Source organism: Aeromonas sp. (assembly GCF_051657805.1).
GTDB lineage: Bacteria > Pseudomonadota > Gammaproteobacteria > Enterobacterales > Aeromonadaceae > Aeromonas.
The window spans coordinates 1-226,299 of record NZ_JBOFLJ010000056.1; the positions used below are offsets into that span (position 1 = coordinate 1).

Annotated in this window: 202 protein-coding genes, 5 tRNA genes, 3 other RNA genes, 2 pseudogenes and 1 other annotated feature (1 of these 213 only partly in view); of the genes and pseudogenes, 97 read left to right on the forward strand and 115 right to left on the reverse strand. The window is 62.0% G+C overall.

Going from position 1 to position 226,299, the window contains the following annotated elements:
- The coding region (locus tag ACRCYW_RS16325) for a VCBS domain-containing protein (protein WP_438551093.1) at positions 1-3,633 on the forward strand (3,633 nt) is incomplete at its 5' end.
- A gap of 102 nt (positions 3,634-3,735) precedes the next feature.
- On the opposite strand, the gene rnd is transcribed toward ACRCYW_RS16325, so the two are convergent.
- From rnd to ACRCYW_RS16360, 7 genes are all read right to left on the reverse strand, one after another.
- A complete protein-coding gene (gene rnd / locus ACRCYW_RS16330; protein WP_438551094.1) occupies positions 3,736-4,848 on the reverse strand; it encodes a ribonuclease D in 1,113 nt (370 codons plus the stop codon).
- Between the two features lie 105 nt (positions 4,849-4,953).
- Entirely contained in the window at positions 4,954-6,630 is a 1,677-nt protein-coding gene (fadD, locus tag ACRCYW_RS16335) for a long-chain-fatty-acid--CoA ligase FadD (protein WP_438551095.1), read from the reverse strand.
- Between the two features lie 197 nt (positions 6,631-6,827).
- Positions 6,828-7,682, reverse strand: coding sequence for an alpha/beta fold hydrolase (locus ACRCYW_RS16340; RefSeq protein WP_438551096.1), 855 nt, complete (start codon positions 7,680-7,682; stop codon positions 6,828-6,830).
- Positions 7,682-8,203: a Slp family lipoprotein gene (locus tag ACRCYW_RS16345; RefSeq protein ID WP_438551097.1), complete on the reverse strand. Its 522-nt coding sequence runs from the start codon at positions 8,201-8,203 to the stop codon at positions 7,682-7,684. Before ACRCYW_RS16345 ends, ACRCYW_RS16340 begins: the two co-directional genes overlap by 1 nt.
- A gap of 116 nt (positions 8,204-8,319) precedes the next feature.
- Positions 8,320-9,033, reverse strand: coding sequence for a tRNA (adenosine(37)-N6)-threonylcarbamoyltransferase complex dimerization subunit type 1 TsaB (gene tsaB / locus ACRCYW_RS16350; protein ID WP_438551098.1), 714 nt, complete (start codon positions 9,031-9,033; stop codon positions 8,320-8,322).
- Positions 9,034-9,203: 170 nt separating this feature from the next.
- Entirely contained in the window at positions 9,204-11,111 is a 1,908-nt protein-coding gene (locus ACRCYW_RS16355) for an ATP-dependent DNA helicase (protein WP_438551099.1), read from the reverse strand.
- Positions 11,112-11,227: 116 nt separating this feature from the next.
- A complete protein-coding gene (locus ACRCYW_RS16360) occupies positions 11,228-11,479 on the reverse strand; it encodes a hypothetical protein (RefSeq protein WP_438551100.1) in 252 nt (83 codons plus the stop codon).
- 186 nt (positions 11,480-11,665) lie between these two features.
- Positions 11,666-11,794: a sequence feature (His leader region), on the forward strand.
- A 24-nt stretch (positions 11,795-11,818) separates the two neighbouring features.
- Between ACRCYW_RS16360 and hisG the strand changes: the two genes are divergently transcribed.
- The 13 genes from hisG to ACRCYW_RS16425 all read left to right on the forward strand — a co-directional run bounded on the left by hisG (position 11,819) and on the right by ACRCYW_RS16425 (position 26,328).
- On the forward strand, positions 11,819-12,715 hold the full coding sequence (gene hisG / locus ACRCYW_RS16365) for an ATP phosphoribosyltransferase (protein ID WP_438551101.1): 897 nt from the start codon (positions 11,819-11,821) through the stop codon (positions 12,713-12,715).
- A 10-nt stretch (positions 12,716-12,725) separates the two neighbouring features.
- On the forward strand, positions 12,726-14,024 hold the full coding sequence (hisD, locus tag ACRCYW_RS16370) for a histidinol dehydrogenase (protein WP_438551102.1): 1,299 nt from the start codon (positions 12,726-12,728) through the stop codon (positions 14,022-14,024).
- A 94-nt stretch (positions 14,025-14,118) separates the two neighbouring features.
- Complete coding sequence (hisC, locus tag ACRCYW_RS16375) at positions 14,119-15,222, forward strand: histidinol-phosphate transaminase (RefSeq protein WP_438551103.1); 1,104 nt, start codon at positions 14,119-14,121, stop codon at positions 15,220-15,222.
- A gap of 11 nt (positions 15,223-15,233) precedes the next feature.
- Complete coding sequence (gene hisB, locus ACRCYW_RS16380) at positions 15,234-16,367, forward strand: bifunctional histidinol-phosphatase/imidazoleglycerol-phosphate dehydratase HisB (protein ID WP_438551104.1); 1,134 nt, start codon at positions 15,234-15,236, stop codon at positions 16,365-16,367.
- Entirely contained in the window at positions 16,367-16,999 is a 633-nt protein-coding gene (hisH, locus tag ACRCYW_RS16385) for an imidazole glycerol phosphate synthase subunit HisH (protein ID WP_438551105.1), read from the forward strand. Before hisB ends, hisH begins: the two co-directional genes overlap by 1 nt.
- A gap of 15 nt (positions 17,000-17,014) precedes the next feature.
- Positions 17,015-17,764: a 1-(5-phosphoribosyl)-5-[(5-phosphoribosylamino)methylideneamino]imidazole-4-carboxamide isomerase gene (gene hisA, locus ACRCYW_RS16390; RefSeq protein WP_438551106.1), complete on the forward strand. Its 750-nt coding sequence runs from the start codon at positions 17,015-17,017 to the stop codon at positions 17,762-17,764.
- Positions 17,765-17,908: 144 nt separating this feature from the next.
- A complete protein-coding gene (locus tag ACRCYW_RS16395; protein WP_438551107.1) occupies positions 17,909-19,018 on the forward strand; it encodes a response regulator in 1,110 nt (369 codons plus the stop codon).
- A 75-nt stretch (positions 19,019-19,093) separates the two neighbouring features.
- A complete protein-coding gene (locus ACRCYW_RS16400) occupies positions 19,094-22,513 on the forward strand; it encodes a PAS domain S-box protein (protein WP_438551108.1) in 3,420 nt (1,139 codons plus the stop codon).
- A gap of 221 nt (positions 22,514-22,734) precedes the next feature.
- Positions 22,735-23,508, forward strand: a complete 774-nt coding sequence (gene hisF / locus ACRCYW_RS16405; protein WP_438551109.1) for an imidazole glycerol phosphate synthase subunit HisF — start codon at positions 22,735-22,737, stop codon at positions 23,506-23,508.
- Positions 23,501-24,130, forward strand: coding sequence for a bifunctional phosphoribosyl-AMP cyclohydrolase/phosphoribosyl-ATP diphosphatase HisIE (hisIE, locus tag ACRCYW_RS16410; RefSeq protein WP_438551110.1), 630 nt, complete (start codon positions 23,501-23,503; stop codon positions 24,128-24,130). The genes hisF and hisIE overlap by 8 nt, the downstream gene beginning before the upstream one ends.
- Positions 24,131-24,658: 528 nt before the next feature.
- The gene (locus tag ACRCYW_RS16415) at positions 24,659-25,345 is read left to right on the forward strand and encodes an outer membrane protein (RefSeq protein WP_438551111.1); all 687 of its coding nucleotides are present in this window, start codon (positions 24,659-24,661) and stop codon (positions 25,343-25,345) included.
- A 265-nt stretch (positions 25,346-25,610) separates the two neighbouring features.
- Entirely contained in the window at positions 25,611-25,901 is a 291-nt protein-coding gene (locus tag ACRCYW_RS16420) for a hypothetical protein (protein WP_438551112.1), read from the forward strand.
- Positions 25,902-26,028: 127 nt separating this feature from the next.
- Positions 26,029-26,328, forward strand: coding sequence for a hypothetical protein (locus ACRCYW_RS16425; protein WP_438551113.1), 300 nt, complete (start codon positions 26,029-26,031; stop codon positions 26,326-26,328).
- Positions 26,329-26,472: 144 nt separating this feature from the next.
- On the opposite strand, the gene ACRCYW_RS16430 is transcribed toward ACRCYW_RS16425, so the two are convergent.
- Complete coding sequence (locus ACRCYW_RS16430) at positions 26,473-28,095, reverse strand: acyl-CoA synthetase (protein WP_438551114.1); 1,623 nt, start codon at positions 28,093-28,095, stop codon at positions 26,473-26,475.
- A 336-nt stretch (positions 28,096-28,431) separates the two neighbouring features.
- On the opposite strand from ACRCYW_RS16430, the gene ACRCYW_RS16435 reads away from it, so the two are divergent.
- Positions 28,432-28,971 (forward strand): glycine zipper 2TM domain-containing protein, encoded by a 540-nt coding sequence (locus tag ACRCYW_RS16435; RefSeq protein WP_438551115.1) that lies wholly within the window; start codon positions 28,432-28,434, stop codon positions 28,969-28,971.
- A gap of 82 nt (positions 28,972-29,053) precedes the next feature.
- Here the strand turns inward: ACRCYW_RS16435 and ACRCYW_RS16440 are convergent, their stop codons facing one another.
- The 9 genes from ACRCYW_RS16440 to ACRCYW_RS16480 all read right to left on the reverse strand — a co-directional run bounded on the left by ACRCYW_RS16440 (position 29,054) and on the right by ACRCYW_RS16480 (position 40,244).
- On the reverse strand, positions 29,054-29,437 hold the full coding sequence (locus ACRCYW_RS16440; RefSeq protein WP_438551310.1) for an AEC family transporter: 384 nt from the start codon (positions 29,435-29,437) through the stop codon (positions 29,054-29,056).
- 109 nt (positions 29,438-29,546) lie between these two features.
- Positions 29,547-29,783, reverse strand: coding sequence for a hypothetical protein (locus ACRCYW_RS16445; RefSeq protein ID WP_438551116.1), 237 nt, complete (start codon positions 29,781-29,783; stop codon positions 29,547-29,549).
- Positions 29,784-31,691, reverse strand: coding sequence for a hypothetical protein (locus ACRCYW_RS16450; RefSeq protein ID WP_438551117.1), 1,908 nt, complete (start codon positions 31,689-31,691; stop codon positions 29,784-29,786).
- On the reverse strand, positions 31,691-32,242 hold the full coding sequence (locus tag ACRCYW_RS16455) for a hypothetical protein (protein ID WP_438551118.1): 552 nt from the start codon (positions 32,240-32,242) through the stop codon (positions 31,691-31,693). The genes ACRCYW_RS16450 and ACRCYW_RS16455 overlap by 1 nt, the downstream gene beginning before the upstream one ends.
- A gap of 10 nt (positions 32,243-32,252) precedes the next feature.
- On the reverse strand, positions 32,253-33,308 hold the full coding sequence (locus tag ACRCYW_RS16460) for a hypothetical protein (protein WP_438551119.1): 1,056 nt from the start codon (positions 33,306-33,308) through the stop codon (positions 32,253-32,255).
- Complete coding sequence (locus ACRCYW_RS16465) at positions 33,309-33,569, reverse strand: hypothetical protein (protein ID WP_438551120.1); 261 nt, start codon at positions 33,567-33,569, stop codon at positions 33,309-33,311.
- 25 nt (positions 33,570-33,594) lie between these two features.
- Entirely contained in the window at positions 33,595-37,056 is a 3,462-nt protein-coding gene (locus ACRCYW_RS16470) for a hypothetical protein (protein ID WP_438551121.1), read from the reverse strand.
- A gap of 3 nt (positions 37,057-37,059) precedes the next feature.
- The gene (locus ACRCYW_RS16475; protein WP_438551122.1) at positions 37,060-37,425 is read right to left on the reverse strand and encodes a hypothetical protein; all 366 of its coding nucleotides are present in this window, start codon (positions 37,423-37,425) and stop codon (positions 37,060-37,062) included.
- On the reverse strand, positions 37,422-40,244 hold the full coding sequence (locus ACRCYW_RS16480; protein WP_438551123.1) for a tape measure protein: 2,823 nt from the start codon (positions 40,242-40,244) through the stop codon (positions 37,422-37,424). The genes ACRCYW_RS16475 and ACRCYW_RS16480 overlap by 4 nt, the downstream gene beginning before the upstream one ends.
- Before the next feature lie 720 nt (positions 40,245-40,964).
- Here ACRCYW_RS16480 and ACRCYW_RS16485 point away from each other — a divergent pair.
- Positions 40,965-41,672, forward strand: coding sequence for a hypothetical protein (locus ACRCYW_RS16485; protein WP_438551124.1), 708 nt, complete (start codon positions 40,965-40,967; stop codon positions 41,670-41,672).
- A 392-nt stretch (positions 41,673-42,064) separates the two neighbouring features.
- Positions 42,065-42,889, forward strand: a complete 825-nt coding sequence (locus tag ACRCYW_RS16490) for a DUF4393 domain-containing protein (RefSeq protein ID WP_438551125.1) — start codon at positions 42,065-42,067, stop codon at positions 42,887-42,889.
- Between the two features lie 78 nt (positions 42,890-42,967).
- On the opposite strand, the gene ACRCYW_RS16495 is transcribed toward ACRCYW_RS16490, so the two are convergent.
- The 36 genes from ACRCYW_RS16495 to ACRCYW_RS16670 form a co-directional block, all read right to left on the reverse strand.
- Positions 42,968-43,720: a hypothetical protein gene (locus ACRCYW_RS16495; RefSeq protein ID WP_438551126.1), complete on the reverse strand. Its 753-nt coding sequence runs from the start codon at positions 43,718-43,720 to the stop codon at positions 42,968-42,970.
- Positions 43,717-44,148 carry a phage tail terminator protein gene (locus ACRCYW_RS16500; RefSeq protein ID WP_438551127.1) on the reverse strand — a complete coding sequence of 144 codons (432 nt, stop codon included), beginning with the start codon at positions 44,146-44,148 and terminating at the stop codon, positions 43,717-43,719. Before ACRCYW_RS16500 ends, ACRCYW_RS16495 begins: the two co-directional genes overlap by 4 nt.
- A gap of 8 nt (positions 44,149-44,156) precedes the next feature.
- Positions 44,157-44,573 (reverse strand): gp436 family protein, encoded by a 417-nt coding sequence (locus ACRCYW_RS16505; protein ID WP_438551128.1) that lies wholly within the window; start codon positions 44,571-44,573, stop codon positions 44,157-44,159.
- On the reverse strand, positions 44,570-44,902 hold the full coding sequence (locus ACRCYW_RS16510) for an HI1506-related protein (protein WP_438551129.1): 333 nt from the start codon (positions 44,900-44,902) through the stop codon (positions 44,570-44,572). Before ACRCYW_RS16510 ends, ACRCYW_RS16505 begins: the two co-directional genes overlap by 4 nt.
- 117 nt (positions 44,903-45,019) lie before the next feature.
- On the reverse strand, positions 45,020-45,928 hold the full coding sequence (locus tag ACRCYW_RS16515; protein ID WP_438551130.1) for a Mu-like prophage major head subunit gpT family protein: 909 nt from the start codon (positions 45,926-45,928) through the stop codon (positions 45,020-45,022).
- 54 nt (positions 45,929-45,982) lie between these two features.
- A complete protein-coding gene (locus ACRCYW_RS16520; RefSeq protein WP_438551131.1) occupies positions 45,983-47,125 on the reverse strand; it encodes a phage protease in 1,143 nt (380 codons plus the stop codon).
- A gap of 200 nt (positions 47,126-47,325) precedes the next feature.
- Positions 47,326-47,772 carry a phage virion morphogenesis protein gene (locus ACRCYW_RS16525; protein ID WP_438551132.1) on the reverse strand — a complete coding sequence of 149 codons (447 nt, stop codon included), beginning with the start codon at positions 47,770-47,772 and terminating at the stop codon, positions 47,326-47,328.
- On the reverse strand, positions 47,772-47,978 hold the full coding sequence (locus tag ACRCYW_RS16530) for a hypothetical protein (RefSeq protein WP_349917728.1): 207 nt from the start codon (positions 47,976-47,978) through the stop codon (positions 47,772-47,774). Before ACRCYW_RS16530 ends, ACRCYW_RS16525 begins: the two co-directional genes overlap by 1 nt.
- Positions 47,975-49,450 carry a phage head morphogenesis protein gene (locus ACRCYW_RS16535; RefSeq protein WP_438551133.1) on the reverse strand — a complete coding sequence of 492 codons (1,476 nt, stop codon included), beginning with the start codon at positions 49,448-49,450 and terminating at the stop codon, positions 47,975-47,977. Before ACRCYW_RS16535 ends, ACRCYW_RS16530 begins: the two co-directional genes overlap by 4 nt.
- Positions 49,450-51,021 carry a DUF935 domain-containing protein gene (locus ACRCYW_RS16540; protein WP_438551134.1) on the reverse strand — a complete coding sequence of 524 codons (1,572 nt, stop codon included), beginning with the start codon at positions 51,019-51,021 and terminating at the stop codon, positions 49,450-49,452. Before ACRCYW_RS16540 ends, ACRCYW_RS16535 begins: the two co-directional genes overlap by 1 nt.
- On the reverse strand, positions 51,021-52,565 hold the full coding sequence (locus ACRCYW_RS16545; protein ID WP_438551135.1) for a hypothetical protein: 1,545 nt from the start codon (positions 52,563-52,565) through the stop codon (positions 51,021-51,023). Before ACRCYW_RS16545 ends, ACRCYW_RS16540 begins: the two co-directional genes overlap by 1 nt.
- Positions 52,565-53,140 carry a DUF3486 family protein gene (locus tag ACRCYW_RS16550; RefSeq protein WP_438551136.1) on the reverse strand — a complete coding sequence of 192 codons (576 nt, stop codon included), beginning with the start codon at positions 53,138-53,140 and terminating at the stop codon, positions 52,565-52,567. The genes ACRCYW_RS16545 and ACRCYW_RS16550 overlap by 1 nt, the downstream gene beginning before the upstream one ends.
- Before the next feature lie 2 nt (positions 53,141-53,142).
- On the reverse strand, positions 53,143-53,439 hold the full coding sequence (locus ACRCYW_RS16555) for a VpaChn25_0724 family phage protein (RefSeq protein WP_168234780.1): 297 nt from the start codon (positions 53,437-53,439) through the stop codon (positions 53,143-53,145).
- Positions 53,436-53,750, reverse strand: a complete 315-nt coding sequence (locus tag ACRCYW_RS16560; RefSeq protein ID WP_171283028.1) for a DUF2730 family protein — start codon at positions 53,748-53,750, stop codon at positions 53,436-53,438. The genes ACRCYW_RS16555 and ACRCYW_RS16560 overlap by 4 nt, the downstream gene beginning before the upstream one ends.
- Positions 53,731-53,958, reverse strand: coding sequence for a TraR/DksA family transcriptional regulator (locus tag ACRCYW_RS16565; RefSeq protein WP_349917739.1), 228 nt, complete (start codon positions 53,956-53,958; stop codon positions 53,731-53,733). Before ACRCYW_RS16565 ends, ACRCYW_RS16560 begins: the two co-directional genes overlap by 20 nt.
- Positions 53,959-53,979: 21 nt before the next feature.
- Positions 53,980-54,201 (reverse strand): hypothetical protein, encoded by a 222-nt coding sequence (locus tag ACRCYW_RS16570; RefSeq protein ID WP_438551137.1) that lies wholly within the window; start codon positions 54,199-54,201, stop codon positions 53,980-53,982.
- The gene (locus ACRCYW_RS16575; protein WP_438551138.1) at positions 54,194-54,508 is read right to left on the reverse strand and encodes a hypothetical protein; all 315 of its coding nucleotides are present in this window, start codon (positions 54,506-54,508) and stop codon (positions 54,194-54,196) included. The genes ACRCYW_RS16570 and ACRCYW_RS16575 overlap by 8 nt, the downstream gene beginning before the upstream one ends.
- Complete coding sequence (locus ACRCYW_RS16580; protein WP_438551139.1) at positions 54,505-55,089, reverse strand: glycoside hydrolase family 108 protein; 585 nt, start codon at positions 55,087-55,089, stop codon at positions 54,505-54,507. The genes ACRCYW_RS16575 and ACRCYW_RS16580 overlap by 4 nt, the downstream gene beginning before the upstream one ends.
- A 111-nt stretch (positions 55,090-55,200) precedes the next feature.
- Positions 55,201-55,482 (reverse strand): hypothetical protein, encoded by a 282-nt coding sequence (locus tag ACRCYW_RS16585; RefSeq protein WP_438551140.1) that lies wholly within the window; start codon positions 55,480-55,482, stop codon positions 55,201-55,203.
- Positions 55,483-55,499: 17 nt separating this feature from the next.
- Positions 55,500-56,078 carry a hypothetical protein gene (locus ACRCYW_RS16590; protein WP_438551141.1) on the reverse strand — a complete coding sequence of 193 codons (579 nt, stop codon included), beginning with the start codon at positions 56,076-56,078 and terminating at the stop codon, positions 55,500-55,502.
- Positions 56,079-56,107: 29 nt separating this feature from the next.
- Positions 56,108-56,434 carry a hypothetical protein gene (locus ACRCYW_RS16595; RefSeq protein WP_438551142.1) on the reverse strand — a complete coding sequence of 109 codons (327 nt, stop codon included), beginning with the start codon at positions 56,432-56,434 and terminating at the stop codon, positions 56,108-56,110.
- 101 nt (positions 56,435-56,535) lie between these two features.
- The gene (locus ACRCYW_RS16600) at positions 56,536-56,988 is read right to left on the reverse strand and encodes a Mor transcription activator family protein (protein ID WP_438551143.1); all 453 of its coding nucleotides are present in this window, start codon (positions 56,986-56,988) and stop codon (positions 56,536-56,538) included.
- Positions 56,981-57,574, reverse strand: a complete 594-nt coding sequence (locus ACRCYW_RS16605) for a gp16 family protein (protein ID WP_438551144.1) — start codon at positions 57,572-57,574, stop codon at positions 56,981-56,983. Before ACRCYW_RS16605 ends, ACRCYW_RS16600 begins: the two co-directional genes overlap by 8 nt.
- The gene (locus tag ACRCYW_RS16610; protein ID WP_438551319.1) at positions 57,558-57,737 is read right to left on the reverse strand and encodes a hypothetical protein; all 180 of its coding nucleotides are present in this window, start codon (positions 57,735-57,737) and stop codon (positions 57,558-57,560) included. The genes ACRCYW_RS16605 and ACRCYW_RS16610 overlap by 17 nt, the downstream gene beginning before the upstream one ends.
- Positions 57,724-57,954, reverse strand: a complete 231-nt coding sequence (locus tag ACRCYW_RS16615) for a hypothetical protein (protein ID WP_438551145.1) — start codon at positions 57,952-57,954, stop codon at positions 57,724-57,726. The genes ACRCYW_RS16610 and ACRCYW_RS16615 overlap by 14 nt, the downstream gene beginning before the upstream one ends.
- Before the next feature lie 40 nt (positions 57,955-57,994).
- An RNA gene (locus tag ACRCYW_RS16620) (hammerhead ribozyme type II) lies at positions 57,995-58,057 on the reverse strand.
- Positions 58,056-58,268, reverse strand: a complete 213-nt coding sequence (locus ACRCYW_RS16625; RefSeq protein WP_438551146.1) for a hypothetical protein — start codon at positions 58,266-58,268, stop codon at positions 58,056-58,058. The genes ACRCYW_RS16620 and ACRCYW_RS16625 overlap by 2 nt, the downstream gene beginning before the upstream one ends.
- 5 nt (positions 58,269-58,273) lie before the next feature.
- Positions 58,274-58,343, reverse strand: an RNA gene (locus ACRCYW_RS16630) — hammerhead ribozyme type II.
- Positions 58,344-58,347: 4 nt separating this feature from the next.
- Positions 58,348-58,545 carry a hypothetical protein gene (locus ACRCYW_RS16635; protein ID WP_438551147.1) on the reverse strand — a complete coding sequence of 66 codons (198 nt, stop codon included), beginning with the start codon at positions 58,543-58,545 and terminating at the stop codon, positions 58,348-58,350.
- A 14-nt stretch (positions 58,546-58,559) separates the two neighbouring features.
- Positions 58,560-59,180 carry a DUF3164 family protein gene (locus tag ACRCYW_RS16640; protein WP_438551148.1) on the reverse strand — a complete coding sequence of 207 codons (621 nt, stop codon included), beginning with the start codon at positions 59,178-59,180 and terminating at the stop codon, positions 58,560-58,562.
- Positions 59,181-59,221: 41 nt separating this feature from the next.
- Positions 59,222-59,452 carry a hypothetical protein gene (locus tag ACRCYW_RS16645; protein ID WP_438551149.1) on the reverse strand — a complete coding sequence of 77 codons (231 nt, stop codon included), beginning with the start codon at positions 59,450-59,452 and terminating at the stop codon, positions 59,222-59,224.
- Positions 59,453-59,508: 56 nt separating this feature from the next.
- Positions 59,509-60,069, reverse strand: coding sequence for a transcriptional regulator (locus tag ACRCYW_RS16650; protein WP_438551150.1), 561 nt, complete (start codon positions 60,067-60,069; stop codon positions 59,509-59,511).
- On the reverse strand, positions 60,053-60,655 hold the full coding sequence (locus tag ACRCYW_RS16655; RefSeq protein ID WP_438551151.1) for a hypothetical protein: 603 nt from the start codon (positions 60,653-60,655) through the stop codon (positions 60,053-60,055). The genes ACRCYW_RS16650 and ACRCYW_RS16655 overlap by 17 nt, the downstream gene beginning before the upstream one ends.
- A gap of 45 nt (positions 60,656-60,700) precedes the next feature.
- Entirely contained in the window at positions 60,701-61,423 is a 723-nt protein-coding gene (locus ACRCYW_RS16660; RefSeq protein WP_332502134.1) for an ATP-binding protein, read from the reverse strand.
- A 41-nt stretch (positions 61,424-61,464) separates the two neighbouring features.
- Complete coding sequence (locus ACRCYW_RS16665; protein ID WP_438551152.1) at positions 61,465-62,913, reverse strand: DDE-type integrase/transposase/recombinase; 1,449 nt, start codon at positions 62,911-62,913, stop codon at positions 61,465-61,467.
- A gap of 15 nt (positions 62,914-62,928) precedes the next feature.
- Positions 62,929-63,678 carry a DNA-binding protein gene (locus tag ACRCYW_RS16670; protein ID WP_438551153.1) on the reverse strand — a complete coding sequence of 250 codons (750 nt, stop codon included), beginning with the start codon at positions 63,676-63,678 and terminating at the stop codon, positions 62,929-62,931.
- 443 nt (positions 63,679-64,121) lie between these two features.
- Between ACRCYW_RS16670 and ACRCYW_RS16675 the strand changes: the two genes are divergently transcribed.
- A complete protein-coding gene (locus tag ACRCYW_RS16675; RefSeq protein ID WP_438551154.1) occupies positions 64,122-64,805 on the forward strand; it encodes a S24 family peptidase in 684 nt (227 codons plus the stop codon).
- Between the two features lie 254 nt (positions 64,806-65,059).
- On the opposite strand, the pseudogene ACRCYW_RS16680 reads toward ACRCYW_RS16675, so the two are convergent.
- The 5 genes and pseudogenes from ACRCYW_RS16680 to fadI form a co-directional block, all read right to left on the reverse strand.
- Positions 65,060-65,587 (reverse strand): annotated as a pseudogene (locus ACRCYW_RS16680) (AEC family transporter); the annotation flags it as partial.
- Between the two features lie 8 nt (positions 65,588-65,595).
- Positions 65,596-66,153 (reverse strand): YaeQ family protein, encoded by a 558-nt coding sequence (locus tag ACRCYW_RS16685; RefSeq protein ID WP_438551155.1) that lies wholly within the window; start codon positions 66,151-66,153, stop codon positions 65,596-65,598.
- 185 nt (positions 66,154-66,338) lie between these two features.
- A complete protein-coding gene (locus ACRCYW_RS16690) occupies positions 66,339-66,479 on the reverse strand; it encodes a TIGR02808 family protein (protein WP_083443334.1) in 141 nt (46 codons plus the stop codon).
- A gap of 279 nt (positions 66,480-66,758) precedes the next feature.
- Positions 66,759-68,906 (reverse strand): fatty acid oxidation complex subunit alpha FadJ, encoded by a 2,148-nt coding sequence (gene fadJ, locus ACRCYW_RS16695; protein ID WP_438551156.1) that lies wholly within the window; start codon positions 68,904-68,906, stop codon positions 66,759-66,761.
- 14 nt (positions 68,907-68,920) lie between these two features.
- Positions 68,921-70,231, reverse strand: coding sequence for an acetyl-CoA C-acyltransferase FadI (gene fadI / locus ACRCYW_RS16700; protein WP_438551157.1), 1,311 nt, complete (start codon positions 70,229-70,231; stop codon positions 68,921-68,923).
- A 182-nt stretch (positions 70,232-70,413) separates the two neighbouring features.
- Between fadI and ACRCYW_RS16705 the strand changes: the two genes are divergently transcribed.
- The 11 genes from ACRCYW_RS16705 to ACRCYW_RS16755 all read left to right on the forward strand — a co-directional run bounded on the left by ACRCYW_RS16705 (position 70,414) and on the right by ACRCYW_RS16755 (position 82,701).
- Positions 70,414-71,364, forward strand: coding sequence for an AAA family ATPase (locus ACRCYW_RS16705; RefSeq protein ID WP_438551158.1), 951 nt, complete (start codon positions 70,414-70,416; stop codon positions 71,362-71,364).
- Between the two features lie 31 nt (positions 71,365-71,395).
- Positions 71,396-72,292 (forward strand): DUF58 domain-containing protein, encoded by an 897-nt coding sequence (locus ACRCYW_RS16710; RefSeq protein WP_438551159.1) that lies wholly within the window; start codon positions 71,396-71,398, stop codon positions 72,290-72,292.
- Entirely contained in the window at positions 72,277-72,816 is a 540-nt protein-coding gene (locus ACRCYW_RS16715; RefSeq protein WP_438551160.1) for a DUF4381 family protein, read from the forward strand. Before ACRCYW_RS16710 ends, ACRCYW_RS16715 begins: the two co-directional genes overlap by 16 nt.
- Positions 72,813-73,799, forward strand: a complete 987-nt coding sequence (locus tag ACRCYW_RS16720; protein ID WP_438551161.1) for a VWA domain-containing protein — start codon at positions 72,813-72,815, stop codon at positions 73,797-73,799. Before ACRCYW_RS16715 ends, ACRCYW_RS16720 begins: the two co-directional genes overlap by 4 nt.
- Before the next feature lie 126 nt (positions 73,800-73,925).
- Positions 73,926-75,293: a VWA domain-containing protein gene (locus tag ACRCYW_RS16725; RefSeq protein ID WP_438551311.1), complete on the forward strand. Its 1,368-nt coding sequence runs from the start codon at positions 73,926-73,928 to the stop codon at positions 75,291-75,293.
- Between the two features lie 35 nt (positions 75,294-75,328).
- The gene (locus tag ACRCYW_RS16730) at positions 75,329-76,807 is read left to right on the forward strand and encodes a hypothetical protein (protein ID WP_438551162.1); all 1,479 of its coding nucleotides are present in this window, start codon (positions 75,329-75,331) and stop codon (positions 76,805-76,807) included.
- A 39-nt stretch (positions 76,808-76,846) separates the two neighbouring features.
- On the forward strand, positions 76,847-77,437 hold the full coding sequence (locus tag ACRCYW_RS16735) for a sigma-70 family RNA polymerase sigma factor (RefSeq protein ID WP_438551163.1): 591 nt from the start codon (positions 76,847-76,849) through the stop codon (positions 77,435-77,437).
- Complete coding sequence (locus ACRCYW_RS16740; protein ID WP_438551164.1) at positions 77,430-78,176, forward strand: DUF3379 domain-containing protein; 747 nt, start codon at positions 77,430-77,432, stop codon at positions 78,174-78,176. The genes ACRCYW_RS16735 and ACRCYW_RS16740 overlap by 8 nt, the downstream gene beginning before the upstream one ends.
- Positions 78,177-78,583: 407 nt before the next feature.
- The gene (locus ACRCYW_RS16745) at positions 78,584-79,855 is read left to right on the forward strand and encodes an outer membrane protein transport protein (RefSeq protein WP_438551165.1); all 1,272 of its coding nucleotides are present in this window, start codon (positions 78,584-78,586) and stop codon (positions 79,853-79,855) included.
- A gap of 251 nt (positions 79,856-80,106) precedes the next feature.
- Entirely contained in the window at positions 80,107-81,363 is a 1,257-nt protein-coding gene (locus ACRCYW_RS16750; RefSeq protein WP_438551166.1) for an outer membrane protein transport protein, read from the forward strand.
- Between the two features lie 114 nt (positions 81,364-81,477).
- Entirely contained in the window at positions 81,478-82,701 is a 1,224-nt protein-coding gene (locus ACRCYW_RS16755; protein WP_438551167.1) for an EAL and HDOD domain-containing protein, read from the forward strand.
- A 323-nt stretch (positions 82,702-83,024) separates the two neighbouring features.
- Here ACRCYW_RS16755 and ACRCYW_RS16760 read toward each other — a convergent pair whose 3' ends face one another.
- Positions 83,025-84,188 carry a thiolase family protein gene (locus ACRCYW_RS16760; protein WP_438551168.1) on the reverse strand — a complete coding sequence of 388 codons (1,164 nt, stop codon included), beginning with the start codon at positions 84,186-84,188 and terminating at the stop codon, positions 83,025-83,027.
- Positions 84,189-84,313: 125 nt separating this feature from the next.
- Between ACRCYW_RS16760 and ACRCYW_RS16765 the strand changes: the two genes are divergently transcribed.
- Positions 84,314-84,706, forward strand: a complete 393-nt coding sequence (locus tag ACRCYW_RS16765) for a MerR family transcriptional regulator (protein ID WP_438551169.1) — start codon at positions 84,314-84,316, stop codon at positions 84,704-84,706.
- 101 nt (positions 84,707-84,807) lie between these two features.
- Here ACRCYW_RS16765 and ACRCYW_RS16770 read toward each other — a convergent pair whose 3' ends face one another.
- Positions 84,808-86,052 carry a dicarboxylate/amino acid:cation symporter gene (locus tag ACRCYW_RS16770; protein WP_438551170.1) on the reverse strand — a complete coding sequence of 415 codons (1,245 nt, stop codon included), beginning with the start codon at positions 86,050-86,052 and terminating at the stop codon, positions 84,808-84,810.
- A gap of 269 nt (positions 86,053-86,321) precedes the next feature.
- On the opposite strand from ACRCYW_RS16770, the gene ACRCYW_RS16775 reads away from it, so the two are divergent.
- The 3 genes from ACRCYW_RS16775 to ACRCYW_RS16785 all read left to right on the forward strand — a co-directional run bounded on the left by ACRCYW_RS16775 (position 86,322) and on the right by ACRCYW_RS16785 (position 89,813).
- Positions 86,322-86,606: a pyrimidine/purine nucleoside phosphorylase gene (locus tag ACRCYW_RS16775; protein WP_438551171.1), complete on the forward strand. Its 285-nt coding sequence runs from the start codon at positions 86,322-86,324 to the stop codon at positions 86,604-86,606.
- A gap of 164 nt (positions 86,607-86,770) precedes the next feature.
- On the forward strand, positions 86,771-88,153 hold the full coding sequence (locus ACRCYW_RS16780) for an L-serine ammonia-lyase (protein WP_438551172.1): 1,383 nt from the start codon (positions 86,771-86,773) through the stop codon (positions 88,151-88,153).
- Positions 88,154-88,442: 289 nt separating this feature from the next.
- Complete coding sequence (locus tag ACRCYW_RS16785; protein WP_438551173.1) at positions 88,443-89,813, forward strand: L-serine ammonia-lyase; 1,371 nt, start codon at positions 88,443-88,445, stop codon at positions 89,811-89,813.
- A 162-nt stretch (positions 89,814-89,975) separates the two neighbouring features.
- On the opposite strand, the gene ACRCYW_RS16790 is transcribed toward ACRCYW_RS16785, so the two are convergent.
- The gene (locus ACRCYW_RS16790; RefSeq protein WP_438551174.1) at positions 89,976-90,935 is read right to left on the reverse strand and encodes a lytic murein transglycosylase; all 960 of its coding nucleotides are present in this window, start codon (positions 90,933-90,935) and stop codon (positions 89,976-89,978) included.
- Complete coding sequence (locus ACRCYW_RS16795; protein WP_438551175.1) at positions 90,935-91,213, reverse strand: YcgL domain-containing protein; 279 nt, start codon at positions 91,211-91,213, stop codon at positions 90,935-90,937. The genes ACRCYW_RS16790 and ACRCYW_RS16795 overlap by 1 nt, the downstream gene beginning before the upstream one ends.
- A gap of 106 nt (positions 91,214-91,319) precedes the next feature.
- On the opposite strand from ACRCYW_RS16795, the gene minC reads away from it, so the two are divergent.
- The 5 genes from minC to mtgA all read left to right on the forward strand — a co-directional run bounded on the left by minC (position 91,320) and on the right by mtgA (position 94,418).
- A complete protein-coding gene (gene minC, locus ACRCYW_RS16800) occupies positions 91,320-92,051 on the forward strand; it encodes a septum site-determining protein MinC (RefSeq protein ID WP_438551176.1) in 732 nt (243 codons plus the stop codon).
- Between the two features lie 18 nt (positions 92,052-92,069).
- Positions 92,070-92,882, forward strand: a complete 813-nt coding sequence (gene minD, locus ACRCYW_RS16805; RefSeq protein ID WP_005331693.1) for a septum site-determining protein MinD — start codon at positions 92,070-92,072, stop codon at positions 92,880-92,882.
- Between the two features lie 2 nt (positions 92,883-92,884).
- Positions 92,885-93,154 carry a cell division topological specificity factor MinE gene (gene minE / locus ACRCYW_RS16810; RefSeq protein ID WP_438551177.1) on the forward strand — a complete coding sequence of 90 codons (270 nt, stop codon included), beginning with the start codon at positions 92,885-92,887 and terminating at the stop codon, positions 93,152-93,154.
- 182 nt (positions 93,155-93,336) lie between these two features.
- Entirely contained in the window at positions 93,337-93,663 is a 327-nt protein-coding gene (locus tag ACRCYW_RS16815) for an HI1450 family dsDNA-mimic protein (protein WP_438551178.1), read from the forward strand.
- Between the two features lie 47 nt (positions 93,664-93,710).
- Positions 93,711-94,418, forward strand: a complete 708-nt coding sequence (gene mtgA, locus ACRCYW_RS16820) for a monofunctional biosynthetic peptidoglycan transglycosylase (RefSeq protein ID WP_438551312.1) — start codon at positions 93,711-93,713, stop codon at positions 94,416-94,418.
- Here the strand turns inward: mtgA and ACRCYW_RS16825 are convergent.
- The gene (locus ACRCYW_RS16825) at positions 94,415-94,546 is read right to left on the reverse strand and encodes a hypothetical protein (protein WP_438551179.1); all 132 of its coding nucleotides are present in this window, start codon (positions 94,544-94,546) and stop codon (positions 94,415-94,417) included. The genes mtgA and ACRCYW_RS16825 overlap by 4 nt on opposite strands.
- A 147-nt stretch (positions 94,547-94,693) precedes the next feature.
- On the opposite strand from ACRCYW_RS16825, the gene ACRCYW_RS16830 reads away from it, so the two are divergent.
- The gene (locus ACRCYW_RS16830; RefSeq protein ID WP_438551180.1) at positions 94,694-95,017 is read left to right on the forward strand and encodes an HI1450 family dsDNA-mimic protein; all 324 of its coding nucleotides are present in this window, start codon (positions 94,694-94,696) and stop codon (positions 95,015-95,017) included.
- Positions 95,018-95,066: 49 nt separating this feature from the next.
- On the opposite strand, the gene ACRCYW_RS16835 is transcribed toward ACRCYW_RS16830, so the two are convergent.
- Both ACRCYW_RS16835 and ACRCYW_RS16840 read right to left on the reverse strand, forming a co-directional pair.
- Positions 95,067-95,378, reverse strand: a complete 312-nt coding sequence (locus tag ACRCYW_RS16835; protein WP_438551181.1) for a DUF1289 domain-containing protein — start codon at positions 95,376-95,378, stop codon at positions 95,067-95,069.
- Positions 95,379-96,269 (reverse strand): CvfB family protein, encoded by an 891-nt coding sequence (locus ACRCYW_RS16840; protein WP_438551313.1) that lies wholly within the window; start codon positions 96,267-96,269, stop codon positions 95,379-95,381.
- Between the two features lie 272 nt (positions 96,270-96,541).
- Here ACRCYW_RS16840 and ACRCYW_RS16845 point away from each other — a divergent pair, with 272 nt between their 5' ends.
- The 4 genes from ACRCYW_RS16845 (at position 96,542) to ACRCYW_RS16860 (ending at position 98,905) form a co-directional block, all read left to right on the forward strand.
- Entirely contained in the window at positions 96,542-97,774 is a 1,233-nt protein-coding gene (locus ACRCYW_RS16845) for a UPF0149 family protein (protein ID WP_438551182.1), read from the forward strand.
- A 150-nt stretch (positions 97,775-97,924) separates the two neighbouring features.
- Positions 97,925-98,395, forward strand: coding sequence for a MarR family winged helix-turn-helix transcriptional regulator (locus tag ACRCYW_RS16850; protein ID WP_438551183.1), 471 nt, complete (start codon positions 97,925-97,927; stop codon positions 98,393-98,395).
- Positions 98,392-98,580 carry a DUF4250 domain-containing protein gene (locus ACRCYW_RS16855; protein ID WP_438551184.1) on the forward strand — a complete coding sequence of 63 codons (189 nt, stop codon included), beginning with the start codon at positions 98,392-98,394 and terminating at the stop codon, positions 98,578-98,580. The genes ACRCYW_RS16850 and ACRCYW_RS16855 overlap by 4 nt, the downstream gene beginning before the upstream one ends.
- A 148-nt stretch (positions 98,581-98,728) precedes the next feature.
- On the forward strand, positions 98,729-98,905 hold the full coding sequence (locus ACRCYW_RS16860; RefSeq protein WP_438551185.1) for a hypothetical protein: 177 nt from the start codon (positions 98,729-98,731) through the stop codon (positions 98,903-98,905).
- 85 nt (positions 98,906-98,990) lie between these two features.
- Here the strand turns inward: ACRCYW_RS16860 and ACRCYW_RS16865 are convergent, their stop codons facing one another.
- Positions 98,991-99,578 carry an FMN-dependent NADH-azoreductase gene (locus ACRCYW_RS16865; protein WP_438551186.1) on the reverse strand — a complete coding sequence of 196 codons (588 nt, stop codon included), beginning with the start codon at positions 99,576-99,578 and terminating at the stop codon, positions 98,991-98,993.
- 227 nt (positions 99,579-99,805) lie between these two features.
- Here ACRCYW_RS16865 and ACRCYW_RS16870 point away from each other — a divergent pair, with 227 nt between their 5' ends.
- From ACRCYW_RS16870 to ACRCYW_RS16885, 4 genes are all read left to right on the forward strand, one after another.
- On the forward strand, positions 99,806-100,696 hold the full coding sequence (locus ACRCYW_RS16870) for a DMT family transporter (RefSeq protein ID WP_438551187.1): 891 nt from the start codon (positions 99,806-99,808) through the stop codon (positions 100,694-100,696).
- An 88-nt stretch (positions 100,697-100,784) separates the two neighbouring features.
- Positions 100,785-101,963: a formate-dependent phosphoribosylglycinamide formyltransferase gene (purT, locus tag ACRCYW_RS16875; RefSeq protein WP_438551188.1), complete on the forward strand. Its 1,179-nt coding sequence runs from the start codon at positions 100,785-100,787 to the stop codon at positions 101,961-101,963.
- Between the two features lie 106 nt (positions 101,964-102,069).
- Positions 102,070-102,729, forward strand: a complete 660-nt coding sequence (gene hxpB, locus ACRCYW_RS16880) for a hexitol phosphatase HxpB (protein ID WP_438551314.1) — start codon at positions 102,070-102,072, stop codon at positions 102,727-102,729.
- 313 nt (positions 102,730-103,042) lie between these two features.
- On the forward strand, positions 103,043-103,246 hold the full coding sequence (locus ACRCYW_RS16885) for a CPXCG motif-containing cysteine-rich protein (RefSeq protein ID WP_005336871.1): 204 nt from the start codon (positions 103,043-103,045) through the stop codon (positions 103,244-103,246).
- Positions 103,247-103,386: 140 nt separating this feature from the next.
- Here ACRCYW_RS16885 and ACRCYW_RS16890 read toward each other — a convergent pair whose 3' ends face one another.
- A complete protein-coding gene (locus ACRCYW_RS16890; RefSeq protein ID WP_438551189.1) occupies positions 103,387-103,998 on the reverse strand; it encodes a riboflavin synthase subunit alpha in 612 nt (203 codons plus the stop codon).
- A 151-nt stretch (positions 103,999-104,149) separates the two neighbouring features.
- On the opposite strand from ACRCYW_RS16890, the gene ACRCYW_RS16895 reads away from it, so the two are divergent.
- The 7 genes from ACRCYW_RS16895 to ACRCYW_RS16925 all read left to right on the forward strand — a co-directional run bounded on the left by ACRCYW_RS16895 (position 104,150) and on the right by ACRCYW_RS16925 (position 106,689).
- The gene (locus tag ACRCYW_RS16895; protein WP_100858406.1) at positions 104,150-104,356 is read left to right on the forward strand and encodes a YaeP family protein; all 207 of its coding nucleotides are present in this window, start codon (positions 104,150-104,152) and stop codon (positions 104,354-104,356) included.
- A 149-nt stretch (positions 104,357-104,505) separates the two neighbouring features.
- A complete protein-coding gene (locus tag ACRCYW_RS16900) occupies positions 104,506-105,885 on the forward strand; it encodes an MATE family efflux transporter (protein WP_438551190.1) in 1,380 nt (459 codons plus the stop codon).
- 253 nt (positions 105,886-106,138) lie between these two features.
- A tRNA-Val gene (locus tag ACRCYW_RS16905) sits at positions 106,139-106,215 on the forward strand.
- An 11-nt stretch (positions 106,216-106,226) separates the two neighbouring features.
- Positions 106,227-106,303: transfer RNA gene (locus tag ACRCYW_RS16910), tRNA-Val, on the forward strand.
- A 68-nt stretch (positions 106,304-106,371) separates the two neighbouring features.
- A tRNA-Val gene (locus ACRCYW_RS16915) sits at positions 106,372-106,448 on the forward strand.
- A 58-nt stretch (positions 106,449-106,506) separates the two neighbouring features.
- Positions 106,507-106,583: transfer RNA gene (locus tag ACRCYW_RS16920), tRNA-Val, on the forward strand.
- Between the two features lie 29 nt (positions 106,584-106,612).
- Positions 106,613-106,689 (forward strand) — tRNA-Val (locus tag ACRCYW_RS16925).
- Positions 106,690-106,836: 147 nt separating this feature from the next.
- Here the strand turns inward: ACRCYW_RS16925 and ACRCYW_RS16930 are convergent.
- A complete protein-coding gene (locus ACRCYW_RS16930) occupies positions 106,837-109,278 on the reverse strand; it encodes a DNA polymerase II (RefSeq protein ID WP_438551191.1) in 2,442 nt (813 codons plus the stop codon).
- Between the two features lie 178 nt (positions 109,279-109,456).
- On the opposite strand from ACRCYW_RS16930, the gene ACRCYW_RS16935 reads away from it, so the two are divergent.
- Positions 109,457-110,104: a hypothetical protein gene (locus ACRCYW_RS16935; RefSeq protein WP_438551192.1), complete on the forward strand. Its 648-nt coding sequence runs from the start codon at positions 109,457-109,459 to the stop codon at positions 110,102-110,104.
- Positions 110,105-110,144: 40 nt separating this feature from the next.
- On the forward strand, positions 110,145-111,029 hold the full coding sequence (locus tag ACRCYW_RS16940; RefSeq protein ID WP_438551193.1) for a pirin family protein: 885 nt from the start codon (positions 110,145-110,147) through the stop codon (positions 111,027-111,029).
- Between the two features lie 88 nt (positions 111,030-111,117).
- On the opposite strand, the gene ACRCYW_RS16945 is transcribed toward ACRCYW_RS16940, so the two are convergent.
- From ACRCYW_RS16945 to ACRCYW_RS16960, 4 genes are all read right to left on the reverse strand, one after another.
- Positions 111,118-111,978: a PA4780 family RIO1-like protein kinase gene (locus ACRCYW_RS16945; RefSeq protein WP_438551194.1), complete on the reverse strand. Its 861-nt coding sequence runs from the start codon at positions 111,976-111,978 to the stop codon at positions 111,118-111,120.
- 238 nt (positions 111,979-112,216) lie between these two features.
- Positions 112,217-113,215, reverse strand: a complete 999-nt coding sequence (locus ACRCYW_RS16950; RefSeq protein WP_438551195.1) for an LpxL/LpxP family acyltransferase — start codon at positions 113,213-113,215, stop codon at positions 112,217-112,219.
- A gap of 152 nt (positions 113,216-113,367) precedes the next feature.
- Positions 113,368-114,357: a lauroyl-Kdo(2)-lipid IV(A) myristoyltransferase gene (gene lpxM, locus ACRCYW_RS16955; protein ID WP_438551196.1), complete on the reverse strand. Its 990-nt coding sequence runs from the start codon at positions 114,355-114,357 to the stop codon at positions 113,368-113,370.
- A gap of 234 nt (positions 114,358-114,591) precedes the next feature.
- Complete coding sequence (locus tag ACRCYW_RS16960) at positions 114,592-115,572, reverse strand: TDT family transporter (protein ID WP_438551197.1); 981 nt, start codon at positions 115,570-115,572, stop codon at positions 114,592-114,594.
- Between the two features lie 103 nt (positions 115,573-115,675).
- On the opposite strand from ACRCYW_RS16960, the gene ACRCYW_RS16965 reads away from it, so the two are divergent.
- Positions 115,676-116,575, forward strand: coding sequence for a LysR substrate-binding domain-containing protein (locus tag ACRCYW_RS16965; protein ID WP_438551198.1), 900 nt, complete (start codon positions 115,676-115,678; stop codon positions 116,573-116,575).
- Between the two features lie 119 nt (positions 116,576-116,694).
- On the opposite strand, the gene ACRCYW_RS16970 is transcribed toward ACRCYW_RS16965, so the two are convergent.
- From ACRCYW_RS16970 to ACRCYW_RS16980, 3 genes are all read right to left on the reverse strand, one after another.
- Entirely contained in the window at positions 116,695-117,693 is a 999-nt protein-coding gene (locus tag ACRCYW_RS16970) for a Gfo/Idh/MocA family protein (RefSeq protein WP_438551199.1), read from the reverse strand.
- A 38-nt stretch (positions 117,694-117,731) separates the two neighbouring features.
- Complete coding sequence (gene nfo / locus ACRCYW_RS16975) at positions 117,732-118,577, reverse strand: deoxyribonuclease IV (protein WP_438551200.1); 846 nt, start codon at positions 118,575-118,577, stop codon at positions 117,732-117,734.
- Positions 118,578-118,702: 125 nt separating this feature from the next.
- Positions 118,703-120,754: a glycoside hydrolase family 3 protein gene (locus ACRCYW_RS16980; RefSeq protein ID WP_438551201.1), complete on the reverse strand. Its 2,052-nt coding sequence runs from the start codon at positions 120,752-120,754 to the stop codon at positions 118,703-118,705.
- Positions 120,755-120,984: 230 nt separating this feature from the next.
- On the opposite strand from ACRCYW_RS16980, the gene ACRCYW_RS16985 reads away from it, so the two are divergent.
- Positions 120,985-121,995, forward strand: coding sequence for a helix-turn-helix domain-containing protein (locus ACRCYW_RS16985; RefSeq protein WP_438551202.1), 1,011 nt, complete (start codon positions 120,985-120,987; stop codon positions 121,993-121,995).
- Here ACRCYW_RS16985 and ACRCYW_RS16990 read toward each other — a convergent pair.
- Entirely contained in the window at positions 121,975-122,898 is a 924-nt protein-coding gene (locus ACRCYW_RS16990) for a LysR family transcriptional regulator (protein WP_438551203.1), read from the reverse strand. The genes ACRCYW_RS16985 and ACRCYW_RS16990 overlap by 21 nt on opposite strands.
- Positions 122,899-123,023: 125 nt before the next feature.
- On the opposite strand from ACRCYW_RS16990, the gene ACRCYW_RS16995 reads away from it, so the two are divergent.
- Entirely contained in the window at positions 123,024-123,782 is a 759-nt protein-coding gene (locus ACRCYW_RS16995; protein WP_438551204.1) for an SDR family NAD(P)-dependent oxidoreductase, read from the forward strand.
- A gap of 99 nt (positions 123,783-123,881) precedes the next feature.
- On the opposite strand, the gene ACRCYW_RS17000 is transcribed toward ACRCYW_RS16995, so the two are convergent.
- Positions 123,882-125,315, reverse strand: a complete 1,434-nt coding sequence (locus tag ACRCYW_RS17000) for a glycoside hydrolase family 1 protein (protein WP_438551205.1) — start codon at positions 125,313-125,315, stop codon at positions 123,882-123,884.
- A 139-nt stretch (positions 125,316-125,454) separates the two neighbouring features.
- On the opposite strand from ACRCYW_RS17000, the gene ACRCYW_RS17005 reads away from it, so the two are divergent.
- From ACRCYW_RS17005 to ACRCYW_RS17015, 3 genes are all read left to right on the forward strand, one after another.
- Entirely contained in the window at positions 125,455-126,342 is an 888-nt protein-coding gene (locus ACRCYW_RS17005) for a LysR family transcriptional regulator (RefSeq protein ID WP_438551206.1), read from the forward strand.
- A gap of 180 nt (positions 126,343-126,522) precedes the next feature.
- Positions 126,523-127,578 carry an NAD(P)-dependent alcohol dehydrogenase gene (locus ACRCYW_RS17010; protein ID WP_438551207.1) on the forward strand — a complete coding sequence of 352 codons (1,056 nt, stop codon included), beginning with the start codon at positions 126,523-126,525 and terminating at the stop codon, positions 127,576-127,578.
- 226 nt (positions 127,579-127,804) lie between these two features.
- Positions 127,805-129,385, forward strand: coding sequence for a sensor domain-containing diguanylate cyclase (locus ACRCYW_RS17015; protein WP_438551208.1), 1,581 nt, complete (start codon positions 127,805-127,807; stop codon positions 129,383-129,385).
- A 29-nt stretch (positions 129,386-129,414) separates the two neighbouring features.
- On the opposite strand, the gene ACRCYW_RS17020 is transcribed toward ACRCYW_RS17015, so the two are convergent.
- The 3 genes from ACRCYW_RS17020 to ACRCYW_RS17030 all read right to left on the reverse strand — a co-directional run bounded on the left by ACRCYW_RS17020 (position 129,415) and on the right by ACRCYW_RS17030 (position 133,865).
- The gene (locus ACRCYW_RS17020; protein WP_438551209.1) at positions 129,415-130,548 is read right to left on the reverse strand and encodes a BamA/TamA family outer membrane protein; all 1,134 of its coding nucleotides are present in this window, start codon (positions 130,546-130,548) and stop codon (positions 129,415-129,417) included.
- 259 nt (positions 130,549-130,807) lie between these two features.
- Positions 130,808-133,105 (reverse strand): FdhF/YdeP family oxidoreductase, encoded by a 2,298-nt coding sequence (locus tag ACRCYW_RS17025; protein WP_438551210.1) that lies wholly within the window; start codon positions 133,103-133,105, stop codon positions 130,808-130,810.
- A complete protein-coding gene (locus tag ACRCYW_RS17030; protein WP_438551211.1) occupies positions 133,089-133,865 on the reverse strand; it encodes a formate dehydrogenase accessory sulfurtransferase FdhD in 777 nt (258 codons plus the stop codon). Before ACRCYW_RS17030 ends, ACRCYW_RS17025 begins: the two co-directional genes overlap by 17 nt.
- A gap of 160 nt (positions 133,866-134,025) precedes the next feature.
- Here ACRCYW_RS17030 and ACRCYW_RS17035 point away from each other — a divergent pair, with 160 nt between their 5' ends.
- A complete protein-coding gene (locus ACRCYW_RS17035) occupies positions 134,026-134,910 on the forward strand; it encodes a LysR family transcriptional regulator (protein ID WP_438551212.1) in 885 nt (294 codons plus the stop codon).
- A 77-nt stretch (positions 134,911-134,987) separates the two neighbouring features.
- On the opposite strand, the gene ACRCYW_RS17040 is transcribed toward ACRCYW_RS17035, so the two are convergent.
- Entirely contained in the window at positions 134,988-136,022 is a 1,035-nt protein-coding gene (locus ACRCYW_RS17040) for an MBL fold metallo-hydrolase (protein WP_438551213.1), read from the reverse strand.
- A 1,094-nt stretch (positions 136,023-137,116) separates the two neighbouring features.
- Here ACRCYW_RS17040 and ACRCYW_RS17045 point away from each other — a divergent pair.
- The 3 genes from ACRCYW_RS17045 (at position 137,117) to ACRCYW_RS17055 (ending at position 139,310) form a co-directional block, all read left to right on the forward strand.
- Positions 137,117-137,881, forward strand: coding sequence for a hypothetical protein (locus ACRCYW_RS17045; protein ID WP_438551214.1), 765 nt, complete (start codon positions 137,117-137,119; stop codon positions 137,879-137,881).
- A gap of 355 nt (positions 137,882-138,236) precedes the next feature.
- A complete protein-coding gene (locus tag ACRCYW_RS17050; protein ID WP_438551215.1) occupies positions 138,237-139,133 on the forward strand; it encodes a LysR family transcriptional regulator in 897 nt (298 codons plus the stop codon).
- A 33-nt stretch (positions 139,134-139,166) separates the two neighbouring features.
- A complete protein-coding gene (locus tag ACRCYW_RS17055) occupies positions 139,167-139,310 on the forward strand; it encodes a hypothetical protein (protein WP_438551216.1) in 144 nt (47 codons plus the stop codon).
- 490 nt (positions 139,311-139,800) lie between these two features.
- Here the strand turns inward: ACRCYW_RS17055 and ffs are convergent.
- The 9 genes from ffs to ACRCYW_RS17100 all read right to left on the reverse strand — a co-directional run bounded on the left by ffs (position 139,801) and on the right by ACRCYW_RS17100 (position 149,299).
- An RNA gene (gene ffs, locus ACRCYW_RS17060) (signal recognition particle sRNA small type) lies at positions 139,801-139,897 on the reverse strand.
- 101 nt (positions 139,898-139,998) lie between these two features.
- On the reverse strand, positions 139,999-140,787 hold the full coding sequence (locus ACRCYW_RS17065; protein WP_438551217.1) for a sulfite exporter TauE/SafE family protein: 789 nt from the start codon (positions 140,785-140,787) through the stop codon (positions 139,999-140,001).
- Positions 140,788-140,879: 92 nt separating this feature from the next.
- On the reverse strand, positions 140,880-142,316 hold the full coding sequence (gene arcD / locus ACRCYW_RS17070) for an arginine-ornithine antiporter (protein ID WP_438551218.1): 1,437 nt from the start codon (positions 142,314-142,316) through the stop codon (positions 140,880-140,882).
- Between the two features lie 385 nt (positions 142,317-142,701).
- Positions 142,702-143,463: an SDR family oxidoreductase gene (locus ACRCYW_RS17075; RefSeq protein ID WP_438551219.1), complete on the reverse strand. Its 762-nt coding sequence runs from the start codon at positions 143,461-143,463 to the stop codon at positions 142,702-142,704.
- A gap of 103 nt (positions 143,464-143,566) precedes the next feature.
- On the reverse strand, positions 143,567-144,499 hold the full coding sequence (mmsB, locus tag ACRCYW_RS17080) for a 3-hydroxyisobutyrate dehydrogenase (RefSeq protein WP_438551220.1): 933 nt from the start codon (positions 144,497-144,499) through the stop codon (positions 143,567-143,569).
- Positions 144,500-144,562: 63 nt separating this feature from the next.
- Positions 144,563-145,681, reverse strand: a complete 1,119-nt coding sequence (locus ACRCYW_RS17085) for an enoyl-CoA hydratase/isomerase family protein (RefSeq protein ID WP_438551221.1) — start codon at positions 145,679-145,681, stop codon at positions 144,563-144,565.
- Between the two features lie 62 nt (positions 145,682-145,743).
- Positions 145,744-146,550: an enoyl-CoA hydratase gene (locus tag ACRCYW_RS17090; protein ID WP_438551222.1), complete on the reverse strand. Its 807-nt coding sequence runs from the start codon at positions 146,548-146,550 to the stop codon at positions 145,744-145,746.
- 29 nt (positions 146,551-146,579) lie between these two features.
- The gene (locus tag ACRCYW_RS17095) at positions 146,580-147,737 is read right to left on the reverse strand and encodes an acyl-CoA dehydrogenase family protein (protein WP_438551223.1); all 1,158 of its coding nucleotides are present in this window, start codon (positions 147,735-147,737) and stop codon (positions 146,580-146,582) included.
- A 38-nt stretch (positions 147,738-147,775) separates the two neighbouring features.
- Positions 147,776-149,299 (reverse strand): CoA-acylating methylmalonate-semialdehyde dehydrogenase, encoded by a 1,524-nt coding sequence (locus ACRCYW_RS17100; protein WP_438551224.1) that lies wholly within the window; start codon positions 149,297-149,299, stop codon positions 147,776-147,778.
- A gap of 286 nt (positions 149,300-149,585) precedes the next feature.
- Here ACRCYW_RS17100 and ACRCYW_RS17105 point away from each other — a divergent pair, with 286 nt between their 5' ends.
- The 8 genes from ACRCYW_RS17105 (at position 149,586) to ACRCYW_RS17140 (ending at position 161,224) form a co-directional block, all read left to right on the forward strand.
- Entirely contained in the window at positions 149,586-150,734 is a 1,149-nt protein-coding gene (locus ACRCYW_RS17105; protein WP_438551225.1) for an isovaleryl-CoA dehydrogenase, read from the forward strand.
- Positions 150,731-152,338 (forward strand): carboxyl transferase domain-containing protein, encoded by a 1,608-nt coding sequence (locus ACRCYW_RS17110; RefSeq protein WP_438551226.1) that lies wholly within the window; start codon positions 150,731-150,733, stop codon positions 152,336-152,338. The genes ACRCYW_RS17105 and ACRCYW_RS17110 overlap by 4 nt, the downstream gene beginning before the upstream one ends.
- A 10-nt stretch (positions 152,339-152,348) precedes the next feature.
- Positions 152,349-153,173, forward strand: coding sequence for an enoyl-CoA hydratase-related protein (locus ACRCYW_RS17115; RefSeq protein ID WP_438551227.1), 825 nt, complete (start codon positions 152,349-152,351; stop codon positions 153,171-153,173).
- A 100-nt stretch (positions 153,174-153,273) separates the two neighbouring features.
- Positions 153,274-155,250: an acetyl/propionyl/methylcrotonyl-CoA carboxylase subunit alpha gene (locus ACRCYW_RS17120; protein ID WP_438551228.1), complete on the forward strand. Its 1,977-nt coding sequence runs from the start codon at positions 153,274-153,276 to the stop codon at positions 155,248-155,250.
- A complete protein-coding gene (locus ACRCYW_RS17125) occupies positions 155,247-156,239 on the forward strand; it encodes a hydroxymethylglutaryl-CoA lyase (RefSeq protein ID WP_438551229.1) in 993 nt (330 codons plus the stop codon). The genes ACRCYW_RS17120 and ACRCYW_RS17125 overlap by 4 nt, the downstream gene beginning before the upstream one ends.
- The gene (locus ACRCYW_RS17130) at positions 156,229-156,642 is read left to right on the forward strand and encodes a MerR family transcriptional regulator (protein ID WP_438551230.1); all 414 of its coding nucleotides are present in this window, start codon (positions 156,229-156,231) and stop codon (positions 156,640-156,642) included. The genes ACRCYW_RS17125 and ACRCYW_RS17130 overlap by 11 nt, the downstream gene beginning before the upstream one ends.
- A gap of 263 nt (positions 156,643-156,905) precedes the next feature.
- Positions 156,906-159,854 (forward strand): DUF748 domain-containing protein, encoded by a 2,949-nt coding sequence (locus ACRCYW_RS17135; protein WP_438551231.1) that lies wholly within the window; start codon positions 156,906-156,908, stop codon positions 159,852-159,854.
- A gap of 773 nt (positions 159,855-160,627) precedes the next feature.
- Positions 160,628-161,224: an acetate uptake transporter gene (locus ACRCYW_RS17140; RefSeq protein ID WP_438551232.1), complete on the forward strand. Its 597-nt coding sequence runs from the start codon at positions 160,628-160,630 to the stop codon at positions 161,222-161,224.
- An 87-nt stretch (positions 161,225-161,311) separates the two neighbouring features.
- On the opposite strand, the gene ACRCYW_RS17145 is transcribed toward ACRCYW_RS17140, so the two are convergent.
- Together ACRCYW_RS17145 and ACRCYW_RS17150 are read right to left on the reverse strand one after the other, a co-directional pair.
- On the reverse strand, positions 161,312-162,127 hold the full coding sequence (locus tag ACRCYW_RS17145) for a zinc-dependent peptidase (protein ID WP_438551233.1): 816 nt from the start codon (positions 162,125-162,127) through the stop codon (positions 161,312-161,314).
- Positions 162,128-162,145: 18 nt separating this feature from the next.
- Entirely contained in the window at positions 162,146-162,583 is a 438-nt protein-coding gene (locus tag ACRCYW_RS17150) for a GNAT family N-acetyltransferase (RefSeq protein WP_438551234.1), read from the reverse strand.
- A 334-nt stretch (positions 162,584-162,917) separates the two neighbouring features.
- Here ACRCYW_RS17150 and ACRCYW_RS17155 point away from each other — a divergent pair, with 334 nt between their 5' ends.
- Entirely contained in the window at positions 162,918-164,411 is a 1,494-nt protein-coding gene (locus ACRCYW_RS17155; protein ID WP_438551235.1) for an alanine/glycine:cation symporter family protein, read from the forward strand.
- 84 nt (positions 164,412-164,495) lie between these two features.
- Here the strand turns inward: ACRCYW_RS17155 and ACRCYW_RS17160 are convergent, their stop codons facing one another.
- On the reverse strand, positions 164,496-165,302 hold the full coding sequence (locus tag ACRCYW_RS17160; protein WP_438551236.1) for a crotonase/enoyl-CoA hydratase family protein: 807 nt from the start codon (positions 165,300-165,302) through the stop codon (positions 164,496-164,498).
- A gap of 168 nt (positions 165,303-165,470) precedes the next feature.
- On the opposite strand from ACRCYW_RS17160, the gene ACRCYW_RS17165 reads away from it, so the two are divergent.
- From ACRCYW_RS17165 to ACRCYW_RS17200, 8 genes and pseudogenes are all read left to right on the forward strand, one after another.
- A complete protein-coding gene (locus ACRCYW_RS17165; protein ID WP_438551237.1) occupies positions 165,471-167,255 on the forward strand; it encodes a putative nucleotidyltransferase substrate binding domain-containing protein in 1,785 nt (594 codons plus the stop codon).
- Between the two features lie 7 nt (positions 167,256-167,262).
- Positions 167,263-167,895: a 3'-5' exonuclease gene (locus ACRCYW_RS17170; RefSeq protein WP_438551238.1), complete on the forward strand. Its 633-nt coding sequence runs from the start codon at positions 167,263-167,265 to the stop codon at positions 167,893-167,895.
- A 106-nt stretch (positions 167,896-168,001) separates the two neighbouring features.
- A complete protein-coding gene (locus ACRCYW_RS17175; RefSeq protein ID WP_438551239.1) occupies positions 168,002-168,313 on the forward strand; it encodes a DUF485 domain-containing protein in 312 nt (103 codons plus the stop codon).
- Between the two features lie 11 nt (positions 168,314-168,324).
- A complete protein-coding gene (locus ACRCYW_RS17180; RefSeq protein ID WP_438551315.1) occupies positions 168,325-169,980 on the forward strand; it encodes a cation acetate symporter in 1,656 nt (551 codons plus the stop codon).
- Positions 169,981-170,076: 96 nt separating this feature from the next.
- Positions 170,077-170,385: pseudogene (locus ACRCYW_RS17185) on the forward strand (HNH endonuclease); the annotation flags it as partial.
- Between the two features lie 462 nt (positions 170,386-170,847).
- Complete coding sequence (locus tag ACRCYW_RS17190) at positions 170,848-171,996, forward strand: alpha-xenorhabdolysin family binary toxin subunit A (RefSeq protein ID WP_438551240.1); 1,149 nt, start codon at positions 170,848-170,850, stop codon at positions 171,994-171,996.
- 81 nt (positions 171,997-172,077) lie between these two features.
- Positions 172,078-173,139 (forward strand): alpha-xenorhabdolysin family binary toxin subunit B, encoded by a 1,062-nt coding sequence (locus tag ACRCYW_RS17195; RefSeq protein WP_438551241.1) that lies wholly within the window; start codon positions 172,078-172,080, stop codon positions 173,137-173,139.
- A gap of 602 nt (positions 173,140-173,741) precedes the next feature.
- Positions 173,742-175,334 (forward strand): ABC-F family ATPase, encoded by a 1,593-nt coding sequence (locus ACRCYW_RS17200; protein WP_438551242.1) that lies wholly within the window; start codon positions 173,742-173,744, stop codon positions 175,332-175,334.
- Positions 175,335-175,836: 502 nt separating this feature from the next.
- On the opposite strand, the gene ppiD is transcribed toward ACRCYW_RS17200, so the two are convergent.
- From ppiD to tig, 6 genes are all read right to left on the reverse strand, one after another.
- Positions 175,837-177,750, reverse strand: a complete 1,914-nt coding sequence (ppiD, locus tag ACRCYW_RS17205) for a peptidylprolyl isomerase (RefSeq protein ID WP_438551243.1) — start codon at positions 177,748-177,750, stop codon at positions 175,837-175,839.
- A gap of 151 nt (positions 177,751-177,901) precedes the next feature.
- Positions 177,902-178,174: a nucleoid-associated protein HU-beta gene (hupB, locus tag ACRCYW_RS17210; RefSeq protein WP_005315375.1), complete on the reverse strand. Its 273-nt coding sequence runs from the start codon at positions 178,172-178,174 to the stop codon at positions 177,902-177,904.
- Positions 178,175-178,414: 240 nt separating this feature from the next.
- A complete protein-coding gene (gene lon / locus ACRCYW_RS17215; RefSeq protein ID WP_438551244.1) occupies positions 178,415-180,769 on the reverse strand; it encodes an endopeptidase La in 2,355 nt (784 codons plus the stop codon).
- Positions 180,770-180,910: 141 nt separating this feature from the next.
- Positions 180,911-182,185, reverse strand: coding sequence for an ATP-dependent protease ATP-binding subunit ClpX (gene clpX / locus ACRCYW_RS17220; protein ID WP_438551245.1), 1,275 nt, complete (start codon positions 182,183-182,185; stop codon positions 180,911-180,913).
- Between the two features lie 141 nt (positions 182,186-182,326).
- Positions 182,327-182,950 carry an ATP-dependent Clp endopeptidase proteolytic subunit ClpP gene (clpP, locus tag ACRCYW_RS17225; protein ID WP_005324106.1) on the reverse strand — a complete coding sequence of 208 codons (624 nt, stop codon included), beginning with the start codon at positions 182,948-182,950 and terminating at the stop codon, positions 182,327-182,329.
- An 86-nt stretch (positions 182,951-183,036) separates the two neighbouring features.
- On the reverse strand, positions 183,037-184,347 hold the full coding sequence (gene tig / locus ACRCYW_RS17230; protein ID WP_438551246.1) for a trigger factor: 1,311 nt from the start codon (positions 184,345-184,347) through the stop codon (positions 183,037-183,039).
- Positions 184,348-184,777: 430 nt separating this feature from the next.
- Here tig and ACRCYW_RS17235 point away from each other — a divergent pair, with 430 nt between their 5' ends.
- Positions 184,778-185,212: a YccF domain-containing protein gene (locus ACRCYW_RS17235; protein ID WP_438551247.1), complete on the forward strand. Its 435-nt coding sequence runs from the start codon at positions 184,778-184,780 to the stop codon at positions 185,210-185,212.
- A gap of 102 nt (positions 185,213-185,314) precedes the next feature.
- Positions 185,315-185,905: a 5'-deoxynucleotidase gene (gene yfbR / locus ACRCYW_RS17240; protein ID WP_438551248.1), complete on the forward strand. Its 591-nt coding sequence runs from the start codon at positions 185,315-185,317 to the stop codon at positions 185,903-185,905.
- A 133-nt stretch (positions 185,906-186,038) separates the two neighbouring features.
- Here the strand turns inward: yfbR and lolE are convergent, their stop codons facing one another.
- From lolE to ACRCYW_RS17255, 3 genes are read right to left on the reverse strand one after another with little or no spacing between them, the layout of a single operon-like run.
- On the reverse strand, positions 186,039-187,280 hold the full coding sequence (lolE, locus tag ACRCYW_RS17245) for a lipoprotein-releasing ABC transporter permease subunit LolE (RefSeq protein ID WP_438551249.1): 1,242 nt from the start codon (positions 187,278-187,280) through the stop codon (positions 186,039-186,041).
- Positions 187,280-187,993, reverse strand: a complete 714-nt coding sequence (lolD, locus tag ACRCYW_RS17250) for a lipoprotein-releasing ABC transporter ATP-binding protein LolD (protein ID WP_438551250.1) — start codon at positions 187,991-187,993, stop codon at positions 187,280-187,282. Before lolD ends, lolE begins: the two co-directional genes overlap by 1 nt.
- 40 nt (positions 187,994-188,033) lie before the next feature.
- Positions 188,034-189,269 carry a lipoprotein-releasing ABC transporter permease subunit gene (locus tag ACRCYW_RS17255; protein ID WP_438551251.1) on the reverse strand — a complete coding sequence of 412 codons (1,236 nt, stop codon included), beginning with the start codon at positions 189,267-189,269 and terminating at the stop codon, positions 188,034-188,036.
- Between the two features lie 76 nt (positions 189,270-189,345).
- Between ACRCYW_RS17255 and ACRCYW_RS17260 the strand changes: the two genes are divergently transcribed.
- Positions 189,346-189,921, forward strand: a complete 576-nt coding sequence (locus ACRCYW_RS17260; protein WP_438551252.1) for a PilZ domain-containing protein — start codon at positions 189,346-189,348, stop codon at positions 189,919-189,921.
- A gap of 48 nt (positions 189,922-189,969) precedes the next feature.
- Positions 189,970-193,425, forward strand: coding sequence for a transcription-repair coupling factor (mfd, locus tag ACRCYW_RS17265; protein WP_438551316.1), 3,456 nt, complete (start codon positions 189,970-189,972; stop codon positions 193,423-193,425).
- A gap of 211 nt (positions 193,426-193,636) precedes the next feature.
- Here mfd and fbp read toward each other — a convergent pair whose 3' ends face one another.
- Entirely contained in the window at positions 193,637-194,671 is a 1,035-nt protein-coding gene (gene fbp / locus ACRCYW_RS17270; protein WP_100858471.1) for a class 1 fructose-bisphosphatase, read from the reverse strand.
- Between the two features lie 373 nt (positions 194,672-195,044).
- Here fbp and ACRCYW_RS17275 point away from each other — a divergent pair, with 373 nt between their 5' ends.
- Entirely contained in the window at positions 195,045-196,661 is a 1,617-nt protein-coding gene (locus ACRCYW_RS17275; protein WP_438551253.1) for a peptide ABC transporter substrate-binding protein, read from the forward strand.
- A gap of 64 nt (positions 196,662-196,725) precedes the next feature.
- Here ACRCYW_RS17275 and ACRCYW_RS17280 read toward each other — a convergent pair whose 3' ends face one another.
- The 3 genes from ACRCYW_RS17280 to sixA form a co-directional block, all read right to left on the reverse strand.
- Positions 196,726-197,646, reverse strand: coding sequence for a DMT family transporter (locus ACRCYW_RS17280; RefSeq protein WP_438551254.1), 921 nt, complete (start codon positions 197,644-197,646; stop codon positions 196,726-196,728).
- Positions 197,647-197,858: 212 nt separating this feature from the next.
- A complete protein-coding gene (locus tag ACRCYW_RS17285) occupies positions 197,859-198,065 on the reverse strand; it encodes a DUF1107 domain-containing protein (RefSeq protein WP_349922445.1) in 207 nt (68 codons plus the stop codon).
- Between the two features lie 133 nt (positions 198,066-198,198).
- On the reverse strand, positions 198,199-198,666 hold the full coding sequence (gene sixA / locus ACRCYW_RS17290; RefSeq protein WP_438551255.1) for a phosphohistidine phosphatase SixA: 468 nt from the start codon (positions 198,664-198,666) through the stop codon (positions 198,199-198,201).
- 161 nt (positions 198,667-198,827) lie between these two features.
- Here sixA and ACRCYW_RS17295 point away from each other — a divergent pair, with 161 nt between their 5' ends.
- Positions 198,828-201,602, forward strand: a complete 2,775-nt coding sequence (locus ACRCYW_RS17295; RefSeq protein WP_438551256.1) for an insulinase family protein — start codon at positions 198,828-198,830, stop codon at positions 201,600-201,602.
- Between the two features lie 306 nt (positions 201,603-201,908).
- Here the strand turns inward: ACRCYW_RS17295 and ACRCYW_RS17300 are convergent, their stop codons facing one another.
- The gene (locus tag ACRCYW_RS17300) at positions 201,909-202,556 is read right to left on the reverse strand and encodes a thiopurine S-methyltransferase (RefSeq protein WP_438551257.1); all 648 of its coding nucleotides are present in this window, start codon (positions 202,554-202,556) and stop codon (positions 201,909-201,911) included.
- A 205-nt stretch (positions 202,557-202,761) separates the two neighbouring features.
- Positions 202,762-204,108 carry a leucine-rich repeat-containing protein kinase family protein gene (locus ACRCYW_RS17305; protein ID WP_438551258.1) on the reverse strand — a complete coding sequence of 449 codons (1,347 nt, stop codon included), beginning with the start codon at positions 204,106-204,108 and terminating at the stop codon, positions 202,762-202,764.
- A 295-nt stretch (positions 204,109-204,403) separates the two neighbouring features.
- On the opposite strand from ACRCYW_RS17305, the gene ACRCYW_RS17310 reads away from it, so the two are divergent.
- From ACRCYW_RS17310 to ACRCYW_RS17320, 3 genes are all read left to right on the forward strand, one after another.
- Complete coding sequence (locus ACRCYW_RS17310; protein WP_438551259.1) at positions 204,404-205,168, forward strand: SDR family oxidoreductase; 765 nt, start codon at positions 204,404-204,406, stop codon at positions 205,166-205,168.
- A 58-nt stretch (positions 205,169-205,226) separates the two neighbouring features.
- Positions 205,227-206,054, forward strand: coding sequence for a bifunctional transcriptional activator/DNA repair enzyme AdaA (locus ACRCYW_RS17315; RefSeq protein ID WP_438551260.1), 828 nt, complete (start codon positions 205,227-205,229; stop codon positions 206,052-206,054).
- A 763-nt stretch (positions 206,055-206,817) separates the two neighbouring features.
- The gene (locus ACRCYW_RS17320; protein WP_438551261.1) at positions 206,818-209,691 is read left to right on the forward strand and encodes an SIR2 family protein; all 2,874 of its coding nucleotides are present in this window, start codon (positions 206,818-206,820) and stop codon (positions 209,689-209,691) included.
- A gap of 427 nt (positions 209,692-210,118) precedes the next feature.
- Here the strand turns inward: ACRCYW_RS17320 and guaA are convergent, their stop codons facing one another.
- The 4 genes from guaA to ACRCYW_RS17340 form a co-directional block, all read right to left on the reverse strand.
- Positions 210,119-211,708, reverse strand: coding sequence for a glutamine-hydrolyzing GMP synthase (guaA, locus tag ACRCYW_RS17325; RefSeq protein ID WP_438551262.1), 1,590 nt, complete (start codon positions 211,706-211,708; stop codon positions 210,119-210,121).
- An 84-nt stretch (positions 211,709-211,792) separates the two neighbouring features.
- Positions 211,793-213,256 carry an IMP dehydrogenase gene (guaB, locus tag ACRCYW_RS17330; protein ID WP_438551263.1) on the reverse strand — a complete coding sequence of 488 codons (1,464 nt, stop codon included), beginning with the start codon at positions 213,254-213,256 and terminating at the stop codon, positions 211,793-211,795.
- A 275-nt stretch (positions 213,257-213,531) separates the two neighbouring features.
- Complete coding sequence (locus ACRCYW_RS17335) at positions 213,532-214,164, reverse strand: YitT family protein (RefSeq protein WP_438551264.1); 633 nt, start codon at positions 214,162-214,164, stop codon at positions 213,532-213,534.
- Positions 214,165-215,043: 879 nt separating this feature from the next.
- The gene (locus ACRCYW_RS17340; protein ID WP_438551265.1) at positions 215,044-218,211 is read right to left on the reverse strand and encodes an alpha-amylase family glycosyl hydrolase; all 3,168 of its coding nucleotides are present in this window, start codon (positions 218,209-218,211) and stop codon (positions 215,044-215,046) included.
- 487 nt (positions 218,212-218,698) lie between these two features.
- On the opposite strand from ACRCYW_RS17340, the gene ACRCYW_RS17345 reads away from it, so the two are divergent.
- The 5 genes from ACRCYW_RS17345 to xseA all read left to right on the forward strand — a co-directional run bounded on the left by ACRCYW_RS17345 (position 218,699) and on the right by xseA (position 223,231).
- Positions 218,699-219,472: an energy transducer TonB gene (locus tag ACRCYW_RS17345; protein WP_438551266.1), complete on the forward strand. Its 774-nt coding sequence runs from the start codon at positions 218,699-218,701 to the stop codon at positions 219,470-219,472.
- 2 nt (positions 219,473-219,474) lie between these two features.
- Complete coding sequence (locus ACRCYW_RS17350) at positions 219,475-220,245, forward strand: MotA/TolQ/ExbB proton channel family protein (protein ID WP_438551267.1); 771 nt, start codon at positions 219,475-219,477, stop codon at positions 220,243-220,245.
- On the forward strand, positions 220,245-220,667 hold the full coding sequence (locus ACRCYW_RS17355) for an ExbD/TolR family protein (protein WP_438551268.1): 423 nt from the start codon (positions 220,245-220,247) through the stop codon (positions 220,665-220,667). Before ACRCYW_RS17350 ends, ACRCYW_RS17355 begins: the two co-directional genes overlap by 1 nt.
- A gap of 172 nt (positions 220,668-220,839) precedes the next feature.
- The gene (locus ACRCYW_RS17360; RefSeq protein WP_438551269.1) at positions 220,840-221,754 is read left to right on the forward strand and encodes a DMT family transporter; all 915 of its coding nucleotides are present in this window, start codon (positions 220,840-220,842) and stop codon (positions 221,752-221,754) included.
- Positions 221,755-221,869: 115 nt separating this feature from the next.
- Positions 221,870-223,231, forward strand: a complete 1,362-nt coding sequence (xseA, locus tag ACRCYW_RS17365) for an exodeoxyribonuclease VII large subunit (RefSeq protein ID WP_438551270.1) — start codon at positions 221,870-221,872, stop codon at positions 223,229-223,231.
- Between the two features lie 74 nt (positions 223,232-223,305).
- On the opposite strand, the gene hutW is transcribed toward xseA, so the two are convergent.
- The 3 genes from hutW to ACRCYW_RS17380 all read right to left on the reverse strand — a co-directional run.
- A complete protein-coding gene (hutW, locus tag ACRCYW_RS17370) occupies positions 223,306-224,685 on the reverse strand; it encodes a heme anaerobic degradation radical SAM methyltransferase ChuW/HutW (RefSeq protein WP_438551271.1) in 1,380 nt (459 codons plus the stop codon).
- A gap of 304 nt (positions 224,686-224,989) precedes the next feature.
- Positions 224,990-225,478 carry an OmpA family protein gene (locus ACRCYW_RS17375; RefSeq protein ID WP_438551272.1) on the reverse strand — a complete coding sequence of 163 codons (489 nt, stop codon included), beginning with the start codon at positions 225,476-225,478 and terminating at the stop codon, positions 224,990-224,992.
- 26 nt (positions 225,479-225,504) lie between these two features.
- Positions 225,505-226,299, reverse strand: the 3' portion of a protein-coding gene (locus ACRCYW_RS17380) for a diguanylate cyclase domain-containing protein (protein WP_438551273.1). Its footprint extends 456 nt past the window's final position; the window shows 795 of its 1,251 coding nt (coding positions 457-1,251); its start codon lies off the right edge, out of view; its stop codon occupies positions 225,505-225,507.

Below are 226,299 nucleotides of genomic sequence, written 5' to 3' on the forward strand. Positions count from 1 at the left end.
CTCTACGGCAGCTTCAGCCTCGATGCCGCCGGGGCCTGGAGTTACAGCGCCAGCAGCGCCCACAATGAGTTCGCCGCCGGCATCACCTACACCGACAGCTTCGACGTGGTCTCCGCCGACGGCACCCACACCTCGGTCACCGTGAAGATCCTCGGCACCAACGACGCCGCCGTGCTCTCCACCGATGTGGTCAACCTGACCGAGACCAACACAACCGCCGATCTCTCGGCCAGCGGGACGCTCACCATCTCCGATGTCGACAGCCCGGCCAGCTTCGTTCCCCAGCTGGCCGCCGCCGGGCTCTACGGCAGCTTCAGCATCGACAGCGCCGGGGCCTGGAGCTACAGCGCCAGCAGCGCCCACGACGAGTTCGCCGCCGGTATCACCTACACCGACAGCTTCGACGTGGTCTCCGCCGACGGCACCCACACCTCGGTTACCGTGAAGATCCTCGGCACCAACGACGCAGCGGTGATCACCGGTACCAGTACCGCCAGCCTGACCGAAACCGATACGGCCCAGTCCATCGACGGTACCCTCAGCGCCAGCGATGTCGACGGCTCGGCCGCCTTCCTGGTGCAGACCAATGTGGCTGGCAACAACGGATATGGCAGCTTCAGCATCAATGCCGTCGGGGCCTGGACCTATCAGATGAACGGCCCCCACAACGAGTTTGTGGATGGTCAGCAGTACACAGACTCCATCACAGTGGCCACCGCCGACGGCACCACCCAGGTGCTGACGGTCACCATCACCGGCACCAACGATGCGGCGGTGATCACCGGTACCAGTACCGCCAGCCTGACCGAAACCGATGCGGCCCAGTCCATCGGCGGTACCCTCAGCGCCAGCGACGTCGACGGCTCGGCCACCTTCCTGGCACAGACCAATGTGGCTGGCAACAACGGCTACGGCAGCTTCAGCATCAATGCCGGCGGCGCCTGGATCTATCAGATGAACGGCCCCCACAACGAGTTTGTGGATGGTCAGCAGTACACTGATGCCATCACAGTGGCCACAGCTGACGGCACCACCCAGGTGCTGACGGCCACCATCACCGGTACCAATGACGCTCCGACACTCGGCGTCACCCAAGGTGGTACCACCACCTTTACCGAGTCGAGCGGCCCGGATACGCAGGCCAACGACGTGACGCTGCTGAGTGCGGCCAATATCGTCGACGTCGATAACATCCGGCCTCAGTCGGTTGCGGTGACCATCACCAACACCAAGGCCGGCGATCAACTGCTGTTCACCAACACCGCCGACATACAGGGCAGTGTCAGCAGCGTCGGTGGCAATGTCGTGCTGACGCTCACGGCGATCGCCGGTCACACCCCGACCGAGGCACAGTTCGAGGCGGCGTTGGCGACGGTGAAGTTCAACAACACCTCGGATACGCCGGATACCACCCAACGCAGCATCGCCTTCACCGTCACGGATCCGCTGGGCGCAATCGGCACGGCCGCGACCATAAGCCTGAATGTGGTGGCGGTCGCCGATGATGTCACCCCGCCCACCCTGAACAGCATCACGGCCACCAATCTCGCCAACCCGGCAGGATCCACGGCCACGGTGACCTTCACCTTCTCGGAAGCGGTCAACAATTTCACGCTGAGTGACATCCAGATCAACCAGCCGACCCGAGTCTCACTGTCCAATCTGCACGTCACCGCGAATCCCCTGGTCTGGGAGGCGACCGCCACCCGGGAAACGGCCAACGGCTCCTATGCACTGACCGTGGCCAGTGGCACCTTCACCGACCTGGCGAACAATGCCAACACCGCCTCCTACACCAGCGGAAATCTGGCACCGGCCGGCATTGCCGGAGAACCCATCAACCTGGCGCTGACCAGCCCTGTGGGTGCGCTCTCGGGTCCCGTCACCCTAACCCTCGGCGGCGTCCCCGCCGGCTGGACCTTCAGCGAAGGGATCAACAACGGCGACGGCAGCTGGACCATCCAGACTCGCGACCCTGCCTCACTGACCGTCACCACCCCGACCGACTTCGCCGGCGCCCTGGTGCTGGCCATCCACATGAGCTGGACCAACGTCGACGGCAGCCTGGGTCATGCCTACATCGCCGACAATATCGAGGCATATGCCCCCGGCTCCCCCATCTTCGCGCTCTCGCAGGATGACAACCTCAGCGGCTCGTCCGGCGCGGATCAGTTCGTGTTTGCCCAGCCCATCGGCAACAACGTCATCTATCACTTTGACGTGGCCGTCGACAGGCTCGATCTGATCGGTTTCGCCGGCGTGACCGGCATGGCGAATGTGCGGATCTCCAGCGATGCCGATGGCAATGCGTTGATCAGCATCGGCGAGGGACAGACGATCACGCTCAAGGGAGTCGATGCGGCGACGCTCGGCGCGGCGAATTTCGAGTTCGACGTCGATCCCGTGATGCACAACGCTGGCACCCTCAGCATCGGTGACGGCGCCATCATGCCCTTCGGCGGCAGCCTCATCAACGAGGGCACTATCACGCTTGAGGGGGATACCCAAGGCAGCAGCCTGGAGATCCTGTTCCGCGGCGCCAGCCTGAGCGGTGGCGGCCAGCTGCTGCTCTCCGACAGCGCGCAGAACCTGATCATCGGCGGCAGTGCCGACACCCTGTTGCACAACATCGACAACCGCATCTCTGGCGCGGGCCAGCTCGGTGGCGGGCAACTGATCCTGAACAACGCCGGCAGCATAGTCGCAGATGGCAGCCATGCCCTGCTGATCGACACCGGCCACGAACGTATCATCAACTCAGGCCTGTTGGCGGCCACGGGCAGTGGCGGCATGATCATCGCGAGCGCGATCGACAACGGCGGCCTGCTGTGGGCCGATGGCGGCAACCTGACATTGCAAGGGGATGCGGGAGGGAGTGGCAAGGTGCTGATCGGCGGGACGGCCATTCTGGAGTTCGGGGCGGCATCCAGCCTCGACACCGAGTTTGCCCAGGAGGGGGACGGCACCCTCAGGCTGGCGCAGACCGCCGCCTTCACCGGGACCATCTCCGGCCTCAACGAAGGGGATCGACTCGAGCTGGCCGACATGAGCACCACCCGGGTCAGCTACCTCAGCAACGCCACCGCGACCGGCGGTGTGCTGACCCTCAGCGATGGCGTCCACAGCAGCGAGATCCAGCTGCAGGGCACCTACAGCGCGGCGGGTTTCCAAGGCAGTCAGGAGATGGATTCAGGCACCACCATCAGCTACCACGCGGTGCTGGCGGATCAGTCGCTCCTCGGCAGCCAGGGGGATGACGGCCTGGTGGGGGGCGATGGCAATGACACTCTGAACGGGCTGGGGGGCAAGGATACCCTGGTCGGCGGAGCCGGTAGCGATACCTTCGTCTTCCAGCAGGATGGCGGCTTCGACACCATCAGAGACTTCAACGGCGCCGATCTGGCGCAGGGCGGGGATGTGCTGGATCTGAGGGATCTGTTCCAAGATGTAGCCGGGGGCGATCTGTTGAGCTATCTCGACTCACGGGAGGAGAATGGCAACACCATCCTCAGTCTGGACAGGGACGGGGCGGCTGGGGGAGCCGGCTTCCAGGATGTGATCATGCTGCAAGGGGTCACCAACCTGCATCTCGACCAGTTGCAGCAACAGGGCAACCTGCTGACCCACGGATAAGGCGCGGCGAAAAGGCACCTCCCCCATGAAATGACAAGCCCCGGCTGCATCGCAACCGGGGCTTTTTCAGTGAAGCCTCAGCACCAGGTCAGACTCACGATGCTATTGGGCCAGCAGGTGACCCACCAGCTCATGGCGCCAGCCCTGCAGCAGCATGGGTTTGTCGGCGCGGGCGCGCTCCTCGTCATTCATGCGCCAGCTCCAGGTGAAGTACTGGTGGATGATCTTCTTGCTCGCCACCAGCTCAGGGGGGATGTTGCTGGCCTTGGCCTTCTCCTCCACCATGCCTTTGATGCGTTTGAGCTCGGCCTTGTACTGGGGGTAATCCACCAGTCGGCGAATGGGCTCGGGCCAGCTTTCCGGCGCGCTCTGCTGGGCACTGGCGACGATATCCAGCATCCGCTTGCCGTGGATCTTGATCTCGATGGGGGCCAGCCCCAGCTCGTTGAGGTCGCGCAGGGAGGTGGGCTTGCGCTCCGCCACCTTGAACAGGTGCAGCTCCTTGACCACGAAGTTCAGGGCCAGATCCCGGCGCACCGCCTCCTGCTGGCGCCAGGCGGCCAGCTCCCGCAGGATGGCGAGCTCACGGCGCCCCAGTTGCCAGGCGTTGATGATCTCGAGATAGGCCTGACGGGGATCGCTGCCCTGGGTCTTGCGGGCGCAGTGGTTCTGGCACTCCTGCTCGAACCAGGCCTGCTTGCCACTCTCCTGCAACCTGGCCATAACCTTGTCGTAGAGCGGCAACAGATAGAACACATCGGCCGCCGCGTACTCCAGCTGGCGGGCGGTCAGCGGGCGGGCCAGCCAGTCGGTACGCGCCTGATCCTTTTCAAGCTCCACCCCGAGGAACTCTTTCACCAGGGCGCCGAAACCCACTGAGACGCCGTGCCCGAGGAAGGCGGCGGCCAGCTGGGTGTCGTGCATCAGGTTCGGCAGATGGCCTGCCTGATGCTGGATGAGCTCCAGATCCTCGCCGGAGGCGTGCAGTATGGCCACCTGCCCCGCCCGGCCGAGGCGCTGCCAGAGGCCGGAGAGATCCAGTGTCAGAGGATCCAGCAGGGCCAGCTGGTGACCGTCATAGATCTGGAACAGACCGAGCTGGGGGTAATAGGTACGGGTGCGAACGAATTCGGTATCGATGGCCAGGGGAACGTCCGCCAGGGCGGCGAGATACTGCTCCAGTTCGGCTTGCTGTGAAATGAGTTGATATTGCATCTTTACCTGCACCTTGGTCGGAGATAAGGGTCGAAGTTCGGAGCCCCAAAAAAGAAAAAACCGTGGGCTGACCCACGGTTTTGCACGACATCAGCTGTCTGCCCGCTACTGCTTCGCAATCTCCTCGTCGCGCAACACGCGGCGCAGGATCTTGCCCACATTGGTCTTGGGAAGTTCGTCACGAAATTCTACCAGTTTCGGTACCTTATAGGCAGTCAGATGTTTGCGGCAGTGGGCAATAATCTCATCCTCCCGCAGGCTTGCATCTTTCTTGACCACGAAGATCTTCACCAGTTCGCCGGAGACCTTGTGGGGCACCCCCACGGCGGCCACTTCCAGCACTTTGGGATGCAGGGCCACCACGTCTTCGATCTCGTTCGGATAGACGTTGAAGCCGGAGACCAGGATCATGTCCTTCTTGCGATCCACGATCTTGAAGAAGCCCTGCTCGTCGCACACGGCGATGTCGCCGGTGCAGAGCCAGCCATCCTGCATCACCTCGGCGGTGGCTTCCGGACGCTGCCAGTAGCCGGTCATCACCTGGGGACCGCGCACCTGCATCTCCCCCGGCTTGCCGAGCTCGGTGATCACCTGACCGGCGTCATCCACCAGACGGATGTCGGTGGAGCAGACCGGCAGGCCGATGGAGCCGTTATAGTCCACCAGATCGTAGGGACAGACGCTCACCAGGGGGGAGCACTCGGTCAGGCCATAGCCTTCCAGCAGCGGAGTCTTGGTCAGCGCCTTCCACTGCTCGGCCACCGCCCGCTGCACCGCCATGCCGCCGCCTATGGTGAGCTTGAGGCGGGAGAAGTCCATGGTCTGGAACTCCCCGTTGTTGACCAGGGCGTTGAACAGGGTGTTGACCCCTGTGATGCAGGTGAAGGGGTACTTCTTGATCTCTTTCACGAAACCCGGGATGTCACGGGGGTTGCTGATGAGCAGGTTGTAGCCGCCGAGGCGCATGAACAGCAGGCAGTTCACCGTCAGGGCGAACACGTGGTAGAGCGGCAGCGCGGTGACCACGAACTCCTTGCCACGCTCCAGCACGGGGCCATAGACGCCGAGGCACTGCTCGACGTTGGCAATCATGTTGCGATGGGTCAGCATGGCCCCCTTGGAGAGACCCGTGGTGCCCCCCGTGTATTGCAGGAAGGCGATGTCCTGATTGCCGATCTCCGGCTTGATGTATTGCAGGTAGCGCCCCTTGGCGAGCGCCTGGCGCATGGTGCTCGCGTGGGGCAGGTTGTATTTGGGTACCAGCTTCTTGACGTACTTCACCACGAAGTTGACCAGGGTACCCTTGGCCAGCCCCAGGTTGTCCCCCATCCGGGTCAAGATCACGTGCTTGACCGGGGTGTTGTAGACCACCTTCTCCAGGGTGTGGGCGAAGTTGGAGACGATGATGATGGCCTTGGCGCCTGAGTCGTTGAGCTGATGATCCAGCTCCCGCGGGGTATAGAGGGGGTTGACGTTCACCACCGTCATGCCGGCGCGCAGTATGCCGAACACGGCGATGGGGTACTGGAGCAGGTTCGGCATCATCACCGCCACCCGATCACCCTTGGCGAGCTTGAGCTCGTTTTGCAGATAGGCGGCAAAGGCGCGGGACTGCTCTTCCAGCCGGCGATAGGTGATGGTCTGCCCCATGTTGACGAAGGCGGGCTGATCGGCGAACTGGGTCACCGACTCTTCAAACATCTCGACCAGAGAGCCGTATTGGTCTGGATTGATCTCGGCGGGGACCCCGTTCGGATAACGTTTCAGCCAGACTTTTTCCACGAACTTCTCCTGCATAACTCGCACCTGTGCGCTCACTGTGTTGCCTCCGTCCCTGTTCCACATCTTTTCAATCAGTTGTTTTAAGCTTGAGCTCTAGCGTCGCCATAGTTACACAAGGCAACATCGATTAACAGCACATTAACAACGAGAAAGTGTGAGGGAGAAAGCAAACCTGAAAGGATTCAAAGCCGCCGATCCTAACGGATCTGGCAGAAATTTTCGATACAAACGGCGGTTTGCGCTGAATTATCCATATGAAAGTGATGATTTCCCGCTACAACCGCCATTTCTATCTGCCTGAAGGCCCCTGAACGCTGTTGCCACTGAACCTGCAGAGAGGCAAATCCCTGTTCGCCCCGGATAAAGAGCACGGGGCACAAGATGGCACGGATCAGCGCCTGGGCCTGTCCCTCGCTCATGCGCAGGGGTGAGAGATCCCGCAGGCGCGGGTCGCTGCGCCAGTGCCAGCGCCTCTCCCTCACCACGAGCTGCTGCTCGCAGATGAGGCGCGCAGCATCCAGCGAGATATCCGCCACCTTGCAGCGGGCCGCCACAGCTTCGTCGAGAGAGGCAAAGCCCGCCGATGCCCGCTCCCGGGTACGGCTGCGATTGAGGATTGCCCGTCGCAACTGATCCGGCACCGATTCATCGGGTTGGCTGAGGGGCCCCAGCCCCTCCAGCAGGATGAGCCGGCTCACCTGTTCCGGGAAGACACCGGCATAGGCGCAGGCGATCAGCGCCCCGAGGGAGTGGCCGAGCAGGATAAACGGCGGCCAACCGGCCGCCTGAGCAATCTGGTGGAGATCGTCGAGCCAGTCGACGAACACATAGGGAGTGACTTTGTGATCCGAATGACCATGCCCGGGCAGGTCGACACAGATGAGGTGAAACCCGTCGAGGTGGGGGGCAAGGGGCAGGAAGCTAGCGGCATTGTCGAGCCAGCCGTGCAGGGCGATGAGCAGGGGTTTGCCCCGCCGGCCGTTATCCAACAGGGCAATCCGGCGGCCATCCGCCAGGGTGAGGCTGCGCGCTTGCAGCGGCGCCTGGCTCATCACCAGTAACGGTGGAACGGCCGTCTCGGCCAGTAGGGATCATAGAAGGGGTCGTAGAAGTAGGGATCCGCGTAGCGGATCTCCACCTCTTTCACCGGCGGCCACAGCTTGCTGGCGGTCACCTTGAGCACGGAGAAACGGTACTTGTGCTTGCCGATCTCGCTCTCCTCCGGTGCCTCCAGGGTGCCGAGCACCGTCAGGCTGCGGCCCTTGGCATAGAGGCCGGGATCCGCGAAGCCCTTCATGATGGCGAGGAAACGCCCCGGGCTCTGTTCGGTCTGGATCGGTACCCCGTTGCTCTTCAGCGGCAGGTAGACCACTTCTATGATGCTCTGATCCTGCTCGTTGTGCACCGCGGCGATGACCCCGCTCCAGCGGGCCGGCTTGCCGTTCATCCCCTGCAGGGCGGGCTGATAGGCCACCAGTGCGCTCTCGGGTTCATAGGCCAGCTCCTTGGGCACCGAGCTGCAACCGCTGAGCAGCAGCCCCATCAGGCCCAGCACTATCATGCGTTTCATCATTCGCTCTCCTCATGCCGGGCCATGCCCGTGATCGACCATCATATCCCCGAGCCTGCGCCGCCGGATCACCCCGGATGGCGTGCTCCCTCGACCATGGGCCCGCCCTTCCCTTTCAGTTATTCGCGGCCGGGCAGTTTCTTCCAGGTCACCTTGTCCCGCAGGTAGACGGGGGTCGCCTGCTCCACCGCGACTGCCTCTCCCGCCAGCCAGGCCTTGCGGGCCAGTGGCAGCATGTCGAGGGCCGCCGGGAAGCGCACCTGCTGGCTCAAGGTTTGCGTCTGGGCCAGGGTCCCAAGAGCCTCGCCATAGGTTTCAAAGCCGGTACCGACCGCAGACCAGTTGCCAGCGAGGGGGCCTTCTGCGGTCAGTTCACCGACAAGCGCCAGGGGCTCGCTCACCACCTCTTCCCCCACCAGCGCCATGCAGTCACCCTGTAGATCAAAGCGACCGAAGTAAACCTCGTTCATGCGCGCATCGATGGCGCTGAGCACCTTGTCCGCCCCCTCCAGCCGATGGACTCCCTGGGCCATGGCCGCCAGGGTGGAGACGCCGATGAGCGGCACCCCGGCACCAAAGGCCAGCCCCTGGGCCACGCTGATCCCGATCCGCACCCCGGTGAAGGAGCCGGGGCCCCGACCGAAGGCGATGGCGTCGAGCTGGTCCAACGATAAACCGGCATCCTCTAACACAGCCTGAACCATGGGCAGGATTTTGCGGGTGTGATCCCGCGGCGTCTCTTCCCAGCGGGAGAACACCTTGTCCCCCACCAGCAGGGCGGCGGAGCAGGCTTCGGTGGCGGTATCAACGGCCAGGATCTTCAACTCATCCATTCTTTATATGCTCTTCACATCAGTCAGTTAAGTCATCGGCAGGTCTCACCTGCCCTAATCATATCCGGCAAGGCGCCAGGGCACCTTGCTGCAATCTGGCAAGCTGCCCCTGACAGCTTGTTACCCCGGCCTTCTGCCCCAAGTCTGAGCCCAGAGCCGAAGCTTGTGAGTCAGCCGCGTCGAAAGAACTCCCCCACCCCGTTCAGATCACGGGTGCGCGGGATCGCGGGCAGGCTCTTGATAAAGGTGGCGCCGTAGGGCTTGTTGACCATGCGCGGATCACAGATGACCAGCACGCCGTGATCGGTGCGATCACGGATGAGTCGCCCCACCCCCTGCTTCAAGGCGATCACCGCCTTGGGCAGCTGGATATCGGCGAAGGGGTCCCCGCCCTTCAACTTGCAGTCGTCGACCCGCGCCTTGAGCAGGGGGTCGTCCGGGCTCGCGAACGGCAGCTTGTCGATGATAACACAGGACAATGCGGCCCCTCGCACGTCTATCCCCTCCCAGAAGCTGCTGGTCGCCACCAGTACGGCGCGACCGTTGTCGACGAAGGACTTGAGCAGCCGCTGCTTGCTGTCCTCTCCCTGCAACAGGACGGTGCGGCCAATCTCCCGGCGTAGCACCTCCGCCACCTGGCGCATCACCTGATGGCTGGTGCAGAGGAAGAAACAGCCCCCCGGGGTCTTGTTGATGAGCGGGATCATCAAGGTTGCGAGCTGCTCCCCCCGCCCGAAGGCATTGGGCTCGGGCAGGAAACGCGGCACGCACAGGCGTGCCTGCTCGCCGTAGTCGAACGGGCTGTCGAGGATGAGTTCGGCGCTGCCGGCGAGCCCCAGCTCGGTCTTGAAGTGCTCGAAACGCATATCCACCGTCAGGGTCGCCGAGGTGAACACCCAGGCCACCTCGGGGCGCAGCACCTCGGCGCCGAAGCGCTCGGCCACCGACAGCGGCGTGAGGCTCAGGGTAAAGTGCAGCCGCGAGCACTCATACCAGTAGGAGAAACCGCTCTGGTTGACGGCAAGCACCTCGCCCAAGCGGGTACGCAACTCGCTGATCCGCTCGAAGCAGTGATCCAGCTGCTCGCCCCGCCCGAGGGCGAGTTTCAGCACCTCGTAGCACAAGCCCAGCGCATCGTTGAGCCGCGCCAGCGCCTGGGCCCAGAGCGGTGAGCGCAGCATGTCGCGGGTGTTGCCACGGCCCCCGTCCACCCCGAAGGCGAGACGCAGATCCGCAGCAGCGATGCCGAGCCTGTCCGCCGCCTTGCCAAGCTGGGCCATGTCGTGGGCCTCGGCCCGATAGGCGAGTTGGATGTCCTGGGCGAGATCCTGAATGGCGCGGCTCCCCACCGACTTGCCAAAGTAGTTGGTGGCTATCTCCGGCAACTGGTGCGCCTCGTCGAACACATAGACCTGGGCCTCCGGCACCAGTTCGCCGAATCCCGTGTCTTTCACCGCCATGTCGGCGAAGAAGAGGTGATGATTGATCACCACCACCTGAGCATCCATGGCCCGGCGGCGAGCCACCACCAGGTGGCAGTCGTCGTAATAGGGGCAGTCACGACCGAGACAGTTGTCGTTGGTGCTGGTGATCTGGGGCAGGATCTCGGCGTTCTCCTGCAGCCCCGGGATATCCCCCACATCGCCGGTCAGGGTGGCGGTGGACCAGGACTTCACCTTGACCAGATCGTTCAGTACGTCCGGTTTTTGCAGGTGGGATTCGCTCAGCAGCCGGTTCATCCGCTCGATGCACAGATAGTTGCTGCGCCCCTTGAGCAGGGCCACCGGCGGGGTATAGGAGAGCGCCGCCGTGATGGTGGGCAGATCTCGGTAGAAGAGCTGCTCCTGCAGGTTCTTGGAGCCGGTGCTGATCACCACCCGCTTGCCGGACTCCAGTGCCGGCACCAGATAGGCGTACGTCTTGCCGGTCCCCGTTCCCGCCTCCACCAGCAGACGACCGCCACTCTCGATGGCGCTGGCCACGGCTTGCGCCATCTCCAGCTGGGACGCACGGGCCTTGAAGCCATCGATGTGACGGGCAAGAGGGCCGTCAGGCTTGAACAGGGTCTGTATGGTCAAAGGGGAGTCCCGCGCAAAAGCGGGTATTATGCCAAACTTGGGGGCAAAGCGGGATCGCTAAATCTTGCTCCGCCGCCGGTGCGCACCAACCGGGGCCAGCCATGGGCATGAGAGGGTCAGACGAAGATATCAATCTTGTGCTCGGGATCGGGCCTGTGATCGTCACCCTTGGGGGCGTTCTGATCACGGCTACCCTGCGGATGAGGGGCCTGCTCCGAGCCACTGCCGCCCCCGGCCCCACCATCGGCACTGGTCTTGCGCAACTTGTGCTTCTGGCTGATCTGGGTCACCTCCCGCTTGATATCGTCCGGGCTAGGCGCTGCGGGGGCGCGCGGCAAGATGGGGAATAACAGGTCCTGGCTTGGCATGGGGACGACTCCGGCTGGGCTGATTGATTAGATATCGACCAAACAATCGTTTTCTTGATTTTAATCCATCAAGCCACATTCTCGGGTTGCAATTTCCGTCAAGGTCGGTAATGTAAATCGGGCGTCATCTACGACATCTTTTCTGTAAAGGATTCATTACATGAAGTTCAGCCAACTGAAGACTCATCACCACCATCATCATCCCGAATAGTCTTTCAGGAGGTTGACTGCTGGAAGACACTTAACTGGTGACTTCCAAAAGGACCGCAAGATTCATAAACCCTCGGAAGCACACACTTCCGAGGGTTTTTTCGTTTTTGACTAGAAGGAAATCGAGCAATGGAAACACAACGTCTGCGTATCGCCATGCAGAAATCCGGTCGTCTGAGCCAGGACTCCCAGGCCCTGTTCAAGAGCTGCGGCCTCAAGATCAACCTGCGTGAACAGCGCCTTATCGCCCACGTGGAGAACATGCCCATCGACATACTGCGGGTGCGCGATGACGATATCCCGGGTCTGGTGATGGAAGGGGTGGTCGACCTTGGCATCATCGGCGAGAACGTGCTGGAAGAAGTGCAGCTCATCCGCGCCGCCCAGGGTCAGCCCTCAGCGGTCAAGGTGCTCAAGCAGCTCGATTTCGGGGGCTGCCGCCTCTCCCTTGCCGTGCCCGATGACGTGGACTATCAGGGCCCGGCGAGCCTGGCCGGCAAGCGCATCGCCACCTCCTACCCGGGCCTGCTCAAGCGCTTCTTTGACGAGCAGGGGTTAAGCTTCAAGAACGTGATGCTGGGGGGCTCGGTGGAAGTGGCGCCGCGCGCCGGGCTGGCGGATGCCATCTGCGATCTCGTCTCCACCGGCGCGACTCTGGAGGCAAACGGCCTTCGGGAAGTGGAAGTGATCTACCGCTCCAAGGCGGTGCTGGTGCAGGCCCCCAACCCCTTGAACGAGGCCAAGCAGAAGATCATCGACAAGCTGCTGCCCCGCATCCAGGGCATGCAACAGGCCCGCGAGAGCAAGTACATCATGCTGCACGCCCCCAAAGACAAGCTCGATGCCATCACCTCCCTGCTGCCGGGAGCCGAGCGTCCCACCATCATGCAGCTGGCCGGCGACACCAACCAGGTGGCCCTGCACGTGGTCTCCAGCGAAACCCTGTTTTGGGAGACCATGGAACAGCTCAAGGCCCTGGGGGCCAGCTCCATCCTGGTGCTGCCCATCGAGAAGATGATGGAGTGAGGACGGATATATGCAGACCCTGATCTGGAAGACCCTCTCCCCCGCCCAGCAGGCCGATGTGCTGACCCGGCCCGCCCTGGACGACGAGGCGGATATCGGTGCCGTGGTGCAGGAAATCATCGGTGCGGTGCGGGCCCGCGGTGACGAGGCCCTGCGCGAGCTCGCCCAACGCTTCGAGCGCGTCCCCCGCGAGCAGTTGCGGGTGAGCGAGGCCGAGACGGACGCAGCCTGTGCACGCCTCGGTGATGACATCAAAGAAGCTATCAAGGCCGCGATCAACAACATCAGTACCTTCCACAACGCACAGGTGCAGCCGATTGTGCGGGTGGAGACCCAGCCCGGCGTTGTCTGTGAGCTGCGTACCCAGCCCATCAGCCGGGTCGGTCTCTATGTGCCGGGGGGCAGCGCGCCGCTCCCCTCCACCGTCATGATGCTGGCGATCCCCGCACGCCTGGCCGGTTGCCGTGAGGTGGTGCTCTGCACCCCGTCCCCCGCCAGCGACGAGATCCTGTTCGCCGCCCGCGCCTGCGGAGTCAAGCAGGTGTTTGCCATCGGCGGCGCCCAGTCCATCGCCGCCATGGCCTATGGCACCGAGTCCATCCCCAAGGTGGACAAGATCTTCGGCCCGGGCAACGCCTATGTGACCGAGGCCAAGGGTCAGGTCTCCCGGGACTGGCGCGGCGCCGCCATCGACATGCCGGCCGGCCCCTCCGAGGTGCTGGTCATCGCCGACGACAGCGCCAACCCCGCCTTCGTGGCATCGGATCTGCTCTCCCAGGCCGAGCACGGCCCGGACAGCCAGGTGGTGCTGGTCACCACCTCGCCTAGCCTGGCCGACGCCATCAGCGGCGAGCTCAAGGCGCAGCTGGCCCGGCTCAGCCGCCGCAACATCGCCGCCAAGGCGCTCGGCGCCAGCCTGGTGATCCTGTGCGATGACTTGGACGAGGCCTGCGCCATCTCCAACGCCTACGCCCCCGAGCACCTCATCGTGCAGACCGAGGCGCCGCGGGATCTCCTCGATAAGCTCGAGAACGCTGGCTCCATCTTCCTCGGCCAATGGACGCCAGAGTCGGTGGGGGATTACGCCAGCGGCACCAACCACACCCTGCCCACCTACGGCTATGCCCGCACCTGCTCTAGCCTGGGACTCGCCGATTACCAACGCCGCTACACGGTGCAGGAACTGAGCGCGGAAGGGATCAAGGGGCTCGGCCCCATTGTCGAGCGCATCGCCGAGGCCGAGGGGCTCGATGCCCACAAGAACGCCGTTACCCTGAGGCTGAAGGCACTGCAACAGGGGCAGTCATGAAGATGACAACCCCAGCGGGCCTCGATGCCCGCCCAAACAACGCCGTTACCCTGAGACTGAACGCCTTGTCCAACAAGCAGCAGAAGGATTTGTCATGAGCATCGCCAATCTGGCTCGCCGCGTGGTGCGGGCCCTCACCCCTTATCAGTCTGCCCGCCGCATCGGTGGCAAGGGCCACGTCTGGCTCAACGCCAACGAGGCACCGCTGGCCTATCCCTTCACCATCGAGGGCAACCGCCTCAACCGCTACCCCGAGTGCCAGCCGGCCGAGGTGGTCAACGGCTACGCCGCCTATGCGGGGGTCAACCCGGATCAGGTGCTGGTGAGCCGGGGCGCCGACGAGGCCATCGAGCTGCTCATCCGTACCTTCTGCGAGGCCGGGGAGGATCAGATCCTCATCTGCCCCCCCACCTACGGCATGTACGCCATCAGCGCCGAGACCTGCGGCGTCGGCATCGTCGAGCAGCCGCTGACCCCGAGCCGTCAGCCGGACTGGCCCGCCATCCAGGATCGCCTCTCTGATGTGAAACTGGTGTTCCTCTGCTCCCCCAACAACCCGACCGGGGATCTGGTGGGGCGCAAGGGGCTCATCAAGCTGCTGGAGAAGGCCCAGGATCGCGCCATCATCGTCGTGGATGAGGCCTATATCGAGTTCTGCCCGGAAGGCTCTGTGGTGGACTTGCTCGCCCGCTTCCCGAACCTGGTGGTGACCCGCACCCTCTCCAAGGCCTTCGCACTGGCCGGGATCCGCTGCGGCTTCACCCTGGGGGATCCGGAGGTCATCGCCATGCTGGCCAAGGTGATCGCCCCCTACCCCATTCCCGACCCCATCGCCCAGATAGCGAGCCAGGCGCTCTCCCCCATCGGGCTGGAGCTGATGCAGGAGCGGGTATTGGAGCTCAACAAGCAAAAAGCCCTCATCAAGGCCGAACTTGTCACCCTTCCCTGCGTACAGGAGATCTTCGAGGACAAGGGCAACTTCGTGCTGGTGCGCTTCAAAGATGGCGCCGCCGTCTTCGCCGCCATGAAGGCCGCCGGCATCATACTGCGGGACTTCTCCAGCAAGCCGGGGCTCGACAACAGCATCCGCATCACCATCGGCTATCAGGGGGAGATGGATGCCGTGATCAACGTGCTGCGCACCCTGCCGGGCGCCGCCAGCCTGACCGCCAGCAACCAGCCCGCCGCCAGCCTATAAGGACATCACAGATGAAGACCCCGTTTTTGTTTATCGACCGCGACGGCACCCTGATCGAGGAGCCGGTGACCGACAAGCAGGTGGACAGCCTCGCCAAGCTGCGCTTCGAGCCCATGGTGATCCCGGTATTGCGGGAACTCCAGGCAGCCGGCTACGTGCTGGTGATGGTGACCAACCAGGATGGGCTCGGTACCGCCAGCCTTCCCCTTGAGAACTTCCAGCCTCCCCACGATCTGATGATGCACCTGTTCGAATCCCAGGGTGTGCACTGGGAGCAGGTACTGATCTGCCCCCACTTCCCGGGCGACGGCTGCAGCTGCCGCAAGCCACACCTCGGGTTGGTGAAGGAGTACCTGGCCTCGGGTCGCATTGACTTTGCCAACTCCTTCGTCATCGGTGACCGTGAGACCGACCTGCAGCTCGCCGAGAACATGGGCATTCGCGGCATCCGCTATCAGCCAAAAGATCACGACTGGCTCGCCATCCGTGATCAGCTGCTCTCCAAGGGGCGCATCGCCGAGGTGGAGCGCTACACCAAGGAGACCCGCATCCAGGTCGCGGTGGATCTCGACAAGAGCGGCGGCAACCAGATAGTCACCGGCATCGGCTTCTTCGATCACATGCTGGATCAGATCGCGACCCACGCCGGTTTCAGGTTGAAGCTGAAAGTCAGCGGTGATCTGCACATCGACGATCACCACACGGTGGAAGACGTCGGTCTGGCCCTGGGTCAGGCCCTGCGCCAGGCACTCGGTGACAAGCGCGGCATCGGCCGCTTCGGCTTCGTGCTGGCCATGGACGAGGTACAGGCGGTGATCGACGGCCGTCCGCGCCAGAGCGAACCGACGCCTCCCCTCACCGAGCTGGACGTGGCCACGGCGCTGGACTTGAGCGGTCGCCCCTACTTCGTGTTCGACTGCCCGAGCGGCTTTGGCCGCGACAGCGTGGGGGAGATGGCCACCGAGATGGTGCCCCACTTCTTCCGCTCACTCTCGGACGCCATGGCCATCACCCTGCAGATGAAGGTCGGCAGCGGCAACACCCACCACCAGGTGGAGGCCCTGTTCAAGGGCTTCGGCCGCGCCCTGCGCCAGGCCATCCGGGTGGAAGGGAGCGAGCTGCCCTCCAGCAAGGGGGTGCTGTGATGGACCTGAGCTCTCAGAAACTGGTGATCATCGATACCGGCTGCGCCAATCTGGCCTCGGTGCGGATGGCGTTCGAGCGCCTCGGCGTGCAGCCGCGGGTGAGTCGAGATGCCGCCGATATCGAGCGGGCCGACAAGCTGATCCTGCCGGGCGTCGGCACCGCCGTCGCCGCCATGCGCAACCTCAACGAACGGGGTCTGGTGCCGCTCATTCGCTCCGCCAAACAGCCCCTGCTGGGCTTTTGCCTCGGCATGCAGATGCTGGCCGAGGCCTCCGAGGAGACCATGACGGGCGAGGATGGCAACAGCGGCGCGCTGATCGAGGGCCTTGGCATAGTCCCCGGCAAGATCCGCTTGATGGAGGTGGGCAATCTGCGCCTGCCCCACATGGGCTGGAATCAGATAGTGCACGACGAGACGCACCCGCTGCTCAAGGGTATTCCGAGCGGCAGCTACTTCTACTTCGTTCACTCCTACGCCCTGGAGGTGACGGATGCGACCCTGGCGACCTGCGATTACGGCAGCCCCTTCACCGCCATCGTGGGGAAAGGCAACTTCTTCGGCGCCCAATTCCACCCGGAGCGCTCCGGCAGCGCCGGCGCCCGCCTGCTGCAAAACTTTCTGGACTTATAAGGCAAGGAACTGCGAATGATTATCCCGGCAATTGATCTCATTAACGGTCAGGTAGTGCGCCTCTATCAGGGGGACTACGGCCAGAAGACAGCCTACAGCGACGCGCCCCAGGCCCGCTTCGATGACTATGTGACCCAAGGGGCGCAGCAACTGCACCTGGTGGATCTGGACGGCGCCAAGGATGCCAAGGCGCGCCAGCTCCCCCTCATCACCCGACTGCTCGCCGCCACCGGTGCGCCAGTGCAGGTGGGTGGCGGAGTGCGCAGCGAACAAGATGTGGCAGACTTGCTGGCCGCCGGTGCCAACCGGGTGGTGATCGGCTCCACCGCCGTCAAGTCCCCGGATCTGGTGGCGAGCTGGATGGAGAAATACGGCCCGGAGCGCATCGTGCTGGCGCTGGACGTGAACATAGACAGCGACGGCAAGCGCCAGATCGCGGTGGCGGGCTGGCAGGAGAAAAGCGGGGTGACCATAGAGGCGCTGATCGAGCGCTTCCTCCCCGCCGGCCTCAGGCACGTGCTCTGCACCGACATCAGCCGGGACGGGACCCTCGCGGGCAGCAACGTCGAGCTCTACCGGGATCTCTGCGCCCGCTTCCCCACCGTGGCCTTCCAGGCCTCTGGCGGCATCGGTGGCCTTGAGGACATCGAGGCTCTGAAGGGATCCGGAGTGCAGGGGATCATCCTCGGCCGCGCGCTGCTGGAGGGCAAGTTCGATGTGGCGGGCGCCATCGCCTGCTGGGCCGACGGGTCTCTCACCCGCTGATCCCCCGACCGTGGATCGAAACGGCTGTGTGAGCCCGCTTTTTACGGGCTCCATACTGGCGCATCGTCGAGTCTGAGCCATCATTTATCCTTTAGTAACAATCGACTCTATACTCGACTGACCCCTTTGCGTCATGGAGGCGCCATGTTCACAGCCCAAGCCGCCACCATCCTGATCGTCGACGATGCTCCCGAGAATCTGATGGTACTGACGGATCTGCTCACCCCTGTCTATCGCGTGCTGGCCGCCCAGGGGGGCGAGAAGTGCCTGCGCGTCGCCACCGGCACCCCCAGACCGGATCTCATTCTGCTGGATGTGATGATGCCGGACATGGATGGCTACGAGGTGCTGCGCCGGTTGCAATCCAATCCGCTCACCAGCAACATCCCGGTAGTGCTGCTCACCGCCCTCTCCGATCCCCGCAGCGAGGCGCAGGGGCTGGCCCTCGGCGCCACCGACTACATCACCAAGCCCATCAACCCCGCCATCGTCCAGGCCAGGGTGCGTACCCAGCTGGAGGCCAAACAGGCGAGGGACGGGTTGCAGAGCCAGAACGCGCTGCTGGAGGCCGAGGTGTCGCGGCGCATGGCGGAGAACGATCTGATCCAGCAGGCCTCCATCCGCGCCCTCGCCCATCTGGCGGAGATCCGGGATCCCGAGACCGGCAACCACATACTGCGCACCCAGCTCTATGTGCGGCAGCTCGCCATCGGCCTCGCGGGCCACCCCCGTTTCACCGACACCCTGACCCCCACCTATATCGAGCTGCTGAGCCGCTCGGCTCCGCTGCACGACATCGGCAAGGTGGGGATCCCGGATCAGATCCTGCTCAAGCCGGGCAAGCTGACGCCGGAGGAGTGGCCCGTCATGCGCACCCACGCCAAGCTCGGCAGCGACGCCATCGAGGAGGCGGAGCGGGACATAGAGCAACCGCTGGCCTTCCTCACCCTGGCCAAGGAGATAGCGCACTGGCACCACGAGAAGTGGGATGGCAGCGGCTATCCCGACGGGCTGAACGGCGACGATATCCCCATATCGGCCCGGCTGATGGCGCTGGCCGATGTGTTCGATGCCCTCATCACCGCCCGGGTCTACAAGCCCCCCATGCCCTACCAGCAGGCGCGAAGCCTCATCCTAGCGGGCAGCGGGCTGCACTTCGATCCGGACGTGGTGGCCGTCTTCGACGCCCATTTCGAGCAGTTCATCGCCATCGCCGAACGCTACCGGGACGATCACGAGGTGCCCCATGACTAGGTTCCCCCTGCTCACCCAGGCCCAACACCCGATCCCCCGCCCCAGGTATCCCCTGTCGCCCGAGGAGCGTCCCGCATGAAATGGATTTTCCCCCTGAGCCGGCATCAATGGATGGGTGCCTGCCTGCTGGCCCTGCTGATGCCCCTGTTCGTGCTGCTGATCCGGCTTCAGCTGCCCATCCCCGTCGAGGAGCGGCCGCTGCTGGTGCTGTTCATGCTGCCCATCATCGTCTGCGCCCTGCTGGGGGGGCTGCTGCCCGGCCTCATCAGCACCCTCTGCGTGGCCCTGATAACCGCCTATTTCATCCTGTCGCCGCGCTACGCGTTCTCCATCGCCTCCGGTCAGGATCAGGTGCAGTGGGGGCTGCTCGTCGCCAACGGGGTCCTGATCACCCTGCTAAGCGCGGCCATGCACCGCTCCCGCATCAGGGAGAGCCTGCGCTGGCAGGAGCTGCTGAGCACCCAGTCCCGCTTGCGGCAGAGCGAGGATCGCTTCCAGGCCACCTTCGAGCAGGCGGCCGTCGGCATCGCCCTAGTCGCGCCCGACGGCAAATGGCTGCGGGTCAATCAGCGGCTGTGCGACATGGTGGACTACAGCGCCGAGGAGCTGATGGAGATGACCTTCCAGCAGATCACCCACCCGGACGATCTGTACATCGATCAGAGCTACGTGGATCAGGTGCTGGCCGGTGAGCGCCAGCACTATGCCCTGGAAAAGCGTTACCTGCGCAAGGGGGGCGAGGCTTTCTGGATCACCCTGACGACGACCCTGGTCAAGGATCCACAGGGGCAACCGGACTACTTCATCTCCATCATCGAGGACAACCAGCAACGCAAGGAGACCGAAGCCGCCCTGCGCCGCAACGAGGTGATCCTGCGCGAGTCCCAGCGGCTGGCCAAGATCGGCAACTGGCGCTGGCACATCCTCCAGGATACCCACTACTGGTCCCCGGAGATCTTCCGCATCTACGGCCGGGATCCCTCGCTCCCCCCCGCCGTCTACCCCGAAGTGCAGAGCTACTTCACCGAGGAATCCTGGCACACCCTGAGCCAAGCCGTGGATCGCTGCCTGCAGGATGGGGCCCCCTATGAATGCGATGCCCAGGTTATCACCCCCAGTGGAGAGTTCGCCTGGATCATCGCCCGCGGTGCCACCCTGCGGGACGAAAATGGCACCATAGTGGAGCTGTACGGCACGGTGCAGGACATCACGGAGCGCAAGCAGGCCGAGCAACAGTTGCGGCAGTTGTCCCTGGCCCTGGAGCAGAGCCCGGACGGCATCTTCATCACCAACACGGAGTCGCGCATCGAATACGTCAACGCCGCCTTCCTGGCCGCCAGCGGCTATACGGAGGAGGAGGTGCTGTGGCAGACCCCCCAGCTGTTCGACTCCGGCCTCACCCCGCCGGGTACCCACGTCGCCCTGCAGGATGCCCTCAAGCGGGGCCAGCGTTGGCACGGGGAGTTCATCAACCAGCGCAAGGATGGCAGTCACTATCAGGTGATGGCCTCCGTCACCCCCATCCGCCAGGAGTACAATCGGGTGACCCACTTCGTGACGGTACAGGCGGACATCACAGAGAAGAAGCAGCTCGGGGAGGAGCTGGATCAGTACCGTTTCCACCTGGAGGAGATGGTCAGCGAACGCACCCAGCAGCTGGCCCAGGCCCATCAGCGCGCGGAGAGCGCCAACCAGGCCAAGAGCGCCTTCCTGGCCAACATGAGCCACGAGATCCGCACCCCCATGAATGCCATCCTGGGGCTCACCTACCTGCTCAAGCGGGATGCCAAAGAGGCCGGCCAGCACGAGCGGCTGGAGAAGATAGACAACGCGGCCCAGCACCTGCTCACCCTGATCAACGACATCCTGGATCTCTCCAAGATCGATGCGGGCAAGATGGTGCTGGAGTGCCATGACTTCTCCCTCGTCGCCATGCTGGACAACGTCTGCGCCCTGATGGACGAGCAGGCCAGCGCCAAGGGACTTAACATCCGGGTCGATCTCGGCGGCACCCCGGTCTGGCTCAACGGCGACATCACCCGCCTGCGCCAGGCCTTGCTCAACTACGCCGGCAACGCCATCAAGTTTACCGAGACCGGCACCATCACCCTGCGGGTACGGATGCTGCGCAAGCTGATCAGCGGCTATCAGCTGCGCTTCGAGGTGGAAGACAGTGGCATCGGCATCACGGCGGCCCAGCGCGAGCGACTGTTCCAGGCCTTCGAGCAGGCCGATGTCTCCACCACCCGCAAATACGGCGGTACCGGGCTCGGGCTCGCCATCACCAGCCGGCTGGCCAAGCTGATGGGGGGCGAGGTCGGGGTCGACAGCACCCCTGGCAAGGGCAGCTGCTTCTGGTTCACCGCTCAGCTCGCCCCGGGCAAGAGCATCCCCCTGCAGCCAGTGCTGCCGAACCAGCCCAAGCCGCCGTTCTTCTCCCCCCACCCGGCCCGTCTGCTGCTGGTGGAAGACAACGCCATCAACCGGGAGGTGATCACCGAGCTGCTCACCGACAGCGGTCTCACCATAGAGACCGCGGTCAACGGGCTGGAGGCGCTGGACAAGATCCGTCACCAGTCGTTCGATCTCATCCTGATGGACATACAGATGCCGCTGATGGATGGCTACAGCGCTACCCGCGCCATCCGCGCCCTGCCCGATCAGGATCAGGTGCCCATACTGGCGCTCACCGCCAGCGCGTTCGAGGAAGACCGAAAGGCCTGCGAGGCCGCCGGCATGAACGATTTCATCACCAAGCCCGTCACCCCGGCCAGGCTGTTCGAGGCGCTGCGGCAATGGTTGCCGACGGGCGTCCCCGCCACCTCATCCCCCCGGCCGGCCGAGCGTTGGTGCGCCCCCCTCGCCCGCCTGCAGGAGATGCCGGGCTGGGATCTGGCACAGGGCCTGGCGGCGCTGCAAGGAGATCAGCAGAAGTACCTCAGGCTGCTGCGCTTCTTCGCGGCCCAGCATCGCGGAGACACGGAGCGCCTGGCGGAGTGCCTGGCGCAGGGAGACCGTCCCTGCGCCATCGGCCTGGCCCATGGCCTTCGCGGCGCCGCATCTACTCTGGGGCTGACCAGCCTCGCCGAGCATGGGTTGCAACTGGAGCAGGCCCTGCGGGCACAGGAAGAGGATCTGCTGACCGCCCTGATCGCCGGCATCGGCCGGGATCTCGCCGAGCTGGAGATCCGGCTGGGGACCGAGGATGAACAGCCTGACCCTCTTGCCCCGCTGCCGAGCAGCCACTGGCAGCAGCAGTTGCTGCGCCAGCTGGAGGCCCTGTTGGCCCAGAGCGACACCGCCGCCATCACTCTGTTCGATCAGCACGCCGGCGCCCTGCTCACCGGCCTTGGCGAACAGGGCACCCTGCTGGCCCAGCAGTTGAAGGGGTTCGACTTCGACGGTGCCCTGCTCACCATCAGGGGCCTGAAGCAGACGGAGGACAGCCTGCTGGCCTTCCATTCGGAAGGAACCGGTGCCATGACCCGTCATTGAGTAAAAACCCGAGAGGAATAGCGGAGAAAGGGTTGGATTGGCCCGCGCTGTCGTGCTTATAGTGTGGGCTCTCCCGCCTCGGCCGATGCCGGCATCCTTGCCAGTGCGCAAAATGCGGCCAGCGGTTGCGCCATGCCAACCCGCTTCATCCAGGATCGCGAGAATGCCGGCATCGTCTGGCTGAATCGATTGTTAACCGTGCTTTACATGGAGCAACGAGCATGTTGTCAAAGCGTATTATCCCCTGTCTCGACGTCAAAGACGGCGTGGTGGTCAAGGGAGTGCAGTTTCGAAATCACGAGGTGATGGGGGGAATAGTCGAGCTGGCCCGCCGCTACGCCGAGGAAGGGGCCGACGAGCTGGTGTTCTATGACATCACCGCCTCCAGCGACGCCCGTGTGGTGGACAAGAGCTGGGTGAGCCGGGTGGCGGAAGTCATCGACATTCCGTTCTGCGTCGCCGGAGGTATCAAGAGCGTGGAGGATGCGCGCCAGATCCTGGAATTTGGCGCCGACAAGGTCTCCATCAACTCCCCTGCCCTGGCGGATCCCCGCCTTATCACCGCCCTGGCAGAGCGCTTCGGCGTGCAGTGCGTGGTGGTGGGTATCGACTCCTACTTCGACGCCGCGACGGGCCAGTATCAGGTCAAGCAGTTTACCGGTGACGAGAGCCGCACCCGCACCACCGCCTGGACCACCCTCGAGTGGGTCGAGGAGGTACAGAAACGGGGCGCGGGCGAGATAGTGCTGAACGTGATGAACCAGGACGGCATGCGCCAGGGCTATGATCTCGAGCAGCTCAAGCTGGTGCGGGCCCGCTGCCAGGTGCCGCTCATCGCCTCGGGCGGTGCCGGCACCATGGCCCACTTCCTCGATGCCTTCACCCAGGCCGACGTGGACGGGGCCCTGGCCGCCTCCGTGTTCCACAAGGGCATCATCCCCATTCCCGAATTGAAACGCTGGCTGAAAAACGAAGGAGTCGCCATCCGTGATTAATCCATCCATAGATACTCCCCTCATCGAGCGCCTGGATTGGGCAAAATGTGACGGCATGATCCCCGCCATCGTCCAGCACGCCGCGAGCGGCCAGGTGCTGATGCAGGGTTTCATGACCAAGGAAGCTCTGGAGAAGACTCAGGCCACCGGCCAGGTCACCTTCTTCAGCCGCAGCAAGCAGCGACTCTGGACCAAGGGGGAAAGCTCTGGGCATGTGCTGAAACTCGTCGCCATCAGCACCGACTGCGATCAGGATTCCCTGCTGATCGCCGCCGATCCCATCGGCCCCACCTGCCATCTGGGTACCGTCTCCTGCTTCGACGGCCACCCTGTGCCACCGCTCGGTTTCCTCGCCGAGCTCGAGCAGATCCTGGCCGGGCGCAAGGGCGCGGATCCCGCCACCAGCTACACCGCCAGCCTCTATGGCAAGGGCACCAAGCGCATCGCCCAGAAGGTAGGTGAAGAGGGAGTGGAAGTAGCGCTGGCCGCCATGGCCAAGGATCGCGAAGAGCTCATCAACGAGTCCGCAGATCTCCTCTACCACCTCACCGTGCTGCTGCAAAACGAGGGACTGGGTCTCAAGGACGTGGTACAGCGACTCTATGAGCGTCACAACAAATAACACGCAATGACATAAACAACGGGCCTGATGGCCCGTTTTCTATGAGTTTTATTCTGCCATCAAGGCTTGGGAAACAACGCTTCGTCTGCCTATATCATCGCAGCCAGCTCAGTTTGACATGGCATTCCAGATACTCATTATCTGGTTTTAATTTGGCTATGTGGGCGATGAGATGATGCAATAAGGTTTCTCAATATTTATCAAAACAAGGTTACCAACTTTCGCTTGTTAAGGGTTAGTTAAGTATCAGTGTGCGATACTGTTTTGCATCTGGCCATGTTCGACTGTTCACCCAACTCGAATATATTATTGGCTAGAAAATCAGAGATAGCAAATCTAAGATGACAAGCATACGTATTAAAACTGTATGTTTGAGTTGTTATGCATATAAAATACTCAGCACAGATCACTTAAGAAAATCCCGTATTTTAATTTTCATGCAAGCACTTATTTACCCTACATATTGACACTATAAAAATCACATTCAATATTTTGCTATTTTATTTAAAATGAAAGGACGTCTGAAAAATGAAAACATCTTTTATTGCTGCATCACTCTTGGTTCTCTCTGGCAATGCACTCGCATCAACGGAAAGCTGGGAAGGATTTTATGTTGGTGGGAATCTTGGGTATGGTGCTGGTAACATCAAGGATCAACGCAACCCTGATGCGGCTGAGCAGTCCATGGATGGCATGACAGGTGGCATCCAGGCCGGCCATAATTGGCAATTTGAAAACAATATTGTGTTAGGTGTAGAGGCCGGATTGTCTTTCAATGACATCAACGAATCCTGGCATGATCAAGAGAACAACCAGTTCAGCCCGTATTATGGAAAAGACGGAATAAAGCAATCCGGCTCATTTAACATCAAGATTGGATATGCTATCGACAATTTCTTGCCATACGTGACCACCGGCATCACGGTCGCAAAAATGGAGCACTCACTAGGATGCGACAAATCCTCCGTGCCCACCACAACCGGTTGCAGTGCAAACTTTAGCACCAGCACCTCCGACATTGGCGCTGGAGCTAACATAGGTGCCGGTGTCATGTATAAATTTAATAAGAATTTCTCAGGGGGTATCGAGTATCTCTACACCGACTTGGGAACCAGCTCCGTTAGTCTGAACGACCCAAACTACCCATCAGCCAGCGAACGCAATATGGACACCAGCTTCAGTACCATAACAGCAAAACTTAATTATCACTTCTAACTTAAGATTTGTTAGCTAATGAGTGGCACGATAGCGGATTTTTGCCACTATCGTGCTTTTATCATTTCTTGTTTGCGTGAACCCGATTTCATTTTTATTTGATAAGGCTTATTGCCTAATTCAACGATCTGTACGCAACTCCATCAGCCACCACATGGGTACATCGATGGCAAGGGATGATGAGGCAAGCCCCCGTTCAGGGAGTCGTCTCCCGCTGGATGGGCCGCGATAATGACCCATATTCCATTATTTTTTGCAGAGCCGTATGAGCAAGTTTCAGGTGTTTGCCACCCCGGATTCCCCCGCCGCCTTCACTCTGCTCGACATGGGGGCGGGCAACTTCCTGGTGGAGAAGGCTGCCTTGCTCGATCAGGGCTTCGAGGTCATAGGTGAGCCCATACTGGCACCGGATGCCGGCGCTGCGGCCCACGCCCATCAACTCAACCTCGCCGATCCCAGCCGCCCCTATGGGGGGCCCGGCACCATAGGCCTCTTCAGGACCATATTGCTTCACGCCCCCAGGCTGTTTGGCAAGGAAAAGCCACCCCGCAGTTGAATGAAGCGAGTCTGACTGAAGCTGGCCTGAACAAGGGGGTCTTTTGACGCCGCAGATGGGGGCTGCCCAGATAGAAATCTCCCCTCGATAATGGTGCCATCCCGTCCCCCTCAGCCTAAGAGGCCCTATGAGCAAATATCAGTTCTTCCGTCAGGAACAGGATCCCGCCAGCGTCACCTTCCTGCTGATGTCCTCCCCCTCCTTCTTGTCCGAGAAGGAGCAACTGCTCGAGCAGGGTTTCGAAGTGGTGGGGGATTATATCGACGCGGCAGACGATGAAGAGGCCATCGCCAAGTTCAGAAGCGGCATGATTGAACCCCTATCCGAGTACACCAAAGCCACGGAAGAAGGGGGGCTCTATTACTTTCTCACCGGAATTGCCGAGTCCATCGGCAAGCGCCTAAAGGGGGAAAAGGCTCCACGCTGACTCGTTTTGCATTGCGTCGTGCCTTGGCATCTTTGGCTAGCAGACGCGTCTTACGGATAATCAGAGGCTGGTGGCCCGCGAATCTCATCATTCCAATAAAAAAAAACGGGCCTTGGCCCGTTTTTTTATTTCCTGCATTTCTCGTCACACCAGCTGCTGGCGCAGCATAAACTTTTGCACCTTGCCGGTGGAGGTCTTGGGCAGCGGGGTGAAGATGATACGCTTGGGGGCCTTGAAGTGTGCCATCTGCTCACGGCAGAACGCGATCAGCTCCCCCTGGCTGAGCTCCCTGCCCTCTTTGAGTTTGACGAAGGCGCAGGGCACCTCCCCCCACTTCTCGTCCGGCATGGCGATCACCGCCGCCTCGTCCACGTCCGGGTGGCGATAGAGCACGTCTTCCACCTCCAGGCTGGAGATATTCTCCCCGCCGGAGATGATGATGTCCTTGGATCTGTCCTTGATCTCCACGTAGCCGTCCGGGTGCCAGACCGCGAGATCCCCGCTCCTGAACCACCCGTCCGCCATCGCCTCCTCGCTGGCGGACGGGTTCTTGAGATAGCCCCGCATCACCACGTTGCCGCGCAGGAAGATCTCCCCCATGGTCTTGCCATCCTTGGGGACGGGCTCGCCGCTGACGGGGTTCGCCACCCGCATCTCCCCCTGCAGGGGTGAAGTCACCCCCTGGCGCGCCTTAAGGCGAGAAAGGGTCGTGGCATCCAGCCCTTCCCAACTCTGCTGAGGCTCGCACACCACGCAGGGGCCATAGGTCTCGGTCAGGCCGTAGACATGGGTGACGGCGATCCCCATGGCCTCCATGCCGGCGATCACCGTGGCCGGTGGCGCCGCCCCGGCGGTCATCGCCTTGATGGGGTGAGTGAGCCCCACCTTGAGGGCCGGATCCGCGTTGTTGAGCATGTTGAGGACGATGGGCGCGCCGCAGAAGTGGCTGACCCTGTGTTCGTGCATGGCCTCGAAGATGGGTTTGGCCTGCACGTGGCGCAGGCAGACGCTCACCCCGGCGGTGGCCGCCAGGGTCCAGGGGAAGCACCAGCCGTTGCAGTGGAACATGGGCAGGGTCCACAGGTAGACGGGGTGCTTGGGCAGCTCCCAGGAGAGCACGTTGTTGATGGCATTGAGGTGAGCGCCGCGGTGGTGATAGACCACCCCCTTGGGGTTGCCCGTGGTGCCGGAGGTGTAATTGAGCGATATCGCCTGCCACTCGTCCCTCGGCAGCCAATGTGGCTCACTCTCGTCCCCCGAGGCGATAAAGGCCTCGTAGTCGAGCTCCCCGATCAGTTCCCCCTCCCCATAGAGGGGATCGTCGATGGCGATGACCAGCGGCTGGCGCTCGATCAGGGCCAGCGCCTTACGAACCAGGGCGCCAAACTCCCGGTCCACCAGCACCACCTTGCTCTGGGCATGCTGGAAGATGAAGGCAATGGACTCGGCATCCAGGCGGGTATTGATGGTGTTGAGCACGGCGCCGCTCATGGGCACCCCGAAGTGCGCCTCGAACATGGCGGGCACATTGGGGGCGACGATGGAGACCGTATCCCCCTCGCCGATACCACGCTGGCGCAGGGCCGAGGCGAGGCGGCGACAGCGCACCTCGGTCTGGGCCCAGTTCTGCCGCAATGGGCCGTGGATCACGGCTGGATAGTCGGGATAGACCCGGGCCGCCCTGGCCAGGAAACTCAAGGGGGTGAGCGCCTCGAAATTGGCGCCATTCTTGTCAAGTCCTGTCTCATAGATGTTCTGGCTCGTCATCGGATCCTTCCTCATGGGGTGCAAAGCGGCAAAGGCGGCCGGCCCGTGGCCGGGAGAGCGCCCTGGCATCATGCCGGCGGCGACCCTCTGGTAGTGGACAAAAGGGTATCAAGGGGACAAGGACGCAGGTATTAGCAAAACGTAGTAGGCCAGCCCCTTCGCTCGCCCCCGAACCAGACTTTGTCGCCAAACACAGACGCCTTTTTATATCGCTCGTTTTTTGCGCAGTCAGCCCTTGTCGCAAACAGGGGCCCCCTTGCTTGAGCGATGAGGACAAAATGACAAGAATGTCCGCAAGCCCCAAGGCGGGCAATCACAGTAGACAGGAGTAAAGAGATGAACAAATCCATGTTGGCAGGTGTCGGGATCGGTATTGCCTCTGCGCTGGCATTGTCGGCGGCGGCCAGCGGGTCCCTCTTCACATCCGAACCCCAGTTTGCCGAGGTGCTGGCCAGCAAGCCGGTGACCGAGACCATCAAGACCCCGCGCCAGGAGTGCCGCAACGTCACCGTCACTCACCGCAAACCGGTGCAGGATGAACACAAGATCCTGGGTACCGTGGTCGGTGCCGCCCTGGGTGGCGTCGTCGGTCACCAGTTTGGTGGCGGCAGCGGCAAGAAGGTCGCCACCGCGGCAGGCGCCGTGGCCGGTGGCTACGCGGGCAACCAGGTACAGGGCAACATGCAGGCCGGTGATACCTACACCACCACAGAGCAGCGCTGCAAGACGGTGCAGGACAGCAGCACCCGCACCCTGGGCTATGACGTGACCTATCGCCTCGCCGGCCAGGAAGGGGTGGTCAGAATGGAACAAAAACCCGGCACCACCATTCCGGTGAAGGATGGCAAGCTGGTACTGAGCAACGTGCAGGGTTGATACTCCGTTAGGAGCGCCCGGCCATGAAAAAGGCCCACCATCACGGTGGGCCTTTTCCATTTCTGCTTGCCGAAAATAGGAGTCAACCGCCCAGGTGCAGCGCCAGCCAGACCGCCAGCGGGATCACCAGCACGGAGAGCGCATTGCCGCCGAGCACTATGCTGGCCACCTTCTCAGGCTGGCACTGGTATTGCTCGCAGAGCATGTAATTCAGCACCGCCGGGGGCAGTGCCACCGACAGGGTCAGCAGCGGTATCCACGCCGGATCCAGCGGCAACAGCCAGACCACCAGGGCCAGCGACAATCCCCCCGCCAGCAGATAGAGCAGGTTGCACTTGAGCGCCAACCCCAGATGCTCCAGCTCTCCTTCCATCAACCGGATGCCGAGGGCAAACAGCATGAGGGGCACCGCCAGCTGACCGAGCAGGGAGGCGCTGGTCACCACATGTAGCCCGCCGCGAAAAATGAAAAACCTTACTGGGTAAAACGAAAAACAGCACGCTTGCCGCTTTTATCAAACTCCACGCATCCGATTCACCCAGTTTGATAAACCCCTGCCGGGGTTAAATGGGCTCCTATACCTCCACCCTAGCAAAGGGCAGGTCGGGGAGCTGCGTCACGATGTTGCCATTCTCGGTCAACACCCAGCGTCCAACTGGGATGCCGGTGCCATTGACCTTGAGGCGCGCCCCGCCGACCTGCTCAATCAGGCTGGTGCCGCGCAAGGTGTCCACGCTCAGCACCCTCCCCCTCACCCGCACCATGCCAGGCAGCATGGCCTCAAACTTCTTCCATGGGTTGTTGCTCGCCATCTATGCCTCCATGTCCAGGTGCACTTCGAGGGTCACGTTCTGCCACACCGAGCTTATCCCGGACGGTACCAGCGCATTGCTGATGCACAGGGCCCGGGTGTGCATCCCATCGGCGCGCAGCACCTTCACCAGCTGGCCCGGCACCACCAACCCCGGCGCCTGCCCCGGCCGCATCAGCGGCAGGCGCAGGGTAATCAACTCCTGCTCCCCCGAGTCGGCAATCAAGTTTCGCCCACGCTCGGCATTGACCGGGTGCGCCTGGGCCAGCACATCGCTGATATCCTCCCCACTCTCGCTGCCCGCCGTCCCGGTGCGCACCACCTCGGTCACCACACCATGGGTGGTACCGGCAATCAGCACCCGCTCAAGGCGCGGTGTCGAAGCTGATTCGCTCGATTCCTCGGGGATCATCGCCTCGGGGATGAGATGCGAGAAAGCTGAATCCGGCGCGCTGGCCCAGTTCCACGGACTCACCAGGTAGCGTGGCTGCACCGTCACCACATCCTCACTCAGGTGAGGCACCAGCACGGCACCTGCGGCCTTGGCAAGCCGAGCCAACAGCGCCTTGGGGGCCATGCGCTCGGCCAGGGAACCGGGAGCCAGCGACCACTCCGGGGTCTGCACCCACTCGCCGTGGGCGGGCCTCTCCAGCGTGAACCCAAGGGGGGTCAGCACCTGCTCGGCCAACTGCCAGGCACCTATCTCGTCGGGCAGTGCCACTTCGACCAGCGCCGCCCAGGGGCTGTCGAGGAACTGGCTGCGAGAACGGGCCGTGAAGGGATAGACCTCGCTCCCCAGGGTGCGGTTGACCCGGTAGCCCTGCACCGCAAACAGCCAGGTCCACCCGTTGATGGTCAACTCGATGTGGCGCGGGCCGGTGGCCGTTGGCCTCACGTAGGGCAGATTGGTCCGCCCCCTGAGCTCACCGGTCAGCTCCCACACAAAAGAGTCGATATCCAGCTTTAAACTGGGGTTAAACAGGGCGAGCGGCACGCGCTCGCTGCCTGAAACGGCAACACTGCTGATCTCGTTCATGATGATGTAGGGCGCCGGTTGAGGGTGGATAGGAGGGTCGCGATCGCCGATCTCGCCGTGAGAGTCATCACCATGGTTCAGCCCCCAGTGGGGATCGAGCGGTTTGCGGCCCCGACCCCACGGCATGGCATCGGTCTGGTCCGCCTCGCGGGCATAGCCGGTGGGCAGGGCACAACCACTGTCGCGAGGTGCCATCGGCCGCTCCGGTTGCGGCGGTGCCAATGACAGCCGCAGGCTCAGGGCTGGGTAAGGCGCGGAGCCAACCACCAAGGCGAAGTTCAGCTGGTCGCGGGACGGTTGGCGGGTCAGCAAGGGAGGTTGCCCATCCCAGCGCAGCTCCCAGGGACGATGGGTCAGATCGGTGATATGCCAATGGGTCAACATGGCCCGATCACAAGCCGGCGGCAGTTGCCACGCGGTGGTCAGTGCACGATCCCAACGCCGGGCGGCCTGCTGCCAGGTACCGGCGACAGGCCGCTGATCGCAGGGTTGGCTCATCGTGAGGCCATGCCACTGGGGCAGATTGAGAGGGATGGCTTGCAACCAGCCTCCCCCTTGCCCCCGATCCCGTGCCGTTGCCTGGGACAAGGGCTGGATGAGCTGTGCATCCAGCGGCCACCCCTGACCGAATGATAGCTGGCTGCGCTGGTCGGCAAGGGCCAGGGTACCGGTGGCCAACCCAAGCGGGCTGTCTGTCGCTCGCCCCATCCCCTGCCAGCCGCTGGCTACCAGAGACTGAAGCGCCGGGGCCTGCGGGGGGCGCAGGGCACCGCCCAAGTAAAAGTGGATGGCATGGGGGGCCAAGGGCAAGGTGGGGCGACGGGGCGCCTTGAGGGCAAGCGAAATGGCCGTGGCAACGGGTGGCAGGTACATCAGCTCACCTCCACCTCGGGCACAAGCGGCCCGTGCGCCACCACGGGCAGGTATTGCCGGGCACGGCACACCGCGCTGCCGACCAACACCGCCGCATCCTCCGCCAGCGGCCAGACCGGCTCCTGGCTCGCCGCCGTGCCCGGTTGCTCGCACTGATAGACGAAACCATTCCACACGGTCGGGCTGAGCACCTCCCCGACCTGGTAGATGCGCCCGACCTGCCAAGGCTCTCCGAACAGGGAGAGGCCCACCACGATCACCTTGCCCTGATAGGCTTGCCACTGGGCCGCGAAGGCGCCATCTCCCCCGCTCGTCACCTCGGCCAGCACCCGATAGCGCCCCTCGATAGGCTCAGCACTGAGCACCAGCACCTCCCGCGCCTGGCCGAGGTCACGCACGGTCACCACCCCGGCCACGCGGCCCGTGATGATCCGCTCCAGCCAATCCGGCACATCGAAGGCAAGTTGATCCCACGCCGGCACGCCATAGGCTGCCACCGCATCGAAGTTCACGGCCAGGCCTGGTACGGTCAGCTGGTAAGGGGTCGCCATCACAGGCTCCTTACACCGGCAGGCCGGTGATGAGGTTGCACAGCACCGGTTTGACGGGGCCATGCAACTGGGGTTGGTAAACGGGGTCCGGCGTGAAGATGGCCGCCCCAACAGTCAGGGCGGCCGTGGTGGACCAGGGTTCAGCGGGTAAGCTTGCGCCGCTGTTGCCCGCCTTGGTGCAGAGATAGCGAAACCCGTTGGGGGTCAGCGGGTGAATGATATCCCCCAGCACATACGCCTTGCTGACGACCAGCAACTGGCCGTAAGGCTCGTAGGTCGCCACCATGACGACATCGGTGTAATAGCCGCATTTCAGGCTGAAACTGCCGTCTGCGGCGGCCATCCCATCGTTGATGCGAGCGAAGTCCGCCAGGCTCAGGGCGCGCACGAAGCGGGCTTTGGCAATACCGCCCACCTTGACCACCCCTTTGACCAGATAGCCCTGCACCAGACTGGCGACATTTTGCTTGAGCAGTCGCGGCGCACTGGCCCCATCGATGGCCCACAGGCTGAGCGCAAAGTTAGGGTATCGGGTGGGGTTGAAGGGGTCGGCTACCGAGCGCAGATCGGTGAAACCAGACGGGCTGGGGTTGGCAGATGGCGGCAAGGTGGCGCTGTCGGTCACGGCCCAGCCAGAAGACAAGAGATATTTCCAACCGACACCGCTCATAATGCAGCGCGTAAACCGCATGGGCCCGTAATAACACGCCAGCGTCCCACCACTGAACACCACATCTTCGAAGGTAATGTAATCACTCCCCTGCAGGCCGAAGGTGTTCAACCAGTTGACCGCCACCAGGGTCAGCTTCTTGAAGGTGGCAGCCTGGTTATTGCCTTGAAAATGCCGAAGTCCAGTTAGGGTATAGCCATTGCCGTTCAGGGTCGCGACAGTCTTCTCACTCTGGTTGAACGTGCTGGCACTCAGATCCAGGTCCACCACCAGTTCGGCAAACACCCCGCTGCGAAAGATATCCACGCTGAAAAACTGGATGGCGGCCGCCAGGTTGTGAATGACGTAAGGGTCACCGACCGACCCCGTTCCTTTCAAGTAATCGCTGACTGCCATCTATGCCTCCACCGGCCCCAGCACCATGGGGGCCAATTGCCGTCCTGTGGTATCCCAACACAGCACCATCACCGGGCCGGAATAGTCGCATTCAAGTTGCCACTGCCCGGCCAGGTCGGTGCGGGTATGGGCGATCACCCAGCGTCCCAGCCTGGGTGGCGTGGTCCCCGGGATCATCCCGGCAAGGCGTGGCATAGCCAGCACCACGGCATCTGCCACCGAGGTGCCCTGGTCATTCACCGAGCCAGACAGTGTCTGCATGACACCTCCCTATCTAAACTTCGCCTCAATCTGCATCACCGCGCTGAGTGACCTCAAAGCGGTCGTCCGGGTGGGTGGCCCGGCCGACGCTGACGCAGCGCAGCAGCCAGACCGGCGCCAGGGCCGACTTGGTATCGAAGCGCACCACATTGCCCGTGGCCCACCCGCTCGACAGCCCCGCCGCCTCCAGCACGAAATAAGGGGTACCGGTGTTGGGGTTGAGCGGAGCCAGGTCTGTGCTGAGGTTGCCCGAGCCGATGAGGCCCCGCGTCTGGGAGAGCAGGCTGTAGGTGGTGGTGCTGGTAAACACCAGCGCCCACTTCTCATCCACCGCCCCCCGGTCGGTCACTTGCAGCGGGTGATCCGCCCAGTTGTAGTTGGCACTGATGGCGCCTCCCACCGGGATGGCGCTCCAGTTCGGGCTGGCCGTGTTCCAGCTCTGCTGGACGAAGTTGCTGCCCCAGCTCGCGAAACGGTCACCAAACTGTAGGCAGGAGCTCACCATGGTCTCCCCGGCCGGGTAGTCATGTACCAGCGGGATAGCCAGAGTCAGTTCGCCGGAGATCTGCACATCCTGCACCAGGCTCATGTGCTCGATGCGATTGACCAGGGTCAGAGGAGTGGTGACGACCACCCCGGCCTCGTCCACCAGGTTGTAAGGCGCCTTGAGGGTAAGCAGGCCACTGTCCCGATCCTCGCTGTATTGCGACGGGGCGAGGCGCTTGCCGTTGGCGCCCTGCAGATAGAGATCCACCACGTAGTCGCGCCCGGCATCGAGCACGGCCCCGGCCGCCGGGGCCCCGACTGCCTGCTGGGCGGTGTGGGAGAGCACCACCACATCGCCATCCTGATAGATGGGCACCTTGCCATCGGCTGGCAGGCGCACCGGATCCAACCCGATACGGGCGGCATCCAGCGGCAGCGCGGTCAGCAGCACGGTGTGATAGCGCACCGAGCTCGCCATCACCGCCTTGCCAAACTGCACCTTGCAGACCCCGGTATTGGTGTTGACTGAACCGCTTACCCCGCTGCCTATCAGCTCCCCCTGGGCATCGGCACTGGCGTTGATCAGCGTGCCATCATAGGCCACCGCCACCAATTGGAAGTTGGCCTGCTTGAGTGGGCTGCCCGGGGTACGAAAAGTCATCCGCTCGGCAAAGGCGGTGGTGATCACGCGGGCCCCGGCCAGGATGTTGAGGCTGCCCACAAAGCCGGCGATATCCGAAAGGATGACCCGGCCGGCCATCAGATCCACCCGCCCTACCCGGCTGCCGGCACCGGTGCGGGGATCCAGGTTCTTCCAGAGGATGCCGTCACGCTCGATGTAGTGGTTGCCGTTGTCGGTGAACCAGAGCGCGCCGGTCACCAGGTTGGACAGCCCCAGCAGAAAATCGATCTCCGGTGCATTCGCCGCCTGGTTAACGGGCACGGTGCCAACACCGGGAGCTAATGCCTGCCAGTTGCCGGGGCCAACCCGCTCCTCGGTCAGGTTGACGGTGGTATAGCCCCGCTCCGTCACGTAGTACTGGTAGCTGTATGCCTGCGACCAGCTGAAACTGAATGCCCCGCTGCTGTAGTTGACCGTACCCACAACGACCCCATCGCGCTTGAGGTTGCCTGCCCCGTCGTCCCGGATCACCACATTCAGGGTCGCCCAGGTACCATCCCCTTCAGCATGATATCGGCCGGCGTGGTTGAAGCGGCGTACCGGGTAGCCGAGCAGCAGCGAGCCCGGCTTGAAAGCCTGGCCGACCGTGCCGCTGGCGCCGGTACCGGTGGCGGTGGGGATCACCAGCTCGCCCAGCAGGCGGTTGTCCTCGGTGTAGCTCAGCTGATAGAGGCCGTTGCTCGGCATCACCTGCGGGACAAACTCGATCAGACCATCTACGGCACGCACCGTACCGCTACCGTGGCCAGTCAGGATACCGGCCGCGTCGGACTGCAGGCTGTACTGAGCCGTCCCATTGACCCAGCCGATAGACAGCGAACCGGGCAGCACCGCATCCGGCAGTTCGAGGCGCTGGTTCTTCTGCACCGTCCTGGCACCGCCCAGCAACTCGACCGCCAGGGACTGGGCGGGCTGGTACTGGACGATGATCTCACTCTCCACATCCGGCAACACGGCGCAGGTAATAGCCAGCGTACCGGTGACAAAGTTGACGGTACCCGCCCCCTGCCCGCTCAGCTGGCCGGAGCCCTGGTCTTCAAGCAACTGCCACTTCGACAGGGCACGGTAATGCACCCGCACCGACCCAGGCAGCGGTGGGGCGGCCGAGAAGTCGAAGGTCCAGTTGAAGGTGCGGTTGGCGGCGGTCACCTCGCGAGCCTCGCTCATCACCGAGCCCAGCAGCCGCACCGCCGGGGTATAGGTTGCGCTGGCGGTGCCGGTGTAAACCCCGGCGTTGCGCCAGACGTCTATCTGGCCGGTCTCGAAGTTGACGGTCAGCTTGCTGAAGTTGTTGTTGCCGCTTTGGAACTTCAACTCCCCGCTGCCATTGTCCTTGAAGATGCCGCCATCGAGACTGAGCGTCAGCGAACCACGCAACGGTACTCTCTCCAGGTAGCTGCGCGACTGGCTGCCCGTCACCAGGGCGAACGGCTGGCTGCGGGTGATGGAAGGGCCTGCTGGCTGCATCAGCGCCAATTCCACGGCGGCGAAGCGATCTGTCAGCAGGCTCTCGCTGTAGGCGCTCGGCACAATGGGCTTGTAGACCGAGGCGACCCGCACCTGGATATCGCCTGGGACGGCGCTGCGTGCCAGGGCTGAGACGCCGTAATAGCGGGCCGCATCCGCTACCGTGGTGGTCAGGATATCGGCGGCCTTGGCGCCCCCTGTCATCAAGACCCCGGTGGGATACGGGGTACCGCCGTAGAAGGTGAAATCCAAGCGGGCGCTGAGCTTGATGGTGCAGACCCGGCGCACCAGGGTCTTGAACTCTCCGCCATGTTCGTAAGTGAAGGTCTGCTCGTGCGCCTCGTACTCGGCGATCTTCACGTACTGCTCGTAGGCGGCCTGGCTCTCCTTGTCTATCCCTCGCAGCAGCAAGGTGCCGCCCAGCTCGGGTTCGGTCGCCGACAGCTCCTGAAACGCCAGGATCATGCGCTGCCCCTTGAACTGATCCCCCAGCAGGTACATACGAGCGCTGTAGCCCGGCACCAGGTAACTCTCGATCTCGTTCTTCACCTGGAGACGGGTATCGGTGGCGCTGCCGGCGAAGGCGATCATGTTGACGTGCTGATCGGCGGCATCCTTGCTGACCATGAAATGAGAGCCTGTATAGGCCTCCTGCGTATCGACCGCCACCCCGCAGAACAGCTTGCGTATATTGACCCGGCCCTGCGTGCGATCGAGGCGGGAGGTATCCGGGAACAGGTTGTTGACCTGCCCATCGATCACCATCTTGCCCGTCGGCAGCCCGCCGCCACTGTCTTCGTCCGTCAGCCTGGCCGACTCATAGATGACGATATCTTTTGCTGTGATGGGCATACTTTAAACCTCTGTTAAACGCAGGGTGAGGGTGTATCCCAGCTCGGGGAAATCGGCCGGGTTTGCGACGTCATAATCGGGAATGGCCTGGATGGGCCCGTCGGCATGCCGCCAGATAACCCGCAGCTCACGCCCGAACAGCATGAGCGTCATCGGTGCCGGCTCGCGCAGCAGCAGATAGAGGCCGGCCAGCCCGGTTTGCCGGATACGGCCGGTCAGGGTGACGGGGCGGCCGCCGACCTTCAAACCGTGCTGGGCAACCAGCTCACCGGTCACGGCGTAATCCAGGCTCTGGAGCATTGGAGTCCACCCCCATTCATCGCCCCACACCAGCTCCTCATCCAGCGCGACCCCGTTGATGCTGTTCATGTCTGCCCCTCCTGGTAGCGCTTCAATACATCCAGCAGCCCCACCACCTGGGACGGCGCCACATCGATCCGAGTCGAGCGCTCCCCCAACTGGATCACGATGGGTTGGAGGGATTGAGCCGCCGGCCCGCTGGGGTCGACCCGCGCCGGGCTCTGCACCGGGGTGACTGGCTCGGCGCGGGCCACCTCCCTGGTCTGGGCCTTGCTGAGCTCCGCCTTGAGCTGAGCCCGCATAGCTTCCATCTCCTTCTGGAACTTCTCGCCGTAATACTTGCTCCACTCGCTGTAGGCGGGAATGGCCTTGACCTTCTGGCTGTAGCGGGCCAGCTCCTCCTCCACCCCTGCCAAGGTGTTGGCCAGCGCATCGGCATTGCCGCGCAGGCCATTGATATCCACGCTCTTGTAGAAGAAGCCACCCACCGTCTCGGTGCGGGTGCTGCCACGGCCACCTGCGCCACTGCCTCCGGCTGAGGCCACGGCGGCCCCGGTCTGGTCGGCCTGGTCTTTGACGCCCTGCAGCCCGGAACGCATGGCATCGGTCGCGCTCCTGGCCTTGGCCGCAGCCGCATCGAAGCCATCACCGATGGCAGCCACCGCTTTCTTGGCCTCCCCGCTTTGCCCCTTCACCTTGCTCGTTGCGTCGGCGGCAATGGCCATGGAGCGGGCCAGCGCCTCACCGGTGATCTTGCCCTGGGCAGCCAGTTGCTTCTGGCGATCGATCACCGCGTCGATCTCGGCCTTGGTCTTGGCGCTGTTGTAGGCGCTGGCCAGCGCCTCCTCGATGGCGGCTGCACTTGCGCCGGTGTGCTGCACCAGCACATCCAGGGCGCCGAGGGTCTTCTGAAAGCCAGCACCGATGCGGCCATTGGCGCGCTCGAAGTCGAGCCCCAGCTCATCGAAGGCCTTGGCGAGCGCGGCGGGTCCCTCGGCCGCCGTCTTCTTGGCCACGGCATTGATTTCGCCTAAGTAGTCGCGGGTCTGCTTGACCTCACTGCCAAGTTCCTTGACGGCGGCCGCCCCCTGACGCCAGCTGCCGGTGGCCTCGTCGTAATGCACCTTGCCATCTGCCACGGCGCGGTCCAGATCCGCCACGCTGGTGATGGCGATGCCAAGTTCAGCCGAGAGCGCAGCCAGCTGGCCATTGAGCTGGGCCTGAGTTTGCGAGCGTAGGGCCTGAGATTCCCGCAGGGCAAGCTCAGCCTGCATCCACGCCTTGAGGGCCGCGCTCATGCGGATTATCTGGCTCACCGCCTCCACCGTCACGGCGGCCAACAGCCCCTGCATGGCCAGCCCCAGCGCCCGCACACCAATCGAAGCCGCCGCCGCTGCGGTACCCGCCGTGGTCATGCCACCCGCCGCCGTGGCAGTCGCAGCTGGCAGGGCGATAAACTGCCCATAGAGGCCACGCAGATCCGCTATCCAGCCCGCAATCTTCAAACCCATCCAGGCTTGGGCCATGATGGCCAACTCGGCACGCCACTGGACAGCAGTCTGGATAAAGGACTTGAGTGTTTCACCGAGCGACACGATGCCATCAGAGAGACGCTTGGCCCACGCCTGCAGGCGGCCATCCTTGGCCATCAGGTCGAACTCGGCGTTGAGCTGGGCCAGCTGCCGCTTGAGCCAGTCCAGGGCACCCGATTCGCTCACCATGCGGTAGAACTTGGCCAGGTTGTCCTGGGCGTTGGAAATCAGCCCGGACAGCAGGCCCATGTTGTTGGCGGCCGCGCCTCCCGATTGGGCCGCGATCTCGTTCATCAGCCCCTGGATGGTGTCGCGGCCGAGCTTGCCGGCTTCCGAGAGCTTCTGCAGCTCGGCGGTGTTCTTGCCGGTGACCTGCTCCAGCAGTTGCCAGACCGGTACCCCGCGCTCGATCAACTGCAGGATCTCCTCTCCCTGCAGCTTCTGCTTGGCCCAGGCCTGACCGACTGCCAGGGAGATGCCCTGCACCTCCTCGAAGCCACCGCCGAGCTTGTAGGCCTGATCGACGATGCCCTGCATGGCACCGCTCATGGGGTCGATGCCAAAGGCCTTGAGGCGCACGAAGACCTGGGTCACTTCGTCGAGCTGCAGCGGGGTGTTCTTGGCGAAGTCCTGGATCCAGGCGCTGGCTTGCTTACCCCCTTCGATGGAGCCCATCACCGCCTTGAGCTGCACGCTGAGGCGCTCGGCCTGATCGCCGGTCTGGAACATGGCCATCAGTTGGGTGGTCAGGGTCTGGATACCGAACCAGGTACCAGCCAGCGCCACCAGGCGGCCGGTCAAGCTCCCGATGGCGCCCTGGAAACCGTTGGAGTGCTGGCCACCTTGCTGCAGGGAACGGCCCAGACGCTCGGTCTGGGCCGCGCTCTCACGCAATTCCCGCTGCAGCCTGGCTTGCTCCTGGGCAAGGTTGCGGCTATCGACCCCGGCCTGGGTGAGGCCGGCGTGCAGGCGACTATGGCTGGCGGATTGCGCGACCAGCTGACGCTCCAGCTGCTTGACCTCGGAGGCCAGCAAGCGCTCCTGGTCGGTGAGCTGGCGGGCGCTACCTGCCGCCCCCTGCTGCTCGCGGCGCAGTTCGGTCAGGCGACTGCGGGAAAGCGCTGTGGCTTGCTCCAGCTGGCTGAGGGCGCGACCGCTGGCCTCGAACTGGGTAATGAGGTCACGCTGTTGGCTTAGCTCTTCCAAAGTGCTGGCGAGGCGCGCCGTCTCGGCGGCAGTCTCGTCAGAAACGGGGCCCAACTCCTGCACCTGCCCCGCCAGCGCAGCCAGATCCTCGCGGCCGGTGACCTTGGCCGCCAGCTCTAGCGCGAGTTTCAGAGTGGAAGAGGTGGGCATGGAGCATTCCTGAGCAAGTAGGAGATGCCCCATAGTAAAGGGATGGGAAAATGCACGGATTTATGGTGAATTACTGAGATATATCACAGGAAGACCACTAACGTTCGGTTACGCTTCGCTAATTGAGCCAATGGATCTAAGTGCTTTCATATAGGTCAGCAGGTGGCATTTTGCTTGTATGATGAGGAGTGTTGAGTTGTTTTATATCTTAGTCTTCGTACTAGTGCTGGCTTTATGGTGGTCCCGTAGACATAAAAGCAGAAAGAGCAAGTTTAGTAATGCCAGAAAAATGATGGGTAGACAAAATGAAAGTCACTATATGTATCGTGGTGAAGATGACCCAGTTCATCGACCACATCGTTATGAACGATGCTCGGATACTGGCCGAAGAAGAAGAGTTTATTTAGATGAAGATAATGGCGATGATTAATGCAGACATTCTTGGACAGTTAAAAAAAGCGCGATCTCCCCACCGTTATCGTATCTGCTACACCGTATCCGGCCGGTTCACATAGAAAGGCGCGCGCTCGTCAGAGAGAGGCCCAGCTCCTGCACCTGCCCCGCCAGCGCGGCCAGTGACCTTGGCCGATAGCTCTAGCGTGAGTTTCAGACTGGAAGAGGTGGACATGAGACATTCCTGAGAGATTCAGATATGCCCCATGGTAAAGGGATGGCAAAATGAGGGGGTTTATGGGGAATTACTGTAATACGGAGTTAGGCATGAATGAAAAAAGTAAACTAAAAACAAATAACTGGGTTGTTATATGGGTTGCTGGCACAATTTTAGTTCTCCTCCCCCTCGGGCTGTACTTTTATATTTTCGGCCCGGCATCCCATTACACCCTCTCAGATAACCACTCTGCATGGGCCAGCTTTGGAAGTTACTTAGGTGGTACCATTGGCCCTTTCTTGTCCGGTCTTGCATTCCTTGGGGTATGGAAAACATATAAATTACAAAGCGAACAGTTAGACCTAACTAAAAAGCAATTCAAAAAGGAAGAGGTTGAAAGATTAATTACATCAGTTGTCGATAAAATGGATGTATTGTTATCTGCCCCCATTGACCTTTCAACTGTAGAGTCTGATAGGAAATGCCTCGATATCGTGAGCATAGAAAATGTGTTGACCCTGATATATAAAAACACTGTAAGTGACAACGCAGAAGATAACAAATACGCCAAATCACTTAAAAATCACATTTCAATTACAATAAACTCAATTCTAAATGAAACGCTTTACTTAACTTGGCTCTTAAGCAAACAGCGTAAGGACCACTCTGAATCAGTTGCCATTGAATATTGCTGGCACCGATTCATAAATATCTTTGCAATATTACATATAATTGATTTTAGATTAGAGCATGAAACAATCTCACTCTTTAATGTGAAAGAGTTTGCAGAGTTAAAATTAAAGCAGGAAATTAAATAATCGCTTCATTTTGCTGTTACGCCAGTTTTAGGTAAGGTACGGCGGGTCTCCCCGCCGTTTTGCTATCCAACCCTTACACCGTCTCCGGCCGATCCACATATAAGGGCGCGGTCTCGCCGTCCAGGGCCAGCTGCTCCCCCTCCTGCTCGATCTCGATGGGCTTGTCGCTCAAGAAATCCACTGCCTTCTTGGGAGGCTGGCTGGCACTGGGATTGTCAGCTTTATGGTCTTACCACTGACGACGCTGAACCCATCCAGCAATAAGCCTCCGTAGGAAGGTCGCCTGCGATGCGAGATGTATCACAAGATATGACTTCTGGACTTGGGCATGATGGAGTACCAGTAGCAAGATAGGAATCCCTAAGGGATCGTAAAAATTCTAAGGAGTTAACATGGCGGATGAAGATCCTGTTAAGACAGTCAATGATGGAGTATTGATTGTCGCCGAAGTATTGAAGGCTGCAGGGGATGCCCCGCAGGTGAAGGAAGCAGCAGGAAATCTCGGTCAGACGGCTGTGACATTGACAAAGGCAATCAATAATGTGCTGCTTCCATTAGCAGCGGTTAACTTCGCCTTTGATAAAGCCAGAGCCTATTACAATAGCAAGTTTCAGCAAGATTTGGCCGAGAAAACTAAAGACATACCGCCTGAACATATCATCGAGCCAAAAGCATCCATTGCTGGGCCAACACTGCAAGGACTTGCTTTCACGCATGAAGAGCCGAATCTCAGAGAGATGTATCTAAATCTGTTGACCACATCCATGGACGGTCGTTCAGCCTCATTTGCACACCCAGCTTTCGTGGAAATTATCAAACAACTTGATAGTGAAGAAGCGCACCTTATTAAGGGTGTGCTCCAATCCCAGCGCCCCCATCCGATCGTTCAGATTATTCGCACGCTAAAAGAGAATGGCGGCTACCAACAGCTCGTCCTGCATGTACTCAACCTAACAAGCTTGGAAAAAAAAGAACCCATTGAAAACAAAAGACTTCCTGCAATTATTGACAATTGGATTCGCCTTGGTCTGGTCGAGGTTACTTATGGCTCGCACTTAGTTGAAGATGGAATTTACTCTTGGGTAGATAAGCGCCCCGAATTCTTACGGTTGATTAATGACCCTCAACCCGACGAGGCAAAAATAGAGTTCGAGAAAGGAATCATGCGATGTACCGACCTTGGTAAACGCTTCGCTCACGCAATTGGCCTACTATAACGTCCAAGTAGTGGAATACGCTAACATAAAGGAATTTCAAAACGGCGGGTCTCCCCGCCGTTTTCTATTCTCCTACCGTCACACCGTCTCCGGTCGATCCACATAGAAAGGTGCGGTCTCACCATCCAGGGCCAGCAGCTCCCCCTCCAGCTCGATCTCGATGGGCTTGTCACTGAGGAAATCCACCGCCTTCTTGGGTGCAAGCGAGGCACGGGGCACGGTCAGTACGATGGACTCCCCGCCGATCACACTGCGACCGTCCAGGGTCAGCTTGGCCTTCACCTCCGGCTGCACGTTGCCCGCGATGCGGGTGCCGGTGATGGCGTTATAGCTGGCGCTGACGGTCACCGGTCCGCCGTCGGCCACGGTTCCCGCCTTGGTGGCGCGCAGCAGCCCCAGGGCATAGTTGATCTCGAAGTCGGTGCCCAGCACCAAGGACGTGGAGCCTTCCTTCACCACCAGGCCGGTGGCCGACAGATTGGTCTTGCCCAGGCTCACCCACTTGGGATGGGCCGGCAGCGTCACCGGCAGATCGGTGAGCGTCCCTGCGCCCTGGTTGATGGGGCTCTCCAGCCCCATAAAGGCGGCTGCCAGCAGCACCGGCGGGATCTCGCTGGTCTTGATGCTGACCGTGGCGGGTTTGGGCACGAAGTAGGTTTCCCGCGCCTGCCCGAGCTTGCCCTTGCGCTTGCTCGGGATGCTGATCTTCTCGCTGTCCGGTTTCACCTCCAGGCTGTTGACGTCCACCGGGCCGATCACCCCGTTCGAGACGTTGTTGGTAAAGGTCTCGATATAGAGATCCCCTTCCAGGTGCAGAGTTTCGCTCATCATCGCTCTCCTTTGAATTTCACGGTCACGGTAAAGGCGAGCGGCAGATAGGCCACCCCGCCCTTGTAGCTTGGCCGGGCCGGGCTGGCCCCACGGCTGAACACGCTGTTCTCATAGGGCCGACCCGCCACGGCCTGCAGGATGCGGCCCATCCACACCCCGGCACTCGGCTGGTTTGGAGTGGCGCGATGCACCAGCAGCACCAGCCAGAGCTGCTCGAAGTAACTCACCCTCCCCGACTGGTTGCCCTCCTGCGGGCGTTCCCCCTGGTAGATGATGTGGATGGCCGGATGGTGCTGGCCCAGGTTGGCTACCGCCTCCAGATCGGTGGCCACAAACACCTCCTTGAGCCCCTGCCCCTTGAGCGGCTGCAGCAGTCCCTTGAGGGCCTCCCCCGCCGCCAGGTAGTCGAGCTCTCCTGTGCTCGGCATCAGCCCTGTCATAGGAAGCCCCCACTGCCCCGGCCAAACACCCGGCCATCGGACTGCAGTTGGGCCAGGTTCTGGCTCTCCACCTGCTCACCATCGGCGGCCAACCCCAACGCCAGCTCTCCCTTGCCCACCGATTTGAGGAAGGCCAGGGCCGCCTCGTTGCGCTTGGCGATCTGCTCCGGCGCCTGCTCGCCATAGAGGCGGTGACGGGCGATATCGGCGCAGATAGGCACTAACGCGGTGGGCACATGAGCCAGCGGCAGCGGATAGCGCCCCGCCAGGTAGCCATCGATCAAGGCCCCGGCATCCTGCAGGGCGATGATGATGGCCGCACCATCCAGCTCTCCGGTCGGGGTCATGGCCAGGCGCAACAGCTCCGCCTCGCCAAAGCGGGTCACCATGTCGCTGACGCTGGCGTAGCTCATTTGCCTTTGCCCTTGCCGCTGCCTGCCTCGGCGACAGGCTCTGCTACCTCAGGGGCCGGGCTTTCAGGGGCCTGACTCAGCTCGCCCAATGCTGCATCGTCCAGATCCCCCGCCGCCGGCGGTGCATCCGGCGCGGGCTTGGTATCCGCCACAGGCGCAGGCTCCTCCACCTCCACGGCCAAGCGGAAGACCGACAGACGCGGATCACCTTCCAAAGCTGCGCATTGCTCATCTGAGACAACCAACTCAGACTCGCCAGGTGCAATCGCCTGGCCCGCCCGGTGATAGCCCTGATGAAGTTTCGATATAACGAGCACTCGAATAGCCATCTCATGTTTCCCTCTATCTCGTTCAATCCAGGGGCCGGTTTAAACGGGGGTTAAACGCCCGGACTGGGACTGTTTAACCCCGTCGTAGCACCGAGCCCACGGGGTTACCGCTCGGCGTTACAGGTAATCCGCCACCACCAGTTCCAGCTTGCCCTTGAGCTCGTTGCTGGAGCTCTCGGAGAGCTCACGCTCCAGCATCTGGGTCGCCAGCTTTTCGAGCGACGGAGGCACCACCAACAGGGTCGGCTTAATGCCAAGCTGGCGGCCGCCGTCCGCCTTGAACTCGCGCATCCTGGTGATCGCGTCCCACAGGTTGTCGGGGGTCAGAGCCCGCTTGTTGGCGAACGCCAGTTGCCAGAAGCCGAAGCCGGCAGCATCACGGCAATCCACCCCGTAGCGGAACTGCTTAGAGGTGAACACCGCCTCGTCATCGGCTTTGGTCATGGCGATGAGCTGCGGCGACTTGCGATCCTGGAAGATGATGGGCTTGAGGGCGCGGCTGGTATCGAGCAGGAACCAGGGCTCGCCCGCATAGGCGCCATCCACCACCAGGTTGGCGGCCACCACGGCGGTACCAGTGCCATCGGCCTTGGGGTAGACCGGATGGTCGGTGTCGAAGAAATACTGGCCGTCATAGCAGGGGCTGGTGAAACCGGCGCCGAGCAGACCGAAGCAGAGCTCGTCGGGATGCACCCCGGCCGAGCGTCCCATCTCGGCGAACAGCGGGGCGTAGATACCCAGCTCGTCGTCTTCGATATCGTTGCGATCCACCCCCACGGTGGCCTCGAAGTCTTCGTTGACGATCTGGTAACTGTGCGCCTTCATCGACTCGATCACCCGGTCCCCGATCCACTTGCGCAGGGTCGGGAACTTGCCGAGCCAGCCATAAGTGTTGGACTTGGTGGTCGATTTGATCACGGTGGCGATCTTGGTGTACTGGGTCGGCGCCTCACTCTTGGCGTCTTCAAAGTTCTTCTTGAAGCCGGTGAAGAGGGCCTGCAGCAGCGCGGGGGTAACAATGGCCATGGTCTATTCCTTCTCTGGTTTAACTGGACTGCGCGTGAAACGAGAGGCGCTTGCCTAGGCTTTTGCCTTGGCAAATGCCTCGTGGCTGATACCGAGCTGGTCGGCGGCGTACTTGTCCTCGGCCGAGAGCACCGCATCGCCCTTCTTCTCAGGCAAGGTAACGGCGGCGGTCTGGCTGGCGGCGAGCGCAGCAATGGCCGGACGCGGATCCAGCAGCGCCTTGAGGGCGGCCACCCCCTTCTGGGAGGCATAGGCGGTCAGGTACTCCTCTTCGGCGGCCACCACCTTGCCCTGGGTGCGCGCCTCCTTGATGAGAGTCGCGGCGTCGGTGGTGTCCACCTGGGCGGTCAGTGCCGCCACCTGGGTGACCAGGGCGTTATAGGTCGCCACCGGCACGTATTGCGCCAGGTCAACCTGGCCACCTGGCTGCGCCTTGAGGGCGGCCAACGAGGCCTTTTCGGCCGAGAGCGCAGCCTCCAGCTCCGGCGCTTTCTTGGCACTGGCCTGCAGGCTGTCGAGCTCGGTGAGCGCCTTCTGCAGTTGCTCGTCGGTGGGGTCGCCGGTCAGCTCGATGCCGAGCTTGGCCAGCAGCTTTTTCAGCAGTTCATTCATGGGAGTCTCCTTGTGTGCCACATGGGCGGGGGTGGCCGGCTGGCCGGGTTGAACAGGGTGGGCACTCAAGGCCGCCAGCGCCTGCATACCCACCACCCCGGGATCGTTGGTGATGGCGGTCATGCGCAGCTCCAGAGGACGGCCCTGGGCGTCATAGGGGAAGACGGCAGAGAGGAAGCGGTATTCACCGGCCGCCACCAGGGCGGCGGCGCGATCGGTCCAGCGCGGTTTAATAAAGAGGCCCTGCCCCTCGCGCCACTCGATTTCGTCGGCGTTGTACCAGCCGGCCGCCGGGGCGGGCTGGCCGTTCTGGTCGGTCTTGAGGGTCTGATGGTCGTAGTCGATGAGGATGTCTTGCCCCTGCTCCCGCACCCGGTTAAGCAGGGTGGTGGCGATGGCCTTGTCGAGCTGCCAATGGCCGCCGGGCACATCGAAGGGGCGACCATCCCTGGCCTTGAAGGGGCCCATCGGCAGCAGTTGGTGCCAACCATCGGCGCCGGGATTCAGCGCAGCATCGAGCACGGCCAACCCCAGGGCGGTGGGGCGGGCGGTCAGGATGGCCTGGGCAATGGCAGATTGGGGCATCACTCTCACTCCGGCGCTGGGCGCAAAACATCACTGCGGCCAGTGTCAGGGAGCGAGAAGGGGCGTCGGGTTTATGGTGGGTTACTGCAACAACAGGGGGACGGTACTGTTTAACGGTGTTTAAACGCAGTTTTGCAGTGCGGGAAACGGACGGGCCATGCCATCGCACCGGCCCTCCCCCCTTAAACGCTCTCAGAGGCTTAGGGCGCGTCCGCCGTCAGATAGCCTTCCAGGGTTTCCAGTACGCTTTGCTGATCGGCGTCCGAGAGCCCCAGATAGGGGCGCTCAGGCAGGCTGATCTCGGGGCGACCAAACTGGTGGGCCGCGCCGTATTCAAGCGGGGTGCCGAAGTAGAGGGTCTGGGGCTCGGCCTGATAGTTGAGGGTGTCCCGCAAATTGTCATCCAGGCGCAGCACCTCATCGGCATAGCGAGGCTTGCGGGCACGGTAGTTATCCGAGAGCGGGGCCCAGGGCTCCCCTTCCGAGCTCTCCTGTTCATCCCAGCGATCCCGGTGGGAGAGCGCCAACCCCTCCCCGATATCCGCCAGGGGCTCACTGAGATCGCCGGTGCGCTGATAGAGCTGGTCGAGCAGCTGATGGGCATCGACCACCCCATGGTGGCTGATGGCGATAAAGCTGCCCGCCATCAGTGCTTATCCTCAAAGGTGGTCATAAAGTGCAAGGCCTCCGCATCGGCAGCAAGCATGGCGGCTTCCCACAAGTCGGCCAGCAGCTCAGCCTCATGCTCCGTCGCTTGTTCACACAAGGCATCAAGGGCCTTGGCTTGCGCCAAGGTAAAAGCACCTTCAGTCTCCAGTAACTGGCTGGCTTGTTCCAGCAAGGTCCCTCTCATGGCTTATCTCCTTTGGTAGCCACTGCGGTGGCCCGTTCTATCATGTCTTTCACTCGTTTTGCCAATTCGGGAAAGTGTAGTGCCATTTCTTCACCTGCTAGCACCCAGGCAGCAAAGGCCTCGGCGGCGGCCTCCATTCTGGTCTTGCCTGCGTACTCCGTCAGCAGACCGACTCCCGTCAGATCCGGCTCCCCAGCCCAGAAGTGTACCTGGTGACCCAACTCGTGAAGCCAAGTTGATAATCGCTGGGCCGACTCCCCTTGCTTGGCTCCCACATTAGCCGACACACTCCAGTGACGACGCAAGGCAGCACCACTGGACCCTCTTGGCTGCCATTGGCGCGGACCGCTGTTGTGCCTGGCATCAGCCACCACCTCGGCCGCTGCTGCCCGTACCGCCTGCATATCCACCGTTTTGAACGTATCACCCGCCTTGACCTTGATAACCAAGTGATCCCAACTCTTGGCGGTGAAGCCATTGGTCATATTGGCCCGGCGTGAGTGATACAGGGTACGTACCAGGTAAGCATCTTTACCAAGATATTCTGCGATGGCCGGCGCCACCTTGAGCCCGGCCGCCCCCTTCCCCATCTCGGTCTGCTTGATAAACAGCGTCTTGACCGGGTGTGCCTTGAGGAAGGCAGCCAAAGGTTCTCGCTGGGAGGCCGGCAGTTGGGCCAGCAGATCGCTGAGCCCCTGGGCCGTCACTCCCTTGGCGCTGGAATAAGCGCTCTCCACTGTCCGTTCCGGCAGCCGCTCGGCCAGCGTGGGTTTGGCCGCCTCCCGCTTGGCCATGGCCTCGGTCAGGGCGGCCGGGGTCTGCGGGCGATAGTCAAATCCCGGGTCGATACCACGGGGGATCCGATGTATCTCCCCGGTCGTCTTGTCCACCCACTCATAGTCGCCATCGTCTGGGGCCTGGCCCACCGTCAGGCCGCGCCGTTTAAGGTCGGCTGCCGAGAGCAGGAACTTTTTGCACTTGCAGCCATAGCCGTTGCTTGGGCTGTGGGTATCCCACCAGGGGTGGTCCGCCGGCAGCACCAGGTTGTTCCACTTGAGGTGCAGTTCCCTGGGGTGCTCAGAGTTCCCGTGGCGATAGAGGGCATAAGGGCGCTTGTGCTTGATACGCTCTATTTGCTCCTCGCGGCCAGCGTTGTAGCTCTGGCGCAGGTTGGTCTCGAAGATCACCTGGGAGCGCCACGACGCCGGACCGGTATGCGCCCAGCCGTGGCGGGCTACGATGTCCTTGAACGCCTTCTGAAAGGACCCGAGCGACTGCCCTTCGCTGATCGCCTTGTCCACCGCCCCGCGCAGATCGGCCAGCAAGTCCGTCTTGGTCGCCCCCGCCACCATAAAGGCGCAGTTATGGGCCTCCCGCCACACATCGGCCCAACGCTCGCTCGGCATATCGAGCTTCTGGCGAAAGAAGGCGATCGCCTCGGCAAAGGGGAGCGAGCCATAACGAACGGGCATCAGTTGCCCTCCTCCATCTCCAGCATCCCGAGCAGTTCGCTGGCGGCGATGGCCTGGGCCAGCAAGGTACCCAGTTCGTCATGACTGAGGTCGGGCTCCAGTGCCAGCAAGCCATCCCGGATCTCCTCCAGGGTAGTGGCCTGCATCACCAGCGCCTGGACGGCGTCGGTCATGCCCGCCAACAAGGGGGCGACTTCGGCCTGCAACCGGGCCAGCTGGGCGTCATTGTTATCGCCCGGGGCGGGGGCATTTGCCGCCAGTGCTGCCAATCCTTGCGCCTTGAGTGCGGCTTCCCCTGGTGCAGCTTGCTTATCGACAATGACCAGCACCTCCTCACCATCCTTGGGGACCGGGATCTGCAGCTTGTCCCGCACCCACTGGGCCGGGATCTGCATCCCCATCCCCACCAGGGCGCGCAGCGGATAGGCCAAGTCGCGCATGTCCTCCGGCTCGGTCACATCGAACTCCAGCCGGGGAGCGCGGCGCGGCCCCTGGAAGCTCTTGCCATTGAGGGCAAACAGCGGATAGACCAGATCCCGGGTCAGGGTCGCGGCGAGTTGCCGCAGGTCTGCGTCCCTCACCTCCTGACGCACCTCGTTATGGACATTGCCGAGCGCATTGGTCGAGCTCTTGCCGTCAGCCTGGGAGGTCAGGGTGCCTCCCAGGACGGCCTTGCTGATGGAGCGCTCGCACCAGTCCATCATCACCACGAAGGGGTCGGCCTGGCCGCTGGCGGCGTTCTCAAACTCGATCTCCATCCCCCGGGGGATGATGCCGCCGGCGTTGTGGCCGATGGAGAGCACCGCCTGCAGCAGAGTCGCCTTCTCCTTCTCGGTGGCTCCTTCCGGGTATTTGCCGAGGCGCACCGGCAGACCGTAGATCTCCAGAAACTCGGCGAGATCCCGCACGCTGTAGTTCTTGAACAGGAAGGGCCAGATCAGGGTGCGGATAAGACCGGTGCGGGCGAGATACCCCGATTTGGATTTGGCTTTGTGAACCAACCAGCCGAACGGATTGAGGCCTGCCCCCTCCTTGCTGCCGTCTCGCAGTCGCAGCTGGTTCCAGTCATCCGGGTGGGTCTGGAACCAGGCGGGATCGCGCCAGATGATGCCCTTGGGGAGCTGCAGCCCCTCCACCAGTTCCCAACCGCTGAACTCCTGGGCACTGAACCCCTTGAGCACCGCATCGGTGGCGTCAAAAATGGCATCGTCCAGCCAGGTGAAGTCCTCCAGCAGCTCGCGGATCATGTCGCTGTCGCGCTTCTCGGCCGCGCTGGCGTTGCGCGGCGGCTCTATGGTCCAGCTCACCCCGAGCAGGGCGCGCCTGCGCTTGCCGAGCTCGCTCTGCAGATGAGCGTCTTTCTCCTCCATGTCCTCGGCCAGTTCGCACTGGGCGATGAGGCTCCCCTCCTCCGCCTCTTTGAGCGCGGCGGCCGCCTTGCCTGGGGTGAGCCCCACCGTCGGGTGCTCACTGTAGTGGCGGCGCAGCTGGGCCAGCTTGGCGTCGTTCTCCGTCTGAGGCTCCTTCTGCAGGCGCAGCGAGTTGCCATGAATATCAATCAGTTCAGCCATTACCAGCCCCCTCGTTCAAATTGGTGGTAGTCGTCGTGCCGCCCTTCGTCCCGCTTGCCTGGCAAGGGAGTGAACTCGATGGCGCCCCCCTCCATCCAGCTGGCCCGCACCGCCATGGCCAGCGCCACCGCAAAGTCGCCATGACGCTGCTGGCCGCCCTGACCGGTGTTCTTGCCCTTGTCGATCTTGGGGATGCCGTTGATGACCTGGATCTTGCCGAGATCGTCCTGCACGTCCGCATGGCGCGGGATCACCAGGTTGTCATCCTCCAGCTCGGCCTTGAGCTTGGGCATCCACTCTCGATACCAGGGGTCGCTCAGCATCACGCACTCGATCATGCTGGCGCCCCAACGCAGCCGGGCGGCCTCCGCCAGATAGCCGCCGTTGCCGGTGGCATCGAAGGCCGCCGCCGTGAAGCGGTGCAGCCCCTGCAGCAGGTAAAACAGGATCTGGCGCTGGGTCTCATAGGGGGCGTTGACCAGCTCCACTACGAAGGGCACCCGTTTGCGCAGGTTGGCTGCGATGGAGAGCGGGACGAACACCGAGAGATCCCCCTTGCGGGCGAAGTCCTCGCCAAGCACGTGGCGGCAGGTGCGATCGAGTGCCTCCAGGCAGGGCTTGAGGTGCTCCTCGCACCAGAGATCCACCACCGCCTTGCGGGTCTCCTCGCTTTGCAGCTCGAAGTCTTTGGGCGCCGTGAAGCGCAGGATAGGGATATCCGGCTGCATGGCCCGCTCTATCAGGGTGCGCTTGATATAGACGCCGCTGCTCTGCTTGGGCACGCAGAAATATTCCTCCAGCGCGTCCTCTTCGGTAGCTGTGTCCTTGAGCAGCCCCGCCTTCCAGGCATCCTCCGTTTCTTGTGTCCAGGGTGTGCCCTTGACCTGGCAGATGCGGCGATAGAGCCCCTGCCGACAGGCGTCGTCCAGGGTGATGGTGTGGATGGAATAGCGTTTCTTGCCGGCGCGGCTGTCGCCGATCAGCTGGTTGAACAGGTTATCGACGCCGTTGTGGGTGCTGATGAGCCGCACCTTGGCGCCCCACATGGTCAGCGCCAGCGCGGCTTTGAGCACCTCGGCCAACCGGTCATGGAAGGCGGCTTCGTCGATGGTGACATTGCCCTGCATCCCCCGCAGGTTGGAGGGGTTGCTGGAGAGCGCCTGCACCTTGAAGCCCGAGGCGAAATAGACCACGAAGGTGAGGATCGCCTTGTCCTCGTCGTCTGTGAACACCTCCTCCTGGATCTCGCCGGCCGCCTTGTTGAACGCCTTGGCCCACATGGCCACGGCGTCGATAAATTCGCGCGCCATCTCCTTGTTGCTGCCCACGTAGAAGTGGTGGCCACCGCCGGCATTCTTGGCCTTGGAGGCCGTCAGGGTTGCGTCAGCCGCCTCCGCCCAGGTGATACCGGTACGGCGGCTCTTCTCGGCGATCTTGAGCGGGCTCTCGTCGGCAATCCAAATCTTCTGATACGGCAGCAGCACCTCGTCGGGACTGTATTCAGTGCCGAGTGCCTGGGCTAACTGCTGGGCGATCGTGGTCATCAAGCGATCCCCAGGATTTCACGGCGAATGACCGCAGCGGCTTCACCACTTAGCCCGGCTTGGGTGACGATGGCCTCGGTCTTGGCGGCCACCTCCTCGGCAAAGGCCTGGCGGATCTCCTTCTCCCGCTTGTGGCTCTGCATCGCGGTGGATTCGAGGCGCTGTGCCGCCAGCATGGCGTTTTTCAGCATGTCGATATCCACTGCCTCCTCCGGGTTCTGCACCTGGGCCAGCATCGCCTTGAACAGCTGGGAGCGGCCGAGCTCCAGGATGAGCTTGGTGGTCTCCCCCATCGGCTTGTCACCGAGCTGGGAGGTGAGCGCCGCCGTGGTCTCCCGCAAATCCCGCAGGTGCTGACCCACCTGCTCCACCTGGCTGGCGTGCCGGCTGAGCCCAGAGCGGGACAGCTTGAGATCGGCAGGCAGCCCCGCCTCCTCGATAAGGCCGTTGATCTCGTCCAGGATGGCGGCTTGGCTGTTGGCTTTGTCGCGCAGCAGCTCGTTGAGGGCGTTGCGGATGGCCTCGGGCAGCAGCCATACCTTGCTGGCGCGGCCCCGGGTCGGCTTCTCTGCCATGGTCAATCCTCCGCCCTAGGCTTCTTGACGCCAGGCACCGAGGCGCGCCCCTCTGCCGCGTCCTGACCCCGGCCGGTGAGGTGGGCCACCTGCACCTGGGCGAGGCGCTCGATGCGCACCAGCCCCTGCTCTTCCAGCCAGGCCAGCAGGGTCTTGACCCGATCCCGGGTCACCCTGCCGGTACCGAGCTGATCGAGGCAATCGTTCAAAATCGACTCGTTGGCGGCACCGCCGATATCGAGCAGAGAGCGCAAGATCACCAGGCGTTGCTGGGCGTCCAATATTGCTTGAATGCTCATGCCTTCTCCTTCTGTACCGATGCCAGCTCGTTCTCCAGCAGCATGTCGGCAAGCCGGCGCGCCTGGCGCAGCTCCGGCTTGACCTCCCGCAGCTCCCCACGCAGCTCGCTTATCTCCAACTGCAGCTTATGCAGCTCCTTCTCGCTCGGCAGGTCGGCCAATACCTGCTCCACCCGCTGTACCCGCTGCACCAGGGCGGTGAGATCCTCCCGCTTGGCATAGGTCTTGGAGAGCAGGATGATGACCACCAGCCCCACCAGACTGGCCAGGGCATACAGCGGCCCCCAGTTCTTAACGATGAATTCCCACACGGACAGCCTCCTTGCGCTCGAATAGGGTCTGGCACTCGATACAGCGCGGTGCGTCCGGCTCGGCCTTGAGCCGAGCCGCCGGGATGGGCTCATCGCAATCGCAGCAGATGCCATCACCGATGGGTTTTGCTCGCGCCCGATGGGCCGCAATAAGGCGCCCGGTTCGCTCGGCGTCGAGCTGCTGGGCGCGGTCTATGGGGTCGCTCAAGGGCGTCTCCTTGCGAACCGGTTATTTGATGACGTGGGTCGCCTTGAGGCGACCCCAGATGGCCAACAGGCCACCCACCGCACTGGCCACATCAACAGCGGTCGTGGCGATCGAGCTCTGGGTCTGAGCATCCACGTCGATGCCGAACAGGCCGGCAATACCGGCCCCCACGGCGATGACGCCGCCGATCACGGCCCGGCTCCTGAGTGCCGGCTTTGCTTGAGGTAACAGGGAATCAGGCATGATGGGTTTCCTTCTCTTGGGGTTGGGAACGACGGGCACGGGCCCGCAGGCGATCCAACTCAGTCACCGACTGCCAGCCTTTGACAAACAGGGATTGGCGGGTAGCGTGATGGCTGTAAAGCGGGATCGCCTGTGGGTCCGTGCTGGTCAGTGGGTCGGCCTGCCAGGCCTTGAGATGGGCATGGCGCCCATCCTTGAAGCAGACCAGATAGCGGGGGTTCTTGAGCTCGGGGATGCCGAAGTAACCGGCCACCTGGATCCGCTGCTGTGCCCGTTGGCGCTTGTTGGTGAGGCTGGCGCTGCTCATGGCGCCACCTCTTCAAACTGGGAGAGCAGGTAGCTCTGCAGACGCAGCAGGCGGTTGATCCAGCCCCAGGCATTGACCCACTGGCCCGGGTCTTTGCGCACGATGCCGAGCAGAAAGCTGGCGCGGACCTCCAGCAGGGTAAGCAGCAGGGCACGGCCACCGTCCCGGCCGGTCTTGGCGGCCAACACCCGAAGGGTCAGGGAGCCCAGCACCCCGTCGGCCATGATGCCGAGCGCCTGCTGCAGCTGACGCACCGAGCGGCTCGGGCCGTGATGTACTGCTCCGTCGAACAGGGCGATGGCGATCAGCGGGCAGACACTCTCGACCCGATCGCAGCGGGCGGGCAACCAGTAATTGGCTCGGTAGAAGGGCCCGGCATGGGCGGGGGTCAGATCACCGACGGCAATATCCGGCTGGCCATCACGATCGAGATCGATCATGCCATCTTTCTTGCCGTCGGCGGCATCAGCGATGCCGTACTTGGTGTGGCCTCCCCGGTCAGCCGGATGGTTGACTTCACCTCCTTCCACATCGGGACGAAGCAACCAGGCAAGCGCGATAGGAAAGGTATCAGGCAACATAAAAGGCCCCTCGATTAACTGCGTTATCGCAGCGTACCGAGGGGCCTTATGGGAGGGGGTTTATGGTGGATTAGTGTTCATACCAATTATAGAAAAATGAACCCATTGGGTTCATTTTTTAAACAGTGTGGTTGCCCAGCATATAACTGCAAACACAATAAATAATATCCAAGCTATATCAACGCGGTTAAGAAACTCGAGTGTTAGTTGATACCCTTCGAGCTTAGCTGCGCTAAGTCCAGATAAAACTATGTAGCTGTAACAAATCCCAGCCACGACTCCCAAAATGTCACAAATGATATTAAAACGATGGTTATCATTCGTCGGCACAAAAGAAGAAAACGCCTTAATTGTATCTGGTATGAAACTAAATAATTTAGAAAAATCAGGCATTTACCCACATTCCCTAATCAATGCTTGCGCTGTGCATCAACTTTATTCAACTGAATGCCACAGGAGCCTAATACACCAAGACCTGCAAAGAATCCTGGAGTCAGTTCCCAAGCACTGATTCCACCTAACAACATGGCACAAACACCGGCTATCAACGCAACCGCAGTACCATTTATCGTTACCTTCAAGATCTTTTCACGACGGTTAAGTTCGGTAGTACTCAACATAGTTGCTTCCTCCCTTACCTCTTCCAAAGTTGCATCACAAAGAGTCAAGCTACTTTGCACAACCTTTGTCACATCAAAATAACTCTCAACATCAGTTTTGTCACGTTGACTAGAGCGTGGGGGTCTTAGCTGTTCGCTGGGGATAGTCACCGATATAGGAGCAATTCTGACATTAACTCCTTGCAATGGTTGCACTGCGGCCAAGCTTACTGCAACAACAGCCGCGCATGAGGCCAGAATTTTTAACCCGTCATTCTGACTCACACGAACCTCCCCCTCCAAGGCGGTAGTCAGCTCATGATGAGCTAGCATGGCATACCTGCGCTCCCACACCTGTTGTTGGTTACTTTCAGCTCTGATCGCAGACATACACACCAAGCTCCAATGAATGACCGAACCTATATGGGGGAATTAGTTTCTACAACTATTGAATTGAGTAAATTTCTGAGCCCAACTAAACCGTCTGGCGACAAACTAACGCCGACCACATGTTCCCGAAGCAATGTTGCTTCAATTTGACCATTGGGTCGCATCAAGTTTGGGTCTTCGGGATGAGAGATCAGCCCTTCTTGAATGTAGCGAACCCGGTCAGCGAAGAATGACAATTCAATCCTGCCATCCACTTGGTTCATAGCTGCACCACTAGAAACATGAACTTGATAGGAGGGACTCCGAGCATGTTCAATCTTAGGCTCATCTCCTTCTTTACGTACTGGATTCACCATTACAAAAGGCTCCAAATGAAAACCGAAATATCAAAATGGCCATAAATATAGCACTATCATTCAAGTAAAGCATCTGTAGGATCTGAACAACTTTACTTCTATCACGCCTTCAACTCATTCTCATCATTAAATAAATCTAAATTCATTCGCTGGCGTACAAGACGCCGCTGCTCCGCCACCACCGCATAAGTCTGCGGCACAGAAAGACAGTGCTTACGGGCCAGCTGATCGATATTGCGGCCGTTAAACTCATCCCAGATGGCCCGATCACGTAGCGCAGCCTTGAGGTGCTCCCCGGTCGGGATGTAGTAAGCCCGGCCGCCCATATAGTGAGCCTGCACCAGCGCCAACTTGCGAGCCTGGGCCATGGCCTGCTCCGCTGTCATACCACTGCGACCCAGTTCACAGGCTAGCACATCCACCAGCTCGGCCAGCGCCTTGGGCCACTTGGCGGTCAATTCGCTGGTCGGGATCTGATCCAGCCGGTCCACCAGCTGACCGAGCGCCTCATGGTCATCGGCGAACAGGTCCAGATTCTCTTGGTTGCTATCCATGTTGCACCTCCGCTTGCATCTGCTCGAAGGCCGCCAGCACGGCTTGATAGCCTGCTACCCGCGCCCCACTCCTACTGAGGGGAACGGGACGCTTGGCTGCCTGCAGCGCCTCGACCATCTCCCGCTTGTGCCAGTTCTTGAGGGACTCCAGCACCGGGTAAGCCAACTCTTCGCTGAGCCAGGCCACCTCGGCCACCCCGATCCCCTTGTTCAGCCGCACCGTCTGACGCTCCACATAATGATTGAGCGCCGTTTCGCTGCCATCACGCAGCAGACCGTGGCGATACATGGTGATCCAGACTGCCCGTATCACCCCTATCTCTGCCGTCTTGATCTGGGTCCTACGGGCAGGGCTTAAACGCTTGCTGGTAGTCTCTTTAACGGGGCGTTTAACAGTCGGTTTAAAGCCTGCCCCCTTCATGGCCGCCAGCACCTTCTCCAACTCTTGGAGCGTCAGCTCGGCGGCCGAACGCTTGCCGCTCTGCTGGGCCAGCAGCTCCCGATAGGTCTCCTCATCCAGCCCCAGGGAACGACGCCCCACCTGCACCAACCGGATCAGGCGGGTGCGTTCACTGTTCGCTGTCATGATCCCTCTCCATTGCTTCCACCCAGATCTGGCCTGAGGCCACATCGTTCCCACTGCGCCACTCTGGACAATGGCTATCGAGCCACTGCTCAGCGCCCTGCAGGTTCAATGGACCGAACTTCATCACATAGGCCAGCAAGGCCTGCCAGTTAGACGCGGCCATGGTGGGCCTCTGCCGCTCTGGCTTGTTGCAACTCCGCCACCAATTGCCAGCGCATCTGGCTGGCCTCCCCTGCCAGGGCATGAAAGCCCTGCTGGCGAGCCTCTTTATCAAACTGCTTGAGCTGTCTGCACACAGCCCGTTTGTCAGAAGTCGCCAGTGCAATGGCGGCCGCGCTGAAAATCTTGGTAAGCCGAATATCCATCTCTGTTTTGGTCATCGCCGTGCTCCTTTATCGAGGCGGTGAAGACCTGGGCCCAGGTCGGCTGCTCATCAGTACCCAGCCACCACGCTGGGTAGACGGGGCAAGCCCCGTTTCGCTTACTTGGCCAGGCGCTTGCGCGCCTTGTTCACGATGGCGGATAACATGGTCAGCCGGGATTTTTGGCTGGCGGCCTTGCCGTATTGGTTGATGAAGTCGATGGCCAGTTGTGCATCATCCAGAGACCGCTGTGGGTTGCTCCTCAGCTGACATTCCAAGGAGCTCTTGGCATCGGCCACGCTTGCGTTCAAAAGGGCTTTCACGTTTTCCATCCTTCCTCCGGCTGCTCATCAGTACCCGACCACCACGCCGGGCAGACAGGGCGGCAGAGCCCCCCTGTTTCGCACTGGCTTATTCTTCAAATTTCAACGGCATCACCCCCTGATACTCCTCCTCATTGAGCGGCATGGGGCCCAGTCCCAGCGCCCACAGCAGGGCGGCCTTGATCCCATCCTCATAGGTGTCGTCGGGGTAGCAAGTGCCCTCTGTCTCGCTGATCTGCTCGCACAGCAGCAGTTGCTCTTCGGCCTGTTCTACGTTGATTTCCATCGTTCACTCCTCCCTTACAACTTCGCCAGATCCAGGCTCATCTGGACGTAACGGCCCTGTCCGTCACGCTCGTAGAGCCGCAGGTATTGGCTGGTGCCGGTCACCTGGATGGCGTCGGCGATCGCCTGCATGGCCTGCTCCCAGTCGGCGTCCTCTATGTTCAGCTGACGCAGGGAGAGCACTTGGTTGACGTCGATGTGTCCCGCCTTGGAAACCCGAAAGGCATGGTCCACCAGGGCCCGCAGCTTGGCGTCGGCGCCATCGCTCCAGCGCGCAATACACTGGTCGATAAGCGTCTTGGCAGCCTGGATCCGTTCATCAAATTTGCGGTGCTCCCCCACCGCCCGAATGAGCTTGTAACGGCCATCGAAGCTGAGCAGAGTGACGTTGCCCTTGGTGCCGCCCCAGGCCACCCCGTATTGCTCGGCCGAGAGGTCCACAAAGTCGGCGATCTGCTGCATGGCGTCGATCTTAAAGGCGGCGAGCAGTGAACGTTGCTCACGGGCCGCCGCGATGATGGCCATCACCACCTCATCGCGCAGCTTGTCCGCCGGAGCGATCAGGTTCTCCGGTACCCAGTGCCCCTGGGCGTTCTGCCGCATCGGGGTGGTGTTGCAGGTCTGTGCTTCTTGCATAAAGCTCTCCTTGCTTAATCCCTTTGTTGTCCGGTGGTCGCTTACTGGCGCCAGTGCAGGACACAGCCGCCAAAGCGCACCATGGCCACCTCGCTGACTACCCCGGCCAGGCATTCGCGCCCCCACACCGCCCTCCTTGTCATCTCCGGGGGAAAGGGCCCGGTTACCATCAGCAGTGGGGTATGGCGCACCTGACCGGTGCGCACCTTGCATCCGTTTGCCGTCAGCCAGAGGCGTAGCTGGTCAGCGGTGTTTTGCAGATTTCTGTTCATCCCGTTCTCCTTGTGATCTCGTCACTGGGCCCACAGCACAACCCGAGCCCGCTGGTTTACTGGCCGTGCTTCTCCACCTTGTCGAGCAGCCGGTTGTACTTGATGCCCATGATCTTGAGCTCCTCCGCCAGCAGTTCGGCCAGGATGCGCAAGCTGCTGCTGGCATTCTCACCATCGCTTTTCGCCTGACGTCGCAATCGCGAGAGCGTGGCCTCGGCGTCATAACGGGCGCTTTTATCCACGCCTCTGCCACGTTGTTCGACCGGGAGCCTCATCGGCCGACGCAGTTGCTGGTCCTCGCTGAGCTGGCTATGGGGGCAGCCGCTGTGACAGGCCTTCCAGAGCTTGATATCCATAGGCCTGGTCCCGACCTCATCCGCCTTTCTGCGCTGATGGGCCAGGCACTGATGCACCGGGATTTCCCCCAAGATGGGACACACCACCTTGTGGCCCATCAGGTTCCCTTCCACCAACTTCTGCACCCGCGCCAGATCCCCTGGGTACTTCTCGTTGCAGACCTGACTGATCAAGGTTCGGGACAGGCTGAGCTTCTCGGCTACCACGGCCAACGAACTGGCCTCCACTTCGGCCTGCAATACCTCAAGCCACGTTTCCATGCTCATCCCCCTCCACCAGGAACAGATAAAGCCGCTTCTGGTTTTGATCCCAACAACCATTGGCCCGACAGATAGGGGAATGGCGACCGGTATCCCTGACCAGTTGGAACCGCCCTGTTAAACCTGTTCTCGCTCGCACCGGCAAAAATTTGTCCACCTTGTAGAGGACTTTTACATAACCCGCTTTGACCAGGTTGTTAGTGAAGTGCCAAGCTTGACGCTGACCTACGTTGGCGGTGAGCATCAAATCTGACAGGGTAAATCGGCTGCTGATCTTCATGGTGTTCCACATCTTCTGCTGATTGGTTTTGCGCTTGCTCCGACATTTGGGCTTTTTCGCTCCACTGTTTTTCCCTATTGGCGGAGCCTTGCCCAACGTGGCCACCTTGAACCAAGCTGGTTTCGTCGCAACACCCGCTGGGTTTTTAATCAGATAGCCTGAGGAGAGCCAATCTCTCACAACCTTGTAAATGTGGGGCTCTGACATGCCGGTCACGGCAACCACATCCTTGATGACGAAAGCCTCCTGCTCGCACATCCATTGCCAAGCCCGTGCCGTCATTGGCTCATTGTTTTGATCAACCACTGGTATCCCTCCCGTGCTTTGTTCTTGTTTCGACCTTGCGAACACCTAGCGACTGCGGCGCACGTCGTGCAGCAACTCGCTGGCGTCGACATCCTCCAGGCGGATAATCCGGGCGTCTGAGGCCATGGCCAGCTTCTCGATCTTGTCCAGCGCGGAAACGATGGTCCGCACCACCCCGTTGGAGCGCTTGCGGATGAGATCCAACAGGGCGTCGTCGATCTCCACGTCCACCTCCAGCATCTCGCTGGCAATCAGTGACACATCTTCCAGGTCAGCAGGCTTGAACTCGATCCATTGGGATATGCGGTTGAACAGTTGCTTGCGTTGGCTGATACGGCGGGCGATCTCCTCCATCCCCACCAGGATCAGGGGCTGCTCGGTGGCGTCATAGATGTCACGCAGGGTCTCCATGATGCGGGCATTGCCAACCACGTAATCTGCCTCATCCACGAAGATGGCCAATTCTTCGGCCCGCACCGCCTCCACGATGCTATCGACCTGCCCCCGCAAGTTATGGCGCTGGGGAATACCGATCTCCTTGGCAATCTGCTCCAGCAAACTGGTCACGGTGTCGGCCTTGTAGCAACGCACATAGATGCCGTTTACTTCGTCCTGGTTGAACAGCCACTCCACGGCGGTGGTCTTACCAAAACCGCTGGGGCCATGGATAAGCCCGATGCCTGGCACGATGCTGGAGCGATTGAGCAGGTTGTCGAGCAGTTGCTCGGTCTTGATCATGTTTTTGACTTCGACGATCTTGTGTTTCATAGTCTTTGTGTCCTTATGTCCGTGGTTTACAGGGCCGCTCGTTAACCTTTTGCCTGGGTGTTGCGAGTGGCCCTGATCTCGTCCAGATGGCGGTAAATCCGTTTCGCCATCAGCTTGTGGCTATAGAGGTACTTGGTCAGCCACTCCTTCTCCCGCTCGCCAAGTGGGGCATCCAACTCTTTCTCGGCCAAATAAATAGCCTGCTCATACTCGGTCTTGAGCGCCCTGGACTCCTGCCCGGCCGTAGCTTGGGCACGGGCCGCCTTCTCTTCACGCCTGGCTTCTATCGCAGCCAGCTCGGCGGCGCTGAAACTACGTTCAACGGGTTGCAACACCACACCGCTCAAGGCTGCCAGAGCGCTGTTGTCGAGGCTCTCGTCAGGTTGGCGGAACAGCAGGGTGTCCTTGGCTTGATCGACAAAGTGGTTAACCACGTCCTGATGGAGCTGGTCGATACCGAAGGTCTTGGCGAGGCTTCTCATCTCACGGCGGAAACTCCCCAGCGCCTTGGCATCGGCCTTCTTGGCGGCGCGGAAGGCATCCGGGCTCACTCCATTGCCCAGCAAGTCGAGGTTTACCGCCTCGATCCGCTCGTTCCAGTCACCGGTGCGGTACAAGATGGCTCGGCCCACATCGCAAGGATCGAGGAACACGCTGACCCGCTGACTCTTCCAGTTGTGCTCCAAGAGCTCCGGCGCGCTGTACTTAAGACCGCCTGCCTTGATAAAGCCCTTCGAGACGGTGGCCTCACCGATATGGTTGAGCAGCAGATCCAGCGCGGAATCATCGCTAATGGCCCTGCGCTGGTAACGGGCGTTTTGGTACTTCTCGTTGGGGGTCACACCCAAGGAGCTGTGCTTGCGGTTGTGGTAACGAGCATCCAGCCAGTTATCGAGCAGGGTCTGCAGCTCTGCCGCCGTCATGGCCAGCTCGAAGAGCTCCTTCGCAGTGTCAGGCTTGCGCTTTTCCTCCAAACGTTCGGCAAAGCTCTTGCGCGCCTCGATCACCTGGCGATCGGACACGCAGTGCCCGATATAAGAGGGCAACAGTTCAATCAGGCCGTGGCTCAGGGTGCGGAAGAAGCGCTCAATGTGTGGCTTCTCCCACCCCGAATAGGCGTTGGAGCGGCTGACGTTCATCCCCAACAGGGTACAAATGGACATGACCCGTTGGCTCACATAGTCGGAGCCATTGTCGGTTCGCATCACGCCGTTCTCGTTGAGGGTGCCCCAGGCCAGCAGGGTCTTGCGCAGCAGCAGGCAGATCCCCTCGCTTGATGAGCTCTTGGCCACCAGCAGGCGTACCCGACGGGTAAACACATCGATCACCGCAATGATGCTGTGACGACCGTCCACCAGCATGGCGTCGACCGGGGTGCTGTCGAACTCCCAGACGTCATTGGGCTGGGCCATCCAGGGGTACATCTCTTCGATCGCGCTGCGATATTTGTTGTTGTAAGCATCCGGGTTGGTGGCATAGGTGAAGGCCACCTTGTTCTCCGCCAGCTATTTGACCAACCAGCGACGCAGGGAGGATTGACTGGGGATGTGCCAACCTAGCTGGTTCAAATCGCTGTATTGGTTGGCAAGCTCGTGCAGAGCGCCCCATTTATTGGCCAGATGCGGTTTGGCGGTAACCAGGGCGGTGAGGAACTGGACAAGCTCGGGGCTCTGTTCCACAGTCGATGGCCGTTCCCGCTGGTAGTTGCCAGCCAGAGCTGCCGGGCCTTCATCGGCTAACGCGCCCTGCCAGCGGCGCAGCGTGATGAGGCTGAACGGCTTTTGCCTTTCATAGACGCTGGCGGGTAGAGAAAGTGCACGGGTACGGTATGCCTCGATGAAGGCGCGGCGACCCACCTCCCCTTGCTGGCAGGCCTGATACGGAGCCAGATATATATCGGCGGCCTGCAGGATCAGCAACCTGGCATCAACTTTCTTGCGCGATCCTTCTCCCAGTGTCAGCAGCTTGCGACCGGCATCCGGCTTGAGCTGTACCTCTGACGCCAGCAATTTGGCCATCGCCTTGCCGCCGGCTGCATGATCGGTCACGGCCTGACCTTGCTCTGCTACGGCTTGTTCTGCCAGATACCGACGGGTTTCCACTGGCAGGGAGCTGATGTGATACTCCGCCCCCTTGCCATCTGCGCATTTGCGCGAATTGAACTGCTCAGACTTTGCACGATACCTGACCCCCTGTACCGTGCTGGGCATTCCCGGCAAGCTGACAAGATCCATGGATGTGAACCACTCTTTCATTTGCCTTCTCCATACAGAGCAACGCCAAGGGTTTCACTCAGTCCAGCCATGATCCTTGATGAAACAGTGCCATCGGCGGGCTGACGGTGCTTGCAAGGGGCATAAGTGTGAATACACTCCTGTACGGTGCGGGGTTTGAAACCACGTTCAATGGCCCAGTTCCTGACGGAGTAACCACGCTTTCTAAGCTCTCCGTAGATGTGATTGGCTGTACTTATGCTCATGGGATCACCGTGATACAATTTGAGAAATCTTTCGCGCATTGCGCGAACAATTGAGAGTATTGATCAACTCAAAAACTCTTGCAATGGAAAGATTCACTCTTTTCTTTTCGTAAATTCACTCATTTGAGCCTTTTCGTTTTAAGGCTTTTATATCAATGAGTTAAACAATGGAAAGTGCTCATAACAAAAGAAAGCGCGCTTTCCTTCTTGAGGGACTTTATGGAAAGTGAATTCAAGAACAGGCTTGAATCGATTATTGGGACGGAAAGCGCGCGCTCATTTGCGTTGAGAGCTGGGATGGCAGACACCACTTTGCGCCAGTATCTGAATGGCCGTTCTGAGCCAAACATGAGCCAGCTGATCAAGATTGCGGATACTGCTGGGGTCAGAATTGACTGGCTGGCCACAGGACGTGGTGCAAAGGAAGATGTGCAGGATGAACGCCTCAACCCGGATGGGTTGGATAAGGCAGAGTTCGATGAGGAATACGCACTGATCGATGGTTACCACATTGCCGTCAGTGCGGGCCATGGCGCGTTCAACGATGAACATGAAGTTAAACGCAAACTGGCTTTTCGCCGTAAGTGGCTAAAGTTCCGTCAGCTCAACCCGGATAACCTGGCAGTAGTGTTCGCCAAAGGCGACAGCATGGAGCCAACCATTCACTCTGGCGACTCCATCCTGGTTGATATGAGCCGTAACCAGATCCAGGATGGCGGTCTGTTCGTGCTACGCCTTGGCGATGAGCTCTATGCCAAACGGCTGCAGAAACGAGTTGATGGCGGTGTGAACATCATCAGTGATAACAAGACAGGGTATGAGACGCTTGCCGTACTACCCGATGAACTAAGCGCGCTGAGCATCATCGGCAAGGTAGTTTGGTTGGGACATGACTTTTTCTAACTAAGCGCACTCTATCTGAGGTTTAAACCCTTCATTAAACCTCTGCAGGTGATTAAAACGAAAAAACAGGCGACAAGCCTGTTTTTCATTTTCTGCGTATCGATGGCGAATATCCTGAGCCATTTTTCATTTTGGCGCCTTGCGCACCTATCCCCTACCGATCGCCCTCCAAGCCTTGTCAGGCGTGAATTTGTCCCACGAGATCCCACTTGCTTTCGGCTGCTCCCGGTTTTTTCATTCTCTGTGGTCGGGTACACCACATAAGCCGGCAGCGGGATCTGCAGGTTCGCTACCAACAGACCCGCCAGCGCCGCCCACAGCATGGGGCTGCGCAGCCAGAGCCAGCGGGAGGCGTTGGCCGAGAGCAGGAAGATCCCCACCGAGAAGTGGAGCAGGTTGGAGAGCACGAACAGTATGACGATGGCGCCGAGCTGCTGCTCCCCGAAGGCCAGCACCATCAAGGGGATGCCGAGGTTGCCGGTGTTGCGAAACATGGCGGGCAAAATCAGCGCCGCCCGCTCCATCTCCTTGAGTCTGAGCAGGGAGAGCAGGAGGCCGGGCAGCAGGATCACCAGGGCGCCGGCGGCGATGAGGGGCATGTGATCCCCGAGCGCCAACGGGTACTTGATCAGCGCCGAGAACACCAGCGCCGGGGAGAAGAGCTCTATGTTGGCGCGATTGATATAGCCAAGCTCGGCTCCCCCGCGCAACCGGCCGTAGAGGGCTCCGAGAGCCACCACGGCAAACACCGGAATGACGATGTCGAGCAGGGTCGCGAACATGGGGCGGCTTACAGCTCCCGGGCAGGCTTGCCCATCAACAGTATGGGGTCCAGGGTCACTTCCAGTTGGCCGTTGCTCACCCAGAGCTGGCCATCCGAGATGGTGCAGGTGAGCGCCATGGTGCGCTCCACCATGGCGGTGAGCGGCAGGGTCTGACTGTCGGAGAGCTCTATGATGCTCAGGTTGTCGTGCTGGCTGAGCTTGCCCTGGTTCTGCTTCCACCAGACGCTGGTGCCGCGGCCGCCATAGAGGTAGAGCACCACCTGGCGGGAGCGGTTGCAGGCCTTCTTGAGCCGCTTCTCATCGGGTTGGCCGAGCTCCACCCAGAGCTCGATCTCGTCGGAATAGTTCTTCAGCCAGAGCTCGGGCTCGTCGTCCGCCGACAACCCCTTGGTGAACTCCAGCCGCTCGGCGGCGTGCCAGGCGAAGGCCGCCAGCCGGATCATCATGCGCTCGTCGGTCTCGGAGGGGTGACGGGCCAGGGTGAGGGAGAAATCCTGATACAGATGGCGATCCATGTCGGACAGACTGATTTGCGCCTTGAATACGGTTGCCTTGAGAGCCATAGAAACCTTGAATACCTTGAAGTGGAAAACGCGCCAAAAAGCTGCGCGCCAGTGTACTCAATATTGGCGTGGGGTTCGACCGCCAGACCGAAGATTTGCCCGGGATGGTGAAGATAAGTGCTTAAAAGAGGGAAAAACAAATACCAGCCCTGAGGCTGGCATTTGGCGGTATGAACGGGACTGGATCACTTCTCGGCGGACTTGACCCCGAAGAGGTTGAGCAGCACGCAGCAAGTCACTGCCACGGCCACAAATCCGCTCAGGAAGATAAAGGGCATGGCCCCGTATCCCAATATGTTCCAGATGGTTTGTTCAAGCAGACTCATAATGTGTCCTTCATCCAGTGAAATGGGTGTCCCTCTTGGTTGCGGGTATGTTCCCGCTCCTATGGCGCTATTTGAACTCAAGCGGCCCCCAACGCCTATGCCACCAAAGTAATAAATGGGGGGCTAGTTTGCGCTAGATCAATAATTTAGCCCCATTTTATCCGCAATAACCCCTCGCCTCCCCTCGCTGAACCATAGCCGAGTCCGGCCGGATCGCACCAAATGGAAGAGGCGGCCCTGGGGCCGCCTCCTGGTCATGACAGATACGGCACCTTCCTATCAATAGAAGGTCTGCTGCTCCGCCGCCATCGCCTTGAGCCGTGCGCAGGGGGCGAAACGCTCCCCGTGCCGCTTCTGGTAATGTTCGAGACGACCGACCAGATGGGCGATGCCGAGGCTGTCCATGTAGCGGAAGGGGCCGCCGAGGAACGGCGGGAAGCCGATACCGAAGATGGCGCCGATGTCGCCGTCACGGGCCGAGGCCACCACACCAGCGTCCAGCGCCATGGCCGCTTCGTTGAGCATCATCAGCACGCAGCGCTCCGCTATCTCCTGACGGGCCAACTTGGGAGAGACAGAGACGCCGAGCACCGCATAGACGCCGTCATCCACCGTCTTCTTGCCTTCCTTGCCGGTGAGCTTGTTGCGCGGCGCGGCCTTGCCATAGAGGTAGAAGCCCTTGCCGTTCTTGCGCCCCTTGCGATCGTTTTGCAGCAGCTTGTCAAAGGCCGCCGGCGCCTGGAACTGCTCGCCGCCGAGCTCTTTTTCCAGGATGGGGGAGATCTTGGCCCCCACGTCGATGCCCACCTCATCCAGCAGCTGGATGGGGCCGACCGGGAAACCAAAGTCGAGCAGGGCGCCGTCCAGCACCTCCACCGGCTCCCCTTCCAGCACCAGGCGCGCCGCCTCGTTCATGTAAGGAGCCAGGATCCGGTTCACGTAGAAGCCCGCCTCGTCTTTGACCACGATCGGGGTCTTGCCCTGAGCGCGGGCGAAGGCCAGCGTGGTGGCCACCGTCTCGGCACTGGTGCCGGCGTGGGGGATGATTTCGGCCAGCGGCATCTTGTCCACCGGGCTGAAGTAGTGCAGACCCACGACGCGCTCAGGATGGGCGGCATTGGCCGCGATCTGGTGGATGGGCAGGGAGGAGGTGTTGGAGGCAAACACGGTATGCTCGCCGCATTCCCGCTCCACGTCCTGCACCATCTGATGCTTCAAGGCGAGATCCTCAAATACCGCCTCGATCACCAGGTCGACCCGGTGGAAACCCGAGTAATCCAGGGTGCCTGACAGCATGTTCATCTGCCTTTCCAATTCGCTTCGCAATATCTGACGACGCTTGAGCTTTTTGGACAGAAGATCATAGCTGTAACGCAGGGCGTTGCCGATACCGGCGCTCGCTACGTCCTTGATCCGTACCGGTATCCCGGCCTTGGTGGCGGTGACAAAGGCGATGCCGCCCCCCATCAGGCCACCGCCGAGCACGGCGGCATGGGTTATCTTGCGCGGGGTGGCGCCCTGATAGGCCACCTCCTTCTTCATCTCTGTGGTGGCGAAGAACAGGGAGCGCAGGGAAGCGGATTCCGGCGTCATCACCAGCTCGCCAAAGTGGCGGGCCTCGGCGGCCAGACCGGCCTGCATCCCCTCCTCCACGCCGATGCGCACCACTTCGAGGATCCGCTCCGGCGCCGGGTAGTTGCTGCGGGTTTTGCTCATCACCCCCTTGCGGGCCTGATCGAACAGCACCTTGCGACCCAGGGCATTGGTTTCCAGCAACTTGCCCTGCAGATCCCGTTTCAGCGCATGGCGTGGCTTGCCCTTCTTGGCAAGCTGGATGGCCGCCTCCAGCAGGATGGAGTGAGGCACGACGTCGTCCGCCAGGCCGAGCTTCTTCGCCTGTTTGGCGCGCACCTGCTTGCCGGTCAGGATGAGGTCGAGGGCCTTGGCCACCCCGATGAGGCGCGGCAGGCGCTGGGTGCCGCCGGAGCCCGGCAGCAGGCCGAGCTGCACTTCCGGCAGGCCCAGCACCGTCTTGCCGTGATCCGTGATGACCCGGCCGTGGCAGGCCAGGGCCAGCTCCAGCCCGCCACCGAGGCAGGGGCCGTGAATGGCGGCGATCACCGGAATGCTCAGGGCCTCGATCTCGGCAAACACCTGCTGCCCTTCCCGGGCCAGGGTCTGGGCATCGGTGGCACTGGTGCAGGCCGCCAGCATGGCGATGTCGGCCCCGGCGACGAAGGAGTCCTTCTTGCCGGAGATCACCACCAGGCCGATCAGATCCTTGTTGGCCTTGACCTCGGCCAGCAGGTTGCGGATCTCACCGGCAAACGAGGCCTTGAGGGTATTCATGCTCTCGCCGGGCACATCCATGGTCAGGATGCCGATGCCGTCCTTGCGGATCTCCAGCGCGAAGGTATTGCTGCTCATCTTGTTCGTCTCCATTATTCCACCTCCAGCACCATGGCTGCCCCCAGTCCGCCTGCGGCGCAGGCGGTGTTGAGTGCAAGCCCCCCGCCCCGGCGACGCAGCTCGTTGAGGGTCTGGGTGATCATGCGCGCACCTGTGGCGGCAAACGGGTGCCCATAGGCCAGGGAGCCGCCGAGCACGTTGAACTTGTCCATGTCCACCTCGCCGATGGCGCTGTCCCGGCCCAGCTTGTCCCGGGCGAACTCCTTGCTTGCAAACATCTTGAGGTTCGCCAGGGTCTGGGCGGCAAAAGCCTCGTGCATGTCGATCAGGGTCAGGTCGGCCAGCGTGATGCCGGCGCGATCCAGTGCCAGCGGGGTGGAGTAGGAGGGTCCCATCAACATGTCCTGCCACACATCGATGGCGGAGAAGGCGAAGCTTCGGATGTAACCGAGCGGCTCGAGCCCCAGCTCCTTGGCCCGCCCCTCGCGCATCAGCAGCACGGCGGCAGCGCCATCGGTGAGCGGGGTAGCGTTGGCGGCGGTGACGGAGCCGTGCAACCGGTCGAACACGGGTTTGAGCTTGGCGTAGCTCGCCAAGTCGGAGCTCTCGCGGATGTTGTTGTCACGCTCGAGCGGCGACTTGTAGGGGGGCACGTGAGCGGTGAACACCTCACCACTCAACTTGCCCTCGGCCCAGGCCTGCGCCGCCAGGGTATGGGAGCGGTGCGCCAGGGCGTCTTGTGCCTCCCGGCTGATGCCGTGGCTCTTGGCCATCTGCTCGGCGGTCTGACCCATGGAGAGGCCGGTGGAGTACTCGGCCACCGCCGGCGGCACCGGCATCAGGTCTTTCAGGCGCAGACGGCGCAATATATTGAAGCGTTGCTGCAGGTTGCGGGCCTTGTTCAAGTCCACCAGGGCGCGGGCCAGAGACTTGCTGACCCCGATGGGCAGCACGGAGGAGGAGTCCGCACCGCCGGCGATGGCGATGTCGACCGTGCCGGCGACGATGGACTCGGTGACGTTGGCCACCGCCTGGAAACTGGTGGCGCAGGCGCGCGACACACTATAGGCATCGGTGCTGACGCTCATGCCGGTGCCGAGCACTATCTCGCGGGCGATGTTCGGCGCTTCCGGCATCTGCACCACCTGGCCGAACACCAGCTGATCGATGAGCTTGGGATCGAGATCGGTGCGGGCGAGCAGTTCGCTCACCACCAGCTTGCCGAGATCCACCGCAGGCACGCCGTGAAAGGCGGTGGCCTGCTTGGCAAAGGGGGTGCGCAGACCCGCCACGACGGCAATCCGTTCGCCCTGGCGTGTCGTCAGTTTCAATGGCTGTTTCATCCTGGCTCCTTGGGTTGAAGGGTAGAGGTCTGACCTCATTGCGCCACATCTTAACAATCCAATCACAACTTTCATACGCCTGATTGAAACTAAATTGCCGCCATCTTGGCCCCCTCCCTCGCCCTCGTCGGACATCTGGGGTATAAAAAGAGCAACTTCTATTAAAACAACGGCTTCATCTCATGGCAGCGACCGGGTTCAGACAACTAAGCGACTATCTTGGCAGCCAGATCCTGGGTCAGGGCCCCCTCATCGAGGGGCTCTTGATCGCCCTGTTATGTGAAGGACATGTGTTGATCGAGGGGGCTCCGGGTCTGGCCAAGACCCGGGCGGTCAAGGCGCTGGCTGGCGCCGTGGAGGGGCGTTTTGCCCGCATCCAGTTCACCCCTGACCTGCTGCCCGCCGATCTCACCGGCAGCGAGGTGTTTCACCCCCAGGATGCGAGCTTCGTGTTCCAGCCCGGCCCCCTGTTCAATCACCTGGTACTGGCGGACGAGATCAACCGGGCCCCGGCCAAGGTGCAATCCGCCCTGCTGGAAGCCATGGCGGAACACCAGATCACGGTGGGCAAGAAGAGCTGGCGCCTGCCGCCGCTCTTTATGGTGGCCGCGACCCAGAACCCCATAGAACAGGAAGGGACCTATCCCCTGCCGGAGGCCCAGCTCGATCGCTTCCTGCTCAAACTCATGGTGGAGTACCCAAGCCCCGCCGTGGAGCTCGCCATCCTGCAGCTCAATGCCAGGGGCGAGCAGGTCGCTCCCCCGCCCCTGACCCTGAGTCAGGCCGATCTGCAAGCCGCCCGTACCGAGGTCTTGGCGGTGCAGATGCAGGCACGCCTCGAGCACTACCTGGTGCAACTCGTCTGCGCCACCCGCCCGGGTAGCGGCCTCTGCCCTGAACTCGAACCCCTTATCACGGTCGGCGCCAGCCCCAGGGCCAGCATAGGGCTGGCCAGGGCCGCCCGGGCGCGGGCCTGGCTCGCCGGGCGCGACTTCGTGCTGCCGGAGGATATCCAGCAGCTCGCCCCCGCCGTGCTGCGTCATCGCCTCATCCCCAGCTATCAGGCGCTCGCCGACAACCTCGACAACGAGGCGCTGATCGCCCTCCTGCTGGATGCGATACCGTGCCCCTGAGTTCTCCCTCTCTCACCCCAGGCCAGCACCCATGTCCCTGACCGCTGAGGCGCATGCCCGCCAGCATCCGGACATCGCCCTGTCCCTGGATCGTCTGCTGGCCATCCGGCTCTGGGCAAGAACAGGCCCGCGGGCCCGGGTGCATCAGGCGAGGCAGGGGCGGCTCGGACGGGTGCCTGGCCTGAGCTTTCGCGAACTGCGGGTCTATCAGGCCGGGGATGAGGTGCGCCACATCGACTGGCGGGTCACCGCCCGCCTCGGCCGCCCCTACACCCGGCTCTATGGGGAGGAGCAGGATCAGGCCCACTGGCTGCTGCTGGATCTCTCCCCCGCCATGTATTTCGGTTCGGGGCCGCAGCTCAAGGCACGCCTCGGTTGCGAGCTCGCCGCCGCCCTGCTCTGGCAGGGGGAGACACAGGCCAACACCCTGATCTGCCACGGATCCGAGAGCTCCCTTGCCGTCCAGCGCGGCTCCCTCCTGCCCCTGCTGCAAACCCTCTGCCGCCAATACGAGTTGGGGCTGGATCGCGCCCCCGTCTCCCACTCCTTGGCGCAAACCCTGGCCCGGCTCAATTTGCCTCAGGGGGCCAGGCTCACCCTCATCGGGGATCACAGACCCTGTGAGCCCGCCTTGCGCCAGCAGTTGCAACTGCTCGGCCGCCGTCATGACATCCACTACTGGCAGATCCGGGATCCCCTGGAGGCGGCGCTGCCGGAGGCGGGCCAACTGGCGGTGCAGGCCGGCAGACGCAGCGGCTGGCTCGATGGGGGCAGCACCTCCTTCAGGCGGGACTATCAAGAGGCGGCGGAAGATATCGCCGAGCTCGGGCAGCGGCAGCTGTTACCCCTGGTGCAGCGGCTCTATCGCCTCGACAACGGCAAGCCCCTGCAGCGCCAGTGGCAGGAGGGTGGATGCCGGCTGATCTGATGATCCCCGAGGCTCCCCTCTCATCCGCCGCCCCGACAGAGCGGCTCGCCGAGATCCAGGCCCAGCTGCGGGACATCCATCCTGGCGCCCCCTTGGCAAGCCCCCAGGATCCCCGCCTGACGGCGCTCGGCTGGCTGCTGATCGCCCTGCTGGCCATCGGCCTGATCACGGTCCTCTCCAGGGCCCTCTGGCGCCAGCGCCAGTGGGCCCGCCAGATGCAGTGGCAGGGGCCGGATCTCATCCCCCGCCTGCAAGCCGTGCTGCGAGAGGCGGCGCTGGCCCGCTGGCCCGAGGCGCGCCCCCTGCAGGGGGAGGCCTGGCTCAGCTGGCTGGATAGCCAGGGGGGCAGCGAGTTTCACGCCTTTGCCAGGGAGTGGCCACAGTGGCTCTATGGCCAGGGGGAGCCCGATGAGGGGCAGCGGGCCCGGCTGCGCCGTGCCTACCTGCACTGGGGGCGCCGCTGTGTCAGTGCGCCGCGCCACCCTGGCCGCCGCACACGCCAGCCTCGCAGGCAGACCCCATGATCCTCGCCTGGCCCTGGTTCGCCCTCGCCCTGGTGCTGCCTTTACTGGTGCGCTTCGGACTGCCGCCGCTCACCACCGGCCGACGCGGCCTCGCCAGACTCAGGCACGAGGGCTTCCCCCTGTTGTTGCCCCAGGCGGGGCAATCCCTCTGGCGCATGAGCGTCTGCTGGTGCGCCCTGGTGCTGGCCCTGTGTCGCCCCCAGTGGCAGGAGGAGCCCCTCACTCATTACCAGACCAGCCGGGATCTCATCCTGGCGGTGGATCTCTCGGACAGCATGCGTACCCAGGACATGCTCGACGAGGGGGAGCAGCGCGACCGGCTCGGCGCCGTGAAGACGCAGATCCAGGCCCTGATCCGCGGCCGGGAAGGGGATCGCATCGCCCTGGTGGTGTTTGCGGATCACGCCTACCTGCTCTCCCCCCTGACCGAGGAGACAGAGGCCCTGCTGACCCTCTCCCGGGAGCTGGACTTCGATCTGGTAGGACGCACCACGGCCCTTGGGGAGGCCATACAACTGGCTCGCCAGCATGCAGAGCCAGGCCGCTCCACCGCCCTGGTGCTGGTGACCGACGGTCGCAACACGGCGGGCAATGCGGACCCCCTGACCGAGGCGAGGCAGGCCGCCGCCGCGGGGATCCGTCTCTATGCCCTGGGGGTGGGGGCGGATCCCGGTACCTTCGCCGATGCCCAGTCCCCCGGCAGTCAGGATCCCAGCGCCGAGCTGGACGAGCCCCTGCTCCAACAGCTGGCTGAACTCGGCCATGGCCGCTATTTTCGCGCCCGCTCCCAGGCCGATCTCGCGGCCATCAACCAGGCCATCGACAGCCTGGAGCCCGTCGCCCGCCCTCAGGTGCTCTATCGCCCGAGCCAGGAGCTCTATCCCTGGCCGCTGGCGCTGGCCTGGCTGCTGCTGATGTGGCCCGCTCGCCTCTCCTGGCCCTCACGCCTGCGACGCCAACAGCAGGGAGCCGCCCATGAGTGACGGCCGGATGAAGGGAGCGATGTCATGGAGCTGATCCTGTTGCGCCCGCTCTGGCTGCTGGCACTGCTGCCCTGGCTGTGGCAGGGCTGGCGCCGCCGCCATCAGGCCGCGCTGCTCGCCCCCGCCATGGCGGCCTATCTGCTGCCCCGGCAAGGCCGCCCCCGACCCTGGCTCTGGCTGGCCTGTCTGCCGCTCATCCTGGCCCTGTCCGGCCCGGCCCTGCGTCAGCAGAGCCAGCCCATCGTCCGTCCCGCCACCGACATCTGGCTGCTGGATCTCTCCGATTCCATGCTGGCCCAGGATCTGCAACCGGATCGGGCGACCCGGGTCCGGCTGATGCTGCAAGATATGCTGGCCCAGAGCGGGCAGCACCCGGTCGCCCTCATCCTGTTTGCCGCCGACGCCTACCTCGCCATGCCACCCAGCCGCGACCATGATGCCATCGCCCTGCTGCTGCCGGACTTGCGCCCGGCCATCATGCCCATTCAAGGGAGCGCCCCCGAGCGGGCCGTTGCCCTGGCGCTCTCCCAGATCCCCGCCGGCCAGCAGGCGCGGCTCCTGCTCATCACCGATGGTCTCTCTGCCCCCCAGATGGAGCAAATTGCTGCGCAGTGGCCCTGTCAGGGATCCCTGTTCTGCCAGGAGTCCGCCGGCCCCCGCCTCGATATTCTGCTGGCCAATGGTGGCAAGGCCGTCCCCCTGCCCCCGGCCAGCGAGCCTGGGCTGAACCTTCGTCTCGGCCGCGTCTTGCCTGCCCCCGATCCGGGCGCCATGGAGCAGCTTGCCAGCCAACTCGGTGGCTCGTTGCAGTGGCTGCAGGCCGGGATGCCGCGCTTTGCCCCCCTGCCCATGACCCAGACCCCGAGTGAGGGCCAAACCCGGGATCTCGGCCCCTGGCTGCTGATCCCCCTGCTGCCGCTGGCCCTGCTGGCCCGCATCGGCTCGGCCTGGTTGATCTTGCTGGGTCTGGGGCTAGGGCTGATAACTCCTCCGCCCCTGCAAGCCGAGCCGCTCCAGACCCAACCCCTCTCTGTGAAGGAGGGTGAGGCCTGGCAGGCCTACCAGCGCGGAGATTATCTGGACGCAGCCCGGGCCTTTGCGGACCCTATCTGGCAGGGCAACGCCTGGTACAGGGCCGGTGACTACGCCCGCGCCGCCTCGGCCTATGGCCGCGTCCGCAGCGCGACCGCCCATTACAACCGGGGCAACGCCCTGGTGCAGCTCGGGGATCTCAGGGGAGCCGAGCAGGCCTACCTGGCCGCCCTGGCCCTGGATCCCGGTCATGAGGATGCACTCCACAACCTGACTCTGCTGCGCCCCCAACCTCCCCAGGCGGCCCCCAGCCCCCGGACCGGCGTCCCGGAGGAGACACGGGAGCAGGATGCGACCCCGGATCGCCCACGTCCCCCGGCTCCCCCCGTGCTCCTGCTGGAGCAGCGGCTTCGCAAAGAGGCGCTGCGCCGACCCTTGATCAAGGTGGAAGATCCATGGTGATGACCGCGGCGCGCCTCCCCTCTTGGCGACGCCTCATGCTCCTGCTGATCTGTCTCCTCGCCATGCCGGCGCAGGCCGCCCCCCCCAGGGCGCAGCTGCTGCCAGGGCAGAGCGAGGGGAGCTGGCTGCTCATCATAGAGGCGGACGGGGAGCGGCGCAGCGACGAGCTCAATCTCACCCCCCTGCTGCGCCAGTTTGCCGTTGGCCGGGTCAGCATCAGCCGCGTCAACACCCAGATCACCAGCCTGACCCGCTGGCAGATCCCCCTGCACCGGGTCGCGAGTGGCGCAAGCCAGGTGCCCGCCCTGACGCTGGGTACCGAGCTGACCCCCTCTCTGCCCCTCACTAGCGGCCATCAGCCAGACTCACTGACGGTGCCTTTGCCCTCCCCCATAGAGCTGACCGCCAATGTATTGCACCAGGGGCCCCTCTACCCCGGGCAGCCCTTCATCTATGAGCTGAGCCTCTGGCTGCCCGCCAATCTGGAGGCCCCCAACCTCGGCGAGCCGGTCGGCGAGGGTTTCAACATTCGCCGCCTCGGCAACGATCTGTGGGACTCCCCCTCGAGCCCAGGCATGCCCGGCCGGCTGACCCGCAAGTGGCTGCTGCAGGCCAAGGAGGCCGGGCTTCATCCGATAGAGTCCCCCCGTTTTCAGGGGCGCCTGCCCCAGTCATACGGCGGCAGTGAGGCCATCTCCGCCCGGGCGGCCACCCGGCTCATCAAGGTGGACAAGGCGCCGGTGGAGCCGGTGGCCAGCAGCCTGGTGCTGACCGAGCAGTTCATCCCGGCGACGGGCGCCCGGACGGGGGAGCCGGTGATCCGCACCCTGACCCTGGTGATGGAGGGAGGGGATGGCAATCGCCTGACGCTGCCGCCATCGACTCCCTTGCCCCCCGGCCTCACGATGAGGCCAGATGGGGAACAGCAGCAGGAGCGCTTCCTCGCCAAGGGAGCGCTTCGCACCGAGCGCCAGTGGCGCCAGGCCTTGATCGCCCAGGCCCCCGGCCGCTATGCGCTGCCCGCCCTGGAGCTGCCCTGGTTCAATACCCAGAGCGGCCGCATCGACCATGCCCGCCTGCCCGCCCGGGTACTGGTGTTCGAGGCCACGGCGGATGAGGTAACCCCTCGTCTCGCCCTCGGTGGAACCAGCCTGTTCTGGGTGCTGGGGGCCCTGTTGCTGCGCACCCTGTGCAAGCATGAATCGCGCTGGCGGGCGTTCTGGCGCCTGCAAAGGGCGCTGGCCCGCCAGGAGCCGGACTCGGCCAGATGGGCGGCGCTCGGCTGGGGGGAGCTGCGCTGGGGCGAGGAACCTAGGCATCTCTCCAGCCTGCCTTGCCACCGGGATCCCGCCATCGGTCCCCTGCTCGATGAGCTGGACAGGGCCTGCTTTGCCGACCCCGACGCCAGCACGACAACCCAGGTCCGCTGGTCGGCCCTCGCCAAGGGGCTGTGCGCCTTCGAAACTTTTGCGATAGCCTATAGCCTCAGGAAACTGGCGCGCCTTCATGACTGAAGACGCAGCAAGCCACCTCAGATAAAAGGAAGTCCAGCAATGGCGTTTGGTTTTTTCAGAAAAAAAAGCGCGGGGACGGGAAAGGATCCCTCGGCCACACCGGTCTATGGGGGTATGGCAGATAAACAAACCAAATACGAAGCCCTGGTCCATGCCCTGCACGCAGACATCTACCGCTATGCCTACTGGCTGTGCCGGGATCCGCAGGTCGCCGAAGACCTGGTGCAGGAGACCTTCCTGCGCGCCTGGAAGGGGATCGACACCCTGATCGACGACAAGGCCGCCAAGGCTTGGCTCATCACCATACTCAGGCGGGAAAACGCCAGGCGTTTCGAGCGCAAGCAGTTCGATCTGGTGGATCTCGACGAGCACCCCCAGAGCGATCCGGGTAACCTGCACAACGAGCAGGAGATGGAGAACGAGTGGCTCAGGCGCCATATCGCCCGGCTGCCCGCCGAATATCAGGAGCCCCTGCTGCTGCAGGTGCTGGGGGGGTTCAGCGGTGAGGAGATCGCCGAGCAACTGGGCCTGAACAAGAACACCGTCATGACCCGCCTGTTTCGGGCTCGCAACCAGATAAAAGAGGCCATGGAGTCAGCAGCACAACAGAGAGGACACAACAATGGATGAGCTTGAGTTTCGCCGCCGGGCCACTGCCCATCCGACGGACACCGATCCTGTGTTCCTCGTCGCGGCCCAGGACTCCCCTGCCAATCGCAAGCATCTGGAGGAGATGAAGCAGATGGATCGCCATCTGCATCGCGCCCTCGAGGTCGAGGTGCCCCCCGGCCTGGCCGAGCGCATCCTGCTCCGGCAGGCGATGGAGGCCGACGATGAGGTCGTGGTGCCCCTGCCGCCCCCCGTGGTTCGCAGCCAGTGGCGATCCCTCGCCATGGCGGCGTCCGTGGCGTTCCTGCTGGGCATGAGTACCCGCTGGCTGAGCTGGCCGACACCGGCCCCGGCCGAGCTCTCCCTCGCCCAGGTGGCCATGGCTCATGTCTATGGGGAGGAGCCCTTCATCGAGGGAGTGGACGAGAAGGTGAGCCTGCAGACCATCAACGCCAAGATGGAGAAGTACGGCGCCACCCTGATGGACATGGACGGGATGAAGGTGACCTATGTCAATCACTGCGCCTTCTATCAGGGACCGGCTCTGCACATGGTGATCCAGGGCAAGATGGGGCCGGTGACCCTGTTCCTGGTGCCCAAGCATGTCCCCCTCACCCTGCAACCCGACTTTGAGGATGGTCGCCTCAAGGGGGAGATACTGCCGCTCAAGGGAGCCAACATGGTGTTGATCGGTGACATGCAGGAGCCACTCGCCCCGGTTGCGAAGCAACTGGAGTCCCATCTGCACTGGTCCATTTAACAGACCTTAACCCGGGCTGACGCCCGCCTCGTGGCGTCATCCCCACAGGCAGACAAGCGCTTTGTCTGCCTGTTCCTCTCCACATCCCCGCAATTCCCCGCTCAATGCCCGCTTGAAGTCACAAAACTACAAATTAATTTGAGTGGCACAAATGAAACCAAAAGACTATTTATTACCCAATAATGAATAAATCAGATTAATAAAACGCCAAGTTAAAACAAATGATTAACACAATGGAAACTTTTATGTATTCTGCTGTCACTGGTCTGATTTCTTACCTCCTACCAGATCCATAGAATCACGCCAGAAGTGAATGGGAAGAAGCTTAAATAACAACAGATCTTGTCGTGTATAGCGGCCAAAGAGCCGTGATATCGACAGAAAATCTGCTTACAAGAGAGAACACTATGACAACTGCCTTTTTCAAGAAAAGCCTGATCGCCGCGGCCGTCACCCTGGCCAGCACCCAGACCTTTGCTGCTGCCTTCCAGCTGAACGAGCACTCGGCCTCCGGCCTGGGTCGCGCCTACGCCGGGGAAGCGGCCGTTGCGGATAACGCATCCGTACTGGCTCGCAACCCGGCCGCCATGACCACCTTCGACAAGATGGCAGTGTCCGTATCCGGCACCTATATCAAGCCCGATGTGGATGTAGAAGGTAACCTCTACGCGGGTCCCCTCAATCGGGGCAATGCGAGCGAAAGCGATATCGCGCCGGATGCCTTCGTACCGGCCTCCTACTTCATCCAGCCCCTGAACGATCAGTGGGCCTGGGGGATTGGCCTGTTCTCCAACTACGGCCTCTCCACCGAATACTCCAAGACTTTCGCGGCCGGTGCTGGCGCCGGTGATACCGAGCTGTTGACCTTCAACATCAACCCGAACATCGCCTACCGCATCAACTCCAACTTCAGCATCGGTGCCGGTATCAACGCCGTCTATGCCGAGGCCGAGCTGAACCGCTACGCCGGTGCCCTGGCCGCTGCCCTGCCTGGCGCCAACGCTGACACCCGTCTGGCCCACCTCAAGGGTGACACCTGGGGCTTTGGCTGGAACGTCGGCACCCTGTACGAGATCAATGAGAACAACCGCCTGGCCCTGACCTACCGCTCCCAGGTAGACCTGAGCTTCGATGGTGACTTCCAGGGTGCCACCTCCGGCAACCGTGTGGTCGATGGCAACCTGAAGCTGGATCTGCCGGCTCAGGCCGAGTTCGCCGGTTACCATCGTCTGAACCAGCAGTTCGCGGTCCACTACTCCGTCAACTGGACCGACTGGAGCGCCTTCCAGGAGCTGAAGGCCACCAGCAACGGCTGTGCCGGCGGTGTCTGCCTGCAGAAAGACGAGAAGTTCAAGGACGCCATGCGTTACGCCCTCGGCGGCACCTGGTACGTCAACCCGTCCTGGGAAGCCCGTATCGGCTTTGCCTATGACAACAGCCCCATCGAGCCGGAATACCGCAGCCTGAGCATTCCTGACTCCGACCGTATCTGGTACAGCGCCGGTGCCACCTACCACATCGATCAGGACATGAGCGTCGACTTCGGCATGGCCTACCTGGACGGCAAGGAAGTGGATGTGAACGAAGGCATGCGTAGCCACAGTGATGCACTGCGCTGGAAGGGGACCTCCCACGGCAACGCCCTGCTGGCCTCTGCCCAGTTCAACATGAAGTTCTGATTTGTCCCACTATAAAGAGAGCGCCTTTGGGCGCTCTTTTTTTATACCGGCCCCCGGATTCAGCGTACAGCTGTAGCAAACAGATGTACGCTTTTTGTTTTTTATCAAACTGTTAGCCCACCTTCCCTCAGCATTTAATCCCGTTTTGCCCAAAGCCGCCCCGCCCCCGTTGCCTTACTGGTCGTACCATATAAAATCCCGCCCCCAACCGAAAAACAGAATGAACCCCAAGTTCATCCCAAGGACAAGCAATGCACCCGAACATGAAGCTCTCCCTCATCGCCCTGCTGATGGCGTCAGCCCAGGCCCAGGCGGCCGGTTTCCAACTGGCTGAGCAGTCCGCCACCGGCCTTGGTCGCGCCTTCGCAGGCGAAGCGGCCATCGCCGACAATGCCAGCGTGTTGTCGCGCAACGTCGCCGCCATGACCCGCTTCGATCGCACCGCCTTCTCCGGTGGCGTCATCTACATCCACCCCGATGTCAACATCGAAGGCACGACCCGGGTGCCAACCGCCATGGGGCCGGTGAATCTGGATGCGAGTGCCCACGACATCGCGGGGGATGCCTGGGTGCCCAACCTCTATCTCATCATCCCCTTGAACGAACAGTGGCGACTGGGATTGGCGGCCACCTCCTACTATGGCCTCGGCGTCCAGATGCCGGACAACTACAACGCCGGCCACTTCGGCAATGTCTCCGACATCAAGACGGTGGATCTCGGCGCCTCCCTGGCCTATCGCATCAATCCGGTCTGGTCTGTCGGCGCAGGCCTCTCTGCCATCCAGGGTGAAGGGGAAGTGGGAGGTACCTTCCCGTCGAACAACAAGATTGCCAAGCACCTGAAGGGAGATGGCTGGGCCCTTGGCTGGAACCTGGGCACCCTGCTCGAGCTGTCCCCCTCGACCCGCGTCGGCCTCTCCTACCGTCACGACGTCAACCTGACCCTCTCAGGGGATGCCATCGGCACCGATCTGCAGGGCCGTACCTTCACCGACACCGGCAGCCTGGACTTGCCCCTGCCCGCCACCGCCGAGCTGGCTCTCTTCCATCAGCTGACCCCCGCCCTGGCGCTGCACTCCAGCATCAACTGGACCAACTGGAGCAAGTTCGTTCAGCTCGAGGCCGGGCTCGATCACTATGGCACCATGCACATCAAGGACGAGCACTGGCAAGACAGCTGGCGTTATGCCCTGGGTCTCACCTATCAGCTGGATCCCAGGTGGCAGCTGCGCTCCGGCATCGCCTATGACAGCAGCCCGGTGCCTGCCAATCGCCGCACCATCTCCATTCCCGACTCGGATCGGATCTGGTACAGCGCCGGCGTCGGCTATCAGCTGGACAAGAACCTCTCCCTGGATCTGGGCCTGACCCTGCTCGATGGCAAGAAGGTGGACGTGAGCGAAACCATGCAGCTCAAACCCGGCGTGCCCCAGACCACCTCCACCTTCCAGGGCACCTCGGAAGGGGATGCCTGGCTGGCCGGCCTGCAACTCAACTATCTCTTCTGATAGGGCTTTTTTCGCCAATCACTCTGCCAGTTGCTGACCCTTGGCACGGCGTCGCGCTGGCATAGTGATCCGCTTGCCCATAGAATCTAGCCAGAGCCCATGTTGGAGAGAGACATGTATTCCTATGTTGCAAGGCAGCCCATTCTGGATAGTGAACTCAATACCCACGCCTATGAGCTGCTGTTTCGCGACAGCCTGGACAACGTGTTTCCTCATATCTCCTCCCAGCAGGCGACCGCCAGGCTGGTGGTCGAACAGTTCCTGCACCAGAACATCGATCAATTGCTCGGCGGTCACCCCTGCTTTATCAACTTTCCCTACTCTTTGTTGCTGGACGGGCTGGCCGAGTGCCTGCCCCAGGACAAGGTGGTGATCGAGATCCTGGAAGATGCCATTCCCGACGATGCCCTGCTGGCCAAGGTTGTCCAGCTGCATCAGCTGGGATACCGGTTGGCGCTGGATGATTTCACCCTCTCGCCAGCCTGGGAGCGCTTCCTGCCCCATGTCCATATCATCAAGTTCGATCTCCGGGCCACTGCTCTGGCGAAGATAGAGTCATTCATCCAGTCCCATCGACACCTGCCCCTCACCTATCTCGCCGAGAAGGTGGAAGACGAGGAGGAGTTCGAGCGGATGAAGGCCCTGGGGGTCAAACTGTTTCAGGGCTTCTTCTTCAGCCGGCCACAGCTGGTACAGCAGGCCACCCTGCCGCCGGATCAGCTGGTGGTGGTGCAACTGCTGCAAGAGGTCAATCAGACCCCTCCAGATCTGAACAACATTGAGCGGCTGCTCGATCAGGATGCCTCCCTCTCCCTCAAGCTGCTCCATTACGTCAACAATCTGAAGCCTCTGGCGCCGCCCATCACCTCCTTTCGCCAGGCGGCCAACCATCTCGGCCACACCCAGCTAAAACGCTTCGTGACGCTGGTCGCCGCCACCAGCACGGGCCATGACAAGAGCGCCGAGCTCTATCAGATGTCCCTGATCCGGGCCCGTTTCTGTGAGTTGCTTGCCCACACCCATGCCCCGGCCCCGCAGGCACAGCAAGCCTTTCTCACCGGTCTGCTCTCCTTGCAGGACGTGCTCATGGGGCAACCGCTGGCCTCACTGATAGACTCCATCCCCCTCACCGACGAGGTGCGCGCCGCCCTGCTGGCTCGCCAGGGGGATCTGGGGTTCTATCTCAGCTTCTGCGAAGATTACGAAAATGCGGACTGGCAGCGGATCGTGGCCAGCACGGCCCGCCTCGGTCTGAGCGAGGAGAAAGTCAGCTACCTCTATCTGAGCGCCACCGCCTGGGTCAACCAGCAACTACAAGCCATGGCGGGGGCGGACTGACTTCTGGTACAACACTCCCATCTTTGAAAACTCCCATGACAACGTCCCATTGCGGGACGCTCGAGTTACAGAACCGCTCATCGCCTTGAGGTTTGATAGGTGTATTGCTAAGAGGAAAACCGGCAGGGCTGCGACAGCACGAAAGGCCCCTAAGAGTCCCTTCATGAATCACCAGGAAAACTGGCAAGGTAGCCTGATCATTCTTTACATAAAGGATTGACCGATATTAACGAAGGGATATTACTAAACTGCAGCATATCTGAATGTTAGCACGCCCCGCAGCAGACTTATGCCTGCTGCGGGGCGTGCTTCAGCTCTGACTATCAGGGGATCTCGATGGCCACGGCGGTCGCCTCCCCGCCCCCGATGCAGAGGCTCGCCACCCCGCGTTTCAGGCCACGGGCCCGCAGGGCGTGAGTAAGTGTCACCAGGATACGGGCACCGCTCGCTCCCAGCGGATGCCCCAGGGCGCAGGCGCCGCCGTTCACGTTCAGCTTCTGATGGGGAATGTGGCAACCCGCCATGGCCAGCATACTCACCATGGCGAAGGCCTCGTTCACCTCGAACAGATCCACCTCCTCCACCGACCAACCCACCCGGGCCAGCAACTTGTCGATGGCGCCGACCGGGGCGCTGGTGAACTCCGCCGGCAAGGCTGCATGGCTCTGATAGCCGACTATGCGCGCCAGCACGGGCAGGCCCAGCTCGGCGGCCGTGTCGGAGCGCGTCAGCACCAGGGCCGCGGCCCCATCCGAGATGGAGCTGGAGTTGGCCGCCGTGATGGTGCCCGTCTTGCTGAACGCGGGCCTGAGGCCGGGTATCTTGTCCGGTCTGGCCTTGCCCGGCTGCTCGTCATCGGCCAGCAATAACTGCTCCCCCGCCTGCACGGGGGTCAATTCAGCCCCGAAGGCGCCGCTCTGCTGGGCCGCCAGGGCCAGCTCCAGAGACGCGATGGCGAAGGCATCCATGTCGGTACGGGTCAACCCGGCCCGATCGGCGCTGGCCTGGGCGTAATGGCCCATCAGCTGCCCTTCGTAGGCATCCTGCAAGCCGTCGAGGAACATGTGATCCAGCAAGCTCCCATGGCCCATGCGGTAACCGGTACGGGCCTTGTCCAGCAGATAGGGCGCCCGGCTCATGCTCTCCATGCCCCCGGCGACCACCACCCTGGTATCCCCCAGGCGCAGGCTGTCCGCCGCCAGCATCACCGCCTTCATGCCGGAGCCACACACCTTGTTGAGGGTGCTGCAGGGCACGCTGTCCGGCAGGCCCGCCTTGAGCGCCGCCTGACGGGCTGGCGCCTGACCGAGTCCGGCGCTCAGCACATTGCCCATATAGACCTCATCCACCTGCTCGCCCCGAAGGCCGGCGGCCGTCATGGCCGCTGAGATGGCGCAGGCGCCGAGTTCGGGTGCGCTCAGGCCGCTCAAGGCCCCCTGGAAGGCGCCCATGGGGGTACGCTTGGCCGCTACGATGACAATATCCATCAGTCTTTCTCTCCTTTCGTTACATAGGGATAACATATGCCGCCGACGGGGCGGGAACAAGAGTTGCAGGGAAGTTGACGTTTGGGTAAGGTGCCAGCCAGCCTTGACAACCAGATGACAACACCATGACCCAATCCAGGGATGACGTGCGGACCTTCAGCATCAGCGAGCTGGCCCGCGAATTTGATGTGACCACCCGCAGCATCCGCTTCTATGAGGATCAGGGGCTGCTGAACCCGACCCGTCAGGGCCAGACCCGGATCTACAGCCGCCAGGACAGGGTGCGCCTCAAACTGACCCTGCGCGGCAAGCGCCTGGGTTTCAGCCTCGCGGACATTCGCGATCTGTTCGATCTCTACGATGCGGACAAGAGCAGCCGCACTCAGCTGCAAACCATGCTGGGACTGGTAGCGGACAAGCGGGAGACCCTGCAGCAGCAGCTGGAGGACATCAAGATGGTGTTGCTGGAGCTCGAGGCCGCCGAGCAGCGCTGCCAGCAGGCGCTGGCCCAGCTCTAGCCTTCCGATCCCCTGACGCTTTTTGTCGAGAACCGCGCCCATAAAAAAGAGGGAAGCCAGCGCTTCCCTCTTTTGCATTTATGGTTCGGTGAAACACCCGATCAGGCGTCCTTGCTCCAGCGGTTGGGATCGTAATCCGGGCTGAAGCGATCGACGATGACGGCGCAGGCCGCATCCCCGGTGATGTTCAGGGCGGTGCGGATCATGTCGAACAGGCGATCCAGCGCAAACAAGAGCGGCAGACCCTCGATGGGGATCCCCGCCGCCAGCAGCACGGCCACCACCAGGAAACTCGGACCCGGCACCCCGGCCTGACCGATGGCCCCCAGGGTGGAGGTGAGAATGATGGCGGCCCAGGCGCCGGCACTCAGGTCGATGTTGTAGACCTGGGCGAAGAAGATGGCGACCAAGCCGTAATAGATGGCGTTGCCGCTCATGTTGATGGTGGCACCGAGGGGCAGCACGAAGGAGGCGGTAGCGTTGGTCACCTTCAGCTCCTGCTCGCAGGTCTCCATGTTGACCGGCAGGGTCGCCATGGAGGAGGCGGTGGAGAAGGCGACGATCTGCGGCTTCTTCATCGCCGAGAAGTACTTGCGTACCGGCGTATTGGAGAGGAGCGCGATCAGCAGCGGATAGACCACGAAGCCGAAGATCAGGATGGCGCCCACATAGACCAGGAACAGCTTGAGCACCAGGGTCAGCACGTCGAAGCCATAGGTGCCGATGGCGTCGGCCATCAGGCCGAATACCCCGATGGGGGCGATCAGCATCACCTTGTTGATCATCCAGACGAAGGCGTCCACCAGGGTGTTGAGGCCGTCCGTGATGGGCTTGGCGCGCTCGCGGGGCTGCTTGGCCAGGGCGATGCCGAGGAACATGCAGAACACCAGGATCTGCAGAATGTTCGCCTCATTGAGAGACTGGAACACGTTGGTGGGGATCATGCCGAGCAGGGTGGCGACCGCATCCGGCAGGGCGCCCTTGTCGGCGTAGTCACCGGTGAACATGGCGGCCGTTGCGCCAAAGTCGACCCCGACCCCGGGTTTGAACACCTGCCCCATCACCAGGGCCAGCAGCACGGCCAGGGCAGAGGTGCCGAGGAAGAAGGCGAGCGTGGTCGCCCCTATCTTGCCCGCGGCCGGGCTGGCGCCGAGGTTCGCGGCCCCGGACAAAATGGCCACCGCCACCAGGGGGATCACCAGCATCTTGATGAGCTGGATGAAGAGGGTACCGAAGGGCGCGAAGACGGTGGCTTGCTCGCCCATGAGCGCACCGGCCATGGCCCCCAGTATCATGGCGACCACGACCTGGAAGCCAATGTTCTTGATTAATCCTTTCTTAAACACAGAATGTTCCTTAAATGAGCAACTATTGACACTTTCCTAGTGCAATTCACTACCCAGGGTAATAAAAATGCCCCATTACCCTGAGGCCGCGTTTTATCTCATATTTATTCTGCGTTTAACATCCCGTTTCCTGAACACCGCGCATTTAACATCTTATTGATAAAATGCAGACTCATTGGATGCATCCAGATTTTTCCCCATTTCATCATGACAAGAGCCGAAAAGATGTGCTACGTTGACCCGTCAATCATGCATACAGGGAAGAAAAGATGCTGAAAGTTAACGAGTATTTCGATGGAAATGTTAAATCCATAGGTTTCGAGCAAAAAAACGAGAAAGCCACGGTCGGCGTGATGGCTGCCGGAGAGTACCTGTTCAACACCGCCGCCCCCGAGCGGATGACGGTGGTCAAGGGTGCCCTGTGCATCCAGCTGGCCGATGAAGACACCTGGACCACCTATCAGCAGGGTCAATCCTTCGAGGTGCCCGGCCACTCCTCCTTCAAGCTGGAGGTGAAGATACCCACCGCCTATCTGTGCGAGTTCCTCGACTAGGCCCGTCAAACTGTTGCCATGAGGCGCCCCAGCGGCCCTCGTGGCCTCTTTCCCCCCCATGCTCACCCATTTGTGCACCTTTATCACAAGCCGCCATTTCCCCTCTTTCCATCGACTACAAAAAATTTACAATGTTTAGACGAAATCCATAATCGGAGTACGTCATGATCAGTGTCTTCGACCTGTTTTCCATCGGGATAGGCCCCTCCTCCTCCCACACTGTGGGGCCCATGCGCGCCGCCTGTGCCTTCATCAACGCACTCAGGCAGGCCGGCCTCCTCTCCCGCACCGAACGGGTCGTCACCGAGTGTTACGGCTCCCTCGGCCAGACCGGCAAGGGGCACGGCACCGGCAAGGCCATCATCCTGGGGCTGGCGGGTTTCGATCCCGAATCCGTCGACATCGAGGCCATTCCGGACTTTCTCAGCCAGGTGGAACACAGCCAGAGCCTGCGCCTGGGGGACGAACAGGCCAGCCTGTTCCCCCGGGTCGGCGCCATCATCTTCAACCGGCGCAAGACCCTGCCCGCCCACTCCAACGGCATGACCCTGCGCGCCTTCCAGGGGGATGACCTGCTGTTCGAGCAGACCTACTACTCCATCGGCGGCGGCTTCATCATCGAGGAGAGCCACTTCGCCAACGCGAAAGAGGAGGCGGCCCGCTTCGATGCGGCTCACCCCGTCCCCTACCCCTTCGAGAGCGGCGCCCAGCTGCTGGCCCACTGCCAGGAGAGCGGCCTCTCCATCTCCGGGGTGATGCTGGCCAACGAGAAGGTGTTTCGCAGCGAAGCCGAGATCAAGGCCGGCCTTCGCAAGATCTGGCAGGCGATGCAGGGCTGCGTGGAGCGCGGTTGCCGCAGCGAGGGGGTACTGCCCGGCGGCCTCAAGGTGAAGCGGCGCGCTCCCATCCTCTACCGTCAGCTCAACGGGGAGACCAACTTCAACAAGGATCCCCTGATGGTGATGGAGTGGGTGGATCTCTTTGCCCTGGCCGTCAACGAGGAGAACGCCGCCGGTGGCCGGGTGGTGACGGCGCCGACCAATGGCGCCGCCGGCATCATCCCCGCCGTGCTGCACTATTACGATCGTTTCGTGCGCAAGGTGGATGACGAGCTGCTGATGCACTACTTCCTCACCGCCGCCGCCATCGGCATCCTCTACAAGAAGAATGCCTCCCTCTCGGGGGCCGAGGTGGGTTGTCAGGGGGAAGTGGGAGTCGCCTGCTCCATGGCCGCGGGTGCCCTCGCCGAGTTGCAGGGCGGCAGCCCGGCCGTGGTCGAGAATGCGGCCGAGATCGGCATGGAGCACAACCTGGGGCTGACCTGCGATCCCATCGGCGGCCTGGTGCAGGTGCCCTGCATCGAGCGCAACGCCATGGGGGCGGTCAAGGCGATCAACGCCGCCCGCCTCGCCCTGCGCGGCACCGGCGAGCACAAGGTGTCGCTGGACAAGGTGATCAAGACCATGTGGGAAACCGGCAACGACATGAAGACCAAGTACAAGGAGACCGCCCGTGGCGGCCTCGCCGTCAACATCACCGAATGTTAACGCCAGGTAACTTGGCGGCATTTGACACTCATCTACCCGGCGCGTCCGGGTATTTTTTTGCGAAACGTTTGCCAGGCGCTTAACAAATTGGATAACCATCAAAATTAATTTTATACTCGCGCCGTCAATTCAACAAAAATAGATCTGTTTCAACTTTTTTTAGGCATTGAACCGTTAGACTACACCCAGCTGGTTCATTGGCCTTTTGTGACGACAGACCCGTCCCATGGATCACCCCAATTTCTGCGAGCGGGCATGGCGCCCCCTTCTACCCTGAGGTAATTGTTACATGATCAGCGTTTTTGATATCTTCAAAATCGGTGTTGGCCCCTCCTCTTCCCACACTGTCGGCCCCATGAAGGCGGCCAAACAGTTCGTGGATGAACTGCGTGCTGGCGGCAAGATCCGTGACATCACCCGGATCCAGGTCGACGTCTACGGCTCTCTCTCCTGGACCGGCAAAGGCCACCATACCGACACCGCCATCATCATGGGTCTGGCCGGCAACCTGCCGGAAAATGTCGATATCGACGGCATCCCCGAATTTATCTCCCGCGTGGAGCAGACCGGTCGCCTGCCCATCGGCCTGCACTGCCACACCGTCAGCTTCCCCCGCGACGCCATGGTGTTCCATGACGAGGCCCTGCCCCTGCACGAAAACGGCATGAAGCTGACCGCCTTCATCGAAGACACCGTCGCCTACAGCAAGACCTACTACTCCATCGGCGGTGGCTTCATCGTCGACGAAGAGAACTTCGGCAAGGCCGACAGCGGCGCCATGGCCGTGCGCTACCCCTTCAAGAGCGCCGCCGAGCTGCTGGCCCATTGCGGTCAGACCGGTCTGTCCATCTCCGCCGTGATGCTGGAGAACGAGAAGTGCTTCAACACCCCGGAAGAGATCTACAAGAAACTCGGCAAGATCTGGACCACCATGCGCGAGGGGATCGAACGTGGCTGCCGCACCGAGGGTGTGCTGTCCGGTCCGCTGCGGGTACCGCGTCGCGCCGCGCCGCTCTACCGCCAGCTCACCACCAACGAGAACCTGTCCAACGATCCCATGAACATCGTCGACTGGGTCAACATGTTCGCCCTGGCGGTGAGTGAAGAGAACGCCGCCGGTGGCCGCGTGGTCACCGCCCCGACCAACGGCGCCGCCGGCATCATCCCGGCCGTGCTGGCCTACTACGACAAGTTCATCCAGCCGGTGGGTCGCGACGAGTACACCCGCTTCTACCTGGCCGCTGCCGCCGTCGGCATGCTCTACAAGATGAACGCCTCCATCTCCGGCGCCGAAGTGGGCTGCCAGGGTGAGGTGGGCGTCTCCTGCTCCATGGCCGCCGCCGGCCTGACCGAGCTGATGGGTGGCAGCCCGGAGCACGTCTGTGAAGCCGCCGAGATCGGCATGGAGCACAACCTGGGTCTGACCTGTGATCCGGTCGCCGGCCAGGTGCAGGTGCCCTGCATCGAGCGCAACGCCATCGCCGCCATGAAGGCCGTCAACGCCTCCCGCATGGCCCTGCGTCGCACCTCCAAGCCGCGCGTCTCCCTGGACAAGGTCATCGAGACCATGTACATCACCGGCAAGGACATGGACTCCAAGTACCGTGAAACCTCCCGCGGTGGCCTGGCCATCAAGGTGATGCAGGTTGCCTGCGAATAAGCCACTCGGCTGACAATGAAATAGAAAAAGGCGGGATCCCCCGCCTTTTTTATTGCCCGCTATTCCCCGATATAAGGCTCGCCAAAGCACCGCACCTCGCTGCCCGATATTTCGGAACGAGGCAGCCTATATCACCCGCTTGCCCCCAGCCTGCCACTCCACTTATTCCAGGATGCGATCCGCCAAGGTGCCCACCGCCACCACGAAATAGGGGGAGCGATTCCAGTGACGCAGCACCCGATAATTGTCGTAGGCGAGATAACTGCGCCCATGGACGTCGTCTGGCCGGATGAGGGAGGCCTGCATATCGGCCTTGGGAAGCCGGGAGCCGTCTTGCTGGCGTACCCCCAGGGCCTGCCAGGCCGACAGCGGCTTGCGAACCTCAAGCCCGAAGAGCGCCGGGTCGAGGGAGTCCGGCACCCGCACTCGCCTGCCCCAGGTCTCATCTTCGCGCCAACCGTTCTGGTGCAGATAATTGGCTGCCGAACCAAATACATCCGCGAGATCTCCCCACAGATCCTTTCTGCCATCCCCGTCCTGATCCACCGCGTATTTCAGGAAAGACGAGGGCATGAACTGCACCTGTCCCATGGCACCGGCCCAGGATCCCTTGAAGGCCTCCGAGGTCACGTGACCCTGCTCGATAATACGCAAGGCATCGAACAGCTGCCCCTTGAAGAAGGCCTCACGGCGCCCCTCCCAGGCCAGAGTCGCCAGAGACGATATCAGGGGGAAATTGCCGGTCAATTTACCGAAATTGGTTTCTATGCCCCACAAGGCGACAATAAAACGGGGTTGCACCCCATATTCCCGACCTATTTTCGTGAGCAGCGGCAAATGTTGGCGATATAAGGCTCTGGCCTGATTGACTTTCCATTGGGGCACGGCGCGAGGAATATAGGTATCCAGGGTCAGTTTGAATTCAGGCTGGTTTTTGTCGTGCTTGATGGCCACCTCGATGAGCCGAATATCGGAGAAGGCGGCCTCTACCGTAGCGGCCGAAATACCGGCCGCTACGGCTTCTTGCTTGAGGGTGGTGACATAGACGTCGAAGTCGGGTCTGGCCTGCAGCGGCATGCTCAATACACCGCTTAGCAATAACAGCGCCAGCCGACCCCGCATCAGGATGAGGCCTTTAATTGCGCCTTGTGCTGCTCCAGCAGATTCTCCGGCGGCGGCGGCACCTGCAGGTAGAAGCCCTGGGACTTGAGCGCCTCCATCACCCGCTCGGTGGAGGCCAGCCCCAGGGGCTTGGCCGGGTCCAGCTTGGTCATCAGGACCAGCTCTGGGCGGCCAAAGGTACTCATCAGTGCCTCTGGCACCCGGGAAAAGTCCTCTCTCCTTTCAATAAAGAGATAGGTCTCGGCTTTTTTGCGACTTTTATAGACTGCACACAACATGGAAATTGATATAATCCCATCGGTTTATTGCCTCTGATGGTGGCAAACTATAACATCGGAAAATGAATAACAATAACGGATTACCGTCTCGGTTCGGGGAAGATTCATGGTTGAGCGCGATAACGAATTGAAAGGGACTACCTTCACTATTTCTGTGTTGCATCTCAGCGATGGCAATCCGACGCGGATCCGTCAATTGTTGGCGGCCAAGGTTGCCCTGGCCCCCCAGTTTTTTAATTGCGCCCCCCTGGTGATCAACGTGGAACGGCTCGCGGCCATTCCGGATTTCGAGCAGCTCAGGGAGCTGGTCGAGTCGGAAGACTTCGTGCTGGTCGGGATCACGGGGGCCAAGGATGAGGCGATGAAGACGGCGGCCAAGGCGGCAGGACTCGCGGTCATGGTCTCCGGCAAGAGCCGCAAGGCCGAGCCGGAACCCGAACCCGCCCCGGCGCCCAAGCCGGTCGAACCCGTCATCGAGGCCGCCCCTCAGCCCGAGCCGGCGCCCCTGCTGGCAAGCAAGGTGCACGTGGGGCCGGTGCGCTCCGGCCAGCAGCTCTACGCCGCCGGCACCTCTTTGGTGGTGCTGGGGTCGGTAAGCCCGGGGGCCGAAGTCATCGCCGATGACAGCATCCATATTTATGGCGCCCTGCGTGGCCGAGCCATCGCGGGGGCCAAGGGCAATGCCCGGGCCCGCATCTATTGTCAGCAATTACAGGCCGAGCTGCTCTCCATCGCCGGCACTTTCCAGCTGAGCGATGCGCTGCCGGCAGGCCTTATCCAAGAGCCAGTCCATATCCGGCTGGACAACGAACAACTCCGTATAGACCGTATCAAATAGAGTTACAAGGAAGCGAGAATGGCGCGAATCATAGTCGTTACATCGGGCAAAGGCGGCGTTGGCAAGACTACCACCAGCGCGGCTCTGAGCACCGGCCTGGCCCAGCGTGGCCACAAGACGGTGGTCATCGATTTTGACATTGGCCTTAGAAACCTGGATCTCATCATGGGCTGCGAGCGGCGCGTGGTGTACGACTTCGTCAACGTGATCAACGGTGAGGCCAACCTCAACCAGGCGCTGATCAAGGACAAGCGCTCCGAGAACCTGTTCATCCTGCCCGCCTCCCAGACCCGGGACAAGGACGCCCTGACCCGCGAAGGGGTGGAGAAGATCCTGGATCAGCTGGCGGAAATGAAGTTCGACTACATCGTCTGCGACTCCCCCGCCGGGATAGAGTCCGGCGCCCTGATGGCGCTCTACTTCGCCGATGAGGCCATCGTCACCACCAACCCGGAAGTCTCCTCCGTGCGTGACTCCGACCGCATCCTCGGCATCCTGGCCTCCAAGTCCCGCCGCGCCGAGCGTGGCGAGGATCCCATCAAGGAGCACCTGCTGCTCACCCGCTACTGCCCGACTCGCGTCAGCCGTGGCGACATGCTGAGCGTGCAGGATGTGCAGGAGATCCTGGCCATCAAACTGCTCGGGGTGATCCCGGAGTCCCAGGCGGTGCTGCGCGCCTCCAACTCGGGGGAACCGGTCATCCTGGACAAGGAGTCAGACGCCGGTCAAGCCTATGAGGATGCCGTGGCGCGTCTGCTCGGCGATACCAAGGATTTTCGTTTTCTGGAAGAAGAGAAGAAGGGCTTCTTTAGCCGACTGTTCGGGAGTTAAGCATGTCATTATTGGATTATTTTCGTTCCAACAAGAAACAGAACACCGCACAACTGGCCAAAGAGCGGTTGCAGATCATCGTCGCTCACGAGCGTTCTTCCAGAGGGGGGCCGGATTACCTGCCCCAGCTCAAGCAGGACATCCTCGACGTGATCCGTAAATATGTGCAGATCGATCCGGACAAGATCACCGTCCAGCTGGATCAGAAGAGTGATGAGCTGTCCGTCCTTGAGCTCAACATCACCTTCGCCGACGACAACAAGAAGGGATGAGCTGACGCCCCATGCGTGACCCCTTCCCCCAATGAAGACCGGATCCGTTGCCAGGATCCGGTTTTTTATTGCCCTCGAAGCGGCGCGTCTCGCCAAGGGCGCGGGGGCCAGCTAGAATATCGCCCGCCGCCATGCGGCCATGCCATTTCGGCATCTTCCCCTCTATCTGGAACAGACCGCTTATGTCTTTGAACGACGAAATGCACAGCGTCGAGGAACTGCTCGACACCGCCCTCGAACTCTTCATGGAGCTGGCCTCCGACAACCTGCCGGAGCACGAAATCGCCCTGTTCAACCAGGAGTTCAACAATCACGGCCTGCTGGCAGAGAGCGATCCTGCGGATGACTGGGAAGCGGACGTGGGTTTTGCCGTGAACGATGAGGAGTATGCCGAGATCTGGGTCGGCCTTGGCAACGCCGAAGAAGAGTATGAGCACCTGTTCGCCCGCATGCTGCTCTCCCGCCGTGTCGACGAGAAGTTCTGCCACATCGAATGGCTACCCCAATAATTCCCGACCCCGATGATCCTGGCCACTACGACTGGGAGCCCGCCCCCGTGCGGCCGCCACTGATGCGCCGCCTACTTGGCGGGGTCGTCAAGTTGCTGCTGGCGGCTGTGCTCAGCACCATCGTCTCGGTGGCGCTGCTGCGCTTTATCGACCCGCCCATGTGGACCTGGCGCCTGGAGCGGGCGCTCTTCCCCCCCGCCAAGGTGGCCGAGGTCAAGCATGGCTGGGTGCCCCTCGAGCAGATATCCAAAGAGCTGCAGCTCGCGGTGATCGCCGCCGAGGATCAGCGCTTCGCCGAGCACAACGGTTTTGACATGGATGCCATCAGCTCGGCCCTCAAGCACAACCAGCAGAGCCGGCGGGTGCGCGGTGCCAGCACCCTGAGCCAGCAGACGGCAAAGAATCTCTTCATGTGGAGCGATCGCAGTTTCCTGCGCAAGGGCATAGAGGCCTGGTTCACCCTGCTGATGGAGCTCGGCTGGGACAAGTCCCGCATCCTCGAGGTCTATCTGAACATCGTGGAGTTCGGCCCCGGCATCTATGGCGCCGAGGCGGCCGCACGGCACTATTTTGGCAAACCAGCGGCCCGCCTGACTCGCTACGAGGCCTCATTGCTCGCCGCGGCCCTGCCCAATCCCTGGCGTTACCGGGTCCAGCCCCCCTCCCCCTATGTGCAGCAGCGCTCGGCCTGGATCCGCCGCCAGATGGGGCAGCTCGGTCAGGTGACCCTGAACAAAGTACACGGGGTGGATTAATCCTTGCCGGCAGGATCCACTGCCGGCCCCAGATGACCGCCAACCGTCTCCCTGTGCAGGGGCAGATAGTGCCACCACCAGGTCTCCCGTCGCCGCTTGATCTGCCGCCTGTACTGTCGTCGTTTCATACCGCCCTCATCCTGCCATCATGCCGGAACAGGTCTGTTAACCTTATCTCCTGAATCATCCCATGGACAGGGCCCTTGCGCCCCGATCTGGCCCCCATCTTCAATAATTGATACAGTGGCGCACCTGGATGTATCTGGAGTGAATGCATGGAACAACGTAGCCCGGATCAGCTGGTCGAGTGGGCCTATGATCAGTTTCTCGAGCAGGCCGCCGACATGCTGGCCCCCGAACAAATCGTCGACATCACCCTCGAATTCGAACAGCGGGGTGCCGTCGAGGCGACCCTGCCCAATGCGGACTGGTCGACCGAGCTCGGCGTGCCCGTCGACATGGAGCGCTGGGTCGAGGTGTGGGTCGGTTTGCTGGATCATCAGGACGAATTCGAGGTGATCTATGCCGCCTTCCTGCTGCCCCGCAATCGCAGCGAGCATGAGGTGCATGTGCGCTGGCACCGCCAGCAGCAGGCATGAGAAAGGCGCCCATGGCGCCTTTCTTGTTTCTGCGATCCGCGAAGCTCGCTCAAGGCCGTGCGGCTATCGCCTTGGTCAGGCAGCGGCGGCACCAACAGGCACTCGCCTCGCTCATGGGCAAGGCAGGCAGCTGGCTGCACCAGCACTGTGCGATGGTGCTCCCCGCGGAGACGGCACAAAAGGCCGGCTCGCCACAGCCAGGACAGACATGGGTACTGATTGAGCCATCCAGCTCGGCCATGCGCGCGAGCTGGGCTTCGCTGTCCATGGCGGACCACTGGCCAATCTCGGTCAGGGTGCGGCCACAACCGAGGCAGAGCCCGTCCTTGGCCTTGCAGTGACCGATGCAGGGGCTAGGCACTTACTCGCTACTCGCGTCGCTGGCATCGGCCTTGGCGGCATCCACCAGACTGATGCAGTTGTCTTCGATGACGATCTTGCCCTGCTTGTAGAGGCCGCCGATGGCCTTCTTGAAGGTGCCTTTGCTCATGCTGAACATCTTGTAGATGAGATCGGGATCGCTCTTGTCACCCACTGCCAGACTGCCACCCTGTTTCTGCAGCCGCACCAGGATACGCTCGCCGGCGTCGTCCATCCGCGCCGTCATCCCCGGCTTTTGCAGGGTCAGATCCAGCTTGCCATCGTCACGCACCTGCTTGACCCAGGCGGTCAAGGGGCGCCCCGTCATCACCCGGCCGAACACCTCGTTCTTGAACAGCATGCCGGAGTACTGACCGTTGACCACGGCCTTGATGCCGAGGGGGGTATGCTCCCCCGGCAGGGCCATCACCTCGTCACCGGCCTTGAAGGGGACGCGGTCGATGCGCAGGAAGCGCTCGAGGCGGCTGGTGCCCACCATGCGCCCCTCGTTGTCCAGCATCAGATGCACCAGATAGACGTGACCCACCTGCATCGGCTTGTTCTGCTCGCGGCTCGGCACGAACAGATCTTTTTTCATGCCCCAGTCGAGGAAGGCACCGATCTTGTTGGCGTTGACCACCTTGAGGCCGACGATCTCTCCCACCATGGCGAAGGGTTTGTCGGTGGTGATCACCGGCTCGCAGTCGGCATCCAGATAGAGGAAGACGGACACCTCCCCGCCTTCGGCCACGCCTTCCGGCAACTGGCGCTTGGGCAGCAGCAGCTCGCCATACTCTTCGCCAGCCGCCAGCCAGGCGCCACGCTCTTCGAGCTCAACGACGGTGAGGGTGTTCATTTTGCCAATCTGTAACATGGTGATCTCTTCTTTCAATATCCGGATGGGCCCGTATCTGGGGCCTGTCGTATAGGTGTGCATCGCCCCTGTCATCCCATGGACGGTGACAGCCGGCGTCATTTTACATGCAGGCGCGCATGTTACCCCAGAGCCGTGACGGGACCTAGCCCCTTGCTCTTTCAGGGCCATTATTTTCGGGCCCACAGCCGGTCGGCCTGGCGATAATAGCAGCATTCAGCCGCCCGTTTGCTGCAAATGACCCCATTTTTGGGTAGACTGCGCCGCCGTTTAATCCACAGGACGCCTCGATGAACCCAGCCACTCGCACCCGCCTTCTCAATCAATGGACTCAGCATCATAGCCGGCAAGATCTGAGCTATCCGGCCCTGCACGGTTTCCTCTGCGCCCGTCTGACGGGGCCGGTTACCCCCGACTGGCAGGCGCCCCTCGGCGGATTGTTCGAAGACGAGTGTGAGCCTGATGCCCAGAGCGGCGCGGCCCTTTCGCACCTCATCGCCGAGCTGGAGACCCTGGCCGACGAAGGTCAGCTCGCCCTGCCGAACCAGTGTCGCCTCTCCACCGACACCCCGGAGCAGGTCTTCGCCAAAGCTCATCCTCTCGGTCAGTGGAGCTATGGCTTCAGCCTGGGGCTGGCCCAGTGGCCCACCCCCAGGGATCTGAACGCCCCCCTCACCCGTTTGCGCTACAGTCTGGCCGCCGAGCTCTGCCTGTTTCGTGACGAGCCCATGGCCCGCATGCTGCACCAGGCGGCGGGCAGCGAGCTCTCCTTCCTCGATTTCTGCAAGCGCCAGCGCCAGCAGATGAAGGCGGCCCTCAACCAGTTGCTGACCCTGGATCAGCACACCCTCTCATCCGATGATCAGGGTGCCCCCGAGACGGGGCAGAGCCAGCAGTGGCAACAGTGGTTCGAGCAGGCGGCGGCGTGCCGGGATCCCAAGGCGCGGCTGAGCTGGTTTGAGAAGATAGTCAGGGATGCCGAGCCGCAATTCGATGACGCCTTCTGGCAAGGCACCGCCGGCCATGGCTGGGGCGCCGAGCAGGCGCGCCCCCTGCTGGCGGCCAGGGCCGGGCGGGCCGACTGCCTGCTGCGCCTGGGGGCCCTTGATGAGGCCAGGGCCGAGTACCTGGCCCTGCTCGCCCTCTGCGTGAGCGATGAGCCGGGCAGCCGTCACCCCTTATCCAGCCTCTATGCACGGCAAGGGGATTGGGATGCACTGAGCGCTCTGTTGGTGCGCTTCGACGAAGCCTCCTGCTGGCTGCGCTACAACCAGGCGCTGATGGTCTTTGCCCGGGAAGGGGAAGCGGTGGCCGAGCCCTATCTGGCGGCGGCCATCGCGACCAACCCCCATGTGCCCCCCTGCCTGCTGGGCCAGCGCAAGCTGCCCAAACAGGATCCTCAGGCGTGGCAGGCCGGCAGCCGCGACGAGGCCGCGCTCTATGTGCTCCAGAGCAAGGAGGCCTGGCTTGGGCACAATGCCTTGATCTGGCTGAGGAAACGGTCAACCAAAAAGGTCAATTGAAGCCTTTAAAACTTTTTTCAGCTCCTGGCACGTGCGCCACCGCACATTTTTCTTGTGCATTTTCAGACAAATGCCCTTGTGTTACGTATCATCAAGGTCAAAGTATCAAGAGAAACTGCACCCGATGCAGCCGCTACAGCAGGATGTCATATGTCAAAGATCATTGAGCTGCTCGCCCACTACCCTCCCTATCAGCTGGTGCACGCCGCTGAGATGGTGCGCGATACCTTCGAACAGTTTTACCAGCAACGCTATCAGCTGACCGTGCCCCAGTGGCGTCTGATGATGGTGCTCGGCCCCAACTACCCCATCAGCCAGAAGGAGCTGGTGGAGGCGAGCGGGATGGACAAGGTGCGGATCTCCCGCGAGATCCACCGCCTGGTGGAGAAGGGGATACTGTTTACCGAGAGCAGCCCCCAGGACAAGCGTATCAGCCTGGTCTCCTTCACCCATGCGGGGCTGGTGCTGTTCCAGCAACTCAAGACGGAAGCGGGCAGCTGGCAGCATACCCTCACCGACTATCTGCCCGCCGAGGCGCGCGAGAGCATCCGCCTGCATCTGCAGAGCGTGAGCGATGCCATCGAGCAGTTGCATCTGCTGGATCAGGAGCAGCAACCATGAATCTGAAAAACTTCCCCACCATGGACATCCACATACTGCTGAGCACGGTCAACATGCAGCTGCGTGATCACTACGATGATCTCGACGATCTCTGCCGGGCTCAGGAGCTGGACAAGGCCGCCCTGGAGGCTCGCCTCGCTGGCGGTGATTTTCACTACCAGGCTGATCAAAAACAGTTCAGATAGGGATCCGGATCACAGAGTGCCCAGCCGGGCTGGCTCTGGCGGCAAAAGCTGCTAAGGTGGAGTGACCTGTCGCCTGACGTATGGATACATCAGGCTGTCACACAGAGCGGATACCCTTATCCGTGTACCACTAGCCAAGGACGACGCCATGCACCTGACCCGACAGACCAGCCTGATCATCATCAGCGCCCTCTTCACGATCAGCCTCTTCTCCCCCCAATTGCCTGACAGCACTGAGCAGTGGCTCAGCAGCCTGCTGCTGGGATCCCTGGTGGTCGTCTGCCTGCTGGTAGGCAGCGGTTGTCGTCACTTCCTGCGAGACTGACCTCTCCGGCCCTGGCCGACCCTTTAAAAACACAACGCAGCCCGAGGGCTGCGTTGTTGTTTCTGTCTGGCAGAGTGCGAGCGGATTAGATAGCCAGGGCTTCCAGCTGCTCTTTCGCCTGCTCGATGCCCTTGGCCTGGGCGTCCGGGCCCATGCCCATGCCTTCGGCGTAGATGAAGTCCACGTCATTGATACCGATGAAGCCGAGTACGGTGCGCATGTAGGGGGTCACCAGATCGGTGGCATTGCCCACGTGCAGGCCACCGCGGGGGCTGACCACCAGGGCGCGGGTGTTTTCCACCAGGCCGACCGGGCCGGTCTCGGTGTAGCGGAAGGTCACGCCGGCGCGGGCCACCAGATCAATCCAGTTTTTCAGTTGAGTCGGGATGTTGAAGTTGTACATGGGGGCCGCAATCACCACCAGATCGCTCGCTTTGAGTTCGGCAACCAGCTCGTCGGACTGGGCCAGCACGGCCAGTTGACGCTCGCTCAGGTTCTCACCGCCGCGCAGACCGAAGGCCAGCTCGCCATCCAGAACCGGCAGGTTCAGGGCAGCCAGGTCGCGCACTGTGATGTTGTCATCCTGGTGATCGGCCAGGAAGCCGTCGATCAGGGCGTTGGACTGGGAGTATTGACCCAGGATGCTGGACTTGAGTACGAGGATGTTGGCCATGGTAAGACTCCATTTGGTTATCAGTTGGACAGTCGCACTGTCGATGGAGGTCACTATAAACACTGGCTTTCCCCCCTGATAGCGAAAATAGATGCTCAACTCATTCAAAAATTTTGATGTGTGCGTGTATTTCCTCGCCATCGGGGTTTTCATCGGGCTCCCGCCCTTGGCAGAACAAACGATTGCCGTTATGATCCGCCGCACTTTTTTGCATGACTCCGGATCCCATGGAACCCTCTCGCAGGCACTCCCCCTTTGCCGGCGCCGTCTGGATGATGGTGGCAGGCCTCTGCTTCGCCGCCGTCAACAGCCTGAGCCAGTACGTCAGCTTCAAGCTCGGCCTCGCCTCCACCCAGGTCGCCTTCCACCAGTACCTGATCGCCCTGGTCTGCCTGCTGCCCTGGCTCATCCGCCACGGCCTGCGCCAATCCCTGATGACCAATCAGCTGCGCCTGCACCTGCTGCGGGTGGCCCTCGCCGTCATCGGCATCCAGTTCTGGCTCTGGGCGCTGGCGGTGCCGGTTCCCATCTGGCAGGGGATAGCACTCTTGATGACCTCCCCCCTGTTCGCCACCCTGGGATCCGCCCTGCTGCTCAAGGAGCAGGTGAGCCGGGCCCGCATCCTCGCCACCCTGGCGGGCTTTGTGGGGGCCATGCTGATCCTGGCCCCCTGGACCGACGACTTCAGCATGGCCTCCCTGCTGCCGGTGGCGGCGGCCCTGTTCTGGGCCGGTTACTCATTGCTGGTGCGCTATCAGGCGGCGAGCGAGTCATCCCACACCATAGTGGTCTACCTGCTCATCTTCAGCACCCCGTTCAACGCCATGCTGGCCCTGCCGGAGTGGCAGTGGCCGAGCGAGACCCAGTGGCTGCTGGTGGCGGCCTCCGGCGTGCTGTCCGCCCTGGCCCAGATGTCCATCGCCCGCGCCTACAGCGTGGCCGAGGCGTCCTTCGTGCAGCCGTTCGACTTTGCCAAGCTGCCCATGAACGTGCTGGCAGGCTGGCTGGTGTTTGGCTGGGCGCCCCCGGGCCGATTGTGGCTCGGCGCCGCCATCATCATAGGCGCCATCACGCTGCTGACTCATCTCGAGCAGCGCGCCCACAAATCCGTTTCCTGAGGTACGCCATGCGTGCCTCTTTTTTTGTCCGCTCATTGGCCACCCTGTGCGCCGTACACGATGGACCATCGACATGAGGAGAGATCGAATGTTTGGAACCGCCACCCGCCCCGGTGCCACCCGCGCCCTGCTGCTTGGCTCCGGAGAGCTCGGCAAGGAAGTCGCCATCGAGTTGCAGCGCCTTGGCATTGAAGTGATCGCCGCCGACCGCTACGCAGGCGCCCCCGCCATGCAGGTGGCGCACCAAGCCCATGTGCTGGATATGCTGGACGGCGCCGCCCTGCGCACCCTGGTCAATGAGGTCAAACCCGACCTCATCATCCCCGAGATCGAGGCCATCGCCACCGATACCCTGGCGGCGCTGGAACAGGAAGGGGTGAGAGTGGTGCCCAACGCCCGCGCCACCCAGCTCACCATGAACCGGGAGGGGATCCGGCGCCTGGCCGCCGAGGAACTCGGCTTACCCACCTCCAGCTATCGCTTCGCCCAGAGCAAGGAAGAGTTCGATACCGCGGTGGCGGCCATCGGCCTGCCCTGCGTGGTCAAACCCGTGATGAGCTCCTCCGGCAAGGGCCAGAGCCTGCTGCGGGACCTCACCAAGTTGGACGACGCCTGGACCTATGCCCAGGAGGGGGGCCGCGCCGGTCGTGGCAAGGTGATCGTCGAGGGCTTCGTGCCCTTCGAGTACGAAATCACCCTGCTCACGGTGCGGGCGGTGGATGGCATTCACTTCTGCGATCCCATAGGCCACCGCCAGGAAGACGGCGACTATCGCGAGTCCTGGCAGCCCCAGGCCATGAGCGAGCTGGCGCTGGCTCGTGCCAAGGAGGTCGCCGCCAAGGTGGTCGAGGCCCTCGGCGGCCACGGCCTGTTCGGGGTCGAGCTGTTCGTCAAGGGGGATGACGTCTGGTTCAGCGAGGTTTCCCCCCGCCCCCACGACACCGGCATGGTGACCCTCATCTCCCAGGATCTCTCCGAGTTCGCCCTGCACGTGCGCGCCATCCTGGGGCTGCCCATCGGCCACATCACCCAGTACGGGCCGAGCGCGTCGGCCGTGGTGCTGCGGGACGGCCACAGTCAGGACATCCGCTATCAGGGCATTGGCGAGGCGCTGAGCCTGGTGCCGGGTGCCCAGTTACGGCTGTTTGGCAAGCCCGAGATCGCCGGTCGTCGCCGGCTCGGAGTGGCACTGGCCCGTGGCGAGCGGTGCGAAGAGGCGGTGGAAAAGGCCAAGGCGGTGGCCGCGAGGGTCGAGGTCATCTTTTAAGCAACTGGTGTCGCCCCCATGATCCCGCGCAAGGGGCAGTGAAATGCCCCTTTTGCATTTGTGCGTCCGGCTTATAATCCCCGTTCAACCTTGTCAGGAGTAGATGATGTTAACTGCCGTGATCTTCGATATGGACGGTGTCCTGATCGATTCCGAACCCTTTTGGCAGCGCGCCCAGATGGCCGTGTTCGCCGAGCTGGGCCACTTCCACACCGAGGAAGACTGCAACTCCACCATAGGGGTGCGCATCGATCAGCTGGTGGCCCACTGGTATCGCATTCGTCCCTGGAGCGGCCCCAGCCAGGAAGAGGTGGTGCAGCGCATCCTGGATCGGGTGATCGCCCTCATCCTGAGCGAAGGCCAGCCCAAGGCCGGCGTGCTGGAAGCGCTGGCACTGATGGAGGCCCGTGGTCTCAAGATCGGGCTCGCCACCTCCTCGCCGTTTTCCATGGTCGAGGCCGTGCTCGGCAAACTCGGCATCAAGGAGCGCTTCCTCGCGGTGCACTCCGCCGAGGTGGAGCGCTTCGGCAAGCCCCACCCGGATGTCTACATCCACGCCGCCGAGAAGCTCGGCGTCCTGCCGGTGCAGTGTCTGGCCATCGAGGACAGCTTCACCGGGCTGCTGGCGGCCAAGGCGGCCTCCATGCAGGCGCTTATCGTGCCGGATCCGGCCCTGGTCGGCGATCCCCGTCTCGCCATCGCCGACCACGAGCTCGGCTCCCTGGCCGAGCTGGACGGCGCCATGCTGGAACGCTGGATAGCCTGAGCCGTGGGGCGAGCGAGGCGCTGATCGTTCCCATGCGCCATCTCTGCCTTACCATCGCCAACCCTGTTGATCAGCCCCGCCCAGGCGGGGCTTTTTATTTTCCTCTCGCCAATCAATAAGCTGGGCTCCCGGCATCAGATCCTCGTTCAACCTGATGCGTGGCAAGGCTCGCAGCTCGGCGGAAATGGGCGATGAGTGCCTGCACCTCAATTCGCATTCCCTTGCCCTAAACGTGCGCTCCCTCGCGGTTGCGGCGCCCCTCGCCGACTAGAATCAGGGTAACAAGGCGGCCCAAGGGCCTGAGGAGGTCACCATGATCGAGTACACCAGCAAGCGTATCGTCTGCCCCCACTGCGGTCACCACACCCGGGTCGAGCTCGACGCCAGCCAGGGGGATCAGGAGTTCTACGAGGATTGCATGGCCTGCTGCAACCCCATCCACCTGAGACTGCACAGGGACGAGGCCCGCGACTGTTTGCAGCTGTTTGTGGATGCGGACGACGAGCAGCTGTTCTGACGGCACTGGGCACATGTATTGCCCTGCACAAGGCAGTGATCTGAACTGCCTGTCTTGTTTTTGACGAAATAAACCATCTATAGAATGCAAAAAAGGCCAGCAATCTGCTGGCCTTTTGGCATCGATGATCAGATGTCAGTTTATGCACGGGCCGCCAACACCCGCTCCACCGTATCGACGATGGCCTGGGTCTGGGGGTCTATCTCGATATTGGTGCGCCAGCCCGCCTTGACCCAGCCGAGGTTGGTGCGGGCCAGGGTCTCGGGGATGAGGTTGACGCAAAACTCGTTGGCGCGCACCTCTCCCACGGTCAGGCTGATGCCGTCGATGCCGATATAGCCCTTGGTCAGCACGTATTTCATGAGCTCGGGGGCGAGGCGATACCAGACCTGGCGGTTGTTCGGGGTGTCGATGACCGAGATGACGTCCGCCGTGCCCATGATGTGGCCGGACATGGCGTGACCGCCAATCTCGTCGCCAAAGCGGGCCGCCCGCTCCACGTTCACCTTGTCCCCGAGCTTCAGCGCCCCCAGGTTGGTGAGGCGCAGGGTCTCCTGCATCAGGTCGAAGCTGACCAGATCTCCCTCGACCCGGGTCACGGTCAGGCAGCAGCCGTTGTGGGCGACGGAGGCGCCGAGCGCCAGCCCCTCTCCCCAGGCCAGGCTCGGCATGCGGATCACGTGGGTGCGAAAATTGGGCTGCTCGGTGAAGGCCACCAGTTCGGCGGTGCCCTGTACTATGCCGGTGAACATGTCTCGTCTCCTGCCAGGTCAAAAAAATTGTTGGCAGGTTAACCCCCGTCACTGCGCAAGACAAGCCTGCAAGAAAAGCGCTGCGGCTGACAAGGAGCCTGGCGATCGCTATAGTGACGGCAGTCAGACTCGGCTATTAAAGGAAGTAAATATGCAGGTATATCAATGCTGTGAAGCCATTCGCATCGCCTACAACCAGATCGGTTCGGGGGAGCAGGGCTATGTACCGAACGCCATCGCCGCCACCATCCGCGCCCTCAACGCGGTGGCTGGGGACGAACGAGTACCCGCCGACTTGCGCGAGCAGGCCGCCTACGCCGCCGCCAACCTGCTGATCAGCGATCACGAAGACGCCTGATCCCATGACCTTCCGCGAACGGTTTCCCGTTGGCGGTTTTTCAGGCTAGAATGACACCCCCGCTCTTTGTCTCCCCGGCTCCGGGGAGGCAAAAGCTCCTCTCAATCATCCGTTCTTTCTCTTTCTATCTGATCCATTCGGAGGTGTCAGTGCAACGTTATTGGTCCGAGGCGAAGCAACTCGTTCGCCTAGCCAGTCCCATTCTGGTGGCCCAGGTGGCCCAGGTCGCCATGAGCTTCGTGGATACCGTGATGGCGGGCCAGGTCAGCGCCGTGGATCTCGCGGCGGTGTCGGTGGCCTCCAGTTTCTGGCTGCCGATCATCTTGCTGACCCAGGGCATCATCATGGCCCTCACCCCCATTGTTTCCCAGCTCAACGGGGCCCGCAAACGGGACGAGGTGCGCCCCGCCGTGCACCAGGGCTTCTGGCTGGCGCTGATGGTGATCCCGATCGCCATGCTGGCGCTCTATTTCAGCCCGCTGGCGCTGCACCTGATGAAGGTGGATCCCGTCATGGCCGCCAAGACCACCGGCTTCCTGCACGCCATCATGTGGGGCCTGCCCGCCTTCGTGCTGTTCCAGGTGCTGCGCAACTTCAGTGAGGGGCTCTCCCACACCATGCCCACCATGGTGATCGGCTTCGTGGGGCTGGCGGTCAATATTCCCGCGAACTACATCTTCATTCACGGTCACTTCGGCATGCCCAAGCTCGGTGGCGTGGGCTGTGGCGTGGCCACCGCCATCGTGCTCTGGGCCATGCTGCTGGCGATGATCCTCTATGTGAAGTTCTCCTCCCACTTCAAGAAGATCAACCTGTTTGCCAACCTGGCCCGCCCCAATGGCAGCCGGATCTGGCGCCTGTTCCGCTTGGGCTTTCCCATCGCCATGGCCATCTTCTGCGAGGTGACCCTGTTTACCGTGGTGGCCCTGATGCTGGCCCCCTTCGGCGCAGAGACGGTGGCAAGCCACCAGATAGCCCTGAACTTCTCCAGCCTGGTGTTTATGCTGCCGCTCTCCATCGGGGTGGGTGTCACCATCCGGGTCGGCCACAGCATCGGCGAGGGTCAGCCCGAGCACGCCCGAGTCGCCGCCCGCACCGGCCTGATGCTGGGCATGGCGGTGGCTGCCGGTACCGCCGCCCTCACCGTGCTGCTGCGCGAGCATATCGCCAGTATCTACACCGACGACATGCAGGTGATCACCCTCGCGGCCATACTGCTGTTCTTCGCCGCCATCTATCAGATCTCCGACTCGGTGCAGGTGGTCGCGGCCGCAGCCCTGCGCGGCTACAAGGACACCAAGGCGATCTTCTACGTCACTATCGTCGCCTACTGGGGGCTCGGACTGCCCACCGGCATGATCCTGGGGCTGACCGACTGGGTGGTGCCGCGCATGGGGCCACAGGGCTTCTGGGTCGGCTTTATCGTCGGCCTGACCGGCGCCGCCCTGATGCTGGGCGCCCGCCTGCGTCATATCTATGGCCGCTTCGCGAGCCCGGAGGCCTGTACGGCGCTTTCCCGGGCTCAATAAACAAGCCCGGCAAGAGACGCTGCGAGGCGTGCTATATGAGCGCCTCGCCTGCAAAATCAACAGGCTGCGCAAGAACTGGGCAAACAGTCTCCTTTGTGCATGTCCCTTGTTGACAGCCTTGGGGGCCATGGGTAGTATGCCGACCACGCCAGCAATGCTGGCGTTGTTGAAGTGGGTTTAACGCTCAGTTGGTCAGAGCATTACCTTGGCATGGTGAAGATTGTGTCGTTGGTTCGAATTCATTTCATCGAGTGGGTTTATAGCTCAGTTGGTTAGAGCACTACCTTGACATGGTAGGGGTCGTTGGTTCGAATCCAATTAAACCCACCACTTTTCGTGATGCGTCCTTAGCTCAGCTGGTTAGAGCACCACCTTGACATGGTGGGGGTCGGTGGTTCGAATCCACTAGGACGCACCATCACGACACGGGAATAATGTGTGTCCTTAGTTCAATTCACTAGGGCTCACTGTAACGACACAGAATTTGCGTCCTTAGCTCAGCTGGTTAGAGCACCACCTTGACATGGTGGGGGTCGGTGGTTCGAATCCACTAGGACGCACCATATTGCCGTGAATGAAACCCTTGGTTTGCACTCACGGGGATAAAGCGATAGATGATGTGGGTTTATAGCTCAGTTGGTTAGAGCACTACCTTGACATGGTAGGGGTCGTTGGTTCGAATCCAATTAAACCCACCACTTATCGTAAAAGCCGCACAGCGCACCCTGCGTCCTTAGCTCAGCTGGTTAGAGCACCACCTTGACATGGTGGGGGTCGGTGGTTCGAATCCACTAGGACGCACCAGATTTGAAGAGCCCGCTTGATAGCGGGCTTTTTGCATTGAACTCGCCTCCCCCTACTTCGTTCTCACCACTGCTCTCCCCACATCTTCCTGTTTATTCTTTTTCTTTGCACAGCTGCAGCAGCTTTCACTCCTACTGCCTCTTGGGGCTAGAAGAGATCCAGCTGCTGGCCGCAGATCCGCTCGAACGACTCGCCGATAAAGGGCAGGATGGCGTCGGCAATGGGTTTTAGCTGCTTGTCGATGTAGTGCTCGTAGTCGATGGCGCTGCGCCTGTACTCCAGCGGCTCTGGCCCGTTCATGGTCACTAGATAGGCGATGGTGCCCCTGTGCTGATAGCGTTGGGGCCGACCTCGGCGCAGGTTCTCCTCGTCCGCCAGGCGCGCCGCCCGCACGTGGGGGGGAACGTTCTTCTGGTACTCCTCGAGCTTCTGGCGCAACCGCTTGCGGTAGACAAGCAGATCGTCGTGCAGGCCGGCCCGGGTCTCATCCACCATGGTGCGCACATAGCCGCTGGGATCCTGATCGTGAAACACCAGCTCATAGAGGCGGGTCTGGAACTGCTTGGCGAGCGCCGTCCAGTCGGTGCGCACCGATTCGAGCCCCTTGAACACCAGTTGCTCCTCCTCCCCCTCCTCTTGTGTCCCGACCAGGCCGGCGTAACGCTTCTTGCTGCCCTTGTCCAACCCACGGATGGTGGGCATCAGGAAGCGTCGATAGTGGGTCTCGTATTCGATCTCGAGATAGCAGGGCAGATCGAATTCCCGCTTGATCAGCGCCGTCCAATTGTCGTTGATCATGGCGGCCAGCCGCTTGCCGATCTCGTCCGCCTCCCCGGCCCTGACGGCCCGCCCCAGGTGGACGAAGGTGGAGTCCGTGTCCCCGTAGATCACCTCGAAGCCCTCCCCCTCTATCCACTCCCGGGTCTGCTGCATGATGCCGTGGCCGCGCAATGTGATGGAGGAGGCGAGGCGGGGATCGTAGAAGCGGCAGCCCCCGGAGCCCAGCACCCCGTAGAAGGAGTTCATGATGATCTTGATGGCCTGGGAGAGCGCCTTGTTCCTGGCCGCCTTGGCCCTGTCCCGCGCCGCCCAGAGGGTGGCGATGAGATCCGGCAGGAAGTGGCGGGTACGGGAGAACAGGGCGCCGCGAAAACCGGGCACCGCGGTAGCGGGCTGTTGCAGCCCTTCCACCAGCCCCATGGGATCGATGCAGAAGGTGCGGATGATGCTGGGATAGAGGCTCTTGAAGTCCAGCACCAGCACATGGCGATAGAGGCCGGGCTTGGAGTCCATCACATAGCCGCCTGGGCTTGCCAGGCCACCGTCGGCGGGTAGGTTGGGGGCCACATAGCCGCCCCGGTGCAAGCGCGGCAGATAGAGGTTGGTGAAGGCCGCCACCGAGCCCCCCACCCGGTCCAGTTCGAGGCCGGTCAGGGAGGCTCGCTCGATGGCGAAGAGGATTAGGTGGCAGTAATCGAAGATCTCCCACACCAGCTTGCAATCTTCCAGGTTGTAGCGGGCGAGTGCTTCCTTGTCCGAGTGGAACAGCTCGGTGATCTTCTCCCCCCGGTTCGCCACATCCTCGATGTCCTTGCCGCGGCCCAGCAGTTCGCTCGCCACCGAGTCCAGGCTGTAACTCGCGAACTGCCAGGTGGCGCTTTTCAGGGTATCTATGCCGTCCAGCACCATGCGGCCCGGGATGATGACGTTGCCGGTCTGGGGATCGCCCCGGGAGGAGCGCCAGAAGCAGAGCTCGCGCCCCCGCCCGATACGTAGCCGCCGCCCGCCGAGCTCGGCCCGGCGCAGCAGCAGGCGAAAGTCGAAGTTCACCACATTCCAGCCGATCACGAGATCGGGATCGTGGCGGTTGAACCAGGCCTCAAGGGCGCCGAGCAGGGCATTTTCATCCGCCACCCACTCTATGGTTGTCTCCCAATCTTCGGATCCCGCCTCAGGCACCCCTATTATGATGACCCGCGCATCCTGCTCGCTGTAGAGCCCGATGGAGAACAGGGCCCCGTCCATGGCGCACTCCACATCCAGCGACACCCAGGAGAGCTCCGGGGTCACCCCCTGGGGGGCGCAGCGCGCCTGCTGCACCTCCCAATAACCCTGCTTGCCCCCCTTCTTCACCGGCTTGCCATCGAAGCGGATGCCAGCGGTGATGAAGCGCTCCATCAGGTAGCGCTCCGGCAACCGGATATCCGATTCGAAGTGTTCGAGGCCTCGGATGAGCAAGAGCTCGATGGCCCGGTGGAAGGCGCTCAGGGTGGAGAAGTAGCAGCCCACCACGGCCCGGCCGTCGAAGGTATGCATGGGCAGACGGCGAAACCGCCCGCTCACCCCGGCGCCCTTGAACAGCTCGGCCGCCTCCTGCATGTGGTGCTCCGGCAGGAAGAACACCGGCTCCTGCCCCGGCACCACCAGGCGCACCGGTCCCTTGGCGCTCCAGAGCCACATCACTATCTCGGTGTGGGATCCCACGCCGTCACGCCCGCGTACGTCCCGCCCGTGACGGGTCAGGATGAAACCGTCCTGGGGAGGTGTATCCGGTGAGAGAGGGGGGCTGGGGGCTGGGGTCACGCTCATGGGGGCATAGATAGGGCCTAGGATGGACCTATTGTACGTTCATACAGTACCTGGCCGCAAATGCCATGAAAGCAGACTCTGGGCGCAGCTTTTCCCCCTGAGTCTGCCATCCGGGAGCGGATTGGTGCATATTAACCTTACCATCAGTCATCGCTGGATAGGCGGCACCGGAGACCCCATGCGCACTGCCCTGCTCATCCCCCTGCTGGCCGCCGGCCTCATTGGCTGCGGCTCCTCCTCCTCGGTCGGCGTGGGCGCCAGCACGGGGGCCTATTACGGCAGCGCCTATCCCTGGTGGTATGACGACTACTTCAACTACTGGGATCACTACTACCCCTGGTGCTGCGACAACCAGGGGGATTTCGACGAGCTCATCAAGAAGTGGTGGAGCGGCCTGGACGCGGACCGCCAGCAGGAGATCAAGGACAAGTTCCACGACTGGCAGGATAACCACGGGGAGGCGGATCTCGCGGCCCTGCGCGGAGATTTCGCCAGCCGCTGGCATGCCATGTCGCCAGAACAAAGAGAGGCGCTGCGGGAGAACAGCAAGCTGCGTCCGAGTGTCAGCAACCCGGATAGAACCGCGCGCTCCCCCCTTGACGACAGGGCCGCCGCCAGAGCCGGGGGGGAGCGCAGCGCCCTGCTCCCCACCACCCGGCCCCAGGCGGACGGCGGCTTGCTGACACCGAGTCCCGCAAGGACCCGCCCAGAGCTGCAACCCAGGCCCCATCTGCCGACTAACCTGGCCGTTCCCACCCATAGGCCCCCCATGCCCCACCGGATGGCGCCGCCCATGCGCAGTTTCCCGGGGATGCGCCGCCGTTAGGGAGAAGCCCCTTCTTTCCCCCTTGTTTAAGGAGCACCACATGACACAGCAATGGCAACGCATCCCCTCCCGCATCACGGACGTGGGGGGCATACCGGTCGCCCGCGCCATCCCGGTCAAGGAGAGGCGCACCATAGGCCCCTGGTGTTTTCTCGATCATATAGGGCCGACCCGGTTCGCCCCAGGCGCCAGGGGGATGAATGTCGGCCCCCATCCCCACATCGCCCTGCAGACCTTCACCTGGATGCTGGAGGGGGAGATATTGCACCGCGACAGCCTCGGCAGTGAGCAGGTGATCCGCCCGGGTCAGGTCAACCTGATGACCGCCGGGCGCGGCATCGCCCACACCGAGGAATCGATGCCGGGCCATGATGACCTGCACGCCGCCCAGCTCTGGATAGCGCTGCCAGAGGCAGATCAGGATACCCAGCCCCGCTTCGATCACTACCCGGACCTGCCCAGCTGGCTGGAAGGCGGGGCCACCTTCACCCTGCTTGTCGGCGAGCATGGAGGGCGCCAGGCCCCCACCCTGCGCTTCTCCCCCATGCTCGGCCTGGATCTGCACAACGGCGGACAGGCAGAGTCGACCCTCTCCCTCCCCCTGGATCCTTCGTTCGAACACGGCCTGTTGCCCCTGCAGGGTGAACTCACCGCCTCGGACAAGCCCCTCGCCCCGGAAGAGCTGCTCTATCTGCCCCCAGGGACAGAGCAGATCGCACTCCGCCTGGCCCCGGGGACCAGGGTGCTGGTGATAGGCGGCGAGCCCCTGGCCAAGCCCCTGCAGATCTGGTGGAACTTCGTGAGCTTTGACAGGGAGGCCATTCGCACTGCCGCCGCCGACTGGGAGAGCGGCCATCCACGCTTCGGGGAAGTGGTGGGCTACGCCGGCCCTCGCCTCAGCGCCCCACCCCTGACCGGGCTCTGATAGCGCGACACAAACGAAAAGAGCGCCATAGGCGCTCTTTTCTTGTCTGCGTTGACGGCGAGGCGGGAGTCCCGCCCTGGCTCCAGGCTCAGAACCCCTCTTCCTGCTCCGCCTGCTGGCGGGCTCGGCGCGCCATCGCCTCTTCCTGGGCGCTCTCGATCTCGTGCAACACCCCATCCAGATCGATGGCCGCGGTGCTCTCCTCGAAGAGGCCGGTCAGCTCGGTCTCCGGGCCCAGCTTGCCATCTTCGAACAGGGCCCACATCTCCCGGGCGTAACGGGTCTTGAGCAGCTCGGGGGCGTACATGCCGTAGTAGTTGCGCATATTGTTGACGTCCCGCTCCAGCATGGCCCTGGCCTGGTTGTTGGCGGCGGCATTCACCACCTGGGGCAGGTCGATGATGACAGGCCCTTGCGCATCCACCAGCACGTTGAACTCGGAGAGATCCCCGTGGATGAGGCCGGCGCAGAGCATACGCACCACATAGCGGATCACCTTGCCGTGATCGATGAGGGCCTGCTCCGGAGAGAGCGCCACGTCGTTCAGGCGAGGCGCCACATCGCCATCCTCGTCGGTGATGAGCTCCATCAGCAGGACGCCGTCCAGGCAGACATAGGGTTTGGGCACCCGCACATTGGCGGCGGCCAGCTTGAACAGGGCATCCACCTCGGTGTTCTGCCACACCTCTTCATGCTGCCTGCGGCCGTATTTCGAGCCCTTCTCCATGGCACGGGCATCGCGACTGCCCCGCACCTTGCGCCCCTCCTGATAGACCACGGCCTGTTTGAAGCTGCGCTTGGACGCCTCTTTATAGACCTTGGCGCAGCGGATCTCGTCGCCGCAGCGCACCACATAGACGTCGGCTTCTTTGCCGCTCATCAGCCGGCTGATGACATCGTCGACCAGGCCGTCATCAACCAGAGGTTGGATTCGATTTGGAATTTTCATGACCGCCCTTTTACCTTATTTGCACCTTGTTTGCACTCTGTTTGCACCTCGTTTACCCCCGGCAAGATAACGCGAGCCGACGCCCGCTCGCCATCCCCCATCGAGGGCCGCACTGCCAGCGCTTGCCGCACCGCGCTCCCCGGCGCCAAAAGGATATGCCTATCCCCGGGCTCTTGCCCCGGATCGAGGAAAATCCCGGGCCATGTCATGCAAAACGGCCCGCAAGGGGCCGTGAATGTCACTCGGGATCCGGGGGCAGCCCCTGGCGGATGCGCCTTATCCCCTCCTCATAGAGGCCGTCCTTGCCCTCGTTATCCTCCTGAGTCTCGAAGATCTTGAGGAACCACATGTACTGCTCCGGGAAGCGGGTGAGCTGCCGTTCCACCATGCGGTTCATGGTGTTGACGTCGGCCATCAGATCTTCGGTGGGGTAAGGGTCGAACGGCGCCTCTATCTCCATCCGGTAGCAGTGCTCATCCTCGTCATAACAGGCCAGAACCGGCACCGCCCTGGCGCCGGTCAGCTTCACCAGCTTGGGCAGGGCCGGCAGGGTCGCCTTGGGATGGTTGAAGAAGGGCACGAAGAGGCTGGCATCGCGGCCATGGTCCTGATCCGGCAGGTAGAAGAAGCTGTCCCCTGAGCGCAAGGCCTTGATGGCCGGCTTGATGCCGACGCTGCGCTCATAGACGCGGCCACCCTTGCTGCGCTCGCGGTTGATGTACCAGTCGAACACCGCATCCTTGGGGCTCTTCATCATGGTGCACAGGGGCACCCCTTCGTTGGTGATGAAGCGGCCTATGGTGTCCACCGCCCAGGTGTGGGGCACCACGAAGATCATGGGGCGGCCGGCGGCGCGCTCGGCTTCGATATGTTCCCAGCCCCGCACCTTCATGCGCCCTTTCAAGTAGGCCTTGCTGCGCCAAGTCATCTCGCCAAAGCCCATGAAGGTCTTGAGACCCGTGCGGATGGACTTGAGCAGCAGCGCCTCACGGCCCGCCTCGTCGAGTTCGGGGAAGCAGATCTTGATGTTGGTCTCGGCGATGTAGGCCTGTTTCTTGGAGTAGCGCAGCAGCAGGGGGGCCATGGCATCGGCCAGCCGGTCACGCAGCCTTGCCGGTGTCCAGGCCAGCCCAAAGAGCAGGCCGAGGGCCAGCCAGCTGCCCCACCATTTGGGGTGCAGCAGACGGGGATGAAATGAGGTGTCGAACACCGGATCTTGTGCGGACATGGTCGTCATCGAATCGTCAAAACAGACCGTTATTTTAGTGATCCTGACAGTTTTATCTACCCTGTGGCCGCCACAGCCCCTTCCCAAGTCACTGATCAGACTAGTTAGAAACAAAAAATGGCCCACATGGGGCCATTTTCAAGCGACTCTTCAGCCTGGGTTCAGGAATGGGGCGCCAGCCCCCGGCGGATACGCCTGATCCCCTCCTCGTAGAGGCCGTCCTCCCCCACCTGATCCTCGCGGGTATCGAAGATCTTGAGGAACCACATGTACTGGCCCGGATGGCGAGTCAGCTGGCGCTCAACGCTGTCGTTCATGCGGCAGGTGTCTGCCAGCAGATCATTGCTCGGGTAGTCGGCGAAGGGGGCCTCTATCTCCAGCCGATAGCCGTGGGTCGCCTCGTCATAGCAGGCGAGCACGGGCACCGCCTTGGCACCGGTCAGCTTCACCAAGCGCGGCAGGGCCGGCAGGGTCGCCTTGGGGTGGTTGAAGAAGGGGGCGAAGATGCTCGCCTCGCGGCCGTGATCCTGATCCGGCAGGTAGAAGAAGCTCAGGCCGGATTTCACCGCCTTGATCACCGGCTTGATGCCGGCGCTGCGCTCATAGACCCGGCAGCCGTTCTTGGCGCGCTCGCGGTTGATGTGCCAGTCGAACACCGGATTGCGGGCGCTCTTCATCATGGTGCACATGTCGAGCCCCTGGCGGGAGAAGTAGTAACCCGCCGCGTCGATGGGCCAGCTGTGGGGCACCACCAGGATCACCGGACGACCGGCGGCCTGCTCGGCTTCGATATGCTCCCAGCCGCTGACCTGGATGCGCTTCATCAGGTGCGCCGGGCTGCGCCAGGTGAACTCCCCAAAGCCCAGCAGGCTCTTGAGACCCACCCGGATGGAGGTCATCAGGATGGCATCGCGCTCCGCCTCGCTCTTCTCCTTGAAGCAGATGGCGAGGTTGGTGCGGGCGATGTAGATCTGCTTCTTGGAGAACCTGAGCACCAGGGGTGCTAGGGCGTCCGCCAGCTTGTCGCGCCAGCGCGGCGGCACGAAGGCGAACACGCCGAGGGCACCGAGGGCCAGCCAGCTCGGCCAGTAACGGGGGCGCAGCAAACGGGACTGAAACGAGCAATCAAATACGGGATCTTGGGAGGACATGGATAGGTCAAATGATAGAGATCAGCATTGGTGGCCATCCTGACAGGTAATACCAGTTAACACCACCTTAATCTTGGCTGAATCACCGACTATTTGAGCCGTTTCACGGATTGACAAATGCAAAGCATCCTCATTTCCATGTCCCGGGGTCCATGCATGACTCCGATGCCGAAGACAGAAGCAAGACACCCCGCCAGGCGGGGTGTCTTGAGATGAATGCATCAGGCCGGCGCCTTAGCGGTGGGCCGGCTCTCCCTCCACGGAGGCAGACGCGCGTGGCAGCAGGGCCATCAGGTAGCGCAGGGCCACATAAGTGACCACCAGGGTCGCCACCGCGAGCTCCAGATTGGCCAGCACATTGATCTGGGCCACGTAGTGCGCCGCCACCGGCCACTGCGACAGCAGCTGACCGACCTTGAACAGGGCGGTGGAGCCGATCACCAGAGGGAAGGTGAAGGCGGCAAAGCCCGGGGAGAACGGCAGGCGCAGCAGCTTGAACAGGGAGAGATAGATGATCCCCGTCATCAGCACGGCGATCCCGAGCAGCACGGCCACCAGCAGCAGGGAGGGCTCGGCGGTCACGGTCAGGTAACCGGCCAGGGACAGGCTGGCGGGAGCGGCCAGGATGGCGATGGTCGGCTTGGCGGCGTCCGGCACCTCGTGGCTGAAGATGAGGCGATAGAGCATCAGGGGCAGCATCAGGCCGTAGCAGACGAGGCCAAACCAGAGCAGCACGTTGGCCAGCTCGGCGAAGGGGCCCCCCGGGTAGGCGATGTCCGCGACTATGATCCCCACCGGCGGCACGAACCAGCTCGGCACCATGTGATGGATCTCGAACTCTTTCGCCCTGTGCCAGACGAAGGTGGCGAGGAACGCCAGGTGCAGCACCACGGCAAACAGCCAGAGCCCCTGCCCCAACGCCGGATCCAGGTGACCGATGGCCTTGGAGACCACCATGGTGGCCATGGCATAGGTGGGCACCACGCTGCCCACCACGGGGTGGGCGAGATCCTGCCACAACAGGCGCGGGTGCAGCAGGAACTTGCCGGTGAGGACGAGGAGCAGCACGGCGGCGATGGCGGCCCCCAGCAGTTGCAGGCGACCATCGAACTGACCGGCATTTTCCCAGCACCAGCCGAGGCTGGCGATCCCGAGTGCCAGCCCGGCCATGGGGGTCGGGGCAGCAGCCAGAGAACGACGGGTACGTGCGATCATGTTGGATATCCTCTTCTTGATGGTGATGTCCATAGGATAAAGGGGCGGGATCGTTTACGATATCTAAATGAATTGAATCAAGCGTTCAGGAAAACCAAACAACATGAAGCTCACCCTGCAACAACTCAAGGTGTTCGCCACCATAGCCCGCCACGGCAATCTGGGGCTCGCGGCCAACGAGCTATGCCTCAGCAAGGGGGCCGTCTCCCAGTCGTTGCAGGAGCTAGAGCGCCAGCTCGCCACCCCGCTGTTTGACCGCGTCCACCCCAGGTTGCAGCTCAACAGCGAGGGGCTCTTGCTGCAACCGGCCGCCGAGGAGCTGCTGACCCGGATGCAGGAGATAGAGCAGCTGTTTAGCCCCGACGCCGAGCCCGCCAGCCAGCTGCGCCTCGGCGCCAGCCAGACCATAGGCAACTACCTGCTGCCGAGTCTCTTGGCAGAGAGTGCCAAGGAGCTCGGGCTCCCCCCCAGGGTGACCATCGCCAACACCCACCTGCTGTGCCACGCCCTCGCCCACTTCGAACTGGATCTCGCCCTCATCGAGGGGGAGAACCATCACCCTGAACTGGTGAGCGAACCCTGGCTGGAAGACGAGATGCTGATCGTCGCGCCCCCCCATCACCCCCTGGCCGGACGGCTGGAGCTGCCCCTCGGCCAGCTCGGTGGCGAGACCTGGGTGCTGCGCGAGCCCCAGTCCGGCAGCCGCGAGCAGTTCGAGCAGCAACTCCAACCCAGGCTGCCGCGCTGGCAGGCGGGGCTGGAGCTCAACACCCTGGAGGCGGTGATGCTGGCGGTGGAGCACGGCCTCGGCCTCTCCTTTATCTCCCGCCTCGCGGTCTCTGACCGCCTCGCGAGCAGCCGCCTGGTGGCTCTCACCCCCAGTCGCCGCTTCCCGCGCCAGCTCTCCCTGGTCTGGCACAAGCAAAAATACCACTCCGCCACCCTGCGCCGTTTCCTGGCATTCTGCCGCGCCCAGCAACTCCCCGCCCCTCGCGAGCGCTGATGCCGCGAGGGGCTGTGCACGCCTCGGGGAGCAGATCGCAGTACTGCAATGACGGGTGCCGCAATGACAGAGGGCGCCGCGGCGCCCTCTGTTGATCAAGACAAGGTGACCTCGAGTGATCACGCCCTTTCGTCGGAAGCAGACGCCAGCCCCCCCTCGACCCAGCCCAGCACCTGCCGGGTCAGGGCCTGGGGCAGCCAGGGGGAGTCCAGCAGGCCCTCCTGCACGCAGCGGGCGAAGTGATCCGCCTCGTGCTGCATGCCACCCCCGTCCACCGGCTGGACGATGTCCTCAGGCCAGCCTGCAAAGGTTTTTTTCCCTTGCAGGCGCACCCCTTGCGGGTTCCACCACTTGCCCTCGATGATCAGGGTCCAGCCATCGCCAGCGAGGCAAGCGGCCTTGTCGAGATCCTCGACGATGGAGGCCCCCAGCTCGGCCCGGATCCCTCCGTCGAAGCTGAACCGGGCGCTCAGGTCCACCTCCCCGGGGGCGCGCTGCAATCGCACCTCGGGTTCCCCCGCATCCAGCCCCAACTGCCTGCAGCAGGCGGCGTAGAGCCAGAGCGGATAGACTCCCACATCCCAGCTCGCGCCCCCGTCCAGGGCAGGATCGAACAGCTTGCCATCAGGAGCCTGCACCGAGCCGAAGGCCGCCCGCAGGGACAAGGGCCCGGGCAGGCCGGGCAGGCGTGCGAGCAGGGTGCGCATGGCGGGGAAACACATCACCTTCATGGCTTCGAGCAGCAACACGTTGCGCTGCCGGGCGAGCGCCACCAGCTCATCCCAATCCTCCTGCCGGGTCACGGCCGGTTTTTCCACCAGCACGTGCTTGCCCGCCAGCAGCATCTCTTTGATCAGGGCGGCATGCTCCGGGTGGATCACCGCCACATAGACGGCGTCCACCTCCGGGCTCTGTGCCAGCGCCCGATAGCTGCCAAAGGCGAGCGGCAGCGCCAGCTCCTGGGCAAACTCATCGGCCCGCCCCTGAGCCCGGGCGGTGATGGCCACCACCCGCCCCAGGCTGGCGTGCTGATTGACGTCGCGGCAAAAACGCCGGGCGATGGCCCCGGCGCCGGCAATCCCCCAGCGCAGTGGCGCTGCCTCTCCCTGTGCTTGCATCTTCTCTCCTGCTTCGTTGTTGACTCTGACGGCGGCCGTTACGCCTTGGCCAGGCTGCGCAGCCAGCGAATCTCATCCCCCCAGATGGACTCGTCTATGGTCTCGAGGATGAGGGGAATGTTGTCGAAACGCGCGTCGTTCATGATGTGGTGGAACACCGCCTCGCCGAGGTTGCCCTGCTGCAGGCTGTGGTGGCGATCCACCCGGCTGCCGAAGGTACACTTGGCGCCGTTGAGATGCATCCCCTTTAGGTATTCAAAGCCGACGATGTGATCGAAATCGGCGAACACGGCGGCGCAGCTCTCGGCGCTGCGCAGATCGTAGCCCGCGGCGAAGGCGTGGCAGGTGTCGAAGCAGACCCCGACCCGGCTCTTGTCCTCCACCCCGTCGATGATGGTGGCGAGGTGCTCGAACGACCAGCCGAGGTTGGTGCCCTGACCGGCGGTATTCTCGATCACGGCGGTCACCCCCTGGCTGCGTTCCAGCGCCCAGTTGATGGACTCGCTCACGAGTTTCAGGCTGGCGGCCTCCGGGATCTGCTTCAGGTGGCTGCCGGGGTGGAAGTTCAGGTAGCAGAGCCCGAGCTGCTCGCAGCGCTTCATCTCATCGAGGAAGGCATCCCGGGACTTGGCGAGGCCGTCGGGATCCGGGTGGCCCAGGTTGATGAGGTAGCTGTCGTGGGGCAGGATCTGCTCCGGGCGAAAACCCGCCTTCTCGCAGGCAGACTTGAAGGCGCGGATGCTGGCGTCCGAGAGGGGCGCCGCCTGCCATTGGCGCTGGTTCTTGGTGAACAGGGCGAAGGCATTGGCCCCGATGGCCTGGGCTCGGGCGATGCAGTTCTCCACCCCGCCGGCCGCACTGACGTGGGCACCGATAAATTTCATAGGATCTCCTCTTTGGGGCGCCATTATGCCCAAGCCCTGCCCCGGCGCCAAACCGGGATCTTAGATGGCCCCCATAGAAAAGGCGCCCGCAGGCGCCTCGTTCATCGTACTTTCTCACTCACCACTCAGTAGGCGAGGCCGGCGCCATAGGCGAAGAGCGGGTCCCGGGAGTCGCTCGCCACATCCGAGTCCTGAGCCAGCACCGCCTGCCAGCTGGAGGGGAGCTCGAAGGGCAGCTTGCCGCGGGCCTTGGCCTTGCCGCTCATCACATCGAACAGCGCCTGATCCAGGGCGCCGAAGTTGGCGAGCAGCACCTGGGCCGCCGGTGCCACCTCGGTCAGGATGGCCGGCCTGTCCAGATAGACAGACAGCACCAGGGGCACCCCGGCTTGCTGGATGGCCTGGATGACCGCCAGCTCGTCGCTACCGTGATAGCTGCCCTCGTGGGCCGTCTCCTGCACCACCTGATCGGCGCTGGCGAAGCCGAGCTGACCGAAGGGGATTGTCCCGAACGGGAAGCGCGCATCCTGCTCGCTCGGGGTGTTGACCCGGGCGATGGCGAGATCCGCCTGGGCCAGATCGGTCACCACCGTATAGCCGTTGGCCTTGGCCACCTCGGCATTGACCTGATAGAGGTAGACCCGCTTGCCCTCAGCCTGCATGGGCAGCAGGGAGCCTTCGTTCTTGAGCAGCACATGGGCCGCGGCCTGGGCGGCCTGAGCCTCTTGCTGGAACTCGGCCTTGCCCACCAGGGCGACGGCGGCCGCGGTATCCACGTAGGGGTCTTCAAAGAGCCCCAATTCGAACTTCTGCTCCAGGATGCGGCGGGCGGCGGTGGAGAGCTGCGCCTCGCTCACCAGACCGGCTTGCACCGCCTCCAGCAGCGGCGCCGGATCCTCCACCCCGCCGAATTGATCCACCCCGGCGCCGATGGCCTTGGCGTAGCGCTGGGCCTTGGTCAGGTTCTCTACCCCCCAGGACATGCCAAAGGGCACAGACCAGGGGCTGACACCCGCATCCACCTCGGCCTGACTCAACCCCTCCTCACAGCGTGTGTTGCAGTCGTTGATGATGCCCCAGTCGCTCAGCACCACCCCCTCAAAGCCGAAGTGACCGCGCAAGAGGTCCGTCAGGATCTGGCGATTGAAGCCAAAGCCCACCTCCTCGATGGCCTGACCCTCATAGGTCAACCCCTCCGGCAGGGCGTAATAGGGCATGACGGCTCCCACCCCGGCCTCGAAGGCCCCCTCGAAGGGCACCAGGTGATAGGCGAAGTTGTTGCCCGGATAGACCTGCTCCTTGCCCCAGGGGTTGTGGGCATCCAGCCCGTCCTTCTGGGGACCGGCCCCGGCGAAGTGCTTCACCACTGTGATCACGCTCTCCTTGCCTATGCCGTCGTCCCCCTGCTGGAACCCCTCGATATAGGCCTTGACCAGAGACTTGGCGGCCTGGTTGTTCTCGCCGAAGGTGCCGTTGATACGGCCCCAGCGCGGCTCGGTGGCGAGATCCGCCTGGGGAGAGAGGGCCTCCTGGATGCCCACCGCCCTGTACTCCTGACGGGCGATGTCGGCGAAGCGGCGCACCAGCTCGGCATCGCCGATGGCGGCGAAGCCGAGGGTCTCCGGCCATTGGGAGAAGGCCCCGGCGGCGACGCTGGTGGCCTTGGGATCGTTGGTGAAGTGGTTGCGGGGATCCGTGCTGACGGTCATGGGAATGCCGAGCCCCACCCCTTCCAGCAGGGCCTGGATCCGGTTGTTGTCCTCGGCGATGGACGCCGGATCCCCCGCCATGCGGGTGATGAAGGTGTTCACCCCATCGGTCTTGAGCATCTTGTCCATGGCGCCGAGGTTGACGCGCCCCTCCCCGTCCAGCACCAGGGTGCCGTGCATCATCAGCCCCGCCTTCTGGGCCAGGGTGAGGCGACCCACCAGATCCTGCGCCCGCTCGGCGGCACCGAGGCGCCAGTCTTCATAGGGGGTCAGGCTGCCGCTGCCGTCCAGATCCTTGAACTGCAGCCCATCCTGTTCGATCAGGCTGGCGGTGCGATGGCCCAGGGTGGGCTGCGCCGGCTTGGGGGTAGAGTCGTTGTCATTGCACCCTGCTAGCAGCAGGGCCCCTATGCTCAGGGCGAGGCGGCTCAGGGCGAGCGGGGTCAACGCGAGACGATGGTGTGTCATTATTGTTCTCTTCCTTGTGTGTGTAGGTCCGGTCACTCTATGCAAAACGGACCCGCCCCACTTGTCCTCAGGGTGCAGGAAGTTGACGGTTCGGAGCAGAGTTCAAAATTGTGAAAAGGGTTGCAGGATTACTCTTGGTTACAAAGTTGAAACATTAAGGGGAAGCTGGCTCACAGCAATTTTCAGCGGCTGACCGATGATGATGGGCCATCGTCGACAAGGATTTCGCCGTGAAAACTGTCTCAAACCGGATCGCCCTGCACTGCCTCCATCACTGGCAGCGGCAGGGACGGGATCCGGGCCAGCTGCTGCAGGGGGCCGGCATCGCCAGGGAGGAGCTGCTCCTTCCCCATGGCCGGATAGATGCGCCGCGCCACTTTCGACTACTGGCCCAGGTCGCCCCCCACATGGATCTGGCCCGCAACTGGGCGCCCCCCTCCCTCACCGGGCTCTTCAGCGACTACCTGCCGCTGGCGAGCCTCTGCTGCAACGCCGCCAGCTGGCGCCAGGCGCTGCACTTCTTCCTCTCCTTTCGTCCCCTCATCGGCGAGTGCGATCGCATCACCTTGCAGGAGGGGGACGAGCTAGCCCGCCTCAGCTACCACTCGGAGTCCGATCACCCGGACGTGATCGCCATGAGCAGCCTGGCCAACCTCTGCCACCTCTATGCCCTGCTCCAGTTCTACCACCCGGGGGCGGGCCAGTTGGAGCTGCCGACCCCGGTACGGCCCAAGTTGTGGCGCGAGCTGGCGGCCTGGCTCGGGGGGCGGCTGCGGCTCGGGGATGGCTATCGCCTCTGCTTCCCCGCCCAGCTGCTGGATGAGGCCTATGTGGGCCATAACGCCCCCCTGCAACCCCTGCTGCTGGGGGAGCTGGATACCCAGATGCAGCGGCTGCGTCCTAGTCCCCATTATCGAGAACAGGTGATCGGCCTCATTCGCCATCAGCTGTGGCAACAGGGGGCGGATCCGCGCACCCTGCTGGTCTGTGTCTGCGAGGCCCTGCGGCTGACCCGCTGGACCCTGCACCGCCATCTTCGGGAGGAGGGCTGCCACTTCTCGGCCCTGCTGGAGCAGGTGCGGCGGGAGGAGGCCTGCCGCCTGCTGCAAGACCCCAGCCTGCGGCTGCAGGAGGTGGGCGGGCGGCTCGGCTTCGCCAGTCAGAGCAGCTTCACCCGCTTCTTCAAGGAGGCGTTCGCCCAGTCCCCCAGCCAGTACCGCTCAAGGCGCAGCCGGGCCTGATGCGTCGCCAAGGGCATCCGTCAGCAGCGCTCCCAGCCAGTGGATGAAGGTCTGCACCCTGGGGGCCAGTTGGCGGCGATGGGCATAGAGGGCGTGGATGGGCAGGGGCGGTGCCTGCCAGGCGGGCAGGATGCTCACCAGCTCGCCGCTCGCCAGCAGCGCCTCCACCCCGACCCGAGGCATCTGTATGATGCCAAGCCCGGCCCGCGCCGCCGCGAGGTAGGATTCGCTGTCGTTCACCGTGAGGCTTGCCCCCATGGGCAGGGTGGCGGGACGGCCATCCTCTCCGAGATACTCAAAGCCGGGCTCGCCGCGCCCCTGCCCCGAGCCGTAATGAACCAATCGGTGTCTTGCCAGGTCGGCCAGGCTCTGCGGCACCCCATGGGCGGCCAGGTAGCCGGCGCTGGCGCAGTTGATCTGGCGGTAGTGACCCAGGGGGCGCGCCACCAGGCTGGAGGGCTCGAGGGCCCCCACCCGCACCACGCAGTCAAACCCCTCACGCACCAGATCCACCCGCCTGTCGGTGCTGCTCAGCATCAGCTGCAAATCGGGATGGGCCGCCAGAAACGCCGGCAGCGCCGGGATCACCAGATGACGGGCCATCCGGCTCGGCATGTCCACCCGCAACTGGCCCGCGATCTGCCCCGCCTGGCGGAACAGGCCGTCAAACTCCTCCATGTCCGCCAGCAGATCCCGGCAGCGGGCGTAGCAGAGCTGGCCGTCCGTGGTGAGCTGCACCCGCCTGGTGGTGCGCTGCAGTAGCCGGGTGCCCATGTGCTCCTCCAGTCGCCGGATGGCGGCGGAGAGGGTCGCCTTGGGGATCCCGAGCTGCTCGGCGCAGCGGCTGAAGCTCTCGAGTTCCGCGACCCGCACGAACATCTTCATCCCATCCAGTTGATCCATGGCCATTGTTATCCAAATCGGAACAGTGCATTCATTATCGTTATCTTTATCCAGCGTGGAAGCACAAATAGAGTGAAGGGGTCGGCTCGTCATGAGCCCTTTATTGTCCAGACAGGAGCCATACTATGACCAGACCCATCGCCCTCATCACGGGGGCCAGCCGTGGCCTCGGCAAGCACGGGGCCCTGGCCCTCGCCGCCAAAGGCGTCGACCTCATCATCACCTACCGCAGCCAGGCCGGGGAAGCGGCCGAGGTGGTGGCCAAGGCCCGGGCCCTCGGGGTGCAGGCCCAGGCCCTGGCGCTGGATGTGGGGGACAGTGCCAGCTTCGCGGCCTTCGCCGATGAAGTCAGCCTGCTGCTCTCCCGGGAGTGGCAACGAAGCCGGTTCGATTTCCTGGTCAACAACGCCGGCATCGGCATCCACGCCAGTTTCGAGCAGACCACGGGGCAGCAGTTCGACACCCTGCTCAACATCCACCTGAAGGGCACCTTCTTCCTGACCCAAAAGCTGTTACCCCTGATCGCGGACGGCGGACGCATCCTCAACCTCTCCACCGGCCTCACCCGCTTCGCCCTGCCGGGCTATGCCGCCTACGCGGCCATGAAGGGGGGCATAGAGGTGCTGAGCCACTACCTCGCCAAGGAGCTGGGCCCGCGGCGCATCGCGGTCAACGTGCTGGCCCCCGGCGCCATCGAGACCGACTTTGGCGGCGGCGCCGTCCGTGACAACCCGGCCCTCAATGACTTCGTGGCGAGCCAGACCGCCCTCGGCCGCGCCGGCCAGCCCGACGACATCGGCGGCGTCATCGCCGCCCTGCTCTCCCCGGACAGCAGCTGGATCAACGCCCAGCGCATCGAGGCCTCCGGCGGCATGTTTATCTAGCGAGCGAACCTGCCTGAGTGCTAGCCACCAACGACGAAAAAGGCCCCCGAGGGGGCCTTTTTATATGGGACGCTATCCTTGCATCCCTGGATAAGGGCGTTACAGCGTCTTGCCACCGCTCGCGATAACCGACTGATACCAGTGGAAGCTCTCCTTCTTGATGCGGTGCAGCGACCCACCCTGCTCGTCCCTGTCCACATAGACGAAGCCGTAGCGTTTCTGGTAGCCGTTGAGCCAGCTCAGGATGTCGGTAAAGGACCAGGCGCAGTAGCCGAGCAGCTCGACCCCGTCCTGCAGCGCCTCCTGGCAGGCCTTCAGGTGGCTCTGCAGGTAGGCGATGCGGTAGTCATCCTGCACCTTGCCATCTGCCGTGAGCTTGTCGAACTCGCCGAGACCGTTCTCGGTGATCATCAGCGGCAGGCCGTAGCGGGACGAGAGGCGACGCAGGGCGATGCGCATCCCGGTGGGATCGATGGCCCAGTCCCAGTTGCTGGTCTCGAGGTGCGGGTTCGGGGTGGTCCGGTAGAGACCCGGCACACCGCTGGAGGGGGTGGTGCCCTTCTGCCCCGTGGTGTTGATGCGCTGCATGGTCTGACCGCCGATGGGGTTGTCGGTGAAGGTCAGGGTGTAGTAGTAGTTCACCCCTATGTAGTCCGGGGTGCCTTCGCGCAAGAGCGCCAGATCCCCTGGCAGGATCTCCGGGGCCTCGCCGGTCTCCCTCAGGTAGGCGAGCGCCGCCTGGGGGTAGCGGCCGAAGCAGTAGGCATCCAGCCACCAGAGGTTGGTAAACTCCTCCGCATTCTCGAACGCCAGCATGTCGCTCGGGGCGCAGGAGGCGGGATAGGCCGGGGAGTAGGCGAAGCTCGGGCCGATGAGGCCACCCGGCACGTGCTGGCGGAACGCCTTGATGACCCGGGCGTTGGCCAGGAAGGCGATGTGGTTGGCGGCGAAGAAGCGCTTGCGGTCCTGCACCGCGGGCGGGTGAGTCCCCAACTGATAGGCATTGGTCAGGTTATAGTTCTGCTCGTTCAAAGAGACCCAGTACTTCACCTTGCCGGCGAAGCGCCGGTAGAGGGTGACGCAGTAGTGCTCGAAGTCGTCGATGATGCGCCTGTCTTCCCAGCCGCCGTACTCGTCCTGCAGCGCCTGGGGCAGATCCCAGTGGTAGAGGGTCAGCACCGGCTCGATGCCGTGGGCCAGCAGGCTGTCGATGAGCCTGTCGTAGAAGGCGAGCCCCGCCTCGTTCACCTCGCCGCGACCGCTTGGGAAGATGCGCGGCCAGCTCACGGAGAAGCGATAGGCCTTGAGCCCCATTTCCGCCATCAGCGCCACGTCTTCCTCCACCCGATGGTAGTGATCCACCGCCACGTCGCCGTTGCTGCCTTGGAAGGTCTTGCCCGGCAGCTTGGTGAAGCTGTCCCACACCGAGGGGCCCTTGCCGTCGGCATTCCAGGCCCCTTCCACCTGATAGGCGGCGGAGGCGGCGCCCCAGAGGAAGTCGGCGGGGAATGCTTTGTACTTGGCGTGATGCATCTGGTTTGTCTCCTTCTGCTAGAGGATGGGCGTTCAATCTGCACCCGAATATATTGGCATCAGCATCGAACAGTTCTAGAATTCCGTCCAATGACATTTTTGACCATTCAAGATTCCGTGAAGGAATGATGGAGCAGCGATGGAACTGAGAGACCTGAAGGCCTTCGTCACTTTAGGGGAAGTGCTGCACTTCGGCCAGGCGGCGGCCCGCCAGCACATCACCCAGTCGGCCCTGAGCAAGCAGATCAAACGGCTGGAGGCCGAGTGGGGGGGCGAGCTGTTCGAGCGCAGCGCCAGCAGCACCCGGCTCACCGGGCTCGGTCGCGCCCTCTACCCGGACGCCTGCGCCCTGGTGGCCCGGAGCGAGCAGCTCGGTCGCACCGCCCGGGATGTGCTGGCGGGCAATGGCGGCACCCTGCGCATCGGCTTCGGGGTCGCCACCAAGCTGCTGGTGCCCGCCGCCATCGCCCGTTTTCGTGCCAAGCGCCCCAGGGTCAATATCGAGCTCAACGATCTCTCCACCCATCACCAGCTGCTGGCGCTCGCCGAGGGGCGGCTCGATCTCGGCTTCTGCCGCCTGCCCGCCCCCAAGGGGTGGCACTTCCTGCCGGTGGTGCGGGCCCATTTCATCGCCGTGCTGCCCGCGAGCTACGCCGGGGTGAGCGGTCTCAAGGATCTGGTGGACAAGCCGCTCGCCATACTGCGCCGGGACAAGGCCCCCTCCTTTCACGATCAGTTCGTCCACTACCTGGCCCAGAGCGGGCTGCGCTTTCAGGACATCCAGTACGTGAATGACTTCGCCGCCGGGGTCGCCACTGCGGCAGCGGGCATCGCCTGGACCCTGGTCCCCTCCTCCACCACCATAGAGCACCCGGACGTCATCTCCCTGCCCCTCACCGAGCCCGAGGCGAGCTGGATCATCGGCCTCACCCGCCCGCCCCACGGCGACTCTCCCCTCATCGATGCGTTCTGGCAGACGGTGGCGGCGCTGCGGGATCCGGATCTCCCCCCCTTGCAAGCCAAATAGCCGCGGACCGGGCGCCTTGCCCATGGCTGCCGGACAGATAATCTGCCCACCCCCCTTGAGGGATCCGGCCCCGGGGTCAACACTCCATGGGCACCGCTGGCGGCACGGGCAAGGCGAGAGCAGGGCCCGGCCGTTCGCATCTTCAATCGGGCATCAGGCCCTGCAACGAGGGAGAACAGCATGACGATAAAAGTGCTCGGTTACGCCGCCCAATCGGCCCAGGCGCCATTGGCCCCCTTCCATTTCGAGCGTCGGGCCCCCCGCGCCGACGATGTGGTGATCGATATCCAGTATTGCGGCGTCTGCCACTCGGATCTGCACAACGCCCGCAACGACTGGGGCAACAGCCACTATCCCCTGGTGCCGGGCCACGAGATCATCGGCCGGGTGAGCCGGGTCGGCAGCGCCGTGACCCGCTTCAAACCGGGGGACAGGGTGGGTGTCGGCTGCATGGTCGACTCCTGCCAGCACTGTCGCCCCTGCGAGCGAGGGCTGGAGCAGTTTTGCGACGAGTTTCCCACCCTCACCTACAACGGCGTCGACCGGCAGGATAGCAGCCCCACCTTCGGCGGCTACTCGGAGCAGATCGTCACCCGCGACCGGTTCGTGCTGCACATCCCGGATGGCCTCAGCCTCGCGGGGGCGGCCCCTCTGCTGTGCGCCGGCATCACCACCTGGTCCCCCCTGCGCCACTGGCAGGCGGGGCCGGGCAAGCAGGTGGCCGTCGTCGGCCTCGGCGGGCTCGGCCACATGGCCTTGAAACTGGCCAATGCACTGGGGGCCGAGGTCACCCTCTTTACCCGATCCCCCGGCAAGGAGGATGACGCCTATCGGCTCGGGGCCCATCACGTGGTCCTCTCCAGCCAGGAGGCACAGATGAAGGAGGTGAAGGGCACATTCGATCTCATCATCGACACCGTACCCTATGTGCACGACCTCAACCCCTATCTGCCGACCCTGGCCATCGACGGCACCCTGGTGCTGGTGGGTTATCTCGGCGAGCTCGATCCCCTGCTCAACACTGTTCCCCTCGTCATGGGGCGCAAGTCGGTGGCGGGCTCCCTCATCGGCGGCGTCAAGGAGACCCAGGAGATGCTGGATTTCTGCGGCCGGCACGGCATCACCTCGGATGTGGAGACCATCGCCATCCAGGAGATCAACGACGCCTACGAGCGCATGCTGAAAAGCGACGTCAAGTACCGCTTCGTCATCGACATGGCCTCCCTCAAGGGCTGAGGTCCGCTCGGGGGGAACGGGCTTCCCCCCTTATTCTCTGTCGTTGCGTGCCAACCCTCAGGCTGGCTGGACGAGCGCCCCGGGCCCCCGAATGCGAGCACCGGGGCTCCCACACCGGGCCGCGGCGTCATCGGCCCAATATGAGGTAGCTTTTGCGCCGTCAACCCCATTAAAATCCCCCGATGGACCCCAGCGACTCGCTGTTTGACAAGGACCCCCTCACCCCATGCAACCTCACTGGCTGCTGAAGTTTGATCTGCATCGTCTCATCCTGGCCCTGGCCGTACTGGGCGTTCTCGCAACCTTTGGCAATAGCTTCTACGCCATCTATCAGGCCCAGCGACAGCTGCTGATCGCCAATACCCTGGAATCCAACCGCGTCTATGCCACCAAGCTGGCGAACTCGGCCGACAGCATGCTCAAGTCGGCCCAGGGTCAGCTGGCCTACAGCGCCAGCCTGCTGGGCTCCCTGTTGCAAGGGGGAGATGCCAAGGCCCTCGACGCCGAGGTGGATCGCCTGCGCCTGCAGACCAGTACCTTCAACTCTGTGGTGATCGTCAATCGCGAGGGCACCATAGTCGCCGTCTCCCCCGAGACCCTGCAGGTGAAGGGGGCCAAGCTCGGCTCTCCGACGTCGATGGAGGCCATCAAGAGCCAGCAGCCACAGATCACGGATCCCTTCGTCTCCCTGACCGGCAACTATCTCATCAGCCTTTCCTATCCCGTGTTCTCCGCCGACAAGCGCTATCTGGGCTATGTCGCGGGCACCATCTATCTGCAGTCCACCAGCGTGCTCTCGAACCTGTTGGGCCAGCACTACTATCAGGATGGCTCCTACCTCTACGTGGTGGATCGGGAGAAGACCCTGATCTACCACCCGGATCCGGCCCGGATAGGCCAGAGGATCAGCGGCAACCCGGCCGTGGATGAGGTGCTGGACGGAGACAGCGGCGCCCTCGACATGGTCAATGCCCGCGGCGTCGATATGCTGAGCGGCTTCGCCCCGGTCAGCAGCGCGGGCTGGGGCGTGGTGGCACAGCGCCCCCGCAGCGCCACCCTGGAAGGGCTCGATGAGCACATGTCCGGGGTACTGATGCAGATGGTCCCCACCACGGCCCTCATCCTCTTCATCATCTGGCTCTCTGCCACCTTCATCTCCCGCCCCCTGCGCCAGTTGGCCAATCGGGCCAGCCTGATGGATCAGCAAGGGGCGTTTTCCAACATCGCCGGCATCCGCGCCTGGTACTTCGAGGCGGCCCAGTTGAAGCAGGCCATCCTCAAGGGCCTGGGCCTGCTCAACACCAAGATCGACCAGCTGCACAACGACAGCCACACGGATCCCATGACGGGGCTGTTCAACCGGCGGGCGATCCAGCGGCTGCTGGACGAGTATCTGCTGGAGCCAAAACCCCTCTCGGTCATCGCCCTCGACATCGATCACTTCAAGAAGATCAACGACAGCTTCGGCCACGACGTCGGGGATGAGGTGATCATCGCCCTGGCCGCCCTGATGCAACAGGAGATCCGAACCGGAGCTTCCCTCTGCCGCAGCGGTGGCGAAGAGTTCCTGCTGTTGCTGCCGGACGTCAGCCTGGCCCAGGCCCAGGGGGTCGCCGAGCGGCTGCGACTCAAGGTCGAGAGCCATGAGATGGCGACGGCGGGGTGCATCACCATCTCGCTGGGGGTCGCCCATTGGCCCGGCCACGGCAGCCAAGATCTGGACGCCGTGCTCAAGCGGGCCGATCAGGCCCTGTACCAGGCCAAGCATCAGGGTCGCAATCGCGTGGTGGTCGCAGAAGTGAATTGAAATACGGCCCCATGAGGGGCCGTTCTATATCAGAAGCTGTAACCCATCTTCAGGTAGATGCCCGAGTTGTCGTCCTTCCCCATGGCGTATTCTAGGTTGGCAACTATGCCCGCCTCGGGCTTGAGCAGGTACTGGATCCCCATCCCCCAGGCGGGATAGACGTTGTCCCTGTCGCCGCAATCGAGGGACTCCCCGTTCACCCCATCCCCATAGAGGCAGGCGACCCCGGCAAAGGCCGTGGCGGTCCAGCGCTCGGCCAGTTTGTAGCGCTCCTCTACCTCGACGGCAGACATGTGCTGCCCCAGGTACTCCCCCGGGGTGTAGCCTCGCAGGTAGATGGGGGAATAGGAGCCGCTCGGCGCTTTGTGGGAGAACTGGTTGCGGCTGCGCCAGGCGAGCACGTGACCGTCCCCGTGGCCCCAGTAGCCGCGATAATCCACCCGGTAGATGTCGAAGTTCTCTTCACCCCCCAGCGCCTCTCGATAGGCCAGGTTGTTGACGTTGAGATACCAGCCCCTGGTCGCGCTGAAGTCGCTGTCCCGGGAGTCGTGCTGCAGCGCCAGCCCCAGGCCTCCCGAGGTGAAGCCCTCCAGCCCCAGATCGTCCAGGATCTGCTGGGACTGGAAGTCCCGCCCCGTCATCTCGTAGTTGGAATAGGCCGCGAGGCCGCCGACGAACCAGTCCCCCTCCACCCGATAGAGGTAGCGCAGGAAGGCGGAGCGGAAGTTGTCGTTGGTCTCGAGGGGGCGGCCGCTGCCGAGGTAGTCCGCATAGTCGTTGTTGATGTCGCCGGCGATGAGGCCGCCGACGATGCGGTGGTGATCCGCCCCGAACGACGTCTTGGCGAAGGCGCTGGTGATGAGGGATTCCGAGGTGGTGTACTTGGCCGAGACGGTGAAGAGCGAGGGACGGGACTCTTCGTCGAACTGGTACAGATAGCCCACCATCAGGCCAGCCGCCGTATCCAGCTTGGGGCTGGAGCTCAGCAGCGGCACAAACAGCCAGGGGGATCGCTCGCCTTGCGCCTTGCCTGGCTCGGTGCCCTCCTTGTCATCCCAACCGGTCTCTCTCACTTCTGCCGTCTCCACGGGGGCACCATAGACCAGGGGAGTGGCCAGCAGCAGGCCAACGCTGGCCAGATGGGGGGAACAGGCTTTGAACATCAATAGGATCCGTTGTGAGTGCGTACCCGGGCCTGGCCCTGCCGCACGATCGTTGTGGGTCGCCGGCTGGTCGCACAGGGGCGCCCTTGGCCGAAAGGGTGCCAGCATAGGGGCAAGCATGGGAGTCAGCTACCTAAAGATGGTTAGCCATACAAGGGACATACAGCTTGGCCAGCCATGAGATCCGAGTGAGGTGATTACAAAAAAAAGACCCCTGCCAGAGGCAGGGGTCCGGGGACAGGCTGACAGCGCTTGTGGCTTACAGATTGACGGCGAGGCTCGTCATCACGGCCTGGCTCGGGGTCACCAGCACGGGGATGGACTTGGAGGTGGGGGTGAAGGAGCCCTCCCCTATGCTGTCGATGGCCACCAGGGGGTTGGTCTCCGGGTAGTAGGCGGCGATATTGCCCCGCGGGATCTCGTAGAAGATCACGCTGAAACCGCTCACCTTGCGCTCGCGGCCATCGTTGCAGATGGCGCTCATGTCCACTTGCTGCTCCTCGGCAAGCCCCAGCATGCGGGCATCCTCCTCATTTATAAACACCACGTTGCGCCGCCCCTTGATGCCGCGGTAGCGATCGTCCATGCCGTAAATCGTGGTGTTGTACTGATCGTGGGAGCGCAGGCTCTGCAATAGCAGCACAGGTTGCCCCACCATCTCTTCGGCGTGGCGGGTACACTCCGGCAAGATGGAGTCCGGCAAGCGGCTCGCCCGAAACTCGGCGCGCCCGCTCGGGGTGTTCCAGCGCAGCAGGGCGGCGCTGTTGTCGAGGTGGAAGCCACAAGGCTCCTCGATGCGGCGATTGAAGTCATCGAACCCCGCTATGGTCTGGGCGATCAGATCCCGCAGCACGCCGTAATCGTCCCGCAGGGTCAGCCAGTCGAGGCGTTCGTTGCCGAGAGTCGCCTCCGCCATGCGCGCCACTATGTCGATTTCGGACAGGCAGAGGGGGGAGACAGGCTCGTTCATGCCGGTGGAGGCGTGCACCATGCTGAAGGTGTCCTCCACCGTGATCTTCTGGATGCCGGCGCGCTGCACATCCAGCTCGGTGCGGCCGAGGCAGGGCAGGATCAGCGCGTCTTGCGTGACCATCAGATGGCTGCGGTTGAGCTTGGTGCTGATCTGCACATTGAGCTCGCTCCTGCGCAGCGCCTCGTAGGTGAAGTCCGTGTCCGGCGCGGCGGCGGCCAGGTTGCCCCCCAGGCACACCAGCATCTTGCTCTTGCCCGCGTGCAAAGCCTTGAGGGCCTCATAGACGTTGTGGCCAGGTGTACGCTTGAGCCCCACCGGGAAGCGGCGCTCCAGTCGATCGATGAAGGCGGCATTGGGTTTCTCGTTGATCCCCATGGTGCGGTTGCCCTGCACGTTGCTGTGGCCGCGCACCGGACACAGGCCCGCCCCCGGTTTGCCAAGCTGGCCGCACATCAGATGCAGGTTGACGATTTCCCGTATGGTATCGACCGAATGCTTGTGCTGGGTGATCCCCATGGCCCAGCAACTGATCACGCGCTCGCTCCGGGCAAAGATCTTGGCAGCCTGGGTGATCTCCTCACGGCTGAGGCCTGACTGGGCCTCGATCCGTGACCACTCCGTCGCCTTCACCTCGGCCAGGTAGTGATCAAAATGCACCGTGTGCTGCTCGATAAAGGCGAGATCGAGGCGGCTCCCCTCCTCTTCCACTATGTATTTCGCCATGCCACGGATGGCCGCCATGTCGCCGCCGAGCTTGGGGGTGAGGTACTGGTGGCTGATGCAGGTGGCGGCCGGTGTCAAGAGCTCCGCCGGGCTCTGGGGGCTGGCGAAGCGCTCCAGGGCCACCTCCTTCAAGTTGTTGAAGGAGACGATCTGGCAGCCCTGCCGCGCCGCTTTGCGCAGGGCGTTCATCATGCGCGGGTGGTTGGTACCCGGATTCTGGCCGAACACGAAGATGGCCTTGGCGGCGTCGAAGTCCTCCAGCACCACAGTGCCCTTGCCGATCCCGACGGACTGGATGAGCCCCACCCCGCTCGCCTCGTGACACATGTTGGAGCAGTCGGGGAAGTTGTTGGTGCCATAGAGGCGACCAAACAGCTGATAGAGGTAGGAAGCCTCGTTGCTGGCGCGGCCCGAGGTGTAGAACTCCACCTCGTCCGGGCTCGAGAGACTCTTGAGCTTGGCGGCGATGATCCCGAAGGCCTCGTCCCAACTCACCGGCTCGTAGTGATCGCTCGCCGGGTTGTAGCGCAGGGGCTCGGTCAGCCGCCCCTGGTATTCCAGCCAGTAGTCGCTCTGGGTAGCGAGGCGGCGCACCGAGTGCTCGGCGAAGAAGTCCGCCCCCACCGTCTTGCCGGTGGACTCCCAGGCCACCGCCTTGGCGCCGTTCTCGCAGAACTGGAAGGCCCCCTGCTTGTTGTCCCCCCAGGCGCAGCCCGGGCAGTCGAATCCGTCGGTCTGGTTGACCCGCAGCAGATTCTTGATGTTCTGCCGGGTCTTCTGGCTGCGCAGCACCTGCTTGAAGGTGGACTGCAGGGAGGAAAAACCGCCGGCCTTCGCCGGTTTCTCAATATGGCTGGACATTGCGTTCTCCGATCTGATCCCAGGCGCTGTAGTAGACAGGCGCGTCGGATCTGGGCACGTGGATAAGGTTCAGGTGGTACTTCAAGGCCAGTCGGACGGCGAGCTGGCTGGGAGAAGCGAGGCTGATGAGGTGTGCGGCACCAAATTGCACCGCCTTGTGAATGAGTTCGCTGCCGCAGCGGCTGGTGATGACCAGTGTATTGCTGCGATCTGGCTGGCGCAGCTGCATGCCGATGAGCTTGTCCAGCGCATTGTGGCGGCCTATGTCTTCCCGGCAGGCCAGGATCTCCCCCTCTTCCCCGAGTGCCAGGGCGGCATGGAGCCCCCCGCTCTGGCGGGCCTTGCTCTGCCAGGGGGCGATGCGCTCGCGCAGATTGAGCAGGCTACCGGCAGCGGGAGGTGCGCTTGGTGTCAAGGGGGTCAGGGCCGGCAGCGCATGTTCGATGGCCTCGACCCCGCAGATGCCACAGCCGCTCGCCCCGGTGAGACGGCGCTTGCGACGGCTGAGCTCGGCGAGGCAGCGGTTGGCGATGGTGACGTCGAGCACCATGCCCTGCTCAGAGGGGACAAGCTGGATGTCGTGTACATCATGATTGCCCCCGATGATCCCCTCTCCATACAGAAAACCGATGGCGAAGTCGTCGAGATCATCCGGGGTAGCCATCATGACGGCGTGGCTGATGCCGTTGATATTGATGGCGATGGCGGCCTCTTCCACCAGTTCGTCCATCCTCGGCAACCACGAGTTGTGAGGGTCCATGCGAAGCGCTTATAAAATGTATTCGGGCCTCAAGTTTAGATAACCCCGCGCGTCAAAACCAATGAAACAAATCTATACACCCATAGAAGAGTTCTATTGCCACAAGACTATTGATTGATTTAATTTGTCACTCATTTCGGCCATACCACTGAGCCTTCCGATGAATATCAAGCAGTTGCACTATTTTTACGAGCTGGCCCAGCATCGGCACTTCGCCAAGGCGGCCAAGGCCTGCTTCATCACCCAGCCCACCCTGTCCGCCAGCATCACGTCGCTGGAAAAATCCCTCGGCACCGAGCTGGTGGTACGCAACAGCCAGTTCGTGGCCCTGACCCAGGCGGGCGAGATAGTGCTGCGCCACGCCGAGCGCATGCTGCAGGAGCAGGATGCGATGCACCAGGAGCTCAGCCTGTTTGGCGGCGAGCTCTCCGGTACCCTGCGCATCGGCATGGTGCCCCAGTCGAGCATCGACATCATGCCCCTGCTCAAGGGCTTCAATGAGGCCTACCCCAGGGTCGGACTGAGGCTGTCTGTGATGACCCACGAGACCCTGCTCGAGCAACTGGACCTGCACCAGATCGATCTGGGACTCGGTTTCGACGAATTGCTCACCGACCACCAGCGCCGCAACCTCGCGGTGCAACAGCCTCACCCCAACCCCATGGCGCTGCTGGGCCCCTTGCCCGGCCATGATGAGCGTCCTCAGGACGAGCCCCTGCAACTGGCGGACTTGCAGGGGATCCCCCTGATCCTGCCGAGCAGCACCATGCAGTTTCGCCGCTACTTCGACGAGGCCGCCGCCCGCCAGCAGCTGAGTTTCAGGGTGGTGCTGGAAACCGACTCCCTGTTCCACCTGGCCAACGGGGTGAGTCACGGGCTCGGCTGCGCCGTGGTCAGCGCCAGCATAGCCGCCACCGCCCTGCGACTGTTTCAGCTACCCTGGCGCCCCCTGGCAGACGCGGCGGCCGGCACCACCGCCTTTATCACCCGCAAACACAGCGTCACCCCCGCCATACGGGCCTTTCTCGCCCTCCCCCTGATCTGAGCGGCAATCCAGTAAGGCCCTCGCCTACCGGCCTGGCCTCTCACCTGACGCGAGCCAACTCCGGCGACCAGCCCCCGCTACAAGGATTCTCGCCACCAGGAGCTGCCCTGGTGGGGGGCTAGCATCGCCAGCGGCTCTCCCATGAGGGGGGTGGTCAGCGAGATCTGCTGCTCGGCGGCCAGGCGGCTTATCTGCTCCAAGGGATCGTCCCAGCGGTGCATCGCCAGATCGAAGGTGCCATTGTGGATGGGATAGAGCCATTTACCGCGCAGGTCGTGAAACGCCCTGGCCGTCTGCTCCGGCATCATGTGCACATGTTCCCAGCGCTTGTTGTAGGCACCGGTTTCGACGAAGGCCACATCAAAGGGGCCGAACCGCTCCCCTATGGTCTTGAAGCCATCGAAGTAGCCGCTGTCACCGCTGAAGAAAATATTGGCCTCCTCGCTTCGGATCACCCAGGAGGCCCACAGGGTCTGGTTGCCATCCCCGAGGCCCCGGCCGGAGAAGTGCTGGGCCGGGGTGGCGATGAACTCGACGGCGCCGACCCGGTATCGCTGCCACCAGTCCAGCTCAGTGACTTTCTGCGCCGGTACGCCCCAGGCGATGAGCCGGGCCCCCACCCCGAGCGGCGCGATAAACTGTCCAGCCTTCTCTTGCAGGGCCAGCATTGTGCCGTGGTCGAGGTGATCGTAGTGATCATGGGAGAGGATCACCGCCTCTATGGGGGGCAACTCATCGAGCGCGATGGGGGGCGCATGCCAGCGCTTGGGGCCAAACCAGGAGACCGGGGAGGCGCGCTCGCCAAACACGGGATCGGTCAGCCAGAACTTCCCGGCGAGCTTGAGCAGCAGGCTGGAGTGACCCAGGCGCCATACGCTGTTGTCGGGAGCCGCCAGCAGGCTCGCCAGACTCATCGCCTGTACCGGGATGGCTCTATCGGGCACGGTATCCGCCGGCTTGTTGAACAGAAAATCCCGCCAAAGCCCCACCCCTTCCCAGAAGCCACGCGCGGGCCAGGTCGTGGCATTGCCAAAGCGCCCATCCCTGTATTGCGCCGAATCGCCGTAGGCGGGCAGCGCGGGTTTGAGTACATACGAAACGATACCGGCCATCATGACCCCTATTAGCAGTAACAGACATCCCAGGCGCAGCCGGGGCTTGTTTGAATCAACCGATGATGAGTGCATCCATCCCCTTCCTCGTCAGCCCCTTAGCTCCATCTACGGGCTCGCTACCAATCCGCTGGCACCCTTGCCAGCACATGCCGCAGGACCAGACCACTGCCCCTGCCAGCGCAAGGTGCGGCAGGCTCGATGGCTGGACTCTCAGTGGCAGGGCTTTCTGCGGTTGGACTATAGAGGGGAAAGATATCCCTATCTAGATGAAGGCAGGATGTATGAGTCACAACCCGATGTTGTGAATAAGCCGCCGCCGAGGGGCAGGATCCTCCTGGCACTGGGTTGACGATCTTTTTTTAAAATTAATCAAAAGGCAACGCGATTGAATTGGTGGCAGATTTCCGCCGACCAGCCTCCTATGGCTACGGCTCCCATCGGCCTCACCCCTTTGCGCCCCGAACCGCTGAACTAAACTGACTATCCGCAAGTCCAGCCCGTTAGCTGGACAGAGGAAGTAGTCATGAAGACGTTGAAACTTGCGCTGCTGATAGCCGCACCGCTATTGCTCGCGTCCTGTTCCTCCTCGGATGTCATCCCCGGAGAACCGCCCGCCGCAGGCGGTGAGCCCCCATCGGCTGGGGACCATCCTTATGGCAAAGGAGGGGGCCGCAATAACTTTGCCGCTACCCTGCCGCAGCATCACCCACAGGACATGGACGCTTTAACAGATTAAGTGCACTGCCCTGGCTGCTTCCCCAGGGCCTTCTCACTGCCCTCCCATGCTGCATGTCAACCGCTCGACCCGCATCGGCCACAGAGCCTGGTTCCCGGTTCCCGCTCTCCCGAGCCTCTCCCTGCACCGACCGTCGGCCCGACTTGCCTGTGTGATGATCCCTCGACCCGGTCAATAAGGGGTCACGGCAATCGACCCCCAATAAACAGGGACCACGACGGCCGCTCCCCGGCGTATATCAGCCCTTTTCCATGGAATTGTTCACCATGGGTGAACTTTGATATCAGATTACCTATATTTCAGTGAAGTAACCTTGCCCCTAGACTGCTCATCGAACCTTAACGAGGAGTCTCATATGAAATTCACCAAAATCGCTCTCCTGGCCTCGGCCATCGCCTCCGTTGTCTCTGCCAACGGGTTTGCAAAGGATGTCGTCTCACTGCAATTCAGCGATGGCCGCGCCGAAATAAGAGGGGTGGAAGCCGTCAATGCGGTACTGAACCCCATCGGCGTCAACGTCGTCACCATCGACATACCTGATGTGGCGCAGCCGCTGCTGAAGAGCTCCGAGACCCGGGCATTGACCAGGGCGGAACACGACTTCCTGATCAAGACGTTCAACCTGAGCCAGTCACAGCTCCTCGAACAAGCCAGACTGGCAGGCCGTGAACCCGCGGTGAAAGGCGGCGGCGTCATGACCGAGGAGACCGGCGTTGGCCCCTATCCCAAGGTCTATGACATGAAGGCGCTGGACGACACAACCCGCAGCGCCGTGCTGGAAAAATATGGCCGCATGCATGTCAACTCTGCAGAGGATGGAACCGATATCGACGAGGTGATGACGGTCGTCAACGGCGGACCCTTCCGCTGGGGCTTCACCCTCAAAGACGGCAGCATCGCGCGCTTCCAGATTGAACGAGTGGGGCTGGCGGACAAGGCCGTTCGAGTCAGTTATCACGGGCTCGGCATGCATGCCGGACTCATGGACGCCAGGCAAGGGCTGATGGTTGCCTTCGCCCATGGTCCGAAGACGTTCACCATGCGCTATGAGGCCGACGTGCCCCACGCCGAACTGCTCGGCACCAACCCCTGGGCCCATGAGCTGGACAAGGTGCAATAGTCCCCCCCACTGCGCGTTGGCGGTCAGGCTCAGGCCTTGCCGCCTTTTTTATGTCCGCCTTTCGGCGTCTCCCCCCTTCTGCGCCAGGACTGAGAACTCCCCCCACCCTGGCGACCCGGCGAAATCGGGCCGCACTCATCGAGGGAGAAGCCGGAGTATCCCGGCGACAGACCAGATCCCGCCGGGATCGGCTGGCGTGCCCAGGCCCTGCTGCCGACTCTCCTCACAACGTATCGCCTTATAGCGGCCATCCACTCATGACGCACGAAAATGGCCCCTCTTGAAGCCATATTATGATGAACAAAGCCTGCTCAATGGTTATGATAATTTACCAACAGTGAATGAATGAGGGTGGATGATGAACAAGATCACGGCGCTGAACGTCTTTCGCAGGGTGGTGGAGATGGGTACCTTCAAGGCAGCCGCGGATGATCTCAGCCTCTCTCAGGCAGCAGTCAGCAAGAACATCAACGAGCTGGAAGAGTTCCTCGGCATCGCGCTGATCAACCGCACCACGCGGCGGATGAGTGTGACCGAAGCCGGCATGGTCTATTACGGCCAGATCTGCAGCGTACTGGACAACCTGGACGCCGCCGATCAATCCATCATGGCCTCCTCCTTCACCCCCAAAGGCAGGCTGAGGATCAGCGTCCCCATGTCCTACGGGCTGATCACCATCAACCCGCTTATCTGCGCGTTCAAACGCCGCTACCCGGAGATCAGCATCGAGGTGATCCTGAGCGACACCTATGTGGATCTGATTGATCAGGGGATAGATGTGGTGATCCGGGGGGCTGGCGCACTGGACGACTCCACCATGCGCTCCAGACCACTGTGCGAGGTGCGGCGGGTGCTGTGCGCGGCCCCCGACTACCTGGCTAAGGCGGGCCAGCCAAGGCAGCCGGAAGATCTCAAGGCACACAACTGTCTGGTCTACAGCCTGTCATCCTCACCCCGCAAGTGGTTCTTTAGCCGGGGTGAGGAGAGCGCGATGGTGGAATTGCGCCCGGCCACGTTTTCCGCAAACAATGGCCTGGCCCTGAAACAGGCGGCCGTTCAGGGGCTTGGAGTGATCCTAGTACCGGCCGAATTCGTCTCGGCGGAGCTGGCGGACGGCACTCTGATCGAACTGATCCCCGAGTGGCGACCGGATACTCACGCACTGTTCGCGGTATACCCATTCCATAAGGAGCAGTCCCAGAAGGTGCGGCTCTTTATCGACTTTATCGCTAAGGCGCTTCAACCACGGTGACCCTGGCCGGCATCACTTCGTGAACGGCTCTCTTTGGGTGGCTATGGCTATGGCTATGGCTATGGCTATGGCTATGGCTATGGCTATGGCTATGGCTATGGCTATGGCTATGGCTATGGCTATGGCTATGGCTATGGCAGGATAGTCGCCAGCACGGAGGGGGCAACCCCTGGATAGATGCCGATCGACATGACGTCACCCGATGTGACCACATCATCAACTGCATCGCCTCCCTCCCCTCACCGCTCCTGATGGCGAGCCTCCCCGCACTTTCCTCCTCTATATCGGCTCTAGAGCGGCATCCATGCCCCATCGCCCTTGCAAGGCCGGGGTTGCGAGGCAGGGTGAGCCATCCGCGTTATGGAAGCTGCATCCGCCGGGATAAGGATCTTATTCGAGGTTTCAGGCGGAGGCCTAGCAATGCATGCAGATACAAGGTGCTTGATGGCAGGGACTGTACTTCGTATACGAGGGTGACTCTACCCCTTCACTGTGAGTACTGGGTATCAGGGAGACGATTCGGCAATACCCGATCCCTTGGAGAGAAGACCTGAGATCACGATGAAAACGCTGAGCTATCCACAAGGAGTGGATGACCAAGAGGTCTGGAGAATAAAAAGGGAGAACGAGAGAAGGTAAGTTATTGTTTTACAAAACAAAGTGGTGGCCCTACCAGCCACATCCCGGCACTCGAGTCCCCCGCCTTGGCTGCTACCTTCCGGTCCTGACCAGGTCGACGGGTTATCAATGCGAGAGGACCAATAGGACCACCGGCGAGGAGAATAGGCAAACTGGCCGGTCAATGCAACGGCTTTCTGCCCCAGGTCGAACCGTTCGCCTGCTTTTTCGGCAATTTGCCAATAAATCAGCTAAATAGCATGAATTTCGCGCCCACCACCAGCATCAGCAAGGCGAAAGCCTGCTTGAGCCGTTGGGGGGAGAGGCGGTGAGCCAGCCTGGCGCCTAGGCGGGCGAACTGGGTGCTGGTGAGTATGATGCCGAGCAGGGCCGGCAGGTAAACAAACCCCAGGCTCCACTCGGGCAAGTCGACATGACCCCAGCCTGCGTAGAGATAGCTGAGGCTGCCCGCCAGGGCGATGGGGATGCTGCAGGCGGCGGAGGCCGCCACGGCGCTGCGCATCGGCACGCTGTTCCAAGTCAGGTAGGGCACCGTCATGGAGCCGCCACCGATGCCAAAGAGTGCCGACAGCCAGCCGATGATGGTGCCCGCGATGCCGGTGCCGGCGGGGCCTGGCAGGGTGCGCTCCGCCTTGGGCCTGAGGTTGAGCCCCATCTGCAGCGCCATGGTCCAGGCGAAGCAGCCGATGATGATGTTGAGGGTGCTGGCGCTCAGCAGGTTGGCGGTCATGCCGCCGAGCCAGGCACCGATCAGCATGCCGGCCCCGAGCCGGCGGATCAGGGTCCAGTCCACCGCCCCCGCCTCCCGGTGCGCCCGCAATGAGCTTATCCCGGTGAAGATCATGGTGGGCAAGGAGGTGCCGAGCGCCAGATGGGTGACGATCTCAGGCGCCACCCCTTGCGCATGGAAGCTCAGCACCAGTACGGGCACTATGATGAGCCCGCCGCCGATGCCGAACAGACCGGCCAATATGCCCGCAAAGGCCCCCAACACCAGATACCCCAAAAACAGCATAAAAATTCCTTCCCAATCGGTGCGGCAGCGTTTTTATCTTATTGCGCGCATAAAAAAAGAGATGGCCCCGGGCCATCTCTTCATTGTGCCGATTAATGCAAGGGAATGGTACCGTCCATCACCTTGTAGAACGCCAGCACGGCGCAACCGAGCAGGGCCACCGTCATCCCCTGCTCCAGCCGGTTGAGACTGCGCAGGCCGTGATGCTGGCGCGCCTTCCAGTAGATGAAGATGCCCGGGCTGTAGAGCAGCGCCACCAGCAGCAGGTATTCCACCCCGGCGGCATAGACCAGCCAGCAGCCGTAGACGGTGGCCACCAGCGCCAGCAGCAGGTCACGCTTGCGCTGATGGGGCTGGTTCTCGTAGGTCTGTCCTTGCAGCGCCAGCTTGAGGCCATAGGCGCCGGAGAAAACGTAGGGCACCAGGGCCGCCGAGGTAGCGATATTCACCAGGGCCAGGTAGGTGCTGTTCTGGAAGTAGATGATGATGAGGAAGATCTGCACCAGACAGGTGGAGCACCAGAGCGACACCTGGGGGGAGCCGTTCTTGTTCTCCTTGGCGAACCAGGCCGGGAAGACCCCGGTCTTGCCGGCGATGTAGGGTACTTCCGCCGCCAGCACTGTCCAGCTAAGCAGGGCCCCCATCACGGAGATCACCAGACCGATGTTGATGAGCCAGGCGCCCCATGGGCCGACCACGGCCTCCAGGATCATGGCGGTGGACGGGTTCTTGAGAGCGGCCAACTGCGGCTGGTTCATGACACCTAGGGAGAACAGGGTCACCATCACGTAGAGCGTCAGGGCGCCGAGCAGAGCCAGCACGGTGGCACGCCCCACATCCTTGCGATGACGGGCGCGGGCGGAGACCACCACGGCCCCCTCGATGCCGATGAAGACCCAGAGGGTCACCTTCATGGTGGACTTGACCTGATCCATCACGGATCCCAGTTCGCCGCTGCCCTGGCCCCAGAAGTCCAGAGTGAAGGTCTGCATGTTGAAGGCGAGCAGGATGGCGACGCAGAACACGATGAGTGGCACCATCTTGGCGATGGTGGTGACTATGTTCACCAGGGCCGCAACCTGGATCCCACGCAGCACCAGGGCGTGTACCGACCAGATGAGCAGGGAGGCGAGCGCGATGGCCACCGGGGTATTGCCGTCACCGAAGATGACGTTGTCCGGTGTGTCGAAGAAGTAGCTCAGGGCGCTGAACACGACGATGGCGTAGGAGACGTTGGCCAGCAGCTGGCAGAGCCAGTAGCCCCAGGCGGCGTTGAAGCCGATGAAATCGCCAAAGCCCGCCTTGGCGTAGCTGAAGATACCGCCGTCGAGATCCGGGCGGCGCATGGAGAGGTTCTGGTAGACCAGGGCGAGGCAGATCATGCCGACCCCTGTGATGGCCCACCCCAGGGCGACGGCCCCGGCGCTGGCATGTGCCGCGATATTTTGTGGCAGACTGAAAACCCCGGCGCCGACCATGGAGCCGATCACCAGCGAGATGAGGGCACCTAGCCCCAGTTTCTTGTCCATCTCAATCCTGTTTGATTAGGCGGTGGCAGAGCATCCGTATTCATGCGACGCGCGACATGGGAGGGGCAAAGAGTCCGTACCCCGTGAAAAAGGCGGCAACTATATTGCATGACTATTCCGACCGCAATCCTTCGTAGCGCCAATCATGCACCGTCTTGACCGCGCGCAATTCTACAGCACTCACTCACGACGCCTGTGAGCTGGTTCAAATTAAGAGAGACCCGTTGATATTTCACGTTTTTCCATGACGTTGCCCCCATTTTCCGGAAAAGGACCTGCATGGCTATTCACACCGTCTGAATGGGTACATATGAAGCCCGATTGGGAATATTCCATAAAAACGCCCCGGCAAGCGGGGCGCAGTGAAGGGGATGAGTCAGGGCGCTCAGAGCCGCAGGCCGCCGTCCAGATCGATCACCCGCCCGGAGAGGTAGTCGTTGGCGAGGATGAACTGCACCGTCTGGGCCAGCTCGGCCCCCTGCCCCAGGGTGCCGACCGGGATGGCCTGCTGCATGCGCGCCATGGCCTCGGGTTTCATCGCCGCCGTCATGTCGGTGGCGAACACCCCGGGGGCTATGCCCATCACCCGGATCTGGTGGCGGGCCAGCTCCCGCGCCCAGGTCACCACCAGGGAGGCGACCCCCGCCTTGCTGGCGGCATAGTTGCTCTGGCCGATGTTGCCGGCGCGGGCGATGGAGGAGATGTTGATGATGACGCCCCCCTGCCCCCCCTGGGCCATCAGGGCCGCCCCCTCACGGCCGCACAGGAAGGTGCCGGTGAGGTTGACGTCGATGACGGATTGCCACTGGGCCAGGCTCAGCTTCTCCACCAGTTCGCCCTCTTTGACCTTGATCAACATGCCATCCCGCAGGATCCCGGCGCAGTTGATGAGGCCATGCAGAGTGCCAAACTGCTCCCTGATGGCGGCGAAGGTCGCCTCCACCTCGGCCTCATCGGCCACGTTGCAGACAAACAGCGCACAGCGCCCGTCCCGGCTGGGCAGCTCGGCTTCGGTCACCTCCAGATCCGTGCGATTGACGTCGATGAGAGCCAGTACGGCTCCCTGCGCCGCGAGACAGAGGGCGATGGCGCGGCCGAGCCCCCGCCCGGCCCCGGTGATGGCGATGACCCTGTTGTTGATATCCATAAGTGATCCTCGTGCTTGAGCAGATTGAATGGCAATGGGTTCGACAAAACAGCGCGGCCATTGAATGCAGTCAGTACCGCGAATAAGGGATGGAGACGCCCGCTCAACCCGGCTGGGGCTTGTCCTGGGCCTTCTCCAGATAAAGCTCGAGGATGCTGGAGAAGTCCTTGCTCCCCTGACCCTGCCCCGCATGCAGGTTGAACAGGTTGCGGGCAAGGGAGCCCATGGGCACGGCGCTGTGGGCATGCTCGGCGAGCGCCATGGCCAATCCCAAGTCTTTCACCATAAGCCAGGTCATGAAGCCCCCCTGATAGCCGCGGGAGGCGGGGGCATTCTCCATCACCCCGGGCCAGGGGTTGTAGCGCTCCAGGCTCCAGTTGTTGCCCGAGCTCTTGCCCATGATGGTGGAGAGGACGCTCGGATCCAGACCCTCCTTCACCCCGAGGGCCAGCGCCTCGGCGGTACCCGCCATGTGGATGGCCAGCAGCATGTTGTTGCACATCTTGGCGATCTGGCCCGCCCCCAGGGCGCCGGCGTGGAACAGGTTCTGCCCCATATGAGCCAAGATAGGCCTGGCTGCCTCGAAGTCGGCCGCCTCGCCGCCGACGATGAAGGTGAGGATCCCGGCCGTGGCCCCCGCCACGCCCCCCGATACCGGGGCATCGATGAAGCGAATGCCGCGCCCCTTCGCCGCCACCCCCACCTGACGGGCCGAGGCCACGTCTATGGTGGAGCAGTCGATCACCAGGGCGCCCGCCGGCAGGGCGGCCAGCAGATCCTGCCCGCCCCTCTCTCCGGCACTCTCCCCGAGCCAGAGCCCGCGCACATGCTCCCCCGCCGGCAGCATGCTGATGGCCACATCGCAGCCACTCACCGCCTCGCGGGCGTCGCCCGCGGCGATGCAACCGGCCGCGATCGCCTTCTCCACACTCTCCGGCATCAGGTCGAACACCTGCACCGTGTGCCCCGCCTTGGCCAGGTTGGCGGCCATGGGGCCCCCCATGTTGCCGAGTCCGATAAACCCTATCCTTGTCATGCTTTGCTCCTTGCCCTATTCCTTGTATGGCGGCTTGGCCTATCCGCGAGCCGCCTCGATAGATCACCCTTGGAGGGGGTCGCTCACCATAGGGTTCACCCCTTCCGGCCAGCGGTAGAATGCGTCAAGCCACTCCTCGCCAGGCTGGGGCGCCAGCCAGCGCGGTGACTGGTCCTTGTCGATGAGCAGCGCCCTCACCCCTTCCACGAAGTCCCCCCTGAGCACGCAGTTGACCGACAGCGCCAGCTCATCGGCAAACACCTCGGCCAGCGACTGGCGACGGGCCTGCCAGTATTGACGCCAGAGAATGGCGCGGCTGATGGGGCTGCCTGTGAGGCAGGTCTCCCTGGCCCGGGCCAGGCTCGCCTCCCGCTCGGCCTCGAAATGGGCGCCGCTCAGCTGGGCCAGCCCCCCCTCCAGGGAGCGCCCCGCCAGCAGGGCATCGATCCTGGCCTGATGAGGCAAGAGCACAGGGGGCGGGAAATCCGCACCCACCTCTGCCTGCAATCGTCTTAGCAGCTGGTCTATCTGCTGAACGGGCTCCTGTGACCAGTTGATCCCGGTGAGCCGGGGCAGCAGCTCGGCCCGCTCATGGCTCGCCATCCGGTGATCCGCGAGCCCGAGCCCGATGGCATCGGCCCCGTTGAAACGGGCACCGGTGAGGCCGAGCCAGAGCCCGAGTCGGCCCGGCATGCGGCTCAGGAACCAGCTGGCCCCCACATCCGGGTAGAGGCCTATGGTCACCTCCGGCATGGCGAACAGGCTCTTCTCGGTCACCACCCGAAATTGGGCGCCGGCGAAGAGGCCGATGCCGCCCCCCATGCAGATGCCATCCGTCACGCAGACGAGGGGCTTCTTGTAGCAATGGATCTTATGGTCGAGCCGGTATTCCTGCTCGAAGAAGTCGCGGGCATAGGCGAACAGCTCATGCTCGCCGGCCTCCTGCTTCTGGTAATAGAAGGAGCGGATGTCGCCCCCTGCGCAGAATGCCTTCTCCCCCGCCCCCTGCAGCAGGACGCAGACCACGGCGGGATCCTGCTCCCACTCGGTGAGGGCGGCCTGCAGCCGCTGGATCATCGGCAGGCTCAGGGCGTTGAGGGAGGCGGGGCTGTCGAGGGTCAGCACCCCAATCTGGTGGCCGTCGAGGGTGGGATACAGGGTCGTGCTTACCGGTTCATGCATGTTCAACACCGAGTTCAAACGAAGCGCCACCCGGGTCGGGATGGCAGAAAACGGGGACGGGCTCACTCATGGTGAGCCCCGTTGGTCTTGGGGGTGGCGCCATAATGCCAGCGGGCCGGGCGCTTCTCCAGGAAGGCGGTGACCCCCTCGCGCTGGTTCGCATCCGCAAACAGCTCGAGGAAGAGGCTGCGCTCCAGCGGCAGGGCCGCATCTCGCGGGCCGGTGCGACCCTGATTGATGAGATTCTTGCAGGCGCGCAGGGCGCTCGGACTCTGGCGTTCCACCTGCTGGGCCATCTGCGCCGCCGCCGCCCAGGCCTGCCCCTCGGGGACGACCTCTTCCACCAGGCCTATCTCCCGTGCCCGGCTGGCCGTGACCTTCTCGCCACAGAGGATGAGCCGCTTGGCCCAGCCCGGTCCCACCAGTTCGGTGAGGCGCTGGGTGCCGCCGGCGCAGGGCAGCAGGCCCACCGAGGCTTCCGGCAGACCCATTTTGGCCTGCTCCTCGGCGATGCGGATGTCACAGGCGAGCGCCACCTCCAGGCCGCCCCCCATGGCATAGCCATTGATGGCGGCAATGCTGACGCCGTGGAAGCGGGCAAGGGCCTCGAAGGCGCGGCCGAAGGCCTCGGCCACCTCGCGGGCGTGATCCGGGTTGCCGTCGGCAAACATCTTGAGATCGGCGCCGGCGCAGAAGAACTTCTGCCCCGCCCCGCGAATCACCAGGGCCACCACGTCGGGGCGGCTGTCCAGCTCCACCATCATCTGCAGCAGGGCCTGCAGGCTGGCCAGAGTCCAGGTGTTGGCGGGGGGATGATCGAAGGTGATATAGGCCACGTGACCGTGATACTCGAGCCTGATCCTTGTCATTGTCTTGTCCTTGTCAGTCACTGTGCCCGTCACTCCAGCGTCAGGCCGGGATCGGCCAACAGGCGGCGGGCGATGATGAGTCGCATGACCTCGTTGGTCCCCTCCAGGATGCGATGCACCCGGGTATCGCGAAGGTAGCGCTCCAGCGGGTATTCGCGGATATAACCATAGCCGCCAAAGAGTTGCAGTGCTTCGTCGCACACTCTGTGGCCCACGTCCGTCGCCAGACGCTTGGCCATGGCGCACCAGGCGCTCTTGTCCGGGCTCCCCCTGTCCAGCTTGTCGGCGGCCTGACGCACCAGCAGCCGCGCGGCGGCGAGCTCGGTGGCCATGTCGGCGAGGCGAAACTGCACGCTCTGGAATTCGCCGATGGGGCGGCCGAACTGCTGGCGCTGCTGCACATGGGCCAGGGCATCGTTCAGCGCCTGCTGGGCCGTCCCCACCGAGCAGGTGGCGATGTTGATACGCCCCCCATCCAGGGCCTGCATGGCGAACTTGAAGCCCTCTCCCTCCTCCCCCAGCCGGTAACGGACGGGAATGCGCACCCCGCTGAAGTTCACCTCCCGGGTGGGCTGGCTATTCCAGCCCATCTTCTCCTCCGCCTTGCCATAGCTCACACCTGCCGTGTCGGCGGGCACCATAAAGGCGGATATCCCTTTTGCTCCCTCGCCGCCGGTGCGGGCCATCACCACCAGCACCTGAGTGCTGCCCGCCCCGGAGATGAACACCTTGCTGCCGTCGATGAGGTAATCCCCCCCCTCTCGCTGGGCACGGGTCTTGAGGGCCGCCGCGTCCGAGCCTGCGCCCGGCTCGGTGAGGCAGTAGGAACCCAGCAGCTCGCCGCTGGCGAGCCTCGGCACCCACTCCTCGGCCACCTCCGCCGGCAGCCAGGAGCCCAGCATCCAGCTCACCATGTTGTGGATGGTCAAGTAAGCCGTGGTGGAGGTGCAGCCCATGGCGAGGCGCTCGAAGATGAGGCTGGCATCCAGCCTCGGCAGGGCTAGTCCGCCGTACTGCTCAGGGGTATAGAGGCCACAGAAGCCGAGCGCCGCCGCCTCCTTGATGGTGGCGATGGGGAACTCGTGCTCCCTGTCCCAGCGGGCGGCATGGGGCTTGAGGGCCTCCTCGGCGAAGGCGCTGGCGGCCTCCATGTAGGCCTGTTGATCCTCGGTCAACGTAAAATCCATCTTGTTTGCTTCCTTCTTGTCTTGGCCGTGAATACCGCTTAACGCAGGTGGATGGTCATGTTGGGGCCGCCGGGAATGTCCTCGTCGAACCAGCGCTCGGTCACCGTCTTGGTCTCGGTGTAGAAACGCACCGCCTGCTTGCCGTAGGCGTGCAGATCCCCGTAGAAGGATCCACGCCAGCCGGTGAAGGAGAAGAAGGGCAGCGGCACCGGGATGGGCACGTTGATCCCCACCTGGCCCACCGCCACCTCGTGGCGGAACTTGCGGGCCGCGGCGCCGCAGCCGGTGAAGATGGAGGTGCCGTTGCCATAGGGGTTGTTGTTGATGAGGGTCAGCGCCTCGTCCAGGCTCTCCACCTCGAGGCAGACCAGCACGGGGCCGAAGATCTCTTCTTGATAGATGCGCATCTCGGGGGTCACGCCGCGAAACAGGGTGGGTCCCACCCAGTTGCCCACCGGGTAGCCCGGCACGTCACAGAAACGCCCGTCCAGCAGGCACTCGGCCCCCTCTTTTATGCCCGCTTCGATGAGGCCTTCCACCCTGACTTTCGCCTCCGGGCTGATAAGGGGACCATAGGCGGCCTCCGGATCGTGCCAGATCCCCGGTTTCACCTTGGCGAACTCGGCGGCGAGCGCCGGGATCCACTCCCGCGCGCTCCCGACGAATACCGCCACGCTGATGGCCATGCAGCGCTGGCCGGCGGCGCCCACCCCGGCCCCCACCAGGTTGCCGAGCACCTGGCCCTTGTTGGCATCCGGCATGATCACCATGTGGTTCTTGGCGCCGACGAAGCATTGTGCCCGCTTGAGTTGAGAGGTAGCGGTGCGATAAACATGGGCGCCGACCCTGGCCGAGCCCACGAAGCTCACCGCCTTGACATCGGGATGGTTGAGCAATGCATCCACCTGCTCGGCGCCCCCGTGCACCACGGAGAGGATGCCCTTGGGCGCCCCCGCCTCGGCGAACAGCTCCGCCAGACGCATGGGGGTGAGGGGATCCTGTTCCGAGGGTTTGAGCACGAAGCCGTTGCCGCAGGCCACCGCCAGCGGGAACATCCAGAGCGGGATCATGGCCGGGAAGTTGAACGGGGTGATCCCCACGCACACCCCCAGGGGTTGTACCCAGGAGTGGCCGTCGACCCGGCGCGCCACGTTGCCCATGGTCTCCCCCAGGGTCTGGCTCGTGATGGCGCAGGCCTGCTCCACCACCTCGATGCCGCGCCACACATCCCCCTTGGCATCCGCGAGATTCTTGCCGGTCTCCTGGGCCAGCAGGGCCGCCAGCTCGTCGTGATGTACTTTGAGCAGGTACTGGTAGTTGAACATGACGCGCGCCCGCTCGGAGGCCGGCACCTCCCGCCACAGCAGGTAGGCGTCGTGGGCCGTGCGCACCGCGTGCTCTATCTCGGCCGGGGTGGCCTTGGGTACCCGCGCCAGCAGGCTCTGATCCGCCGGATTGGTGACCTCTACCCACTGCTCGCTGGCGGATGGATAAGCCTCCCCCCCGATATGGAGGGGCAGATCCCCGAACCGGGTTTGCGGGTAACCGCTGTGGTTGGTCATGACGCCCTCCTCCAGTTGACGGCGATCTGGATATGGAGCCCGGTTCCATGGGCGACGTGCTGGGTGCAGTTGTGGATCATCTTCCTCACTCCCTGGATTCGACCGCCTCCCTGGATATCCCCTTGCGGTTGGCGGCCAACGAATTTACCTTAGACTAACAATTCATTTACGTTTACGCTAACGTAAACTTGATTCATTGATGGACTGACCAGTATTTCCCCCTTTTCTGAGCTGAACCCGGGGAGCGACAGTCCGCCCCATCACCCGCTTGATAAGGAGAGCAAGGATGCATGCCCTGATGGATGAGACCCTCCAGGCCCTGACCGAACAGGTCGAGGCCTTCTGCCAGAAAGTGATCGCCCCCCGCGCCGAGGAGATAGACAGGAGCAACGCCTTCCCCCGGGATCTCTGGCCCCAGATGGGTGCGCTGGGCCTGCACGGCATCACGGTGGCGGAGGCCTATGACGGCGTGAGCCTCGGCTACCTCGCCCACGTGCTGGTGATGGAACAGGTGAGCCGCGCCAGCGCCTCGGTCGGCCTCTCCTACGGCGCCCACTCCAACCTCTGCATCAACCAGATCCACCGCCACGGCACCCCTGATCAGAAGGCGCGCTACCTCCCTGATCTCGTCAGCGGCAAACACGTGGGAGCGCTCGCCATGAGCGAGCCGGGAGCCGGCTCCGACGTGGTCGCCATGCGCCTGAGTGCGGAAGATCGGGGCGATCACTTCCTGCTGAGCGGCAACAAGATGTGGATCACCAACGGACCGGACGCGGACACCTTCGTCATCTACGCCAAGACGGATCCCAAGGCGGGCCCCAAGGGCATCTCCGCCTTCATCGTGGAGAAGGGCACACCGGGCTTTAGCACGGCCCAGAAGCTCGACAAGCTCGGCATGCGTGGCTCCAGCACCTGCGAGCTGGTGTTCGAGGATTGCAAGGTGCCCAAAGAGAATCTGCTCGGCCCCCTCCACGGCGGGGTCAAGGTGCTGATGAGCGGGCTAGATTACGAGCGCATCGTGCTGGCGGCCGGGCCCCTCGGCATCATGCAGGCCTGCATGGACGTGGTGCTGCCCTATGTGCGCGAGCGCAAGCAGTTCGGCCAGGCCATCGGTGAATTCCAGCTGGTGCAGGGCAAGCTCGCCGACATGTATACCCGCCTCGCCAGCAGCCGCGCCCTGGTCTATTCGGTGGCCGCGGCCTGCGATTCGGGCCACACCAGCCGCAAGGATTGCGCCGCCGCCATCCTACTGGCCGCCGAGAATGCCACCCAGATGGCGCTGGATGCCATCCAGCTGCTCGGGGGCAACGGCTACATCAACGAATACCCCACGGGTCGCCTGCTGCGGGACGCCAAGCTCTACGAGATCGGGGCCGGCACCTCGGAGATCCGCCGCTGGCTCATCGGCCGCGAGCTGACAGGAGAGCAGGCATGAGCCGAATTTTCTCCCGCCTCGACACGGCCAGCCTGGAATTTGCAGAGAACCGCGCGGCCATGGCGGCCCTGGTTGAGGATCTCCATGCCCGCCTGGACGAGATTGCCCTTGGCGGCGGCGCCACCAATCAGGCCCGCCACCGGGACAGGGGCAAACTGCTGCCCCGCGAACGCATCGATCAGCTGCTCGACCCCGGCTCTCCCTTCCTCGAGCTCTCCGCCCTGGCCGCCTGGCAGGTCTATGACGAGGCCGTGCCCGCCGCCGGCATCATCACCGGGCTAGGTCGCATCTCGGGTCGGCTCTGCCTGCTGGTGGTGAACGATGCCACCGTCAAGGGGGGGACCTATTACCCCCTCACGGTGAAAAAACATCTGAGGGCCCAGGCCATCGCCGAGCGGCTGCGCCTGCCCTGCCTCTATCTGGTGGATTCCGGCGGCGCCTTCCTGCCCATGCAGGACGAGGTGTTCCCGGACCGGGAGCACTTCGGCCGCATCTTCTACAACCAGGCCCGCCTGTCGGCCCAGGGCATCCCCCAGCTCGCCGTGGTGATGGGCCTGTGTACCGCCGGCGGCGCCTACGTGCCCGCCATGGCGGATGAGTCCATCATGGTCAAGAACCAGGCCACCATCTTCCTGGCGGGCCCGCCCCTGGTCAAAGCCGCCACCGGCGAGAGCATCAGCGCCGAGGCCCTGGGCGGCGCCCTGGTGCACTGCGCTCACTCGGGGGTGGCGGATCACCTGGCCGAGGACGATGCTCATGCGCTGGCCATCGCCCGCACCTTGGTCAGCAACTTAGGGGGGAGCAATCAGGAAGCCCAACCCCATCCGACCTTCGAGGAACCCTGCTACCCCATCGAGGATCTCTACGGCCTGGTGGGCACCAATCTCAAGCGCCCCTATGATGCCCGGGAGCTCATCGCCCGCCTGGTGGACGGCTCGGCGTTCGACGAGTTCAAGGCGCTGTTCGGCACCACTCTCGTCACCGGCTTTGCCCGCATCCAGGGCATGCAGGTGGGGATCCTCGCCAACAACGGGGTGCTGCACAGCGACAGCGCCCAGAAGGGGGCTCACTTCATCCAGCTCTGCAACAAGCGCTCCATTCCTTTGTTGTTCCTGCAAAACATCACGGGGTTTATGGTGGGAAGCCAAGCCGAGCGGGAGGGGATCGCCAAGCACGGCGCCAAGCTGGTCACCGCCGTGGCCTGCAGCCGGGTGCCGAAGATCACCCTGATCGTCGGCGGCAGCTTCGGCGCCGGCAACTACGGCATGTGTGGCCGCGCCTATGAGCCCGACTTCCTGTTCAGCTGGCCCAACAGCCGCATCTCCGTGATGGGGGGCGAGCAGGCCGCCGGCGTCCTGGTGCAGGTGCGCCGGGACAAGCTGGCGAGCGAGGGCAACATCTTGAGCGAGCAGGAGGCTGCGGCCATCCGTGCTCCCGTGATAGAACAATATGAGCGGCAGGGACACCCCTACTACGCCAGCGCCCGTCTCTGGGACGACGGCGTCATCGATCCCGCCCAGAGCCGTACCGTGCTGGCCCTAGCCCTGGCCGCCTGTCAGGGCGCCGAGTCCGGGCCGGAGCAATACGGCATCTTCCGGATGTAAGGAGCGCACCATGACAGATCCTCTCTTTAGCGATCCTCCCGCCTGTTACCGGCTGGAGCGTCACGGCCCCCTGGCGGAGCTCATTCTGGCCCGCTCGGCCCGTCACAACGCCTTCGATGCCGAGTTGATGCAGGGGTTGCTCGACAGCCTCCACGAGCTGGTGCATCTCCCGGACCGGCCCCACGTGCTGATCCTGCGGGCCGAGGGCAAGCATTTTTGCGCCGGCGCCGATCTCGACTGGATGCGCAGCCTGGCCCACGCGGATTTCGAGCAGAACCGTGAGGACGCCAGGCTGCTGGCGCGGCTGATGCAGACCCTGGATGAGCTCCCCTTCCCCACCCTGGCCCTGGTGCAGGGGGCGGCCTATGGCGGTGCACTCGGCCTCATCTGCGCCTGTGATATCGTGCTCGCCGCCGACAACGCCCGCTTCTGCCTCTCCGAGGTGAGCCTGGGGCTGGTGCCTGCGGTGATCAGCCCCTATGTGGTGCGTACCCTTGGCATGCGTCAGGCCCGTCGCTATATGCTGAGCGCCGAGCCCTTCGACGCCATCACCGCCTGCCGCCTCAACCTGGTTCATCTGATGACCACCCCGGCCGAACTGCTCAACGAGGGGCGTCGTCAGGCCCTGCGCCTGTGTCGCAACGGCCCTCAGGCGATGAAAGAGACCAAGCGGTTGCTGGCCGAGCTAGACGCGCACGGCGGTCGCCACCATGAAGAACACACGGTCGAGACCATAGCCCGGGTCAGGGTCGGTCTCGAAGCCCAGGAAGGGATGCAGGCCTTCTTCGACAAGCGCCCCCCGAGCTGGCGCCCCCGTTTCAAGGACGAGACATGATCAAACCCATAACGAGCTTATCCATAGCGAGCCTCGACGAGACTCGGCGGAGTGCTGCTCTCCACCTCATCTCCCACCAGAGCGCCGGCGAGGAGCACCCATGACTGCCAGCCCCCCCATCAAGCGCCTGTTGATAGCGAATCGCGGTGAAATTGCGGTGCGGATCATCAAGACGGCCCGCCGCCTCGGCATCCACACCATAGCCCTCTACTCCGATGCCGACGTTGGCGCCATGCACGTGCGCGGTGCCGATGAGGCCTGGCATCTGGGGCCGGCACCCGCGCGGGAGAGCTACCTCGACGGCGCCAAGGTGCTCGCCATCGCCCGTGAGGCCAAAGCCGATGCCATTCACCCGGGCTACGGCTTCCTGGCGGAGAACAGCGACTTTGCCAGCGCCTGCGAGGCAGAGGGCATCCGCTTTATCGGCCCGAGCGGCGCCGCCATCCTCGCCATGGGAGACAAATCCGGCGCCAAGGCGCTGATGCAGGCCGCGGGGGTACCCGTACTGCCCGGCTATCACGGCGCGGATCAGCGCCCCAACTTTTTGCGCGATCAGGCGAGCCTGGTGGGCTTCCCCCTGCTGATCAAGGCTGCCAGCGGCGGCGGCGGCAAGGGGATGCGCCGGGTCGATACCCTGGCCGAGTTCGACTCGGCCCTGGCGGCGGTGAAACGCGAAGCCCTGGCCGCCTTTGGGGACGATCATGTGCTGCTGGAGCGCTATCTGCCCCTCGCCCGCCACGTGGAGGTGCAGGTGTTTGCCGACAGTCTCGGCAACGCCATCTATCTCGGGGACAGAGATTGCTCCTTGCAGCGCCGCCATCAGAAGGTGATTGAGGAAGCCCCGGCCCCCGACATCCCTGCCCCCTTGCGCCGGGCCATGGGGGAGGCCGCCGTGGCCGCCGCCCGCGCCATCGATTATCGGGGCGCCGGCACCATCGAATTCCTGCTGTGCGGGGGGGAGTTCTTCTTCATGGAGATGAACACCCGGCTGCAGGTGGAGCACCCGGTCACCGAGTGCGTCACCGGCCAGGATCTGGTGGCCTGGCAGCTCGCGGTCGCCGAAGGAAAACCCCTACCCCTCAAGCAGGAAGAGGTGGTGCTGCGCGGCCACGCGGTGGAGGCGCGGCTCTACGCCGAGGATGTGGAGGCGGGCTTCCTGCCCGCCAGCGGCCCCATCGACTGGCTGCACTGGCCGGACGGGATCCGCATCGATACCGGCGTCGGCGCCGGTGACGCCGTGAGCCCCTATTACGATCCCATGATTGCCAAGCTCATCGTCCACGGTCAGAGCCGTGCCGAGGCCTTTGCGAGGCTGGCCGAGGCGCTGGCGGCACTCTCCCTCGGCCCCCTGGTGCACAACGGCCCCCTGCTGCTGCGCCTGTGTCAGGAGCCGGATGTGCTCGAGGTGCGCCATCACACCCAGTGGCCCATCCCCACAGCTCCCCTGCCCGTGCCTGAGCTCGCCTGGCCCCTGGCCACTCTCTGGCTCGCCAGTCGGCAGCAGGTGCAGGGAGCCGGTCCCTGGCAGCAGTCTGACGGTTTTCGCCTCGGCGGCCACAGGCACTGGAAGGCGGCGGTGCGAATGGGAGGGGAGAGTCGCAAACTGACGCTCATCGAGACCGCCGGCAGGATCCAGTGGCAGGGCATGCCCCTCGCCTATGAGGCGGGACAGGATCATCTGCGCCTGAAGCAAGGCGACATCTGGCAACGTTACCCAGTCAAGGCTGAGGGACAGCATTTCGTGCTCAGCATCCAGGGACGAAGCCTGCCATTTTGCGAGGATGATCCCCTCCATCAAGCCCGGCCTGATCACGACCATGGGAGCGGCATGGGGGACATCCGCGCCCCCATGCACGGCATCGTCGTGGCCTTGCTGGTGGAGGCGGGTCAGCGGATCAGCAAGGGGCAACCCCTGCTGGTGCTGGAGGCCATGAAGATGGAACACAACCTCAAGGCCGCGCATGACGGGGTGATAGAAACCCTACATTGCCAGCAGGGTGAGCAGGTGAGCCAGGGCAGCGTCCTGGTGCAACTCGTCCCAAACGTGGATCAACAGACGCCGGGGGCTGGATCATGAGCAAGGAACAGGGAAGGCCCGTCGATCGGGTGAGCCTGGTGGAGATGGGGCCGCGGGACGGCCTGCAAAACGAGGCGCGCATACTGCCCCTGGCCCAGCGGCTCGAGTTGATCGCACGGCTCGCCGAGAGCGGTCTGCAGCGCATCGAGGTGGGGGCCTTCGTCTCCCCCAAACGGGTACCCCAGATGGCGGACTCCGCCGCCCTGCTGGACGCCCTGCCCCGCCGCGCCGAGGTGGGGCATCACAGGGTGCGTTACGGCGCCCTGGTGCCGAACCTGCAGGGGTTGCAGGCCGCCATCAGTGCCCGGGTCGATGAGATAGGCCTCTTCACCGCCTGCTCCGACGGCTTCACCCGCGCCAATATCGGCATCGGCGTGGAGGAGTCCCTGGTGCGCTTCGCCCCCCTGGTGGCGGAGGCCCGCAGCCTCGGCATCAAGGTGCGCGGTTATCTCTCCACCGTCATCGCCTGCCCCTATGAAGGCCCCACCCGGCCGAAGCGGGTCGCGGCCCTGGCCGAGCGGCTGCTGGATCTCGGCTGTCACGAAATTTCGCTCGGCGACACCATAGGGGTCGGCACCCCGGGCACAGTCGCACCCATGCTGGACGCCGTGCTGCACGAGGTGCCGGCGGGGCGGCTCGCGGTGCACTTTCACGATACCTATGGCCAGGGGCTGGCCAACCTGCTGCCGGCCCTCGAGCGCGGCATCCGCACCATAGACTGCTCGGTAGCCGGGCTCGGCGGCTGCCCCTATGCCCCCGGCGCCTCCGGCAACGTCGCTTCCGAGGAGGTGGTCTACCTGCTCCACGGCCTCGGCATGAGCACAGGGGTGGACTTGGACAAACTCGCCACCACCGGCCAGTGGGTGAGCGAGCAGCTGGGGCGGGCCAACGGCTCCCGGGTCGGTCAGGCCCTGCACGCCAGGGCACTGGCCCGGCGGGCACAGGCTGCACGGGACGAGATCACACAAGGAGCCTGCCATGGTCCCTAACCGCTTCGCCAGCAAGGAGGTAACCTACAGCATCTCCGAGCTGGCCCAGGAGTTTGACGTCACCCCCCGCACCATCCGCTACTACGAGGACGAGGGGCTGATCACCCCGACCCGGGAGGGGCAGACCCGGATCTACAGCCACAAGGACAAGATCCGCCTCAAGCTCACCTTGAGGGGCAAGCGGCTCGGCTTCAGCCTGGCGGAGATCCGCGAGCTGTTCGATCTCTACGACACCGACAAGACCAGCCGGACCCAGCTGCACTCGATGATCCAGATCATTGAGGCGAGGCGCCACTCCCTGCGCCAGCAGCTCGAAGACATCCAGATGGTGATGGCCGAGCTGGAGGTGGCCGAGCAGCGCTGCATCCATTCCCTCAACGAGTTGAAAGCCGGGGCGGACTGATGGGCGTGGGACAGACACCCTACCTTATCCATCAGGGCTCCTCAGCTGCGCAATCTGCATGGCCTTGGGAGAGAAATAAATGCGCGAGGGGATGGCTTGGGAAAGGAGGATTGCCCATATCTCCCTTCTCGCCGAGCCTGGATTATGGCGGCACCCATGGCAGCCCATTGCACAGATGGCCATCAATGCCGGTCAGAGTCCGGCGCAGCTCAAGGGAGAGATCATGATAGTGCGCTGATTAATTGCTACCATGTGCGCATCAAATGGAGACCGCCATGCCCAAGCCTCTGCCCGCTCGCCTGTTGCGCTATGCCCTCTATCTCTGCGCCATCCTGCTCATCGCCTTCGTCATCCTGCTCTGGCAAGCCCCCGGTCTCACCCAGCGCTATCTTCCCGGCTGGCTGGCCAAGCACTATGGATTGCAGCTCAATCTGGGGGAGATCAGAGTCAGCCTGCAGACCCCCTCCCTCACCCTGGGCCCCACAGAGCTGCTCGACCCACAGCAACAGACCCTGCTGGCCTTCGAGCAGCTCCAGATAGTCCCAAAGATCAAAGAGAGCTGGCAGCAAGGGGGGCTGGTGCTGGCCGAAGCGAGCCTCCGCAAGCCCGTCGCCAACCTGGTGCGCCTCCCCGATGGCAAGGGCCCGGACAAGCAGCCCGAGGCGAGGTTCAACCTGACCGAGGCGCTGGCTCCCCTGCTCGACAGCCTGACGGCGACGGAACCGACCGCCCCGGCGGATCCGGCACAGCCGCTGCCCCTACAGATCGACCAGCTGGCGCTGGAGCAGGGTCAGATCCGTTATCTGGATAGCCGCAAACCCGGAAGCCCGGGCTGGGTCCCGAGCCTCACCCTCGACAAACTCGAGCTGCAACTGCCCAATTTTTCCACCGCCGAGGGGTACCAAAGTCCCTATCGGCTCAGCGCCACCCTCAACCGGAAGAGCCCCCTCAAGGCCGAGGGGGAGCTCGACATCCTGACCGGCAGCGGCAAGGGGAAAATAAACCTCGACAAGCTGGTCCTCGCCCCCTTCGCCCCCCTCTGGACGCCCTATCTCAGGATCGATCTCGCCAAAGGGGATGCCAGCGCCGCGCTGGATTACCGCATGGTGCTGGGCAAACAGGGGCTGGGGTGGCAACTCTCCAAGGGAAAACTGCTCCTGAACAACTGGCAGCTCAAACGCGCCAAGGGGAACGAGTTTGCTCGCTTCAACCAGCTGGCCCTGACCGGGATCAGCGCCGATGGGGCCAAGCAGTCACTCACCATAGGCAGCGCCGCCCTCAAGGCCCCCACCCTCAGCGCCGTGCTCGACGACAAGCAGCAACTGGATCTCGCCGATCTGCTGATCCCCCAGTCCGCCCCCAAGGCCACGAACAAGCCCACCAAGAAGGCCAAGTCGACCCAGACCGCCCAGCCCTGGCGTTGGCAGCTCAAGCAGACCCGCATCAGCGAGGGCGCTCTCAATCTGACCGAATCGAGCAGTGGCAAACCCCTGCAGCGGGAACTGTCGGGGCTCAGCCTCAGCCTGGGCCCCCTCGACAGTGCGGCCGACAAACCCAGCCCCCTGACCCTTAGCGCCACCCTCAACAAGGAGAGTCCCGTCAGTTTCGATGGCAGCCTCACGCCTGCGCCTTTTGCCCTGAACGGCACCATCAAGCAGCAGGCGCTGCCCCTTGGCTTGGCCCAGCCCTATCTGCAGGATCTGCTCAGGATCAAGGTGCAAGATGGCCTGCTCAGCAGCCGTACCAAGCTGATCCTGGCCACCGACGCCAACGGAGCCCTGAGCCAGTTGAAGCTGGAGGGGGGGCTCGATGTCGACAAGCTGTATGTGCTGGATCGGGCCGACAACCAGCGGTTGCTGCAGATCGGCCGCCTCGAGCTGACCGGGCTGCACTACGACGGCATGAGCCAGCAGCTGAAGATCGCCGACATCCTGCTGCGCCAACCTTTCGCCCGCATCGAGATCAGCGAAACGGGGATCACCAACGTGCAACAGCTGCTGCTGCCCCAGCCGGATGACAAGGGCACCGGCAGCGGGCCTGCCCCCCACATCTTCATCGATCAGGTGCGCACCGAGCAGGGCAACCTGCGCTTCGCCGACCGCAGCCTGAGCCCGGAGTTCGTGGTGGACATCGCCTCCCTCGCGGGCCAGAGCCGCCATATCAGCAATGTCCCGGGCCAACGCTCCGAGCTCGCCTTCAACGGCAAGGTGGACAGGTACGCCCCCGTGACCATACGAGGTGGCACCAACCTGCTCATCGAGGATCCCGTGCTCGACGTCGCCGTGGCCTTCAACAACCTGGAGCTCACCACCTTCACCCCCTACTCCAGCACCTATGCGGGCTATGCCATCGACAAGGGTCAGCTCTCCATGAAGCTCAACTACAAGCTGCAGGGCAACCGGCTGGAGGGGGACAACGACATCACCATCAAGAAGTTGCAACTCGGTGAGAAGGTCAAGAGCGAGCAGGCCAGGGATCTGCCCCTCGGTCTCGCCATCGCCCTGCTGAGCGACTCGAGCGGTGTCATCAAGATGAACCTCAAGGTGAAGGGAAACCTAGATCAGCCGAACTTCAGCCTGGGCAACATCTTCTGGGACGTGCTCGGCAACACCCTGACCAAGGCCATCAGCTCCCCCTTCTCCCTGCTGGCCTCCCTCGCCGGCGGCACCCAGGATCTCGACGAGCTGCCCTTCCTGGCGGGGAGCCCGGATCTCAGCCCGAGCCAGCAGACCAAGCTCGGCAAACTGGCCCAGGCCCTCAAGGAGCGACCCAAGCTCAGCATGAACATCCGCGGCAAGGTCAACTTCAACGAGGAGCGCCCCATCCTGCAGCGTCAGAAACTGGAGCGGGTGCTGGCCAAGATCACTGGCTCGCCGGTGGATCTCAACCTGCTGGAGCAAGACCCTGCCCTGCAAGCCGCCCTGGCCGACGCCTATGAGGCCAAGTTCAACGAAGATCTCGGCGATCTGGCCGACAGGCTGAAGCTGGCGGAGCAGAGCCCGGCCCTGCGTGCCCAGGCGGTGATCCTGCTGCGAGACCAGCAACTCATCACCGCCAAGTCCCTGCGCAGTCTGGCCATGCGCCGGGCCCAGAACACCAAGGAGTTTCTGGTGGACAGCCAGGGCATCACGCCGGAGCGTCTGTTCGTGCTGGACAGCCAGGTGAAGGAGACGGACAAGGAAGCCAAGGTGGTCCTGACCCTGGACAATTGACACCGTGGGGCGGCTCAGGCCGCCCCGGTTTTCATGGGCTGGCGCCATCTCGCTACACTTCTGCCGTCTTATGCCCTTATAGGGCTTCTTCTCTACTTCCTTTCTTTCCTCTACTTCACGCTAGCCCCTCTCCTGAGACGCTGCCCTGCCCCTCCCAATCCGTGCACCCGGCCTGAACGTCACACGCTCACTCCCCACGGCGTCTGCTCTTGGACACTTCTTCGCACTCGTACAGCGCCTCTCGTTGGCCAGAGATCTCACCGCCCCCTCGAACCAAACAGTCCCGGCATTCGCCCCGGCGCGGCCAGACACCCGCTGCATCACTATTTTTCACTGCCAGTCTGGAGACCCTTATTGGCATATTCCCCCAAGCCGGACAGGAGCAGAGGGATGTCGATGGGTGGACCTGAAACAGGGATGCGATAACTTAGTCTGATGGCATATGAGGGTGTTTTTTATCCATTAATGTCATTCTGGCCACCAACGCCGCGCCAAGGTCGCTCTTCCGCTTGGGGAGTGATCCAGGGGTCTCTGCTCCGCCCCCTCCCAGGCCGTTATTTATTTTCATCACGCCGTTATTTATACAAAAAAACAACCTTGTTAACTGGAGTCATTTACCAGTTTTCTACCTCGTCGCCACGAATACCGAGCCGGGTAATATTGGGTGTCGTTTTTTTACTATTTATTCTCTCAGCCCCCTTGCCGGAGGGTCGGCACCTGCCTAAAATCGCGCGTCTTTTATCAACCCCCACCTCTATCGTTGGAGAACACACGTGAGCGAAAAATTGGCCAACCCTGCCCCTCTGGGTCTGATGGGTTTCGGTATGACCACCATTCTGCTGAACATCCATAACGCAGGCTTCTTCCCCATCAGCGCCATGATCCTGGCCATGGGCCTGTGCTATGGAGGTCTCGCCCAGATCATCGCCGGCATCATGGAGTACAAGCGTGGCAACACCTTCGGTGTGACCGCCTTCATCTCCTACGGCACCTTCTGGTGGAGCCTGGTGTTCCTGCTGATGATGCCTGGCATGGGCCTGGCCGAAGCCACTCCCCACGCCTACATGGGCTGGTATCTGCTGATGTGGGGCATGTTCACCCTCTTCATGCTGGTGGGCACCGTCAACTTCCCCCGCGTGAAGCAGTTCGTGTTCGCCTCCCTGACCGTGCTGTTCTTCCTGCTGGCCGCCCGTGACTTCACCGGCAGCACCCTGATCGGCACCATCGCCGGTTTCGAAGGCATCATCTGCGGCGCCAGCGCTATCTACCTGGCCATGGCCACCGTGATCAACGAACAGTTCGGCCGCACCGTACTGCCCATCGGTGACCACAAGAAAGCCGCCGCCGTGCAGCTCAAGGCTGCCGCATAATTTGCGGTGAGCAGGCGCAAGCCATGATGAAAAAAGGCACCCCTTGGGGTGCCTTTTTTCTTCTCTGGCGTTTGCCGAAAGGTGTTCTCACACCTGTATATCCCCCTCATCCTCCCCCGCCAGCAAGCGGGTGGCGGGGAAGCGCGCCGCCGGCTGCTGACCATAGAAGTGCTCGAACTGCTCGTAGACGGCGGGATAGACGGCACGCAGGCGCAGGGGATCGGTGAAGAAGCTCTCGCTGCACACCGCGAAGAACTCGGCGGGATGCTCGGCGGCATAGGGATCGATATCGGTCACCTCATGGCGAGCCAGCTGCCCCTGAATGGCATCGAAGGCGCTTTGCAGGGCCCGGGTCCATTGCGGCTGGCTCATGCCTGACGGTAGCGGCGGCGCCCCGTCCGCATTTCCCCCCAGCATGTCGAGCTTGTGGGCCAGCTCGTGGATCACCAGGTTGAAGCCATCCCAGTCCCCGTCCTGTTGCAACTCGCTCCAGGCCAGCACCAGGGGGCCCTGGGGCCAGGACTCGCCAGCGTTCTCCTCCTCCCACTCGCTCACCAGCCCGAATTCGTCTTGCACCTCCTGGCGACGGGTGACGGGCTCGGGGATGATGATCACTTCGTGAAAACCGCGATACCAGTCCATCCCAAGATGCAAGATGGGCAGCGCAGCCTGCAGGGCCAGCACCGCCTGCTGACGTGCCGTCAGCTCGACCCCGATCTGGGTCAGGGTCTTGCGGGCCAGAAACTGCTTTGCCAGGGCGATCAGCCGCTGCTCATCCGCAGGGGAAAAACCCTGCAAGATGGGCACGGCGGCCAGGGCTTGCTGCCACTCCAGGGACCCGGGGCCATTTTCCTCCCACCGGGCAGGGCGACCGAATGCACTTCTCAACCTCGACCAGAACACAGACTCTCCTGTTTCACTTCAAATGACTTTCACGAACCGCTTGGGGCGCTCGAGATAACCCTGCGCCAGATAGAAGCGGTGAGCCCCCTCCCGTTTGAGGCTGCTGGAGAGCTCCAGCTGACTGCAACCCACCGCCCTGGCCCGCTCTTCGGCCACCGCCAGCAGCCGGGCACCGACGCCACTCCCCCTTGCCCCCTCATCGACGACCAGCGCCGAGATGAGGCCCCAGGCCGGTGCAAGGTGCAGCGGCTGCAGACGATGCCACACCAGCACCCCGGCCACGGCTTCCCCGAGGCAGGCCACCAGCACCTCCCGCGCCGGATCGGACTGATCCAGTTCGAGGCTCACCCCAACCTCCTCGGCAGGGTAGCCAAGTTGCACGAACAGGCTCGCCAGCGCCGCACCGTCGAGGGGGCTGGCGAGACGGACGCCGCACGACAACCCATCTACTGTCATTTCTGGCCTCAAATTTGCTCTCCTTGTCTGGGTGTCCTCGGGGGCATAACGGGTGCAGACCCATGGCCGGACGACACGTGAAATTCAGCCCTATGGGCAAGCGCCGGATCTTGTCCAGCCCTGGCTGCCAATTGTTACTGTCAATTCACAAATTAACAGTGCGGCAACATATTTCGCTAGGAAGCGCTGGTACAAATCGATATGTTAAAACCCGCGGACTTGGCAGTCGAAAGTCCCGTCTACATCGGTGTGACCCTACTTGTTACCCACTATTCAATTTTAGGGAACGAGGCACAGACCTCGTCAAGACAGCGCAACAAAGGAGTTGTTGTACATGAATGAGATCGTCAATGCCATCAATGGTGTGATCTGGAGCCCTGCGCTCATCTATCTGTGCCTGGGAGTCGGCCTCTACTTCTCCCTGCGCAGCCGTTTTTTGCAACTGCGTCATATCAAGGAGATGATCCGGTTGATGTTTGATGGCAAGAGCACCGATGCCGGTGTCTCTTCCTTCCAGGCCCTGGCCATGACCCTGGCGGGTCGGGTCGGTACCGGCAACATTGCCGGGGTCGCCACCGCCATCACCTTCGGCGGCCCGGGCGCCCTGTTCTGGATGTGGATGGTCGCCTTCCTCGGCGCCAGCTCCGCCTTCGTGGAATCCACCCTGGGTCAGGTCTACAAGGAGAAGATCAACGGCGAATACCGCGGCGGTCCGGCCTTCTATATCGAGAAAGGGCTCGGCATCAAGTGGTACGCCTGGACCTTCGCCATCGCCACCATCTTCGCCTGCGGCGTGCTGCTGCCAGGGGTACAGGCCAACTCCATCGGTGCCAGCCTGCAGACCGCCTTTGATATCGACCCCAACGTCACCGCCGCGGGGCTGGCGATCCTGCTCGGCTTCATCATCTTCGGCGGCGTGAAGCGCATCGCCAACTTCGCCAGCACAGTCGTGCCCTTCATGGCGCTGGGTTACATCATCGTCGCCTGCGTCATCATCGCCCTCAACATCGGTCAACTGCCGGGTGTGCTGATGCTCATCTGGAAGAGCGCCTTCGGGATGGAAGCCGGTTTCGGTGCAATTCTGGGCCTGGCCATCATGTGGGGGGTCAAGCGTGGGGTCTACTCCAACGAAGCGGGTCAGGGGACCGGTCCTCACGCCTCCTCCGCCGCCGCCGTGAGTCACCCGGCCAAGCAGGGTCTGGTACAGGCGTTCTCCGTCTATATCGACACCCTGTTCGTCTGCTCCGCCACCGGCTTCATGCTGCTCATCACCGGTCTCTACAATGTACAAGGTCCGAATGGCGCCGCTCTCTACACCGGCATCGCCGGCGTAGCCGCGGGCCCCGGCTATGTGCAGACCGCCATGGAGAGCATGATGCCCGGCTTTGGCAGCATGTTCGTGGCCATCGCGCTCTTCTTCTTCGCGTTCACCACCATAGTCGCCTACTACTACATCGCCGAGACCAATATCGCCTTCATCACCCGCAAGATGAAGCAGCCCTGGCTGATGTTCGTGCTGAAGCTCGCGCTGATGGCCTCCACCGTCTACGGCACCGTCAAGACCGCCGATCTGGCCTGGGGCCTCGGTGACATCGGCGTCGGCCTGATGGCCTGGCTCAACATAGGCGCCATCCTGCTGCTGCAAAAGCCCGCCTTTGCCTGCCTGCGCGACTATGAGGCGCAGAAGGCCCAAGGGCTGGATCCCGTGTTCCACCCGGAGAAGCTCGGCATCAAGAACGCCGACTACTGGACGGGCCGTCGCTCCGAGCAGAATCTGGAGCAGGAGCAGGCCGGTCACCCCTTCGAGGCGGATCGCACCCCCTCCTGATCCCGTACTTCATGAAGAGATGATCAAAAATGGCAGCCTGGGCTGCCATTTTTCTTTGGGTGAATATGCCTGCTTTCAGGCTCCCTAGAGTGCATTGCGCCTCGGGCCAAACGGCAGGCGCCAGCGAAACAGGCTGTTGAGGGTGGCGCGCCACTGATTGGGCCGCCCCAGGATCTGCCGCTGCAACCGGGTCTCTTCCTTCAGCATCGCCTCGTCGCTGTGGGCCCAGGCCTGGGTGTAGAGCCGCTTGATCCCCGCCAGCGCGTCCGGCGACTTGGTGATCAGGGTCCTCGCAAACGCCCGCGCCTCCGCCAGGGGATCGTCACAGACCCGGCTCACCAGACCCAGGCTCTTGGCCTCGGCGGCCAGCAGCTCGCGCCCGCTCATGGCGAGCTCCATGGCGGTATCCACCCCCATCAGGTTGCGCAGGGTGACGCTGCCGCTCATGTCGGGAATGATGCCCCACTTGATCTCCATCACCGAGAAGCGGCAATCCGGGGTGCTGAAGCGAAAATCGGCGCCGAGCGCGATCTGCAGGCCGCCGCCGAAGCAGACCCCCTGGGTCACCACTATCACGGGCACCGGCAGTTGGTGCCAGCCATAGGCGACCCGCTGGGCGAGATTGGTGGCCTCGTCCGCCTCCCGCTTGAGGATATCCAGGGCCGCCACCGGCTGGCGCAGCATGGATTTCACATCCAGCCCGGCGCAGAAGGCCCGCCCCTCCCCGTGCAGGATCACCGCCCTCAGCCCCTTGTGGCGGCTCAGCTCATTGAGCGTCTCGTCGATGGCCCCGAACATGGCCCTGTCCAGCGCATTGAGTTTGTCTCCCCGGCTCAGCAACACCTCGGCGATGCCGTCCCGGATATCCCATTTGACCCTTGGTCTGTCCATGTCCCTACTTCTCCCTGTGAATCGATACTGGTCATACCACTACGTTACCAGAGTGTTACCAGCGGGTATAGAGAGGCTTGGCTCCCATTGCGACTAAAGTCGGCTGGCCTTTCGCTGCCCCTCTTTGTCAGACTGGCCCCAGCTCCCCTGCCCAGGCCGAGGCACAGCATGTCCCTCTTATTCGATTTCACCCGTCCCCCCTTCGACTGTCTGGATGCAGAGGCGCGCCACCGGCTCGGCCAGCACCTCAGCATCTGCTACTTTCGCGCCGGCCAAACGGTGCTGAGGCCGGGCGAGGCCCCGCCCGGCCTCTACCTCATCACCAAAGGGGCGGTGGAAGAGTCCGGCCCCCACCAGCGCTTCGGCGACTATGGGGAGGGGGACATGTTCGATGTGCGGGCCCAATTCGACGGCCACTGCCGCCACCGCTTCCAGGCACTGGAAGATAGTCTCTGCCAGCTCATCCCCAGTGCCACCTTCTCGGCTCTGTGTGAGGAGAACCCGGACTTCGCCCGCTACTTCACCGCTACCCTGAGCGAGCGCCAGCGGGAGCAGGAGCGGCGCAGCCAGCTCGGCCAGCAGAATCTGGCAGAATTTATCCTGACCCGGATCCAGCCCCACCACCTGCAGCCCGCCCTGCAGCTGGACAGGCACACCAGCCTGCTGGCCGCGACCGAGGCCATGGCAGCCAGGGGCACGGATTGCCTGCTCTACCCGGCCAGCGATGGCAGCCTGAGCCTAGCCACCCGCAAGACCCTGCTCCATGCCCTGACCCTGAGCGGCCTGCCGCTCTCTGCCCCCCTGTCACTCCTGACGCCAGCCCCCCTCATCGGTCTGCCCCTTGACGGCTATCTGTTCGATGCCCTGCTGCTGATGACCCGCCATCGTATCAAGCGGTTGGTGGTCTGGCAGGGGCAGGAGGTGGCGGGCGTCCTGCACCTGACCCAGGTGCTCGGCCTCTTCTCCGCCCACTCCCACGTGCTGACCCTGCGTATCGCCCGGGTGGACGACCCCGCCTCCCTGGAGGCGGTAGCCAGGGAGCAGCAGCAGCTTATCCGCGTCCTCCATGCCCAGGGGATCCACACCCTCTTCCTGATGCGGCTCATCGCCACCATCAACGAGCAGCTGATCGCCAAGGCCTTCAGCCTGGTGATCCCGACCCTGGTGCAAGACAGGATATGCCTGCTGATGCTGGGCTCGGAGGGGCGCGGCGAGCAGATCCAGAAGACCGATCAGGACAACGCCCTGATCCTGCCAGCCGGGTTGCACTGGCCGGACAGGGAGCGGGATCTCGCCGCCTTCAGCGCCCTGCTGGCGCGCCTCGGCTATCCCCCCTGTCCGGGCCGGGTCATGGTCAACAATCCGGCCTGGACCAGGGAGGCGAGCCAGTGGCAGGGCGACATCGAGCGTGCCTGTCAAAGGGCCAGTGAAGAGGATCTGCTCTGGCTCGCCACCCTGGCCGATGCCCAGGCCATCGCCGGGGATCGCCATCTGTTGCCTCCCCTCGCCCGGCGCCTGCGGGCAGCACTCTCGGAGCGACCCGATCTGTTGGCGGAGATGGCCAGGGCGGCGGTCGCCTTTCACACCCCCCTCACCCTGTTCGGCCGCTTGGAACAGGCCCCGGAGGGGCTGGATCTCAAGCGCGGCGCCCTCTTCCCCCTGGTCCATGGCCTGCGCGTGCTGGCCTTGGAGGCCGGGGTGCTGGAGACCTCCACCCTGGGACGCATCGAGGCCCTGGTGGCCCAGGGTCGCCTCAGCCAGGACTATGGCGCCAACCTGGCGGAGGCGTTTCGGCTCTTCATTCGCCTGCGACTCGGCAGCCAGCTCAAGGGGGAGAGCAGAGTGCGGGTGGAGAGCCTCGGCCATGGAGACAGAGATCTGCTGCGCCACGCCCTGCATCAGGTGAAGAAGTTCCAGCAGTGGCTCAGTATCCACTTTCGTCTAAGGCAGTGAGCGGAACATGAGTCTCTGGCAGCACGAGCGCAGACGCTGGCATGGCCGTCACTTTCGTCAGGGGGAGTTTGCCCCCCTGTTCGGCCCGCCCCCGGCGGATGAGTGGGTGGCGTTGGACTTCGAGACCACCAGCCTGGATCCCGGGCGAGCTGAAATAGTCGCCATCGGCGCCGTGCACATCAAGGGCAACCGACTGCTCACCGGCGAGGCGCTCTCCCTCAGAGTACAGGCCCCCCCCAGCCTCAGCGAGCAATCGGTCTCCATCCACGGCCTGCGCCATCAGGACTTGCAACAGGGTCTGCCCCTTGAGGAGGCCCTGCGCCGGCTGCTGGCCTTTATCGGCGCTCGCGAACTCGTGGGTTATCACATCGCCTATGACCTGCGCATCCTCGCCCTCGCCTGCCGCAGGCATTGGGGGCTGCACCTGCCCCAGCGCGGCATAGAGGTGAGCCGCCTCTACCACGATCACCTCTATCGGCGCTATCCGGATGCGGCCATCGATCTGCACCTGGCCGCCATCTGCCAACATCTCGGTCTGCCTGCCCTGCCCGCCCACGACGCCCTGGCGGACGCCACCGCCGCAGCCCTCATCTTCCTGCGCCTCACCCTGGGCGGCCCCCTGGCTTATCCCAAAGTCTAATTGTCGACAAATAACATTTAATTCACATTTCGGTTACATGAGCAGGCCTCCTGCTCGGTAGGGACAAGTTCAATCACAGTCGACACAACCGTCACGGAGAACTGCAATGGAACAGCAACGCTATCTGAGGATCCAGCAAGATCCTGTCTTCCAGGAGTTGGTCGCCAAGCGCCAACGCTTCGCCTGGACCCTCTCCATCCTGATGCTGGGGCTCTACCTGGCATTCATCCTGCTCATCGCCTTCGCCCCCGGCTGGCTCGGTACCCCGCTCAGCGAAGGCTCCGCCATCACCCGTGGCATCCCGGTGGGGGTGGGTCTCATCCTCGCCTCCTTCGTGCTGACCGGCATCTATGTCTATCGCGCCAACGGCGAGTTTGACGAGCTGAACAACAAGATCCTCAAGGGAGCGCAATCATGAGCGGTATCTCCATGAAACACACCCCCTGGCTGCTGCTCGGCGGTCTTCTCTCCACCCCCTTGCTGGCGGCCGATGCGCTCACCGGCGAGGTGCAGCGCCAACCCCTCAACGTGCCGGCCATCGTCATGTTCGTGGCCTTCGTGGCCGCCACCCTGTTCATCACCTACTGGGCCTCCAAGCGCAACCGTTCGGCCTCCGACTACTACGCCGCCGGCGGGCGCATCACCGGCTTCCAGAATGGCCTGGCCATCGCCGGCGACTACATGTCCGCCGCCTCCTTCCTCGGCATCTCCGCCCTGGTCTACACCTCGGGCTATGACGGCCTCATCTACTCCATCGGCTTTCTGGTAGGCTGGCCCATCATCCTCTTCCTTATCGCGGAGCGGCTGCGCAACCTCGGCAAGTACACCTTCGCCGACGTCGCCTCCTACCGCCTCAAGCAGACCGAGGTGCGTACCCTCTCAGCCAGCGGCTCCCTGGTGGTGGTGGCCCTCTACCTCATCGCCCAGATGGTCGGTGCCGGCAAGCTCATCGAGCTGCTGTTCGGCCTGCAATACCACATCGCCGTGGTGCTGGTCGGTATCCTGATGGTGCTCTACGTGCTGTTCGGCGGCATGCTGGCCACCACCTGGGTACAGATCATCAAGGCGGTGATGCTGCTCTCCGGCGCCTCCTTCATGGCCATCATGGTGATGAAGTCCGTCAACTTCGACATCGGTGCCCTGTTCAGCGAAGCGGTCAAGGTACACGCCAACGGCGTGGCCATCATGAGCCCGGGTGGCCTGGTCTCCGACCCCATCTCCGCCATCTCCCTCGGGCTGGCGCTGATGTTCGGCACCGCCGGCCTGCCCCACATCCTGATGCGCTTCTTCACCGTGAGTGACGCCAAGGAAGCGCGCAAATCTGTGTTCTACGCCACCGGCTTCATCGGCTACTTCTACATCCTGACCTTCATCATCGGCTTCGGCGCCATCCTGCTGGTCAGCACCAACCCGGCCTTCAAGGACGCAACCGGCGCCCTGCTCGGCGGCACCAACATGGCGGCCGTGCACCTGGCCGATGCGGTGGGGGGCAGCCTGTTCCTCGGCTTCATCAGCGCCGTGGCCTTCGCCACCATTCTGGCCGTCGTAGCTGGCCTGACCCTGGCCGGGGCCTCCGCGGTCTCCCACGATCTCTATGCCTGCGTGCTGAAGAAGGGCAAGGCAAACGAGGCGGATGAACTGCGGGTCTCCAAGATGACCACGCTGGTGCTGGGTGTGGTGGCCATCGGCCTCGGTATCCTGTTCGAGAAGCAGAACATCGCCTTCATGGTGGGCCTGGCCTTCTCCATCGCGGCGAGCTGCAACTTCCCGGTGCTCTTCCTCTCCATGTTCTGGTCCCGCCTGACCACCCGCGGCGCCGTCTATGGCGGCTGGCTGGGGCTGGTGAGCGCAGTGACCCTGATGATCCTGGGCCCCACCATCTGGGTGAAGGTGCTGGGTCATGCCGAACCCATCTACCCCTACGAGTACCCGGCCCTCTTCTCCATGGCCATCGCCTTCGTCGGGATCTGGTTCTTCTCGGTGACCGACAAGTCCCAGACTGCCTCCGACGAACACGCGAAGTTCTTCCCGCAGTTCGTTCGCTCCCAGACCGGGCTCGGCGCCGCCAGCGCCAGCTCCCACTAAGCCCCGTATCTTCGCTTCAAAGCCGGCCTTGTGCCGGCTTTTTTCATGGTCACTGCCCCGGTCGACTTGAGGTGATTTAGTCGGGTCACCGGTGTTACCAACAAGGCCCTGCTCATTGCCAGCCACATCAAGCCCTGGTCTAAGTGCGAGAACAACGCCGAGCACCTGGATAGCCACAACGGCCTGCTGCTCTCCCTTCACATCGACAAGCTGTTCGACTGGGGTTGGATTACCTTCACTGATTCTGGCGACCTGCTGTGTGCCGAGCCCAGCATCGAGCAGGCCCTGCTGCAGTGGGGCGTTGAGTTACCCCTAAACGTCGGCCCGTTCAACTCTAAGCAGGCCGCATTCCTCGAGTACCATCGTGACGAGATTTTCAAGGCAGAGTCCATCGCTACATCCTGATTCTCCTCAACCTAAGCGGAAGCGCCTCTCCCGCCCAACCCGGCCTCTTCCCCCCTACAAATCCGTGATCCCCCTCGGGGTTGCATCCCATTTGACCCCATCACTTGAACAATAAAGAAGCATCCTCAGTTGAGGATACCTTAGTTCACCAAATGTCGGAACTTTCGTCGGTTCCGGCTTAATCCCCTTGTTCGAGGAATCAAGCGAGAGTGCATAGCACATTGATTTCACATCAACTTCATTGTGTAGCGGAACATTCACAACCACGCAATTGGCACATTTATCAGCTTGGTTTTTGAGTCAATTTGCATAGGTTGATTAGGCGTAGCAATTACGTGAGTTTTTGGCTCAAGACATAGAACTTGTTCAAGTCCTTATAATTTGGGAGAAATAATCAAAATGATTGCTGACACTTCCGTACCCATTAAGTCTAAGCCTATTGAGGCTGGACAGGTTCCAACTTTGACGCTGAAGCTGCTCACTGGTAGTCAAACTGATGGCGGCCGCGCAGCAGGCATCTTTACTGCCGACGACCTAATCAAAATCTTGCTGTATGTCCGCGCTGCCAGGAAGCTACCGCAGAACCTAGAAGAGTTCACGAAGGAAATTGGCAGTGACAGCACAGGCATTCCTGGGCTTGAGCCTAAAGAAATCATTGATTTGTACCAAAAGATCACTGGCCATGCTAACCGCTGGACACCAGTCGAAAGTTTGGTGAAGAAACAAGCCGCTAGCCTCGAAGTCGCATCGGAAGACATCGTTAGAATTGGTGGCCAAGTCATCAAGGCCATCAACCAGATGGATATCATAGAGCAGCTGAAAACCATCAAAGACTCGACTGTAACAATCCCAATCTCTAGTGACAAAGACACCAAAATTCAAAAGGCGTTGCCAGAAGTCATCGAGAGGTTAAAAGAAACCTGCATCAAACAGCAGGCAAAGACGCTCGAGGTGCTAAGGGCAGTGCGTGACTACAAGACCGAGATATCTGGTGGCACTCTGTCAAACAACCGAGCAGTGACGGGTCTTGAGCCAGCGATCGCAGACAAGAAAGAGCGGGCAAAGAAAGCCAATTTGGATGGTCAGATCAAAGAACTCCAAGACAGTATTGATGACCTTCAAAAGGATATCGATCAACTGAAGAAAGACTACGACAAGTATGTCGGGCTTGCATTCACTGGTGCCGCAGGTGGAATTATTGGTCTCGCCATTACAGGCGGCATTTTTGGCGACAAGGCTGAGAAGGCTCGGAAGGAGAGGAACTCAAAAATCCAGCAAAAGGATGACAAGTCCAAAGATCTAAAACGGAAACAGCAGGTACAGGGAATACTCAATCAGTTTGCAACCCAATTTACAGATATTGGAATGCGTCTATTGGATGCTGAGCAGTCCCTAGAGCACCTCGACTTCTTGTGGAACGACATCATCGTAAGAATTGATCAATCGGTTGATAAGTGGATGCAAGTCAAAGACAGCGATATGTTGCTGTCCTTTGTTACTGACCTGGAAGGAATCGTCAAGCCGTGGAGTGAAGTGGGCAACATGAGCACCGGGCTTGAGAAAGTCTTTGACAAGGCTTATGAAGAGTTCAAAAAAACCTACGGCTCCTAGTGAAAGCTCACCTCGATAAATTTTCGAGCACAGCCACGCTTTCCAAGCACTTTTCAAACATGCGATAAGGTCATCATCACTATGCAGCTTTCCAATTCTACAGCTAATATCCCGAACTTTGAGTCTGTGGCACATTCAGTCACAACTATTAAGCGAAGCGTTCCTGCGACAAGCGATGGAGCATATACCTACTTTACAGATCGTCTTAAGCTCGCTGCTACTGTGGCAGACAACCTTAATCAAGAGATCAGCAACGCTCTTACCTTGCTGCCAACCTCGTTGAACAACATGAAGACAGTCCAACCACTTCAACAAAAAAGTGGTGAGATTGATGAAGCCCAACGCACGGGCAAAATTTCTACTGAGCAGGCCAACGCCGCACGGGCACAGTTGCAAGGCAAGCTGAGTACGACAGTCTCATCCACCCTCACAGACTTTGACAATGCTGCGACTAAGCTTTCTGAGCCTGCCGATCGCTTATCAACATTCGGGAAAGAAATCGAGGTGCGACTTAAGGGGGCCATAGCCACCGAGACAGCAAACCATGAGCGCCTAAAGCAGGACGTTGACCGTGAGTCTGCTCGCCTCAAAACCCTCAAAGATCGCTACGAAACCTTAGCTGCAGCCGTTGATGAAGCGCGGGGTGGGCCTACTGAAGACCTTGCTGGACTCTTGCCAGATGAAAAGGAGCTGTCGAGCCTTCTTGATGCTGAACCGGAGGATGCCGCTGCTCCGGAAGTTGGAGCCGCGAAGAAGGCCATCGAGCTATCCATAAAGCAAATTAAGAAAATATTGGCGGCTGTTAACAAGACCATTAAGTTCGAGCAACTCACCCAAATGCGCGATGAAGTCTCCAAGGCGGTGACGAAGCAGACCTGTGTGGTAGAGGCCTTTCAAGCAAGGCTGCGGTCGGAGAACACAACACTAGCGCTGCTAGACACGATTGGAACGGCGGGAACGTCCATGACCGCGCTTGCTACGGAAACTACTAAGCTCTCCACAGAATTCTCTAGTTTTGTGGCAACGCTTCGGGATTTAAACAATCAGGCCGTCACGGCGGATAACTTAATGGAAATCATTAACTACATGGAGTTTTATGTGAAACAAGCTCGTGATGCTCGTAGCAAAGTCATTCTCTCTTAAACTGTTGCTCCGAACACGATCGCTCATTGTATAAGTGCGATCGCCGTTATCACCTTACACCGGCCTCAGGCCGGTGTATTCCCTCCTCTTATGAACACCTGTAGTCACTCCCCTTCTCTATGTGGAGCGTTGGGCTGTGCATGTCTGCTCTTGGGCTCATCAGGCCAATCCACCCTGCCACATTCATGCCCGTACCCTCACTCCCTAGCCACAGCATCCGCCGCCGCTTAGCCGTCTCGCACACCCGCACCTTACTTCCTGGGTCTGCCGCTCCCAGCTTGTGGCCTTGGCTGCCAGCTCCACCGCAGGATGCGGTATACCGGCGGGTCCGAACTTCGACCAGCGCGGTATCCAGCGTCGCCAGCCACAGCTCCCACTAAGCCCCGTCTCTTCGTTTCCAAGCCGGCCTTGTGCCGGCTTTTTCTCTTCTCTGACCCCTCATCTCTTCCTTGTTGTCCTGTGATCCTCCTCCCCTGACGCAATCTCTTCGTCGTCACTCCAGCGGCCTGCATGCAATAGCGCCAGATCACAGTTCTCGCTAAAACTTTCGGGGGATCTGTGCCATAATGCGCGCCATTTGACAGACCAACCGGGACATTCCAGTGCTTTCAAGCAACAACATCACCATGCAGTTCGGCGCCAAGCCGCTGTTTGAGAACATCAGCGTCAAGTTTGGCGGCGGCAACCGCTACGGCCTCATCGGCGCAAACGGCTGTGGCAAGTCCACCTTCATGAAGATCCTCGGCGGCGATCTGGAGCCCACTGGCGGTAATGTGAGCCTGGACGTCAACGAGCGCATCGGTAAGCTGCGCCAGGATCAGTTCGCCTACGAAGAGATGCGCGTGCTGGACGTGGTCATGATGGGCCACACCGAGCTGTGGGCCGCCATCGCCGAGCGTGACGCCATCTATGCGAACCTGGAAGCGACCGACGACGACTACATGAAGGCCGCCGAGCTGGAAGGCCTGGTCGCCGAGTACGACGGCTACACCGCCGAAGCCCGCGCGGGCGAGCTGCTGCTGGGTGCCGGCATTCCCATCGAGCAGCACAACGGCCCCATGAGCGAAGTGGCACCGGGCTGGAAGCTGCGGGTGCTGCTGGCACAGGCGCTCTTCTCCAACCCCGATATCCTGCTGCTGGACGAACCGACCAACAACCTGGACATCAACACCATTCGCTGGCTGGAGCAGGTGCTCAACGATCGCGAGAGCACCATGATCATCATCTCTCACGACCGTCACTTCCTGAACTCCGTCTGCACCCACATGGCGGATCTGGACTACGGCGAGCTGCGCGTCTACCCGGGCAACTACGACGAGTACATGACCGCGGCCACCCAGGCCCGCGAGCGCCTGATCGCCGACAACGCCAAGAAGAAGGCCCAGATCGCCGATCTGCAATCCTTCGTCTCCCGCTTCAGCGCCAACGCCTCCAAGTCCAGCCAGGCGACCTCCCGCCTGAAGCAGATCGACAAGATCAAGATCGAGGAGGTCAAGGTCTCCAGCCGTCAGAACCCCTTCATCCGCCTCGAGCAGGACAAAAAGCTGTACCGCAACATCCTGGAAGTGGAAGGGGTGTCCAAGGGTTATGGCGAGGCGCCCCTGTTCAAGGGCCTCAACATGATGCTGGAAGTGGGCGAGAAGGTCGCCATCCTGGGTACCAACGGCATCGGTAAATCCACCCTGATCAAGACGCTCGTTGGGGATCTGGCCCCGGATACCGGCACCATCAAATGGTCCGAGAACGCCCAGATCGGCTACTACGCCCAGGATCACGCGGAAGACTTCGACACCGATCTCAATGTGTTCGACTGGATGGCCCAGTGGAAACAGGCCAACGAAGACGAGCAGGCGGTGCGCTCCGTGCTGGGTCGTCTGCTGTTCTCCCAGGACGATATCAAGAAGCCGGTCAAGGTGCTCTCCGGTGGTGAACAGGGCCGCATGCTGTTCGGCAAGCTGATGATGCAGCGCCCCAACATCCTGATCATGGATGAGCCGACCAACCACCTGGACATGGAATCCATCGAATCCTTGAACCTGGCGCTGGAGATGTATCAGGGCACCCTGATCTTCGTCTCCCACGACCGTGAGTTCGTCTCCTCCCTGGCGACCCGGATCCTGGAGTTGACCGAGAACGGCATCCGCGACTTCGGCGGCACCTACGAGGATTACCTGCGCACCCAGGGTGTGGTGTAAGCCCCTCCCCGCACTAATCTCATGCAAACCGGCGCCCAGGCGCCGGTTTTTTATTGCCTCCAAATGGCCCCAGCCCGCCAGTACCCTGCCGCCCTACCGCTCTGCTCCGGATGGGCCTGGACTCTCCACACAGCCGCTTCTGGTGCTGTACGCCCGGATTGGTACACATGCTCAGCACCACCGCTCTTTCCCAACACACGCACGCTTGGCTGGCTGGCTCTGGCTCTGGCTCTGGCTGGTATCATCCACTCTGTGTCGACATACACATAATGCGTAGCCAGCGTACGCTGACGGTCCCCACCGACATGCGTCCAGCCGACTCCTGACCAGAGCAAGGCCCATTCGCACTGCGTCGACATGCTCCCTATAGGTCTCGGAACGGCATAGATTATCTGCAGGATAGACACCTGGCGATGGGATGGATGGTGCTTCAAAATGAGTATCTTGCAGATAAAAAAACGGCCCCTGAGTGGGGCCGTTTTCGACGGGATGTGAGGTCGACTTATTCGACGGTCGCTTCCACGTCGGTGAAGTACTCGATCTTGGCAGACTTGCGCAGCTCGTCGATGAGGGACTTGTAATCCGCCTGGGCCTTGCCCTGGCCCAGCTGCCCTTGCAGCAGGCTGACCATCTCGGACGGCTTCTCGGTCACGTTGACCTTGTCCAGCGCCACCACCACGCGATCGCCGTTCGCTTCGGCCACCAGTTCGACGCTCGGCTTGCCATCCTTCGGATGGGGCATGCGGAACGCCTGGGCCAGCAGGTTCTGATCCATGTCCTGGGTGAAGCGCACCACACCCTTGTGGGCCTCGACCTTGGCACCCAGGGCGGTCAGATCGGCCTGGATATCCTCGCCGGCATGCAGCTTGTCCAGCAGCCCTTGCGCCTTGCCACGGGCCACTTCGCTCGCCTTGTCATGCTTGATGGCCGCAATCACCTGCTCCTTGACGTCCGCCAGCGGTTTGGCCGCCTTGGGCTGGTGACCCATGATGTGCAGCACCAGCGCCTTGCCGTCGGAGAGCTCGATCACGTCGGAGTTGGTGTTGTCATCGCGCAGCTGTTCGGAGAAGGCCACCGACAGCACCTTGGGATCGTTGAGGGGCGCCGGGGCATCGGCCTGGCTGAAGTAATCGGAGGAGACAACCTTCAGACCCATGGCTTCGGCGGTCAGATCCAGGGAGTCCGGGTTCTCGAAGCTGCTGTCAGCCATCTTCTGCTGCAGGGCAAAGAACTGCTCCTTGGCCTTGTCAGACTGCAGACGGGTGATGGTCTCGCTCATCACATCGGCAAACGGCTTGGTCTTGGCCGGTTCGACCGCCAGCAGCTTGATGATGTGGAAACCGAACGGGCTCTTCACCACGGCAGAGAGGTCACCGGCCTTGGCCAGGGCAAAGGCGGCCTTCTCGAAGGCGGGATCCATCACCCCTTTCTCGAACCAGTCCAGCTCGCCGCCCTTCTTGGCGGAGAAGGTGTCGGAGGAGTTGGCCTTGGCCAGCGCGGCGAAGTCTTCACCGCCCTTGGCCTTGACCAGCAGCTCTTCAGCCTGCTTCTCGGCGGCCTTCTCGTCCTTGCCGAACGGGATCAGGATGTGTGCCACCTGACGACGCTCCGCACGCTGGAACAGGTCCTGGTGCTGATCGTAGTAATCCTGGGCATCCTGCTCGGTCACCTTGATCTCTTTGCTCATGGTGGCGGCATCGAGCAGCAGGTAGTCGACCTTCACCTTCTCGTCGTTCATGAAGCGGGTGCTGTTGGCCTTGTAGAACTGCTCCACCTCGGCATCGGTCACCTGGACCTCATCCGCATAGGCAGCGGCGGCCAGGCGCACCAGACGCAGATCGCGAGTCTGGTTGTAGAGCTTGTCTAGCTGCTCGGCCTCACCCTTGAGGGCGAACTCCGAACCCAGCACGGCGCCCATCAGCTGCTGGCGCACCATGTCCTGACGCAGGGAGTCGCGGAACATCTCCGGGGTCATGCCGGCGCGGCGGATCAGCTGCAGGTAGCGATCGTTGTTGAACTTGCCGTTCTCGGCAAACTCCGGCATGGCGACGATGGCCTGCTTGATCTGCTCGTCGCTGACGCGCAGACCGAGCTCACGGGCCTTGCCGTCGATCAGCGCCTGATCGATGAGACGATCCAGCACGCCACGGCGGAACTGTTTCATGTAATCGGGATTGGCGGCCAGCTGGTTGAAGGCTTCCCCCATCTGGGATTCCATGCGGGCCCGCTCGTTGCGATAGGCATTCTCCAGTGCGGGAGCACTGATGTCATTGCCGTTGACGGTAGCGGGGGCGGTACGTGCCGGGCCATTGAGGTAGCTGCCTACACCGGCCAAGGCAAAGGAGAGGATGATCAGGCCCAAGATAACCTTGGCTACCTTGCCCTGCGCCCCTTCGCGTAGTTTATCCAACATCATGTTTGTACTTATGCTCCCGAACTCGATGGGCGTAAATAATGAAAAGGCGCACCGATTGCGATGCGCCTTGGTCAATCAGTATGAGGGAGAGCCCTCTCACTTGTCTGGTCTGTGACCAAGGACGGTGGCCGATGTGAAATCAGCGCCCGGCTTAGTTGACCGCGTCTTTCAGGGCCTTGCCGGCTTTGAAGGCAGGAACTTTGCCGGCGGCGATTTCGATGGTCGCACCGGTTTGCGGGTTGCGGCCAGAACGAGCGGCACGCTCACGAACAGCGAAAGTACCGAAGCCAACCAGTGCAACCTGGTCGCCCTCTTTCAGTGCTTCACCAACGGCGTCGATGAAGGCATCCAGCGCACGGCCAGCAGCGGCTTTGGAGATATCAGCACCGTCTGCAATCTTGTCAATCAGTTGAGATTTATTCACTCTTATTTTCCCCTATTATCGAACATCGCTGCGGCGCTGATTTCCCTGGCCACAACAAGTGGAGGTTTTATAGCAAGCCTCCTGATCAGTTGCAAGTGACAATCTGGCGCAAACCCGCGCCACATCACGCATTGCGACTCATCATGAGTACCCGATCGGTGGTCAAGGCTACTTCCGTTATCCGGCGCATGCAAGCCTTAACCACCCCTCGAATGCGCCAAATTTGCGGCACATCAACATTTACACGACAGAAACGCGTTCGAAACCCTGCGGATTCTCTTGCAGCGCCAGCGCCAGCACCTCGTCAATCCAGCGAACCGGATAGATTTCAAGGTCTTGTTTCACGTTGGCCGGAATTTCTTCCAGGTCCCGCTCGTTCTCTTTCGGGATCAGCACCCGCTTGATGCCACCACGGTGAGCCGCCAGCAGCTTCTCCTTGAGACCACCGATGGGCAGCACTTCGCCGCGCAGGGTGATCTCCCCCGTCATGGCCACGTCCGCACGCACCGGATTGCCGGTGAGGCTGGAGACCAGAGCGGTACACATGGCGATACCGGCGCTCGGACCGTCTTTCGGGGTCGCCCCTTCCGGCACGTGCACGTGGATGTCGCGCTTCTCGTAGAAGTCGCCGTTGATGCGCAGCTTCTCGGCACGGGCCCGCACCACCGTCATGGCCGCCTGGATGGACTCCTGCATCACATCCCCGAGGGAGCCGGTATAGGTCAGCTTGCCCTTGCCCGGCATATTGGTGGTCTCGATGGTGAGCAGATCGCCCCCCACCTCGGTCCAGGCCAAGCCGCACACCTGACCAATCTGGTTCTGATCGGTGGCCTTGCCGTAATCGAAGCGCTGTACCCCGAGAAACTCCTTGAGGTTCTCCTGATTGACCAGTACATGCTTGATGCTCTTGTCCAGCAGGATCCGCTTGACCGCCTTGCGACAGATCTTGGAGATCTCGCGCTCCAGGCTACGCACCCCCGCCTCGCGGGTGTAGTAACGGATCACGCCGATCAGCGCCGAGTCATCTATGGTGATCTCGGAAGGCTTGAGGCCATTGCGCTGGATCTGCTTGGCCACCAGGTGCTGCTTGGCGATGTTGAGCTTCTCGTCCTCGGTGTAACCGGACAGACGGATCACTTCCATCCGGTCCAGCAGCGGACCCGGGATGTTCATGGAGTTGGAGGTGGCCACGAACATCACGTCCGACAGGTCATAATCCACTTCCAGGTAGTGATCGTTGAAGCTGCTGTTCTGCTCGGGATCCAGCACTTCCAGCAGGGCAGACGCGGGATCGCCGCGCATGTCCGAACTCATCTTGTCGATCTCGTCCAGCAGGAACAGCGGGTTCTTCACCCCGACTTTCGCCATCTTCTGGATGAGCTTGCCGGGCATGGAGCCGATGTAGGTGCGACGGTGACCGCGGATCTCCGCCTCGTCACGCACGCCGCCGAGGGCCATGCGCACATACTTGCGACCGGTCGCCTTGGCGATGGACTGACCCAGCGAGGTCTTGCCCACACCGGGAGGCCCGACCAGGCAGAGGATGGGGCCCTTGAGCTTGTTCACCCGCGCCTGCACCGCCAGGTACTCGAGGATGCGATCCTTGACCTTGTCCAGGCCATAGTGATCCGCGTCCAGCACTTCCTGGGCCTTGCCGAGGTCTTTCTTGACCTTGGAGCGGGCCTTCCAGGGCACCTGCACCATCCAGTCCACGTAGCTGCGCACGACGGTGGCTTCGGCGGACATGGGGGACATCATCTTCAGCTTGGCGAGCTCGGCCTGGGCCTTCTCGCGCGCATCTTCCGGCATCCCCGCCTCTTCAATCTTGCGATTGAGGGCTTCGAATTCATCCGGGCTGTCTTCCAGCTCACCCAGCTCTTTCTGGATGGCCTTCATCTGCTCGTTGAGGTAATACTCCCGCTGGCTCTTCTCCATCTGCTTCTTGACCCGGGAGCGGATGCGTTTCTCGACCTGCAGCAGGTCGATCTCCGACTCCATCATGGCCATCAGAAACTCGATGCGCTCGGACACGGAGGCGATTTCCAGCACCTTCTGCTTGTCTTCGAGCTTGAGCGGCATGTGGGCCGCCATGGTGTCCGCCAGGCGCGCAGCATCGTCGATCGCCGAGATCGAGGTGAGCACCTCGGGCGGGATCTTCTTGTTGAGCTTGATGTAGCCTTCAAACTGGCCGATGGCGGAGCGCACCAGCACATCCTGGTCCTTCTCCTCGATGGCGGCAGACGCTATGTACTGTGCCTCCCCGACGAAGAAGTCCTTGTCATCGATCATCCGCTCAAGACGGGCACGCTGGCCCCCTTCCACCAGCACCTTGACGGTGCCATCCGGCAGCTTGAGCATCTGTAAAATGTTGGCCACTGTCCCGACGGAGAAGATCTCCTCCACCGTAGGCTCGTCAGTTGACGCATCCTTCTGGGCCACCAGCAGGACTTTCTTGTCCTGCTCCATGGCCGCTTCCAGACAGCGAATGGATTTTTCCCGCCCCACAAAGAGTGGAATGACCATGTGGGGGTAAACCACCACGTCACGAAGAGGCAGGACGGGAATCTCGATGCGTTCAGAACGCTCTAGGTTCATATATGTCCTCTCGGCTTGTTATACCGTTGGCAAAGCGCTTGGCAGAGTATATGGGGGCGCAAAGACGAGATTCAATCCGCCTTGGTCGTAAAAAGCAAGAAAGGGGCAAAATGCCCCTTTATGTGATTAAAAATCAGCCAGTTACTCTGAGGCGGCGGCCTGAGTCTCGGGATTGTCGTAGATCATCAGGGGCGCGGAATCCCCCTTGATCACCGTCTCGTCGATCACCACCTTGCTGACCCCTTTCAGAGAGGGCAGGTCATACATGGTGTCGAGCAGCACGGCCTCGACGATGGATCTCAGACCACGGGCACCGGTTTTCCGCTCCATCGCCTTGCGCGCGATGGCGTTCAGGGCGTCGTCACGGAACTCCAGCTCGACCTCTTCCAGGGCGAACAGGGCCGCATACTGCTTGGTCAGGGCGTTCTTCGGCTCCTTCAGGATCTGGATGAGGGCAGCCTCGTCCAGCTCGGTCAGGGTCGCCACCACGGGCAGACGGCCGATGAACTCGGGGATCAGACCGTATTTGATCAGATCTTCCGGCTCCACCTTGGCAAAGTTCTCGCTCAGGGTCGCCTTGGCATTTTTGGATTTGACGTCGGCGCCAAAGCCGATGCCTGTCCCCTTGACGGAGCGCTGCTCGATCACCTTGTCCAGGCCGGCGAAGGCACCACCACAGATGAACAGGATCTTGGAGGTATCGACCTGCAAGAACTCCTGCTGCGGGTGCTTGCGGCCCCCTTGCGGCGGCACGGAGGCGATAGTGCCCTCGATCAGTTTCAGCAGTGCCTGCTGTACCCCTTCCCCGGAGACATCGCGGGTGATGGAGGGGTTGTCCGACTTGCGGGAGATCTTGTCGATCTCGTCGATGTAGACGATGCCGCGCTGGGCCTTCTCCACGTCGTAGTCGCACTTCTGCAGCAGTTTCTGGATGATGTTCTCCACGTCCTCCCCCACATAACCGGCTTCGGTCAGCGTGGTGGCATCGGCCATGGTGAAGGGCACATCCAGCAGACGGGCCAGGGTCTCGGCCAGCAGGGTCTTGCCGCTGCCGGTGGGACCGATCAGCAGGATGTTGGACTTGCCGAGTTCGACGCCGCCCGCTTCGCTGCCGCTGCGCAGGCGCTTGTAGTGGTTGTAGACGGCAACGGCCAGCACCTTCTTGGCGTACTCCTGGCCGATCACGTAGTCATCCAGGTGAGCACGGATCTCGTGAGGGGTCGGCAGCTCGCTACCATCGCGCTTGGGGGAGATCTCGCGGATCTCCTCGCGGATGATGTCGTTGCACAGCTCGACACACTCGTCACATACGTAGACGGAAGGGCCAGCGATCAGCTTGCGCACTTCATGCTGGCTCTTGCCGCAGAAAGAGCAATAAAGCAGCTTGTCGCCCTCACCCTTGCGTTTCTCTGTCATTCAGCAACCTCGTTTAATCAATAGAGGATGGATATCGTCCTGCTGAGTTTACAACAGGACGGGGTACCCTGCTCAAGCACACCCGTCGGGGAAATCGTCACCCTGATGCACTCGAGTCGGCTTGACGGACCGGACCCGGACTCAGCCGCGCTGGCTCAGGATGCCGTCCACCAGGCCATAGGCCACGGCCTGCTCCGCCGACATGAAGTTGTCACGGTCGGTGTCGCGCTCAATGGTGGCCATGTCCTGACCGGTATGGAAGGCCAGACGATCGTTCAGGGTGTTCTTGATCTTCAGGATTTCCTGGGCGTGGATCTGGATGTCGGATGCCTGGCCCTGGAAGCCGCCCAACGGCTGGTGGATCATCACCCGGGCGTTCGGCAGGCAGAAGCGCTTGCCCTTGGCACCACCGGCCAGCAGGAAGGCGCCCATGGAGCAGGCCTGCCCCATGCAGACGGTGCTGACGTCCGGCTTGATGAACTGCATGGTGTCATAGATGGACATACCCGCGGTGACGGCGCCACCCGGCGAGTTGATGTAGATGCTGATATCCTGATCCGGGTTCTCGGACTCCAGGAACAGCAATTGGGCCACCACCAGGTTCGCCATGTGATCCTCGACCTGACCGGTCAGGAAGATCACCCGCTCCTTGAGCAGACGGGAATAGATGTCGTAGGAACGCTCACCCTTGGCCGTTTGCTCTACCACCATAGGGATGAGCGCATTGCGTGGGGATTCAGTCACATCGTTATAGTTTTTGTACATAAGGCATTGTCCCTAAAATAAAATGGCCCGAGTGGAGATCACACGAGCCATTATACTTAACAGTTTTGACCTTAAGTCAAATGATCTTAGGCAGCGGCACCGGACTTGTTGATCACTTCGTCAAAGGCCACTTCTTTCTCGGTCACTTGGGCCTTGGACAGGATCAGGTCGATGGCTTGATCTTCAACCGCCAGATTGCGGACGCCGTTCAGCATCTGCTCGTTCTTCTGGTAGTACTCGATCACTTCCTTCGGATCTTCGTAAGCGGTGGCCATGGACTCGATGATGCTGGTCACACGGGCTTCGTCAGCCTTGATCTCGTTGGTGCGGATGACATCACCCAGCAGCAGGCCAACGCGGACGCGGCGCTCGGCCTGAGCCTGGAACAGCTCAGCCGGCAGCTCGGGAGCGTTGCCGCCCTGGAAGCCGCCGAAGCGCTGCAGGGCCTGCTGACGCAGGGCATCGATTTCCTGGGCAACGGCGGCCTTCGGCAGATCGATCTGGTTGGCTTCAACCAGGCCGTTCAGCACCTGCTCTTTCACGCTGTTTTTCAGGGCCTGGGCCAGTTCGCGCTCCATGTTCTTGCGCACTTCGGCCTTCAGCTCTTCCACGTCGCCGCTTTCGATGCCGAAACGCTTGACGAACTCTTCGGTCAGCTCAGGCAGCACCTGCTCTTCAACCTTGCTCAGCTTGGAGGCAAACTTGGCCGCCTTGCCTTTCAGGTTTTCGGCGTGGTAGTCAGCCGGGAAAGTCACCTCGATGGTGAACTCGTCGCCCGCTTTCTTGCCCAGGATGGCGTCTTCGAAGCCAGGGATCATGCGGCCAGCGCCCAGTTCCAGTGCGAAGCCTTCGGCCTTGCCGCCGTCGAACTCTTCACCGTCGATGGAGCCCACGAAGTCCAGGGTCACACGCATGCCGTTGGCGGCGGCGGTGTCCACTTCGGACCAGGTGGCGTGCTGCTTGCGCAGGGTGTCGATCATGTTGGCCAGATCTTCATCCTTGACGGAAGCAACCGGCTTCTCGACCTTGATGCTCTCCAGACCGGCAACTTCAAACTCAGGGTACACTTCGAAAGTGGCGGTGAATTCGAAATCCTGGCCTTCCTTGATCTCTTTCGGATCCATGGTCGGCGCACCGGCCGGGCTCAGTTTGTTTTCGATGATGGCCTTGATGAAGTTGTTCTGCATCATTTCATCGGCAACGCGGGCATGAGCCATGGCACCGAACATCTTCTTGATGATGGTTGCCGGTGCCTTGCCAGGACGGAAGCCGTCGATGCGACGAGTCTTGGCCAGACCATTCAATTCTTTACGCACGGCAGCGTCAACGGTGGCAGCCGGTACAGTGATGGTAAGACGGCGTTCCAGACCCTGGGTTGTCTCTACAGAAACTTGCATTCTTTTACCTCGTTCAACTCAGCACTGTGTGCTGACCCTTTATTACCCCTGGGCAGATACCCGGAGTCTTCCTGTTTATAAAGACAACGACTGTCTTTGTGATGAGAAAATTTGACGCGACATTATAGCGGCGCACAGTGGTCGCGTCGAGCCGCACATCCCCCATCCGGGGCGCAGACGGCACAATTTGCGCAAGTCTGACCCCTATATGGGGAACTCTGGCCGCGAGTTCAAGCATCGACTGCGCAATAATTTGCACTGGCTCACTGTTTTGCCCCCAATGCCCCCTATTTTTCATTCAAATGACCCCCGATCCCGCGTCGGCAAGGGGGGCTGCGACCCAAATTGTCCACCCTCTCCTCTCAGCCATTGCGTCCCGCGGTGGGGATCGCTATGGTGACAGCCAACTTATGAGTCTGGAGTGACCCAAATGACCTTTTTTCGCTTCTTGTTCAACCTGCTCTGGTTCCTGCTGGGAGGCGTCTTCATGGGACTGGCCTGGTGGCTGGCCGGGCTGCTCTGCTTCGTGTCGCTGATAGGGATCCCCTGGGGACGGGCCTGCTTCGTCATCGGCACCTTCACCTTCTTCCCGTTCGGCAAGCAGGCGGTGAGCCGCAAGGCCATGACGGGTCAGAGCGACATCGGCACCGGGGCACTCGGCCTCATTGGCAACATCCTCTGGTTCCTGGTGATCGGGGTCTGGCTCGCCATCGGCCATATCGCCTCGGCCCTGGCCTGCTTCGTGACCATAGTGGGCATCCCCTTTGGCATCCAGCACCTGAAACTCGCCCTGATAGCCCTGGCCCCCATCGGCCAGATGGTGGTCACCAATCAGGAGGCAGAATCCGGTCGCTATATCCGCTGAGCTGATTTCACCCGCCGATGGCGCATCACAGGCTATGCGGACGAGCAGAAAACAGGGCAGACTAGGGTCTGCCCTTTTTCATTGTCATTGTTCGAGGTCATCATGCTCCCCAGCCACTTCTTCGCCAACCTCGCCCGCATGCGGCTCATCTATCGCTGGCCGCTGATGCGCAACATCCAGCCGGAGAACATCGCCGAGCACAGCCTGCAGGTGGCCATGGTGGCCCATGCCCTCGGCGTCATCAGCAACCGGCTCTTCGGTGGCCAGATCGATGCCAACCGCGCCGCCGTCATGGCGCTCTACCACGACAGCAGCGAGGTGCTGACCGGGGATCTTCCCACCCCGGTCAAGTACTTCAACCCCGAGATAGCCCGTGAATACAAGAAGATAGAGCTGGCCGCCGAGCAGCGCCTGCTGGGGATGCTACCCCCCGAGCTCATCGAGGACTTTCGTCCCCTGCTGGATTCAGCGGCGCAGGACGAGGCGCTGGCCCGGCTGGTGAAGGACGCGGACACCCTCTGCGCCTATACCAAGTGCCTGGAGGAGATTAACGCCGGCAACCGGGAGTTCGAGCCGGCCCGCAAGCGCCTCGAGCAGATGCTGGACGCCCGGATGAACCCCGCCATACGCTACTTTATCGATGTGTTCGTGGCGAGTTTCTCACTGCCTCTCGATGAGTTGAATGCCCATTAATACTACCACCCATGAGTTTGGCATGATATCGCTCCACTCCTTACCCTGAAGGCAGACGCACCAGATTTCCCCAGCACGAAAAAGGGCCCCGCAGGGCCCTTTGTGTCATCAACAGGTTGTCATCGACTGGATATCAGTGTCCCAGCTCCCGGGACGGCACCAGGGCGCTCGCCCGCCAGGCGGGATAGAGGGTCGCCACCAGACTCATCAGGATGGCGGCGCTGGTCACTGTCACCAGATCCTGCATGTGCAGCTCGGTGGGCAGGAAGTCGATGAAGTAGATGTCCGGATTGAGGAAGCGATGGCCGATCAGGGTCTCGACGAAGCCCAGGATCTGGGTCAGCTTGCTCGACAGCAGGCCGCCCAGCAGAGCCCCGAGCAGGGCCCCCGCCACCCCGTTCACCATGCCCTGGATGACGAAGGTGAGCCGGATCTGGCCCGGACTCGCCCCCATGGTCTTCAGGATGGCGATCTCGCTGCGCTTCTCATTCACCGCCATCACCAGGGTGGAGACGATGTTGAAGCAGGCCACCGCCACCACCATCAGCATCACCACGTACATGACGGTGCGCACCATCTGGATGTCCTGATAGAGGTAGCCCTGACGGCTCATCCAGCTGCTGATGTAGACGTAGTGCGGGAACTTGCTCGCCGCCGCCACCGTGATGGACTGCGCCTTGAGCACGTCGTTGACCTTGAGGCTGAAGCCCTCCACGTCCTTGCCCATGCCGGTGATGGCCTGGGCGTCGGCGAGGTGCATGAAGCCGATGAGACCGTCCAGCTGGCCGCCGATCTCCATCAGTCCCACCACCTTGAGGGCCTCGCGCTTCGGGTTCTTGATGCCGCTGGCATCTCCCCCCTGGGGCAGCAGCAGGGCGACAGTGTCCCCTATCTTGACCCCCAGCTTGTCGGCGATGGTCTTGCCGAGGATCACCTCCTTCTCACCGGGTTGCAGCTCACGCAGGCCGCGGCCCGTCATGTACTTGCCCGCATCCGACAGGTTCGCCTCGAGTTCCGGCAGCACGGCGCGCAATTGTACCCCCTTGAGGGCAGAGCCGTGTTCCAGCAGGCCGTCCAGGCGGATCACCGGGGCCGCGGCCTCGATCCCCGGCTGGGCCAGCAGGTAGTCCCGCAGTTTCGGCCAGTTCGGCAGCGGCGCCTCCATGCCGATGAGCTCGCCGTGGGGCACCACGGAGAGCACCCGGTTCTTGAGCTCCCGCTCGAAACCATTCATGGCGGAGAGCCCCAGGATCAGGGCCATCACCCCGAGGGCGATGCCGATGAGGGAGGAAGCCGAGATGAAGGCGATGAAGCCGTTGCGGCGGCGAGAGCGGCTGTAACGCAGGCCCAGAAACAGGGGCAGCGGCTTGAACATCAGGCGACCTCCGCCATGATGCCGCTCACCAGGGTCACCCGCCGGTGCAGCTTGGCGGCGAGACTGAGATCATGGGTCACCACCACGAAGGCGGTGCCGAGCTCCCGGTTCAACTCGCAGAGCAGCTCGTAGACGGCGGTGGCGCTGGCGTGATCCAGGTTGCCGGTGGGCTCGTCCGCCAGCACCAGGCTGGGCTCGTTGACCAGGGCGCGGGCGATGGCCACCCGCTGGCGTTCCCCACCGGAAAGCTCGGACGGCCTGTGGTTGAGGCGATGGGAGAGCCCCACCCGCCCCAGCATCCGGGTCGCCTTCTCGGTGGCACTCGCCACCGACTCGCCGGCGATGAGCAGCGGCATGGCGGTGTTCTCCAGCGCGGTGAACTCGGCGAGCAGGTGGTGGAACTGATACACGAAGCCCAGCTCCTGATTGCGGAATTTGGCCTGGGTGCGGCTGTCCCAGCGATGGATGTCCTGGCCCTTGAACAGCACGGCGCCGCTGGAGGGGTTATCCAGCGCTCCCATCAGGTGCAGCAGGGTGGTCTTGCCGGAGCCCGAGCTGCCCACCACCGCCAGCATCTCGCCGGGGGCCACGGACAGGTCTATCCCCTTGAGCACCTGAGTCTCTAGGCTGCCCTCCTTGTAGACGTGATTCAGGGCCTCACAGCGCAGCAGAGGTTCACGCGACGGATTATCGCGGGACAGGGACTCATTCATAAAAGGGGCTCCGCTTGGGGAAGTAATGACAGAAGAGAAATTATTCATAGCGCAGTGCCTCGGCCGGTTTCACCCGGGCCGCACGGGCCGCCGGATAGAGGGTGGCACTGAAACTCAGCAGCACGGCGCCGAGCAGTATGGTGATGACCTGGGCGGGCTCGACGATGACCGGCAGACCCGAGCCGCCGGCCGCCATGTAGAGGTTGAGCCCCACCGCATCGAGCAGAGGGTTGAGACCGAGCGACAGCCCCAGCCCCGCCAGACCGCCAAACAGGGCGCCGATGACGCCGCTCGACGCCCCCAGCACCATGAAGATCTTGACGATGCCAGACTCGCTCATGCCCATGGTACGTAAAATGGCCACCTCCCCTTCCTTGTCGGTAACCACCATGACGAGGGCGGAGAGGATGTTGAAGGTGGCGACCGCGATGATGAGCACCAGCATCAGCCCCATCATGCGTTTCTCCATGGCCACCGCCTGGAACAGCTCACCCCGCTCCCGGCGCCAGTCCTGCCACTCCAGCCCGTCCGGCAGGGCTGTCTTGACAACCTCGTCGGCGGCGAAGGGATCATCCAGCCAGAGGCGGATGCCGCCGACGGTGTCGTCCGGCAGGCGCAGCATGCGCTGAGCATCGCCAAGGGCAATGAGGGCGACCTGACTGTCCACGTCGGCGCCGACTCCGAAGATGCCGGAGACGGTGAAAAGGCGCTGGGCTGGCACCCGGCCAAACGGCGTGAAGCGAGTCCCTTCGGTCAGAATGAGGCGCACCTCATCCCCGAGTGACACTTTGAGACGGTTCGCGACCCCCTGCCCCAGCACTATGTGGTATTCACCGCGCTGCAGGCTGTCGAGGCGTCCCGCCAGCATCTGGGCATGCAGGATGTCGTCCTTGGGCCAGAGCGCCGGATCTATGCCCTGCACACTCACCCCGGTGAGCTGGCCCGGGCTCTGCAGCATGCCTTCGCTGTCGAGCATGGGGGCCTCGGCCACCACGTGGGGTAGCTTGGCCAGATCCGGCAGGCCTTGCGGCGCCGCATCGATGCGCCCGGCAGGGTTGGTCAGCACCACGTGGGGGATCACCCCGAGGATGCGCCCCTTGAGTTGCCCCTCGAAACCGTTCATCACCGAGATGACCACCATCAGGGCGGCGACCCCGATGGCGATGCCGAAGGTGGAAAACAGGGAGATAAAGGAGACGAAGCGATTACTGCGTCGCGAGCCTGCATAACGCAGGCCGATGGCCAGCGAGAGTGGCTGAAAAAGTCCAGTCTTCAAGGATATCTACGTTGCCAACAAAATAAGATACCGGATAATAAAGGGAAACCGTCTATGACAACAAGGGATAGCCTCCATGCAGGAACAGTTCTTCAGCGTCACCCATGCCACGCCGGTCAATGTGATCCCCATGCCGGCCGACTTTCACCTGCCGACGCTGGAGGCGCTGGACGCCGAACTGCCAGAGCCCTTTCGTATCGCCTCTGCCATCACCGCCATCGATCTCGTCAGCAGCCGGCTGCTGCGCAGCCAGAACGAGTCCATGCACGATCTCGTCGAGATCGTCAACCAGCAGTCCCGCAAGATCGACATGATCATGGGCTATGTGCTCGCGGTGCAGGATCACCCGGAACACCGCTTCCACACCCTGCGCTTCGGGGCGGGCAATCTCGTCTACCTGCACCCCCGTCAGGGTCACGGGGAGCCCCCCCGCCCCCATCAGATCGTGCGCCTCAAGATCTTCCTGCGGGAAGAGGCCTCCGCCGTCTACTGCTACGCCGAAGTCAAACACCTTGAAGCGGGGGAGCACGGCATCCAGGTGCTGCTCGACTACGTGCGGATCCGCGAGGATGACAGGGAGCTGCTAGTGCGTGCCAGCCTGCACGTGCAATCGAAGCAGCTCAAGCTGCGGGCCCAGGAGCGCCAGCGCTAATCACCGTCAACGTCTCACCGCCAACGTTAAAAGAATCGAACGATGCCAATGACAATCCCCGCCTTGCCCGCCAAAGCGGGCCAGAAGATAACCCTTGGCCAGCTGGTCGGCAGCAGCCTGGCGCTGGTCGCCGCCCGCCTCACTGCCGAGGCGGATCGCCCGGTCCTGCTGGTGACCGCCGATACCCCGAGCGCCCTGCGCCTCGAACAGGAACTGCAGTACCTGTTAGCCGATAAAGGCTGCCCCGTGCTGCTGTTCCCGGACTGGGAGACCCTGCCCTACGACACCTTCTCTCCCCATCAGGACATCATCTCCCAGCGCCTCGAGACCCTCTACAAGCTGCCGCAGATGAGCAGCGGGGTGCTGATCGTGCCCATCTCCACCCTGATGCTGCGCACCGCCCCTCGGGTCTATCTCGACAAATACAGCCTGCTGGTGAAAGCGGGCCAGCGCCTCAACCTGCAACAGCTGCGGGGGCGTCTGGCCGAGGCGGGCTATGTGGCGGTGGAGCAGGTGCTGGAGCACGGCGAGTTCGCCGCCCGCGGCTCCCTGCTGGATCTCTTCCCCATGGGTAGCGGCAACCCTTATCGCATCGACTTCTTCGACGACGAGGTGGACTCCATCCGCCCCTTCGATCCCGAGACCCAGCGCTCCAGCGAGCCGGTCGAGTCGGTGAGCCTGTTGCCCGCCCGGGAGTTTCCCACCGACGAGGGAGCCATCGAACTGTTCCGGGGGCAATACCGGGAGCAGTTCGAGATCTCCCGCGCCGAGGGCTCCGTCTATCAGGAGGTGAGCAAGGGGCGCTGGCCCGCCGGCATCGAGTATTACCTGCCCCTCTTCTTCAACGAGACCGCCAGCCTGTTCGACCACCTGCCGGACAACACCCTGCTGCTGACGGTGGGAGAGATCTACCCCGCCGCCCAGCGCTTCTGGAACGATATCGGCCAACGTTACGAAGACAGGCGCTGGGATAACACCCGCCCTCTGCTGCCCCCCCAGCAGATCTATCTGCCGGTGGAGCAGCTGTTTGCGGCGCTGGGTCAATATGGCGCCGTGCGCCTGCAGCCGGAGGCCACCGACGGGAGCGCCGGCCAGCACAACCTGGCCACGGCCCCCCTGCCGGACTTGCAGCTCGATCACAGCAAGGAGCAGCCCCTGCTGGCGCTGGATCAGTTCCTGCAAGGCTTTGGCGGCCGTACCCTGTTTTCGGTGGAGTCCGAGGGGCGGCGGGAGGTATTGGGTGACTTGCTCGCACGCATACAAGTGCAACCCAAGGAGTTCCCCTCCCTCGATGCCTTTGTGACAAGCACGGCGCGCCATGGCCTGCTGGTCTGCCCGCTGGAGCGGGGCTTCCTGTTGCAGGAGGCGGGGCAGGAGGAGCTGGCGCTCGTCACCGAGACCGAGCTCCTCGGCGGCAAGATCCGAAGCCGTCGCGCGCGGGACAAGAGCAAGAGCCTGAGCTCGGATGCGGTCATTCGCAACCTGGGCGAGCTGACCCAGGGCCAGCCCGTGGTGCACCTGGATCACGGGGTCGGCCGCTATCTGGGGCTCGAGACCATAGATGCCGGCGGCCTGCCCACCGAGTTCCTGACTCTGGAATACGCCGGTGGCGACAAGCTGTTCGTGCCGGTCACCAGCCTGCATCTCATCAGCCGCTACACGGGGTCCGACAACCCGCCCAGCCACAAGCTCGGCGGCGAGGCCTGGACCAAGGCGCGGCGCAAGGCGGCGGAGAAGATCCGCGACGTGGCGGCTGAGCTGCTGGACGTCTACGCCCTGCGGGCGGCCCGCCACGGCTTCGCCTTCAAGCACGACAGAGAAGCCTATCGCCAGTTTGCCGCCGGTTTCCCGTTCGAGGAGACCGAGGATCAGCTCAACGCCATCAATGCGGTGCTCGGCGACATGTGCCAGGCCAAGAGCATGGACCGGCTGGTGTGCGGCGACGTGGGCTTTGGCAAGACGGAGGTGGCCATGCGGGCGGCCTTCGTGGCGGTGCACGGCGGCAAGCAGGTGGCCGTGCTGGTACCCACAACCTTGCTGGCCCAGCAGCACTACGACAACTTCCGGGATCGCTTCGCGAACTGGCCGGTGCGGGTCGAGGTGCTGAGCCGCTTCCGTTCCGCCAAGGAGCAGACCGCCGTGCTCAAGGAGCTGGCGGAGGGCAAGGTGGACATCATCATAGGCACCCACAAGCTGCTGGGCTCCGATCTCCTGTTCAAAGATTTGGGGCTGCTTATCGTCGACGAGGAGCACAGGTTCGGGGTGCGCCAGAAGGAGAAGATCAAGGCGCTGCGGGCTGACGTGGACATCCTCACGCTCACGGCAACACCTATTCCGCGCACCCTCAACATGGCCATGTCCGGCATGCGGGATCTCTCCATCATCGCCACCCCGCCCGCCAAGCGGCTCGCCATCAAGACCTTCGTGCGCCAGCAGGAGCCTGCGGTTACCCGGGAGGCCGTACTGCGGGAATTGAAGCGCGGCGGTCAGGTCTACTACCTGCACAACGACGTGGAGAGCATAGAGCAGTGCGCGGCGGACTTGGCCACCCTGGTGCCGGAGGTGCGCATCGGCATCGCCCACGGCCAGATGCGCGAGCGGGAGCTCGAGCGGGTGATGTCGGACTTCTACCACCAGCGCTTCAACCTGCTGGTCTGTACCACCATCATAGAGACCGGCATCGACGTGCCGAGCGCCAACACCATCATCATGGACCGCGCGGATCACTTGGGATTGGCCCAGCTGCACCAGTTGCGGGGCCGGGTCGGCCGCTCCCACCACCAGGCCTATGCCTATCTGCTCACCCCCCATCCCAAGCTGATGACCAAGGACGCCGCCAAGCGCCTCGACGCCATCGCCTCCCTGGAGGATCTCGGTGCCGGCTTCGCGCTCGCCACCCACGATCTGGAGATCCGCGGCGCGGGCGAGCTGCTCGGGGACGATCAAAGCGGCCAGATAGAATCCATCGGCTTCACCCTCTACATGGAGCTGCTGGAGCAGGCGGTGGAGGCGCTGAAACACGGCAAGGAGCCGTCACTGGATCAGCTGATGAGCCAGCACACCGAGGTGGAGCTGCGCCTGCCCGCCCTCTTGCCGGACGACTACATCCCGGACGTCAACATGCGCCTGTCCATGTACAAGCGCATCGCCAGCGCCAAGGATGAGCAGGAGCTGCGGGAACTGAAGGTGGAGCTCATCGACCGCTTCGGCCTGCTGCCGGAGGCGACCAAGACGCTCATGGAAATAGCCGCCTTCCGCCAGCGGGCCACTGCCCTGGGCATCCGCCGGGTGGAGATGAGCGACCGCGGTGGCTATCTGGACTTCAGCCAGGACACCAGGGTCAACCCGACCTATCTGGTCAAACTGCTCTCCGAGCAGCCACGTATCTATAAGATGGATGGCCCGACCCGGTTGCGCTTCCAGGTACCGAACCAGGATCGGGCCATGCGGCTGAAACTGGTGGACTCCCTGCTGGCAGACTTGGCCAAACACGCCCTGCCCTGATGAATGGAACCCGCCTCGGGCCAGCGAACCGGGTGCTCTGTGGTGCCGAAGCAGACCAGCCCATACGACGAGCAGCCCTGGCACGCGACAATCCATGATGTCGACACAACAAAACGGGAGCCCTGAGGCTCCCATTTCTTTATCTGCGCATTTTCTGGCGACTATCCGCAGTGTCTTGGCTGGCGATGATGGGCAGAGCCCAGCGCCAGACTCAGCCCTGATTGGCCGGATCCTCGTGAGCGGAGAACTCCCGCATGAAGGCCTCGGCCCTGTCCACCATCTTGGTGGAGCCAACGAAGTAGGGGGTGCGCTGGTGCAAAGCCGTGGGCTGGATATCCATGATGCGGCCGAAGCCGTCGGAGGCCTTGCCACCGGCCTGCTCCACCAAAAATGCCATGGGGTTGCACTCGTACAGCAGGCGCAGCTTGCCGTTCGGGGAGTTGGTGCCGGACGGATAGATGTAGATGCCACCCTTGAGCAGGTTGCGATGGAAATCCGACACCAGTGAGCCGATGTAGCGGGAGGTGTAGGGTCTGTGGGTCGCCTCGTCCCGCTCCTGGCAGTATTTGAGGTACTTCTTCACCCCGTCCGGGAACTTGATGTAGTTGCCCTCGTTGATGGAGTAGATCTTGCCCTCCTCCGGGATGCGGATATTTTCGTGGGAGAGGCAGAAGCAGCCGATGGAAGGATCGTAGGTGAAACCGTTGACCCCAAAGCCCGTGGTGTAGACCAGCATGGTGGAGGAGCCATACACGACGTAACCGGCGGCGACCTGGCGGTTGCCCGGCTGCAGGAAGTCTTCCAGGGTCACACCGGCCCCTGGCGTACTGACCCGGCGGTAGATGGAGAAGATGGTCCCGACCGAGACGTTGACGTCGATGTTGGAGGAGCCGTCGAGGGGGTCTATCAGCACCACGTACTTGGAGTGGCGGGAGAGCTCGGAGTCGAAGGAGACGAAGTCCTCCTCCTCTTCGGAGGCCATGCCGCACACCTCACCTCGGGCCTCCAGCGCCGCCTTGAAGCGCTCGTTGGCGTAGACGTCCAGCTTCTGCTGCACCTCACCCTGCACGTTTTCGGCCCCCATGGAGCCGATGATGTCCGCCAGCCCCGCCTTGTTGATCTCCCGGTTCACCACCTTGGCAGCCAGGCGGATGGAGCTGAGCAAGGAGGTCAGCTCGCCGGTTGCGGTCGGGTAGTCCGCCTGCTTTTTGACGATGAACTCGCCCATGGTGATCATGTTTCGCATTCTTCTTCCTTTAGGATCGTTTCCGTTGGCCTTGAAAACGTTTGCAAGCATCGACAAAAAAAGTGCCGATCCTCGGCTGCGTTGTTTTGTAACCCAATGTAACGTTTGTTTTTTGTTTTTGCAGCGAATTAAGACGGTGTATAAATCGCCAGTTCACGCCAGAAAATGGCGCCATAGCAGGGGAAAAGTGGTACCGGCCAGCCTCTTTCGCCATCTTAATTCGTAACAATAATCCAACCCCTTTTTCACCCGTCCTCAGGCCCCTCCCCATTCGGGAACAGGCAGACGGGGCCCACGGATCCCCCCTTGAGATCTCGCCATCAATCCCGCACACTGGCTTGGCTTTGGAAGCAAAAAAACATAAGGATATTCAATGAAAAGGACACTCATTGCCGGCACGGTTGCCGCCCTGATCTCCCTCCCCGCCCTGGCGGCCCAGGTACCGGCCGGTACCAAGTTGCTGCCGGCAGAACAGCAAACCTTCATCCGCAACATAGCTACCGAACCCGCCTCCATCGATCCACAGATGGTGGAAGAGAGCTCTGGCAGCGAGATCGTCAACGATCTGTTCGAGGGACTCTACACCCTGGACGGGGACGGCAAACTGAAACTCGCCGGCGCGCTCAGTTACGAACTCGATCCCACGGGCACCGTCTACACCTTCAAGTTGAGGCCCGACGCCAAGTGGTCAAACGGCGAGCCGGTGACGGCGGCGGACTATGTCTATGGCTGGCAGCGGGCGGCGGATCCCAAGAACGCCTCCAACTACGCCTGGTTCATCGAGCTGACCGGGGTCACCCACGCCAGCGAGGTAGTGCAGGGCAAGGCCAAGCCCGATGCCCTCGGCATCAAGGCCCTGGACCCCCTCACCCTGCAGATCACCCTAAAAAACCCGGTTCCCTTCTTCTTGAAGACCCTCTCCCACTACACCACCTTCCCGGCGCCGAAGGCGACTATTGAGAAGTACGGCAATGACTGGGTCAAACCGGGCAACATCGTCTCCAACGGCGCCTTCGTGCTGAAAGAGTGGACCCCGAACGAGCGGCTCATCTCCGAGCGCAACCCCCACTACTGGGACAATGCCCACACTGTGCTGAACAAGGTGGTCTATCTGGAGATAGTGTCCGAGACCGCCGCCTTCAACCGCTACCGGGCGAGCGAGCTGCACTACACCACCTATCCGCTGGAGCAGTACAAGCAGATCAAGAACCAGAGCCCCGAGGAGCTGGTCAGCGCCCCTCTGCTCTCCACCTATTACTATGTGTTCAACACCCAGCGCAAACCCTTCGACAACCCCAAGGTGCGCAAGGCGCTCTCCTTGGCCATCGACCGGGACACCATCACCGAGAAGATCCTGGGCCAGGGGCAGATCTCCGCCTTCAGCCTGACACCGCCGAGCGTGGACGGGTTTGAGCTCAAGCAACCGGCCAGCGAGCTGATGAGCAAGGAAGAGCGGATCAAGGCGGCCAAGGCCCTGCTGGCCGAGGCGGGTTATGGCCCGAACAAGCCATTGGATGTGGATATCCTCTACAACACCAACGAGGGGCACAAGAAGATAGCTCTGGCCATCGCCTCCATGTGGAAACACAACCTGGGGGTCAAGGCCGAGCTCAACAACATGGAGTGGAAGACCATGGTGTCGGCCCTCAACGAGGGGGACTTTGGGGTGAGCCGCTATGCCTGGAACGGGGACTACAACGACGCCTCCACCTTCCTCGACATCATGACCTCCAGCAGCAGCGCCAACAGCGGCAAGTGGGTCAACAAGGAGTACGACACCCTGCTGGCCAAGGCCCACGACTCCCAGGATCCCGCCGAACGCAATCGGTTCTATCAGCAGGCGGAAGCCCTGATCGATGCGGAGGCCCCCATAGCCCCTGTCTATTTCTATGTGAAATCCAGGCTGCTCAAGCCCTTCGTCAAGGGCTACCCCTATCACAATCCGCAGGATCTGGTCTATTCCAAAGACCTCTATCTGACGGCCCAGTGATCCGGCCCAGAGACGAAAAGACCGCCCAATCGGCGGTCTTTTTTCATCGCGGTTTGCGGTTGTCTCAATCCTCGGGGCAGCCCGCCACGGCCAGCCTGGTGCGGCGCCGCAGGATGACGGGCTTGACCAGCAACTGCGCCAGCAAGACCCCCACCAGCGTCATGCCGCCGCCGATCAGGTGGTAGCTGGTGAGCCGCTCCCCCAGCCAGCTGATGGCCAGGGCCGCCGTCATCACCGGCAGCAGGTTCATGAAGATGGCGGTGCGGCTCGCCCCCAGCAGCGCTATGCCCTGCATCCAGAGCCAGGGGGAGAGGGCTGAGGTGGGGATCCCCGCATAGAGGATGAGCCAGAGCGCGCGCCCATCCGGCCATTGTCCGTCCACCAGCAGGTAGAAGGGGGTGAGGAACAGGAGGCTGCACAGCACCTGGCCGTAGAACAGGGTCCAGCTACTCAGTCCCAGCACCCAGCGCTTGAGCAGCACGCAGTAGAGCGCATAGGTGGCCGCCGACAGCAGCATATAGACGTAGCCGATGTGAATACCCTGGGTGAAGAGCCGGGAGGGATCCCCCTGCCCCAGCAGGATAGTCAATCCGAGTATGGAGATGACGCCCCCAAGCAGGGCCCCCCAGGTCGGGCGTTCGCGCAGCAACCAGATGCTGAGCATCACCGTCATCAGGGGGGTCAGCCCCATCATGAGGCCAATCTCGGTGGCTCCCAGGGTCTGAGCGGCGTAATAGCCGAAGGTCTGGTTCAACACCATGCCGAGCAGGGCCAGCATGGCGAGTTTATAGAAACCGGCGCGCAGCCGGGTACGCTCTCGCCAGGCCCTGTGGGCCAGGAAGGGGGTCAGTATGACGGCCGCCACCACCCAGCGCGACCAGGCGAGGGCCGCCGGTGAGAGCACCCCTACCGCCAGCTTGCTGACGATGCTGTTGCCGGCCCAGATGGCCATGCAGGAGAAGGGAAACAAAAAGGCAAGGGGCATCGCTAAATCCAGAGAAAGACAGCGGATATTTTGCGGGAGTATAGAGAGGCAAACAGGATAAGCAAGCGCCATCGAGAGGGGCGGAACAAGTCACCGCAAACCGGTAACAAAGCGCACCACATTGCGTTGCAAAGGGGGGGCAGCCAGACCCTGAAAACAATCATGCCCGCACGAGGGCGGGCATGAGGGGGATCGTCATCCGGGCGTCTGTGTCACGCCGCATCCATGTGCAGCCGCGAGATCAGCTCGTTGACCTCGAGCACCGTCTGGCGATGGGGAATGTCGGCCGCCATGGGCATCAATAACAGGCCTGACTGGAAATCGAAGCGCCCCCTGCCGTGGATGTAGATCCGTCCCTTGAAGAAGGTTTTGACATGTTTTGCCACCATCAGCGGCAGGTATTTCTTGAACACTCTCATCGTTTGCAACCTCTTGCAGTTGTATCCGTATGACAGCAGCTCCTGCGAATTAATTCCGTCAAATTTATATAAAATTCCGGAAAAATCGCCCATCTCTTCCCTAAAAAACCATTTTGTAACTTATTATTAACTTTTAGCGTATTGTATGCGGACCTTCCAACCAGAGCAATACCCCCTTGTCATCTTGCCACTCGATACAGGCCACGCCGGAGGTGGCAAACATGGGGGCGCCCGCCGCCGGGCAGAGGCTCTGCACCAGATAACCCACCAGCGGCAGATGGCTGACCATCAGGATGTTGTGATGGCGCGTCGCCAGTGCCGTGAGGTAGCTCGCCACCATGGCCGGATCCCCATACGGGGTGATGTCGCCGCTCTCCTCGACGCTCTGCGCCTTTGGCAGCTCGGGAGCGATGGCTTGCCAGGTCTGTCTGGCCCTCAGATAGTTGCTATGAATGACCAGACTCAAAGGACCCGTCAATTGGGGAGCCAGCCAGCGAGCCATATGAATAGACTCGTCACGGCCCTGTTCGGTCAAGGGACGCTGTTCATCCGTTTTTGCATTCATGCCAGCCTGGCCATGACGCATGATGTAGATCTTCATTACAACCTCGCCCAGGGGGCCTGTTTAAATAGCGGGGGGATCTTACCCCGCCATGCCGGGGGAAACAATTGCGCTACCTCTCAGAAAAGGGTTTGCCTCACAAGATAGCGGGGTCGATAATCATGTTTAAATTCAAATAAATTCACCGCGAGTCAGCCCAAATGAGCCCACATGCCAGTCCCAACGACCATAGGCGGTATCACTATCTGGAGCTGGCAAACCGGCTCAGGGTCCTGCTGATCTGCGATCCCGATACCGACAAGTCCGCCGCCTCCCTGGCCGTCAACACCGGCCACTTCGACGACCCCGTCGACCGTCAGGGGATGGCCCACTTCCTCGAGCACATGCTGTTCCTCGGCACCCAGACCTACCCCAAGCCCGGGGAATATCAGCAGTTCATGAGCCGCCACGGGGGCAGCAACAACGCCTGGACCGGTACCGAGTTCACCAACTTCTTCTTCGACATCGACAACGGCTTCTTCGAGGCGGGGCTGGATCGCTTCTCCCAGTTCTTCATCTGCCCTACCTTCGCCACCGAATGGGTCGACAAGGAGCGCAACGCGGTCGACTCCGAATATCGCCTCAAGCTGCAGGACGACGTGCGCCGCAGCTATCAGGTACATAAAGAGACCGTCAATCCCGCCCATCCCTTCTCCAAGTTTTCGGTGGGCAACCTGGATACCCTAGCCGATCTGCCCGGCCGGGATCTGAGATCCGACCTCGTTGCTTTCTACGAATCTCACTACAGCGCGGATCGCATGGGGCTGGTGATGATCTCCCCCGAACCCATCGAGACCCAGATCCGCTGGTGTGAGCACTACTTCGGCCCCATTCTGGATCGCAATCTGGGCACCCCCACCCTCTCGGAGCCTCTCTATCGCCTCGACGATCTCGGTATCCGCATCCAGATAAAGCCGGTCAAGGAGACCCGCAAGCTGGGGCTGACCTTCCCCCTGCCGAGCGTGGACGCCTACTACGACAAGAAGCCCCTCACGTTTTTAAGCCACCTCATCGGCTATGAAGGTGACGGCAGCCTGCTCTCCCTGCTCAAGGGCAAGGGCTGGGTCAATCAGCTCGCCGCCGGCGGCGGCGTCAGCGGCAGCAACTTCAAGGATTTCGGAGTGAGCTTCGGCCTCACCCCCCTCGGTCTCGAGCACGTGAACGAGATCATCGAGGCCCTGTTTGGCTATCTCAAACTCATCGAGCGTGACGGCCTACAGGCCTGGCGCTACGACGAGAAGCGCAGCGTGCTGGAATCCGCCTTCCGCTTCCAGGAGCGGGGCCGGGCGCTGGACACCGTCTCCGGCCTGGTGCTTAACCTCTTCAGCTATGCCCCGGACGATCTGCTCTACGGCGACTACATGATGCGGGAATATGACGAGGCGCTGATCCGCCGCTTCCTCGCCAAACTCACCCCCCACAACCTGCGCATGACGGTGCAGGCCCCCGAGGTGAGCACGGACCGCCTCGCCCGCTGGTATCAGACCCCCTACGGCGTCGCCCCCATCCCGGAGGCCCAGAAGATCCGCTGGCAGCAGAGCGAGCCGGAGCCAGGCCTGCATCTGCCGGCCCCCAACCCCTTCATCAGCAACCGGTTGGATACCCGCACGCCTGCCCTGCCCGCCGACATGCCCGCCTGCCTGGTGGACAGACCGGGCTTCCGGCTCTGGCACCTGCACGAACATCTGTTCGGGGTGCCCAAGGGCAACCTCTATATCTCCATCGACAGTGAGCACGCGGTGCGCAGCCCGCGCCACATCGCCATGGCCCGCCTCGCGGTGGAGCTGCTCCAGGATCACCTCAACGCCCTCACCTACCCGGCGGAGCTGGCCGGACTCGGTTACCAGATCTATGCCCACCAGGGGGGCTTTACCATCAACATGAGCGGCTTTGCCGACAAGCAGCCCCTGCTGCTCGACATGATCCTCGGCAACCGCACCCTGGGCTACCCGGATCCGGCCCGCTTCAGCGAAATCAAGGAGCAGCTCATCCGCAACTGGGAGAACCAGTCCAAGACCCGCCCCATCTCCCAGCTGTTCAACCAGCTCACCAGCCTGCTGCAGCCCAACAACCCGCCGTTCGAGCAGTTGTTGCGCCACCTGAGGACCATAGAGCTCGGCGAGATGCCCGACTTCGTCGCCCAGCTGTTTGCCAATGTGCACGTGGAAACCCTGGTGCACGGGGACTGGGACGTGACAGAAGCGCTCGATCTCGCGGCCCTGTTGGAGCGCCACCTCGGTGACAACAGTCAGCCCAGCGCCGAGACGCGCCGCCCCCTCATCTCCATTCAGGACAGGGGCACCCTCATTCGCGAGCAGGGTTGTGAGCACGAGGACTCGGCACTCCTGGTCTACTACCAGTCCCGCACCGTGCGGGCGCGGGATCTCGCCTGCTTCACCCTGGCCAACCACATCATGTCCTCCACCTTCTTCCACGAGCTGCGCACCCGCCAGCAGCTCGGCTACGTGGTGGGGGCCGGCAACCTGCCCCTCAATCGCCATCCCGGCCTCATCTTCTATATCCAGTCGCCGGTGGCGGGGCCGCAGATCCTGCTGGATGCGGTGGAGGAGTTTATCGACCTCTTCCCGCTCGCCATGTTGGAGTTCACCGAGCGGCAGTGGCAGGACAGCAAGGCGGGCCTGCAGGCCCAGCTCAGCGAGCGAGACGCCAACCTGCGCAGCCGTGGCCAGCGGCTCTGGGTCAGCATCGGCAACAAGGATCTCGGGTTCGATCAGCGGGAACGGGTCTGCGAGGAGGTGGGGAATCTGAGCCGCGCCGATCTGGTGCGCTTTATCACCCAGTTGCGTTCCCGCACCTCGGACAGGCTGATCCTCTGCAGCTATGGCCAGGGCCACGAGCACGACGAGCGGATCACCGGCCAGTTCATCGACGATCCCAGGGCGTTTCGCCTCGCCGCCGCCACCTTCGAGGCGTGATCGCCTCTCTTCCTCCCCTCACGTGAAAAAACGCAGGTAATAAAAAGCCGACCCCTGGGGGTCGGCTGGAAATACCATTAACAATTGCGACCTGGGCCGCCAAAAGTGAACATGAGCGTGAAAATCAGACACTGAGCCGATGACGGGTCAGGCGATGAAAACCAGAGCACGCCGACCGAAACCTGACAGTGATTGAGAAACAGGCTCATCTTAGACAGAGCCTCTGCCCATCACGTTGATCTACGTCAAAGGAGGTAAAAAGAGTCGCCTCCTCCCCGCAAGCCCCTTCAGAATCGCGCCATGGGATCAGCCCCGGCGCGTCAGCCGGTAGGCCACCTCGTCAAAGTAGGAGAGCTGACCGCTCTGCACCCTGGGGTGCTCCTGTTCGGTCGTCCGTCCCAATACTTCCACCGCGAAATCCCGCTCGAACAGGTGGCGCACCTCCATCTCCCCCACCGAGAAGGGCGGCTGCTTCTGCTGCTCCGGCTGATACTCCAGGGTCACCAGCAGGATCTGCCCAGCTGGCGCCATCAGGCGGCTCATCAGCTCGGCGTATTGGCGGCGCATGGCGGTCGGCAGCGCGATGAGGGCCGCCCTGTCATAGGCCAGTCGGTACTGACGACCCAGCGCAGGAGCCGCGAAGAAATCCCCCTGATGGATGCGCAGGCTCTCGTGCTGATGGCAGCGGTAGGGGCCTACCTCGGTCACCGTTTCCGTCAGCCGGTTTTCACTGAAAAACTGCTCGATGGCGAGCTCGGAGAGCTCGAAGCCATCGACGGGATGCCCCTGACCGCTCAGCCAGAGCATGTCGCTGGACTTGCCGCACAGGGGCACCAGCACGATGTCCTCCCCCCGCCCGGCGGACCAGCCGACCGGCAGCCAAGGGTTGACGTCCGTCTGATGGAAGCCTATCCGGTTCTCTTCCCACTTCTGATGCCAAAACGCCGCTTCCATCCTGTCCCTCTCGTCATCTGCAATGATGCATCAATATCACAACTTCACCGGGGCGGTGCAAGCCTTGTCGACCCAGGCCTTCCCATTTCATCGGGGCATCGCCAGCAGCATTAAATGTGAATTTATTTCACTTTTACAGGTGCGTTTAACTGCCTTTTCGCCACACTTCAACGCTTTATCTGAAGGACTTATCACCCGCAGCCGTTTATGCCATGAGTGACACCGTCTCGGTGCTCAACGACTGCTGGATCTGACCAAGTCGGGCATGGATCTCGGCAAAACTCGGCCTCAGGGCCGTCTCCGGGCGCTGGCATTCGTCAGCCAGTCGATGAAGCCCCTCGCTCTGGGCCACTCGCGCCGGGCACAGGGCCAGCAGCTCTTCCAGCAGGCAACCGAAGGCGCGCACCTCCAACCGCTCCAAGCCGGCGGCCAGCACAACGTCTGCCAACGGATAACAGGAAGCGGCACCAAAGTCCCCGAGCAGCACGTCCCCCTCCCCGTCGTGGAGCAGATTGTGGCCGTAGAGATCCCCGTGCATCACCCCCAATCGGTGCAGATGGGCAGCGGCAGAGGCGACCTGGCTCGCCATGGCAAGCGCCGCCGGCAGCGAGAGCACGAGCCCCTCGGGATAGATATCCCGGGTGCAGGAGTCAAGGCTCGGCGGTCCCGCCAGGTTCTGCATGTGAGGGCTGATCAGGGACATCCCTAGCGCCGGGAGCCCGGAGGGGTGATCGCCGACCCGCCCCATCACCCCGATCAGCGCCGCATGCTGACCCGCCGCCATAGCGGCCTTCATCTCGGCCGCCGGCAGGCCATCGCTGGTCACGGCGCCCTTGAACAGCTTGAGGGCCAGCTCCACCGACTGGCCCGCTGCGGGGTGCCAAATCGCCTTGTGAATGGCGCCGGATGCCCCCTGCCCCAACAAGGCGCCCACTTCGAGTTCCTGCCAGGGGATATCGGCGACCGGGCTCGCCCTCTTGGGCTCCCAGCCGTCGGCGAAGGGATTGCCCGAATAGGCGAGCCAGGCGAGGCGCGGCAAGGCGAGCAGCCAGGTGGGAAATTCCGTTAGCCGGTTCGCGGCGATGCGCAGCAACTCGAGGCGCTGGCAGTTAGCGAGACTCGCAGGCAGCTCGGTCAGGCGGTTGCCCGCCAGCATCAGCTTTTGCAGGGAGGTGCACTGACCCAGCTCATCAGGCAGGCGCTCGACGGCATTGTCGGTGAGGATCAGCCAGCGGAGCCTAGCGGGCAGCGATTTGGGGGAGACCACTTCGATCCGGTTGGCCTTGAAGCCCACCATGGTGAGCGCGGGGCAGTTCCCCAGCACCTCGGGCAGTTCGGTGAAGTGGTTCTCTGAGCAGAAGATGATGCGCAGCTTCTTGCACTCGGCCAGCTCGTCCGGCAGCGAGCTCAACTGGTTGCCGGTGAGATCCAGCACCTCCAGCGTCTCCTTGAGGCTCAAGATTTCGAGGGGGAAAACCGCCAGGTTTTCAGAGAGTTTGAGGTGACGGGCGCCGTTCAAGGAGCCTGCGCGCAGCTGTTCCAGGGTATGCATGGCAATGTCTCTATCGGGGCGGCCTGCCGTCAGTCGTGGTGCAACAAGCCATCTGCACCGCCGGGCAGGCCCGGCAGTCATTAAAGGAGGGGCATTATAAAGAACTGGCGCCAGAGTTCGCCTGTTTTGTTGCAGATGACCGCCATATCGCCGCCAAACGCGGTGCCCAAGGGGCTGGTGACACCGATAAAGAGAGCAAGATCCGGGTCGCTCCGACCCAGGTTTGTCGCCATAGTGGGTTCGAACAGACCCAATACTGCGCGCAAACTGCGCCAACCAACCCGAGGGATCCGCCATGCCCATGTTGTCAGATAAAGTCGCCATCATCACGGGAGCCAGCTCCGGCATCGGCCGCGCCAGCGCCATCCTGTTTGCCCAGGAGGGGGCCAAGGTTGTCGTCGGAGCACGCCGCCAGCATGAGCTCGACCTGCTGGTAGAGGAGATCCGCCACCTCGGAGGCCAGGCAATAAGCCTCGCGGGGGATGTCAGAAGCGAAGCCTATGCCAGGGCCCTGGTGGAGCTCGCGGTTGAGCGCTTCGGGGGGCTGGATATCGCCTTCAACAACGCAGGCACCATGGGGACGCCGGGCAGCGCGCAGGAGCTGGAACTCATGCAGTGGCAGGAGACCCTGGATACCAACCTCACCAGCGCCTTTGTGGGAGCCAAGTACCAGATCCCCGCCATGCAAGCGCGCGGCGGCGGCTCCCTTATCTTTACCTCCACCTTCGTCGGCCATACCCTGGGGCTACCCGGCATGGCGGCCTATGCCGCGAGCAAGGCCGGCCTGATGGGTCTGACCCAGGTGCTGGCTGCCGAGTATGGGGCGCAAGGGGTGCGGGTCAACGCCCTGCTGCCGGGGGGCACGGATACCCCCATGGGGAGGGCCTTTACCAATACCCCGGAAAGCCTCGCCTTTGTGCAAAACCTCCATGCCCTCAAACGGCTGGCCCGGCCGGAGGAGATTGCCCGCTCGGCCCTCTATCTCGCGTCCGATGCATCCAGCTTTACCACCGGCATTGCCCTGTTGGCCGATGGTGGGGTATCTATCTGTCGTACATGACATTGTCGCACCTGAATTTGCCGCACCTGAACCTGCGCCCCTAACGTGAGAGCACTTTATGTCAGACTATGCACGCATCGCCGATGCCATCGCCTTTATCGCGAGCCGGGTGGAGCGCCAGCCCAGCCTGGAGGAGATAGCAGCGCACGTTCACTTGAGCCCCTTTCACTTTCAGCGGCTGTTCAGCCGCTGGGCCGGGGTCACCCCTAAGCGCTATTTGCAGGTGCTGACCCTGGAGCGGGCCAAGGCGCTGCTGCATGAGTCGCGCTCCCTGCTGGAGGTGGCCGATACCCTGGGCCTCAGCAGCGGCTCTCGGCTCTACGATCACTTCGTGCAGCTCGAAGCGGTCACGCCGGGTGAGTACAAGCAGCAGGGAGCCGGGCTCGTCATTGAGCACGGCGTGCACGACACCCCCTTCGGCCAGGCGTTTGTCGCCCTGACTCCAAGAGGGATGTGCAACTTCTCGTTTCTCGATAACAAGGCCCCGGACGCGCCGCTGGCCGCCCTCGCCCGCAGCTGGCCAGAGGCCCAACTTCAGGAGGAGCCATCACGCACCCAGGGGGTCATCAACACCATGTTCGATGGCGCCAAGGCGCCGGATCGCCCGATTTCACTGCACGTGAGCGGCACCAACTTCCAGATCAGTGTCTGGCGGGCGCTGTTGCAGATCCCGCCGGCCAAGGTCGTAAGCTACGCCCAGGTAGCGAGCGCCATCGGCAATCCCAAGGCTGCCCGCGCCGTGGGGCTGGCGGTGGGCGCCAACCCCGTCGCCTTGATGATCCCCTGTCACAGAGTCATCCAGCAAAGCGGCAAGCTCGGTGGCTATCACTGGGGCGAGACCCGCAAACAAGCCATACACGCCTGGGAAGCGGCGAGATATGAATGAGCACTGCGTTTAAGGCACTGTCTGTTATGGGAACAACAGGGCTGTTGGTTGTGCGACAGAGGACCATCAGGCTGCGCCGGACAAGCGGGCGGCGATATAAAGCGGGGACATAAGAAGAATCGGGGCGCAGATCGCCCCCTTTTGTTGCTTTGACGAGGCATGATGCTTAGCCCTCCCTAGCGGATTGACGAAAAAGGTAAGGTGCAATAAGCGCAGCACATTGCACCCCACGAGACTGTTCACATACCGAACAGTTAATAATTAATTTGTTGACCCAGCACAGAAAACAATCACGATCTACTTTCTCATTCAGCCTCAATAGGTAACATCTCCATGTGGAGACACAGCCTCATAGGTGTTGCCTATGGCACTGCAATTGCGACAACGCAGGTTAACGGCAGCAGACTGGGGGCTGTAACTCAGGGGCGGTAGCCAACGTTGCCAGTAGCATCGCACAAGGCACTGCGAGTTTGCCTCCACCATCTATTAGCCGGGTTATATTCGAGGAATTCTGGCCTTACTGGGATCGGTTGCTCAATTACGAGAAACACTGTCTCAATGGAGTAAACTTGCAACTCTACATGGATGAGTAAAATTGCTCGTTTCTTCCTGCCGGAAAGTACTCACAATACAGATAAAAATAGTTTTTGTTATATTCAAATAAAAACCAGCTTTATTTAAAAAATACAGTTTTTATATAACCAAATCACCTTTAACTATTCTCACTCACGTTAATCAAATCAAAAAACTGGATGCTTTATATATGGAAATTACTATCCCACACTCATTACAAAATGCAATAAAATCAAAAAAATTATTACTATTCATCGGTGCTGGCGTTTCAAAAATGTCCGGTCTTCCACTTTGGAATGAGATAGTGATGAATGTACTAAAAAAACCTTCCATTGAAAAAGGAAAAGGTTACCTCAATGCACTTGAACAAGATTTATTTCCTCCACTAGAAATTTTAGACAAAATTAAATACTCAAACATAAAAGATGTTTACGAGGCATTTGAATCATCCACTAAAACAATGATTAAACACCCAATTTATGAAAAACTTACTTTGCTAAGCAGGAAAATAATAACTACAAATTATGATAATTTAATTGAATACAACACCCAGATAGAAGTAATTGATCCGACAAGCACATATAAATTATCAAAATTAGATTGCACTGATGAGTTTATATTGAAAATTCATGGCAGTTGTAATGCAATTGATCACGCCATCATATTCTCATCAGATTATGACACTCTATATAGTAGCAATAATGGATTAGCAAAATTCCAACTCCAAAAATTGATATCTTCTCATTCATGCTTGTTTATTGGATTTAGTCTGAATGACCCTTACATTACTAATTTATTCAATACACTGGATGACATGTATGATGGGTTAGGCGTTGAACATTTTGTTATAGCAACCGATGACATAAGTCACAAATTTGTTGAAACAATAAAAATAAATTGTTTTGATGATATACCTATCGCAATTGACGCACTAATAGATATTAAAGCAATCGACTTACCAACGACTACTCCAGTAAAACAACCAGCAAAAAAAATAATAACATCAGAAAGAGAGAACTTATTACATGGGCAAGATACACCACCAAAAATTGAATATTGGGCGGGAAGAACTGATGAACTAGAGGCCTTAAAACTACCATATAAAGTTATATTCATAACCGGTATCGGTGGCCAAGGTAAATCTGCTCTGGCTTCAAAGTTCCTATCTGAGTCAGATAAGCACATATATACATACTGTGATTGGAGAGATTTTAAAGAAGAGGAATTAAATCTTCAGACAAAACTATACTCTCTTATCGAGTTAGTATCTAATGGTTCAACTTCACATAGTGATACTATTGGGCTTGATACTGAGACTTTAGTTAACATATTTTTTAATGAACTGAAAGACAAAAAAGGATTATTTGTTTTTGATAATATAGATAAATATATAGATCTTCAAAAATTCACCCCAAGTGGGGATATGAAGCTTTTCTTTGAAAAAGCTATAAACACTCAACACAACTCTAAATTTATATTTACCTGCCGACCATTCATTCATTATGCTGGAATTGGCTCACATCAAGTACGACTTGAAGGACTCAAGATAAGTGATGTTAAAGACCTAATCAAAAAATACCACAATAAAGTCACACACGCTGAAATAGATAATACCGCCACACGACTGCATGTGCTTACACAAGGTCATCCTTTATGGATGGGCCTGATTCTCGCTCAGTCAAGACTAGATTTTAAAGTTATCGAGAACATCTTAAAAAAAATAGAACATAGAGGAATTTCTGAATCAGATGCCAACTTTTCAAGCATGATATCAGCAACTGTCCTTGAAAATCTTTGGGATGGACTTAAAGAAAAAGAAAGGATTATATTAAGAACATTATCCATATGCAATGTCTCCGAATCAGAAGAGGATTTATCTAAAATAGTTGAAAGAAAAATCAATTTCAATCAATACACAAAAGCTATTCGTGCATTAAAACACCTCAACCTAATAATATCTAAGGAAAGCGAAGGCTATATCGAACTTCACCCTCTAGTTAAAGAGTTTATAAAAGGAAAATATGACAGAAAAGAGCAAGAAAGTTATATAACACTATATGTTAACTATCTAAATGGATTTATTTTATTAATAAAACAGCGTTTTGGGCATGTTCTTCAACCTGACGATATTGATCTGGTATCAAAAAAGATAGAAGTGCTTATAAATGCAGACAAAGTCAACGATGCAATAACTGAATTAAGACTGGTATGTGAGAGCTTTTTTATTTCAGGATACTGTGAGGAATACTTAAGATTATCAGACTCAACACTAGGGAGAGTCGTATGGACACATAAAAAAATAAATGACATTCAAGGATTCTTTGATTTTATCGATTCATTTTTTACACGTGCTGTTGAATTTGGCCGAGATGATCTTTTTGATAAATACATGCACAAATTCACTCAACTTTTTCAAACCCCTGATAAAACAATGATTTTATCTAAGTCTGCATTATGTCACAAACATTGGATTAATTCAGATTATAAAAATGCCATCACGTATGGGAAAAGCGCTTCCGATTTAATTGATGTTCTAGGTGAAAACGATGTTTGGTCTGGTAAGCATAGATACCACCTCTCATTACGAGACTCACAAATCAATACAAACATTGACCTTGCAATTAAATTTTTTTGCAACGATAAAACCATTGAAGAGATGTGTTCTAAAATAATCCACGATAACCTTTCATCAGCATATGGAAATGTAGGAAGATGTTTGTTCTATCTGGGTGACCGAGACTCGGCTCTTTTACTATACTGTAAATCATTTAAAATTTTTTCTTCCGACAATCCAAAGTATTTTGAGAAACATAATATTGGCTATGCGTCTAAATGGATATATGAAGTTTTATTAGAACAAGGTGAGTACCAAGGTTCACTTTACTTTTTACTACACACAAGAAATGCGTGGAAGGATGACTTACCAGGAGAGTCAAATAAAATAGAAAGATATATCTCTGACATTCCTTATAGTGTAGCAACACAATCTATTATTAGTTTAGAGTCATGGCAAATTACAAAGTATTGCAAAGATTGGGTTGACTCATATTTAAATAGACATTGAAAATAAGCCGCCTTTAGCGGCGGCATTTTCTATTGGCACATAAACACCTGATTAATAAAAACAGAACCAGTCCGATTATATACGCTATTAAACCTAATCAATAGGTATATTACTGGCTATACAATCGTTATTTTCGTACATTGAATAACATTATCCTTCTCTGCAAAGCTATTAATCCGAGTAAAACTCACCACAATAATGATGCTGAAACAGACGATATAGAAATATACCTAGCTCAGTGGGGGACTGGTATTCAAAGAAAAATCACTCAACCACGCACGCGTGTTGATAAGACAACTTGATGACGAAAACTTCACTGGTCGCAGCATGGAGTCAATTTTTTACGCAAACGATTGGAAAAAGAAAAGACGCCTCAAGGGCGTCTTTTTTGCAGTTTTGCATTATCGGCAGAAAGCGGCGTTAACGCTTATTCCCACTCGATGGTTGCGGGCGGCTTGCCGGAGACGTCGTACACCACGCGGGAGATGCCATTGATCTCGTTGATGATGCGATTCGAGACGTGACCGAGGAAGTCATACGGCAGGTGGGCCCAGTGGGCGGTCATGAAGTCGATGGTCTCGACGGCGCGCAGCGCGATGACCCAGTCGTACTTGCGACCGTCGCCCATGACGCCGACGGAGCGCACCGGCAGGAAGACGGCGAACGCCTGACTGACCTGGTTGTAGAGGTCGGCCTTGCGCAGCTCTTCGATGAAGACCGCATCGGCCTTGCGCAGCAGATCGCAGTACTCTTTCTTCACCTCGCCAAGGACGCGCACGCCCAGGCCCGGGCCCGGGAAGGGGTGACGGTAGAGCATGTCGTAGGGCAGACCCAGCTCCAGACCGACGCGGCGCACCTCGTCCTTGAACAGCTCGCGCAGGGGCTCGACCAGACCCATCTTCATCTCTTCCGGCAGGCCGCCGACGTTGTGGTGAGACTTGATGACGTGGGCCTTGCCGGTGGCGCTGGCGGCGGATTCGATGACGTCCGGGTAGATGGTGCCCTGAGCCAGCCACTTGGCGTTTTTCAGCTTCTTGGCTTCATCGTCGAACACTTCCACGAAGACGCGACCGATTGTCTTGCGCTTGGCTTCCGGCTCGTCGATGCCCGCCAGAGCTGACAGGAAGCGCTCCTCGGCGTCGACCTTGACGATGTTCAGACCGAAGTGATCGCCGAACATGTCCATCACCTGCTGACCTTCGTTCAGCCGCAGCAGGCCGTTGTCGACGAAGACGCAGGTCAGGCGATCGCCGATGGCGCGGTGCACCAGCATGGCGACGACTGAGGAGTCCACCCCGCCGGACAGACCCAGGATCACCTCGTCTTCACCCACCTGCTCGCGGATGCGGGCGACGGCGTCGTCGATGATGGTGGCCGGGGTCCACAGGCATTCGCAGCCGCAGATATCTTTGACGAAGTGCTCCAGCAGACGGGCGCCCTGACGGGTGTGGGTCACTTCCGGGTGGAATTGCACGCCGTAGAAGCGCTTCTCTTCGCAGGCCATGGCGGCGTGGGGGCAGGTCGCGGTCTGGGCGATAGTGGTGAAACCGGCCGGGATTGTGGTGACCTTGTCGCCGTGGCTCATCCAGACGTCCAGCAGGGCGTGGCCGTTCGGGGCGATAGCGTCTTCGATGTTGCGCAGCAGGGCGCTGGCCTGGCCGGACTGACCCAGCACTTCGACCTGGGCATAACCAAATTCACGTTCGGTGGAAGATTGCACCTTGCCGCCAAGCTGCTCGGCCATGGTCTGCATGCCGTAGCAGATGCCGAACACGGGCACGCCTGCGTTGAACACGTACTCGGGGGCGCGGGGGCTGCCGGCCTCGGTCACGGATTCCGGGCCGCCGGAGAGGATGATGCCGTTCGGGTTGAAGTCGCGGATCTGCTCTTCGGTCACGTCCCAGGCCCACAGCTCGCAGTAGACGCCGATCTCACGGACGCGGCGGGCGATAAGCTGGGTGTACTGGGAACCAAAATCCAGGATCAGGATACGGTGAGCGTGAATATTTTTAGTCATTTTATTCCTGCTTCAGGCTGATGTTGTCACAAAAAGCGTGGGGGCTAAAAAAGGGTGGAGAAACGGGGCCGCAGCCCCGTTTTATCAGCCCATCCGATAGTTGGGGGCTTCTTTGGTAATGGTCACGTCGTGGACGTGGGACTCTTTCATCCCGGCGCCGGATATGCGCACGAACTCGGCCTTGGTGCGCATGTCGTCTATGGTGGCGCTGCCGGTCAGGCCCATGGAGGAGCGCAGGCCCCCCATCTGCTGGTGGATGATCTCTTTCAGGCGGCCCTTGTACGGCACGCGCCCTTCGATCCCTTCCGGCACCAGCTTGTCGGCGGCGTTGTCGGACTGGAAGTAGCGATCGCTGGAGCCCTTGGACATGGCGCCCAAAGAGCCCATGCCGCGGTAGGACTTGAAGGAGCGGCCCTGATAGAGCTCGATCTCGCCCGGTGCCTCCTCGGTACCGGCGAACATGGAGCCGACCATGACGCAGCTGGCGCCGGCGGCGATGGCCTTGGCCAGGTCACCGGAGAAGCGGATGCCGCCATCGGCGATCACCGGGATGCCGGTGCCTTCCAGGGCATCGACCGCGTCGGAGATGGCGGTGATCTGGGGCACGCCGACACCGGTCACGATGCGAGTGGTGCAGATGGAGCCCGGGCCGATACCGACCTTGACGGCGTTGACGCCCGCTTCCACCAGCGCCAGAGCGCCGGCACCAGTGGCCACGTTGCCACCGATGATCTGCAGGTCAGGATAGGCTTCACGGGTCGCCTTGATGCGATCCAGCACGCCCTGGGAGTGGCCGTGGGAGGAGTCAATCAGCAGCACGTCCACACCAGCCTCGACCAGGGCGGCGACGCGCTCCTCGTTGCCGGCACCGGCGCCGACGGCGGCACCGACCCGCAGGCGGCCCTTCTCGTCCTTACAGGCGTTGGGCTTGCGCTCGGCTTTCTGGAAGTCCTTGACGGTGATCATGCCCTTCAATTTGAAGTCGGCGTTGACCACCAGCACCTTCTCGATACGGTGCTTCTGCATCAGGGCCACCACCTCTTCACGGGGGGCACCCTCACGCACGGTGACCAGGCGATCCTTCTGGGTCATGACTTGCTCGACGGTCTGGGAGAGATCGATCACGAAGCGCACATCACGGCCGGTGATGATGCCCACCAGCTGGTTGCCGTCGGTGACGACGGGGTAGCCGGCGAAGCCATTCTTGTGGCTCAGCTCCTTGATCTGGGCGATGGTCATGTCGGGACGCACTGTGACGGGGTCGGAGACGACGCCGCTCTCGTACTTCTTGACCTTGCGCACTTCGAAGGCCTGTTGCTCGATGGACATGTTCTTGTGAATGAAGCCGATACCGCCTTCCTGGGCCAGTGCGATAGCCAGACGGGCTTCGGTCACTGTGTCCATGGCAGCGGAAATCATCGGAATATTCAGGGAGATACCAGACGTGAGCTTGGTGCGCAGGTCGGCGGTATTGGGAAGAACAGTGGAGTGGGCTGGAACCAACAGTACATCGTCGAAGGTCAGCGCTTCTTTGGCAATCCTGAGCATGGCAATATCTCACCGTTGTGGAAGTGGGGGTGTAAAATATTGCCGACAAATTTTACTCATGCATTGGCCGATGGTAAAGAAGTTTTTTGAATTTTTTATGGCGTAGCCCGATTTAACGCCGCCAACGGGGCAAAAAACTAATAAATTCAGGCGTAACCATGTCTTTTTGTGGGACAAGATGATCTTTTTTGCTGTTGGAGCCTTTTTAGCCACCAAGCCCTCGCCAGAGTATTTTTTAACAACTCCCCTGCCCGCCCAGGACATTTAGGGCGACCTCAGTTGCCCTGATAGCGGCCGGGTTTGTGCCAGTTCATCAGCATAGCGTTCATGGCGAGCGCGCTCAGGGTAGACCAGAGCAGCAAGGAGAGCGGCAGAGTGAGCAAGGAGAGGACGAACACCAGCACATCCAGCAGCATCTGGCTCTTGCCCGCGTTGATGCCGGCACGCCGTTGCAGCCAGAGCGTGACCACGCCTATACCCCCGACGGACGCATTGTGGCGAGCGAGGGACAGCACCCCCATGCCGAGGAAGGTGCCCCCCACCAGGGCGGAGAACAGGGGGTGAATGTAGCTAACCGTCAGCAGCAGCGGCACCCCTTGGGTCGCGGCCGAGAGTGCCACATTGACCACCAGGGTCTTGAGCATGAAGGCCCTCCCCATGGTGAAGTAGCTGAACACCAGAAACGGCAGGTTGGCGAGGAAAAACAGCAGGCCTATGGGCAGGCTGCTGACGTGGGTGAGTAGTAAGGCTATGCCAGCGATGCCGCCTGTGATCATGCCGGAGCATTTGAGCAGATTGAGCCCCACGGCAATAAACATGATGCCGAGCACCATGCCGTAGATATCGTCCTTGAGGGTATGTGCCAGCCCCTTGCCCACCGGGGACGACATGGTCATTTCACCTTCCATATGACTCCTTTTTTGACCCTATTTGACCCTGAATAACCTAATGACGCGACTTCGTGAGCCGATCCCCGACCGCATACGGGTGCCGTGTGCTCGCAATATCTTGCGTGGCAGTCACACCTAGGAGGGAACTCGTTTTCCATCCCATGAGATGCCGACAAGTTGCAGCAAAAACGGCGCCAACCAACACAAGAGACCATAAAACAATAAATATTCGGAGCTAACGTCTAATGCATACATTAAAAGCAGTTCGTTATATCTGCCTGAAAACTTCCGGATCCGGCGAGTCAGCATGTTTGCACTGCCCAGGGGCGCTGCCGCTTAAAACTCGGTCACGGCTCGGGTCTGAAAAAGCCTCAAGGCAGGCCGCGCAAGGCCTGTAGCCGGATCTGGAGAGTTCGCATCCTCACTCGGACCTGCCGTTATTGCCCCGAGTGCCGATTCTGAGTGCATCGGGGAGCGCACCACCAAGGTGCATCAGCACCACTTCGGTGCAAAGCATCCATGCAATATCCCTGGCAATCTGGGACAGATAAGCCGTCCAGCCCTCTCCTGACGGCGTACAGAAGTGCCCGCCTCCGGCAAACCACAAGGCCCTATCTGCGACACACAAGGCTCTATTTGTGGCGCATAACGGCGTCTTTTCCTTATCGCATTCAGGGAGGGCTGCCATTGATTCATGCAGAACCACGCAGCGGATAGCGGATAGCGGATAGCGGATAGCGGATAGCGGATAGCGGATAGCACGAGTATCCGCAACAGGGGCCCAAAGCGGATATAAAACGAACATAAAAAAGTCGACCCTTGGGCCGACTTTGAGTGCTATTCGCTGTTATTGCAGCGAGCCGCGTTCCCAGCATGCCGGGTTTTGTATCAGCCGTATCACTTCAGATACTTGCCATCGCTCCCTATCTTGCCAGGACCGTTCAGTACCCAGACCCGCGCCGAGTAGGCGGGCACCGCGAAGCTCAGGCTACCGTTGCTGGTGCTGACCGTGGTGCCGGTCACGGCATCCTTGTAGCTGCCGTTTTTCACGCCGCTGATGCTTATCTGCTGGGCCGAGTTGGCGGCGAGGCCCACGGCCGCATAGCTGCCCTCGGCACTGAGATCGCGCACGAAGCTCATGCCGCTGCCCCACTCATTCACCTGGCTCATGGGCGCCTTCTGCAGGGCGGGAACCGCCTTGCGGATCTGGTTCAGGCGCTTGATGTGCTGATAGAGCGGGTGGGAGGCGGTCGCCGGGTTGTCCAGCACGTCGCCATAGTAGGCGCGGCCGGTCTGATCCACCGTCATGGTGGCGCCGTCGATGTCTTGCGGTTTGCCGGCCTGGAACATCACCTCCTCCCCGTAGTAGAGGGTCGGAATGCCCCGCGCCGTCCACAGCAGGTTGTAGGTCATGGCCGCATTGCCCTCTTCCCCGCCGTAGCGGTACTTGAAGTCGTTGTCCGGCCCCACGTCGTGGTTCTGGAAGAAGGTGATGAGCTTGGTGGCATCCCCGTAGACCCAGTCCATGCCGAAGATACCGCCGACCCCGCCAAAGCTCCCCTTGGTGACGTTGTCACGGAAGGTGGAGAACAGCGAGAAGTCGAGCACAGAGAGGCCAGAATCGCCACCGGCGCGGGGGTTGGCCGGATCGCTGGTGGTGCGGGTATACCACCAGGGGCGGATCACCGCCGAGGCATTGTCGTTGGCGATCTCAGATCCCCAGCCTGTGCCCTTCACCAGGTTCTCGCCAAACACGAACAGCCCCGGTTTGTGGGCCTGCCAGTCGTGCACATAGGTCAGCAGCTCGTCCCGCTCTATGTGCTTGAGGGTATCGATGCGAATGGCGTCGACCCCCATGTCGAGGTATTGGTGGATGGCGCCGTTGATGTAGTCCTTGACGTTCCGGTTGCCGGTCGCGAGATCGATGCAATCCCCCGCCATGTGCTTGCGCTGCAGGGATTGTGGATTCTCCCAGTCACCGCCGGACATGAAGCCGTCAAGGTGATACCAGGCGGGATCCAGTCCCTGGGCGTCGATGCCGAAGAAGCGGTTCGGGTTGTAACCGGCGCTCGGCACCGTGCTGCCGGTTTTGGGATCTACCAGGGGTTGCACGCCCTGCGGATCGGACTGACAGCGGGCCTTGTACCAATCTGGGGCCGCCGGGTTGTCATCGTCACAGCGGTTCGCGCTGGCGTAATCCCCCAGGTTGCCCTGATAGGGGCCGTTGTTGATGAGGCCCTGGCTCGAGCCCGCCGGCACATAGTATTTGATGGGCAGGTGGTCAATCCAGGTCTTGCCCCGCAGGCCGTACTGGCTGGAGTGGTTGATCACCACGTCCTGTATCACCTTGATCCCCTTGGCGTGGGCCGCCTGGATAAACTCACGGTAACCCGCCCCCGGCGACTCCAGCCTGGGGTCGACCCGGTAGAAGTCGTAGGCGTGATAGCCGTGGTAATCGAGGCCGGAGCGGTTCTCCACTGGCGGCGTCACCCAGATGGCGGTGAAGCCGAGATCCTTGATGTAGTCGAGCTTCTCGATGAGCCCCTTGAAGTCGCCGCGCCAGTGGGGATCCCCCGCCTTGTAACGATCCCGGTTGTAATAGTTGTTGCCGACATCCCCGTCGTAGAAGCGGGCGGTCAGCAGGAAGTAGATGCTCTCCCCCCGAAAATCACCAGCGGCCACTGCCTGATCGCCGATGTAGTAGCTGAAGCTCTGCTCACGGCGATTGCCGGTGGCATCGACACTCAGGGTTTTGATCACCAGATCGGCGCCACTGCCCTTGTCGCTGGCGCTGAATACCTGCCCATTGTAGAGCGCGGAGCCGGTGCTCGGCGTGCTGCCATCCAAAGTGAAATAGAGCCTGGGCGTACTGTCTTTGTCATCGCTCACCGCAAGGGTGATGGATTGTGCCTGGGCGTAGTTGCCGGGGGCCGGGCTCGCGCTCGCCGTCGGCGCCTGGGTATCGGCGCCGGCAAGCGGTGCCACGTCCAGCGCCTTGCTCTTGGCATCGAAGCAGATGCGGTAGCTGGTGTTGCCGGTCACCTTATAGTCCTGGGCCGGGTAGGCTTCGGTCCAGTCCCCCTTGTGATCCACCTTGAAGCGGGGATCGCTGTTGCCAAAGGCCTGCTCGGTACAGAAATTCACCCCGTCCTGGCTGGTCATGGCGGTCAGGCCCCAGTTGTTGGGGGTACCGCGGAAGTACCACTTGTCGCCGCTCTGGGGCGCCGCCACCACCACGCTGGCGCTGCTGCTCCCCTTGGCGCCCTGATCGTCGGTCACCGTCAGGCCATAGGTAAAGGTGCCCGCCTGGCTGGTGTTGACCAGGATACTCTCGGTGGTCTCGCCGCTGCTCCATAGGTAACTGGCTATCTGGCCATCGGGATCCGTGGAGTCGCTGCCGCTCAAGGTAAGCGCCTCACCGACTGCCACATTGACCGTGCCGCCCGGGGTGATCACCGCCAGCGGCGGCTGGTTGTCGTCCCCCAGGGGGGTGATGCTGTAGGCCAGGGTCTGGTCGTTGACCTGGAAGCGGACATTGCCGGTGCCACTCCAGAGAATGTCGCCGCCGCTGCGCTCCAGCACCCCATCGGCGTTGCTGTCGCCGTAGTTGGTGGCCCAGTCGCCGGCCTGATCGAACTTGAGGCGCTGGCTGGCCTTGCCATCCATGTAGCCCTCGGCCTGCCACAGGTGATCGGCCACCAGGGTCATGGGCAGGCTCGCCCAACCGTTGAAGGTGCCGCGCACCTGCAACTGCGGCCAGTTCTTGGCGAAGCCGTTCTGCTCGCAGCTCTCCACCGCCGTGGCGGTGATGGCTTGAGTGCCGGCGTTGATGCGAATTTGATAGTGGGTGTTGGCATTGACCAGCTTGTCGGCCGCCGGGTAGCTCTGCTGCCAGTTGCCGTACCTGTCTATCTTGAAGCGCGGGCCGCCACTGGCGTCCCCGCTCTGGAAGAACTGGCAGGTATCGAAATTGACGCCATCGGTGGAGACCATGGCGGTCGCCGCCCATCCATTCGCGGTACCACGGAAGAACCACTCTGCCGCCGTCGCGTGTGGCGAGGCCATGAGTGATCCCAACAATCCGGTCGCGATTATCCATCTAGCCATTGATAGTCCTTTATTTTCATTGTTTTGTGTGTGACGCCGGTGTGCCCCGGCATTCCCCCATCCGCTACAGTCCCGCCTTCAGATGGGCCCAGCCAGTCTAGGGCTCAAACTGGCCATTCAATGACCAGCCGAGTGCAAATTGTGACCAACATCGCCCCCGAGATCGGCTGTATGTGATTGATAGCGCTTTCATTTCTGGAGTGATTGCCATGAATCTGATGGCGACCTGATGAGCAGGGCACCCCATGGCAGGAGTGTGGGGCGGGCAACACGGCTGAACCGGCTCGGCCGAGCCGCTTGCAGGCCAGGATGATTAAAACGCGATTGATAATGTTTCTTGTTTGCACCCCATAGCCTGGCGCATGCTTGGCGCCAAGAGCCGATGTTGGCGGCCATTTAATAGACATTTGAGTACCAAGATGACGATCAGGAAGGGAGCGGGTCGATGATCACCTGCGCAATGAGACCGGCCATGGGCCGCGACAAGATGGCATTCGGCCCTGTCCAGCTCGCCTGCCTGACTCTGGCCGTGCTCCTGCACCTCGCCATCCTGTGGCTGCTGCAGGGCAGCCGCCCCGCCCCCATCCAGCCACCCGAGCCCCTCACCCTCTCTGCCCGCTGGGCGGGGGAGTCGAACAAGGATGACGCACCGGCCAAGGCGGCCGCAGCCCCTGCGCAGCCCTCTGCTATCAAGAAGCCGGCGCCGGTGCAGCAGAAGGTGGTCAAGCCCGTCGTCAAGAAGCCAGCTCCCAAGCCGGTGCCCAAGGCGCCGCCAAAGCCCAAGCCAGTCCCTGTGGTCAAACCCGTCACCCAGGCTCAGCCGGTTGTGGCCCCCGTTGCGCCCGCCACGCCGACCACGTCCACATCCAATAGCCAGAGTGCCAGCAGCAACAGCGCCCCGGCCAAGACCCGGCAGACTGGCTCGGGGGCTGGTAGCAGCGCCCCCATCTCCCGGGACGCCAGATTGAACAACCCTGAGCCCCCCTACCCTCAGGAGTCCCGCAGGCGCGGGGAAGAGGGTCAGGTCGTGCTGAAGGTACGCGTCACCAAGGAGGGTACGGCGGAGTCGGTCGAGGTGGAGCGCAGCAGCGGCTATCGACGCCTTGACATGATCGCCAGACGCACCGTCAACCGCTGGCGCTTCATTCCGGCCAAACAGAACAATGTCGCGGTCGCGGACTGGGCCAGGGTCACCATCATCTTCAAGCTAGGAAACTAACCATGAATCCGGAAGTCGAAACCAACGCCATGGGCATCGCCCATCTGCTCAGCCAGAACACAGGGGCGGGCCTCATCCCCCTCATCCTGCTGGTGCTGATGTCGCTCGGCACCTGTTATTTCGCCCTGCTCAAGCTCTGGCTCGGGATCCGCGAGCAGCGCCTGAACGCTCGCTTCGTGGCCGAATTCTGGCAGCACGAGAGCCTGCTGGAGATGGAGCAGCAGCTCGCCCGGACGCCGCCACAGGAGAGCCATGGCCGGGTGACCCAGGCGGCCCTTGGCGCCATGGCCCAGCTCGGCAGAGCCCAGGAGCGCGCCGTCTCACTCAAACTCGGCTCCCCCGATGACTTCCTGCTGCGTGCCCTGCGCCAGGCCATCACCATGGAGCGCATCCGCCTCGAGCAGGGGCTGGCCTTCCTCGCCTCCGTCGGCTCGGCGGCCCCCTTCGTCGGGCTGTTCGGCACCGTCTGGGGCATCTATCACGCCCTGCTGGCCATAGGGGCTGCCGGCCAGAGCGGCCTGGACAAGGTGGCAGGCCCGGTCGGCGAGGCCCTCATCATGACCGGCTTCGGCCTCGCCGTGGCCCTGCCGGCCGTGCTCATCTACAACTTCTTCGTGCGCCGCAATCGCCTCAAACTCGCGGCCCTCGATGACTTCGCCTACGACCTCTTCGCCCTGCTGGTGACCGGGTTCGAGCAGAGCGCCTCCAACGTGACCCAGCTGTCCGACATCGAGAGCGCCAAGAGAGAGACCATCAAGAAGGGGCAGATGTAATGGCTTTCGGCAAACTGCCCGGTGACTCGGACGAGCAGCCCCTCTCCGAGATCAACATGATCCCCATGATCGACGTCATGCTGGTGCTGCTGATCGTCTTCATGATCACCGCCCCCCTGCTCACCAACGCGGTCAAGCTCGAGTTGCCCGAGGCCAGCAGCCAGACCAACCAGCCCAAGCAGGAGGACGTGGTGCTCTCCATCGACGGGGCCGGCAAGCTGTACTGGAACGACAAGGCCGTCGACGAGGCGGCGCTGCTCACCAAGATGGAGGAGGCCAGCGAGGCCAAGCCCGAGGTGCCCGAGATCCAGCTGCGCATCGACAAGAGCGTCGAGTACGGCATCATCGCCAGGGTGATGGCCCAGGCCTCCCAGCACGGTCTGCACAAGATAGCCTTCGTCAGTCAGCCAGAGGCCGAGTGATAGACAGCGTAGGCAAATAAATCGATACGACCCATGCAACAAGGCATCACCCAGGTGGTGCCTTGTTTGTTTGCCACCCCCTCAGCCGGTTGTCAGCAACCGGGCATACCTGCATCATGAGGGATCTGCATGCCAGTCAGCTGGTGCTAGCCCAGAATTTCAAGGAGAGAAGATGAGAACATCGGATTACGCGAGACTGCTGGCCCTTGCCGCCATCTGGGGTGCCAGCTTTTTGTTCATGCGCATCGCAGCCCCCGCCTTCGGCTCGGTCAACACCACCTTCCTGCGGGTCTTCTTCGCCCTCATCGGCCTCGCCGTCATGCAGGCGCTGCTGCGCACCCCCATGCAGTTTCACGGCAAGCTGAAGTCATCCATGGTGCTCGGCATCATCAACTCGGGCATCCCCTTCCTGATGTACGCCATCGCAGCGCTCTGGTTGCCGGCAGGCTACTCGGCCATCCTCAACGCCACTACGCCGCTGATGGGGGCGCTGATCGGCTTCTCCTTCTTCAACGAGACGCTGACCCTGCGCAAATGGGCCGGCGTGCTGCTCGGGCTCCTCGGCATCACCCTGATCACCACCACGGGGGAGCTCAGCCTCAGCGGCAATCTCGTCACCGGGGTGCTGGCCTGCCTCATCGCCACCGCCTGCTACGGCTGCGCCGGCTTCCTGACGAGGCGCTGGATCAGCGAGCGAGGGGGGCTGGACGCCAAGCTGGTGGCTTTCGGCAGCCAGCTCGGGGCCTGCCTCTTCCTGCTGCCCTTCTTCGGCTACACCATGGCAACCGGCCCCGCCGTCAACTGGGCCCAGTCCGAGGTCTGGGTCAGCGTGCTGGCGGTCGGTTTCATCTGTACCGCCCTCGCCTATTTGCTCTATTTTCGCCTCATCGCCGATATCGGTCCCTTGCGATCCCTGACGGTGACGTTCCTCATCCCCCCGTTTGGCATCCTGTGGGGCTACCTGGTGCTCGGCGAGACCCTCACCGGCGGCTTCGTCATCGGTGGCGCCGTCGTCTGCCTCGCGGTCTGGCTGGTGGTGAGCCCGGCCCGCACCGCCAAGCCGGTCAGCCCACAGCCCGAGCGCTGAGCGCCGTCCGCCGCCGGCCCGCGATGTCCGCGGGCTCGGCTCTTTGCCCGAACTGGGGTAAGATGTGCCCCATCCTCTTTTCCGTCCCCCAGGGGACCCAGCAGCAGGGCCAGCCTTGAATCACCTCAACGACAGCAGCCAGAACCGAGCGCAGCAGATCTTCACCGTCACCCGCCTCAACAGCGCCGTGCGCATGATTCTGGAGCAGGATCTGGGGCTGGTGTGGCTGACCGGGGAGCTCTCCAACCTGGCGATGCCAAGCTCCGGCCACTGGTACTTCTCCCTGAAAGACATGTCCGCCCAGGTGCGCTGCGCCATGTTCAAGGGCAACAACCGGCGGGTGCCGTTCCGCCCGCAGGATGGCATGCAGGTGCTGGTGCAGGCCCGGGTCTCCCTCTACGAACCCCGCGGCGATTACCAGCTCATTATCGAATCCATGCAACCCGCAGGGGACGGCATGCTGGCCCTGCACTTCGAGGAGCTCAAGCGCCGGCTCGGCGCCGAGGGGCTGTTCGATGAGGGGCGCAAGCGCCCCCTGCCCCGCGAGCCCCGCGCCGTGGGTCTGGTGACCTCAGCCACCGGCGCCGCCCTGCACGACATGCTGACGGTGCTCAAACGGCGGGCGCCGGATCTGCCGGTCTTCATCTACCCGACCCAGGTGCAGGGCAGCGCCGCCATCGGCCAGATAGTGGCAGCCATTGCCCTTGCCAACCGCCGCGCCGAGGTAGACGTGCTCATCGTCGGGCGCGGCGGCGGATCCCTCGAAGATCTCTGGTGCTTTAACGAGGAGGCGGTGGCCCGCGCCATCGCCCGCTCTGCCATCCCCGTGGTGAGCGCCGTGGGCCACGAGGTGGACGTCACCATCAGCGACTTTGCCGCTGACTTGCGCGCCCCCACCCCCTCCGCCGCCGCCGAACTGGTGGCGCCGGACAGAAGCGCCCGTGCCCAGCGCCTCGCCCACCTGCACCAGCGCATCGCCCAGGCCATGGCCCGGCGCCAGACCGCCGCCAGCCACCAGTTCGCCCTGCTGCAGAAACGGCTGGATCACCAGGATCCCAAGCGCCGGCTGGAACAGCAATCCCAGCGCCTGGACGAGCTCGCCAGCCGCTTGCAGCAATTGCTGGCAAGCCGCCTGCACCAGGGGGAGCGGCGTCTGGCCAGCCTCGAGCTGCGCCTGCAGGCGAGGAGCCCGGAGCGGTTGCTGGCCGCCGGCAAACGCCGCCATCAGCTGGCCGAGGAACGCCTTCACGCCCTCATCGCCAAGCGCCAGAATCTTGCCGGCCACCGCCTCGCCATGCTGAGCGCCCGCCTCGACGGGGTCAGCCCGCTGGCCACCCTGGGGCGGGGCTACTCCATCACCCGCACCGAGCGTGGGGAGGTGATCAGCCGTGCCAGTCAGACGACCCCGGGGCAGACCCTGATCACCACCCTGGCCGAGGGCAGCCTGACCGTGCGGGTCGACAGCATCGGCGACTAGTCAGCATGCCCTTATCCGCATAAAGAAATGGCCCATCACAGGATGGGCCATTTTTATGTCGCCAACGCCGCCTCTCACACCAGGGAATGGCGTACCGCCGCGCCCGGATGGCCGGTTCTCGCAGCCGGGGCTGGCTCCCCACCCAAAGGGTTTAACTGCAAGAACTCGAACAGCCCCGCCTGCAGATTGACGTTCCAGAAACGTCCGGCCAGGGTCAGTTCCAGCCGTTCCTCTTTCAGCTCGGCCAGCCCGTGCTGCTGCCAGGCCTCGAACAGGGGGAGCAGATGTGTGCGCAACCCTGTGGGTAGCCGCTTCAGCACCAGCCAACCCGTGTCCAGCGCGCCGCGCAGCAGGCCGTCCATGCGGGCATTGGGATTGACGCTCATCACCATGCCGGGGGCACGCGCATTCGCGCCCAGCGCCTCGTGCCAGGGGGCCAGATCCCGGCCATACATGAGGCCATGGCCGTGCACGCTGCCACCGGCACCGGCGCCGAAGGGCAGGATCTCGGCGCCGCGCTTCGCCATCTGGTTATAACGGCTCTGCTCACGTTCGCCCCGGCGCCAATGGCTGCCGGAGAGCCGCTGCCAGCCTCCCTGCTCCAGAGTCTGGGCGCCATAGGCATACATGGCGGCGCGCTGCTGGCCGTCCGCCGACCAGCCCAGCCTGCCCTTCTGCTCCGCCCTATCCAGGTTGGTGCCCGCCATGGCGATGAGCTGATAGAGATCCACCCCGTGCACCCCGCTCGCCATCACGTCCGCGATGTCCTGACGCCAGACGGCATCGTCCTGCCCGGGCAGGCCGAAGATGAGATCCGCGACGATAACGGCGGCATCGTCCCGGGTCAGCTCCCCCAGCCGGGCGAGCAGGGTCTCCCTGTCGTCGAAGCGGGCCGCCTGCTGGCGTACCTGGGTATCGAAGCTCTGCACCCCGAACGAGAAGCGGTTGAAGCCCCCCTCGAGGGCCGTCTGCCACTTCTCGTCATCGAAGCCGTTGAGGCGCCCCTCCAGGGTCAGCTCCGCATCCGGGGTCAGGGGGAAGCGGCGGATCACACTGGCGAGGCGCGCCAGATCCCCGGCCTCCATGTCGGTAGGGGTGCCGCCCCCCACATAGATGGCGGCAAACGGCTTGCTCTGGCCGAGGGGGGTATCGGCCGCCTGCGCCAGACTCCCACACAGGGCGGCCATATAGCGGCTCATGCGCGCCGGATTGGCGCCATTTTCGAAGAAGTTGCAGAAGCTGCAGCGCTTGCGGCAAAACGGAATGTGGATATAGAGCGCCCGCTCGTCCGCCTGGCTAGGCCGCTGCCACCAGGCCCGCCAGCCCGCGCCATCGAGGGGCAAGGGGCGCACGCCCCCCCGGCTGGCGTGGGCCGAGGTCTTGGCGCTGAAGGCAAACTTGAGGGGATCCGGGCTCGCCAGCCCTGTCATGGTCGGGGTGAGTTGTACTGTCATCAGGGACCGTTACCATCAGTAAATAATGCAAATGATAACGACTATCACTCAATGGTTGCGTTGTGCTGGATCAAGTCTGTGGCAGACTCTGGCCATGAATGAGCCTTGGCACCTGCGCTAACGAAGAGTACGAAGAGTACGAAGAGTACGAAGAGTATTTATTGGATGCTGACGGAAGGGAGAGATGGCCACCCTCCGGGGAGAGTGGCGACACACACGCGTTGGCTGGCAAGGAAAACAGGGTTGCGGTAGACGGCTGTCGCCGCCTTGGCGCAAGGTGCCAGCGGCCGCATTGCTCGCGCGGTCAATCGTTGCCGATGATGATGGCCACCCGGCGATTCTCGGCGCGTCCGGCAGCGTTGCCGTTGCTGGCGATGGGCGCCTCTTCACCACGGCCGCGGATGTCCAGGTTGGCGGGGGGCATGCCTACGGAGACCAGCACATCCGCCACGGACTGGGCCCGTTTCAGGGAGAGCTGCTGATTGTAGCCGGCCTCACCATTGGAGTCGGTGTGGCCATCCACCCGCGCCTTGTTCAGCCCCACATCCATCAGCGCCTTGCCAAGTTGTTCCACCACCTGGCGGGTGTTGGGGTTGAGTGCCCCCACGTTGTTGGCAAACAGCACCTTGTTGGAGATATCCAGGGTCCACCCCTCGTCGGTCAGATGGAAACCCTGCTCCTTGAGCACGGTCAGCTGCACCGGGGTCAGGCCCTTGGGGGGGCTCTGGCATGCGGTCAGGACGCTGAGCAGCAACCCAGTCAGGCCCGCTCTTATCCAGTTGGAAGTGTTCATTCTTATCCTCTTGTTGTTTTACCTGCCTAACGCTCTGTGTCTCTTGTGTTGTCTTCTTCCTCCCGTCGTTGTCGTTTGGCCTCATACATGGCGCCGTCCGCGTGTTGCAACAGCGCCTCCGCCGTTGTCCCCTGCTCGGGGTACATGGCAAAACCGACGCTGACCCCGGCCACCAGTTGCTGGCCGTCCCCCAGCACCACGGGAGCCGCCATGGCCCGCTGGATCCGCCCCATCACCTCATCCACCTCCTGCCGGTGGTGCAGGGGCGAGAGCAGGACGGCAAACTCATCCCCCCCGAGGCGGCACACCAGATCCATCGGCCGCAACTGGTGCTGCACCCGCCTGGCCAGGGTGATGAGTACGTCGTCACCGGCGGCATGGCCGAGGTTGTCATTGATCTGCTTGAAGCGATCGCAATCGAGATAGAGCAGCGCAAAATGCTCCCCCTGAGCGCCGCCGGCCGTGACGGCCTGGGCCAGTCTCGCCTCGAACAGGGCGCGATTGGGCAGGCCGGTCAGGGGATCGTGGGTGGCCTGGTGGAGCAGGCTGGCATTCTCCCGCTTCTGATGGGCCTGCCAGGCTTCCAGCTCGTCGAGCAGGGAGTTGAAGTCCTCCCCCAGATCGTGCAGTTCGGCGATGTTCGCCGCCGGCACCCGCAGGTTGACGTCGCGGCGACGGCGCACGTTGAAGGCCACCCGCGCCAGGGACTTGAGGGGTTCGGTGATGGAGTGTTGCATCCGGCGCGCCACATAGAGGGCCCCCAGAATGCTGAGCAGCAGGCAGACCAGGGTCGCCAGCAAGGTCTGCAGCAAGAAGCGCAG

What these genes read in the sequence shown, in the direction of transcription:
- ACRCYW_RS17335 (WP_438551264.1), bottom strand. Translation starts at nt 214,164, where the DNA reads ATGGAAGGTGAAATGACCATGTCGTCCCCGGTGGGCAAGGGGCTGGCA.
- arcD (WP_438551218.1), bottom strand. Translation starts at nt 142,316, where the DNA reads ATGGACAAGAAACTGGGGCTAGGTGCCCTCATCTCGCTGGTGATCGGC.
- ACRCYW_RS16705 (WP_438551158.1), top strand. Translation starts at nt 70,414, where the DNA reads ATGGCAGCGACCGGGTTCAGACAACTAAGCGACTATCTTGGCAGCCAG.
- ACRCYW_RS16605 (WP_438551144.1), bottom strand. Translation starts at nt 57,574, where the DNA reads ATGACAGCGAACAGTGAACGCACCCGCCTGATCCGGTTGGTGCAGGTG.
- ACRCYW_RS16660 (WP_332502134.1), bottom strand. Translation starts at nt 61,423, where the DNA reads ATGAAACACAAGATCGTCGAAGTCAAAAACATGATCAAGACCGAGCAA.
- purT (WP_438551188.1), top strand. Translation starts at nt 100,785, where the DNA reads ATGTTTGGAACCGCCACCCGCCCCGGTGCCACCCGCGCCCTGCTGCTT.
- guaA (WP_438551262.1), bottom strand. Translation starts at nt 211,708, where the DNA reads ATGACTAAAAATATTCACGCTCACCGTATCCTGATCCTGGATTTTGGT.
- ACRCYW_RS16775 (WP_438551171.1), top strand. Translation starts at nt 86,322, where the DNA reads ATGCTGAAAGTTAACGAGTATTTCGATGGAAATGTTAAATCCATAGGT.
- rnd (WP_438551094.1), bottom strand. Translation starts at nt 4,848, where the DNA reads ATGCAATATCAACTCATTTCACAGCAAGCCGAACTGGAGCAGTATCTC.
- mfd (WP_438551316.1), top strand. Translation starts at nt 189,970, where the DNA reads ATGACAATCCCCGCCTTGCCCGCCAAAGCGGGCCAGAAGATAACCCTT.
- ACRCYW_RS17100 (WP_438551224.1), bottom strand. Translation starts at nt 149,299, where the DNA reads ATGACCAACCACAGCGGTTACCCGCAAACCCGGTTCGGGGATCTGCCC.
- ACRCYW_RS16685 (WP_438551155.1), bottom strand. Translation starts at nt 66,153, where the DNA reads ATGGCTCTCAAGGCAACCGTATTCAAGGCGCAAATCAGTCTGTCCGAC.
- ACRCYW_RS17375 (WP_438551272.1), bottom strand. Translation starts at nt 225,478, where the DNA reads ATGAACACTTCCAACTGGATAAGAGCGGGCCTGACTGGGTTGCTGCTC.
- ACRCYW_RS16430 (WP_438551114.1), bottom strand. Translation starts at nt 28,095, where the DNA reads ATGACGAGCCAGAACATCTATGAGACAGGACTTGACAAGAATGGCGCC.
- ACRCYW_RS16585 (WP_438551140.1), bottom strand. Translation starts at nt 55,482, where the DNA reads ATGCCTGATTTTTCTAAATTATTTAGTTTCATACCAGATACAATTAAG.
- ACRCYW_RS16650 (WP_438551150.1), bottom strand. Translation starts at nt 60,069, where the DNA reads ATGGAAACGTGGCTTGAGGTATTGCAGGCCGAAGTGGAGGCCAGTTCG.
- ACRCYW_RS16575 (WP_438551138.1), bottom strand. Translation starts at nt 54,508, where the DNA reads ATGAGCAGCGCCAGCCTCACCAACAAGCGCCAACGGGCACAGCAGCGG.
- ACRCYW_RS17040 (WP_438551213.1), bottom strand. Translation starts at nt 136,022, where the DNA reads ATGGCCGGTATCGTTTCGTATGTACTCAAACCCGCGCTGCCCGCCTAC.
- ACRCYW_RS17280 (WP_438551254.1), bottom strand. Translation starts at nt 197,646, where the DNA reads ATGCCCCTTGCCTTTTTGTTTCCCTTCTCCTGCATGGCCATCTGGGCC.
- ACRCYW_RS17105 (WP_438551225.1), top strand. Translation starts at nt 149,586, where the DNA reads ATGCATGCCCTGATGGATGAGACCCTCCAGGCCCTGACCGAACAGGTC.
- ACRCYW_RS17195 (WP_438551241.1), top strand. Translation starts at nt 172,078, where the DNA reads ATGCAGCTTTCCAATTCTACAGCTAATATCCCGAACTTTGAGTCTGTG.
- ACRCYW_RS17160 (WP_438551236.1), bottom strand. Translation starts at nt 165,302, where the DNA reads ATGGACAGACCAAGGGTCAAATGGGATATCCGGGACGGCATCGCCGAG.
- hutW (WP_438551271.1), bottom strand. Translation starts at nt 224,685, where the DNA reads ATGACAGTACAACTCACCCCGACCATGACAGGGCTGGCGAGCCCGGAT.
- ACRCYW_RS16765 (WP_438551169.1), top strand. Translation starts at nt 84,314, where the DNA reads ATGACCCAATCCAGGGATGACGTGCGGACCTTCAGCATCAGCGAGCTG.
- ACRCYW_RS16505 (WP_438551128.1), bottom strand. Translation starts at nt 44,573, where the DNA reads ATGAGCTACGCCAGCGTCAGCGACATGGTGACCCGCTTTGGCGAGGCG.
- ACRCYW_RS16760 (WP_438551168.1), bottom strand. Translation starts at nt 84,188, where the DNA reads ATGGATATTGTCATCGTAGCGGCCAAGCGTACCCCCATGGGCGCCTTC.
- ACRCYW_RS17350 (WP_438551267.1), top strand. Translation starts at nt 219,475, where the DNA reads ATGAATCCGGAAGTCGAAACCAACGCCATGGGCATCGCCCATCTGCTC.
- ACRCYW_RS16475 (WP_438551122.1), bottom strand. Translation starts at nt 37,425, where the DNA reads ATGAACAGCATCAACGGGGTCGCGCTGGATGAGGAGCTGGTGTGGGGC.
- ACRCYW_RS16645 (WP_438551149.1), bottom strand. Translation starts at nt 59,452, where the DNA reads ATGAACAGAAATCTGCAAAACACCGCTGACCAGCTACGCCTCTGGCTG.
- ACRCYW_RS16965 (WP_438551198.1), top strand. Translation starts at nt 115,676, where the DNA reads ATGAAGCTCACCCTGCAACAACTCAAGGTGTTCGCCACCATAGCCCGC.
- ACRCYW_RS16980 (WP_438551201.1), bottom strand. Translation starts at nt 120,754, where the DNA reads ATGACACACCATCGTCTCGCGTTGACCCCGCTCGCCCTGAGCCGCCTC.
- ACRCYW_RS17050 (WP_438551215.1), top strand. Translation starts at nt 138,237, where the DNA reads ATGATGAACAAGATCACGGCGCTGAACGTCTTTCGCAGGGTGGTGGAG.
- ACRCYW_RS17275 (WP_438551253.1), top strand. Translation starts at nt 195,045, where the DNA reads ATGAAAAGGACACTCATTGCCGGCACGGTTGCCGCCCTGATCTCCCTC.
- ACRCYW_RS16345 (WP_438551097.1), bottom strand. Translation starts at nt 8,203, where the DNA reads ATGATGAAACGCATGATAGTGCTGGGCCTGATGGGGCTGCTGCTCAGC.
- ACRCYW_RS16785 (WP_438551173.1), top strand. Translation starts at nt 88,443, where the DNA reads ATGATCAGCGTTTTTGATATCTTCAAAATCGGTGTTGGCCCCTCCTCT.
- ACRCYW_RS17010 (WP_438551207.1), top strand. Translation starts at nt 126,523, where the DNA reads ATGACGATAAAAGTGCTCGGTTACGCCGCCCAATCGGCCCAGGCGCCA.
- ACRCYW_RS16870 (WP_438551187.1), top strand. Translation starts at nt 99,806, where the DNA reads ATGGAACCCTCTCGCAGGCACTCCCCCTTTGCCGGCGCCGTCTGGATG.
- ACRCYW_RS17135 (WP_438551231.1), top strand. Translation starts at nt 156,906, where the DNA reads ATGGAGACCGCCATGCCCAAGCCTCTGCCCGCTCGCCTGTTGCGCTAT.
- ACRCYW_RS16670 (WP_438551153.1), bottom strand. Translation starts at nt 63,678, where the DNA reads ATGAAAGAGTGGTTCACATCCATGGATCTTGTCAGCTTGCCGGGAATG.
- ACRCYW_RS17175 (WP_438551239.1), top strand. Translation starts at nt 168,002, where the DNA reads ATGGAACAGCAACGCTATCTGAGGATCCAGCAAGATCCTGTCTTCCAG.
- ACRCYW_RS16720 (WP_438551161.1), top strand. Translation starts at nt 72,813, where the DNA reads ATGATCCTCGCCTGGCCCTGGTTCGCCCTCGCCCTGGTGCTGCCTTTA.
- ACRCYW_RS16535 (WP_438551133.1), bottom strand. Translation starts at nt 49,450, where the DNA reads ATGCCCGTTCGTTATGGCTCGCTCCCCTTTGCCGAGGCGATCGCCTTC.
- lon (WP_438551244.1), bottom strand. Translation starts at nt 180,769, where the DNA reads ATGAACCTAGAGCGTTCTGAACGCATCGAGATTCCCGTCCTGCCTCTT.
- ACRCYW_RS17085 (WP_438551221.1), bottom strand. Translation starts at nt 145,681, where the DNA reads ATGCATGAACCGGTAAGCACGACCCTGTATCCCACCCTCGACGGCCAC.
- ACRCYW_RS17305 (WP_438551258.1), bottom strand. Translation starts at nt 204,108, where the DNA reads ATGCATACCCTGGAACAGCTGCGCGCAGGCTCCTTGAACGGCGCCCGT.
- ACRCYW_RS17235 (WP_438551247.1), top strand. Translation starts at nt 184,778, where the DNA reads ATGACCTTTTTTCGCTTCTTGTTCAACCTGCTCTGGTTCCTGCTGGGA.
- clpP (WP_005324106.1), bottom strand. Translation starts at nt 182,950, where the DNA reads ATGTACAAAAACTATAACGATGTGACTGAATCCCCACGCAATGCGCTC.
- ACRCYW_RS16510 (WP_438551129.1), bottom strand. Translation starts at nt 44,902, where the DNA reads ATGGCTATTCGAGTGCTCGTTATATCGAAACTTCATCAGGGCTATCAC.
- ACRCYW_RS17000 (WP_438551205.1), bottom strand. Translation starts at nt 125,315, where the DNA reads ATGCATCACGCCAAGTACAAAGCATTCCCCGCCGACTTCCTCTGGGGC.
- ACRCYW_RS17155 (WP_438551235.1), top strand. Translation starts at nt 162,918, where the DNA reads ATGAATGAGATCGTCAATGCCATCAATGGTGTGATCTGGAGCCCTGCG.
- lpxM (WP_438551196.1), bottom strand. Translation starts at nt 114,357, where the DNA reads ATGTCCTCCCAAGATCCCGTATTTGATTGCTCGTTTCAGTCCCGTTTG.
- ACRCYW_RS16930 (WP_438551191.1), bottom strand. Translation starts at nt 109,278, where the DNA reads ATGAGCGTGACCCCAGCCCCCAGCCCCCCTCTCTCACCGGATACACCT.
- tig (WP_438551246.1), bottom strand. Translation starts at nt 184,347, where the DNA reads ATGCAAGTTTCTGTAGAGACAACCCAGGGTCTGGAACGCCGTCTTACC.
- ACRCYW_RS17285 (WP_349922445.1), bottom strand. Translation starts at nt 198,065, where the DNA reads ATGAGAGTGTTCAAGAAATACCTGCCGCTGATGGTGGCAAAACATGTC.
- ACRCYW_RS16415 (WP_438551111.1), top strand. Translation starts at nt 24,659, where the DNA reads ATGAAAACATCTTTTATTGCTGCATCACTCTTGGTTCTCTCTGGCAAT.
- ACRCYW_RS16950 (WP_438551195.1), bottom strand. Translation starts at nt 113,215, where the DNA reads ATGACGACCATGTCCGCACAAGATCCGGTGTTCGACACCTCATTTCAT.
- ACRCYW_RS16465 (WP_438551120.1), bottom strand. Translation starts at nt 33,569, where the DNA reads ATGCAGACACTGTCTGGCTCGGTGAATGACCAGGGCACCTCGGTGGCA.
- ACRCYW_RS16895 (WP_100858406.1), top strand. Translation starts at nt 104,150, where the DNA reads ATGCAGGTATATCAATGCTGTGAAGCCATTCGCATCGCCTACAACCAG.
- ACRCYW_RS16550 (WP_438551136.1), bottom strand. Translation starts at nt 53,140, where the DNA reads ATGGCAGAGAAGCCGACCCGGGGCCGCGCCAGCAAGGTATGGCTGCTG.
- ACRCYW_RS17115 (WP_438551227.1), top strand. Translation starts at nt 152,349, where the DNA reads ATGACAGATCCTCTCTTTAGCGATCCTCCCGCCTGTTACCGGCTGGAG.
- ACRCYW_RS17165 (WP_438551237.1), top strand. Translation starts at nt 165,471, where the DNA reads ATGTCCCTCTTATTCGATTTCACCCGTCCCCCCTTCGACTGTCTGGAT.
- ACRCYW_RS16625 (WP_438551146.1), bottom strand. Translation starts at nt 58,268, where the DNA reads ATGGAAAACGTGAAAGCCCTTTTGAACGCAAGCGTGGCCGATGCCAAG.
- ACRCYW_RS16495 (WP_438551126.1), bottom strand. Translation starts at nt 43,720, where the DNA reads ATGATGAGCGAAACTCTGCACCTGGAAGGGGATCTCTATATCGAGACC.
- ACRCYW_RS16420 (WP_438551112.1), top strand. Translation starts at nt 25,611, where the DNA reads ATGAGCAAGTTTCAGGTGTTTGCCACCCCGGATTCCCCCGCCGCCTTC.
- ACRCYW_RS16750 (WP_438551166.1), top strand. Translation starts at nt 80,107, where the DNA reads ATGCACCCGAACATGAAGCTCTCCCTCATCGCCCTGCTGATGGCGTCA.
- ACRCYW_RS17130 (WP_438551230.1), top strand. Translation starts at nt 156,229, where the DNA reads ATGGTCCCTAACCGCTTCGCCAGCAAGGAGGTAACCTACAGCATCTCC.
- ACRCYW_RS16815 (WP_438551178.1), top strand. Translation starts at nt 93,337, where the DNA reads ATGTCTTTGAACGACGAAATGCACAGCGTCGAGGAACTGCTCGACACC.
- ACRCYW_RS17150 (WP_438551234.1), bottom strand. Translation starts at nt 162,583, where the DNA reads ATGACAGTAGATGGGTTGTCGTGCGGCGTCCGTCTCGCCAGCCCCCTC.
- minD (WP_005331693.1), top strand. Translation starts at nt 92,070, where the DNA reads ATGGCGCGAATCATAGTCGTTACATCGGGCAAAGGCGGCGTTGGCAAG.
- ACRCYW_RS17355 (WP_438551268.1), top strand. Translation starts at nt 220,245, where the DNA reads ATGGCTTTCGGCAAACTGCCCGGTGACTCGGACGAGCAGCCCCTCTCC.
- ACRCYW_RS16570 (WP_438551137.1), bottom strand. Translation starts at nt 54,201, where the DNA reads ATGCCTGATTCCCTGTTACCTCAAGCAAAGCCGGCACTCAGGAGCCGG.
- mmsB (WP_438551220.1), bottom strand. Translation starts at nt 144,499, where the DNA reads ATGACAAGGATAGGGTTTATCGGACTCGGCAACATGGGGGGCCCCATG.
- ACRCYW_RS16890 (WP_438551189.1), bottom strand. Translation starts at nt 103,998, where the DNA reads ATGTTCACCGGCATAGTACAGGGCACCGCCGAACTGGTGGCCTTCACC.
- ACRCYW_RS16795 (WP_438551175.1), bottom strand. Translation starts at nt 91,213, where the DNA reads ATGTTGTGTGCAGTCTATAAAAGTCGCAAAAAAGCCGAGACCTATCTC.
- minC (WP_438551176.1), top strand. Translation starts at nt 91,320, where the DNA reads ATGGTTGAGCGCGATAACGAATTGAAAGGGACTACCTTCACTATTTCT.
- ACRCYW_RS16850 (WP_438551183.1), top strand. Translation starts at nt 97,925, where the DNA reads ATGTCAAAGATCATTGAGCTGCTCGCCCACTACCCTCCCTATCAGCTG.
- clpX (WP_438551245.1), bottom strand. Translation starts at nt 182,185, where the DNA reads ATGACAGAGAAACGCAAGGGTGAGGGCGACAAGCTGCTTTATTGCTCT.
- ACRCYW_RS16690 (WP_083443334.1), bottom strand. Translation starts at nt 66,479, where the DNA reads ATGAGTCTGCTTGAACAAACCATCTGGAACATATTGGGATACGGGGCC.
- ACRCYW_RS16945 (WP_438551194.1), bottom strand. Translation starts at nt 111,978, where the DNA reads ATGAAAATTCCAAATCGAATCCAACCTCTGGTTGATGACGGCCTGGTC.
- ACRCYW_RS16940 (WP_438551193.1), top strand. Translation starts at nt 110,145, where the DNA reads ATGACACAGCAATGGCAACGCATCCCCTCCCGCATCACGGACGTGGGG.
- sixA (WP_438551255.1), bottom strand. Translation starts at nt 198,666, where the DNA reads ATGAAGATCTACATCATGCGTCATGGCCAGGCTGGCATGAATGCAAAA.
- ACRCYW_RS17260 (WP_438551252.1), top strand. Translation starts at nt 189,346, where the DNA reads ATGCAGGAACAGTTCTTCAGCGTCACCCATGCCACGCCGGTCAATGTG.
- ACRCYW_RS16490 (WP_438551125.1), top strand. Translation starts at nt 42,065, where the DNA reads ATGGCGGATGAAGATCCTGTTAAGACAGTCAATGATGGAGTATTGATT.
- ACRCYW_RS17170 (WP_438551238.1), top strand. Translation starts at nt 167,263, where the DNA reads ATGAGTCTCTGGCAGCACGAGCGCAGACGCTGGCATGGCCGTCACTTT.
- ACRCYW_RS16600 (WP_438551143.1), bottom strand. Translation starts at nt 56,988, where the DNA reads ATGGATAGCAACCAAGAGAATCTGGACCTGTTCGCCGATGACCATGAG.
- ACRCYW_RS16555 (WP_168234780.1), bottom strand. Translation starts at nt 53,439, where the DNA reads ATGAGCATTCAAGCAATATTGGACGCCCAGCAACGCCTGGTGATCTTG.
- ACRCYW_RS16790 (WP_438551174.1), bottom strand. Translation starts at nt 90,935, where the DNA reads ATGCGGGGTCGGCTGGCGCTGTTATTGCTAAGCGGTGTATTGAGCATG.
- ACRCYW_RS17075 (WP_438551219.1), bottom strand. Translation starts at nt 143,463, where the DNA reads ATGGATATCAACAACAGGGTCATCGCCATCACCGGGGCCGGGCGGGGG.
- ACRCYW_RS16400 (WP_438551108.1), top strand. Translation starts at nt 19,094, where the DNA reads ATGAAATGGATTTTCCCCCTGAGCCGGCATCAATGGATGGGTGCCTGC.
- ACRCYW_RS16450 (WP_438551117.1), bottom strand. Translation starts at nt 31,691, where the DNA reads ATGTACCTGCCACCCGTTGCCACGGCCATTTCGCTTGCCCTCAAGGCG.
- ACRCYW_RS17035 (WP_438551212.1), top strand. Translation starts at nt 134,026, where the DNA reads ATGAATATCAAGCAGTTGCACTATTTTTACGAGCTGGCCCAGCATCGG.
- hxpB (WP_438551314.1), top strand. Translation starts at nt 102,070, where the DNA reads ATGTTAACTGCCGTGATCTTCGATATGGACGGTGTCCTGATCGATTCC.
- ACRCYW_RS17090 (WP_438551222.1), bottom strand. Translation starts at nt 146,550, where the DNA reads ATGACAAGGATCAGGCTCGAGTATCACGGTCACGTGGCCTATATCACC.
- ACRCYW_RS16425 (WP_438551113.1), top strand. Translation starts at nt 26,029, where the DNA reads ATGAGCAAATATCAGTTCTTCCGTCAGGAACAGGATCCCGCCAGCGTC.
- ACRCYW_RS16480 (WP_438551123.1), bottom strand. Translation starts at nt 40,244, where the DNA reads ATGCCCACCTCTTCCACTCTGAAACTCGCGCTAGAGCTGGCGGCCAAG.
- ACRCYW_RS16460 (WP_438551119.1), bottom strand. Translation starts at nt 33,308, where the DNA reads ATGGCAGTCAGCGATTACTTGAAAGGAACGGGGTCGGTCGGTGACCCT.
- ACRCYW_RS16435 (WP_438551115.1), top strand. Translation starts at nt 28,432, where the DNA reads ATGAACAAATCCATGTTGGCAGGTGTCGGGATCGGTATTGCCTCTGCG.
- ACRCYW_RS17320 (WP_438551261.1), top strand. Translation starts at nt 206,818, where the DNA reads ATGGAAATTACTATCCCACACTCATTACAAAATGCAATAAAATCAAAA.
- ACRCYW_RS16780 (WP_438551172.1), top strand. Translation starts at nt 86,771, where the DNA reads ATGATCAGTGTCTTCGACCTGTTTTCCATCGGGATAGGCCCCTCCTCC.
- ACRCYW_RS16740 (WP_438551164.1), top strand. Translation starts at nt 77,430, where the DNA reads ATGGATGAGCTTGAGTTTCGCCGCCGGGCCACTGCCCATCCGACGGAC.
- ACRCYW_RS16485 (WP_438551124.1), top strand. Translation starts at nt 40,965, where the DNA reads ATGAATGAAAAAAGTAAACTAAAAACAAATAACTGGGTTGTTATATGG.
- ACRCYW_RS16635 (WP_438551147.1), bottom strand. Translation starts at nt 58,545, where the DNA reads ATGGAAATCAACGTAGAACAGGCCGAAGAGCAACTGCTGCTGTGCGAG.
- hisH (WP_438551105.1), top strand. Translation starts at nt 16,367, where the DNA reads ATGGACCTGAGCTCTCAGAAACTGGTGATCATCGATACCGGCTGCGCC.
- ACRCYW_RS17360 (WP_438551269.1), top strand. Translation starts at nt 220,840, where the DNA reads ATGAGAACATCGGATTACGCGAGACTGCTGGCCCTTGCCGCCATCTGG.
- guaB (WP_438551263.1), bottom strand. Translation starts at nt 213,256, where the DNA reads ATGCTCAGGATTGCCAAAGAAGCGCTGACCTTCGACGATGTACTGTTG.
- ACRCYW_RS16755 (WP_438551167.1), top strand. Translation starts at nt 81,478, where the DNA reads ATGTATTCCTATGTTGCAAGGCAGCCCATTCTGGATAGTGAACTCAAT.
- ACRCYW_RS16525 (WP_438551132.1), bottom strand. Translation starts at nt 47,772, where the DNA reads ATGGCGGGCAGCTTTATCGCCATCAGCCACCATGGGGTGGTCGATGCC.
- ACRCYW_RS16710 (WP_438551159.1), top strand. Translation starts at nt 71,396, where the DNA reads ATGTCCCTGACCGCTGAGGCGCATGCCCGCCAGCATCCGGACATCGCC.
- ACRCYW_RS16520 (WP_438551131.1), bottom strand. Translation starts at nt 47,125, where the DNA reads ATGCCCCAATCTGCCATTGCCCAGGCCATCCTGACCGCCCGCCCCACC.
- ACRCYW_RS17030 (WP_438551211.1), bottom strand. Translation starts at nt 133,865, where the DNA reads ATGGACCCTCACAACTCGTGGTTGCCGAGGATGGACGAACTGGTGGAA.
- lolE (WP_438551249.1), bottom strand. Translation starts at nt 187,280, where the DNA reads ATGTTCAAGCCGCTGCCCCTGTTTCTGGGCCTGCGTTACAGCCGCTCT.
- minE (WP_438551177.1), top strand. Translation starts at nt 92,885, where the DNA reads ATGTCATTATTGGATTATTTTCGTTCCAACAAGAAACAGAACACCGCA.
- tsaB (WP_438551098.1), bottom strand. Translation starts at nt 9,033, where the DNA reads ATGGATGAGTTGAAGATCCTGGCCGTTGATACCGCCACCGAAGCCTGC.
- ACRCYW_RS17005 (WP_438551206.1), top strand. Translation starts at nt 125,455, where the DNA reads ATGGAACTGAGAGACCTGAAGGCCTTCGTCACTTTAGGGGAAGTGCTG.
- nfo (WP_438551200.1), bottom strand. Translation starts at nt 118,577, where the DNA reads ATGAAATTTATCGGTGCCCACGTCAGTGCGGCCGGCGGGGTGGAGAAC.
- ACRCYW_RS16445 (WP_438551116.1), bottom strand. Translation starts at nt 29,783, where the DNA reads ATGGCGAGCAACAACCCATGGAAGAAGTTTGAGGCCATGCTGCCTGGC.
- ACRCYW_RS16715 (WP_438551160.1), top strand. Translation starts at nt 72,277, where the DNA reads ATGCCGGCTGATCTGATGATCCCCGAGGCTCCCCTCTCATCCGCCGCC.
- ACRCYW_RS16855 (WP_438551184.1), top strand. Translation starts at nt 98,392, where the DNA reads ATGAATCTGAAAAACTTCCCCACCATGGACATCCACATACTGCTGAGC.
- ACRCYW_RS17300 (WP_438551257.1), bottom strand. Translation starts at nt 202,556, where the DNA reads ATGGAAGCGGCGTTTTGGCATCAGAAGTGGGAAGAGAACCGGATAGGC.
- fadI (WP_438551157.1), bottom strand. Translation starts at nt 70,231, where the DNA reads ATGAAACAGCCATTGAAACTGACGACACGCCAGGGCGAACGGATTGCC.
- ACRCYW_RS17345 (WP_438551266.1), top strand. Translation starts at nt 218,699, where the DNA reads ATGATCACCTGCGCAATGAGACCGGCCATGGGCCGCGACAAGATGGCA.
- ACRCYW_RS16825 (WP_438551179.1), bottom strand. Translation starts at nt 94,546, where the DNA reads ATGAAACGACGACAGTACAGGCGGCAGATCAAGCGGCGACGGGAGACC.
- ACRCYW_RS16530 (WP_349917728.1), bottom strand. Translation starts at nt 47,978, where the DNA reads ATGAGAGGGACCTTGCTGGAACAAGCCAGCCAGTTACTGGAGACTGAA.
- fbp (WP_100858471.1), bottom strand. Translation starts at nt 194,671, where the DNA reads ATGCGAAACATGATCACCATGGGCGAGTTCATCGTCAAAAAGCAGGCG.
- ACRCYW_RS17125 (WP_438551229.1), top strand. Translation starts at nt 155,247, where the DNA reads ATGAGCAAGGAACAGGGAAGGCCCGTCGATCGGGTGAGCCTGGTGGAG.
- ACRCYW_RS17045 (WP_438551214.1), top strand. Translation starts at nt 137,117, where the DNA reads ATGAAATTCACCAAAATCGCTCTCCTGGCCTCGGCCATCGCCTCCGTT.
- hisC (WP_438551103.1), top strand. Translation starts at nt 14,119, where the DNA reads ATGAGCATCGCCAATCTGGCTCGCCGCGTGGTGCGGGCCCTCACCCCT.
- lolD (WP_438551250.1), bottom strand. Translation starts at nt 187,993, where the DNA reads ATGAATGAGTCCCTGTCCCGCGATAATCCGTCGCGTGAACCTCTGCTG.
- ACRCYW_RS17015 (WP_438551208.1), top strand. Translation starts at nt 127,805, where the DNA reads ATGCAACCTCACTGGCTGCTGAAGTTTGATCTGCATCGTCTCATCCTG.
- ACRCYW_RS17025 (WP_438551210.1), bottom strand. Translation starts at nt 133,105, where the DNA reads ATGTCCAGCCATATTGAGAAACCGGCGAAGGCCGGCGGTTTTTCCTCC.
- ACRCYW_RS16935 (WP_438551192.1), top strand. Translation starts at nt 109,457, where the DNA reads ATGCGCACTGCCCTGCTCATCCCCCTGCTGGCCGCCGGCCTCATTGGC.
- ACRCYW_RS17295 (WP_438551256.1), top strand. Translation starts at nt 198,828, where the DNA reads ATGAGCCCACATGCCAGTCCCAACGACCATAGGCGGTATCACTATCTG.
- ACRCYW_RS16590 (WP_438551141.1), bottom strand. Translation starts at nt 56,078, where the DNA reads ATGTCTGCGATCAGAGCTGAAAGTAACCAACAACAGGTGTGGGAGCGC.
- ACRCYW_RS16545 (WP_438551135.1), bottom strand. Translation starts at nt 52,565, where the DNA reads ATGACCACGATCGCCCAGCAGTTAGCCCAGGCACTCGGCACTGAATAC.
- hisB (WP_438551104.1), top strand. Translation starts at nt 15,234, where the DNA reads ATGAAGACCCCGTTTTTGTTTATCGACCGCGACGGCACCCTGATCGAG.
- ACRCYW_RS17065 (WP_438551217.1), bottom strand. Translation starts at nt 140,787, where the DNA reads ATGCTGTTTTTGGGGTATCTGGTGTTGGGGGCCTTTGCGGGCATATTG.
- ACRCYW_RS16885 (WP_005336871.1), top strand. Translation starts at nt 103,043, where the DNA reads ATGATCGAGTACACCAGCAAGCGTATCGTCTGCCCCCACTGCGGTCAC.
- ACRCYW_RS17110 (WP_438551226.1), top strand. Translation starts at nt 150,731, where the DNA reads ATGAGCCGAATTTTCTCCCGCCTCGACACGGCCAGCCTGGAATTTGCA.
- ACRCYW_RS16735 (WP_438551163.1), top strand. Translation starts at nt 76,847, where the DNA reads ATGGCGTTTGGTTTTTTCAGAAAAAAAAGCGCGGGGACGGGAAAGGAT.
- ACRCYW_RS17020 (WP_438551209.1), bottom strand. Translation starts at nt 130,548, where the DNA reads ATGTTCAAAGCCTGTTCCCCCCATCTGGCCAGCGTTGGCCTGCTGCTG.
- ACRCYW_RS16500 (WP_438551127.1), bottom strand. Translation starts at nt 44,148, where the DNA reads ATGCCGAGCACAGGAGAGCTCGACTACCTGGCGGCGGGGGAGGCCCTC.
- ACRCYW_RS16745 (WP_438551165.1), top strand. Translation starts at nt 78,584, where the DNA reads ATGACAACTGCCTTTTTCAAGAAAAGCCTGATCGCCGCGGCCGTCACC.
- ACRCYW_RS16990 (WP_438551203.1), bottom strand. Translation starts at nt 122,898, where the DNA reads ATGGATCAACTGGATGGGATGAAGATGTTCGTGCGGGTCGCGGAACTC.
- ACRCYW_RS17340 (WP_438551265.1), bottom strand. Translation starts at nt 218,211, where the DNA reads ATGGCCTCGCCACACGCGACGGCGGCAGAGTGGTTCTTCCGTGGTACC.
- ACRCYW_RS16340 (WP_438551096.1), bottom strand. Translation starts at nt 7,682, where the DNA reads ATGAGCCAGGCGCCGCTGCAAGCGCGCAGCCTCACCCTGGCGGATGGC.
- ACRCYW_RS17095 (WP_438551223.1), bottom strand. Translation starts at nt 147,737, where the DNA reads ATGGATTTTACGTTGACCGAGGATCAACAGGCCTACATGGAGGCCGCC.
- ACRCYW_RS16540 (WP_438551134.1), bottom strand. Translation starts at nt 51,021, where the DNA reads ATGGCTGAACTGATTGATATTCATGGCAACTCGCTGCGCCTGCAGAAG.
- fadJ (WP_438551156.1), bottom strand. Translation starts at nt 68,906, where the DNA reads ATGAGCAGCAATACCTTCGCGCTGGAGATCCGCAAGGACGGCATCGGC.
- ACRCYW_RS16455 (WP_438551118.1), bottom strand. Translation starts at nt 32,242, where the DNA reads ATGGCGACCCCTTACCAGCTGACCGTACCAGGCCTGGCCGTGAACTTC.
- ACRCYW_RS16730 (WP_438551162.1), top strand. Translation starts at nt 75,329, where the DNA reads ATGCTCCTGCTGATCTGTCTCCTCGCCATGCCGGCGCAGGCCGCCCCC.
- yfbR (WP_438551248.1), top strand. Translation starts at nt 185,315, where the DNA reads ATGCTCCCCAGCCACTTCTTCGCCAACCTCGCCCGCATGCGGCTCATC.
- ACRCYW_RS16970 (WP_438551199.1), bottom strand. Translation starts at nt 117,693, where the DNA reads ATGCAAGCACAGGGAGAGGCAGCGCCACTGCGCTGGGGGATTGCCGGC.
- ppiD (WP_438551243.1), bottom strand. Translation starts at nt 177,750, where the DNA reads ATGATGTTGGATAAACTACGCGAAGGGGCGCAGGGCAAGGTAGCCAAG.
- ACRCYW_RS16595 (WP_438551142.1), bottom strand. Translation starts at nt 56,434, where the DNA reads ATGGTGAATCCAGTACGTAAAGAAGGAGATGAGCCTAAGATTGAACAT.
- ACRCYW_RS16845 (WP_438551182.1), top strand. Translation starts at nt 96,542, where the DNA reads ATGAACCCAGCCACTCGCACCCGCCTTCTCAATCAATGGACTCAGCAT.
- ACRCYW_RS16360 (WP_438551100.1), bottom strand. Translation starts at nt 11,479, where the DNA reads ATGCCAAGCCAGGACCTGTTATTCCCCATCTTGCCGCGCGCCCCCGCA.
- ACRCYW_RS16640 (WP_438551148.1), bottom strand. Translation starts at nt 59,180, where the DNA reads ATGCAAGAAGCACAGACCTGCAACACCACCCCGATGCGGCAGAACGCC.
- ACRCYW_RS16960 (WP_438551197.1), bottom strand. Translation starts at nt 115,572, where the DNA reads ATGATCGCACGTACCCGTCGTTCTCTGGCTGCTGCCCCGACCCCCATG.
- hisA (WP_438551106.1), top strand. Translation starts at nt 17,015, where the DNA reads ATGATTATCCCGGCAATTGATCTCATTAACGGTCAGGTAGTGCGCCTC.
- ACRCYW_RS16830 (WP_438551180.1), top strand. Translation starts at nt 94,694, where the DNA reads ATGGAACAACGTAGCCCGGATCAGCTGGTCGAGTGGGCCTATGATCAG.
- ACRCYW_RS16610 (WP_438551319.1), bottom strand. Translation starts at nt 57,737, where the DNA reads ATGGCCGCGTCTAACTGGCAGGCCTTGCTGGCCTATGTGATGAAGTTC.
- ACRCYW_RS16725 (WP_438551311.1), top strand. Translation starts at nt 73,926, where the DNA reads ATGGCGGCCTATCTGCTGCCCCGGCAAGGCCGCCCCCGACCCTGGCTC.
- hisG (WP_438551101.1), top strand. Translation starts at nt 11,819, where the DNA reads ATGGAAACACAACGTCTGCGTATCGCCATGCAGAAATCCGGTCGTCTG.
- ACRCYW_RS16860 (WP_438551185.1), top strand. Translation starts at nt 98,729, where the DNA reads ATGCACCTGACCCGACAGACCAGCCTGATCATCATCAGCGCCCTCTTC.
- ACRCYW_RS16580 (WP_438551139.1), bottom strand. Translation starts at nt 55,089, where the DNA reads ATGTTGCCTGATACCTTTCCTATCGCGCTTGCCTGGTTGCTTCGTCCC.
- ACRCYW_RS17310 (WP_438551259.1), top strand. Translation starts at nt 204,404, where the DNA reads ATGCCCATGTTGTCAGATAAAGTCGCCATCATCACGGGAGCCAGCTCC.
- hisF (WP_438551109.1), top strand. Translation starts at nt 22,735, where the DNA reads ATGTTGTCAAAGCGTATTATCCCCTGTCTCGACGTCAAAGACGGCGTG.
- ACRCYW_RS16675 (WP_438551154.1), top strand. Translation starts at nt 64,122, where the DNA reads ATGGAAAGTGAATTCAAGAACAGGCTTGAATCGATTATTGGGACGGAA.
- ACRCYW_RS16995 (WP_438551204.1), top strand. Translation starts at nt 123,024, where the DNA reads ATGACCAGACCCATCGCCCTCATCACGGGGGCCAGCCGTGGCCTCGGC.
- ACRCYW_RS17180 (WP_438551315.1), top strand. Translation starts at nt 168,325, where the DNA reads ATGAAACACACCCCCTGGCTGCTGCTCGGCGGTCTTCTCTCCACCCCC.
- ACRCYW_RS16515 (WP_438551130.1), bottom strand. Translation starts at nt 45,928, where the DNA reads ATGGCCATTGTTACCCCCGCGCTGCTGCAGGCCCTCTTCACCGGCTTC.
- ACRCYW_RS16470 (WP_438551121.1), bottom strand. Translation starts at nt 37,056, where the DNA reads ATGCCCATCACAGCAAAAGATATCGTCATCTATGAGTCGGCCAGGCTG.
- ACRCYW_RS16615 (WP_438551145.1), bottom strand. Translation starts at nt 57,954, where the DNA reads ATGACCAAAACAGAGATGGATATTCGGCTTACCAAGATTTTCAGCGCG.
- ACRCYW_RS16865 (WP_438551186.1), bottom strand. Translation starts at nt 99,578, where the DNA reads ATGGCCAACATCCTCGTACTCAAGTCCAGCATCCTGGGTCAATACTCC.
- ACRCYW_RS16395 (WP_438551107.1), top strand. Translation starts at nt 17,909, where the DNA reads ATGTTCACAGCCCAAGCCGCCACCATCCTGATCGTCGACGATGCTCCC.
- ACRCYW_RS17315 (WP_438551260.1), top strand. Translation starts at nt 205,227, where the DNA reads ATGTCAGACTATGCACGCATCGCCGATGCCATCGCCTTTATCGCGAGC.
- hisD (WP_438551102.1), top strand. Translation starts at nt 12,726, where the DNA reads ATGCAGACCCTGATCTGGAAGACCCTCTCCCCCGCCCAGCAGGCCGAT.
- ACRCYW_RS17120 (WP_438551228.1), top strand. Translation starts at nt 153,274, where the DNA reads ATGACTGCCAGCCCCCCCATCAAGCGCCTGTTGATAGCGAATCGCGGT.